At 45.2% G+C, this 230686-nt stretch carries 249 protein-coding genes, 23 tRNA genes, 3 rRNA genes, 1 other RNA gene, 2 pseudogenes, 1 riboswitch and 1 other annotated feature (1 of these 280 cut by a window edge); of the genes and pseudogenes, 239 read left to right on the top strand and 39 right to left on the bottom strand.

The features are described 5' to 3' along the window. From AC0J5I_RS10690 to AC0J5I_RS10825, 28 genes are all read left to right on the top strand, one after another. Positions 1–372, top strand: partial view of a peptidylprolyl isomerase gene (locus AC0J5I_RS10690; RefSeq protein ID WP_475299799.1) — the 3' portion only. The gene continues 213 nt to the left of window position 1, outside the view; the window shows 372 of its 585 coding nt (coding positions 214–585); the start codon falls outside the window, past its left edge; it ends in the stop codon at positions 370–372. 210 nt (positions 373–582) lie between these two features. Then, positions 583–1017 carry a CvfD/Ygs/GSP13 family RNA-binding post-transcriptional regulator gene (locus AC0J5I_RS10695; RefSeq protein ID WP_475299800.1) on the top strand — a complete coding sequence of 145 codons (435 nt, stop codon included), beginning with the start codon at positions 583–585 and terminating at the stop codon, positions 1015–1017. Then, positions 1014–1397 carry a hypothetical protein gene (locus tag AC0J5I_RS10700; protein ID WP_475299801.1) on the top strand — a complete coding sequence of 128 codons (384 nt, stop codon included), beginning with the start codon at positions 1014–1016 and terminating at the stop codon, positions 1395–1397. The genes AC0J5I_RS10695 and AC0J5I_RS10700 overlap by 4 nt, the downstream gene beginning before the upstream one ends. A 56-nt stretch (positions 1398–1453) precedes the next feature. Beyond that, positions 1454–2800 carry a glucose-6-phosphate isomerase gene (locus AC0J5I_RS10705; RefSeq protein WP_475299802.1) on the top strand — a complete coding sequence of 449 codons (1347 nt, stop codon included), beginning with the start codon at positions 1454–1456 and terminating at the stop codon, positions 2798–2800. Positions 2801–3471: 671 nt separating this feature from the next. Further along, positions 3472–5030: ribosomal RNA gene (locus AC0J5I_RS10710) — 16S ribosomal RNA — on the top strand. A 210-nt stretch (positions 5031–5240) separates the two neighbouring features. Then, positions 5241–8154, top strand: a 23S ribosomal RNA gene (locus AC0J5I_RS10715). A gap of 91 nt (positions 8155–8245) precedes the next feature. Next, positions 8246–8361: ribosomal RNA gene (rrf, locus tag AC0J5I_RS10720) — 5S ribosomal RNA — on the top strand. Together the 16S, 23S and 5S rRNA genes with 21 tRNA genes alongside form the textbook arrangement of a ribosomal RNA operon. Before the next feature lie 11 nt (positions 8362–8372). Beyond that, positions 8373–8445: transfer RNA gene (locus AC0J5I_RS10725), tRNA-Val, on the top strand. 5 nt (positions 8446–8450) lie between these two features. Further along, a tRNA-Lys gene (locus AC0J5I_RS10730) sits at positions 8451–8523 on the top strand. A gap of 3 nt (positions 8524–8526) precedes the next feature. Next, positions 8527–8608 (top strand) — tRNA-Leu (locus tag AC0J5I_RS10735). Between the two features lie 11 nt (positions 8609–8619). Next, positions 8620–8695: transfer RNA gene (locus tag AC0J5I_RS10740), tRNA-Thr, on the top strand. A 3-nt stretch (positions 8696–8698) separates the two neighbouring features. Then, a tRNA-Gly gene (locus AC0J5I_RS10745) sits at positions 8699–8770 on the top strand. 47 nt (positions 8771–8817) lie between these two features. Beyond that, a tRNA-Leu gene (locus AC0J5I_RS10750) sits at positions 8818–8903 on the top strand. A gap of 5 nt (positions 8904–8908) precedes the next feature. Next, positions 8909–8982, top strand: a tRNA-Arg gene (locus AC0J5I_RS10755). Positions 8983–8996: 14 nt separating this feature from the next. Next, positions 8997–9070, top strand: a tRNA-Pro gene (locus AC0J5I_RS10760). Positions 9071–9083: 13 nt separating this feature from the next. After that, positions 9084–9156: transfer RNA gene (locus tag AC0J5I_RS10765), tRNA-Ala, on the top strand. 10 nt (positions 9157–9166) lie between these two features. Then, positions 9167–9240, top strand: a tRNA-Met gene (locus AC0J5I_RS10770). A 14-nt stretch (positions 9241–9254) separates the two neighbouring features. Beyond that, positions 9255–9328: transfer RNA gene (locus tag AC0J5I_RS10775), tRNA-Ile, on the top strand. A gap of 20 nt (positions 9329–9348) precedes the next feature. Next, a tRNA-Ser gene (locus AC0J5I_RS10780) sits at positions 9349–9438 on the top strand. A 29-nt stretch (positions 9439–9467) separates the two neighbouring features. Next, a tRNA-Met gene (locus AC0J5I_RS10785) sits at positions 9468–9540 on the top strand. 22 nt (positions 9541–9562) lie between these two features. Beyond that, positions 9563–9638 (top strand) — tRNA-Asp (locus tag AC0J5I_RS10790). A 1-nt stretch (position 9639) separates the two neighbouring features. After that, positions 9640–9710, top strand: a tRNA-Gly gene (locus tag AC0J5I_RS10795). Positions 9711–9721: 11 nt separating this feature from the next. After that, positions 9722–9795, top strand: a tRNA-Ile gene (locus AC0J5I_RS10800). Between the two features lie 38 nt (positions 9796–9833). After that, a tRNA-Ser gene (locus tag AC0J5I_RS10805) sits at positions 9834–9921 on the top strand. A gap of 27 nt (positions 9922–9948) precedes the next feature. Then, positions 9949–10020, top strand: a tRNA-Glu gene (locus AC0J5I_RS10810). A 32-nt stretch (positions 10021–10052) separates the two neighbouring features. Beyond that, positions 10053–10125, top strand: a tRNA-Met gene (locus AC0J5I_RS10815). Between the two features lie 68 nt (positions 10126–10193). Further along, positions 10194–10267 (top strand) — tRNA-Ile (locus AC0J5I_RS10820). Positions 10268–10283: 16 nt separating this feature from the next. Then, positions 10284–10355, top strand: a tRNA-Glu gene (locus AC0J5I_RS10825). A gap of 91 nt (positions 10356–10446) precedes the next feature. Here the strand turns inward: AC0J5I_RS10825 and AC0J5I_RS10830 are convergent. After that, complete coding sequence (locus tag AC0J5I_RS10830; RefSeq protein ID WP_475299803.1) at positions 10447–11253, bottom strand: hypothetical protein; 807 nt, start codon at positions 11251–11253, stop codon at positions 10447–10449. Between the two features lie 235 nt (positions 11254–11488). Further along, positions 11489–11564, top strand: a riboswitch (SMK box riboswitch). Between AC0J5I_RS10830 and metK the strand changes: the two genes are divergently transcribed. Continuing rightward, positions 11562–12758, top strand: a complete 1197-nt coding sequence (metK, locus tag AC0J5I_RS10835; protein ID WP_107995095.1) for a methionine adenosyltransferase — start codon at positions 11562–11564, stop codon at positions 12756–12758. It overlaps the preceding riboswitch by 3 nt. Positions 12759–12808: 50 nt before the next feature. On the opposite strand, the gene mnmM is transcribed toward metK, so the two are convergent. Then, the gene (gene mnmM / locus AC0J5I_RS10840; protein WP_475299804.1) at positions 12809–13390 is read right to left on the bottom strand and encodes a tRNA 5-(aminomethyl)-2-thiouridylate-methyltransferase MnmM; all 582 of its coding nucleotides are present in this window, start codon (positions 13388–13390) and stop codon (positions 12809–12811) included. Next, positions 13359–14351: a tRNA modification radical SAM protein MnmL/YtqA gene (gene mnmL, locus AC0J5I_RS10845; RefSeq protein WP_234402560.1), complete on the bottom strand. Its 993-nt coding sequence runs from the start codon at positions 14349–14351 to the stop codon at positions 13359–13361. The genes mnmM and mnmL overlap by 32 nt, the downstream gene beginning before the upstream one ends. A 322-nt stretch (positions 14352–14673) precedes the next feature. Between mnmL and AC0J5I_RS10850 the strand changes: the two genes are divergently transcribed. Together AC0J5I_RS10850 and leuS are read left to right on the top strand one after the other, a co-directional pair. Continuing rightward, positions 14674–18033 (top strand): LysM peptidoglycan-binding domain-containing protein, encoded by a 3360-nt coding sequence (locus tag AC0J5I_RS10850; RefSeq protein ID WP_475305685.1) that lies wholly within the window; start codon positions 14674–14676, stop codon positions 18031–18033. 88 nt (positions 18034–18121) lie between these two features. After that, positions 18122–18329: a binding site (T-box leader), on the top strand. Between the two features lie 89 nt (positions 18330–18418). Then, positions 18419–20833, top strand: a complete 2415-nt coding sequence (leuS, locus tag AC0J5I_RS10855) for a leucine--tRNA ligase (protein WP_475299805.1) — start codon at positions 18419–18421, stop codon at positions 20831–20833. A 96-nt stretch (positions 20834–20929) separates the two neighbouring features. Here the strand turns inward: leuS and AC0J5I_RS10860 are convergent, their stop codons facing one another. Then, on the bottom strand, positions 20930–22348 hold the full coding sequence (locus AC0J5I_RS10860) for a LysM peptidoglycan-binding domain-containing protein (RefSeq protein WP_475299806.1): 1419 nt from the start codon (positions 22346–22348) through the stop codon (positions 20930–20932). Positions 22349–22675: 327 nt separating this feature from the next. On the opposite strand from AC0J5I_RS10860, the gene AC0J5I_RS10865 reads away from it, so the two are divergent. The 3 genes from AC0J5I_RS10865 to pepV all read left to right on the top strand — a co-directional run bounded on the left by AC0J5I_RS10865 (position 22676) and on the right by pepV (position 26853). Further along, on the top strand, positions 22676–24334 hold the full coding sequence (locus AC0J5I_RS10865; RefSeq protein ID WP_159072134.1) for a putative polysaccharide biosynthesis protein: 1659 nt from the start codon (positions 22676–22678) through the stop codon (positions 24332–24334). A gap of 270 nt (positions 24335–24604) precedes the next feature. After that, the gene (locus tag AC0J5I_RS10870) at positions 24605–25348 is read left to right on the top strand and encodes a pseudouridine synthase (protein WP_475299807.1); all 744 of its coding nucleotides are present in this window, start codon (positions 24605–24607) and stop codon (positions 25346–25348) included. Between the two features lie 101 nt (positions 25349–25449). Beyond that, positions 25450–26853 (top strand): dipeptidase PepV, encoded by a 1404-nt coding sequence (gene pepV, locus AC0J5I_RS10875; protein ID WP_475299808.1) that lies wholly within the window; start codon positions 25450–25452, stop codon positions 26851–26853. A gap of 183 nt (positions 26854–27036) precedes the next feature. Here the strand turns inward: pepV and AC0J5I_RS10880 are convergent, their stop codons facing one another. After that, complete coding sequence (locus tag AC0J5I_RS10880) at positions 27037–28197, bottom strand: tyrosine-type recombinase/integrase (protein ID WP_475299809.1); 1161 nt, start codon at positions 28195–28197, stop codon at positions 27037–27039. 223 nt (positions 28198–28420) lie between these two features. On the opposite strand from AC0J5I_RS10880, the gene AC0J5I_RS10885 reads away from it, so the two are divergent. Continuing rightward, a complete protein-coding gene (locus AC0J5I_RS10885; RefSeq protein ID WP_475299810.1) occupies positions 28421–28639 on the top strand; it encodes a hypothetical protein in 219 nt (72 codons plus the stop codon). Here the strand turns inward: AC0J5I_RS10885 and AC0J5I_RS10890 are convergent. The 4 genes from AC0J5I_RS10890 to AC0J5I_RS10905 form a co-directional block, all read right to left on the bottom strand. Next, positions 28603–29514 (bottom strand): hypothetical protein, encoded by a 912-nt coding sequence (locus tag AC0J5I_RS10890; protein WP_475299811.1) that lies wholly within the window; start codon positions 29512–29514, stop codon positions 28603–28605. The two genes, AC0J5I_RS10885 and AC0J5I_RS10890, sit on opposite strands and share 37 nt — an antisense overlap. 133 nt (positions 29515–29647) lie before the next feature. Continuing rightward, positions 29648–30073, bottom strand: a complete 426-nt coding sequence (locus AC0J5I_RS10895) for a hypothetical protein (RefSeq protein WP_475299812.1) — start codon at positions 30071–30073, stop codon at positions 29648–29650. Positions 30074–30175: 102 nt separating this feature from the next. Further along, positions 30176–30502 carry an ImmA/IrrE family metallo-endopeptidase gene (locus AC0J5I_RS10900; RefSeq protein ID WP_475299813.1) on the bottom strand — a complete coding sequence of 109 codons (327 nt, stop codon included), beginning with the start codon at positions 30500–30502 and terminating at the stop codon, positions 30176–30178. 40 nt (positions 30503–30542) lie between these two features. Then, the gene (locus AC0J5I_RS10905) at positions 30543–30872 is read right to left on the bottom strand and encodes a helix-turn-helix transcriptional regulator (RefSeq protein WP_319217246.1); all 330 of its coding nucleotides are present in this window, start codon (positions 30870–30872) and stop codon (positions 30543–30545) included. Positions 30873–31159: 287 nt separating this feature from the next. Here AC0J5I_RS10905 and AC0J5I_RS10910 point away from each other — a divergent pair, with 287 nt between their 5' ends. Genes AC0J5I_RS10910 through AC0J5I_RS10925 form a run of 4 tightly spaced genes read left to right on the top strand, consistent with a single transcriptional unit; the run spans position 31160 to position 32066 of the window. Further along, positions 31160–31351, top strand: coding sequence for a hypothetical protein (locus AC0J5I_RS10910; RefSeq protein ID WP_475299814.1), 192 nt, complete (start codon positions 31160–31162; stop codon positions 31349–31351). 15 nt (positions 31352–31366) lie between these two features. Further along, positions 31367–31633, top strand: a complete 267-nt coding sequence (locus AC0J5I_RS10915) for a hypothetical protein (protein ID WP_475299815.1) — start codon at positions 31367–31369, stop codon at positions 31631–31633. A gap of 5 nt (positions 31634–31638) precedes the next feature. Next, the gene (locus AC0J5I_RS10920) at positions 31639–31860 is read left to right on the top strand and encodes a hypothetical protein (RefSeq protein WP_475299816.1); all 222 of its coding nucleotides are present in this window, start codon (positions 31639–31641) and stop codon (positions 31858–31860) included. A 20-nt stretch (positions 31861–31880) separates the two neighbouring features. After that, positions 31881–32066 carry a hypothetical protein gene (locus tag AC0J5I_RS10925; RefSeq protein ID WP_475299817.1) on the top strand — a complete coding sequence of 62 codons (186 nt, stop codon included), beginning with the start codon at positions 31881–31883 and terminating at the stop codon, positions 32064–32066. A gap of 9 nt (positions 32067–32075) precedes the next feature. Here the strand turns inward: AC0J5I_RS10925 and AC0J5I_RS10930 are convergent, their stop codons facing one another. Next, positions 32076–32318: a DUF1883 domain-containing protein gene (locus AC0J5I_RS10930; RefSeq protein WP_475299818.1), complete on the bottom strand. Its 243-nt coding sequence runs from the start codon at positions 32316–32318 to the stop codon at positions 32076–32078. Between the two features lie 38 nt (positions 32319–32356). Then, positions 32357–32578: a DUF2188 domain-containing protein gene (locus tag AC0J5I_RS10935; RefSeq protein ID WP_475299819.1), complete on the bottom strand. Its 222-nt coding sequence runs from the start codon at positions 32576–32578 to the stop codon at positions 32357–32359. A 143-nt stretch (positions 32579–32721) separates the two neighbouring features. On the opposite strand from AC0J5I_RS10935, the gene AC0J5I_RS10940 reads away from it, so the two are divergent. The 13 genes from AC0J5I_RS10940 (at position 32722) to AC0J5I_RS11000 (ending at position 40019) form a co-directional block, all read left to right on the top strand. Further along, positions 32722–32913, top strand: a complete 192-nt coding sequence (locus tag AC0J5I_RS10940; RefSeq protein ID WP_475299820.1) for a helix-turn-helix domain-containing protein — start codon at positions 32722–32724, stop codon at positions 32911–32913. Positions 32914–32918: 5 nt separating this feature from the next. Beyond that, on the top strand, positions 32919–33212 hold the full coding sequence (locus AC0J5I_RS10945; RefSeq protein ID WP_475299821.1) for a hypothetical protein: 294 nt from the start codon (positions 32919–32921) through the stop codon (positions 33210–33212). A gap of 172 nt (positions 33213–33384) precedes the next feature. Further along, the gene (locus tag AC0J5I_RS10950; RefSeq protein WP_475299822.1) at positions 33385–33576 is read left to right on the top strand and encodes a hypothetical protein; all 192 of its coding nucleotides are present in this window, start codon (positions 33385–33387) and stop codon (positions 33574–33576) included. Beyond that, positions 33573–33833 carry a hypothetical protein gene (locus AC0J5I_RS10955; RefSeq protein WP_475299823.1) on the top strand — a complete coding sequence of 87 codons (261 nt, stop codon included), beginning with the start codon at positions 33573–33575 and terminating at the stop codon, positions 33831–33833. Before AC0J5I_RS10950 ends, AC0J5I_RS10955 begins: the two co-directional genes overlap by 4 nt. 71 nt (positions 33834–33904) lie before the next feature. Further along, positions 33905–35881, top strand: coding sequence for an ATP-binding protein (locus AC0J5I_RS10960; RefSeq protein WP_475299824.1), 1977 nt, complete (start codon positions 33905–33907; stop codon positions 35879–35881). After that, on the top strand, positions 35882–36139 hold the full coding sequence (locus AC0J5I_RS10965; RefSeq protein WP_319217271.1) for a hypothetical protein: 258 nt from the start codon (positions 35882–35884) through the stop codon (positions 36137–36139). A gap of 1 nt (position 36140) precedes the next feature. Then, positions 36141–37202: a hypothetical protein gene (locus AC0J5I_RS10970; RefSeq protein ID WP_475299825.1), complete on the top strand. Its 1062-nt coding sequence runs from the start codon at positions 36141–36143 to the stop codon at positions 37200–37202. Beyond that, positions 37199–37903, top strand: a complete 705-nt coding sequence (locus AC0J5I_RS10975; protein WP_475299826.1) for an MBL fold metallo-hydrolase — start codon at positions 37199–37201, stop codon at positions 37901–37903. Before AC0J5I_RS10970 ends, AC0J5I_RS10975 begins: the two co-directional genes overlap by 4 nt. Before the next feature lie 14 nt (positions 37904–37917). Then, on the top strand, positions 37918–38820 hold the full coding sequence (locus AC0J5I_RS10980; protein WP_475299827.1) for a replication protein: 903 nt from the start codon (positions 37918–37920) through the stop codon (positions 38818–38820). A gap of 157 nt (positions 38821–38977) precedes the next feature. After that, positions 38978–39253, top strand: coding sequence for a hypothetical protein (locus tag AC0J5I_RS10985; protein ID WP_475299828.1), 276 nt, complete (start codon positions 38978–38980; stop codon positions 39251–39253). Then, positions 39237–39371: a hypothetical protein gene (locus AC0J5I_RS10990; protein ID WP_475299829.1), complete on the top strand. Its 135-nt coding sequence runs from the start codon at positions 39237–39239 to the stop codon at positions 39369–39371. The genes AC0J5I_RS10985 and AC0J5I_RS10990 overlap by 17 nt, the downstream gene beginning before the upstream one ends. After that, positions 39368–39595 carry a hypothetical protein gene (locus tag AC0J5I_RS10995; RefSeq protein ID WP_475299830.1) on the top strand — a complete coding sequence of 76 codons (228 nt, stop codon included), beginning with the start codon at positions 39368–39370 and terminating at the stop codon, positions 39593–39595. Before AC0J5I_RS10990 ends, AC0J5I_RS10995 begins: the two co-directional genes overlap by 4 nt. Beyond that, entirely contained in the window at positions 39585–40019 is a 435-nt protein-coding gene (locus AC0J5I_RS11000; protein ID WP_475299831.1) for a RusA family crossover junction endodeoxyribonuclease, read from the top strand. Before AC0J5I_RS10995 ends, AC0J5I_RS11000 begins: the two co-directional genes overlap by 11 nt. A gap of 8 nt (positions 40020–40027) precedes the next feature. Here the strand turns inward: AC0J5I_RS11000 and AC0J5I_RS11005 are convergent, their stop codons facing one another. After that, entirely contained in the window at positions 40028–40735 is a 708-nt protein-coding gene (locus AC0J5I_RS11005) for a DUF4145 domain-containing protein (RefSeq protein ID WP_475299832.1), read from the bottom strand. Positions 40736–40805: 70 nt separating this feature from the next. On the opposite strand from AC0J5I_RS11005, the gene AC0J5I_RS11010 reads away from it, so the two are divergent. The 26 genes and pseudogenes from AC0J5I_RS11010 (at position 40806) to AC0J5I_RS11135 (ending at position 63729) form a co-directional block, all read left to right on the top strand. After that, a complete protein-coding gene (locus tag AC0J5I_RS11010) occupies positions 40806–41351 on the top strand; it encodes a hypothetical protein (protein ID WP_475299833.1) in 546 nt (181 codons plus the stop codon). Between the two features lie 9 nt (positions 41352–41360). Next, positions 41361–41684, top strand: coding sequence for a hypothetical protein (locus AC0J5I_RS11015; protein ID WP_475299834.1), 324 nt, complete (start codon positions 41361–41363; stop codon positions 41682–41684). After that, a complete protein-coding gene (locus AC0J5I_RS11020; protein ID WP_475299835.1) occupies positions 41681–42169 on the top strand; it encodes a single-stranded DNA-binding protein in 489 nt (162 codons plus the stop codon). The genes AC0J5I_RS11015 and AC0J5I_RS11020 overlap by 4 nt, the downstream gene beginning before the upstream one ends. Before the next feature lie 65 nt (positions 42170–42234). Further along, entirely contained in the window at positions 42235–42618 is a 384-nt protein-coding gene (locus AC0J5I_RS11025; protein ID WP_475299836.1) for a hypothetical protein, read from the top strand. 127 nt (positions 42619–42745) lie between these two features. Next, entirely contained in the window at positions 42746–42991 is a 246-nt protein-coding gene (locus AC0J5I_RS11030) for a hypothetical protein (protein ID WP_475299837.1), read from the top strand. A 31-nt stretch (positions 42992–43022) separates the two neighbouring features. After that, positions 43023–43217, top strand: a complete 195-nt coding sequence (locus AC0J5I_RS11035; protein ID WP_475299838.1) for a hypothetical protein — start codon at positions 43023–43025, stop codon at positions 43215–43217. Between the two features lie 61 nt (positions 43218–43278). Then, a complete protein-coding gene (locus tag AC0J5I_RS11040) occupies positions 43279–43596 on the top strand; it encodes an HNH endonuclease (RefSeq protein ID WP_475299839.1) in 318 nt (105 codons plus the stop codon). A 167-nt stretch (positions 43597–43763) separates the two neighbouring features. Then, entirely contained in the window at positions 43764–44306 is a 543-nt protein-coding gene (locus AC0J5I_RS11045) for a helix-turn-helix domain-containing protein (RefSeq protein WP_245826711.1), read from the top strand. Position 44307: 1 nt separating this feature from the next. Next, positions 44308–46029: a terminase TerL endonuclease subunit gene (locus AC0J5I_RS11050; RefSeq protein ID WP_475299840.1), complete on the top strand. Its 1722-nt coding sequence runs from the start codon at positions 44308–44310 to the stop codon at positions 46027–46029. A 25-nt stretch (positions 46030–46054) separates the two neighbouring features. Further along, positions 46055–47194: a phage portal protein gene (locus tag AC0J5I_RS11055; RefSeq protein WP_475299841.1), complete on the top strand. Its 1140-nt coding sequence runs from the start codon at positions 46055–46057 to the stop codon at positions 47192–47194. After that, positions 47178–47849, top strand: coding sequence for a head maturation protease, ClpP-related (locus tag AC0J5I_RS11060; protein WP_475299842.1), 672 nt, complete (start codon positions 47178–47180; stop codon positions 47847–47849). The genes AC0J5I_RS11055 and AC0J5I_RS11060 overlap by 17 nt, the downstream gene beginning before the upstream one ends. An 18-nt stretch (positions 47850–47867) precedes the next feature. Next, a complete protein-coding gene (locus AC0J5I_RS11065) occupies positions 47868–49064 on the top strand; it encodes a phage major capsid family protein (RefSeq protein WP_475299843.1) in 1197 nt (398 codons plus the stop codon). A gap of 16 nt (positions 49065–49080) precedes the next feature. Continuing rightward, a complete protein-coding gene (locus tag AC0J5I_RS11070) occupies positions 49081–49395 on the top strand; it encodes a phage gp6-like head-tail connector protein (RefSeq protein ID WP_475299844.1) in 315 nt (104 codons plus the stop codon). Beyond that, a complete protein-coding gene (locus AC0J5I_RS11075) occupies positions 49392–49760 on the top strand; it encodes a hypothetical protein (RefSeq protein ID WP_475299845.1) in 369 nt (122 codons plus the stop codon). The genes AC0J5I_RS11070 and AC0J5I_RS11075 overlap by 4 nt, the downstream gene beginning before the upstream one ends. Then, positions 49760–50152: an HK97-gp10 family putative phage morphogenesis protein gene (locus AC0J5I_RS11080; RefSeq protein ID WP_475299846.1), complete on the top strand. Its 393-nt coding sequence runs from the start codon at positions 49760–49762 to the stop codon at positions 50150–50152. Before AC0J5I_RS11075 ends, AC0J5I_RS11080 begins: the two co-directional genes overlap by 1 nt. 11 nt (positions 50153–50163) lie before the next feature. Further along, positions 50164–50544, top strand: coding sequence for a gp17 family tail completion protein (locus AC0J5I_RS11085; RefSeq protein WP_475299847.1), 381 nt, complete (start codon positions 50164–50166; stop codon positions 50542–50544). A 16-nt stretch (positions 50545–50560) separates the two neighbouring features. After that, positions 50561–51175, top strand: coding sequence for a major tail protein (locus AC0J5I_RS11090; protein ID WP_475299848.1), 615 nt, complete (start codon positions 50561–50563; stop codon positions 51173–51175). Positions 51176–51188: 13 nt separating this feature from the next. After that, positions 51189–52070: pseudogene (locus AC0J5I_RS11095) on the top strand (hypothetical protein); the annotation flags it as partial. A gap of 235 nt (positions 52071–52305) precedes the next feature. Next, a complete protein-coding gene (gene gpG / locus AC0J5I_RS11100; protein ID WP_475299849.1) occupies positions 52306–52656 on the top strand; it encodes a phage tail assembly chaperone G in 351 nt (116 codons plus the stop codon). A 47-nt stretch (positions 52657–52703) separates the two neighbouring features. Continuing rightward, the gene (gene gpGT / locus AC0J5I_RS11105) at positions 52704–52841 is read left to right on the top strand and encodes a phage tail assembly chaperone GT (RefSeq protein WP_475299850.1); all 138 of its coding nucleotides are present in this window, start codon (positions 52704–52706) and stop codon (positions 52839–52841) included. A gap of 21 nt (positions 52842–52862) precedes the next feature. Next, positions 52863–56165 carry a phage tail tape measure protein gene (locus AC0J5I_RS11110; RefSeq protein ID WP_475299851.1) on the top strand — a complete coding sequence of 1101 codons (3303 nt, stop codon included), beginning with the start codon at positions 52863–52865 and terminating at the stop codon, positions 56163–56165. Then, positions 56162–56899 carry a hypothetical protein gene (locus tag AC0J5I_RS11115; protein WP_475299852.1) on the top strand — a complete coding sequence of 246 codons (738 nt, stop codon included), beginning with the start codon at positions 56162–56164 and terminating at the stop codon, positions 56897–56899. The genes AC0J5I_RS11110 and AC0J5I_RS11115 overlap by 4 nt, the downstream gene beginning before the upstream one ends. After that, entirely contained in the window at positions 56896–59100 is a 2205-nt protein-coding gene (locus AC0J5I_RS11120) for a phage tail spike protein (RefSeq protein WP_475299853.1), read from the top strand. The genes AC0J5I_RS11115 and AC0J5I_RS11120 overlap by 4 nt, the downstream gene beginning before the upstream one ends. 80 nt (positions 59101–59180) lie before the next feature. After that, on the top strand, positions 59181–62105 hold the full coding sequence (locus AC0J5I_RS11125) for a hypothetical protein (RefSeq protein WP_475299854.1): 2925 nt from the start codon (positions 59181–59183) through the stop codon (positions 62103–62105). A gap of 41 nt (positions 62106–62146) precedes the next feature. Then, entirely contained in the window at positions 62147–62656 is a 510-nt protein-coding gene (locus tag AC0J5I_RS11130) for a phage holin family protein (RefSeq protein ID WP_475299855.1), read from the top strand. Then, positions 62656–63729: a hypothetical protein gene (locus tag AC0J5I_RS11135; protein ID WP_475299856.1), complete on the top strand. Its 1074-nt coding sequence runs from the start codon at positions 62656–62658 to the stop codon at positions 63727–63729. Before AC0J5I_RS11130 ends, AC0J5I_RS11135 begins: the two co-directional genes overlap by 1 nt. Positions 63730–64034: 305 nt before the next feature. Here AC0J5I_RS11135 and AC0J5I_RS11140 read toward each other — a convergent pair whose 3' ends face one another. After that, complete coding sequence (locus AC0J5I_RS11140) at positions 64035–64562, bottom strand: hypothetical protein (RefSeq protein ID WP_475299857.1); 528 nt, start codon at positions 64560–64562, stop codon at positions 64035–64037. Between the two features lie 167 nt (positions 64563–64729). Here AC0J5I_RS11140 and AC0J5I_RS11145 point away from each other — a divergent pair, with 167 nt between their 5' ends. Both AC0J5I_RS11145 and AC0J5I_RS11150 read left to right on the top strand, forming a co-directional pair. Continuing rightward, positions 64730–65263, top strand: coding sequence for a DUF6932 family protein (locus AC0J5I_RS11145; protein ID WP_475305690.1), 534 nt, complete (start codon positions 64730–64732; stop codon positions 65261–65263). Then, on the top strand, positions 65247–66191 hold the full coding sequence (locus AC0J5I_RS11150) for a hypothetical protein (protein WP_475299858.1): 945 nt from the start codon (positions 65247–65249) through the stop codon (positions 66189–66191). Before AC0J5I_RS11145 ends, AC0J5I_RS11150 begins: the two co-directional genes overlap by 17 nt. Before the next feature lie 53 nt (positions 66192–66244). On the opposite strand, the gene AC0J5I_RS11155 is transcribed toward AC0J5I_RS11150, so the two are convergent. Together AC0J5I_RS11155 and AC0J5I_RS11160 are read right to left on the bottom strand one after the other, a co-directional pair. Further along, positions 66245–66433: a hypothetical protein gene (locus AC0J5I_RS11155; protein ID WP_475299859.1), complete on the bottom strand. Its 189-nt coding sequence runs from the start codon at positions 66431–66433 to the stop codon at positions 66245–66247. 304 nt (positions 66434–66737) lie between these two features. Next, positions 66738–67487: a YwaF family protein gene (locus AC0J5I_RS11160; RefSeq protein WP_107995104.1), complete on the bottom strand. Its 750-nt coding sequence runs from the start codon at positions 67485–67487 to the stop codon at positions 66738–66740. A gap of 276 nt (positions 67488–67763) precedes the next feature. Here AC0J5I_RS11160 and AC0J5I_RS11165 point away from each other — a divergent pair, with 276 nt between their 5' ends. Then, a complete protein-coding gene (locus AC0J5I_RS11165; RefSeq protein WP_107995105.1) occupies positions 67764–68195 on the top strand; it encodes a GatB/YqeY domain-containing protein in 432 nt (143 codons plus the stop codon). A 112-nt stretch (positions 68196–68307) separates the two neighbouring features. On the opposite strand, the gene AC0J5I_RS11170 is transcribed toward AC0J5I_RS11165, so the two are convergent. Further along, positions 68308–68487, bottom strand: coding sequence for a YjzC family protein (locus tag AC0J5I_RS11170; RefSeq protein WP_086941280.1), 180 nt, complete (start codon positions 68485–68487; stop codon positions 68308–68310). A 249-nt stretch (positions 68488–68736) separates the two neighbouring features. Between AC0J5I_RS11170 and AC0J5I_RS11175 the strand changes: the two genes are divergently transcribed. From AC0J5I_RS11175 to pheT, 5 genes are all read left to right on the top strand, one after another. Further along, positions 68737–70050, top strand: coding sequence for a murein hydrolase activator EnvC family protein (locus AC0J5I_RS11175; RefSeq protein WP_107995106.1), 1314 nt, complete (start codon positions 68737–68739; stop codon positions 70048–70050). Between the two features lie 118 nt (positions 70051–70168). Further along, on the top strand, positions 70169–70927 hold the full coding sequence (locus AC0J5I_RS11180; protein WP_107995107.1) for a TrmH family RNA methyltransferase: 759 nt from the start codon (positions 70169–70171) through the stop codon (positions 70925–70927). Positions 70928–71264: 337 nt separating this feature from the next. Then, complete coding sequence (locus AC0J5I_RS11185; RefSeq protein WP_086986970.1) at positions 71265–71579, top strand: winged helix-turn-helix transcriptional regulator; 315 nt, start codon at positions 71265–71267, stop codon at positions 71577–71579. A 329-nt stretch (positions 71580–71908) separates the two neighbouring features. Further along, positions 71909–72955 (top strand): phenylalanine--tRNA ligase subunit alpha, encoded by a 1047-nt coding sequence (pheS, locus tag AC0J5I_RS11190; RefSeq protein ID WP_475299860.1) that lies wholly within the window; start codon positions 71909–71911, stop codon positions 72953–72955. Positions 72956–72959: 4 nt separating this feature from the next. Continuing rightward, a complete protein-coding gene (gene pheT / locus AC0J5I_RS11195) occupies positions 72960–75374 on the top strand; it encodes a phenylalanine--tRNA ligase subunit beta (protein WP_475299861.1) in 2415 nt (804 codons plus the stop codon). Positions 75375–75448: 74 nt separating this feature from the next. Here the strand turns inward: pheT and rnhC are convergent, their stop codons facing one another. Beyond that, positions 75449–76399, bottom strand: coding sequence for a ribonuclease HIII (gene rnhC, locus AC0J5I_RS11200; protein ID WP_107995110.1), 951 nt, complete (start codon positions 76397–76399; stop codon positions 75449–75451). A gap of 220 nt (positions 76400–76619) precedes the next feature. Between rnhC and AC0J5I_RS11205 the strand changes: the two genes are divergently transcribed. The 4 genes from AC0J5I_RS11205 (at position 76620) to trxA (ending at position 80829) form a co-directional block, all read left to right on the top strand. Continuing rightward, a complete protein-coding gene (locus AC0J5I_RS11205; RefSeq protein ID WP_475299862.1) occupies positions 76620–77408 on the top strand; it encodes a cell division protein ZapA in 789 nt (262 codons plus the stop codon). 29 nt (positions 77409–77437) lie between these two features. Further along, complete coding sequence (locus tag AC0J5I_RS11210; protein WP_086986834.1) at positions 77438–77983, top strand: CvpA family protein; 546 nt, start codon at positions 77438–77440, stop codon at positions 77981–77983. Between the two features lie 83 nt (positions 77984–78066). Then, positions 78067–80442, top strand: a complete 2376-nt coding sequence (locus AC0J5I_RS11215; RefSeq protein WP_475299863.1) for an endonuclease MutS2 — start codon at positions 78067–78069, stop codon at positions 80440–80442. 75 nt (positions 80443–80517) lie between these two features. After that, positions 80518–80829, top strand: coding sequence for a thioredoxin (gene trxA, locus AC0J5I_RS11220; RefSeq protein ID WP_107995114.1), 312 nt, complete (start codon positions 80518–80520; stop codon positions 80827–80829). 74 nt (positions 80830–80903) lie between these two features. Here the strand turns inward: trxA and AC0J5I_RS11225 are convergent, their stop codons facing one another. Beyond that, a complete protein-coding gene (locus AC0J5I_RS11225; RefSeq protein WP_475299864.1) occupies positions 80904–81329 on the bottom strand; it encodes a YslB family protein in 426 nt (141 codons plus the stop codon). 342 nt (positions 81330–81671) lie between these two features. Beyond that, the gene (locus AC0J5I_RS11230; protein WP_107995116.1) at positions 81672–81977 is read right to left on the bottom strand and encodes a transcriptional regulator; all 306 of its coding nucleotides are present in this window, start codon (positions 81975–81977) and stop codon (positions 81672–81674) included. Positions 81978–82190: 213 nt separating this feature from the next. Here AC0J5I_RS11230 and racE point away from each other — a divergent pair, with 213 nt between their 5' ends. From racE to cbpB, 4 genes are all read left to right on the top strand, one after another. Then, positions 82191–83015 (top strand): glutamate racemase, encoded by an 825-nt coding sequence (gene racE, locus AC0J5I_RS11235; protein ID WP_107995117.1) that lies wholly within the window; start codon positions 82191–82193, stop codon positions 83013–83015. Between the two features lie 15 nt (positions 83016–83030). Then, the gene (locus tag AC0J5I_RS11240) at positions 83031–83654 is read left to right on the top strand and encodes an XTP/dITP diphosphatase (protein ID WP_475299865.1); all 624 of its coding nucleotides are present in this window, start codon (positions 83031–83033) and stop codon (positions 83652–83654) included. After that, positions 83655–84173 carry a metallophosphoesterase gene (locus tag AC0J5I_RS11245; protein WP_475299866.1) on the top strand — a complete coding sequence of 173 codons (519 nt, stop codon included), beginning with the start codon at positions 83655–83657 and terminating at the stop codon, positions 84171–84173. A gap of 67 nt (positions 84174–84240) precedes the next feature. Continuing rightward, positions 84241–84741 carry a cyclic-di-AMP-binding protein CbpB gene (cbpB, locus tag AC0J5I_RS11250; protein ID WP_107995120.1) on the top strand — a complete coding sequence of 167 codons (501 nt, stop codon included), beginning with the start codon at positions 84241–84243 and terminating at the stop codon, positions 84739–84741. Positions 84742–84829: 88 nt separating this feature from the next. On the opposite strand, the gene AC0J5I_RS11255 is transcribed toward cbpB, so the two are convergent. Further along, complete coding sequence (locus AC0J5I_RS11255; protein ID WP_107995121.1) at positions 84830–85735, bottom strand: mechanosensitive ion channel family protein; 906 nt, start codon at positions 85733–85735, stop codon at positions 84830–84832. A gap of 268 nt (positions 85736–86003) precedes the next feature. Between AC0J5I_RS11255 and AC0J5I_RS11260 the strand changes: the two genes are divergently transcribed. Next, on the top strand, positions 86004–86477 hold the full coding sequence (locus tag AC0J5I_RS11260) for a DUF948 domain-containing protein (protein WP_475299867.1): 474 nt from the start codon (positions 86004–86006) through the stop codon (positions 86475–86477). Positions 86478–86517: 40 nt separating this feature from the next. Continuing rightward, the gene (locus tag AC0J5I_RS11265) at positions 86518–86982 is read left to right on the top strand and encodes a YtxH domain-containing protein (RefSeq protein ID WP_475299868.1); all 465 of its coding nucleotides are present in this window, start codon (positions 86518–86520) and stop codon (positions 86980–86982) included. Positions 86983–87061: 79 nt separating this feature from the next. Here AC0J5I_RS11265 and AC0J5I_RS11270 read toward each other — a convergent pair whose 3' ends face one another. Further along, the gene (locus tag AC0J5I_RS11270; RefSeq protein WP_475299869.1) at positions 87062–88171 is read right to left on the bottom strand and encodes a M24 family metallopeptidase; all 1110 of its coding nucleotides are present in this window, start codon (positions 88169–88171) and stop codon (positions 87062–87064) included. 226 nt (positions 88172–88397) lie between these two features. On the opposite strand from AC0J5I_RS11270, the gene ccpA reads away from it, so the two are divergent. Beyond that, entirely contained in the window at positions 88398–89408 is a 1011-nt protein-coding gene (gene ccpA / locus AC0J5I_RS11275) for a catabolite control protein A (RefSeq protein ID WP_107995124.1), read from the top strand. A 174-nt stretch (positions 89409–89582) separates the two neighbouring features. Here the strand turns inward: ccpA and AC0J5I_RS11280 are convergent, their stop codons facing one another. Together AC0J5I_RS11280 and trhO are read right to left on the bottom strand one after the other, a co-directional pair. Next, positions 89583–92345, bottom strand: a complete 2763-nt coding sequence (locus tag AC0J5I_RS11280) for a transglycosylase domain-containing protein (protein ID WP_475299870.1) — start codon at positions 92343–92345, stop codon at positions 89583–89585. Positions 92346–92489: 144 nt separating this feature from the next. Beyond that, the gene (trhO, locus tag AC0J5I_RS11285) at positions 92490–93470 is read right to left on the bottom strand and encodes an oxygen-dependent tRNA uridine(34) hydroxylase TrhO (protein WP_107995126.1); all 981 of its coding nucleotides are present in this window, start codon (positions 93468–93470) and stop codon (positions 92490–92492) included. A gap of 173 nt (positions 93471–93643) precedes the next feature. Here trhO and AC0J5I_RS11290 point away from each other — a divergent pair, with 173 nt between their 5' ends. Continuing rightward, the gene (locus AC0J5I_RS11290; protein ID WP_107995127.1) at positions 93644–94540 is read left to right on the top strand and encodes a diacylglycerol/lipid kinase family protein; all 897 of its coding nucleotides are present in this window, start codon (positions 93644–93646) and stop codon (positions 94538–94540) included. Between the two features lie 56 nt (positions 94541–94596). Here the strand turns inward: AC0J5I_RS11290 and AC0J5I_RS11295 are convergent, their stop codons facing one another. Beyond that, complete coding sequence (locus tag AC0J5I_RS11295; RefSeq protein WP_475299871.1) at positions 94597–96405, bottom strand: M3 family oligoendopeptidase; 1809 nt, start codon at positions 96403–96405, stop codon at positions 94597–94599. Between the two features lie 109 nt (positions 96406–96514). On the opposite strand from AC0J5I_RS11295, the gene AC0J5I_RS11300 reads away from it, so the two are divergent. From AC0J5I_RS11300 to AC0J5I_RS11315, 4 genes are all read left to right on the top strand, one after another. Then, complete coding sequence (locus tag AC0J5I_RS11300; RefSeq protein WP_475299872.1) at positions 96515–97012, top strand: VanZ family protein; 498 nt, start codon at positions 96515–96517, stop codon at positions 97010–97012. 66 nt (positions 97013–97078) lie between these two features. Beyond that, the gene (locus tag AC0J5I_RS11305; RefSeq protein WP_107995130.1) at positions 97079–97816 is read left to right on the top strand and encodes a YebC/PmpR family DNA-binding transcriptional regulator; all 738 of its coding nucleotides are present in this window, start codon (positions 97079–97081) and stop codon (positions 97814–97816) included. A gap of 242 nt (positions 97817–98058) precedes the next feature. Continuing rightward, a complete protein-coding gene (locus tag AC0J5I_RS11310; protein WP_107995131.1) occupies positions 98059–98568 on the top strand; it encodes a DJ-1/PfpI family protein in 510 nt (169 codons plus the stop codon). A gap of 45 nt (positions 98569–98613) precedes the next feature. Beyond that, complete coding sequence (locus AC0J5I_RS11315; RefSeq protein WP_475299873.1) at positions 98614–98910, top strand: hypothetical protein; 297 nt, start codon at positions 98614–98616, stop codon at positions 98908–98910. Positions 98911–99016: 106 nt separating this feature from the next. Here AC0J5I_RS11315 and AC0J5I_RS11320 read toward each other — a convergent pair whose 3' ends face one another. Further along, complete coding sequence (locus tag AC0J5I_RS11320) at positions 99017–99907, bottom strand: YitT family protein (protein WP_107995133.1); 891 nt, start codon at positions 99905–99907, stop codon at positions 99017–99019. A gap of 167 nt (positions 99908–100074) precedes the next feature. On the opposite strand from AC0J5I_RS11320, the gene AC0J5I_RS11325 reads away from it, so the two are divergent. Then, on the top strand, positions 100075–100602 hold the full coding sequence (locus AC0J5I_RS11325; protein ID WP_475299874.1) for an ATPase, T2SS/T4P/T4SS family: 528 nt from the start codon (positions 100075–100077) through the stop codon (positions 100600–100602). Positions 100603–100671: 69 nt separating this feature from the next. Here the strand turns inward: AC0J5I_RS11325 and AC0J5I_RS11330 are convergent, their stop codons facing one another. The 3 genes from AC0J5I_RS11330 to AC0J5I_RS11340 form a co-directional block, all read right to left on the bottom strand. Next, complete coding sequence (locus AC0J5I_RS11330) at positions 100672–101793, bottom strand: tyrosine-type recombinase/integrase (RefSeq protein WP_475299875.1); 1122 nt, start codon at positions 101791–101793, stop codon at positions 100672–100674. 111 nt (positions 101794–101904) lie between these two features. Beyond that, positions 101905–102522: a lipoprotein gene (locus tag AC0J5I_RS11335; RefSeq protein WP_475299876.1), complete on the bottom strand. Its 618-nt coding sequence runs from the start codon at positions 102520–102522 to the stop codon at positions 101905–101907. Positions 102523–102573: 51 nt separating this feature from the next. Beyond that, positions 102574–103215, bottom strand: a complete 642-nt coding sequence (locus AC0J5I_RS11340; RefSeq protein WP_475299877.1) for a LexA family protein — start codon at positions 103213–103215, stop codon at positions 102574–102576. Between the two features lie 155 nt (positions 103216–103370). Between AC0J5I_RS11340 and AC0J5I_RS11345 the strand changes: the two genes are divergently transcribed. From AC0J5I_RS11345 to AC0J5I_RS11420, 16 genes are all read left to right on the top strand, one after another. Continuing rightward, entirely contained in the window at positions 103371–103589 is a 219-nt protein-coding gene (locus tag AC0J5I_RS11345) for a helix-turn-helix transcriptional regulator (RefSeq protein WP_475305697.1), read from the top strand. Positions 103590–103603: 14 nt separating this feature from the next. Continuing rightward, on the top strand, positions 103604–104362 hold the full coding sequence (locus AC0J5I_RS11350) for a phage antirepressor KilAC domain-containing protein (protein ID WP_475299878.1): 759 nt from the start codon (positions 103604–103606) through the stop codon (positions 104360–104362). A gap of 2 nt (positions 104363–104364) precedes the next feature. Continuing rightward, positions 104365–104661: a hypothetical protein gene (locus AC0J5I_RS11355; RefSeq protein WP_475299879.1), complete on the top strand. Its 297-nt coding sequence runs from the start codon at positions 104365–104367 to the stop codon at positions 104659–104661. Then, a complete protein-coding gene (locus AC0J5I_RS11360; protein WP_475299880.1) occupies positions 104661–104786 on the top strand; it encodes a hypothetical protein in 126 nt (41 codons plus the stop codon). Before AC0J5I_RS11355 ends, AC0J5I_RS11360 begins: the two co-directional genes overlap by 1 nt. Next, on the top strand, positions 104783–105043 hold the full coding sequence (locus AC0J5I_RS11365; protein WP_475299881.1) for a hypothetical protein: 261 nt from the start codon (positions 104783–104785) through the stop codon (positions 105041–105043). The genes AC0J5I_RS11360 and AC0J5I_RS11365 overlap by 4 nt, the downstream gene beginning before the upstream one ends. A gap of 5 nt (positions 105044–105048) precedes the next feature. Continuing rightward, positions 105049–105237, top strand: coding sequence for a hypothetical protein (locus AC0J5I_RS11370; RefSeq protein ID WP_475299882.1), 189 nt, complete (start codon positions 105049–105051; stop codon positions 105235–105237). Beyond that, the gene (locus AC0J5I_RS11375) at positions 105234–105470 is read left to right on the top strand and encodes a hypothetical protein (RefSeq protein WP_475299883.1); all 237 of its coding nucleotides are present in this window, start codon (positions 105234–105236) and stop codon (positions 105468–105470) included. Before AC0J5I_RS11370 ends, AC0J5I_RS11375 begins: the two co-directional genes overlap by 4 nt. Positions 105471–105543: 73 nt before the next feature. Beyond that, positions 105544–107487, top strand: a complete 1944-nt coding sequence (locus AC0J5I_RS11380; RefSeq protein WP_475299884.1) for a hypothetical protein — start codon at positions 105544–105546, stop codon at positions 107485–107487. Then, entirely contained in the window at positions 107484–107771 is a 288-nt protein-coding gene (locus tag AC0J5I_RS11385) for a hypothetical protein (RefSeq protein WP_475299885.1), read from the top strand. Before AC0J5I_RS11380 ends, AC0J5I_RS11385 begins: the two co-directional genes overlap by 4 nt. Next, the gene (locus AC0J5I_RS11390) at positions 107771–108832 is read left to right on the top strand and encodes a hypothetical protein (RefSeq protein WP_475299886.1); all 1062 of its coding nucleotides are present in this window, start codon (positions 107771–107773) and stop codon (positions 108830–108832) included. Before AC0J5I_RS11385 ends, AC0J5I_RS11390 begins: the two co-directional genes overlap by 1 nt. After that, positions 108829–109533, top strand: a complete 705-nt coding sequence (locus AC0J5I_RS11395) for an MBL fold metallo-hydrolase (protein WP_475299887.1) — start codon at positions 108829–108831, stop codon at positions 109531–109533. Before AC0J5I_RS11390 ends, AC0J5I_RS11395 begins: the two co-directional genes overlap by 4 nt. A gap of 15 nt (positions 109534–109548) precedes the next feature. After that, on the top strand, positions 109549–110451 hold the full coding sequence (locus AC0J5I_RS11400) for a replication protein (protein ID WP_475299888.1): 903 nt from the start codon (positions 109549–109551) through the stop codon (positions 110449–110451). Further along, positions 110448–110594, top strand: coding sequence for a hypothetical protein (locus tag AC0J5I_RS11405; RefSeq protein WP_475299889.1), 147 nt, complete (start codon positions 110448–110450; stop codon positions 110592–110594). The genes AC0J5I_RS11400 and AC0J5I_RS11405 overlap by 4 nt, the downstream gene beginning before the upstream one ends. Before the next feature lie 14 nt (positions 110595–110608). Continuing rightward, positions 110609–110872 carry a hypothetical protein gene (locus tag AC0J5I_RS11410; protein WP_475299890.1) on the top strand — a complete coding sequence of 88 codons (264 nt, stop codon included), beginning with the start codon at positions 110609–110611 and terminating at the stop codon, positions 110870–110872. Next, positions 110869–111096, top strand: coding sequence for a hypothetical protein (locus tag AC0J5I_RS11415; protein ID WP_475299891.1), 228 nt, complete (start codon positions 110869–110871; stop codon positions 111094–111096). The genes AC0J5I_RS11410 and AC0J5I_RS11415 overlap by 4 nt, the downstream gene beginning before the upstream one ends. After that, complete coding sequence (locus AC0J5I_RS11420; protein ID WP_475299892.1) at positions 111086–111520, top strand: RusA family crossover junction endodeoxyribonuclease; 435 nt, start codon at positions 111086–111088, stop codon at positions 111518–111520. Before AC0J5I_RS11415 ends, AC0J5I_RS11420 begins: the two co-directional genes overlap by 11 nt. Here the strand turns inward: AC0J5I_RS11420 and AC0J5I_RS11425 are convergent. After that, positions 111512–112078 (bottom strand): hypothetical protein, encoded by a 567-nt coding sequence (locus AC0J5I_RS11425; RefSeq protein WP_475299893.1) that lies wholly within the window; start codon positions 112076–112078, stop codon positions 111512–111514. The genes AC0J5I_RS11420 and AC0J5I_RS11425 overlap by 9 nt on opposite strands. A 54-nt stretch (positions 112079–112132) precedes the next feature. Here AC0J5I_RS11425 and AC0J5I_RS11430 point away from each other — a divergent pair, with 54 nt between their 5' ends. From AC0J5I_RS11430 to AC0J5I_RS11700, 55 genes are all read left to right on the top strand, one after another. Next, entirely contained in the window at positions 112133–112603 is a 471-nt protein-coding gene (locus AC0J5I_RS11430) for a class I SAM-dependent methyltransferase (RefSeq protein ID WP_475299894.1), read from the top strand. Continuing rightward, positions 112600–113145 (top strand): hypothetical protein, encoded by a 546-nt coding sequence (locus AC0J5I_RS11435; RefSeq protein ID WP_475299895.1) that lies wholly within the window; start codon positions 112600–112602, stop codon positions 113143–113145. Before AC0J5I_RS11430 ends, AC0J5I_RS11435 begins: the two co-directional genes overlap by 4 nt. Before the next feature lie 9 nt (positions 113146–113154). Further along, positions 113155–113478, top strand: a complete 324-nt coding sequence (locus AC0J5I_RS11440; protein ID WP_475299896.1) for a hypothetical protein — start codon at positions 113155–113157, stop codon at positions 113476–113478. After that, positions 113475–113978 carry a single-stranded DNA-binding protein gene (locus tag AC0J5I_RS11445; RefSeq protein ID WP_475299897.1) on the top strand — a complete coding sequence of 168 codons (504 nt, stop codon included), beginning with the start codon at positions 113475–113477 and terminating at the stop codon, positions 113976–113978. The genes AC0J5I_RS11440 and AC0J5I_RS11445 overlap by 4 nt, the downstream gene beginning before the upstream one ends. Positions 113979–114120: 142 nt before the next feature. Then, positions 114121–114426: a sigma factor-like helix-turn-helix DNA-binding protein gene (locus tag AC0J5I_RS11450; RefSeq protein WP_475299898.1), complete on the top strand. Its 306-nt coding sequence runs from the start codon at positions 114121–114123 to the stop codon at positions 114424–114426. Between the two features lie 159 nt (positions 114427–114585). Continuing rightward, positions 114586–114915, top strand: a complete 330-nt coding sequence (locus AC0J5I_RS11455; protein WP_475299899.1) for an HNH endonuclease — start codon at positions 114586–114588, stop codon at positions 114913–114915. Positions 114916–115038: 123 nt separating this feature from the next. Further along, on the top strand, positions 115039–116280 hold the full coding sequence (locus tag AC0J5I_RS11460) for a hypothetical protein (RefSeq protein ID WP_475299900.1): 1242 nt from the start codon (positions 115039–115041) through the stop codon (positions 116278–116280). Further along, positions 116273–117019, top strand: a complete 747-nt coding sequence (locus AC0J5I_RS11465) for a hypothetical protein (RefSeq protein WP_475299901.1) — start codon at positions 116273–116275, stop codon at positions 117017–117019. The genes AC0J5I_RS11460 and AC0J5I_RS11465 overlap by 8 nt, the downstream gene beginning before the upstream one ends. Before the next feature lie 13 nt (positions 117020–117032). Beyond that, the gene (locus tag AC0J5I_RS11470; protein WP_475299902.1) at positions 117033–117227 is read left to right on the top strand and encodes a hypothetical protein; all 195 of its coding nucleotides are present in this window, start codon (positions 117033–117035) and stop codon (positions 117225–117227) included. A 65-nt stretch (positions 117228–117292) separates the two neighbouring features. Continuing rightward, entirely contained in the window at positions 117293–118702 is a 1410-nt protein-coding gene (locus tag AC0J5I_RS11475; protein WP_475299903.1) for a DEAD/DEAH box helicase family protein, read from the top strand. An 83-nt stretch (positions 118703–118785) separates the two neighbouring features. Continuing rightward, positions 118786–119262 (top strand): capsid assembly scaffolding protein Gp46 family protein, encoded by a 477-nt coding sequence (locus tag AC0J5I_RS11480; RefSeq protein WP_475299904.1) that lies wholly within the window; start codon positions 118786–118788, stop codon positions 119260–119262. Between the two features lie 4 nt (positions 119263–119266). Next, a complete protein-coding gene (locus AC0J5I_RS11485) occupies positions 119267–120142 on the top strand; it encodes a phage major capsid family protein (protein WP_475299905.1) in 876 nt (291 codons plus the stop codon). Positions 120143–120144: 2 nt separating this feature from the next. Further along, complete coding sequence (locus tag AC0J5I_RS11490; RefSeq protein WP_475299906.1) at positions 120145–120495, top strand: hypothetical protein; 351 nt, start codon at positions 120145–120147, stop codon at positions 120493–120495. A gap of 5 nt (positions 120496–120500) precedes the next feature. After that, positions 120501–120896, top strand: coding sequence for a phage Gp19/Gp15/Gp42 family protein (locus AC0J5I_RS11495; RefSeq protein ID WP_475299907.1), 396 nt, complete (start codon positions 120501–120503; stop codon positions 120894–120896). Next, on the top strand, positions 120883–121221 hold the full coding sequence (locus AC0J5I_RS11500; protein ID WP_475299908.1) for a hypothetical protein: 339 nt from the start codon (positions 120883–120885) through the stop codon (positions 121219–121221). The genes AC0J5I_RS11495 and AC0J5I_RS11500 overlap by 14 nt, the downstream gene beginning before the upstream one ends. Next, on the top strand, positions 121214–121447 hold the full coding sequence (locus AC0J5I_RS11505) for a hypothetical protein (protein ID WP_475299909.1): 234 nt from the start codon (positions 121214–121216) through the stop codon (positions 121445–121447). Before AC0J5I_RS11500 ends, AC0J5I_RS11505 begins: the two co-directional genes overlap by 8 nt. After that, the gene (locus AC0J5I_RS11510; protein ID WP_475299910.1) at positions 121448–121783 is read left to right on the top strand and encodes a hypothetical protein; all 336 of its coding nucleotides are present in this window, start codon (positions 121448–121450) and stop codon (positions 121781–121783) included. Positions 121784–121794: 11 nt separating this feature from the next. After that, positions 121795–122355: a phage tail tube protein gene (locus AC0J5I_RS11515; protein ID WP_475299911.1), complete on the top strand. Its 561-nt coding sequence runs from the start codon at positions 121795–121797 to the stop codon at positions 122353–122355. A gap of 3 nt (positions 122356–122358) precedes the next feature. Beyond that, complete coding sequence (locus tag AC0J5I_RS11520) at positions 122359–122622, top strand: hypothetical protein (protein ID WP_475299912.1); 264 nt, start codon at positions 122359–122361, stop codon at positions 122620–122622. Between the two features lie 11 nt (positions 122623–122633). Next, a complete protein-coding gene (locus tag AC0J5I_RS11525) occupies positions 122634–123032 on the top strand; it encodes a DUF5361 domain-containing protein (protein ID WP_475299913.1) in 399 nt (132 codons plus the stop codon). Continuing rightward, the gene (locus AC0J5I_RS11530) at positions 123017–125470 is read left to right on the top strand and encodes a phage tail protein (protein ID WP_475299914.1); all 2454 of its coding nucleotides are present in this window, start codon (positions 123017–123019) and stop codon (positions 125468–125470) included. Before AC0J5I_RS11525 ends, AC0J5I_RS11530 begins: the two co-directional genes overlap by 16 nt. Further along, positions 125467–126114, top strand: a complete 648-nt coding sequence (locus tag AC0J5I_RS11535; RefSeq protein WP_475299915.1) for a hypothetical protein — start codon at positions 125467–125469, stop codon at positions 126112–126114. Before AC0J5I_RS11530 ends, AC0J5I_RS11535 begins: the two co-directional genes overlap by 4 nt. Then, positions 126114–127712 carry a phage tail spike protein gene (locus AC0J5I_RS11540; protein ID WP_475299916.1) on the top strand — a complete coding sequence of 533 codons (1599 nt, stop codon included), beginning with the start codon at positions 126114–126116 and terminating at the stop codon, positions 127710–127712. Before AC0J5I_RS11535 ends, AC0J5I_RS11540 begins: the two co-directional genes overlap by 1 nt. A 3-nt stretch (positions 127713–127715) precedes the next feature. Further along, positions 127716–129725, top strand: a complete 2010-nt coding sequence (locus AC0J5I_RS11545; RefSeq protein WP_475299917.1) for a DUF859 family phage minor structural protein — start codon at positions 127716–127718, stop codon at positions 129723–129725. A gap of 15 nt (positions 129726–129740) precedes the next feature. Next, entirely contained in the window at positions 129741–132170 is a 2430-nt protein-coding gene (locus tag AC0J5I_RS11550; protein ID WP_475299918.1) for a hypothetical protein, read from the top strand. 10 nt (positions 132171–132180) lie between these two features. After that, the gene (locus tag AC0J5I_RS11555) at positions 132181–132528 is read left to right on the top strand and encodes a hypothetical protein (protein WP_475299919.1); all 348 of its coding nucleotides are present in this window, start codon (positions 132181–132183) and stop codon (positions 132526–132528) included. Positions 132529–132539: 11 nt separating this feature from the next. Next, a complete protein-coding gene (locus AC0J5I_RS11560; protein ID WP_475299920.1) occupies positions 132540–132677 on the top strand; it encodes a hypothetical protein in 138 nt (45 codons plus the stop codon). A 274-nt stretch (positions 132678–132951) separates the two neighbouring features. Further along, entirely contained in the window at positions 132952–133194 is a 243-nt protein-coding gene (locus tag AC0J5I_RS11565; RefSeq protein ID WP_475299921.1) for a hypothetical protein, read from the top strand. A gap of 57 nt (positions 133195–133251) precedes the next feature. Beyond that, the gene (locus AC0J5I_RS11570; protein ID WP_475299922.1) at positions 133252–133761 is read left to right on the top strand and encodes a phage holin family protein; all 510 of its coding nucleotides are present in this window, start codon (positions 133252–133254) and stop codon (positions 133759–133761) included. After that, on the top strand, positions 133761–134927 hold the full coding sequence (locus tag AC0J5I_RS11575; protein WP_475299923.1) for a peptidoglycan recognition protein family protein: 1167 nt from the start codon (positions 133761–133763) through the stop codon (positions 134925–134927). Before AC0J5I_RS11570 ends, AC0J5I_RS11575 begins: the two co-directional genes overlap by 1 nt. A 239-nt stretch (positions 134928–135166) precedes the next feature. Further along, entirely contained in the window at positions 135167–135634 is a 468-nt protein-coding gene (locus AC0J5I_RS11580) for a hypothetical protein (protein ID WP_475299924.1), read from the top strand. A 292-nt stretch (positions 135635–135926) separates the two neighbouring features. Beyond that, positions 135927–136463 carry an ATPase, T2SS/T4P/T4SS family gene (locus AC0J5I_RS11585; protein ID WP_475299925.1) on the top strand — a complete coding sequence of 179 codons (537 nt, stop codon included), beginning with the start codon at positions 135927–135929 and terminating at the stop codon, positions 136461–136463. After that, positions 136420–137487 carry a competence type IV pilus assembly protein ComGB gene (gene comGB, locus AC0J5I_RS11590; protein ID WP_475299926.1) on the top strand — a complete coding sequence of 356 codons (1068 nt, stop codon included), beginning with the start codon at positions 136420–136422 and terminating at the stop codon, positions 137485–137487. Before AC0J5I_RS11585 ends, comGB begins: the two co-directional genes overlap by 44 nt. Beyond that, positions 137487–137822, top strand: coding sequence for a competence type IV pilus major pilin ComGC (gene comGC, locus AC0J5I_RS11595; protein WP_107995136.1), 336 nt, complete (start codon positions 137487–137489; stop codon positions 137820–137822). The genes comGB and comGC overlap by 1 nt, the downstream gene beginning before the upstream one ends. Positions 137823–137836: 14 nt before the next feature. Next, the gene (locus AC0J5I_RS11600) at positions 137837–138280 is read left to right on the top strand and encodes a prepilin-type N-terminal cleavage/methylation domain-containing protein (protein ID WP_475299927.1); all 444 of its coding nucleotides are present in this window, start codon (positions 137837–137839) and stop codon (positions 138278–138280) included. After that, a complete protein-coding gene (locus tag AC0J5I_RS11605; protein ID WP_107995138.1) occupies positions 138255–138596 on the top strand; it encodes a hypothetical protein in 342 nt (113 codons plus the stop codon). Before AC0J5I_RS11600 ends, AC0J5I_RS11605 begins: the two co-directional genes overlap by 26 nt. Beyond that, entirely contained in the window at positions 138565–139032 is a 468-nt protein-coding gene (gene comGF / locus AC0J5I_RS11610) for a competence type IV pilus minor pilin ComGF (RefSeq protein WP_475299928.1), read from the top strand. The genes AC0J5I_RS11605 and comGF overlap by 32 nt, the downstream gene beginning before the upstream one ends. 34 nt (positions 139033–139066) lie before the next feature. Further along, on the top strand, positions 139067–139387 hold the full coding sequence (locus AC0J5I_RS11615) for a hypothetical protein (protein ID WP_107995140.1): 321 nt from the start codon (positions 139067–139069) through the stop codon (positions 139385–139387). A 15-nt stretch (positions 139388–139402) separates the two neighbouring features. Next, positions 139403–139639 carry a hypothetical protein gene (locus AC0J5I_RS11620; protein WP_107995141.1) on the top strand — a complete coding sequence of 79 codons (237 nt, stop codon included), beginning with the start codon at positions 139403–139405 and terminating at the stop codon, positions 139637–139639. Further along, the gene (locus AC0J5I_RS11625) at positions 139636–140697 is read left to right on the top strand and encodes a M24 family metallopeptidase (protein ID WP_107995142.1); all 1062 of its coding nucleotides are present in this window, start codon (positions 139636–139638) and stop codon (positions 140695–140697) included. Before AC0J5I_RS11620 ends, AC0J5I_RS11625 begins: the two co-directional genes overlap by 4 nt. Before the next feature lie 68 nt (positions 140698–140765). Beyond that, complete coding sequence (gene efp / locus AC0J5I_RS11630) at positions 140766–141323, top strand: elongation factor P (protein WP_086984689.1); 558 nt, start codon at positions 140766–140768, stop codon at positions 141321–141323. Between the two features lie 26 nt (positions 141324–141349). Continuing rightward, positions 141350–141775 (top strand): Asp23/Gls24 family envelope stress response protein, encoded by a 426-nt coding sequence (locus AC0J5I_RS11635; protein ID WP_086984690.1) that lies wholly within the window; start codon positions 141350–141352, stop codon positions 141773–141775. After that, positions 141772–142227 (top strand): transcription antitermination factor NusB, encoded by a 456-nt coding sequence (nusB, locus tag AC0J5I_RS11640; RefSeq protein ID WP_107995143.1) that lies wholly within the window; start codon positions 141772–141774, stop codon positions 142225–142227. The genes AC0J5I_RS11635 and nusB overlap by 4 nt, the downstream gene beginning before the upstream one ends. A gap of 131 nt (positions 142228–142358) precedes the next feature. Continuing rightward, the gene (gene folD, locus AC0J5I_RS11645) at positions 142359–143198 is read left to right on the top strand and encodes a bifunctional methylenetetrahydrofolate dehydrogenase/methenyltetrahydrofolate cyclohydrolase FolD (protein ID WP_107995144.1); all 840 of its coding nucleotides are present in this window, start codon (positions 142359–142361) and stop codon (positions 143196–143198) included. A gap of 16 nt (positions 143199–143214) precedes the next feature. Next, positions 143215–144576, top strand: a complete 1362-nt coding sequence (gene xseA / locus AC0J5I_RS11650) for an exodeoxyribonuclease VII large subunit (protein WP_107995145.1) — start codon at positions 143215–143217, stop codon at positions 144574–144576. Then, complete coding sequence (locus tag AC0J5I_RS11655) at positions 144551–144793, top strand: exodeoxyribonuclease VII small subunit (protein WP_475299936.1); 243 nt, start codon at positions 144551–144553, stop codon at positions 144791–144793. The genes xseA and AC0J5I_RS11655 overlap by 26 nt, the downstream gene beginning before the upstream one ends. Positions 144794–144798: 5 nt before the next feature. Beyond that, a complete protein-coding gene (locus AC0J5I_RS11660; RefSeq protein WP_475299938.1) occupies positions 144799–145692 on the top strand; it encodes a polyprenyl synthetase family protein in 894 nt (297 codons plus the stop codon). 12 nt (positions 145693–145704) lie between these two features. After that, complete coding sequence (locus AC0J5I_RS11665; RefSeq protein WP_475299940.1) at positions 145705–146547, top strand: TlyA family RNA methyltransferase; 843 nt, start codon at positions 145705–145707, stop codon at positions 146545–146547. Positions 146548–146582: 35 nt separating this feature from the next. After that, positions 146583–148283: a DNA repair protein RecN gene (recN, locus tag AC0J5I_RS11670; protein ID WP_475299942.1), complete on the top strand. Its 1701-nt coding sequence runs from the start codon at positions 146583–146585 to the stop codon at positions 148281–148283. Positions 148284–148325: 42 nt separating this feature from the next. Then, complete coding sequence (locus tag AC0J5I_RS11675) at positions 148326–149075, top strand: glycerophosphodiester phosphodiesterase (RefSeq protein ID WP_407701476.1); 750 nt, start codon at positions 148326–148328, stop codon at positions 149073–149075. Then, positions 149068–150018 carry a tRNA (adenosine(37)-N6)-dimethylallyltransferase MiaA gene (miaA, locus tag AC0J5I_RS11680; protein ID WP_475299944.1) on the top strand — a complete coding sequence of 317 codons (951 nt, stop codon included), beginning with the start codon at positions 149068–149070 and terminating at the stop codon, positions 150016–150018. Before AC0J5I_RS11675 ends, miaA begins: the two co-directional genes overlap by 8 nt. 37 nt (positions 150019–150055) lie before the next feature. After that, the gene (gene hflX, locus AC0J5I_RS11685; protein WP_107995151.1) at positions 150056–151315 is read left to right on the top strand and encodes a GTPase HflX; all 1260 of its coding nucleotides are present in this window, start codon (positions 150056–150058) and stop codon (positions 151313–151315) included. Beyond that, the gene (locus AC0J5I_RS11690; protein WP_475299947.1) at positions 151299–152555 is read left to right on the top strand and encodes a methionine gamma-lyase family protein; all 1257 of its coding nucleotides are present in this window, start codon (positions 151299–151301) and stop codon (positions 152553–152555) included. The genes hflX and AC0J5I_RS11690 overlap by 17 nt, the downstream gene beginning before the upstream one ends. Before the next feature lie 175 nt (positions 152556–152730). Beyond that, a tRNA-Arg gene (locus tag AC0J5I_RS11695) sits at positions 152731–152804 on the top strand. A gap of 268 nt (positions 152805–153072) precedes the next feature. After that, positions 153073–153146 (top strand) — tRNA-Arg (locus tag AC0J5I_RS11700). A gap of 84 nt (positions 153147–153230) precedes the next feature. Here the strand turns inward: AC0J5I_RS11700 and AC0J5I_RS11705 are convergent. Further along, positions 153231–153536 (bottom strand): hypothetical protein, encoded by a 306-nt coding sequence (locus AC0J5I_RS11705; protein WP_159072138.1) that lies wholly within the window; start codon positions 153534–153536, stop codon positions 153231–153233. Between the two features lie 235 nt (positions 153537–153771). Here AC0J5I_RS11705 and AC0J5I_RS11710 point away from each other — a divergent pair, with 235 nt between their 5' ends. From AC0J5I_RS11710 to AC0J5I_RS11795, 18 genes and pseudogenes are all read left to right on the top strand, one after another. Next, the gene (locus AC0J5I_RS11710; protein WP_086628185.1) at positions 153772–154110 is read left to right on the top strand and encodes a DUF2187 domain-containing protein; all 339 of its coding nucleotides are present in this window, start codon (positions 153772–153774) and stop codon (positions 154108–154110) included. A gap of 283 nt (positions 154111–154393) precedes the next feature. After that, positions 154394–154855: a fatty acid biosynthesis transcriptional regulator FabT gene (fabT, locus tag AC0J5I_RS11715; RefSeq protein ID WP_108032660.1), complete on the top strand. Its 462-nt coding sequence runs from the start codon at positions 154394–154396 to the stop codon at positions 154853–154855. Then, entirely contained in the window at positions 154855–155838 is a 984-nt protein-coding gene (locus AC0J5I_RS11720; RefSeq protein WP_107995154.1) for a beta-ketoacyl-ACP synthase III, read from the top strand. The genes fabT and AC0J5I_RS11720 overlap by 1 nt, the downstream gene beginning before the upstream one ends. A 24-nt stretch (positions 155839–155862) precedes the next feature. Continuing rightward, positions 155863–156090 (top strand): acyl carrier protein, encoded by a 228-nt coding sequence (locus AC0J5I_RS11725; protein WP_086984721.1) that lies wholly within the window; start codon positions 155863–155865, stop codon positions 156088–156090. 25 nt (positions 156091–156115) lie between these two features. Further along, the gene (fabK, locus tag AC0J5I_RS11730) at positions 156116–157075 is read left to right on the top strand and encodes an enoyl-[acyl-carrier-protein] reductase FabK (protein ID WP_107995155.1); all 960 of its coding nucleotides are present in this window, start codon (positions 156116–156118) and stop codon (positions 157073–157075) included. 21 nt (positions 157076–157096) lie between these two features. Beyond that, the gene (gene fabD, locus AC0J5I_RS11735; RefSeq protein ID WP_107995156.1) at positions 157097–158023 is read left to right on the top strand and encodes an ACP S-malonyltransferase; all 927 of its coding nucleotides are present in this window, start codon (positions 157097–157099) and stop codon (positions 158021–158023) included. 29 nt (positions 158024–158052) lie between these two features. After that, positions 158053–158784, top strand: coding sequence for a 3-oxoacyl-[acyl-carrier-protein] reductase (fabG, locus tag AC0J5I_RS11740; protein ID WP_106449422.1), 732 nt, complete (start codon positions 158053–158055; stop codon positions 158782–158784). 15 nt (positions 158785–158799) lie between these two features. Then, the gene (gene fabF, locus AC0J5I_RS11745; RefSeq protein ID WP_475299963.1) at positions 158800–160035 is read left to right on the top strand and encodes a beta-ketoacyl-ACP synthase II; all 1236 of its coding nucleotides are present in this window, start codon (positions 158800–158802) and stop codon (positions 160033–160035) included. Between the two features lie 3 nt (positions 160036–160038). Further along, entirely contained in the window at positions 160039–160500 is a 462-nt protein-coding gene (gene accB, locus AC0J5I_RS11750; protein ID WP_107995158.1) for an acetyl-CoA carboxylase biotin carboxyl carrier protein, read from the top strand. A gap of 18 nt (positions 160501–160518) precedes the next feature. Further along, on the top strand, positions 160519–160950 hold the full coding sequence (fabZ, locus tag AC0J5I_RS11755) for a 3-hydroxyacyl-ACP dehydratase FabZ (RefSeq protein ID WP_086984727.1): 432 nt from the start codon (positions 160519–160521) through the stop codon (positions 160948–160950). A gap of 1 nt (position 160951) precedes the next feature. After that, positions 160952–162328: an acetyl-CoA carboxylase biotin carboxylase subunit gene (locus AC0J5I_RS11760; protein WP_107995159.1), complete on the top strand. Its 1377-nt coding sequence runs from the start codon at positions 160952–160954 to the stop codon at positions 162326–162328. Between the two features lie 36 nt (positions 162329–162364). Further along, the gene (gene accD / locus AC0J5I_RS11765; protein WP_107995160.1) at positions 162365–163240 is read left to right on the top strand and encodes an acetyl-CoA carboxylase, carboxyltransferase subunit beta; all 876 of its coding nucleotides are present in this window, start codon (positions 162365–162367) and stop codon (positions 163238–163240) included. After that, positions 163237–164019: an acetyl-CoA carboxylase carboxyl transferase subunit alpha gene (accA, locus tag AC0J5I_RS11770; protein WP_107995161.1), complete on the top strand. Its 783-nt coding sequence runs from the start codon at positions 163237–163239 to the stop codon at positions 164017–164019. Before accD ends, accA begins: the two co-directional genes overlap by 4 nt. A 117-nt stretch (positions 164020–164136) precedes the next feature. Then, on the top strand, positions 164137–165108 hold the full coding sequence (locus AC0J5I_RS11775; RefSeq protein ID WP_475299973.1) for a tetratricopeptide repeat protein: 972 nt from the start codon (positions 164137–164139) through the stop codon (positions 165106–165108). A gap of 114 nt (positions 165109–165222) precedes the next feature. Continuing rightward, positions 165223–165447 carry a cold-shock protein gene (locus tag AC0J5I_RS11780; RefSeq protein ID WP_475299975.1) on the top strand — a complete coding sequence of 75 codons (225 nt, stop codon included), beginning with the start codon at positions 165223–165225 and terminating at the stop codon, positions 165445–165447. A 66-nt stretch (positions 165448–165513) separates the two neighbouring features. After that, a complete protein-coding gene (locus AC0J5I_RS11785) occupies positions 165514–165924 on the top strand; it encodes a ribonuclease HI family protein (RefSeq protein WP_475299977.1) in 411 nt (136 codons plus the stop codon). Between the two features lie 161 nt (positions 165925–166085). Then, a complete protein-coding gene (locus AC0J5I_RS11790; RefSeq protein WP_475299979.1) occupies positions 166086–166928 on the top strand; it encodes an aldo/keto reductase in 843 nt (280 codons plus the stop codon). Positions 166929–167024: 96 nt separating this feature from the next. Continuing rightward, a pseudogene (locus AC0J5I_RS11795) lies at positions 167025–167843 on the top strand (aldo/keto reductase); the annotation flags it as partial. Between the two features lie 135 nt (positions 167844–167978). On the opposite strand, the gene AC0J5I_RS11800 reads toward AC0J5I_RS11795, so the two are convergent. Next, a complete protein-coding gene (locus AC0J5I_RS11800; protein ID WP_475299981.1) occupies positions 167979–168815 on the bottom strand; it encodes an SDR family oxidoreductase in 837 nt (278 codons plus the stop codon). 248 nt (positions 168816–169063) lie between these two features. Between AC0J5I_RS11800 and AC0J5I_RS11805 the strand changes: the two genes are divergently transcribed. From AC0J5I_RS11805 to AC0J5I_RS11815, 3 genes are all read left to right on the top strand, one after another. Continuing rightward, a complete protein-coding gene (locus AC0J5I_RS11805) occupies positions 169064–169672 on the top strand; it encodes an NAD(P)H-binding protein (protein ID WP_475305700.1) in 609 nt (202 codons plus the stop codon). Positions 169673–169714: 42 nt separating this feature from the next. Then, positions 169715–170713 (top strand): aldo/keto reductase, encoded by a 999-nt coding sequence (locus AC0J5I_RS11810; protein WP_475299986.1) that lies wholly within the window; start codon positions 169715–169717, stop codon positions 170711–170713. A 153-nt stretch (positions 170714–170866) separates the two neighbouring features. Continuing rightward, entirely contained in the window at positions 170867–171901 is a 1035-nt protein-coding gene (locus AC0J5I_RS11815; protein ID WP_475299988.1) for a zinc-binding dehydrogenase, read from the top strand. A 106-nt stretch (positions 171902–172007) separates the two neighbouring features. Here AC0J5I_RS11815 and AC0J5I_RS11820 read toward each other — a convergent pair whose 3' ends face one another. From AC0J5I_RS11820 to AC0J5I_RS11835, 4 genes are all read right to left on the bottom strand, one after another. Beyond that, positions 172008–173180, bottom strand: coding sequence for a THUMP domain-containing class I SAM-dependent RNA methyltransferase (locus AC0J5I_RS11820; RefSeq protein ID WP_475299990.1), 1173 nt, complete (start codon positions 173178–173180; stop codon positions 172008–172010). Positions 173181–173303: 123 nt separating this feature from the next. Beyond that, an RNA gene (gene rnpB / locus AC0J5I_RS11825) (RNase P RNA component class B) lies at positions 173304–173669 on the bottom strand. Positions 173670–173687: 18 nt separating this feature from the next. Continuing rightward, on the bottom strand, positions 173688–174029 hold the full coding sequence (gene gpsB / locus AC0J5I_RS11830) for a cell division regulator GpsB (RefSeq protein WP_107995171.1): 342 nt from the start codon (positions 174027–174029) through the stop codon (positions 173688–173690). A 169-nt stretch (positions 174030–174198) separates the two neighbouring features. Further along, on the bottom strand, positions 174199–174573 hold the full coding sequence (locus tag AC0J5I_RS11835) for a hypothetical protein (protein WP_107995172.1): 375 nt from the start codon (positions 174571–174573) through the stop codon (positions 174199–174201). A gap of 225 nt (positions 174574–174798) precedes the next feature. Between AC0J5I_RS11835 and AC0J5I_RS11840 the strand changes: the two genes are divergently transcribed. From AC0J5I_RS11840 to dtd, 6 genes are all read left to right on the top strand, one after another. Next, positions 174799–175281: a DUF3013 family protein gene (locus tag AC0J5I_RS11840; protein WP_475299995.1), complete on the top strand. Its 483-nt coding sequence runs from the start codon at positions 174799–174801 to the stop codon at positions 175279–175281. A gap of 21 nt (positions 175282–175302) precedes the next feature. Next, the gene (gene prmA, locus AC0J5I_RS11845; protein ID WP_107995444.1) at positions 175303–176253 is read left to right on the top strand and encodes a 50S ribosomal protein L11 methyltransferase; all 951 of its coding nucleotides are present in this window, start codon (positions 175303–175305) and stop codon (positions 176251–176253) included. Positions 176254–176256: 3 nt separating this feature from the next. Beyond that, the gene (locus AC0J5I_RS11850; protein ID WP_107995174.1) at positions 176257–177033 is read left to right on the top strand and encodes a 16S rRNA (uracil(1498)-N(3))-methyltransferase; all 777 of its coding nucleotides are present in this window, start codon (positions 176257–176259) and stop codon (positions 177031–177033) included. Continuing rightward, positions 177026–177691, top strand: coding sequence for a deoxyribose-phosphate aldolase (gene deoC, locus AC0J5I_RS11855; protein WP_107995175.1), 666 nt, complete (start codon positions 177026–177028; stop codon positions 177689–177691). Before AC0J5I_RS11850 ends, deoC begins: the two co-directional genes overlap by 8 nt. A 274-nt stretch (positions 177692–177965) precedes the next feature. Further along, a complete protein-coding gene (locus AC0J5I_RS11860) occupies positions 177966–180176 on the top strand; it encodes a RelA/SpoT family protein (protein ID WP_475300004.1) in 2211 nt (736 codons plus the stop codon). A gap of 24 nt (positions 180177–180200) precedes the next feature. Beyond that, positions 180201–180647, top strand: coding sequence for a D-aminoacyl-tRNA deacylase (dtd, locus tag AC0J5I_RS11865; RefSeq protein WP_475300007.1), 447 nt, complete (start codon positions 180201–180203; stop codon positions 180645–180647). A 64-nt stretch (positions 180648–180711) separates the two neighbouring features. On the opposite strand, the gene AC0J5I_RS11870 is transcribed toward dtd, so the two are convergent. Next, complete coding sequence (locus tag AC0J5I_RS11870; RefSeq protein WP_234402564.1) at positions 180712–182028, bottom strand: N-acetylmuramoyl-L-alanine amidase; 1317 nt, start codon at positions 182026–182028, stop codon at positions 180712–180714. 567 nt (positions 182029–182595) lie between these two features. On the opposite strand from AC0J5I_RS11870, the gene hisS reads away from it, so the two are divergent. From hisS to AC0J5I_RS11895, 5 genes are all read left to right on the top strand, one after another. After that, complete coding sequence (gene hisS / locus AC0J5I_RS11875) at positions 182596–183918, top strand: histidine--tRNA ligase (protein ID WP_475300010.1); 1323 nt, start codon at positions 182596–182598, stop codon at positions 183916–183918. 24 nt (positions 183919–183942) lie between these two features. Next, positions 183943–185709, top strand: a complete 1767-nt coding sequence (gene aspS, locus AC0J5I_RS11880; protein WP_475300014.1) for an aspartate--tRNA ligase — start codon at positions 183943–183945, stop codon at positions 185707–185709. Positions 185710–185865: 156 nt separating this feature from the next. Continuing rightward, the gene (locus tag AC0J5I_RS11885; RefSeq protein ID WP_107995180.1) at positions 185866–186759 is read left to right on the top strand and encodes a deoxyribonuclease IV; all 894 of its coding nucleotides are present in this window, start codon (positions 185866–185868) and stop codon (positions 186757–186759) included. 86 nt (positions 186760–186845) lie between these two features. After that, positions 186846–187427, top strand: coding sequence for a LemA family protein (locus AC0J5I_RS11890; RefSeq protein ID WP_199902972.1), 582 nt, complete (start codon positions 186846–186848; stop codon positions 187425–187427). Between the two features lie 28 nt (positions 187428–187455). After that, positions 187456–188307, top strand: coding sequence for a TPM domain-containing protein (locus AC0J5I_RS11895; protein WP_475300021.1), 852 nt, complete (start codon positions 187456–187458; stop codon positions 188305–188307). Positions 188308–188384: 77 nt separating this feature from the next. Here the strand turns inward: AC0J5I_RS11895 and AC0J5I_RS11900 are convergent, their stop codons facing one another. Continuing rightward, positions 188385–189221 (bottom strand): pyruvate, water dikinase regulatory protein, encoded by an 837-nt coding sequence (locus AC0J5I_RS11900; protein ID WP_107995182.1) that lies wholly within the window; start codon positions 189219–189221, stop codon positions 188385–188387. 89 nt (positions 189222–189310) lie between these two features. Here AC0J5I_RS11900 and AC0J5I_RS11905 point away from each other — a divergent pair, with 89 nt between their 5' ends. From AC0J5I_RS11905 to AC0J5I_RS11975, 15 genes are all read left to right on the top strand, one after another. Further along, positions 189311–189745 (top strand): Fur family transcriptional regulator, encoded by a 435-nt coding sequence (locus tag AC0J5I_RS11905; protein WP_475300027.1) that lies wholly within the window; start codon positions 189311–189313, stop codon positions 189743–189745. Between the two features lie 185 nt (positions 189746–189930). Then, a complete protein-coding gene (rpsU, locus tag AC0J5I_RS11910) occupies positions 189931–190104 on the top strand; it encodes a 30S ribosomal protein S21 (protein WP_086627850.1) in 174 nt (57 codons plus the stop codon). Between the two features lie 240 nt (positions 190105–190344). Further along, entirely contained in the window at positions 190345–191292 is a 948-nt protein-coding gene (locus AC0J5I_RS11915; RefSeq protein WP_234402580.1) for a PhoH family protein, read from the top strand. 8 nt (positions 191293–191300) lie between these two features. Beyond that, a complete protein-coding gene (ybeY, locus tag AC0J5I_RS11920) occupies positions 191301–191783 on the top strand; it encodes an rRNA maturation RNase YbeY (RefSeq protein ID WP_475300032.1) in 483 nt (160 codons plus the stop codon). Beyond that, the gene (locus AC0J5I_RS11925) at positions 191761–192180 is read left to right on the top strand and encodes a diacylglycerol kinase family protein (RefSeq protein WP_475300034.1); all 420 of its coding nucleotides are present in this window, start codon (positions 191761–191763) and stop codon (positions 192178–192180) included. The genes ybeY and AC0J5I_RS11925 overlap by 23 nt, the downstream gene beginning before the upstream one ends. Before the next feature lie 10 nt (positions 192181–192190). Continuing rightward, positions 192191–193102, top strand: coding sequence for a GTPase Era (era, locus tag AC0J5I_RS11930; protein ID WP_086984756.1), 912 nt, complete (start codon positions 192191–192193; stop codon positions 193100–193102). 90 nt (positions 193103–193192) lie between these two features. Next, a complete protein-coding gene (recO, locus tag AC0J5I_RS11935; RefSeq protein ID WP_475300041.1) occupies positions 193193–194032 on the top strand; it encodes a DNA repair protein RecO in 840 nt (279 codons plus the stop codon). 270 nt (positions 194033–194302) lie between these two features. Next, positions 194303–195214, top strand: coding sequence for a glycine--tRNA ligase subunit alpha (glyQ, locus tag AC0J5I_RS11940; protein WP_086628188.1), 912 nt, complete (start codon positions 194303–194305; stop codon positions 195212–195214). Positions 195215–195218: 4 nt separating this feature from the next. Next, positions 195219–197282 carry a glycine--tRNA ligase subunit beta gene (glyS, locus tag AC0J5I_RS11945; RefSeq protein ID WP_475300045.1) on the top strand — a complete coding sequence of 688 codons (2064 nt, stop codon included), beginning with the start codon at positions 195219–195221 and terminating at the stop codon, positions 197280–197282. A 291-nt stretch (positions 197283–197573) separates the two neighbouring features. After that, entirely contained in the window at positions 197574–198881 is a 1308-nt protein-coding gene (gene obgE / locus AC0J5I_RS11950; protein ID WP_107995188.1) for a GTPase ObgE, read from the top strand. A gap of 38 nt (positions 198882–198919) precedes the next feature. Continuing rightward, a complete protein-coding gene (locus AC0J5I_RS11955) occupies positions 198920–200779 on the top strand; it encodes an acyltransferase family protein (RefSeq protein WP_107995189.1) in 1860 nt (619 codons plus the stop codon). Positions 200780–200781: 2 nt separating this feature from the next. After that, on the top strand, positions 200782–201711 hold the full coding sequence (rnz, locus tag AC0J5I_RS11960) for a ribonuclease Z (protein ID WP_107995190.1): 930 nt from the start codon (positions 200782–200784) through the stop codon (positions 201709–201711). Positions 201712–201829: 118 nt separating this feature from the next. Further along, the gene (locus AC0J5I_RS11965) at positions 201830–202237 is read left to right on the top strand and encodes a LapA family protein (RefSeq protein WP_107995191.1); all 408 of its coding nucleotides are present in this window, start codon (positions 201830–201832) and stop codon (positions 202235–202237) included. A gap of 139 nt (positions 202238–202376) precedes the next feature. Then, positions 202377–204707 (top strand): single-stranded-DNA-specific exonuclease RecJ, encoded by a 2331-nt coding sequence (gene recJ / locus AC0J5I_RS11970; RefSeq protein ID WP_475300060.1) that lies wholly within the window; start codon positions 202377–202379, stop codon positions 204705–204707. A gap of 16 nt (positions 204708–204723) precedes the next feature. Continuing rightward, entirely contained in the window at positions 204724–205236 is a 513-nt protein-coding gene (locus AC0J5I_RS11975; RefSeq protein ID WP_086627861.1) for an adenine phosphoribosyltransferase, read from the top strand. Between the two features lie 87 nt (positions 205237–205323). On the opposite strand, the gene lexA is transcribed toward AC0J5I_RS11975, so the two are convergent. Beyond that, positions 205324–205947 carry a transcriptional repressor LexA gene (gene lexA, locus AC0J5I_RS11980; protein ID WP_107995194.1) on the bottom strand — a complete coding sequence of 208 codons (624 nt, stop codon included), beginning with the start codon at positions 205945–205947 and terminating at the stop codon, positions 205324–205326. A gap of 242 nt (positions 205948–206189) precedes the next feature. Between lexA and AC0J5I_RS11985 the strand changes: the two genes are divergently transcribed. The 3 genes from AC0J5I_RS11985 to AC0J5I_RS11995 all read left to right on the top strand — a co-directional run bounded on the left by AC0J5I_RS11985 (position 206190) and on the right by AC0J5I_RS11995 (position 210033). After that, positions 206190–206420, top strand: coding sequence for a YneF family protein (locus AC0J5I_RS11985; protein ID WP_199902973.1), 231 nt, complete (start codon positions 206190–206192; stop codon positions 206418–206420). Positions 206421–206506: 86 nt separating this feature from the next. Further along, the gene (locus AC0J5I_RS11990) at positions 206507–208261 is read left to right on the top strand and encodes an ABC transporter ATP-binding protein (protein ID WP_475300067.1); all 1755 of its coding nucleotides are present in this window, start codon (positions 206507–206509) and stop codon (positions 208259–208261) included. Beyond that, positions 208258–210033, top strand: coding sequence for an ABC transporter ATP-binding protein (locus AC0J5I_RS11995; protein ID WP_107995197.1), 1776 nt, complete (start codon positions 208258–208260; stop codon positions 210031–210033). Before AC0J5I_RS11990 ends, AC0J5I_RS11995 begins: the two co-directional genes overlap by 4 nt. A gap of 111 nt (positions 210034–210144) precedes the next feature. Here AC0J5I_RS11995 and AC0J5I_RS12000 read toward each other — a convergent pair whose 3' ends face one another. Beyond that, the gene (locus AC0J5I_RS12000; RefSeq protein WP_475300071.1) at positions 210145–210762 is read right to left on the bottom strand and encodes a lysophospholipid acyltransferase family protein; all 618 of its coding nucleotides are present in this window, start codon (positions 210760–210762) and stop codon (positions 210145–210147) included. Positions 210763–210932: 170 nt separating this feature from the next. Between AC0J5I_RS12000 and AC0J5I_RS12005 the strand changes: the two genes are divergently transcribed. From AC0J5I_RS12005 to rbfA, 15 genes are all read left to right on the top strand, one after another. Beyond that, a complete protein-coding gene (locus AC0J5I_RS12005; protein WP_475300073.1) occupies positions 210933–214169 on the top strand; it encodes an SNF2 helicase associated domain-containing protein in 3237 nt (1078 codons plus the stop codon). 190 nt (positions 214170–214359) lie between these two features. After that, positions 214360–215145, top strand: a complete 786-nt coding sequence (rpsB, locus tag AC0J5I_RS12010; protein ID WP_086627867.1) for a 30S ribosomal protein S2 — start codon at positions 214360–214362, stop codon at positions 215143–215145. A gap of 136 nt (positions 215146–215281) precedes the next feature. Further along, positions 215282–216163 (top strand): translation elongation factor Ts, encoded by an 882-nt coding sequence (tsf, locus tag AC0J5I_RS12015; RefSeq protein ID WP_107995200.1) that lies wholly within the window; start codon positions 215282–215284, stop codon positions 216161–216163. Positions 216164–216250: 87 nt separating this feature from the next. Next, positions 216251–216973: a UMP kinase gene (pyrH, locus tag AC0J5I_RS12020; RefSeq protein ID WP_086627869.1), complete on the top strand. Its 723-nt coding sequence runs from the start codon at positions 216251–216253 to the stop codon at positions 216971–216973. Between the two features lie 2 nt (positions 216974–216975). Next, positions 216976–217533, top strand: coding sequence for a ribosome recycling factor (gene frr / locus AC0J5I_RS12025; RefSeq protein ID WP_107995201.1), 558 nt, complete (start codon positions 216976–216978; stop codon positions 217531–217533). Between the two features lie 172 nt (positions 217534–217705). Then, entirely contained in the window at positions 217706–218467 is a 762-nt protein-coding gene (locus tag AC0J5I_RS12030; RefSeq protein WP_107995202.1) for an isoprenyl transferase, read from the top strand. Positions 218468–218477: 10 nt separating this feature from the next. Next, positions 218478–219272: a phosphatidate cytidylyltransferase gene (locus tag AC0J5I_RS12035; protein ID WP_107995203.1), complete on the top strand. Its 795-nt coding sequence runs from the start codon at positions 218478–218480 to the stop codon at positions 219270–219272. 36 nt (positions 219273–219308) lie between these two features. Next, on the top strand, positions 219309–220583 hold the full coding sequence (rseP, locus tag AC0J5I_RS12040; protein WP_475300089.1) for an RIP metalloprotease RseP: 1275 nt from the start codon (positions 219309–219311) through the stop codon (positions 220581–220583). An 83-nt stretch (positions 220584–220666) separates the two neighbouring features. After that, a complete protein-coding gene (locus tag AC0J5I_RS12045; protein WP_475300094.1) occupies positions 220667–225004 on the top strand; it encodes a PolC-type DNA polymerase III in 4338 nt (1445 codons plus the stop codon). Between the two features lie 170 nt (positions 225005–225174). Then, positions 225175–225648, top strand: coding sequence for a ribosome maturation factor RimP (gene rimP / locus AC0J5I_RS12050; protein ID WP_107995206.1), 474 nt, complete (start codon positions 225175–225177; stop codon positions 225646–225648). A 32-nt stretch (positions 225649–225680) separates the two neighbouring features. Further along, positions 225681–226982, top strand: a complete 1302-nt coding sequence (gene nusA, locus AC0J5I_RS12055; protein WP_107995207.1) for a transcription termination factor NusA — start codon at positions 225681–225683, stop codon at positions 226980–226982. An 18-nt stretch (positions 226983–227000) separates the two neighbouring features. After that, positions 227001–227285 (top strand): RNase P modulator RnpM, encoded by a 285-nt coding sequence (gene rnpM / locus AC0J5I_RS12060; protein WP_106449474.1) that lies wholly within the window; start codon positions 227001–227003, stop codon positions 227283–227285. Further along, positions 227282–227590, top strand: a complete 309-nt coding sequence (locus AC0J5I_RS12065) for a L7Ae/L30e/S12e/Gadd45 family ribosomal protein (RefSeq protein WP_475300106.1) — start codon at positions 227282–227284, stop codon at positions 227588–227590. The genes rnpM and AC0J5I_RS12065 overlap by 4 nt, the downstream gene beginning before the upstream one ends. A gap of 22 nt (positions 227591–227612) precedes the next feature. After that, positions 227613–230066, top strand: coding sequence for a translation initiation factor IF-2 (infB, locus tag AC0J5I_RS12070; protein ID WP_107995209.1), 2454 nt, complete (start codon positions 227613–227615; stop codon positions 230064–230066). A 38-nt stretch (positions 230067–230104) separates the two neighbouring features. Further along, positions 230105–230461 (top strand): 30S ribosome-binding factor RbfA, encoded by a 357-nt coding sequence (gene rbfA, locus AC0J5I_RS12075; RefSeq protein ID WP_086627880.1) that lies wholly within the window; start codon positions 230105–230107, stop codon positions 230459–230461. Positions 230462–230686: the final 225 nt, after the last annotated feature.

The raw sequence follows: 230686 nt of genomic DNA on the forward strand, positions 1-230686 counted from the left end.
ACTGGTATGGGCGGCTCAAGTGTATGGGGCGATTCTTTTGAAGATGAATTCTCGACGAGTCTTTTCAACCTGAATGGTGCGTTGTCGATGGCAAATGCTGGACCGAACACTAACGGAAGCCAATTTTTCATCGTTACCGCTAAAGAAGTGCCTATGACAATGTTAGCTCAATTGGAAGCTGGCGGTTGGCCTAAAGAAATCATAGATGCTTATGCTACAAACGGCGGAACACCTTGGTTGGATCAAAAACATACTGTATTCGGACAAGTGGAAGCTGGCATGGACACAGTCTACGCTATCGAAGGCGTGAAAAAAGGCGCTCAAGACAAACCTGTCGAAGACGTTGTCATCGAGAGCATCACGATTTTATAATAGTATAGACGGGGGCACAAAAAATGCCCCTTTTTCTTCATGGATAAGATTATCTTGTTTCTGCCGCTCCTAACACTACTGGAGTGTTTTCAAGGTAGTAATCTTTATGACGCCGCCTAAGAGTCGCTTCTGATCAAAGTTGCATCAGAAATTCTATCCTTTCATCTAGGCACGTGGTATAATTATATGGTACTGTGAGGGGAATTATGAATGAAAATGGAATATAAAATCGGAGACATAATTGAAGGAAATGTAACAGGTATCCAATCATATGGCGTGTTCATTTCATTAGACAAGAATACGCAAGGCCTGATCCATATATCCGAATGCAGGCATGGATATGTGACTAATCTTGACGAATTCATTCAAATCGACGATGAAGTGGAAGCCAAAATCATAGATATCGATGAGTACACAGGGAAAATAAGCCTGTCTCTCAGAGCTATGGAAAAGTTGGCGACACCTTGTTACCCGGCAAAAAGAAAGAAAAGAAAAAGAAGATACTTACCGCAGATTGGTTTTGAGACCTTGAAAGAAATGATGCCTACCTGGATCGAAGAGGCCAAAGAGGACGAGAAAGTCAGAAAATCGACAGGGAATAATCCTGTCTTTACGACTTCCGGTGAAAGGGGACATTCATTATGAAAAAAGAAAACATAGTGGCAGGGACTATTATGGTCACTAATGAGGCGGAGGAAACTTACTTTCTGGTCAATACAGAAAACGAATCCTACAGCCTACCTAGTGTAAACTTATCCGAGGGCGGAAAATCCCCTTTAGGATCTATAATGGAAGTCTTGCTGGCGCATGTTGGCATTGAATCTGAGTCCTTGCGATTGCTTGACTTGACGAACATGAGAGTAAATGGCAAAAATATGCCTTTATTTGTTTTCGATTCATTAGAAAAACCTTCCGATTTGGACAGCTTACTGAATGAACCAGGCAAGTTCGCATGGAAAAAATCTTCGGAAATCTCGGAAATACTTACTGACTTGGAATTGGACAGCGTACCTATTTACCATTAAAGGTTCCTTATTTCGATCAGTAATCATTTTATAAAAACAAATTAGGAGGATATTAAATGTCACATATTCAATTTGATTACTCTAAAGCTTTGGAATTTTTTGCACAACACGAGTTGGATTACATCCAATACCAAGTAACAGCGGCTGACAAAGCGCTTCGTGAAGGTACAGGCCCAGGGAGCGACTTCACAGGCTGGATTGATCTTCCTAAAGATTATGACAAAGCAGAATTTGCACGCATCAAAGCGGCAGCGAAAAAAATCCAATCTGATTCAGAAGTTTTGGTTGTTATCGGTATCGGAGGTTCTTATTTAGGCGCCCGTGCTGCAATCGACTTCCTTAACAACACTTTTTACAACGTTCAGACAACTGCGGATCGCAAAACACCTCAAATTTTCTTTGCAGGAAACAGCATCAGCTCAACTTATTTAGCTGATTTGATCGAAGTGATCGGAGATCGTGATTTTTCAGTAAACATGATTTCAAAATCAGGTACAACAACTGAACCAGCGATTGCTTTCCGTGTCTTCAAAGAATTATTGATCAAAAAATATGGTAAAGAAGAAGCAGTAAAACGCATTTACTCTACCACAGACAAAGCAAGAGGCGCAGCGAAGCATGAAGCGGACATGGAAGGGTACGAAACTTTCGTAATTCCTGATGATGTCGGCGGACGTTTCACTGTATTGACACCAGTTGGTCTTCTTCCAATCGCTGTCAGTGGGGCTGATATCGATGCGTTGATGCAAGGTGCTGCTGATGCCCGTGAAGCATACTCGAATCCTGATTTATCAACTAACGTCGCATACCAATACGCAGCTATCCGCAACATCCTTTACCGCAAAGGCAAAGTGACTGAAATCTTAGCTAACTATGAACCAGGCATGCAATATCTTTCGGAATGGTGGAAACAACTGTTCGGCGAATCTGAAGGTAAAGACCAAAAAGGTATTTATCCAACAAGCGCGAATTTCTCGACGGATTTGCATTCAATCGGCCAATCCATCCAAGATGGACAAAGAAATATCTTTGAGACAGTCGTAAAAGTTGCTAACCCACGCAAAACAATCAAAATTCCTTTAAGCGCAGAAGATTTAGACGGCTTAGGCTATCTTGAAGGTAAAGATGTTGATTTCGTAAATACAAAAGCTTACCAAGGCACATTATTGGCTCATACAGACGGCGGCGTACCAAACTTGTTGGTTACTATGCCTGCAATGGATGCTTACTCTTTAGGCTATCTAGTATACTTCTTCGAAATCGCAGTAGGTATCTCTGGTTACTTGAACGGCGTTAACCCATTCGACCAACCAGGTGTAGAAGCTTACAAGAAAAACATGTTTGCGCTTCTTGGCAAACCTGGATTCGAAGAATTAGCTAAAGAATTAAACGATAGACTATAAGCTACAAATTGATTGGGGCGGACAATTCATTGTCCGCTTTTTTTGTGCCGAAAAGTTTAGTTCGCGCTAGTTTAGGCGGCTTTCTGGAGGAGGAAGATTGGATTGGAACCCCCGATGAGGATGGCTTTGCCAGAGGTAAGTAATCAACTGAAATTTAGTTTTCAAATAACACATCGAATAAAAGTGGCAGATCCACAACAATGCTGATGCACTGCTGTTGACAAGGCTTACAATTTTGTGGTAAAGTTTAGTTCCTCGGTGATCCGATGCATTTTATTCTGAAATCTGTTTGACACAGGTTTGAAATGATGATAGTATTATGAAGTTGTCTTTTGTAAGGCAACGGCATGATAAGAATCATTGTTGACAGCACGATAAAACGATGTTATCATATGAAAGTTGCTGATTCATCCGAGAAACAGTTTGAAATTTAATTTCAAAAACTGTTGACAAGATGAAGCGACCGTGATAATATAAATAAGCAATCACGTAATACGTGATACACGATTGGCCTTTGAAAACTGAATAAAGAATGAACGAACCAAATGTGCAAGGAGCTTAGACTTCGGTCGAAGCAAACGAAGACGATACTTAGTATCGCAAACATAAAGTCAGCAAAAAATTAAGAGCAATCAGCTTAACGTGTAGGATTTCTGTACAAGAGTCCACATTTACATGAGAGTTTGATCCTGGCTCAGGACGAACGCTGGCGGCGTGCCTAATACATGCAAGTCGAACGGTCTTTTCTATGGAAGCTTGCTTCCACTGAGAAGATAGTGGCGGACGGGTGAGTAACACGTGGGTAACCTGCCCATAAGAGGGGGATAACATCCGGAAACGGGTGCTAATACCGCATAGTTTTCTTGATCGCATGATCGAGAAAGGAAAGACGGCCTTTGTGCTGTCGCTTATGGATGGACCCGCGGCGTATTAGTTAGTTGGTGAGGTAATGGCTCACCAAGACGATGATACGTAGCCGACCTGAGAGGGTGATCGGCCACATTGGGACTGAGACACGGCCCAAACTCCTACGGGAGGCAGCAGTAGGGAATCTTCCGCAATGGACGAAAGTCTGACGGAGCAACGCCGCGTGAGTGAAGAAGGTTTTCGGATCGTAAAACTCTGTTGTCAGAGAAGAACAAGTTGGAGAGTAACTGCTCCAGCCTTGACGGTATCTGACCAGAAAGCCACGGCTAACTACGTGCCAGCAGCCGCGGTAATACGTAGGTGGCAAGCGTTGTCCGGATTTATTGGGCGTAAAGCGAGCGCAGGCGGTTCCTTAAGTCTGATGTGAAAGCCCACGGCTCAACCGTGGAAGGTCATTGGAAACTGGGGAACTTGAGTGCAGAAGAGGAGAGTGGAATTCCATGTGTAGCGGTGAAATGCGTAGATATATGGAGGAACACCAGTGGCGAAGGCGACTCTCTGGTCTGTAACTGACGCTGAGGCTCGAAAGCGTGGGGAGCAAACAGGATTAGATACCCTGGTAGTCCACGCCGTAAACGATGAGTGCTAAGTGTTGGAGGGTTTCCACCCTTCAGTGCTGCAGCTAACGCATTAAGCACTCCGCCTGGGGAGTACGGCCGCAAGGCTGAAACTCAAAGGAATTGACGGGGACCCGCACAAGCGGTGGAGCATGTGGTTTAATTCGAAGCAACGCGAAGAACCTTACCAGGTCTTGACATCCTTTGACAATCCTAGAGATAGGACTTTCCCTTCGGGGACAAAGTGACAGGTGGTGCATGGTTGTCGTCAGCTCGTGTCGTGAGATGTTGGGTTAAGTCCCGCAACGAGCGCAACCCCTATTGTTAGTTGCCAGCATTCAGTTGGGCACTCTAATGAGACTGCCGGTGACAAACCGGAGGAAGGTGGGGATGACGTCAAATCATCATGCCCCTTATGACCTGGGCTACACACGTGCTACAATGGATGGTACAACGAGCAGCAAGACCGCGAGGTCAAGCGAATCTCTTAAAGCCATTCTCAGTTCGGATTGCAGGCTGCAACTCGCCTGCATGAAGCCGGAATCGCTAGTAATCGCGGATCAGCACGCCGCGGTGAATACGTTCCCGGGTCTTGTACACACCGCCCGTCACACCACGAGAGTTTGTAACACCCGAAGTCGGTGAGGTAACCTTTATGGAGCCAGCCGCCTAAGGTGGGACAGATGATTGGGGTGAAGTCGTAACAAGGTAGCCGTATCGGAAGGTGCGGCTGGATCACCTCCTTTCTAAGGAATATAATGGAATCCTTGCTTGGTTCAATCATTCTTTGTTCAGTTTTGAGAGATCAATCTCTCAAGCAAGACAATTTGTTCTTTGAAAACTGAATACTACAAAAATAAAGTAAGAAACCTAAACATTTTACCGCGTTTTAAGTTAACTTAAATGAGTTTTTAACGAAATAAGTTAGCAAGCCAGCAATGGCGAGCTTAACCATAGGTTAAGTGAATAAGGGCGCACGGTGGATGCCTAGGCACTAGGAGCCGATGAAGGACGGGACTAACACCGATATGCTCCGGGGAGCTGTAAGTAAGCTTTGATCCGGAGATTTCCGAATGGGGCAACCCAATATCTTTGATAGGATATTACGTTACACTGAATACATAGGTGTATCGAGGAACACGCAGGGAACTGAAACATCTCATTACCTGCAGGAAGAGAAAGAAAATTCGATTCCCTTAGTAGCGGCGAGCGAAACGGGAAAAGCCCAAACCAAAGAGCTTGCTCTTTGGGGTTGTAGGACTGGGACATGAGACTGCAATGGATAGCAGAAGCCAACTGGAAAGTTGCGCAAAATAGGGTAATAGCCCCGTATGCGAAATCCAAATCAGCTCTACCAGTATCCTGAGTACGGCGGAACACGAGAAATTCCGTCGGAATCCGGGAGGACCATCTCCCAAGGCTAAATACTCCCTAGTGACCGATAGTGAACCAGTACCGTGAGGGAAAGGTGAAAAGCACCCCGGAAGGGGAGTGAAACAGTACCTGAAACCGTGTGCCTACAAGTAGTCAAAGCCCGTTAATGGGTGATGGCGTACCTTTTGTAGAATGGACCGGCGAGTTACGATTTCATGCAAGGTTAAGTTGCAAAGACGGAGCCGCAGCGAAAGCGAGTCTGAATAGGGCGAATAAGTATGAGGTCGTAGACCCGAAACCAAGTGACCTACCCATGTCCAGGTTGAAGGTGCGGTAATACGCACTGGAGGACCGAACCCACGCACGTTGAAAAGTGCGGGGATGAGGTGTGGGTAGCGGAGAAATTCCAATCGAACTTGGAGATAGCTGGTTCTCTCCGAAATAGCTTTAGGGCTAGCCTCGGATATGCGAATCATGGAGGTAGAGCACTGTTTGGACTAGGGGCCCTTCTCGGGTTACCGAATTCAGATAAACTCCGAATGCCATTGATTTAGATCCGGGAGTCAGACTGCGAGTGATAAGATCCGTAGTCAAAAGGGAAACAGCCCAGACCACCAGCTAAGGTCCCAAAGTATCTGTTAAGTGGAAAAGGATGTGGGGTTGCATAGACAACTAGGATGTTGGCTCAGAAGCAGCCATCATTTAAAGAGTGCGTAATAGCTCACTAGTCGAGTGACCCTGCGCCGAAAATTTACCGGGGCTAAACAGATCACCGAAGCTGTGGATGGAACCTTCGGGTTCCGTGGTAGGAGAGCGTTCTAAGGGCATCGAAGCCAGATCGTGAGGACTGGTGGAGCGCTTAGAAGTGAGAATGCCGGTATGAGTAGCGCAAGACGGGTGAGAATCCCGTCCACCGAATAACTAAGGTTTCCTGGGGAAGGCTCGTCCTCCCAGGGTTAGTCGGGACCTAAGCTGAGGCCGATAGGCGTAGGCGATGGACAACAGGTTGATATTCCTGTACCAGTTGCTTTTGTTTGAGCGATGGAGGGACGCAGGAGGCTAAGGAATGCACACGATCGGAAATGTGTGTCCAAGCAGCAAGTCTGAGAACGAGTGAAATGCTTTTTCTCTTAAGGACAAGCTGTGATGGGGAGCGAAATTTAGTAGCGAAGTTCCTGATGTCACACTGCCAAGAAAAGCTTCTAGTGAGAAAGTAACTGCCCGTACCGCAAACCGACACAGGTAGTTGAGGAGAGAATCCTAAGGTGTGCGAGAGAACTCTCGTTAAGGAACTCGGCAAAATGACCCCGTAACTTCGGGAGAAGGGGTGCTGACCGCAAGGTCAGCCGCAGTGAATAGGCCCAAGCGACTGTTTATCAAAAACACAGGTCTCTGCAAAATCGAAAGATGACGTATAGGGGCTGACGCCTGCCCGGTGCTGGAAGGTTAAGAGGAGAGGTTAGCGCAAGCGAAGCTTTGAATTGAAGCCCCAGTAAACGGCGGCCGTAACTATAACGGTCCTAAGGTAGCGAAATTCCTTGTCGGGTAAGTTCCGACCCGCACGAAAGGCGTAACGATTTGGGCACTGTCTCAACGAGAGACTCGGTGAAATTATAGTACCAGTGAAGATGCTGGTTACCCGCGACAGGACGGAAAGACCCCATGGAGCTTTACTGCAGTTTGATATTGCGTGTTTGTATCACATGTACAGGATAGGTAGGAGCCAATGATACCGGGACGCCAGTCTCGGAGGAGGCAACGGTGGGATACTACCCTTGTGATATGACCACTCTAACCCGCTGCTCTTAGCGAGCAGGGAGACAGTGTCAGACGGGCAGTTTGACTGGGGCGGTCGCCTCCAAAAATGTAACGGAGGCGCCCAAAGGTTCCCTCAGAATGGTTGGAAATCATTCGTAGAGTGTAAAGGCAGAAGGGAGCTTGACTGCGAGACCTACAAGTCGAGCAGGGACGAAAGTCGGGCTTAGTGATCCGGTGGTTCCGCATGGAAGGGCCATCGCTCAACGGATAAAAGCTACCCTGGGGATAACAGGCTTATCTCCCCCAAGAGTTCACATCGACGGGGAGGTTTGGCACCTCGATGTCGGCTCATCGCATCCTGGGGCTGTAGTCGGTCCCAAGGGTTGGGCTGTTCGCCCATTAAAGCGGTACGCGAGCTGGGTTCAGAACGTCGTGAGACAGTTCGGTCCCTATCCGTCGCGGGCGTTGGAAATTTGAGAGGAGCTGTCCTTAGTACGAGAGGACCGGGATGGACACACCGCTGGTGTACCAGTTGTTCTGCCAAGAGCATCGCTGGGTAGCTATGTGTGGACGGGATAAACGCTGAAAGCATCTAAGCGTGAAGCCCCCCTCAAGATGAGATTTCCCATCACTTTAAGTGAGTAAGACCCCTGAGAGATGATCAGGTAGATAGGTTGGGAGTGGAAGTACAGCGATGTATGGAGCGGACCAATACTAATCGGTCGAGGACTTAACCAATTTTTAAAAGATGAAAACTCAAGCGGTGTTTTCGGGTTCCCTTTAAATTTGTAGATTCAGTTTTGAGAGAACAACGTTCTCTTGAAAAATGTGCGGTGACGATGGCAAGAAGGTCACACCTGTTCCCATCTCGAACACAGAAGTTAAGCTTCTTAGCGCCGATTGTAGTGAAGGGTTTCCCTTTGTGAGAGTAGGACGTTGCCGCGCATTTATATTATGGAGGTTTAGCTCAGCTGGGAGAGCGTCTGCCTTACAAGCAGAATGTCGGCGGTTCGATCCCGTCAACCTCCATTCATGAGTTATTAGCTCAGTTGGTAGAGCATCTGACTTTTAATCAGAGGGTCGCAGGTTCGAGCCCTGCATAACTCATTTGCGGGTGTGGCGGAATTGGCAGACGCACTAGATTTAGGATCTAGCGCCGCAAGGCGTGGGGGTTCAAGTCCCTCCACCCGCATAATTTAATACGCCGGCTTAGCTCAGTTGGTAGAGCATCTGATTTGTAATCAGAGGGTCGAGGGTTCGAATCCTTTAGCCGGCACCATTCGCGGAAGTAGTTCAGTGGTAGAACATCACCTTGCCAAGGTGGGGGTCGCGGGTTCGAACCCCGTCTTCCGCTTTCATAAGGACTATGCCAGACCTTATGATTGCAACAAAAAGTAACATGCCGGGGTGGCGGAACTGGCAGACGCACAGGACTTAAAATCCTGCGGTGAGTGATCACCGTATCGGTTCGATTCCGATTCTCGGCATTTAGGCACCCATAGCTCAATTGGATAGAGTACTTGACTACGAATCAAGCGGTTACAGGTTCGACTCCTGTTGGGTGCATTAATAGAATACAACGGGAAGTAGCTCAGCTTGGTAGAGCACTTGGTTTGGGACCAAGGGGTCGCAGGTTCGAATCCTGTCTTCCCGATCACTGAAATTATGGGGCCTTAGCTCAGCTGGGAGAGCGCCTGCCTTGCACGCAGGAGGTCAGCGGTTCGATCCCGCTAGGCTCCATTTTTTTTTTGGCGGTGTAGCTCAGATGGCTAGAGCATCCGGTTCATACCCGGAAGGTCATGGGTTCGACCCCCTTCGCCGCTATTATACCTTGCTTCGGACCTTTAGCTCAGTTGGTTAGAGCAGACGGCTCATAACCGTCCGGTCGCAGGTTCGAGTCCTGCAAGGTCCATGAAAAAATTATCAGCTTATGGAGGATTACCCAAGTCCGGCTGAAGGGAACGGTCTTGAAAACCGTCAGGCGTGTAAAAGCGCGCAAGGGTTCGAATCCCTTATCCTCCTTTAGTGGCCTCAGGCCATTGTATTATTATCGCGGGGTGGAGCAGTTGGCAGCTCGCCGGGCTCATAACCCGGAGGTCACAGGTTCAAGTCCTGTCCCCGCAATTGTTTTCTTTTTTTAACGCATGGTTCCGTGGTGTAGGGGTCAACATGCCTGCCTGTCACGCAGGAGATCGCGGGTTCAAATCCCGTCGGAGCCGCCATGCGGGTGTAGTTTAGTGGTAAAACCCCAGCCTTCCAAGCTGATGTCGGGAGTTCGATTCTCCTCACCCGCTTTTTTAAAGAAGGGCCTATAGCTCAGCTGGTTAGAGCGCACGCCTGATAAGCGTGAGGTCGATGGTTCGAGTCCATTTAGGCCCATTGATAAAGCAACAATATTAACAGAAATTTCTTGTTATGGGGAAGTACTCAAGTGGCTGAAGAGGCGCCCCTGCTAAGGGTGTAGGTCGTTAACGCGGCGCGAGGGTTCAAATCCCTCCTTCTCCGTAGCTTTATCGCAAAGAATAAAAGATTGGTCCGTTGGTCAAGCGGTTAAGACACCGCCCTTTCACGGCGGTAACACGGGTTCGATTCCCGTACGGATCATTGTCATGACCTTTAGGTCATAATAAAATTATCGCGGGGTGGAGCAGTTGGCAGCTCGCCGGGCTCATAACCCGGAGGTCACAGGTTCAAGTCCTGTCCCCGCAATTGATTCTTATTTCAGTTGAATGAAGGATCTACTATCGCGAATCCGATTCGCGTCATGCGCTTTTGAAGGGCCTATAGCTCAGCTGGTTAGAGCGCACGCCTGATAAGCGTGAGGTCGATGGTTCGAGTCCATTTAGGCCCATTTGTACTATCTTTATGGTCCGTTGGTCAAGCGGTTAAGACACCGCCCTTTCACGGCGGTAACACGGGTTCGATTCCCGTACGGATCATCATTGCAAAGCACTCTTTTGAGTGCTTTTTTCTTACACGTAAACAGGCAGCTACACCCGTCAATTCGACTGGTGCAGCTGCCTGTTTCTGTTAGACCAAGAATAGTATGGAATAACCCAGCGTGAAAAGAAAACTGTAGTTGGACAGATAATGTTCAATTCTGAGGGCGGCTTGAAATCTTTTTTTGAATAAAGGAAAGACCAGTAGTGTGGACAATCCGAATAAGCTGATGGCCCATAGCGAGCTGCTGAGATTAAATATTTGAAAGATTGCTGTGGCATAGGCTAGCATGAAGGAAGTCATTTTCAGAAATTTTGAGTGCTTCAGAAGCAGTTGTTGATAATAAGTCATTGGGCGATCGCTGCCTGTGGTATTTTTGATTTGAATCTGTATCAAACAAAAGATATGGAACAGGATCAACGGAAGCAATTCGTATTGCAGCTGAAGTGGGATAAAGTTTGCTTGCGAAAAAAAGGATACAGATGAGAGAATCAATATTTTAAAGAACGGTCTCAGCAGTATCTCGTAAAAAGTGTTTGTCATACTGTACGGATAAAATTGTAAGATCGAGTAAACAAAATACAGCAAAAGAAGGGCAGCCAGGAACACATTCGATAAAGAGAAAATGATGGTCAAAGATCCGATCGAAAGGATCACGAAAAACAGTATCATTCTATAGGGAGGTTTGGTGCCGGCTTGTTCACTCTTTGAAAGGAGCCGTTCGAGGGCATGGGTTAACATCAGAAATAGATAAAGCATGAAAAGCAGCAGATAGTTGGGTCCGTTGAATGTCATTCCTCTCCATGCTCCGAAAAGAAGCAGCGTCAAAGGGGCTGTCAGCATCGCCAAAAAGGTGTGGTTCATCAGGTGCATGAATTGTCTCTTGATTGTATGCATAATCTCTTCCTTCTTCATTAATGGGTACAGTTAGTGTATCATCTCATACATATTGCGCAAATTCATCATAGGTTAACGTCATTGTGATGTCAAGCTACTTAAGAGTCATAAGCGCCCAAAAAAGTTTCGCTGCGTATTTTTGCGCGCACGATCCATGGCAGAAAAATGAAATTCTCTTATTTTTTGTTGCTTTTTTGATGATGATAGCGTATATTAGGTATGTTGCTTTTCAGAGGCTAATTGCAATATCCCGATAGGATTCACAATATGTGAAGACGCCTTGTAACCAAAAAATGGGGGAATGAAAAATGGTAGAAAAAAGATTATTTACTTCAGAGTCAGTAACGGAAGGTCATCCGGATAAAATCGCTGATCAGATCAGCGATGCAATTTTGGATACACTGTTGGCTGCTGATCCATATGCGCGTGTTGCTTGCGAAACGATTGTCACAACAGGATTGGTAGTTGTCTTTGGTGAAATCACGACAAGCGCATACGTAAACATCCAACAGATTGTCCGCGATACTGTAACTGAAATTGGTTATACACGTGGTAAATTTGGTTTTGATGCGGATAATTTGGCTGTAATGGTATCTTTGGACGAACAATCCGACGATATCGCAATCGGCGTCAACGAATCATTGGAACGCAGAGAGCTAGTGACTACGGATTACAATGAAATCGGGGCAGGAGACCAAGGTTTAATGTTCGGTTTTGCGATCAACGAAACGGAAGAATTGATGCCTTTACCTATCTCGCTTAGTCATAAGCTAGCGAAACGTCTATCTGAAGTCCGCAAAGACGGTACTTTGGAATACTTAAGACCGGACGGGAAAACGCAAGTTACCGTGGAATACGATGAGAACGGCAAACCGAAACGTGTGGATACAATCGTTTTGAGCACGCAACATGATGAAAATGTCACGTTGGAACAATTGAAAAAAGATATTTTGGAGCATGTCATCCATGCGGTCATCGATGATTCATTATTGGATGCTGACACTAAATACTTCATCAATCCTACAGGACGCTTCGTTATCGGCGGACCTAAAGGTGATTCCGGTTTGACTGGAAGAAAAATCATTGTTGATACTTACGGTGGGTATGCGCGTCATGGTGGCGGAGCTTTCTCAGGTAAGGATGCTACAAAAGTTGACCGTTCCGCAAGTTATGCGGCCCGTTACATCGCTAAGAACATTGTTGCGGCTGGGTTAGCTACAAAATGCGAAATCCAATTGGCATATGCGATCGGCGTTGCTGAACCCGTATCGATTGCGATCGACACGTTCGGTACAAGCGAATATCCAGAAGCTACTTTGATTGAAGCTGTACGCAAAAACTTCAATTTGACACCAGCGGGTATCATCCAAATGTTGGATCTGCGTCGTCCAATCTTCAAAAAGACAGCAGCGTACGGGCATTTCGGCCGTGCCGATGCTGACTTCACTTGGGAGAAGACGGACAAAACTGAAGCTTTGCTTTCATATGTCCAAGCTGGCAAATAATAATAAGCACAAAAAACTGCAACTCGTTTGCAGTTTTTTTGTGCTTATTTCTATTTCATATACGGCGTTTTCTTTTTCTCGATGGCAATCAAAATCGGGGGCTCATTGATCTGATTGATGAAGCCGTAGTACAGGACCTTGAATGATGCTTGATTCAAACCGCTGATGTAATGGAGCAGAGCCTTTTTCTCCTCCATGCCGCCCGGATGCCCACTGTATACGACCAAAAGGATGTAGCTGCCGATCCGCAGCCTAGGCAGCAAAGCGCTGACCGCCGTGATGGTCGTATCCTTTCGGGTGATGACAGTTTTGTCGGCTCCATGCAGGTAGCCCAAGTTGAAGATGGCACCGCCGACATCAGCATGATCGTCCAAAACATCCGCGAGTGTTTCGTGTCCTTGGTGAAGCAGGGTGACCTGATCTATCAAGCCAGCCAACAATAGCTTTTGTTTCGTGTTTTCGATGGCTTGTTCCTGGATGTCAAAACCGATCACTTTTCCTGCCGCTCCGACCAACGTAGCCAAGAGGACCGTGTCACTACCGTTTCCGACAGTGGCATCGATGACGAGATCTCCCTTACTGACTGTTTCTTTAAGTAGTTTATGACTGAAGTCCACTGCGGACAACAACATGTTCCTCACCCTTATTCCTGATATTGTAGATTCCTTGATAGGTATTGCGACGTTCCAGTTCATGGTCGATTGCGTTCAGCACTTCCCACTTTTTGAGGCTCCACATCGGACCGACAAGGGTGTCTCGCGGTGCGTCACCTGTGATGCGGTGGATGACGATTTCTTGCGGAATGACTTCCAGTTGATTGCATACGAGTTCAACATATTCGTCTTTCTCCAATAACCTTAGCCTGCCTTGATGATAATCCCGAAGCATTTTGGTATTTTTCATCAAATGAAGCAAATGAATCTTGATGCCTTGGATATCCGAATCCAGCATGACACGGTTGACGCTTTCCATCATCATATCATGGGTTTCTCCAGGAAGCCCATTGATGAGATGGGTGCATACTGGGATATTATGCGCACGAAGTTCTTCGACTGCTTTCAAATAGGTGTCATAAGAATGTGCACGGTTGATGATTTTGCTTGTTTCTTCATGGATGGTCTGGAGTCCCAATTCCACCCAAATATAGTAACGCTTGTTCAGTTCCGCCAAATATGCGATCGTTTCCGGCGGCAGGCAATCTGGACGTGTCGCGATCATGATACCGACCACGCCTTCCTCATTGACAACTTGCTCATAACGATGGCGCAGAGTATCCACCGGAGCGTGCGTATTGGTGAAGTTCTGGAAATAGGCAATGTAACTCTTTACATTCGGCCATTTTTTGTGCATCATATCGATGCCTTTGCGCAATTGGACAGGCAGCGGGTCGATCCGGTCTTGAGCAAAATCGCCGGACCCGGAAACAGTGCAGAAGGTGCAACCGCCGTGTGCGACAGTGCCGTCACGGTTCGGGCAATCAAAACCGCCGTCGATAGCGACTTTGAAAATTTTTTCGCCAAAGTGTTGTTGCAGATGGTAATTCCATGTATGGTAACGTTTATTTGTGTCACTGTATAAAAATTGATTTGTCAATACTTTCACCTCACCATCCATTTTATCATGATTTTTGGCCTATCAGTAGACTATTTGACCGTGTGTGTTACATTTAATGATAGGCCAAAGAAGAAAAGGGCTTACTTTTAAGCAATGGAAAGGATTGTTACAGTTTTATTTCAATTGTTAAATATTAAATATGGTTATGAAAGCCATTCAAAAATTTGGGAAACAAACATATAATAGGTATGTTGGATAATTTTCTTAAAAGAAATTTAAATTATGCTCCATCATTTTAGAAATTCAGATGTTTTTCACTGCCAAAACGGCAGTATTTTAATAAAGGGAGTGGTATATTTTGGTGTTATCCAGAAACGAACGCATTACCCAAAAGAAAAAAGAACAATTGATCAATTCTTTTATCACCACGAATAAAAGACTGAAACGAAGCGTAGCGGTATTGAGTACGTCGTTCTTTATGACAACTGTCGTTAAGCCAGTCCAACTGGTTTTGGCAGCACAGTCGACTACACTTGGAACAACGGATACAAAAGTATATTCCACAAATCCCTTTTTGAATCAGATTATCCCGTCCGCGACCGTAATAGCCGCCCAAAATGATTTATATGCCTCCGTGATGATGGCCCAAGCCATTTTGGAAAGTGGCTGGGGTACAAGTGCTTTATCGACGGCTCCTAACTATAACTTGTTCGGAATCAAAGGGAATTATGACGGAGAATCCGTCAACATGGGTACATTGGAAGACAGTGGTGGGCAGAATTACTATCCAATCAACGCTGAATTCAGAAAGTATCCTTCCTATGCGGAATCCCTGCAGGACTATGCAAATCTTTTGTCCAACGGGACCAGCTGGAATCCGACTTATTATGCGGGTGCTTGGAAGAGCAATGCAGCCAGTTATCAGGACGCAACGACTTACTTGACCGGCCGTTATGCGACAGACACAGCCTACAGCACCAAATTGAACAGGATCATTGCGCAGTATGGGTTGGATCAATATGACAACTATCAACCTATCGTTGAAGATGAAGTTGAAGAACCGGATGCTGGCAATGTCGACTTCGAAAAGCCGACTGAATCACCTGAACTTCCGACTGTAGAGCTTCCGGGCAGTACAGACGAAGATACTACAGAACAAGAGACACCGGGTGCACCTGCTGAAAATACAGAAGACGCCGAAACACCTGAAACACCTGAAACACCTGAAACACCAACAACACCGGATACTCCGGTCCAAGCGGGGGCTGCAGTCCATGTTGTCCAATCCGGCGACACGTTATATGCTATCGCTAAAAAATATGGGATTTCTTTGGTCGATTTGTTGACGCTAAATAAATTGAATTCCAATATGATTTATGTAGGCGATCGACTGGTGCTGCCTGAAAGTGTCGTAGTCGAGGATGAGACACCTGCGGAGGAAGTGGATGAAGAAACAACTTCACCAACCACACCAACTGAAACACCGTCAGACACGACAACTGCGTCTTATACAGTAGTCGCTGGCGACACCCTTTACAAAATCGCGAACGCAAAAGACTTGACAGTCAGTGAGTTGAAAAGCTTGAACACGCTGACGGGCGATACCATTTACGTAGGCCAGAAGTTATTGTTGGGAAAAGCGACAACGACTACACCGGGTACAACCGAAAACGGATCAAACAGCAATACGGGGCAAACGACTACCCAATCCTATACCGTTAAATCAGGCGACACACTGTGGTCGATCGCGAACGCTAACAGTATGACCGTCGCTGCATTGAAGAACGCAAACAGTCTGACGTCCGATGCAATCTATCCAGGTCAGCTTTTAAAAACAACCAGCACTTCGACAGGCACTACCACACCAACTACCGGTACGAATACGGGCACTGCGGGAACCACTGTCACAGGAGCTTTCATTAAACCAGCCAGCGGATACATTTCCTCTCCTTTCGGATACCGTACGTCGCCCATCAATGGTGCGTTGGAATTCCACAGGGGCATTGATCTTGCAGGCAGCGGCAATATATCCGCGTCACAAGCAGGCGTTGTGGAAGTCGCTACTTATCATTACAGCTACGGCAACTACGTCGTCATCAACCACGGCAAAATAAATGGCGTGACCATCAAAACGCTGTATGCGCATATGCAATCCGGGCTTTCGGTATCTGTAGGACAGACCGTCAGCCAAGGGCAAAAAATCGGCGTGATGGGAACTACCGGCAGCTCGACAGGAGTGCATCTGCATTTCGAAGTGCAGGAAAACGGGACCGTCGTCAATCCGGTGAACTACATCAATGGCACCACTAATGTGACACCTGGAGTGACAACACCATCCACACCATCAACAACGCCATCGAACGGCAGCAGCGTCGTTGTCGTGTCCGGAGATACTCTTTGGAAACTTGCGACCGCGAACGGCATGACGGTTGCAGATTTAAAAACATTGAATAACTTGACTAGTGATGCGATTCTGACGGGTCAAGTCTTGCTTTTGAAGAGTGCGGCTACGGTAACACCAACCACACCGACAACTCCAACCGTGACACCAGGATCAACAACCGGTAAAGTAACGGTAGCATCTGGCGACACGCTTTGGAAACTCGCGAATGCGAACGGATTGAGCGTATCCGAACTGAAATCCCTGAACAATCTGACGAGTGACGTCATCGTTCCAGGCCAAACATTGTTGCTAAAACAAACTACGACAACACCGAGTTTGACGCAACCGACGACACCAACAACGCCGACAACGCCTTCTACAGCAAGCACGACCACGGTAGCGTCCGGCGATACGCTTTGGAAAATCGCGAGCGCCAACGGTTTGAGTGTAGCGGCCCTGAAAGCATTGAACAGTCTTAGCTCTGATGTCATTTTGCCAGGCCAAGTGTTGACGCTTAAGAGTGCAACAGTCACAGTACCGACCGTTACACAGCCGACGACAACAGCGCCGTCAACGTCCACGACGACGAGCACAATCACCGTGGCATCCGGCGATACGCTCTGGAAAATCGCGAGCGCCAACGGTTTGAGTGTAGCGGCTCTGAAAGCATTGAACAGTCTTAGCTCTGATGTCATTTTGCCAGGCCAAGTGTTGACGCTTAAGAGTGCAACAGTCATAGCACCGACCGTTACACAGCCGACGACAACAGCGCCGTCAACGTCCACGACGACGAGCACAATCACCGTGGCATCCGGCGATACGCTCTGGAAAATCGCGAATGCGAACGGCCTGACAGTTGCAGGACTGAAAACACTGAACAACCTGAGTTCCGATTATATTTATCCGGGGCAATCATTGAAAGTGAAGGCCACGGTTACGACCGGGAATACTTCGACCGGTGTAACGACGCCTACTGTAACAACACCTTCCGTTCCGACTGTCACGAACAAAGTGTACACAGTCCAAAAAGGGGATACGCTCTATAAAATCGCATCCGCAAATGGCGTTTCGGTTGCGGACCTGAAGACTTGGAACAACCTGAACACGGATATCATTTTTGTGAACCAATCTTTGAAAGTGGCTGCAGCGACAACTTCAGCGCAGGTTTCAGCACCAACTACAAGTGCTCCTGCGGCATCCGCTAATACGTACACTGTCCAAAAAGGCGATACTTTGTACAGCATCGCCAAGAAAAAAGGCGTTAGCTTAGCGGCTTTGATTGAAGCGAATGATATTACGTCCAACATCATTTATATCGGTCAAGTAATCAGCTTCTAATCTCAAAAAGGATTGACTTAGGTAGGCATCAAGTCTTGATGAAATGAGTTTTATTTGTTAAAATAGCAGATGAATCAATTCATAACTGAAAAAGACATAGAGAAGGAATAGTAGGGAACAGCTTTTTTGAAGAGAGTGCATGGGTGGTGAAAATGCACAAAGAGCCTCCTGAACTCGCCTTTGAGTTGTTCCGCCGAAAGAAAAAGTAAGCGAAACCGCATCGCTGCGTTATAGGCATGATAAGGAATGCAAAGACATTCAATATAGGTGGTACCACGAAAAAACTCGTCCTATAGGCAGAACCAGTGATGGATGCTGCCTATAGGGCTTTTTTTATGGACCATTACCTGTTTGGATGAATGAAAAGAAAAGGATGTTGCTGGAAATGGGCTATACGCATAAAACGATCGAGAAAAAATGGCAAAAATATTGGGCAGACAACCGCACTTTCAAAACGACCGAAGAGGGCGGGAAACCGAAATATTATGTATTGGATATGTTCCCTTACCCATCCGGCCAAGGCTTGCATGTAGGCCATCCGGAAGGCTACACGGCGACGGATATCGTTGCCCGCGCAAAACGCGCGCAAGGATTTAACGTATTGCATCCGATGGGTTGGGATGCCTTCGGATTGCCGGCTGAGCAATATGCGTTGGACACCGGTAACGATCCGGCTGATTTTACCGAGCTTAACATCAAGACCTTCAAACGCCAGATCCAATCATTGGGATTCAGTTATGACTGGAGCCGCGAAATCAATACGACAGATCCGAGCTACTACAAATGGACGCAATGGATCTTCACAAAATTGTACGAACAAGGTTTGGCCTATGAGGCGGAAGTTTCCGTCAACTGGTGTCCGGCGCTCGGCACTGTACTTGCCAACGAAGAAGTTGTCGATGGCGTAAGCGAACGTGGCGGCCATCCGGTCTACCGCAAACCAATGAGACAGTGGATGCTGAAAATCACTGCCTATGCAGAACGCCTGCTGGACGATCTGGAATTGGTGGATTGGCCTGAAAGCATCAAAGAAATGCAACGGAACTGGATCGGACGTTCAGAAGGTTCGAACGTCACTTTCAAAATCAAAGACACGAATAAAGACTTCACGGTCTTCACGACCAGACCGGACACGTTGTACGGTGCTACCTATGCGGTTATGGCACCTGAATTGCCATTGGTGAAGGAAATCATGTCCGGGCAACAGGCCGAAGCCGTCGAAGCTTATATCGATTCCATTTCACTGAAGAGCGATCTTGACCGTACTGAGCTTGCAAAAGAGAAGTCAGGAGTATTCACTGGCGCTTATGCGATCAATCCGGTGAACGGCAAAGAAATCCCGATTTGGATTGCCGATTATGTTTTGGCGACATACGGAACCGGCGCCATCATGGCCGTTCCTGCCCATGACACCCGCGACTATGAATTTGCCAAAAAATTCGAATTGGAAATCATCCCGGTCCTTGAAGGCGGAAACGTCGAAGAGGAAGCCTATACGGAAGATGGTTTGCACATCAACTCCGATTTCCTGAACGGTCTGGATAAAGCGACAGGGATTGCGAAAATGAACGAATGGCTATCTGAAAACGGATTGGGCGAAAAAGTTATTTCCTATCGTCTGCGCGATTGGTTGTTCTCGAGACAGAGATATTGGGGCGAACCGATTCCGGTCATCCATTGGGAAGACGGCACATCGACAACGGTTCCTGAGAATGAACTGCCGTTACTGTTGCCGAAAACCGACCAAGTGAAACCGAGCGGCACTGGGGAATCCCCGCTTGCCGTCATCGCTGAATGGGTCAATGTAGTCGATCCTATTACCGGCATGAAAGGCAGACGCGAAACCAATACAATGCCGCAATGGGCAGGCAGTTCATGGTACTTCCTGCGCTTCATGGATCCGCATAACCGCAATGATCTTGCTTCAAACGAAAGACTGGACTATTGGCAGAACGTCGATCTATATATCGGTGGTGCTGAACATGCGGTGCTTCATCTGCTGTATGCGCGCTTCTGGCATAAATTCCTTTACGATATCGGCATCGTTCCGACGAAAGAGCCGTTCCAAAAGTTGTACAACCAAGGCATGATCTTGGGCGAAAACAATGAAAAAATGTCCAAATCCAAAGGGAATGTCGTCAACCCGGATGACATCGTGGAAAGATATGGCGCAGATACACTCCGCATGTACGAAATGTTCATGGGACCGTTGGATGCATCATCGACATGGAGTGAAGGCGGCATCGAAGGCAGCCGCAAATTCCTGGATCGCATTTGGCGTCTGCTTTTGGATGAAAATGACAAGATGCGGGACCGTATCACAACCATCAACACGCATGAATTGGACAAGGTTTACCATCAGACAGTCAAGAAGGTAACCGAAGATTACGATAATCTGCACTTCAATACAGCAATCTCACAGATGATGATCTTCATCAATGAAGCCTACAAAGTGGATGCATTGCCGTTCGAATACATCACTGGCTTTGTTCAATTGCTAGCGCCAGTTGCGCCTCACTTCGGTGAAGAGCTTTGGGCGAAGCTGGGCAAACCGGAAGGCATTTCCTATGTTGCATGGCCAACTTATGATGAATCTTTCCTTGTCGAAGACGAAATCGAAGTCGTTTTCCAGATCAACGGTAAAGTGAAAACAAAAGAAATGGTTCCTTCCGATATTTCCAATGATGACATGATCGCATTGGCATTGGAAAACAGTGTCATCAAAGATGGCATCGAAGGCAAAACCATCAGAAAAACCATCGCCATCCCAGGAAAATTGATCAATATTGTAGCAAACTAATCCGAAAAAATAAAGAGAACGCACACTCCAACGCTGACGGGGTGTGCGTTCTCTTTAATTATTTGTGTTCTTTTAAATAGGCTTCTGCGGCCATACTTAAGGGATGATCAACACTTGACCGACACGGATAAGATTCGGATTGGTTATGCCGTTTGCGTTCACGAGCTGCGTGATGGTTACGCCATAGCGGAGCGCGATGGCATATAAAGTATCCCCGGCTTTGACTGTATAGGACGTTCCGGTTGTAGGCGTCGTTGGAGTCGTCGGCGTTCCGGTGCCAGGTATCGTCAACACTTGGCCGATACTGATCAGATTGGCGTTAGCGATGTTATTGGCGGTAACAATCTGTTGGACCGTCACCCCGTACTGCAAGGCGATGGCATACAGGGTATCCCCGGCTTTGACTGTGTAACTGGTCCCGGTTGTGGGCGTTGTAGGAGTCGTAGGTGTTGTAGGCGTTCCGGTGCCAGGTATCGTCAACACTTGGCCGACGCGGATCAGGTTGGCATTGGTGATGCCATTTGCATTAACGATTGCTTGGACCGTCACACCATACCGCAAGGCGATGGCATACAGGGTATCCCCGGCTTTGACTGTATAGGACGTTCCGTTTGTCGGCGTTGTAGGAGTCGTAGGCGTGCCTGTTCCCGGAATCGTCAACATTTGTCCAACGCGGATCAGGTTGGCATTGGTCAAGCCATTGGCGTTAACAATCGCTTGGACCGTCACACCATACCGCAAGGCGATCGCATAAAGGGTGTCCCCCGCTTGGACGGTATAGCTGGTTCCTGAACCGGTTCCCGGAGTGCTAGTAGTGTTCATAAGCTGAGAGAGGGTCACAAACGAGTAGCCCATGGCCCGCAACTGATTGATCATGTTAGGCAAAGCGGCGTTCGTTCCGTTGGCACCGTAACCGGCATGCATCAATACGATGGCTCCCGGCACGACATTGTTGATGACACGGTTGTAGATATCAATGGATGAATTGCCTGTCCAGTCGAGCGAGTCGATTGTCCACTGGAAAGTGTAACTATATCCGGCGTTTCCGACTGTTTGCAAGACGGTACTGTTATAGGATCCGAAAGGAGCACGGAAGAAAGGTTTTGTGCTCTTGCCGGTGAGGTTTGCGATGATTGTTTCGGTGCGATTGATTTGATTTGTCATCTCGGTCGTCGATACCGTTGTGAAGTCCGGATGATTGTAGGAATGATTTCCGATATCATGACCAGCTGCGACAATGTTCTTGATTGCTTGCGGATGATTTTCAGCACCTTGACCAGTGAGGAAGAAAGTGGCTTTTACATTATTGGCTGATAATGTGTTCAGAATTGATTGGATATAATATCCGTCCGATCCATCATCAAACGTTAAGGCAACAACCTTATTGGATGTGGAGCCTTGGTATATGATCTGCGAGGTAGCAGCCAAAGCAGGTGTTGCCGAAAAGGTGAAGAAAAGCAGGAGCGAAAGGAAGAATCCGAATAAATGTCTGAACCCCTTTCTTGAGGTGTTCATTTTTATTCCTCTTTTCTATTGCAAACTATGCGACTCGTTTGACGTGACAGCGTTGAAAGCCAAGTGCCGGTGAATGTGTTTTTGGCAAAAAAAGTGATTAGCTTAGTTCTTTTTCACACTTACATTTTACCATAAACGTTTAGGTGATGATATGAAAACGCATGCAATTAAATGGGGCATTTAGCTTGGAAATGTCAGGGAATATTCCGAATTGTTAGGATTTTGCAAAATAAGACTGCCATAGATTGAAATAAAACGGATTTTTGGTAAAATACTTGAGTGATGGTATTATTATCTTTCATTCATCGGGAAGAAAGCGGGTTGCAAATGTCAACAGATAGAAAAGTTAACGAAGAAAATGAAACAACCAACAATAAGATGGTGCAAGGGACTTTTTGGATGACATTCGGGAGCATTTTTTCCCGATTGATCGGCGCACTCTACATCATCCCATGGAACGCCTTGATGGGCTCGACGGATGCAGCCAACACGGCCAATGCCCTTTACTCGATCGGCTACACACCTTATCAGCTGTTCCTTTCGATCGGGATAGCAGGCTTCCCTGCAGCGATGTCCAAGCAGGTGGCCCAATACAATGCAAAAAATCAATACCGCACCGGGATCGACATCTTCAAGAAGAGCATGTTCTTCATGATTTTGACGGGCGCCGTCAGTGCCGCATTGATGTATGGATTGGCACCGATGATCGCTGAGAACAGCCCGGCCGCTTCACCTGAAGACGGAGCATTGGTAATCCGGGCCTTGGCACCAGCTTTATTGTTGGTACCAGGTATGAGCTTGATGCGCGGTTTTTTCCAGGGCTATCAGGATATGGTGCCCTCAGCGATTTCGCAAGTGTTCGAACAGGTCGGCAGGGTAATCTACATTCTGGGCGCCACCTACATTGTGATGCAACTTATGGATGGCAGCATCGCCACAGCTGTTGCGCATTCCACTTTCGCTGCGTTGGTGGGAGCGATCGTTGCAACCATCATCCTGCTTTTTTATTACAAAAAGAAAATGGCCGAATATCAGCCATTGATCGCCAACAGTGAACCTTCCAGCAACATTCAGACGACTGCGGCCATCAAGAGCATGCTTCAGGAATCGATCCCGTTCATCCTGATTGGCTCAGGCATCACTTTCGCCAAGCTGATCGATCAGGTGACGTTCAAACCAATGATGGAGAACCTGACGAGCTACACAGGTAAGGAAATCGAGGATCTTTTCGGACTGTTCAGTTTCAACGCCGACAAACTTATCATGATCATCGTTTCATTGGCGGTCGGGATGGCCACAGCCGCGGTGCCTCTGATTGCCGCCGAGTTCACGAAAGGAAACTTCCGTGTGCTGCAGAGCCAGGTGAGGGAGATTATCCAACTTTTCGCTTTCATCATGCTTCCGGCATCATTGGGGATGATGGTCGTTTCGGAACCAATCTACAACGTGTTCTATCCGCTTCATCCGGTAGGTCCTACGCTATTGGCGGTATCGGCTTTAATGAGCATCGTTTTGGGACTGTTCACGGTTCTCGGATCGATTTTGCAGTCTTTGAGCCGACATAAGACAATGATCTCCTATCTGTTGGTTGGACTAGCGGTTAAAGTGGTCATGCAGTATCCGATGTTGGCTTTGTTCGATACGGCAGGCGCATTGGTTGCGACGACGATTGGATTCATCGTGACGGTACTCTTGAGCGGATGGAAAATCTATCACCTGACCCATTTCGGGCTGGTTGACACGTTGAGAAAAACCGGGAAAATTTTGGCAGTCGCCTTGGTCATGACGGGCGGCGCGTTCATCGCCTTGAAAGCCAGCATGCTTGTCATTCCGATTGATCGCAAGTTGACGGCACTTGTGGTTGTCGCCATCGTAGCGGCAGTCGGAGGCTTCGTCTACTTGTTCCTGACCCTGAAATTGCGCATCGCTGATGACATTTTGGGCGCCAAAGCGAACGGCCTGCGCAGAAAAATGCGCATCAAATAAGAAAAGCGGTTCAAGCCCGTTCTGCCTCGAAAGAAATTTAGGAAATCTGGCCCTGAATGAGCATCGTAGAGCGCAAAGGGTCAGATTTATCTAATTTCCGAGAGGCAGGCTTGAAACGCTAGACATCTTGTTGGATAGTGAAACTCATAAGGGTTGTGTAATACACCAATGGTGATGCACTTATGAATAAAAAGTGTGCCTACAACAAATTTAAAAGAAACCGAAAAGCAGCCTTAGTGGGTGCTTTTTGGTTTATAAGGGAGAAAAAATATGCGTTTGGATAAACTGCTGTCGAATTCCGGATTCGGATCCAGAAAAGAAGTCAAAGTGTTATTGAAAAAGAAATTGGTGACGGTCAATGGGGAAATTGAAACGAAAGCCGAAGCCAAGGTGGACAGCGAAAAGGACACCATTCTTGTCGGTGGCGATCCTGTCAGCTATCAGGAATACATTTACCTGATGATGCATAAGCCGCAGGGCGTCCTCAGTGCTACCGAGGACAATCATCAAAAGACGGTCATCGACCTGCTGGCTTTCGAACTGCATCAGCAGGAACTCTTTCCAGTCGGCCGGCTGGACAAGGACACGGAAGGCCTGCTGCTGTTGACGAACGATGGCCAATTGGCGCATTTCTTGCTTTCGCCGAAACGGCATGTGGACAAGATCTACTTCGCGGAAGTTGCCGGTCGGATGACGGAAGAGGACCAAAAAGCCTTTGCTGAAGGTCTGATACTGGAAGATGGCTACCGTTGTCTGCCGGCAAAATTGGAGCTTCTGCGCTATGATGAAGAAAAAGATTGCTCAGAAGTAGAAATCACGATCAAAGAAGGAAAGTTCCATCAAGTGAAACGAATGGTGCTGGCCTGCGGAAAAGAGGTCACTTTCCTAAAAAGGTTGACAATGGGGCCCTTGCATTTGGACGAGCAATTGGAAAAAGGCGATTACCGTCCGCTGCGTGATGAAGAACTTGCGGCATTGCGGGAACATCTGCCGGAGTCGATTAAAAAAGGTTAAGATTTTGCGGATTGTTGGGCCTAAATACCAAGCTTTTATTTGGTTATTTTGCCAAAAATGATATGATGATAGCATGATATTTTAAGTTAGGATGTGCGCGTATGGAAATCAATTGGAAAAAAGAAGTGGAAGTCAGAAAAACAGAACTGCTGGAGGATTTATTCACATTATTGCGGATCGACAGTGTGCGGGACGATTCGAAAATAACACCTGATGCTCCTGTCGGACCCGGCCCTAAAGAAGCTCTGGAGGCCTTCTTGGCTATCGGTGAACGGGACGGCTTCACTACGAAAAATGTCGGTAATCTGGCCGGACACATCGAATTTGGCGAAGGTGAAGAATTGATGGGCGTATTCGGCCACGTCGATGTTGTGCCTACCGGAACTGGCTGGGATACAGATCCTTTCGTGCCGGTCATCATCGATGACCGCATCTACGCCCGCGGATCCAGCGATGACAAGGGGCCAACGATGGCTGCCTATTATGCATTGAAGATCATCCGTGACTTGAAATTGCCAATATCCAAAAAGGTCCGTGTCATCATCGGAACGGATGAAGAGAGCGGCTGGAAATGCATGGATCACTATCTCGAAAACGAACGGATTCCGGATTTCGGCTTTTCTCCGGATGCCGAATTCCCGATCATCAATGGCGAAAAAGGCATGCAGACTTTCATGGTCCAATTCCGAGGCGACAATAAAGGCGGCAAGAACGAGTTGTTGAGCTTTGATGCAGGCCTGCGCGAAAACATGGTCCCTCAGGATGCGACTGCCGTATTCAGCAGCCCGGAGGCCGACAGAATTGAGCAGGCATTCGCTGCATTCCTTGAAAACAATCCGGTCAAAGGGACGATTTCTGTGGAAGGGGAACAAGTTACAATTGAATTGATCGGAAAAGCCGCTCATGGCATGAATCCGGCTGCGGGCGTGAACGCGGGCACGTATCTTGCCACTTTCCTGAACAAATTCAACTTCGGCGGACAAGCGGCTACATTCCTCGAATTGATCGCGGAACGTATCCATCTGCAGCATGATGCACAGAAATTGAACTTGGCTTATACGGACTCGGTCATGGGTGAATTGACCATGAATGCCGGCATTTTCACCTTCACACCGACAACGGGTGGCGAAGTGGCAATGAATTTCCGTTATCCGCAAGGCGTTTCTGAAGAAGGCATCGAAATCAAGTTGGAAGCGGCTTTGGCCTCCTATGGCGTGACGATCGCAAAAGGCGGACACGGCAAATTGCCGCATTACGTGCCGGCTGACGACCCGTTGGTCAAAACGTTGTTGGCTGTCTACGAAAAACATACCGGCCTGAAAGGGCATGAACAATCCATCGGCGGCGGAACCTACGGGCGCCTGTTGGAACGCGGCGTTGCCTATGGCGCGATGTTCCCGGACAGCATCGATACGATGCACCAGGCGAACGAATTCATCGCTCTGGATGATCTTTTCCGCGCGACCGCCATCTACGCGGACGCTATGTACGAATTGCTGAAATAATGTTGACTTTTCAACGTTTCAATTATTTTCGAAAATGAAACGAAAAGCTTTTAAATCAACATTCTCCGTTTTTTGAAATCGGTTTGAAACGATGCGAAAATATGCGCACTCGGGATTTATCCGGGATTTTTTGATCCATTTCGGAAAAAATCCCGAGTGCGTTTTTGTTGTTATATAGCCATTTTAGCCATGCATGCGGGTGCTGGCGATGCGAATAACCTTTTGACTGCCTTCCTCTGTGGCGTGAGTATAATGCTCCGTCATGGAGGTTTTTTTGTGTCCAAGGTAATCCGCCAGGGCTCTTCCGTTGACGCCTGCCAATGCTGCCTGGGTGGTGAAGGTGTGCCGCATCATGTGTGGGCTGGCCTTCACGCCGGTTTCTTCCGAGACGTAGGACATAATGCGGTTCAAGTGTGTTACACAGTAGGGGACGCCTCGCTTCGGATTCAAGAAGATAAAATCCTCCTGGTTCAGGATCTGGCCGAAGTCCGCTTTGATATCCCGCGCTTCCTGGATGCAATATTCCAACATGGCTGCCGCGTCCTCGTTCAATGCGATCATGCGCTCACTGCTCGGAGTCTTCGTTCCTTTGCCGTCAGGGCGTTTTAGTGTGCGGGTGAGTAAAACCCTGATGAACGTCCCATCCGGCCGGAAAACCACGTTCTTTTGTGTCAGGCCCATGATTTCACCGCGACGGAGGCCAAAAGTGGTGAGGTAGAGCATCGCATAATGCTGTTTCGTCAGAATTTCTTTGGCTTTATCCATGAACAGATTGTAGTTCTCGATATCGATGTTCTTCGTTTTCGGCTTGGCGCCTTCCTTGCGGATCTTAACGTAAGAGAGCCGGTTGCGCTCCAGGACGCCGCAACGAACAGCATCATTCATGATGGCGCACATCAGATGGTGATAGGTCTTGACCGACTCTTCAGCCAGCCCTTCATCGTGCAGCATTTCATTCAGATACAGTTCATAGTTGTGCCGATCGATTTTTTTCAGTGGCGTTTTTCCAAAGCGGTTCGATAGGTGATTGCGGTAGTGGCTGTCGAGGCTGGAAAGAGAATCGGCCGTCCATTCCTTCCGGACGATCCGTTTTTCTTTGTATTTCTGATAGTATTCGTCCAGGGTGATATTTGGATTGCTGATCATCCCGAATTCCTCTTTCTCAATGAATTCTTCGATTTCACGCAACTTGGCGCGGGCGGCCATTATCGTTTTGAATCCGGATTTATCGAATTCACCAGGCACACCATTGATCACATAGGCGCGCCGGACCTGGTAACGCGTTCCTTTTTTGGTTTCGTATTTATAGATGTTCGGGTAGTTCGTCTTTATTCTCTTTGTCATTATAGTTTCTCCTTTCGCTTGCCGGGCAGGGCGCTGCATAAGGAAATCTGGCATCAACTCCTTTCGTGTGATAAAATGACTGTACACAAAAAGACCTTTAATCAAGGCGCTTTTTCGATAAACACCACTTTCGCTTTGGACGGGGAGAGTGGTGTTTTTGGTATCTAAAAATCAATGGTGTTGTTATAATGGTTATAGAACAACTGAGGAGGAATCACGCATTATGAATAACCTTATTTTTTCAAAAGACGAAGCCAAATTCATTGATGAGATGATCAGTTTATTTGTGTACGAGCATCCTTCAATACATGAGGTACAGGTGGATGACGAAGATAACCTTTATGCGTATGACAATAAAGGAAACAAAGTAACCGATAATTTCGAGGTTTCGCGTTACAAAATGATTCAATCGATTGAAGGTAAACTAAAGACCTTCGTATAATAATTAGCATAAATATTTTTTATCCCTGACATCAGCAGCTGGCAGTTTTCTTTACCGGCGAATCCAGAATTGAAATGGGATACAGAATTCCTGATCATAAAAGTACTTTTAATCGCATTTTTTTGCCGCCTATCTATTTTCAATGGTTCTTTCCCGAAAGCATTAACATAATCTTGATAAGTCGCGTTGTCCGGAAAACTCCTATCGATCATGTTATGTTTTTCGAGAGTGAGGTACATGAGATGTTCTAATACACCTCCGAGACCAGCTGCACAGACATAAAATTGTTCATTTTCGTAAGCTGTTAGGCATTCGGAAAGCTCTGCTGAGAATTGATCATCGTTTATATCTTTGATCATTGTGTCAAATTGATAGCGGTCAGCATGAATCCGCAATGTGTTGAAGTCTACCTGTTTCATTGGCGGCAAAGATAAGCGTGAAGTTGAATCTGTGTACTCTTTATTTATCCAATTAGTAGTACTGGATGATAAACTATTATTATAAAGGGAACTATATATAATTGATTGAGGGTCCAGGTTTTCTATTAAATTATTATTTAGGAGATAAGACACCTGATCTGCTACTCGATAAATGCGCTTAAACTGGTAATCGTTTGTTTGTTGTCGCAGGTCAATAATGTGAAGATTATCATTTTCATCACTACTGTATTGAGCAAAAAATATAGTTTTATAATATGGGCTGTTACTTAGTATTATAAGAATCCAAATGTTCATTGGTTTGCTTAACCATGAAAACAAATCTTTGTTAACATCTTCGGAACCGATTATTTCTCTAGCTCTAATGGTATAATCTTGCTTATATTCACTCAGCATTGAATCTATCAATTCTTCTGTAATATCAGGTATTCGTTTCATAAGTATATCCCGTCCAAACTTGTGACATATACTCATTTTAGGATACTCAACTGAGTCCAATCTCTCGCCACCATTCGTTATTTATTAGGATAACCCTCATTCCTTACCGTCCAACGTAGGGGAGTGGGGGTTTTTACTCTTTATAGTCTGTTTCTATTGTGTAACTACCGCCGAGCGTGGATGAGTAAGACAAAAGAGTAGCGGATCCGCCTGGTTCATCAGTTTCCCAAGAGAGTGTGGCCCGGACGGACTCTATTTTATTTTGCAAAGTGAAATCCATATCGATTATATAAATGTTGTCGTATTCCGTCTGATCCGTCTTGTTGATTCTGGCCTTCGGACTTTCGGTGACTTCGGCATTTCGCCAATCTGCATCAAAATTATTCACTTTATCCACTTCTTTTATAAAAGCTTCTAACATTGTTGTGTTAGTGTTCTTTTCTGAACTACTCACTGAGCCATCGCCATGACCTTCATATTCTTCCGGCTCATCGCTAGATCCACCACATGCAGTTAACAAAAACATTGATGAAACCAAAACAAGAAAAATTTTTTTCATTTCGTTCCCTCCAATAAATGATATAATATTTCTATACCAACCTATTGGTAATTATTTTGATCAATCCCACTCCGGCCCGCCAAAGCTAAGGAGTGGGATTTTTTATTTTGGTAATTCAGCAAATTTCACATCTTTTCCCATACCGATTTTAAATTCTTCTACCAGTTGAGTGTAGTTATACACGCCGCCATTTTCGGCGATTACTTGTCTAATCATGAAATCATTAGCTTCAGATTCCATTTTGATTAGATATATCGGTTTCTTATACAAACACACATAGTCAGCGTGATCTAATGCGTGTTTCAGTTCGTGGTAGATCACCATTTTAATTTCATTTTCTGATAAAGCGTTATTCACAAACATAGTTTTTAAATCATTTATAAAGCATCCCTTAGACTCCATTTCAATGAACTCTAATTTGATACCCAATTTGTAAAGATTCTCCTTTATCTCTAACAATAAATTCACCTCACTTAGAACTTAGTCTCCCTTGCATAAAAGCCCTGATAGCATCTTTGTCGATTTCAGTTAGAGGTTTCCCGTCGAAGCTCATTGCGTTGTCGAGTATCTCATCCAAATCTTTAGACGATTCATGCATGTCGGTTTTTCCCTCTCTCCCAACTAAATAATCCAGAGTCACGCCGAAATAATCAGCCACTTTTGTCAAATTTTCGGTTGTTGGGCTTTGGTTTTTCCACTTATAAATAGCATTTTCGCCAAAACCTAAGTCGATGGCGACAGTCTTCAGGTTCTTTTTTTGTTTTTCAGCAAGAAATTTTATTCGTTCAAATGTTGTCATATCAATGTTCCTTTCGAACGAACAAATAAAAAGTATCCAACAGGGTATCTATCTGTTGACAAAAGTATCCATATGGATTATTATTTGTTCATAAGCTAATTGGTAAGCAAAAAAGCAGACTAAAAACACCTAACAAGCGTTGGGGAACGTCTCTAAAATGGTGGTTTATATGGTTATTTGCTATGTCTAAATAGTATCCTATTGGATAATTTTTGTCAACGAATAACATAGCTCTAGCTAACCATTTAGCTTATTTATTTTAACATTCGCAAAGGAGGTATAGTGAAATGCCAGAAACACAAGCTTTACGAAAAAAAATACTCGATCACCTGGAAGAAAGGAACATCCCGCAAAGGCACTTAGCCTTGTTAATCGATGAGAACCCACAGTACCTGAGTGAGGTTCTGAATGGTAAAAAAACAGGCCCAAAGGCAAACGAGATGCTGCTGACTATTGTAAAGGTTTTGGGAATCAAATAAGGAAGGAGCAATAGTATGAACGAAACTAAACTGCTAGACCAGGCAAAACAAACAATTGCGGACTGTTCTGATATCCGCTGCTTCGATCCAGAAACAAATGCAGACACTGGGGTAGGGATGGCTCTAAGTGAACGGATCAAAATCATTCATCAGTTCGATGATGGCAAGCTGTACTTGTTCGAAGACAAAGCCGACACGCTTAACGATCTGTTCGAAGTAACAGAAGACATTCTAATTGGATTTCAGTCGCTGTTGGAATGTATGAAAGAGTTGGAGGTGTGATAGGGATGAGAGAAGAAACGAAGCAAGTACTAGTCCATCTAGAAAATATGGTGGAATCAGCCACTGAACCAAGAATATTTATGGGGGACAAAGAACAGATTGGTAGAGTAACTGATCAAGTTATATCCATATTCGAAAGCGAAAAAATGACGTATGCGGACACATACGCCACTTTAAGATTCATTGCACAGACGCTGAAATACAAGCAGGAACAGGTTAATTTATAAAAGAAAGAAGGTGAAAACGTATGAGAGCAAAAAGATTAGTTTCCGAGACTGATAAAGATAAATTCATTCAGGATGTACTTTCATTTGTTTCGGAAAAGGAATGGTCCATATCAAGTGTCATGGATGCGATAAGCGAAGTGATCGAACATATGGAAAATAATGCTGTATTAAAAGAAGAGCCCATGCTCAATGCATCAGCTCAATAAAAATAAAAATCAATAAGAAAATTGATAGCTGTATTTACCGCCACCCTCAACGATTAGATACCATCTTCCAGCACCGGTGACGCTGATGTTTACAGGAGTTGTTTTGTAGTGTCCGCCGAAATACTTATAAGGTTGTCTAGCTTTATATTTTTGGTAGTTGGATGAATCCACCAGAAAGACCTTTGCCGCATGTTGTAGTTGAACTTTGACGGATAACGAACCGTTAGTATCAGTATAAGGAATTTGAACCATTTCTTTTCACCACCTTTGAGTGAATCTGAGATCCATTGCTATCCCTTAGGTGGGTATGGATCATGTCCGAAACTGTTTCTTTCACGGATTTTGTTGTCTCTTCCGTGAATAAATAATTCAGTTCCTTGATTCTTAGCATGTTCAGTCGCTTTTGCAATGGCTTCTCGCTGAGTATCAAAGATACCGCTAGCTCGTTTTCCATTTTCTGGTTGAACATTCCAAGTCCCATCTGAATTATGTGTCACATGTTGATTTGGCAAAATTATCACCTCGGTTCTTATGCATAGATTTGCAGGAAACAACTTTTGGCGAAGGCGATTCCTACAAATATTATTATACACGATATATATGGGGAACACAATGCGAACAACCACTACATGTAGTGCTTTTAGGGGGTGTGAAGATGTGGGACATCATCGAAAAATTATTAATCGAGAAAAATTTGAACCAGGAGCAGCTAGCCAAAAGGATGCAGGTTCATTCAGGCACCGTATCGGACTTGAAAAAAGGCCGGATAAAGAAGCCTAGCTTTGAACTGATGTGCAAGATCGCGGATGCGTTGGAGGTCAGTTTGGACGTATTCAGAAAGGAGTGATCGAGATGGAAATACACTTTGATGGACAGACAACCGAGGAATTCTTCCAGTGGATGGCTGCAAAAATTCAAGACGTGACCCTTCCAATCGTGAAGGAAACCGTTGAAGAAAGCCTGTTCGATGAAGAGCTGCTGACACGGAAGGAAGTTTCCAAGCGGATCTTGAATTGTTCTGTTGATACGGCGGACAAGTATTACTTATATCAACCAGGCTTCCCATACTGCGAACGAGGCGGGGAGCGGCTTTATCCAAAGAAGGCAGTAGAGAAATGGATTCAAAAAAACACCAAATATAACTGAGAAACGGCCGGGCAGGGCGCATCACTGGAGGAACACACATGAAAATATTTACTGATGAGTTTGAGAATAGGTTGGTTAGTTTTATCGGAGCAGTCATAGTGGTTAGTATCGTTCTACTGATTTTTGGGGTCGTCGGCGGGTTAGAACAAGGTTTGTTATGGAGGTGAGAAAGATGGATGAAAAAGTCAGGATTTGGGCATGCATCGCAAAGCTTGAAGGCGGAATTGCTGGGCTATCAGCAAAGAAAGCTGAACATATCGCAAGGGCTGACGCGCTAACGAGGAATATCAGAGCGATGGAAGATGAAATTGATAGCATGTATCGCAAATTGGATGGCATCAGATTGGAGGAAATGAAGAAATGAGTTTAGCGTTACTCGCAGAGGTTCTGGCCAAACGTGGTATATCGCATAGACAAAGCAAGTCAGATGCAAACTTCGCAGCAATCTACGAACTGATTGATGGGCGATCTGTCCCGGTCGTAATGGTAAACCTAGTGGATGGTTCCTTTTTAGAAATGTCTCACTACTCCAGACTGAAGTCGAAAAGTAAGATCCTGATTGCTGAAGCGGAATCAGAATATCAAAGCAGGTTTAAACGATGGTACAAAAAAAGCCACTGACAGCCGGCAAGCAAGGTCAGTGGCTATGAAATAAATAATTCACGGTGATTATATCACGGAAAGGAAAAATCATGAAGAAAATCAAAATCAATAAAATTTCTTATGAGAATTTCAAAGGCATCAAATCATACACGTTAAATCTGGAGGGGAATAATGGTAGTGTCTCAGCTGGTAACAATATCGGAAAGACTAGCCTGTATGACGGTTTCTACTGGTTGCTGTTCGATAAAAATAGTCAGGAGCAAGCACAATTCAAGGTCAAACCTTTTGATGCAAACGGGGAAGATATCCTGGGAACAGACACCGTTGTGGAGGCCGAACTGGAAATCGATGGCGAACGCGTGCTGCTCCGGAAGGAAGTCCTGGAGAAATGGTCCAATCCAAAAGGCAGTATTGAAAAGGTTCGCGGAAAAGACGTTAAGAAATACTTCATCAACGGTATCCCGGCCAAAACCAAGAAAGAGTATACGGATTATATCAGCACAGTCATCGATGAGCAGTCGTTCAAATTACTAACCAATCCAGCGTTCTTCGCTTCAAAGGGTTGGGATGACCGCCGGAAAATTGTGATGGACCTAGTGGATGAAATTTCCATAGATGACGTCATTGCATCCAATCCTGACTTTGAAATCCTGCGTGATGACCTGAAGGCTAATTCTTTAGACGACTACAAGAATGGCCTGAATTATCAACTGAAAGACTTGCAAAAGAAAGAAAAGGACATCAGTACCCGAATTGACGAGGCAAGCAAGAGCGTTCCGGAGACTACAGAATCCAAGGCTGATTTGGAACTAAAGCTGCAGCGGTTGGATGATGAGTACCGATCCTTGCAAAAAGAAGAGTCAGATATAAAAAACGGCGGTATTGTGGCGAAAATCCAAAAAGAGATTGAAGCCATCCAGGCGCAAATCGCTGAAGGACGGATTAAATATTCTCAAACCAATCAGTTCAGTGTGATCAGTCTCCAGGACAGCCTAAATGAATTGAGTGGGAAGTACCGTGCTGCCGAAGAAAACCTGTATGAAACGACGACGCAAATCGAGCGTCTGGAAAAGCATATAGCATCCGAGAAAGAACGTCGTACCATCTTGCTTGATCAATATCACTCGGAGAAGAACATCACGTTCGATGAACATCGGTCCGTGTGCGCTATGTGTGGGCAAGAATTGCCGGCTAATCAAATCGACAAAATGAGAACGAAGTTCAACGCGGAGAAATCCGACAAACTGATGCGGATCATCGCGGAGGGCAACCAAATCAAAGATACCTTGGAGGTAGCGGAGAAACAGCTGGTCGATTTAAAGGCGTCCAAATCCGAGTTCACTGAGAAGGTTATGAAATTAAAGTCTCAAGGACAAGGAATGAAGGCTGACATCGAAAAAATGAACGTTGAGAACGGCGATTACACAGATACCGAAGAGTATGCCGCTTTAGTCCAAAAAGGACTGGATTTTCAGGCCAAAATCACCAACGAACAAGAAAGCAAACAGGAAGTCATTTCCTCCATCCGGGAGAAACTGGAATCCATTGCTGAGCAAATGATTGGTACGAACGATGCGATTTCACTGGTCAATCTGGCCAACACTCAAAAACGCCGGGTGCAAGAATTAATTGATCAGCGTAAAGAGATTGTGAATGCATTCAACGAAAAACAAGGCAAGTTGTTCCTGGCAGAGGATTTCTTCAAGACACGAATCAAGCTGCAGGAAGAGAAGGTAAACCATCTCTTTGAAATTACCAAGTTTGTATTTTTCGGCCTGGACGGAACAGGAGAAGAGAAGGATATGTGCAGCATTACTGTGAACGGCAGTGACTTCCACACCAATCTGAACAATGCGGCGCGAATCAATGCAGGGCTCGATATCATAAACACCCTTTCGAAAGCATATGGCATCGCAGCGCCAATCTTCATCGATAACGCTGAAGGGGTCAATAAGTTATTTGAAACACAGTCGCAGATGATCAGTTTGATAGTTTCCACTGATCCGGCATTTAAAGTTGAATCAAAAATAATGGATGATGACGTTTTGAATATGGAGGTTATATAAATGGCAGACACAGTTGTTATAAAAGTGAAGTATACAGAACCAAGCGGATATGACTATGGTCGTAGAGAAATTTTAGAAATTGATGGCATTGAAGTTATGGAAGTTGGCCCTTTGTCGGAATGTCCTGAAGATGCAATTTTAGAACGCGACTTGATAGGGCCAAATGATTTTTCTAGATTGCTTGAAAATTTTATCAAACAGCATAACGGAAAAAAAGTGAAGTTCGAAACTGAAGAAATTAACGAGGAGGAAGAATAAAATGACAAATCAAAATCAAGTAGCAACAGCATCCACATTCCAAACAAAACTGGCCAAGGTGAATAACACATACCTGCCGATGATCACGGACCAGCTGCAAGGCAACGGCATGAACATGAGCGACTATCAAAAACAATGCGTGATGAGCGCCATTGCAGAAATCAACAACACGTTGGAAGCACAATCGTTGGCCATCAATTCGGTGGATCAGCAAACATTGACTCAGATTTTGCTCCAGGTCGCATCCCTTCAGCTGAACGCAACAGCGACACCTCGCGAAGTGTACTTCCAGACACGCAAGAAAAAAGTTGGAAACGAATGGACCACGCAGCTTGAAATGGGCATTGAGGGTGACGGAAACGATAGCATCCTGTCACGTTTCGGCCGGGACGTTCAAACGGTCCATAAATTTTGGGAAGTGCGAGAGAACGACAAATTCACGTATCCACGCATGAAGGGTTTGGACATGACACCGCCTGAATGGGAGCCGGTGGGAACAGGTAAAGTGGTGCGCATCGTTTATCCGATCACCAAAGTGAATGGGGATGTCGAATATCTGATTGCAGAACGTGAAGATGTCGCCCGGAACTTGATTGCTCATATCAGCAACAGCATGATGAATGAAACTTTCGGCATTGCGGAAAGCCGGTATAAAGCAACCGATGCCCAAAAAACGCAGATCGATGCCAAAAAACGCGAGCTTAAAGATCAGTTGAAAGGGATGTCATTGGAAGCGATTCTGGATGCACCCGAATTCGATAAATACATCAGTCCGGCTTGGAAAGAAGGCCAGTCGCGCGAAAGCATGATCGTGCGAAAAATGCGCAATAATATCACGAAGAAATATCCGAAAAACTTTGAGAATGCCTATGTCGCCATGACGTATGAAGAAGCTACAAACGAAGACCTGAAACGCCTGAAGAAGGATGTAACGGAGTCTGCGAATGTCATTGAATTTGGAGATGTGATTGTCCACGACGAACCTGCGGCGCTTGATCAACCGCACGAAATAAATGAAGAACCAGTTCAAACTGAAGCATTTCCAGATGCAGATCCGTTTTGATTGATATAAAAGTCTTTGGTTCCGGGAGTTCTGGGAATGGCTATCTGATCGATGATGGCCGTTCTCAAGTCTTGATAGAGTGCGGCGTTAAATTTGAACTGGTGAAGCGCAGGATGAAATTCGATCTCTCAAGGGTGGCTGGCATGTGCATCAGCCATGAACACATGGACCATAGCAAAGAAATCCAAAAAGTACTGAAGACAACCGCAATCGATATTTTTGCCAGCGCAGGCACGCTAAACGCCTTGAACGTTCCGAAATTCAGGGCAAACGTTCTGAATATTGGTAAAAGCGTACAAATCGGTACATGGACCGTTATACCATTCGACGTTGTGCATGATGCAGCAGAGCCGATGGGCTTCATATTCGAAAACGCATCGAAGGAACGCTTGCTGTTCGTAACGGATACGCGGTTGCTGCACTACAAATTTAAAAACATCACACACATGATGGTGGAAGCCAACTATTCCATGAAGATACTTATCGAGAAGTATAGTCACGGTGACCTGGCCGATATGCTGAAGAATCGAATCATCAGAAGTCATTTTGAATTTGAGAATTCGAAAAGTTTTATCAAGCTGAACTCGAGCGAAATGCTGCAAGTCGTGTGGCTGCTGCATTTGTCCGATTCAAACAGTGATGAAGAGTTATTCAAACGTGAAGTTCAGGAGTTAACCGGTGTTCCGGTCTATATAGCATAGGAGGTGAAAGCGGAATGGATATTGGTTATATAAAACTTTACAGAAAGATAACTAATTCATTCGTTTGGACAAATCCGAATATGCTGAAGCTTTGGTTACTCTGTTTAATGAAGGCTAGTCATAAGGAAAGTAAGTTTTTATTTAATGGAAAAGAGGTAGTGGTGTCAAGCGGTCAATTCGTCACCGGAGGCTACGCTATCGCAAAAGAATTCAACGAAGGGGCATCGAGTGACAATCAAGTTGTCGGACGCACGTTATGGAGATGGCTCAAAAAATTTGAAAACGAAGAAATGTTGTCAATCAAATCAACTACGAAATACAGCGTCATAACAATAAACAACTGGCATGAGTACCAGTCGAATGACAATCAAGTGTCAAGCGAGTGTCAAACAACTGTCAAGCGAGTGTCAACATACAAGAATGATAAGAATGAAAAGAATGATAAGAATATAAAAGATAATAGTCGCAAATCCGCAAAGCGGACTTACGACGAGGATTCACTTTATTATCAGCTATCTGTCTTCTTGTTTGAAGAAATGAAAAAAAACAACCCGGAAGTGAAGCAGCCTGACTTTGACAAGTGGGCTGATGAAGTTCGGAAGATGGTCGAGCTGGATGGACGTAAAGAGGAGCAAGTTAAAAATATGATCATATGGTCCCAATCGCATGATTTCTGGAAAGGGAACATCCTGTCTACTGAGAAGCTTCGAAAAAATTATGATCAGATGAAAGTCCAGGAATTGCAAGCCGTTAAGAAAAACGCTTGCCAACAGAACTCCAAAAAAGAAGAGTTGCCGGACTGGGCGAATGCTACTAAATCAGAAACTAAAGAAACACCATTGAGTCCAGAACAGGAGCGAGTACTCAATGAACGGATCTCGAAATTAAAATCAACCGGCAAGGAGGCGGGTGTTTGAAGATAATTTACTATTACGTCGATGAAGTTGGAATGGAGCATTTTTTCTCTGATCCCTTAACGGAAGATGAGTTAATCATAAATGGTTATCGGTTTTTAAGAAGTGAACGAGTAGATGCATTTCCTTGGGACGACAACGTGTGAAAGGAGGAAGCTTCATGAATCAACAATTAGATTTGTTCGATTCTCCTTCAGTTCAAGTCGATGCGACGCACTGGAATATTTATGAGGGCGATAAGCTGATCGGTACATACGAATTGGACAGAGTTGGATTCGACTTCAAGTCCTGCATCGGTCCTATGTGTGGCGGTGGTGGACCACTGGATGAAGGCGAGGACATCGAAAGGTCACTGAATCACGCAATAAAGGTTTTGAAGCATCACTACAGGAAAACTAAAGATTATAGGGGGAACAGTGATGATTGTATTGATTGATATTAACAGGAACATGTCGGTCGGAATTTTCCCATCAACAAAAGAGGCGCTGCAGTATGCAAGAGAAGAAGGAATATCCAAAATCACATGGGAACTCGTGAAGGAGGTCAAGCAATGATTGATAAATTTGGAAATCAATTCGAGTTTGGAGAAAAGGAAACCGGCTTTGTCGAAGAGGCAACGAAAGTTTTTGAGAACTCGCCGCAGCTGCTAATCGTTGGTTATGATCCAGACGGAGAAACCCAAGTGATGGTTGCCAGCAATATGAGAAGAGAAGTTGCGCTACACATCATTAACTCGTTGCATAGTGCGCTAGAAGTGGTGGATGCCAATGGAAATTAATATCACGGTTCCCGGTGAGCCGGTACCACAAGGCAGGCCAAAGTTTACGACAAAACCATTTGTAAGAGCATATGATCCACCGGAAAGCGCGGCTTACAAAAAACTGGTTGCAAGGTATGCCATGCAGCACAAGCCAGCTGTATTACTTGATGGGCCGCTTGAAGTGAAGATATTGATATTCAAGCCCATGCTAAAAAGCTTCAGCAAGAAAAAATCAAAACTTGCTGAAGCAATGTTACTGAGGCCGATAACGAAGCCAGATTCAGATAACTATGCAAAAGGACCGCTTGACGCCTGTAAAGGAATCATCTGGAAGGATGATGGACAGGTGGTTGATCTGATTGCCAGAAAATTTTATTCGGAGAACCCACGTATTGAAATGACTATTCGCACGCTTGAAGGACAACAAATTGAATTGATATAGATTAGTTTTTACTTCTTGTCTCGTTTTTCAATATGTTCGATCGCTTTTGGTGGTAGCTTTGCATACAAATGATGTATTTTTTTAGGTCTTGTAATGCGATCTTCGACAATGAAGTTTAATAATTCCAATAAGGTTATAGCAGTTTGTCTATCATCTTTTAGGTCCATTTCTCCAGGGTGTACCGCGTTATTACCTATTACTCTAAGGGCATCTAAACTTTGCTGTATTTCTATAGGCAATCCTTTTTGTACCAACTGACCTATTCGATCATTGATTGTTCCTTTTGTTTCGCCTAGATGTGGTAATAACATATCAAGCGCTAAACGAGATAATGCTGCGGAAGCCCGTGGAGATAATCCCAAAACTGATGAAGATTCTTTGAAAATTATTTTTACTTCATCCGGCATATCAATTGTTGGTGTAGGAGCAACTGGATCTTCTTTTGGGTAGATTATAGTCTCATCCAAAAAAATAATAACAGGATCTATATCTGGATGTTGATTTTTTTCTGGATAATGGAGGTCGAACTCTTTCATCCATATTTCTAAATGTTCACAACTATCACATACAGACCGCAGTAAAAGAGAAGTATTGAAGGGCTCATAACTTACCCTTGAATAACTGTGAGAGGTTCTACCCTCGCATCCCGGACAATAGTAAGTATTTTTCTTGACATATTTAAATCCATCTTCATCATCGACAAATAAATAACTCATAAAAGGTAACTCCGTTCTTTTTTTAATAATATTATACACTGAATTTTTACAAAATAGGAGGAAAAAACAAATGACTAAAACGGTAGAATTCAGACCAACAATTAAGGCAGTGAAAATGAACAAAGGCGGCAAACAAGAGGTTGTGCTTTACATCGATAACGGATCCCTGGGGGGCAAGTTCGAAAGCCTGTCGCAGCTGATTGGTGAAGCCGTGAACGTGGTTATCCAGCCAAGTGTGATTTCCTACAGAATTCCATACGATCGCGAAACTGGTGAGCCACAACTGAAATATGTAGTGGATCAAAACGGAATGGTAACTGAGGTGAAAGAGGAGCAATTGGCTCTGGATGAATTTGGTCCAAACACATCATACAAGAATTTCTTGATCGAAATGGGGGATGTGGACAATTATATCAAGTCCACAAATGCACTCACGTTGCCACCACATATCGAATTAAATCCACGCGAAATCCTCTTTATGTTGGATGATGGAAATAGTTATGAAGAGATTGCAGAGGAGTTAGAAGTGAAGGAAACGGCCGTAATATCTGAACTTGAAAAAGCACGTTTACACTTTGCGCCTTATGCATCCGCTTGGTTGTCTGGGAAAGAGTAGGTAAATCCAATGACATTATCAAAAGAGCTACTTAATCATATTGCTGAGTTGGAGAAAATCAAAAATTGGGAGAAATTACCCAAGGATGACCCACGAATTACTAAGCTGCAGGAACTATCAAAAGCTTCGGAAACTAGGAAACCCACACCAAAGAACGGTAAGCGAGTTGTTGTTTTTAAGAAAGGAAAATTTGTCCAGGCATTCGGTAGCGCAGCAGAGGCAGCAGAAGCCTTAGGCATGAAAGCTGATGCTGTCCAGGCAATAGCGAGAGGCGAGAGAAGACCACCAAAGGGCTTCAGAATCGAATACATAGAAAGCGAGGTGGTTGGATGAATAGTATCAACATGGTTGGCAACCTAGGACGGGATCCGCAGTTGAACGCAGCCGGAACGATGGTAAGCTTCAGCGTCGCGGTAAAGAGGCCATTCAAAGATAAACAAACCGGGGAATACATATCTGACTGGTTTAATTGCAAAGCATTTAATAAAACGGCTGAACTGATTCATAAGCATTTCTTCAAGGGGTCGCAGATTGCTTTCTCCGGACGTCTTCAGAATAATCATTACGAGAAGGACGGCCAGAAGATCCGACAAGAAGAAATCGTGATTGATAGCATCACCTTTATTTCGCAAAAAAACGACGTTAGCGGAGGTTTCAATAACGAACGGGTAAATAATCAAAGTTCAAATTCAAATCAAAATGGGGGTAACAATCAATTCAATCAGAACGGTTTTGATGATCTCAATAATCATTCGGACCCGTTCGGTGGTATTCAAGGTGATCCATACGATATTGAAGATGACGATCTGCCGTTTTAATTTTCAAATTCGTGTGAAGGCGGTGAGTTGTCACGAAATTCAAATGGCTGAAAGAATATCGAGAATTGGATGAAGAGATTGCCTTCATTAAATGGAATCTGAACAAGAGTGAACTTGAATTGTCCAGATGGGAAGAAGGCGATCTGTCGAAAGTCAGGTTAACCAATGAATCAAAAGGAGCTCGCGTGGAAGAAGTCATTAAGAAGCTTGAAAGTGATTTGATGTTTCGAGAGGAATTAAAGGCATCCTTGATGCTGCTTATAAACACTTTCAAAGGTAACGATAACCAGATTCTCAAAAAGAAGTATGTTGAAGGAAAAAGTCTAGAAGTTATTGCTGAAGAACTAAATTATTCCAGCGGCTACATACGACAGAAACATGCCGAACTTAGAAGACGTTTAGACTTCTTGGACGATTGGGAAGCCGCAAAACAGAAATATGAAATGTAATAACTTTGTTATGACATAAGAGTGATGGTTTCATTGCTTTCCATGCATTATTCTAATAACATAACAAATCGACGAAAGAGCAGCTGCTGATGTGGCTGCTCTTTTTGTTGAGAAAGGAGTCGAGAAAGTGATTACGAGAAAAGATAGGTTCAATGCCTTGTTCGCCCAAATTTTGGCAGAAGGTGCAGATTTAAAGATTGAGATAAATAATCCTGATTTGCCTCAACGCGAAATGATTATCAACCCAAACGCTAATGTCACTGCAAAGGTTGCATATTACAACGAGGCTTATAACGATGATATGTGTTTAAAAAGAAACCCTGAAATAAGGATGGAGTCTCCTAGCTTTTTTTACATCGATGATTTGCGATAGCACGTAGTGAATATTAAAGGAGTGTTTGCTGATGGTTCAAGATTTGCAGAGCGTTCATGATGATGTTCAGTATTTGATTAGAGAATTACAGGAAGCAGCAACTCATTTAGAAAGAGCGTTGTACATGCGGAATAGACTCAAGACGAAGTATCGTTCCGTTGATCAGATGATGGACGCGGTTGTTCAGGATTACAAGACTCACGAGAAGCAAGGAGAAGGGAGGTGATCTAACATCTTCCAAGCTATCGGAAAGGTAGCAACAGCATAGGAGTTGATGGCAATCACGTATGGACTACAGCACTTTAGCCAATCGGAAAGCGTTCTACGCATCCAGAGCTTGGCGAGAGACGAGGGTATGGATCCTCAAGCGTGACAACTATGAGTGCCAAGAATGCAAGAGGCAAGGCAGAGTATTTGTTTCGGACATGAAGCCAGACAAGCAGAAGACATTGGACGTCGACCATATCAAAAGCCTGGGAAAATATCCTGAGCTAGCGTTGGTCCATTCGAACTTAGAAACACTTTGCATCAAGTGCCACAACAAAAAGGAAGGGCGCTTCTTTCAAGGGAAACCAAACAAATGGGCTCATGATGAATATTGGTGAAATTCACGGGAATATTTCTGATCAGTAACACCCCCCCGGTCGAAAAAAATCGGGGTTTTAACAAATATGGAAAAACGGTGCATAGGGTCAACTTCGCGACTGCGCCATCGTTATGGGACCCCCTCCCCCCCCTCGTCTTCAACTACAAAATGAAAGGAGTTGATGTGATGGATACAATCGGAAATAGAATGCGCGCCCTGAGGTTAAACCAGGGAATGACTCAGAGCGAAGCAGCACAGAAGTCTGGCATTTCAGAAAATTATTATTCGCGGATCGAGACGGGAAAAAATTCTCCGTCTTTGGAAAAGCTGACAGCCATAGCGAAAACGTTAGGCGTCTCACTATTCCATCTGCTGAACGATCGTATCGAAGAAATGGAAAACCGTGTCGAAATCGAAGAAGTCCGTCTTTGCAATATTTTCAAGGGTATTCCGGACCATCAATTCCAACTTGTAGAAGGCTTGATCAAACAGGCTGCCAGACTACGTGTCCTGCTCGACGATAATTGGAAAGATATTTTGGAAAATGGCGAATACGAAAAATTTAGCCAATCGGAAACGCAAACGCCGTATGACCGGAAAAGGCCGATAGTTGAAAACTACGACAATCGCGATAAGACCTATCAGAACGTTATTCGGCAATTGACAGAACTGCTGCCAAAAGATGGCGCGCCTAAAAAAAATCAGCGCAGCAAACTATTAGGTCGATGATATGTTGTACTCGAAGTATGTTGATGCCTATTACGAAAAATGGAAATCGGGAAGATATGTATTATGCAACAAAAATCTACAGCTTTTAGAATTTCTTGAAAGAGATATTCTGCCATATGATGATATTTATTATTTCGATGATCAGAAGATAGAGGACTATATCGATTTTTCAGAGACCTGGTATTTCGAACTGGACGATTGGGAAAAGTTTATTGTTCCTTTTATTTTCCTGTTTCGGGTGGAAGATGACGAGGTTGTTTTTGATGAGTTCGTTATCGTTGTTGGACGAGGGGCCGGAAAGAATGGTTTTGTTTCGACGTTGTCTCATTACTTTATAAGTAGTCTGCATGGTGTTGATAATTACGACATAACGCTTGTGGCCAACTCTGAAAAGCAGGCAAAGCGTTCTTTTAGCGATGTTCGCTTAATAATAACAAAACGCGGCAATGAAGCTTTGAATGCTAATCCGCCCACAGAGTACAAAGAAGCCCATCCTAATGAGGAATACGGAGAGTTCGAAGGTTACAAATCGCGGATTACATCGCTGGAAACACAATCGGAAATTATCTTTGTTGCAGCTAACTCTTCAACCCTTGATGGCGGACGCGAGGGCTGTATCATCTACGATGAATTTCATGAAATGGAGGACAGCTCCATCCCAGACGTTCTCGGAGGCGGTATTGGTAAGACACAATGGGGAAGACAGTTTTATATTGGGACAAAAGGTTTCGTGCGTGGCGGTTACTTTGATGAAAAGTACGCCAGGTGCGAGGCTATTTTAAATGGTGAAGAGGATTTCAATGGCATTTTCCCGTTCATCAACGAGCTTGATGATATTGAAGAGATGGATGATCCGACATTGTGGCCGAAGGCGAATCCTTCCCTGCAGGAACCTTTGACGAAACGTGCAAAGCGTTTAATTCGGACTATGAAAAAAGAGTATACCGAATTAAATTATTCTCCTTCTAAGCGTCCTGCATTTGTTACAAAGCGGATGAATGTTATCGAGGGAGACACGGAACACTCCGTTGCTTCGAAGGGGGAGCTGGATGCTACACGTCGACCGTATTTTGAGTTAGATGGATTGACGCCCCTATATTCGCTTGACTATGGGAGTGTGCGTGACTTTGCCAGTTGTGGCGCTTTATTTAAACAAGATTTAGATTATGCATTCTTGCAACATAGCTTTGTTATCAAAAATTTCGTCGATGTGCATTATGGCTATTCCAATAGCGCAAATCAGTCGGGCGGGGAAAAGAAAGCCCCTATCAAGAAATGGGAAGGAGACGGCCTTTTAACGGTCATTGACGAACCTTCACTGAATCCGCAACACATTGTGGATTGGTTTGTGATGGCCCGGGAGATGTACGGTGGAAACAAAATTATCGCCGACAACTACAAACTCGATATATTGAGACCTTTACTAGAAGCTGAAGGTTTCGAAGTCGAATCGATCCGGAGGCCGCAAGCTATACATCCTTTGATAGCGTCCAGAATCGAAGACGCGTTTGCGAATAACAAAATAATTTTCGCGGATGATGACATGATGCGCTGGTATACGAATAACGTTTTTGTAAAAGAAACGAGTGTCGGGAAGATATTCCTGAAAAAAGAAGCGGTGAAGCGAAAGACAGATGGATTTCAAGCTCTTGTTCATGCTATGTACCGCGCGACAGAACTGGATGAGCAATCTGCATTCGTTTTAGATGATATAGATTTTTAAATTTTAAAGGAGGTGAGAAAATAACTTGGGATTTTTGGATGCAATATTTAAAAGGAATTCAGAACTTTCGTTTATGTTTGATACCGAATTTTTCGTTTCCGCATCAACGCGCATTCACATGAAACATTTGGCAGTTGAAACCTGTGCGAATTTTTTGGCCAGGACGATAAGTCAATCGGAGTTCCGGGTGAAAGCAGACGGCGTCTATGTTAAAGATGAGCTGTATTACAAAATGAATGTCCGCCCAAACAAAAATCAAAGTGCTACTGAATTTTGGGAGCAAGTCATTATTAACATGATTTACGACAACGAAGTGCTGATCATTCAGTCAGACGACGAAGATCTACTGATTGCGGATGATTTTACGCATAATGAATATGCGGTATATGAAGATACGTTTACGGATGTCACTATTGGTGATTATACGTTCAAACGCGTCTTTAAGCAGTCTGAAGTCTTGCATATGCGCTACGCAAATAAAAACCTGCAACCGTTGATAGATGGTCTTTATAAAGATTATGCAGATCTATTTTCAAGCGTTCTGGGTGCCCAAAAACGAAAGAATCAAATCAGGTCGACTGTTAGCATTGATAGTTCTGTTGCCAAAGATGCAGAGAAAATGGCGAAGTTACAGGCTTATATAGACAAACTTTATAAATCAATTAGAAAAAACACAGATGTGGCCGTTGTTCCGGAGCAACCTGGATTTGGTTATAAGGAGCATGCCAGCGGCACGGGTAATCAAAGTGTGGATGAAATCAATAAAGTGACGAATGGATTTTTGGATCAGATTGCGATGGCTATCGGGATCCCAGCAGGTCTTTTGCACGGCGACCTGGCAGGCGTGAAGGAGATTACGAAAAGCTATACGGTATTCACGGTGAAGCCGATGCTGAAGAAGATTCGTGATGAATGCAACAGTAAATTCTTCACGATGAAAGAATACCTTTCTGGAAGCTTTCTGGAAGTGAAAATTGCTTCGTATGAGAGTATTTTTGATCTTGCTGTTGCCATCGACAAATTGGTTTCCTCTGGGACGTTCAACCGAAGAGAACTCAGAGGTGAAGCAGGGTTCGACACACCTGAGAGCGAAGAGTTCGATAAATTCTATATCACAAAAAATTACATGGAGGAGGGGAAAGAAGATAGTGAGCAAAAAACTTAATTCCTTAAAAAAGAAAAACCCGATTCAGACAAGGATTTCCATCGAAGCTGAATCAGAAGAAAAAATTCAATTGCTGCTATATGGCGACATCGGTCAATACTACTCCTGGTCTGGGATTAGTTTGGACGGTGTCGTTTCTGCTTTGGCTGGAAAGTCAGCGGACACGATTGAAGTTTTCATCAATTCATACGGCGGAGACATGTTTGAGTCAATAGCAATCAAAAACTATTTAATGCGCCGGCCTGAGAAAGTCATCACGTATGTCGATGGCATTGCCGCAAGCGGCGGATCGTTGATCGCTATGGCAGGTGATGAAATCATCATGCCAAAAGATGCGCAACTAATGATCCACAACCCCTGGACCATTGCTGCAGGAAATGCAGAAGACTTTCGAAAATTGGCGGATGAAATGGACAAGGCGAATACGTCTATCCAAGAAACGTATCTCACTCACTTTACCGACACTCGCGAGAAACTTGGTGAATTGCTGGCAGCCGAATCTTGGTTGACTGCAGAAGAGGCTTTAGCTTATGGATTAGCAACCAGCATTACAGACGCAGCGGAACCCGCACCACCGCCGCCAGATTCAGCGGAACCACCTGCAGAACCGAAAGAGAATAAAGTAAACCGTATCGCTGCATTACTAAACTTATAAAAACGGAGGAAAATTTAAATGACTATTAAATTTAACAAAACAGAATTATTCGCGGAAGCAAAAGCGAAATTATCCGCAGTATTATCCAACCCTGAAAGTACTGAGGAGGAGCAGAGATCCGCTTATCAAAATTACCTGGAAGTGATGCAAAATGAAATCGTGAAAGCTGTATCCAGCCAAGTAAATAACGAAATGTTGGATCGTAGCATTTTGCAACAACGTGGCCAAAACGTTTTAACATCAGAAGAAACTAAATTCTTCGCGGCTGTAGCTAATAGCGGTGGTTTCTCGGACGACACAATTCTGCCGGTTACGACACAAGAACGCGTGTTTGAAGATTTGGTACAAGAACATCCTTTATTAGCGGAAATCGGGTTGGAGAATTTAGGAGCTGTAACGCGTTATATTGACTCAGACCCAACAAAAGCATATGCATGGGGCGACCTTTTTGGAGGAATTGCAGGACAAATTGCTAGTGCATTCTCTGAATCAACTGTTGGGCAATTAAAGCTTACAGCATTCGCCGCAATTCCTACTGACATTGAAGAACTGGGTCCAAAATGGATTGAACTTTATGTTCGTACAGTATTGTCAGAATCTTATTCATTCGGTTTAGAGTTTGGGTTCGTGAATGGTGGTGGCGCTGTTGCCAAACAACCTGTTGGTTTGACAAAGGATGTGGATCCTGAAACAGGTGCGGTAACGACAAAAACCTCAATCGGAACTTTGACATTTGCACCATCACAATATGGCGAAGTAGTAGCAGGAGAATTGTATAACGTTGTTAAAGCGTTATCTGTTGATGCTGAAGGCAAATCGCTAAAAGTTAACAACAAAGTAGTTATGGTAGTAAACCCAATTGATGAAATCGCAGTACAAATGCGTAATACAATCCAAACCACTAACGGACAATGGGTGACGGCTCTGCCTTACAACATCAAAGTTATTCCATCGGAAGAAGTTGCAGTAGGAAAAGCATTATTCTTTATCAAAGGTCGTTACAAAGCAAGATTGGCTGGTGGGGTGAAGGTTAAGAAGTTTGACCAAACATTAGCAATCGAAGATGCAACTTTGTACACACTGAAACAGTTTGCTAACGGAGAACCGAAAGATAACAAGGCCGCATTGCTGTATGACTTGGATATCCAATTTGCTCCGCTGACAACTACGACAACGACAGCCCCAGCGACAACTACGACAACAACAGGTGTCTGATAAGGAGCTGATTTAATTGGCGATTACAGATCAAATTGTATATGACTTCAAAGAGCGGATGCGCATCGGGGATTATGAGGATGATAATCTGAAACGAATCCTCGAAGCATGTGAACAGGATTTGCTTTACAAGTGTGGCGATTATGATATTGAAACTGAATATGTCTTCAGGGAATTGGTTTTCCAGAGAGCGCGTTATGTGTATAACGACTCTCTTGAATTTTTTCAAGCAAATTTTCAAAGTCAGATTAATGCATTGGGAATGGGAAAGGCATTATCCGCCATCCAGGTTGACGAGAACGGCGACGTGATTGAGGTGGTTCCAGAGTGATTTCCAGAACGTACAATCCTCCACGTGTCAATAATGGGGATTTCAGGACGAAAGTAGAGTTTTATGAATTTGTACCAGTTGAAGGTCCGGAAGCTGGCGAAGAGGTCAAAAAAACACTTTTCGTTTCATTCGCAAAAATCGATGAGGTTTGGATGCGTGATCTGGAGTTGGCGAAATACAACGGCACGTTATCCGATCTGACTATCAGCATTAGAGACCCTTTTAAAATATACGTACCAACAAACAAGCATTTGCTTAAAATCTATGCGGCCGGGTACGAAACCACAGTGTATAAAATCAAAGAGGTTCAGCCGGCCTTACAATCACGCGACGTTGTAAAAATAATCGCGGAGGTGAAAAGCTGATGGGGGTAAATATTACCGGATTGAAATCATTGCAGGCAGAACTCGAAAAGAGATTCGGACAAGCGAAGATGCAAGAATTAAGTGACCAGGCATTGCTTGAAGGAGCCGAAGTCATCAAAAAAGAACTTGAGCAAAACTTTGAATCCTTCAGAGATACCGGTGCTTCCATTGATGAAATCACAATATCCGGTCCTAAAGACGGTCCTAATGGCAGGCGCCGAGATATCCACTGGGTTGGTCCGAAAGACCGCTATCGTCTGATCCATATTAATGAGTGGGGGACGATTAAAAATCCTAACCCGGCCGGTAAAGGGAAGGTTGCTGCATCTTTGGATGGCGGTAAAAAAGCCTATCGCTCAGCAGTTAAAAAGGTGCTGGAGAAAGGACTTTGAGAGGTGATTAGATGGATACATTAAATAAAATCTATGAAGCATTATCAGCTGATTCCATCATTTATGCTGCGGTCGAGAATCGTATCAAATATTACGAATACCCTGAGACTGGAACAGTAGATAAAGCGTACATCATCATTGATCCGCTGCAGCCGCCGATGCCTGATGATTATGCCGATAATGATTGGTTAACCGAAGAGCATCTAATACAGATTGATATTTGGTCCAAGTCCCGGGAAGAGAAGGACATACTCGGGGAACGGATTAGGAGTGTAATGAAAAACATAGGGTTTTACCAAAGCGGCGGGGGGATTGATGAATATGACAAGGATGTCAAAATATATCGAGACGCTCGCAGGTATTTAGGGAAATTCTACAGAAACGACATTTGAAAAGGAGTGCAGATAAATGCCAGAAAAGAAATATTTGTCATCTACAGGGGTAGATGAATTTTACTACGGTTTGTTGAACACCGGAGAATCAGAAATTGTAGCAGCCGCTCCTGAACGAGTAAAGTTTTTGCAGGAGATTGAAGTAGCGATGTCATCCGAGATTACAAGAGCATACGGGGATAATACAGTAGCTGAATTAGGTGTATCCCAGGGCGGTGTCACTGTCAGCGGAAATTTCCATACGATTCCGCAATCAGACAAAAATGCATTGCTTGGATTGGAAGTAACTGCAGGAGGTCTAGCTGCTCACGGATCCAGTGATAATCCGCCTTACGTTGCAGTTATTTTTGCCAAAACATATGAAGATGGATCGAAAGAATATGTAGGCTTGCCAAAAGGGAAGTTCCTGAAAACTAGCATCAAAGGGACATCTAAACAAGGCAATACCACTTTCAACCAGGATGCAATCAGCGCGGAATTTATGGATCGTGCCGTGACAGGTTTCACGAAACAAAAATCGGTTGTAGTCGGGGCAGATGATGCAGCGGCAACTGTTAAACGTAATGCCATCTTCCAAGCTATTTTCGGCGTGGCATATCCGACTACGACAACCACCACTACAGGTGTTTAACGTGGTATAGGGTATGAAATATATCCTTTGTCAGCCAGCAATCAAACGATTTGAATGGGAATTGGAAGTCTGTATCACTCGGCTGAAAAAACTCGGAATCACTGACATTGTCCTGCTGTTCGCGCAGTGGGATAGTGACATTCCAAAACATTTTGAGGAAACTCACGGAGTGGAAGTTCACGTTTACAGCGATGCTGATCGCGAAAGAACGTACATCCCCAGTGTCAAACCTTATCTTTGGATGAAATACCTTGAGGAAGACAAAATGCGTGAACAAGGCTCATATTTTTACTTTGATAGTGATGTGTTGTTCAGAGAAATACCGGAACTGAATCCGACTGAAGATACCTGGTATGCATCAGACTGCAGCGGTTATATTGGGTTGGATTACATCGATGGCAAGGGCGAGGACTTGCTGGAGCGTATGTGTGAAGTTATCGGAATAGATCCTACTTTGATCAGGAAGAATCGGTCGGTTGGCGGGGCTCAGTGGATTATCAAAAAACCAACTCATGAATATTGGAAAAAGGTTTACGAGGATTCCGTAAAGCTGTACAAGTTCCTATCAGATGTGGAATCCGAATATATCGGTAGAAATGGCGTGGGATATGTGCCAATCCAGAAATGGACCGCTGAAATGTGGGCGCAGCTTTGGAACGTCAATCATTTCGGGAAAACGGTGAAGGTGGATAAACAATTGGATTTTAGTTGGCCAAACGACCCGATTGCCCGTTATCAGGAAGCAAAAATATTCCACAATGCTGGTGTTGTTGATGGGAACCAAGGTTTATTCTTCAAAGGGCAGTATGTTGAACACTCTCCATTAAGCGAGGACTTGAGTTTCGTTGACAAAAACAAAGCGTCTTATGAGTATGTCAAAGCGATCCAGGAGGTGAATCAAGTGGCAAAGTATAGAGTAATCGAATCATTCGGGGATCTGCAGGATAATGGGAAACCATACAAAGCGGGCGATGGGTATCCGAGGCCGGCAAACAAGAAGGTTTCAAAAGAGCGAATTGAAGAGTTAAGCACAATCAAAAATGCAGCAGGAAGGCCTTTTATCGAAAAGGTTAGCGAAGAAAAGGGCGAGTAGCGTTACTCGTCCATTTTTTACGTACAGGAGGAAAATAATGGCGAATTTAAAAAGAAATATGATCGAACTTGTTCTCGAAGTAAAAGAGGGCGAAATCATCACCAAGAAATATGTGACCCCGGTATTCATTCCGTTAAGCGTGGTGTATGAAGCAATCGATTTGATGGCTGAATTGAACTCCAGAAAATCTGGCCAGGCTGAAAAAGATATGATCGACAAGGTCCTGATCTTCGTTGCTGAAAAAGTCTACAATAATCAATTCACCCGGGATGACCTGTTCAATTATTTACATGGTCCAGGAGCGATCAATGAACTGTTTATGCAAGTCCTTTTTGTTGCGAGAGGGGAACAGACCGAAGAAGCAAAAAAGTATCTGGAGATCCAGTAGACGAAGAAGATTTTACTCCTGAGAAACAGAAGGAAAGTCTGGACAAGATGATCCTGGAACTGATCAAACAAGGGAAGGATATTAATACGATTCTAGACATGCCTTACAGCTTCCTGATCGATGTCCTTCGCGAAGAACATAAACCTGAACGCAAACGGTCGCTTATCGCTGCCTTTGGTGGTTAGTTGGCAGAAAGGAGGTAAGAGATGTCAGAAAGAATAGAAGGTCTCTCCATTGGGCTTGATCTCGATAGCGTACAAGTCGAGAGCGGTCTCCAGGATTTAAACAAGAAACTAGCCCTGGTAAATAGTGAAATGAAGGCAAACCTGTCAGCTTTTGATAAAGGCGATGCCTCTCTAAAAAAGTATCAAACACAACTTGATGGACTTAATAAAAAGTTGGAAATCCAAAAGACAAAAGTCGATGGAGCCCGGCAAGCCTACGAGAAGATGGCCAAGGCACACGGAGAAGGCTCAAAAGAAGCCGATGCCGCCGCTACTGCCTATAACAAGGAACTGGCAAGCTTGAATAATCTGCAGCGCTATATCGGCAGCGTAACGACAGAGATGAACAAATCGCATTCAGCCTTTACAAAATACGGCGATCAGTTGACTGGCATATCCGAAAAGGCCGGTAAACTTGGTGATGGATTAACCAAGACAGTAACCCCAGCAGTCCTCGCTTTAAGTGCGGCAGCCGTTTTAAGTGCTACAAATGTAGCTGATGCGACGGCTAAAATTAAAGTCAATCTTGGCGGGACCGCTGAAGAAGCCGAAAGAGTTGGCGGCATCGCGAATGATGTCTTTAAGGACGGCTGGGGCGAGTCGCTTGATTCCGTGACTACTTCCTTGCTTAATGTTAAAGGACAATTGACGGGCATATCAGATGTCGATTTGGGTGCTATCACAAAGATGACCATCGCCTTGGAAGAATCACTTGGTATGGATCAAGCCGAAAGTTTACGCGGTATTAATGCACTGATGGAAACCTACGGAATGACCGCTTACGAGGCCTTTGATTACATGGTAGCGGGGGCACAGAAGGGCCTAAACAAGACAGATGAACTCGGGGATAACTTGGCTGAGTATGCGCCGCTATGGGAGCAGAATGGTTATTCGGCCCAAGAAATGTTTAACACTCTTCAAGCCGGACTCGATGCCGGAGCTTATAACCTGGACAAGGTGAATGACCTAGTCAAAGAGTTTGGGATCCGCATTGGTGACGGAACGGTGAAGGCTGCAGTCGAAGAGATGGGCGGTAGTTGGAAGGAGCTCTATAATACCTGGGAGGCTTCTGGGGAATCGAATGATGATTTGTTCAGAAGAATGTCTCAGAACTTGGCCGCTATTGAAGATCCGCAAGAGAAAGCAAATGCCTTGTCGATGCTTTGGGGATCGATTGGGGAAGATGCCGGGGTTAAGGTAGTTGAAGCTTTGGGAACTGTCACAGAGCAATACGGAGAAGTGAATGGTGCTGCTCAAGGTGTTATAGATACTTTAGAAGAAACACAGTCGCAGAAATTCCAAGCTATGTTTCGCGATATGACTGATACGCTCGTGCCGTTAGGGGATATTCTACTTGAAATGGGCGAAGAGGCACTGCCAATCCTGGAAGATGCCGTCGATAATTTGACGGATGCCTGGAACGATTTGAGCCCGGATATGCAGGAGAATGTCGTGCAATGGGGATTAGTAGCAGCTGCTGCAGGACCGATTGTGAAAGTGTTCAGCAGTGTTACTGGCGGCTTAGGAGCAATGTTGAAGTTGCTCCCTAGTGTTACAACGGGGCTTGGCGCAGCTGGAGTGACTGGTGCTTTGGGTGGTGTTTCTGGCGCGGCAACAGGAGCCGGAGGAGCTGCAGCCTTGTTCGCAAATCCTTGGGTTCTTGGCATCGGGGCGATAACCTTGGCTGCTACTGGCGTAGGGACTTTCATCTATCAGGAAATGACGAAAGATTCATCCAATCACGAAGCGTCGGTCGCTGCAACAAAAGGGAAATACGAAGAATGGTTTGACGCCGTAACCGAAGGCGCAAACGGCATGGTAAGTTCCCAAGAGCAAATCCAAGGTGCAATCAAAGGTACTGCATCAACTATAGCTGAAGAAACAGCAAGACTGAAAGAACAAAATACCCTTGTCACAAATGCAATAGATGATTTGTGGGACGGTGGGTATGAGTGGAACGAAAAGTTTTTCACGTCATTCTCCGAACCACTCGCACGAAATGTGGACGGCATCAAGGACAAATTAAAAGAACTAAAAATGACAGACGATCAAATCAGTGAGATTGAAGAAAGTTACAACAACTATTCTTTGACTATTGGAAACACGATGGCTGAGATTTTGTCCACCTTCACTGCCGGAAAAGTCGTCACTGAGGAATTGGCAAATGCAACGATAAATGCCAATAACGCTGTCACAGAAGAAATTATAACTGGACTAACTGCTCAAAAAGATGCGGAACAGGTGCGCATTGATGAAATGTTAGCGAATGGTGTGATCACCCAAGAAGAATACAACAAGCGCGTGCAAGAGAACGGTATGCACTACGCTATGTTGACTCAAATTACGCAGAACGCCAACGATGAAATTAATGCGATAATCGCAGCGGCGTCCTTGGAAAACCGACAACTGACAGCTGAAGAAACCGCTAGTATGATTGACAGTTATATTACATTGTCTGAGAACAGTGGTAAAAGCATGACGGAAATCGCAGAAGGACAAGATGCTTTATCTGAAAATATGCGGAACATGGTGAGCGAGGTTGCTATCGCTTCGTTGGAACAATCAGGGGCCTTGTCTGAAAGTGCAGCTTCTCAGATCGGCTCTCTCGGATCTGTTCAGGATAAAGTCGGCGCTTTACAGTGGGCTTTAGAGTATTACAACCGTACAGGTATCCCTGCAAAAACAATAAACATTGACGTATCCCCTGCTTTACAAGCTATTGCTGATTTACAACAACGACTCTACAATATTCCTGACGAACAGGTCTATATCAACGTTCAAGAGAATCGGGTTTATACGGCAACAAGCAAAACTGGCTCACTTGGAGTAGGCTATGCAACAGGTACCGACTCGCACGTCGGTGGTCCAGCGGTCCTCGGTGACGGTGGTCGAGAAGAGCCGTTCATGACGCCTAGTGGGGTCTTCGGGGTTTCTCCATCAACTGACACACTTTACCCGAATCTTCCAAAAGGAACGAAGGTATGGCCAAGTATTCAACACTTCAGGATGGACATCCCACACTTTGCGACAGGTGTTGAAGGCAGCACGGAAGCACAAAGGTTGATTGCGAGTTTTGGGAAAAGAGACACATCCGGCGAAAGTTCTGGATCAAACAGTGTGAGTAATTCAAACCAGACCACTACCGAAATCCATAACCATTTCAACATTACGGCTTACGGTGAATTACCGAACAAAACTGTTAAAAACATTACTGAAAAAATATCACGAGAACTTAAAAATATGAATGATCGGAAGATTATCAATAGAGGGGAGAAGGTGCATTGAAACCAGGAAGCTTTTATTTGAATGGTGTGCATAGCGATGACATCGGAGCGCTCATATCGGAACGGCCCATAATTGAAATGCCAAACAGGAAAATCGAATTAAAAGAGATTCCTGGTGTTAACGGTGCAATCCCTTTTGATGACGGGTCCTACAGCAATACGCAGATGGCACTCGAAATTTTTTATATGACGGAGGAGGAAGAAGATTTGCCGCTGCAACGGAGCAGAGTGGCAGCTTCTTTTTTGTTTAACCGATATGTGGAATTTATCCCATACTTTGATTCTGAAAAAATATACAAGGTGATCAATACAGAATATCCTCGCTTCAAGGGAAATAGTACGTTTCGGCACTTTGATGTATTTGAAGTAACTTTTTCTGTGAAGCCCTTTAAATATTTGATAGGCAGCGGCACTTATGAATTGCTAGAGGGCGCAACCATTTTAAATCCGACACCCTATGAGGCTGAACCGTTGATCACTATCCAAGGTAGCGGTGATTGCACGCTGACAATAAACGGCATAGAGTATGTGGTCAAAAATATCGTTGATGAGGTCATCCTGGATAGCGAAATCCAACACTGCTATAAAACCGTGAACGGTCTGCTTGTAAACGAGAATAGTAAGATGCATTCCATCGACTTTCCTGTTTTAGTTCCCGGAAACAATGTTATCACGTGGACGGGCGTCGGAGTTACTGCAGTTAACATCAAACCGAAATGGAGATCCCTCGTATGAAACCAATTCTATACAAAGCAGGTGAAACAGACTTTAATCATAATGGCATCGGGACATTAGCAGAGACAATCGCATGCGAAGTGACTGAAGAACGTAACGGCGAATTTGAACTGTATCTGGAATATCCGGCATCTGGCTTGCATTACGCGGAGATTCAGGAGTTATGTCTTGTAAAGGCAAAGCCTAATTCAGTTGATGCTTTGCATCTTTTCAGGGTCTATGAACGTCAGCTAGATACGATTACACAGGTCTTGTCAGTTTACGCGACAAGCATCTCCAATGACCTTGGCGGTAATTTGGTTCAAAGCGTCGCTTCCAATGATATTACGCCTCAAACAGCCCTTGATGTGATGAAGAATAGTTTAATTCAACCTACTAATTTCATATTTCATTCGGATATCAATGCAACCAATAGCATTGACTGGAAGATGCGGAATCCATTAAATTGCATAGCTGGCGAAGAGGGGTCTTTGTTGGATGTGTTTGGTGGAGAGCTAAAACGGGGAAATGATTTTATATGGCTATATGCTGAGCGCGGCCGCGACAACGTTGCAACGATTCGCCATGGGAAAAACTTGACAGGTCTGGAGGCCGAGTATTCAACTAAAGGTTTAGTAACACAGATTCTGCCCTACTTTACACACACTCCTGAAGGAAGCGAGGCGGAAGAGACCGTTATCGGCAGTCTTGTCATTTCTCAGTACGCGAACAATTACCCGGTCACAATGATTCTGCCGGTCGATTATTCTAGTGACGATCGAGTGACGGATTTCGCTAGTTTGGATACTGCAGCTTCTAATTATTTTATTGAAAATGCCGGGATTGATAAACCAAGTATAGCGATGGATGTGGATTTGGATGACTTGTCTGACAGCAGCGAGTATGAACAATTCAAGTCATTTGAGAATGTCGAAGTGTGCGATACCATAACTGTTTACTCAAAGCAGTTTGATGTAAACCTAACCGCGAAGGTGACGCAAATAGTATTTGATGTACTCAGAGAGAAGAACCAATCACTGAAAGTCGGGTCAGTGAGAACGAGCTTTTATGATGACCTGAAGAGTGGTTACAAAGACTTAGTAAAAGAGGTTACTGTATCGCTTACCAACACCATCGAGAAAGCCGCGAACGGCAAAAACCGCGTCTTCAGGGGAGTTGACGAACCGACGACCGGAATGGTCAAAAATGATGTGTGGTACAAGCCAGTCGGTGATGGAGAAATCAAGATGCATGTCTATGATGGCGCATTTTGGAACGAGGAAGCATATTCCGCTGACTCGCTCGGAGGGACAGTAAACTTTGCGAACATTAATGCAATTAACTTAAATCTGAATGCTTTGACCACGGCCAGCATTACCGGCGCTAACTTCTGGCTAAACCTCATCACCGGCATCATGCAGTTCACGAATCCAGAATCAGGCGACACGCTGAATCTCGATCAGGCGAAAATCATCTTTGGCGCAGGTACTACTTATGAGCGGATACTTGCCTATACATCCGAAGGCTTGAAGATGTTCCCGGGGCCAAACAATATAGGCACAAATCTGAACACCTCGCTCCGATTGCACGGCGGGATCACGTATATCGACTTTTTTGACGATATTACTGGTAGCGTTCCGGAGAATACGAATCGGGCCCGTGTGGAATCCAATGGCGAATATATATACCTGCGAACTGCAAATGGGGAAGTCGTCAGGGTTGTGGATTGGGGAGGCAATCCGCGTGATATCGTTGCGAGGGACTTCGTTACGTCCGATCCAAACAATCCATCCTATCATCATGCTGATCGCTGGGAGACGCCGCGTGACGGAAATCGGAGCCTTGTAATTAGTCCGAATGGAACGGGGTCTCTGTATATTTCAGATCCGGCAATGACAGCTTTTTACAATGTCAAGGCTTCCGATTTTATCGTATCCTCATCCGAAACGATTAAGACGAACATTGTACCTTCCGAAATAAGAGCTTTAGATCAGATTAAGGATTTGAAAGTGGTTGAATACGATTTGGTGAAAGATGTGGAAGAGGGGACCATTGATAAGCAGCTAGGGTTCATCGCTGAGAACAGTCCTGCTATTTCGAACCCTACTAATGATGCCATTAGTTTATATAAGGTCAATGCTTTGGCCACAAAAGGAGTCCAGGAATTATTGAGTAGGATTGAAGCGTTAGAGATTAGAATTAGTGCACTGGAGGCACAATAGAGATTTAGACAGAATTACTATAACGGAACAAGGGCGGCTGTAAATAAGTCGTAATCTTTTAAAAGGAGGGACATAAACAGATGGCCAAAAAACTGATCAAACTAGATGTGGCGATCAAGTCTACACACCAAATTTGGCAGATGGATATTCCAAAAGTCTACACAAATGATCTTAATAGTGTTCGCTTCGATTTCAACTTGATTGATGTCACAGAACAAGAAATGCTTGACGGCGGTGGAGCAGCAAATGTGCGATTACGGATGAAAGATGGACGACTACTGCCTCATGTTGGAGAAACAACAATTTCCGGCACAACCGTTAGTTATGACTTGCTAGAATATAAAGAATCCCTATTCGGTCAAGCTGAAATACAACTGATATTGAAATTAGGATTCCAGGATTTCGCATCTCAAATGTTTACCTTTGAGATTATTAAGGGGTTAGATATAGGAAATATTGGCGAAATAGGTTATAAGAATTTTTTGATAAACACATTGAATCAATACCGACTCAAAGTCACGCAATGGGTAAATGAATATCAACATTTCTTGATCCAGAATACTAAAGCATCCGGAAATATGGCGATTAATGACCTCGGATTGGTTGGCGGCAGCTTTGTTATTGATGATCCTAAAACATCCTATACGCCACCGACAACGAGCGCTTCGGAAGCGCAGTTATTAACAATAAGGGGAATGCTAAAAAACTACATTGCCACTCGAAACGTGGGTTTCTTGACAATGTCACGCAAATTAACCGATGCCCTCTTAAACTATTATTATCCGACATTTAACATACCAGCAGAACCTGACGCCAGTTGGGTCCCCCATTGGTTAGTTAATGTGACAGCGCCGTTTGTGAGCAGAGAATATTTTCTTAATGGAGTTGCAAGTTTCACTAATGGTATCGCTACAGTACATTATGAAAAAGTTTTTAGAATTTATTCAGCCCGAACAACAGAATCAACACTTGAATATGATTGGTCGCCCGCTGCACCAGTCGTTGGCACTGAGTATGAAATAGAAGAAACAACCGTTATGTATGGCCAAAGTGAAGCGACAATCTCCCTTAAAGATAAAACTTTCAACGGAAATTTGTTGATTGTATACTCTTCCGAAACCGGAAGAACAATTGAAGTGGGCGAAAAATGTGAGGCTTATCCAGTATGGCGGCCTCTGAACGCCGGTGAGATAGCTTGTGCAGTAGATTCTCTCGCATGGGCAATCGATGTTTTTGATCTATGGTATCAAATTGATGGTGATGAGAAGTGGCTAAGAGCGGTCCATTCGACGAGGCTATCCATTAAAGAAGTAGCAGAAGTTTCCAACACCAAGTACCATTTACGCTACGGAGAAGTAGGTACTGATGTGCTGAAAAACGGAGTTACAAGCTTTTCAGTAAGGAGTCCTCAAGAGACGTACACCAATGAAGGCAGCATGATACTGATCGACTACCCGCAGTCTGCAGGAAATGATGAAGCTTCAATAGGTACATGGGCAGGAAATCGTCTTCCGTTCGCACCTAACGGATGGGTAGAGGTTAAACTAGGAAGTGATCACGCTAGAAAAGTAAGAGTTTCAATAGACGAAGACTCCGTTTATGCACCTGAAAAAAGATGGATTCATGAGTTTATTACGTCAGGTTCTGGATTGAATGCAAAAGAAACTATTGCTATTAGAGCAGATGAATTTTACAAAACCGACGACATTTTTTGGGGATCTCATTATGGGAAATCAACTGACGCAGATCCGGTGGTTAGTGCAAACAGCTCACTTACCAAGACGATTGTTACGGACCTCATTGAAAGCAAAAAAGTAGAAGTGACTTCCGTTTCAATGACCAGAGGGGATGAAGGGGGATGGACCGGCTGGTCCCAGCTCATGTTAGCTGCATGGGGTAGAAAGCTGCCATTCACTATCAAGTATAAGACGGAAAGTAATATTATTTTCGCGATCAATGATAGCGAAAATGTTAAATGGACATACCTATTACCCAAGACAGGAAACGGATATGGTGAAGTTAGGTTAACGGAAGATCTTTTCTCAGGAGGTACAGAATTTGGGACAGGCAGCTATCTATCAGTATTAATAGAAGCGGTAGACGATGTATGTAGTATTAACCTGGACTACCTAGGCACAAAAACTATCCTAGACAAGGATTATTATACTAGCATCTCGCTAAGTTACGCTCAACAAGAGGCATTAAAAATAGGACTTGAGTATCTAAAACCTGCACCATCGAGAGATCCATTGCCTTATGCACCTTATATTCTGCCGTTTGATATGCACTATATAAATTATGAGCTTTCGAATTTGCGTGGGGCTATTTATTCCGGTTATCAGGCGCCTTGGGTGTTCCAAGATGATGTTTTCACCGACGGCGATGCGGCGGTTGATACAAATCTTCAGTTCCTCCTTGATTCTCAAAATGCTTATGAGGCGTTAACGGGTGTTGGAGGATTCTTTGCCCCAATTTTCTGGTGGAACTACGAGAATGATTCCGGTAATAATGAACCGAATACTTTTGGCATTGTTGGTAAGTGGGGGGATATATGGGGAGGTTTTCAATATAGAACTTTCAGTGATATAGCGAGAATTTTTGAGAAAGACGAAGATAACCAAGAAGCGTACACGCTAATATTGAAATTCATACACGCTGTGGATCGGTATTGGAAAGACACCTTTACTGATTTTCCCACTGCTTTCGTGTTAGGGAGGGAGCCTTATAACGATCAAACAGACCCTCAAATGGTATCGAATTTCATGAGAGGATTAATAAGTGGTCTCCATTCAAAAAGACTAACTTATGAAGAAAAATCGTTGCTAATTAAATTGGTAAGAAAGTGCTTGGAATACCTGGACTATTATCATCTACCGATCGCAACAGATTTTAATGATTCAGAAGTTGAAGGGACATTCAGCCCTGATCCGTTAAATAAAACATGGTATGGATATTGGGGTGGAGAGATTTTGAGCGCGTTGAGCGCTTTCCAATCATTAGAGTGAGATAAATCAACTGAACATAATTAATTATAGGAGCGTGTAGAATGGCAGAAATAATCGATTTGTTAAAAGGGCAATTGTTAAAAATGAACGAGGATGGATCCTGGGTAGTCGGCGCTGCAACCGGAGTGTTGTCCATCGCTATCCCGGAGTGGATTTACAAATCAGCGTGGAGCATAAACCATACGGTGCTGATTATGATTCTGTTGGGAGTCATTGGCATGGAGTGGTTGGTCGGAAGTCGTTTGGCCAAACTATCACCGGTAAAGAAAAACTCAAGCGAGGTTGCAATCGATTCGGCCATCCGGGATGTGATTATCATTGGCATGTGTGCAGCGGGATATGGGTTTGATTTTTTATTCAACACTGGAAGCGTGATTTATGTGATTATCACAGCGGCTTTCATCTACCACAATTTTTATTCGTTGGTCGCAAATATCGCCGTGTTGGGGTGGGAAAAGCGTTTCCCGATGTGGTTGCTAAACTGGGTAAATGACGAGATTGCAACAAAAAAAGATAAGTATTTTCCAGTCAGAAATAAGGAGGAAAAATAATGGCTAAAGATGCAAAAATGAAGTATGAAATCATAACGGATCATCGGTTGAAAGATGGGTATTGCGGATCCTATCGTTACGGCAAACCAGAGGGCATTGTACTGCACGAACCAGCAAACGAGGGCCTGATTCAAAATCAAATCGGTTACCAGCTACGTGATCCTGCAGCAAACGGGATTGTCCACGCCTGGGCTGATGATGATGAGCTGAGAGAAATTTCAAATACTGATTACAAGTGCTGGGGTGCAGGTGGACCAGCAAACGCAAGGTTTGTACAGATTGAAGTTTGTCGCATGGCGAATAAAGTGAAGGCCATTGCGGCAATCGATAGGGGGCTATTTTGGGCGGCCTATCAGCTTTATTGGTATGGACTAGCATGCACGGATGCAACTAGGAATGGGAATGGAACGGTATGGACACATTTGGCCGTTACTAAGTTTTTGGGTAATACGGATCATACTGATCCAATTGCTTATTGGTCTAGCGTCGATATTTCATGGGATGCGGCTTTCGCGCAGATTAAAAGATACTATGATGCTTTATGGGCAGGGGACAGTGCAAGAGTTCCTGCATTGGGGCAGATGGCAGTAACTGAAGCAACAGATGCTGTAGTTCGTACGAGAGTACCGGTCAGTTATGACGCAATAGTGACATCAGCAGGTTATTCAATCGACAGCACTCCTTGGGGAGAGCTTGGATTCACTCAATGGGGCCAGACGGATGACCACCTTGGAAATAAATTTTACTTTTATGAGGAGTCCGAAAGCGGTGAATATGCCAATGCTTTAAAAGTAGGTTGGATCGATAAGCGTGCGATAACACGTGAAAAGCAAGTGGTGGCATCTATTCTTCATCTGCCAAACGGACAAAACTGGACAACCTATCCAACTGAGGGACCGTATACCGCTGGCGATGTGATTTCTTTGGAAGGAACAAATGGGGAGTCCGCTTATACGGTTCTCGGTGAAAGAAGCGGCGGGAAAGTTTTAATCGTTGAGCTTGAGAATTTTGGTCGTGTCGGGATTTATTTTGATCCGGATAAAGGAGCGGTAATCGAGAAACGTTTTGCATAAAAAATAACCCTGCCTCTTAATAGAGATAAGGTCGTTCGTGTATATAAAAAAATGAGCCCTAACGAATGGTGGTCGTTAGGGCGGAGAAGTAGAGTTAACTACTTATGAACTTACATTTTATCACTAACTAATGATAAATAGCAAATGAAAAATGAAATACATTTAAATGCGTATAGTATAAGTGAGACTGGTTCTTATCCCCCAAGGAGAACCAGCCTCACTTTTTTTTAATAACTATTATCAATGATTAATGCTGAACTTGTTGTAAGAAAGGCTACAAATAAATAAAAATTTCAATTGAAATTTTAAATTTTCTTAATTTTAATTTCCTTGATATGTGAGAACTGAATAGGAAAAACAACCTCTTGCTCTCTCTGTATTGCTGGGGAGCCAAGTGAAAATTCCGAAGCGTAATATTTTTGTATGAAATTTTGAATACCGATCAAGTCAATTCCAAACAATTGAGAATCTGTTCGAGCAGTAATTACCAGGTAATTTGATCCTTTGTCTAACCAGTATATTTCACTTAATTCATTCGTTTTTGTCCATGAATGATAATGAGGAGTTTCTTTGATTCCGAAAGTATCCTTACTTGCATCAAATTTTGTATGGACACGAAATAAAGTGCCAGTATACTTTATCATTTGGATGATATCCTGCTCCTCATCTGATAATTTATCTTTATGGTTCAGAGAATTAATCATTTCTGATAGTGAATTCCAAAGAATGTCATAATATACTAGACTATCTTCACTTCTTTTTGAACCTTCCTTAGTGTGGTTTATCCATTTTTTTAAATCTATGATTGTTCTATCAAAATTATTTTTTACCATGGTTTGCTCCTTAAATATACTATGTTGGATTATAACATATAGAATTATTATAATCAGAGAGGTCCATCCCCTTACTATTATCACTTTTACTATTGTATAATCTATTTCTTTTTGTTTTAATTACAATATATAAATAGTTCAATATTATAAAGTTTGGAGGGATAATTATATTTGATTCAAACGGCAATCTTTCCCAAGAGATACATAGTATGGAAAGTGAAGAATTTCAAAGATTATTTGTTGAAAATGAGATGTTTCGTAGTAGTAGTACGAGAAGAATAATATATAATAATCTCATGGAAGTCATTGAAGATTTCAGAAGAAAAGGATTCTATTCTAATATTACTAAAATTTGGGTTGATGGAAGTTTTATAACAAATAAAAATAATCCTGATGATATTGATATTTTATTTTTCTATGACGTTAACGATGAATTAGCTGAGCTGAACAAAAACTTTGACCAATATTTTGATTTATACAGATTTAAAATGAGAACACAAAAATACTGTCATATAAATAAAATTATGGATATTGAAACTCTCTCGGAAGAATATAGAACAGCGGAATTAGTTAGATCCCACAGTATAAATATGGCTCAGTGGCAACATGATTTTATGATTGATAAAAAGTTCAATAGAAAAGGATTGGTTGAGATAATTAATATTGAGGAAAGGAGCAGACTTTATGAGCAGCAAGTATGATTTTTCAAATTTCCATATACAAGATGAAAACTTCGAAGAGTCTGTCTTAAACTTCAATAAAATTAACGATGCCAATCCATACAAAAAGTATATCTATAATGATATAAAAAACTTGGACAATTATTTATATGAAGAATATGTTGATTCCTCACCTTTATTTAGAATTATTAAACAAAATTCAGTGGTAGGTACAATTGAGATTGGGCTGCTTTCCAAGATGTTAAAAGGTATTCAGGATACTTTTACAAGTGCTTATCAGTCTTTTAATGGATTTAATAAAAAAAATGCAACAGTTATAAGGAATTCTTCTCTTTCATTACTTGAGGCAGCACCTGGTTCATTCATAATTAAAGTAGACACTACTAATAAATTAAATGAGAAGGTCTTTCCCAAGAAAAACAGTCAATTGGACTTAATTCAAAATACGATTGATCAAACAGAGTTATTAGACAATCTAATTGTATCATTGAGTGAAATAGACTCTAACGAATCTGTAATCAAATTTGTCACAAAGTTCGGTGTTCCTGCAACAAATCATACAAAAAAATGGTTTGAGAGCTTAGAAAAAGAGGATATTTCTTTCGAATATAAACATGTAACTAATGATATTGAAACAAATTTTAATTTAGATAGAATAAACACTGTGTACAATTTGTTAAAGAATAACGTGCTTGATGAGGTTAGTAATACCATTGAGTTCGTAGGAACCCTTATAGGGATAAATAATAAGTCTAAGACACTGACTTTTTCTCTTTTAAATGATTCCGATATAATTGTTAAGGTTGAAGATGATTCTTTGAATGATTATAAATTAACTACTAATGAGGAGTATCATCTTAAAGTTGAGAAAATTGAGAAATTTACTTTTAATGAAGTAGTTACTATTTATTCATTAAATACAATTAATAACACAGATCTAATCAAATGAAAAACTGTAGAGATTACGAAACAACCCTTTTGAGCCGAGGGTTGTTTTGTTTATTAGTATTCTAAATACATTTTAAGCTTTTTGTCACTCAGCTCACGCAGCATTTCCGCCTTCTTTAATTGCTCCGGGTTTTTATCAAAAAATTGGGCTACAGCCTTTATACTATTTCTCGCAGGAATAAATTCTTCGTTATCAAACCCTTCTAGAGCCAATAAGATTTGTATTAAATGCAATGGAATCATCGGACACCTCCTTTAGTCAATGGTATCAAAGTGCGTGAACTTTGCCTATAATTTTATGCAACCGTTTAGAAGTATCACTATAGGAAGAAAAAAAGCCCTGCCCGGACTTTTGTTACTCGGGATTTTCCCGGGATATTTTTCTTTTTCATGCTAGAAAGCTTGATTTATTGAGGGTTAATGAGATTAGCCATGTACGAATTGCTGAAATAAACAAACTGTTTCAGTTTTATAGCAAAAAAAAAAAAAAACAGAAATGCTGTTCAATCAGCATTTCTGTTTTTTAATATATCCACCTGAGTCCGATTTATCTTCCCGAAAAATTCCGTCTTCTGGGAATTTCCCATGGCGTGTAAAGAATCGCCCAGACGATGAAGATGGATCCGAGGACCGCCATCAGGTAACCGGGTGTTCCCAGCCACATGTCGAAAAGCACAAGCACCGTCCCTTTTTCTATACGGTTCAGGAACATATAATTGCTGCCGATCATTTGGTTGACCCAGAAAGCTACTCCGATGAAAGGCGCTGCCAGATAAATGGAATGCGGCAAGCTTTTGAAATCAGGGCGAAATCCACCACCGAACACAAAGAGCAAAGGGAGCAGAATCAGCAGCAGGTGAGTCAGTGCATATTCCACAAAATTGAAACTGAAGAGAGGGTAAGTCCCCAGATTAGGGTTTGCCATGGCAACCAATCCGCCCGGTAAACTAAGTCCATACATGAATTCTTTCAGCAGCCGATTGTTTGAATAAACGGCTGCTGACCCCATTATTGCCGATGCGCTGCAAAGGTGAAGAGGAAGCAAATTGCTCAAAAAGAAAGAAAAATTACCGAAAAAGGCACACCAAATCCAGCGCGAAAAATATAGCATAATCAGTAAGGCGGCTATCGTCATTTTTATATTTCTTTGGCCCAAATCAGCCTGCTTGCGATAGATATGGATTGTCGAATAGATGATGATTGCAGATAGAACAAGGACAATAATATGAGATGAGCTAAATGTTTCCACGCCCATCCCGCTTGGCAAATCTGATTCAAAAGTCCAAAAATAAGACATACTTAAGCCCTCTTCCACGAATAAATGAATGAATTGGAGTACTTCACGACGCTAAGCTCGTTCGTCTTAATTTTACTGCTTATGTTTGCTCAACGCCATATACAGCAGTTGTTGTCATTATGCTTTTCAGATTTGCAGTCTAACTGATGTTAAGAACTGGTAGCAGAGATTTGCCAATTGCGCTTCTTTTCCTTAAAATGAGGGGTGAAGGCTGACCATTGCAGTAAAAAATATTAAAACAGCCCATACCAAAGAATCGAAGGGAGACCTGTAATCATGTCATTGAAAGAAAAAGTGAACAAAGACTTCATCCAAGCTAGAAAAGACAAAGACACATTGAAGGCAGATGTCCTGCGCTTGATCAAAACGGAGTACGATTCTTTCTTGATCGACAAAAAACGCGAGATGACCGAAGCAGAGGAAATCCATGTTTTTCTGAAGGACATCAAGAAAAACAACGAAGCCATCGAGTACGCGAAACAAGTCGACCGCACGGACCTGATTGAAGAGACTCAGAAAAAATTGGCCATTTTGGAGGCTTATGTTCCTAAAATGATGGATGAAAGAGAAGTCCGTTTCTTTTTGGCCGAAAACGGCATAGCCGAGATGCCGTTGAAGGATGCGATGAAATTTGCCATGCAGGTACTGGATGGCAAAGCCGATAAAGCGTTGGTCTCCAAAATCATCAAAGAACTGTTGGCAAAATAATGCATCAGACAAGAAAAGGACTGTGCGGCTCCTGCAGCACGGTCCTTTTCTGAAGTGAAATCCAAGATTCCTCCGCTCTGAATCGTTCGAGTGATCAGTTACAAGCGAATAATCAGTCTTTTTTGATCCATTTGTTTCCGGCTTTGTTTGTAGGAGGAAGTCTGTGCCCTTCGACGATGTGGACTTCTTTGCTGCCGGTAATTTTGCCACCTCTAGGGCCGACTTCTTTGTAGACGCCAGGAGGAAGATTATCCGTTCCTGGTTTGTGTAAATCTTTTTGATCGATTTTCATGCTTTTTGCTCCTTTCTTTCCTGAAGAGCGATGGCGGAGGTGCTGCTTGGTACAGGTTAAGTATATCGCTGTAAGCGCGAACAATCAAATGATGGCTGTCTTCGCAAAGAATTGTGCAAATATGAACAACATTTCAGGATTTTCGACTGTCGTAACAAATTGAAACACAATTGTCATATTTCTATCATGTAATGGTATTTTAACTTTGATATACTTCATCTCGTAGAAGAAACAGGAGGAGAAGTATAATTGGGAAAAAAACATATAGCGTTGTTCGCATCTATCTTATTGCTTAGTCCGATTGCAGGTGGATTTACTGCTCAAGCGGCTACATTGGAAGAGTTGCAACAACAAAAAGATGCTTTGCAATTAGAAACGAATACGATTCAATCGCAGATTGAAGAAAAATCAAATTCATTGAATACTTTGGAATCCGAAAAATCAAATTTGGAAACAAAAGTAAATGAACTTCAATCGCAATTGGATGAATTGATGAACCGATTAGCCGCTCAAGAGCAAAAATTAGCGGACATCGAATCAAAAATTTTGGAATTGCAAGCTGAAATCGAAGCATTACAAGTGGTCATCGACCAAAGAACCGAAAAATTAAATACGCAGGCTCGTTATATCCAAACGGATGCGGGCGTTACGGATATAGCTTCAATGCTGTTGTCTTCAGAGAATTTTTCTGACCTAGTCGGAAAAATCACGGTCGTTTCAAAGATTGTGACTGCCAATAAGGATATTGTTGAACAACAGGAAGCGGATCAGCAAAAAGTTGAAGACAGCAAAGTGGCTGTTGAAGAAGAAAAACTTGCTGCTGAAGCATTGAGACAAGACATTCTGATTTCAAAAAATAATGTCGTAGCCCAAAAAGCTGAGATCGACGTCCAAATCGCGCAAGTCATCGAGAACTACGAATTGACTGAAGCCGAGAAAAATGGCTTGGAATCAACAAGAGCTGACTTGGCTGCACAAACAGAAACAATCAGTAATGACATGGCGGCTGAACAAGCCCGCATTACTGCTGAAGCCATCGCAGTAGCCGAGGCAGAAGCAGCAGCCATCGCAGCGGCGGAAGCAGCCGCAGCAGAAACGGCAGCTAATAATCTGACTGCATCAGCAGCACCGACTACGACTGCATCCAGTAGTTATACTGTGAACTCTAGTGGTTTCATAAAACCAGCCAGTGGATACTATTCATCGCCGTACGGATATCGTCTTTCACCAATAACTGGTGGCTATGAATTGCATAGAGGGCAAGATATTGCAGGCAGCGGAGCGATTTCAGCAGCGCAATCCGGTACAGTGGAGACAGCTACTTATCATGCAAGCTATGGCTATTATGTCGTCATCAACCACGGCACAATCAATGGCGTAAACGTTAAAACTTTATATGCCCACATGCAACCAGGGTTAATGGTCGCGCCTGGACAAACCGTCAGTCAAGGACAACAAATTGGAATAATGGGTACAACAGGGGATTCAACTGGGGTTCATCTCCATTTTGAAGTTCAAGAAAATGGTGGACTAGTTGATCCGCTTAATTATATCGGTGGGTAATATATATATAAATTTTGAAGAGATTGGGAGTCCCCAGTCTCTTTTTTTCTGCCGTTGGATGAAAAGGCAGTAGTAAATGGAGTATAATAAGGAATAAGTTGAACTGAGGAGTTACAAAATGGAAAAGATAGTATCGATGAAAAATCAAAAAGTTAAACAATGGAAAAAACTTCAGACCGCTAAAGGCCGGAAAGAGGTGGGAGCATATCTGATCGAAGGGACGCATCTTTTGAAGGAGGCCATCAAAGCAGATGCGAACATCCAAGAAGTCGTGATGACAGAAGCTTTTCACCAACAGTCGGATTTGCTGATTGAGGAAAGGAACATCATCGTCGTTTCTCAGGAAATCCTTGCCAGCCTGGCTCAGACGGAGACGCCCCAGGGAGTCGTTGCAATCGTTCAGATTCCTGAAGCCGTTCCGATTTCGGAATACAAAGGCAAATATATTCTTTTGGATCAGGTTCAGGATCCAGGAAATGTCGGCACCATTATCCGAACAGCGGATGCTGCCGGGTATACAGGGGTCATTTTAGGGGAGGGATCGGTGGATCTCTACAATGACAAAGTGCTGCGTTCCATGCAAGGAAGCCATTTCCATCTGCCTATTTATCGTGGCGATCTGCAAGAGTTGATCCCCGAATTGAAGAGCAGCGGGATCCCGGTCTACGGTACCGAACTGAATGAAGCGGCCGTCGATTACCGGACCGTTGCCCCAACCGATGCGGTAGCGTTGGTGCTCGGCAACGAAGGGAATGGCGTTTCAAAAAAAATATTGGCATTGACGGATCAGAATCTGTATATCCCGATTTTCGGCGAAGCCGAGTCTCTGAATGTCGCAGTTGCAGCAGGAATACTGCTTTATCACTTCGTTGGCTGAAGAAAAGCATAAAAAAAACGCTATATTTTCAATTAAACGTGAAAAAGTGTTGCCTTTGTGAAATTCCTATCCTATTATAGGAAACAGACATGAACTTTTTGTACGCTTGCAAGCTGGCTGGCGAATTCTTCACGCACATCATTCGTGATTATTTTCTTATTCGGATGGAATGAAGCGGCGGCTATAAGCATTTTTCTGAGGGACTTCTTCAGTCAGTGCAGATTGCGAAACAGGATGCTTATTTTTTGTAAACATTTTGTGACAAAAGGCACATTCCCTTTGACAGGGGAAATGAGGGTGTTTATAATAGGTCAAAGAGGTGAAGGCTGTGAATGAAATGCTGGAAGTAAAAAAATGTATTTGTCCAAAGTTTGAAAAAACATTCTCTATTTTAGGGAAAAAATGGACCGGCTTAATCATCGAAGTCTTGATGGATGGAGATAAACGATTCAAGGAATTGGCCGTGCAGATACCTAATGTCAGTGATCGAGTATTAGTTGAACGCTTAAAAGAGCTGGAAGATGAAAAAATTGTGGTAAGAACCGAAAATCCTGCAGCGGCAATCAAAGTGATGTACGGGTTGTCCGAAAAAGGGAAAGCTTTGAACAATGTTATGCTGGAAATCCAAAATTGGTCGGATGCTTGGGTCTGAATCTGAACTTGACGGAAACGGCATTTCCGGGTAAACTGGCAAAGTAAGTAAAATGAATATGAAAAGCGTTGAAGGGAACCTTCACGATCTGCAGCTTTTTTCAGGGAATATTGGCCATTGACTGCGAGCCTTTATAGAAGCCGATTGTGTTTTTTCACTCCCCGAGCTGACTTTGGGATTTGCCCCGTGCAATGAATAAAGTTCCGGTTTATTACCGTTAAACAAATGAAGTGTCGTTGCTTGCAGCGAAACAAGGGTGGTACCACGAAAATCTCGTCCCTTACCAGGGATGGGATTTTTTTGCATTTTTTATGAAAAGGGGACAGAACATGGAATTAAAAGCGAAATTAGAAACATTACGTATAGATGCCTTACAGCAAGTCGAATCTGCAGAGGATCTGCAGGCATTGAATCAAGTCCGCATTTCCTACTTGGGGAAAAAAGGGCCGATCACAGAGGCTTTAAGAGGGATGAAGGATTTAAGCCCTGAAGAGCGCCCCGTCATCGGAACGTTAGCGAATGAACTGCGCGACGATATTGAAGCCGCAATCCAAGCCAAAAAAGATGCGCTGGAAATCAAAAAAATGGAGGCCGAAATCGCGGCCGAAACGATTGATGTCACCTTGCCTGGCAAGAAGATCGCGCAAGGAACGACACACGTCTTGACGCAGATCAACGAAGAAATCGAGGATTTGTTTTTGGGAATGGGGTACAAGATCGTGGACGGTCCAGAGGTGGAACAGGACAGCTACAATTTCGAAAAGATGAATCTTCCTAAGGATCATCCGGCCCGCGATATGCAGGACACTTTCTACATCACCGATGAATTGTTGTTGCGTACGCATACGTCACCAGTACAAGCGCGCACGATGGAGAAACACGACTTTTCCAAAGGACCATTGAAGATGATCAGCCCGGGGAAAGTTTACCGCCGCGACAGCGATGACGCGACCCATTCACACCAATTCCATCAGATTGAAGGATTGGTCATCGGCGAGAACATCACTTTGGCTGATCTGAAAGGCACGCTTGCCGTATTCGCCAAAAAATTGTTCGGAGAAGAACGCGAAATTCGTTTACGTCCAAGCTACTTCCCGTTCACGGAACCATCTGTCGAAGTCGATGTCAGCTGTTTCAAATGCGGCGGGTCCGGTTGCAATGTCTGCAAGCAAACCGGTTGGATTGAAATCTTGGGTTCAGGTATTGTCCATCCCAATGTTCTGGAAATGTCTGGGATTGACTCAACGAAATATTCCGGTTTTGCTTTCGGACTTGGGCAAGAACGTGTAGCGATGTTGAAATATGGTGTTGATGACATCCGTCACTTCTACCAAAATGATATCCGATTCTTAAGTCAATTCGATGTAAAGGAGTAACATAATGAAAGTTTCCTATAAATGGTTAAAAGAGTATTTAGATTTATCTGATGTAACACCTGAAGAATTGGCTGAAAAAATGTCCCGCACGGGTATCGAGGTGGACGACGTCGTCTATCCTGGCAAAGGCTTGTCCAAAATCGTTGTCGGTGAAACGTTGTCCGTGGTCGACCATCCTGATTCGGACCATCTGCATGTCTGCCAAGTGAATATCGGGGCTGAGGAACCGATCCAGATTGTCTGCGGCGCGCCAAATGTGGCTGCCGGCCAGAAAATCATCGTGGCTTTGCATGGCGCACGGATCACCGGCAATGCAAAAATCAAAAAGGGCAAGATGCGCGGCCAAGAATCGAATGGAATGATCTGTTCGTTGGCTGAATTGGGCTACTCTGAGAGTGTGGTTTCAAAAAAATATGCGGACGGAATTTTTGTACTGCCTGCTGAAGCGGTTCCCGGAACGGAAGTAGTTGACTTGTTGGAACTGGATGATGCGATCCTGGACATCGATATCACACCGAACCGTGCCGATGCTTTGAGCATGCGCGGATCCGCCTATGAAGTCGCAGCCATCTACAACAAAACGCTAAAATTCCCGGAGGCTCCTGTCTCCGAAAAGACAGGTTCCGTTGCGGATTACATCAAAGTTGCCGTTGAGGACACGAACGATGCGCCTGCCTACCATATCCAGGTGATCAAAGATGTAAAAATCGCGGAAAGCCCGCTTTGGCTTCAGAACAAATTGATGAACGGCGGCATCCGCCCGATCAACAACGTAGTCGACATCACGAATTATATCCTGTTGGAATACGGCCAGCCTTTGCATGCGTTCGACTACGACCAAATCGGTTCAAAGGAAATCGTCGTCCGTCGTGCCAAAGCGAACGAAATGATGACGACGTTGGATGGAGTCGAAAGAACGCTCGACACGGATAACATTGTCATCACGAACGGCATTGCGCCGATTGCAATGGCGGGCGTCATGGGCGGTCTGGATTCGGAAATCACCGATGAAACCGTGACTGTCGCTTTGGAAGCGGCATTGTTCAATCCGGTTTTGATCCGCAAAACAGCAGGGAAGTTCAACTTGCGCAGTGAATCGAGTTCCCGTTTTGAAAAAGGCATCAACGTAGCGACGATCCGCACAGCCGGACAACATGCGGCTGAACTGATCCATGAGTTGGCTGGAGGCACTGTCGTTGCCGGTACGGCTTCCGTCGATACTGTGGAAGTGAAGGACACGGAAGTGGTCATCACTTTGGAAAAAATCAACCGTTCGTTAGGGACTGCCATTTCCAGCGACGAAGTGACTGCAATCTTCAACCAGTTGGGCTTTGCCACGACGTTTGACGGCGAAACCTTCACGGTTGCTGTACCGCCGAGAAGATGGGATATTTCCATTTATGCGGACATCCTGGAAGAAGTCGCACGCATCTACGGCTACGACAACCTTCCGGAAACATTGCCGATCACACCGGCTTTGCCAACTGCATTGACGCCTAAACAACACACGATGCGCATCACCAGAAGATTCATGGAAGGTGCGGGACTGACCCAGAACATCAGCTATGTCCTGACTACCGCCGAAAAAGCGCGGGAATACGCAGTCGAAGACAAGGAAGGCATCCGTTTGGCTTGGCCGATGAGCGAAGACCGCAGCACGCTGCGGATGAACTTATTGAGCACGCTGCTGGACAATGCCGCTTACAACGTTGCCCGCAAGAACACGGATATCCAGTTTTACGAAATCGGTCGCGTCTTCTTCCCGTCAGCTGATCGCGTTTTGCCGATCGAAGCGGAGCGTTTGGCCGGCGTGATGACAGGAATGGCCTACCAAAAAGATTGGCAAATGGCTGCTGAATCCGTCAACTTTTATCATGCTAAAGGAGTATTGGACGGGTATTTCGAGACGATGGGCCTGAACGATCAGATCCGTTTTGAAGCTGCCAAAGACCTGAAATGGATGCATCCAGGCAGAACGGCTGCCGTCTATCTGGGCGATACCTATATCGGTTATGTCGGCCAGGTTCATCCGGCAACGGCAAATGCCTATGACCTGAAGGAAACCTATGCCTTCGAAATCGATTTTGAAGCAATCATCGCCGCACCGAAGGAAGTGATCACACAGCAGCCAATCCCTAGATTCCCCGGCGTGACTCGCGATGTAGCTTTATTGGTGGATGAAACCGTCACACACCAGCAGATCGTCAAGACCATCAAGGAAAACGGAGGGAAATTCTTGAAGGATGTCCATCTGTTCGACATCTATCAAGGCAAAGGAATCGAGGACGGCAAGAAGTCGGTTGCTTATTCCATGGCATTCCTGAACCCTGAAGCGACGCTTGTCGATGAAGACATCAACAAGGCCTTCACCAAATTGGTCGCAGCTTTGGAAACCGAATGCGGAGCAGCAATCCGTTAAGGGAACCAGCTTGCCTCATTTTACTGAACAACAAAAAAAACGATTCGCCTTTTCTTAGGTGAATCGTTTTTTTACTATCTGTTCGCCAGTCGGATGGCTTTTTGGGTATTGGCAAAGTGAAGCTTCGTGTATTTGTCCAACAGTTCCAAGCCGCCTTCACGGTACATTTCGGCAGCAATCAGGTCGACGTTGGCGCCGGCGCCTGAAGGGATCGGATAACCGGAGGCTGCGGTCATGTCAGCCAATGTCTTCAGAAAGTAGTAGCGGGCGATGATGGAAGCCGCCGCCACCGCCAGATGATGGGATTCGCCTTTTGTTTGGAAATGAATGTTCTCCTTCACTTGCACCTTTTGGTCAGAAATATGCTTGAAATACGTCGAAGGCAATTCGAACTGATCGACCAAGATCGCTTTGGGTTTTTCCGGAGCTATTTTCTTCAAAAGCTGATCGAGGACTTGATTATGGAGCAACGCCTTCATTTTGCCTTGGGACATCGTCGGCTGGACTTCATTGTATTTTTCGGGCATCAAGTTGATGACGCTGTGAGGGACACACTGCAATAATTGCTTTGCAATCGTAATGATGCGGGCATCGGTCAGTGCTTTTGAGTCCTGGACGCCCATATTTTTCAGCAAGGGCAATTGTTCGGCAGACGCGTAGACAGCGCAGACCGTCAATGGGCCGAAATAGCTGCCGTTACCGACTTCGTCGCTGCCGATGACGGACCAGCCGGGAAAGCCTGCTGGGAGCCCGGTTTTGCTCGGAGCCTCTTTGTTAACGCCGTTTTTTGCGACAGTGGGTTTTGAATTCCCATTCTTCTCGCTGGCGGATTGCCACTGCGCCGCTTCGCTTTCGGCGTTTTGGCCTTGGAACAGCACTTTTCCGGAATTATAACCAGTGATGGTGGTTTGGTTCTTTTTGGCTGTGAAAAGGCTGTGGGGCACTGGTTTGACAGCATAATCTTGATAAAAGACGGCCATCTTTTTAAGTTGGCTCGTCGTTGATTTCAAAACGACATTCGACATATTCTCATCCTTGCTCTATTTAATTTTTCTGTACAACTTCTTAATCGTAGCATCCCTTATTCTATCACAGGAGAGGCAATTCTTGATGGTGAAATGTGATGGAAAATAACTGCTATTTTCGACAAAATGGAAGGTTTGCGAACAGGAAGAGGTTTATACTGCAATCTACAAGATTTATGTTAAAATATATTAGACAGTTTTTTAATGGAGGTCTTTGAATATGACGGAAAACAAAAGAAGATTCAAAACAATCATAGCAGGGAAGACCTATACGATTGTGGGAAATAAAGCACCTGAGCATTTGACTGCGGTATCGGAATTGGTCAATGCGCAGTTGGAACAGATCAAACAGGCAGCCCCGGCGCTTGGACGGGAGGAGCGCGGCATTCTCGTGGCCGTGAATGCCATTTCCGATCAGATCACGAAACAGTTGGAGATGGAAGAGTTACTATTGAAGGTGGCAGAGCTTGAGAAAGCTTTGCAGGAAAACAGAAGCGTTACAGAACCTGCTTCCACTCAGGAAACAGAACAGGCCGAGGCAGAGATGTCTTTAGTCGAGGCGCCACACACTCAAACGGTTGCCGACGTCGAACAAAAAATAGATGCCGTTCCTCTGGCGGAAGAGAAAGCACCTAAAAAAGCAAGCGAAACCGAAGCAACAGTCGTCGAAAGGCCTGAAAAGGTCCAGTTTGCTGAAAAGATGACCGGGAATGCTCCAACAAAGAAGGCATTGACTAACTTTGCTGGAAAAAAGCGCGATAACGAGAGCCAAACCGTGACTTCTATGCCAGCGACAATCAGTGAATTGCAGCAAGCTGCCCGTGAAGCCAACGACCTGCCGGCCAGAAAATCCAATTCAAAATTGACGAAGACGACAACTGCTTCCGAAGCAGCGTTGAAACGGGCTCAACACAGGACGCAAGTGCGTTCGGCTTTGGGTGTCAACAGGAATGCTGAGAATGCCATTCCGCCTTACACTAAAAATCAAGAACACGATGGGAAAAAGTAGAAAAAAGACTGTAGAAATCAGGTGAAAAAATGCTTACGTTGATAATAGTGCTCTCATTATTGTGGGGCATCTATACTGGCGTCAGAAGAGGGCTTATTCTGCAGGTTGTCTACACCGTAGGATATTTCATTTCTTTCTTGGTCGCTAGAGAATACTATGCCGTCGTTGCGGAAAAAATCGATCTGTTGGTCCCGTACCCATCCGTAGAGTTCGGCAAAGAACTGATATTTTACTCTGAACAGGTGTCCTTTGTCCTGGATCAGGCGTTTTATAATGGATTAGCATTCATTCTGTTGTTGTTCGCAGGTTGGCTTGTCACGAGATTTATCGGGAGCATGCTGAACTCTTTGGCGTTCTTCCCGATCATCAAACAGCTGAATGAGCTGGGCGGCGGCATACTCGGATTCCTGATGCAATACATCGGAATCTTCCTTTTGCTGACCCTTGCATCGATGATTCCGCTGGATTTCATCCAACAACTTTATGTCGAAAGCGATCTTGCGGCTTGGATGGTATCCGAAACGCCATATTTCTCACGGTTGATCTATGACTGGTGGATCGGCATCATTCAGTAACAGAATGTTAATTAAACGGAAGGGACTGTATAGTGTACTATATCGTCCCGTTTTTTTGGAGAAGCACTTTTTAGGAGAATCAGATGAATAATAAAATAAGTAAAACATTAGAGTTCGAAAAAATAAAACAACAACTCCAGAATTTTGCCGCAACCGACCAAGGAAAAGATGAGATTCAGGCATTGCGGCCCGAAACTGATCCGGAAAAAGTCGTTGCTTTGCAAGATGAAACGGAAGACGGAAGAAAAGTTTTGCGCCTGAAGGGTGGGATTCCGATGCCGAGGCTGAAGTCCATCCGCAGCCATCTGAAGCGACTGGAGATAGGCGGAACCTTGAACGGAAAAGAAATCGCCGAAATCGGTCGGGTTTTGTCGACTACAAGAGAAATTATCCAATTCTTCCAATGGTTCGATGACAACGAGATTACCTTCTTTGTCCTGGATGAACTGGTGGACAGGCTGGTCGTATTACCTGAAATCACAAGAAAGATCCAAGCAACCATTTACGAGGACGGCACAATCCAGAACGATGCCTCACCTGCATTGAAAGGGATCCGTACAGGAATCAAGCAGGGCGAACAGAATATCCGGACCAAACTGGATGATATCATCAGAGGCAACAAAGCGTCCTACCTCAGTGATGCCATCATCACGATCCGTAATGACCGTTTTGTGATTCCGGTCAAGATCGAATACCGTAATCAGTTCGGTGGGATTGTCCACGACCAAAGCTCAACGGGTCAGACGCTTTACATCGAACCACAAGCCATCCTGGATCTGAATAATCATTTGCGACAGCTAGCGGCACAGGAGAAAGCGGAGATCGAGCGGATCTTGTATGAATTATCGATGGAAATCGAGCCATTTACGCAGGAATTATACGGGAACAGTGAAGTGCTGGCGACTCTGGATTTCATCAACGCAAAAGCGCGTTATGCCGATTCCCTGAAAGCGACACGCCCGATCATCAGCAAAGAGAATCATATCGCCATTTGGAAAGCCAGACACCCGCTTATCGACCAGAATGATGTCGTCGCGAACGACCTGATCCTCGGTGAAGCATACCAAGCAATCGTTATTACCGGTCCAAATACGGGCGGAAAGACGATCATGCTGAAGACACTTGGGATCATCCAGATGATGGGCCAATCCGGTCTTCAGATACCGGCGGATGAGGACAGCCAAATCGGCATTTTCACGGAGATTTTTGCTGACATCGGCGATGAACAGTCAATCGAACAGAGCCTGAGTACGTTCTCTTCACATATGACGAATATCGTCTCGATCCTTAATCAGATCGATGACAAAAGTCTCGTGCTCTTGGATGAGTTGGGTTCCGGTACCGACCCCCAAGAGGGGGCCTCGTTGGCTATTTCGATTTTGGACTACATCGGCGGCATCGGCAGCTATGTCATGGCCACCACGCATTACCCTGAACTGAAGGCCTACGGTTACAATCGCTCCGGAACGATTAATGCCAGCATGGAATTCAACGGAGAGACGTTGGCTCCGACTTACCGTCTGCAGATAGGCGTTCCCGGCCGAAGCAATGCCTTCGATATCTCGAAACGACTCGGGCTCAACCCAAGCATCATCAATCAGGCGCGCAGTTTCATTGATGTGGACAGCCAAAACCTGAACGAGATGATTGCGGATCTGGAACAGAAGCGACGCGTCACCGAAAAAGAATCCCTGCAACTCCAAACGCAGTTGGAAGAATCCGACAAGCTGTTGGCCGATTTGAAGCGCGCCAACGAAAAGCTGGAAACCAATAAGGAAAAAGTCATCGAAGATGCCAAAAAAGAGGCCAACAAGTTGGTCGACACGGCGAAAGAAGAAGCGGAATTGCTATTGCAGGAAATCCGCGAAATGCAGCTGAACATGGGGAATTCCGGCAGCATCAAAGAACACGAACTGATCGATCTGCGCAAGCAATTCACCGATCTGCGTCAAGAGGAGTCTTTGGTCAAAAACAAAGTGTTGCGTAAAGAAAAAGAGAAAAAAATGTTCAAACCCGGCGATGAAGTCATGACGGAGACGTATGGCCAGCGCGGCACACTCGTGGAAAAGAAAGGCAATGCCGAATGGGTCGTACAGATGGGAATCATGAAGATGAAGCTGCCGGAATCGGATCTCAGGCTGATCAAAGAGGAACCGCAGCAACAAAGCAGGCAAAGGCAGATCGCCACTGTCAAATCGGCTTCATCCAGTCACGTGGCGACGCAGCTTGATCTTAGAGGCCAACGCTACGAAGAAGCATTGTCTGAAGTCGATCAGTATTTGGATGCCGCTTTATTGGCCGGCTATCCGCAAGTAACGATCGTCCATGGAAAAGGCACAGGCGCTCTCCGCAAAGGTGTGGGCGATTTGCTGAAGCGTCATCCCCAAGTGTTGTCCTACGAATATGCAGCGGTGAACGCCGGTGGAAACGGCGCGACGATCGTGACATTCCGCGGCTGAGCAGATTGATTGGTACTGAGCAAAACCTCTGCTATAATTGGAACATAAAGAAAGCATTTGAAGGGAGTAAACACAATGGTGAAAATATTAACAGATGCAAATTTTGAGACAGAAACAAAAAATGGGGTCGTGCTAGTGGACTTCTGGGCGACTTGGTGCGGACCTTGCCGCATGCAATCACCAATCATCGATGAATTGGATGCAGAAATCGGCGATAAAGTGACCTTCGCCAAAATGGATGTGGATGCTAATCCGCAAACACCAAGCCAATTCGGCATCATGGGGATCCCAACGTTGTTGATAAAAAAAGATGGACAAGTCGTACAAAAATTAGTCGGCTACCATGCAAAAGAAATGCTTGAAGAAACGCTTGAAAAATATATCTAAACAATAAGAAAGAGTTGCCGGCGTCCTGGTATTTCAGGGTATCCGGCAACTCTTTTTTCTTTGGGTGTTCCTGTTCATTCAACGAAAAGGGTGATGATGACTTCTTTTTTCTTGTCTTTTCCGACTATGATTTCTGCTTTTGCTTCACAGGGGAGGCCGGTCGTCATCTGGATTTGTTGCGCCAAAAATCCAGCTTCCAGTTGGAAGGAGGCCTGATCGTTTTGGGTGCGGACAGTGACCAGATCACTATCCAGACGGTATTGTTGCGCATTTTTTTCTTTTTTGAGTAGTTCCAGCTGTCCGAAACCGCAATAAATCATCGCTTCATACAGATCTTCCTGACTTTTTAATGGAAATTGCCGAGCCAAATCTTTTCCGGCCCAATACAATATTTCATTGGTATGTTCACCAAGAATGTTTCCCAGAAGGTAATCCCTTATCAATAAATAGGAGAAGTGTTCGTTATCGATAATACGGGCATTTTCGTTTTCAGGATTCAAGTGATTTTCCCCCCTTAATTGTACACTTCATTATACACGTATTTTAAATAGTGACTAGAGCCTATTTTCAGGCGATGCCTATCAATGGCGTTTTTTATCAACATCAGGCATAATAGGGTTAAGAAATCCAATACACAACTTGAAAGGAAGATGTTTATGTGGAATGCTAAGAAAGCTTTGGGATTGATGCTGCTATTGATTCCGGTCTTCAAATATATCTCGGACTGGAAAAAAGAAGAGGAGCAACGCCGTTTGCTGAATGGCTGAACAGGCTTCTCCATCCATGCCAAAAATGAAAACTCGTTATACCGCATTACGCGATATAACGAGTTTCGTTTGTGATTATGACCTGATACCATGTACTCTATTGATGTTCAGCCCAAAAAGGATGCCGTTCCCGGGTGCAGTAATGTTTACCGCTTCCTCGATTTGGCTGATGATTTTTTCGGAATATTCTTCCTGGGTCAACACCAGCAGGATTTCTTTTTCCGGTTCTAATGCCAAATTGAACAGCTTCTTGTTCTCGTGCATACCGGATCCGCGGCCGGCAATGACGGTGCCGCAGTAGGACTCTTCGCAGCGCGCGCTCTCGAATACGCGGTCGATCATTCCTTTGTCGACTACGGTTACGATTGATTGATAACTCATCTGTGTGTCCACTCCTTTTCCTGATTATTGAAATTGAGCCAATTGTAGCATAGATATTTTTGAACGGCCAATAATCGGCAGTGGCCTTGGGAAAAAGAGACCCTATTTTCCGTAAAAGCGAAGCGATTTCGGATGAAATTTGCCTCATTTTCACCAAATCAGTGCATCTTAAGGTAAAATAGAGATACGAAAACAAATAAAGGAAGTTACTGCATGAGCAAAAAAGCAATCGGTTTTATTGACTCTGGTGTCGGCGGCTTGACCGTCGTGAAACAAGCAATGAAACAACTTCCCAATGAATCCATTTATTATCTGGGGGATTCCGCCAGATGCCCCTATGGACCAAGGCCCAAAGAAGAAGTGATTCAATACACATGGGAAATGACACAGTTTCTGCTGAAGAAAGATATCAAAATGCTGGTAATCGCCTGCAACACAGCGACTGCAGCTGCCTTGGATGTCATCCGCGACCGCGTGGACATTCCCGTGATCGGCGTCATCAATCCCGGGAGCCGTGCGGCAATCAAACATTCAAAAAATGAGCGCATTGCCGTAATCGGCACAAAAGGCACCATCAACAGCGACGTATATAAACAAACCATCAAGGACAAAGACAAGGGTATTTCGGTCATCAGCATGAGCTGCCCCAAATTTGTGCCGCTTGTGGAGAGCAACCAATACAACGGATCAATCGCCAAAAAAGTGGTTGCGGAAACGCTGAAACCTTTACTGAAGGAATCTGTTGATACCCTCATTCTGGGGTGCACGCATTATCCGCTTTTGACACCGCTCATCCAAAATGTGATGGGGCCTTGTGTAACCCTTATCGATTCCGGCGCTGAAACGGTATCTGAGGTGAGCACCCTCTTGGATTATTTCCGTTTGGCGGAAAGCTCACACAACAAGGAAGCATCCGAATACCGATTTTATACGACTGGTTCGCCCAAACTATTTTCGGACATTGCAGAAAACTGGCTCGGACAGGGCAATTTTACGATCGAAAAAGTTGACTTGGTACATTTGATTGAGAATGATTGAGAAATGAGGGATACGATGAACGCAACTGAAAAAAAGAAAATCGTAATAGCAACCAAAAATCCGGGAAAAGCCAAAGATTTCGCCTTTCTATTTGAACCAAAAGGCTATGAAGTCGTGACTTTGTTGGATTATCCGGAGATTGAGGATGTTGAGGAAACCGGCTATACATTTGAAGCCAATGCACGGAAGAAAGCTGAGACAATCGCCGAATTATTGGGTATGACAGTCTTGGCGGACGATTCGGGCATCTGCATCGATGCGTTGGATGGCCAGCCAGGTGTGTTTTCAGCCCGTTTCGCCGGTGGAGCGAAAAGCGATGCCGCCAATAATGCGAAGGTGCTTGCGATGCTGGGGTCCCAGAAGAACCCGTCCCGAAAAGCACACTTCCATTGTACGCTGGTGTTGGCCCACCCTGATCGGGAGAGTCTGGTTGTCGAAGGGGATATCGCGGGTGAAATCGCCGAGTTTCCGAGCGGAGACAATGGTTTCGGATATGATCCTTTGTTTTATTTGCCTCACTTAGGCAAGACGATGGCGGAATTGAGCGATGTCGAAAAAAATCAGATCAGCCATCGCGCGAATGCCCTGAAAAATCTGGAAAAAAGTTGGGCAGCTTGGCTGGAAAAGGAAGCGGACTAGATGATAAAAATACTTGCAGTCAGTGACAGCCACGGTAAAAAAGACATTCTCAATGAGTTGATTTTGCGATATTCGAATCAGGTCGATCATTTTATCCACTGCGGTGATTCGGAATTGAGCAGTACCGATCTGATCTGGGGGGTCATGTCCACCGTGATGGGGAATTGCGATTATGATTATCAAATGAACGACGAATACCGATTCCAGGCCGGCGACAAAAATGTGCTGGTCGTTCACGGGCATCGTCATTCTGTGAGAGGCTCCGTAGCTGGTTTGAAAGTAGCAGCCCAGCAAGCGAACGCTTCGCTGGTATTTTACGGGCATACCCACATCGCCAAAGCGGAACAGGGGGATGGCATCCTGTTCATCAACCCAGGCAGCATCAGTCAACCACGAGGCACACTGACTGAAAAGACTTATTGCATCGTCACGTTGAATGATCAAACAGCCACTGTAACCTATTACAATGACCACCATCAGGAAATGGTCGATCTGAACAAACAATTTCAATTACTTTGATCACATGCAATAAAGGTGGCACTGACGACTTAGGCGCCGGATGAACACCTTTTAGGAGGAATTAAAAATGATTAGTAGCGAAGTAGCCGGGTTATTACTGGACAATGACGCGTGTGGGGATCTGATGATCCATGGAGAAAATGTCGCCAATGTGCATTCTTCAAATAACCTGAACCATGCATTTCTAGTACTGTCCCAAGTGAAGTATTCTGTCATTCCCGTATTGGATTCGAAGTCCCGCATCAAAGGTCTGATTTCCATACCGATGATCATCAAAGCCATTACCGAAATCGATGCGATCCGCTATGACAAGCTTGAGACACTTACGGTCCAAGAAGTGATGGACCGTAATGTACAGACTATCCGCCCATGGACGGATCTTGAGGATATCTTGAATTATCTGATCGATCACAATTTCTTGTGCGTTACCGAAGATGACGGCAAGTTTATCGGCATCATCACGCGCAAAGAAATTCTGACGAGAGTAAATCACCTGGTGCACGGCCTCCACCGCCTCTACAAGTTTGAGAAAATCGAGGAGAAGGAAGAAGTGGCATCCGAAAGATAGATGCCGCTGTCTCCTTCAGCACCCACCCCACAACAAAAAAAGTGAGCACCGCCCAATGATTGGGCGGTGCTCACTTTTTTTAGGCAGCTTATGCTTTCGGCGCGGTGTACGGCATAGCCGGAATTTGGATGCCGGCTTCCAACAGGGCTGAGCGGTAGCTTCCCAGGAACAGGTTTTGAATGGTGAACTGCTGCCCATTCAATGTATAAAAAACTACCCGATAGGCAAGTTGACCATTCCCTTTATCGGTAATGCCGACAACATTCGGACCTTTGACGATCTCCGGATGTTCAGGCACAATCCGCTCGTTGACGGCATGGATGACCTGGTCGACGGTTTCGAAATCGGTATCCGGATACAAGAGAATATCAATCATTGCTCGCATATCATTTCGGGACAGATTGCTGATGGTCGTTATGGTATGGTTCGGCAAAAAATGCAATGTTCCATCAAAACTCTTGATTTGTGTCGTTCGCAGCCCTACGTTTACGACAGTGCCGTCGATTCCGCCGATGACAACATGATCGCCGACATCAAATTGGGATTCCAGGATAATAAAGAATCCATTGACGATATCATTGATGAACTGCTGTGCTCCCAGACCGATAGCCAGACCCGCAAGACCGGCACCGGCAACCAATGTAGCGATCGGAACACCCATAATGGAGAGAACTCCGTAGGTCAAAAAGAAAAACAGAAGATAACGCAAACCATTCTCCGCTATTTTATAGATGGTGGTAGCGCGATTCTGCGTGATATGTTTGGTCAATATTTGTTTTTCGAAAGTCCGGTGCAACACGTAATTGGATAAACGTTTTAAAGCAAAAAAGATGAGCAACAAAAAAATTAAGGTTATGCCTTTCGAAATAAACAGGCCCACAATCTCTTCCCAGGCGATGCTGTTCCACCATTTGACAAAAATGTTTGGATTCGTCACCACTTCCCCTATCAAATCTTGCGCAAGAGCACTGTCTTGTATACTTGCATCAATCATTTATATCCCTCATTTCTAAAACAGCTGTTTCCATTGTATCAAATTACAAGGTTTATGAAAATGAAGATAGGATTACGTTTCTTTGAAGAAAGCATGTCTAAAGCGGAGAAATCCATATTCAGACGATTTGACATTATCTAAAGGGGTTTCAATAGCATATCGGAAATGTCTATGGTATCATTTTATTATAAATGAAATAAATCTTATAAAAATTCGTACAATGCTTTGAAAGATGTGAGTATGAATTAAGAAGGAGTGAGTACAAATAATGGGATATGGTGAAATTGCAGCTTTGATTGCTGCACTAGCTTTTGCGGTATTGGTGGTTTTCATCATCTTGGCATTGAGAAAAGTCACTGACATCTTAGGCGAAGTTGAAAAAGTTACCAAGGAAGCCAATAAAAGCCTGGCGGTCATCACAAAAGATGTCGATCACTTGTCAATCGAAGTTGAAGGCTTACTGAATAAAGCCAACACGTTGGTGGACGACCTGAACGGAAAAATCAGCAAGACAGATCCTTTATTCACCGCAATCGGCGATTTGGGTGTGACCGTTTCCGATGTGAACCAATCAACCAGAAATTTGGCAGTATCACTTAAAGGCGGAGGAAAAGGCGTAAAAAGCACATCGGGTTCCTCTACTGTCGGAAAGCTTGGGCGGACGGCAATGGCAATTGCCCGCCAACGGCAAGCGAAGAAAGAAACAAAGGAAACAAAGGACACAAAGTTCAAAACTTACTAAAGAGCCAACCAAATCATAAACGAAAAGGAGAATGAATATTATGACAAAAAATAAAGGCGGATTTGTATTAGGGGCAATCATCGGTGGGGCAGCGGCAGCTATAACTGCACTATTGTTTGCGCCAAAACCAGGAAAAGAATTGCGCGATGACATCACTGAGGAAGTCAATAATCTGCTTGATACAGCACGCGATTATGCAGACATCGCTGTCGAGAAGGGCAATGAGTTCATGGATGTTGCCAAAGAAACGTCGGAAGACATTAAAATCAACTTGAAGGACACCACTTCATCCATCAAAACGCAATTCACGGAAACGACCAAACATGTCGGTGACGATTTAAAGAAAGCGAAGGACGAGATCAAAGAGAAAGCCACTGATGTGAAAGAATTTGCATCCGTCATCGCTGAGGAAGGCAAACAAGAAGCTGTAGCTGTTACGGAAGAGAAAAAAGCCGCAGTGGAAGAAAAAGTTGAAGAAGTCAAAGACAACGTGGAAAATATCTAAAAGCAACACAAAAAAACAGGCTTGCTGCCTGTTTTTTTGTGTTGTTTGACGAGTTATTCCGTTGTGCAAGTATAACCAACTAATTGATCAGTTTTGAATAGGCGTCGATGCCAGTGGGCGTATGCGTGAAGGATTCAAAACCATCCGCACTCACAAATCCGCAATCCTCGACTCTGACCCCGATATCCCCTTCGATATAGATGCCTGGCTCGATGGAAAAACACATGCCTTCCGTAAGGGCCAATTCATTGCCTTCCATGATGGATGGGTATTCATGCACGCCTTGACCCAAACCGTGACCCAGACGATGGTTGAAGTAGCGGCCGTAGCCCGCATCCGCAATGATCTTCCGCGCTGCGGCATCCAATTCGCCGGCGGTTATGCCAGGGCGAACTGCAGCCATCGCTGCATCATGGGCTGCCAACACCAAATCGTAGAGCTCTTGTTGGCGCACAGATGGCCTGTCACCAAAGAAGAGCGTGCGTGTCACATCACTGGCATAGCCCTCGTGCATGGTTCCCAGATCGAACAGCACAAACTGGTTTAGCTTGAGTTTGGTGTCGCCGGGAACGCCGTGCGGACTGGCTGCATTTTCACCGAACAACACCATGGTGGTGAAGCTCATTTCGGCTACGCCTCTTTTTTTCAGTTGGTATTCAATTTCTGCTACGACTTCCAGTTCAGTGATGCCTTCGCGCAGCGTATTGGCGCCTATTTTGAGTGCTTCGTCAGCCCATTGGCCCGCTTTCTTCATGAAGGTCAGCTCTTGTTCCGTCTTGATCAGGCGCATTTTTTGAAGCGTTTCGCTGATGTTATGCCCGAAAGTTGCTGTCGGGAAATGTGTCCGCAAAGCTTCCATGCGTTCAACAGTCAAGAAATCTTTTTCGATGGACCAGTCCGATAGCGGCGAATGACGCTCCTTTATGCTGGTTGCCAGTACAGTCCAAGGATCTTGCGTATCCGTGTAGCTGACCACATCAAAATCAGCAGCGGTATTCCGCGCATCATTTTCTTCCAGCGCAGGGACAAACAGCAGGGGTTTTGCATCCTTAAATAGAATGGCCGCCAAAATCCTTTCATGTGGATCGCTCCTGTATGAAGAAACGTAAAAGACATTTTTAGGATCATTGAGAAATACGATATCGATATCTTGTTTTTTCATTAAATTGATAACGGAGTTTAAAGGCATTTTTAATATGACACCTTCCTTTCTTTAGTATTATAGCATATAATGAGGGTTCGATTTTTGATATTTGCAATGTGAAATTTTCATGAAAACTTTTATAAAACGCTTGCATATCTCATGAAACAATGGTAAATTCTTTATAAGCTTGTAAAACAATCAATATTTACAACATTATGTTGAATAATGGAAAATAAAAAATTGAAAACAATTGAGATAAGGAGCAACATAAATGGAAAAACAAACGATTACAATTTACGATGTCGCTCGCGAAGCAAATGTCTCCATGGCAACTGTTTCCCGCGTAGTGAACGGTAATCCCAACGTAAAACCATCCACAAGGAAAAAGGTATTGGAAGTCATTGAACGTTTGGATTACAGACCGAATGCTGTTGCCCGTGGTTTGGCAAGCAAGAAAACAACTACAGTAGGGGTTATTGTCCCTGATGTCACTAACTTGTTCTTCGCATCTTTGGCACGCGGAATCGATGATATCGCTACAATGTACAAATATAATATCATTTTAGCGAACTCCGATCAGAATGACCAGAAAGAAATTCAAGTATTGAACACCTTACTTGCCAAACAAGTGGATGGCATCATCTACATGGGCAATAAGATCACCGATGAGTTGCGCGCAGAATTCTCCCGTTCCAAAACGCCGGTCGTTCTGGCGGGAACAATCGATCCTGAACAACAAGTTGGAAGCGTCAATATCGATTACATCGGCGCAACCGAAGAAGTTGTAGCGAACATGATTGCGAACGGCAAGAAGAATATTGCTTTCGTATCAGCATCGCTTTCCAATCCAATCAATGGTCAGCATCGCCTGAAGGGATACAAGAATGCTTTGGTCAATGCAAACATTGCTTTTGATGAGGCTCTTGTCTTCGAATGTGAGCCGACTCTTCAAAATGGTGAACTATTGGCTGAACAATTACTTGAAGCCGGAGTGGATGCAGCATATGTAGCTGGTGATGAACTTGCCATCGGCCTGCTGAATGCTATCATCAATGCAGGTGTCAACGTCCCTGAGGCTTTTGAAGTCACTGCCAGCAACAATTCCCGCATAACTGAAATGGCGCGTCCGAAATTGACGTCCATCATGTTGCCGCTGTATGATATCGGTGCTGTTGCGATGCGTTTGTTGACTAAAATCATGAACAAAGAAGACATTGATGAAAAATCCATCATCCTTCCTTACAAAATCGTCAACAGAGGAACAACATTACCTAAAAAGTAATCGGTCCGTCCGAATGACAATCAAGCCCAAAAAGCCCCGCATCTGTTTCGGATGCAGGGCTTTTTTCTGTCCTGTGCAGAAAAGGATCGCCTGGAAGCACCTTTGTTTCGACAGGACAAATAAGTAGGGGCAGCAAATGAAAAAGCTGTCCCGAATGGGACAGCCACTATCTTATTACTCAGTTGCGGAGGGTTCTTCAGTCTGCGGGGATTCCGCTCCGGTTTCTGTTTCCGCTTCTGTTTCTTCAGTTGTATCGTCGGTCTCCGGCTCGGCAGGTGCTTCTTCTTCAGCAGCATCATTGGTAGCGTTATTTCGGTTTGCCGCGGGGGCAGACGAAGCTGCGGCCGCATTACGTCTCGCTGTTGCTTCAGCCAAATAGCTGTCCCAAAAGTCTTCCAGATCTTTATCGGTGGCGCCGGGAGAGAAATAGTAGGAGATTGTTTTTGGTAAATCATCAACTTTGAACAGATCAGTCCTTGTGCTTCCGTTAAGGGTGACAGACAATCCGTTCGCAAACGAAACGGTTCCCGCCAACGTTCCTGTTTCAGCCAGGACCGATTTTTCGACAATTCCTTCCGGTTGCTGATGTGTCTGATCGGTTCCGAGGATGCCCGGATTGATGCTATAGATCTTGTTGGCGATTTGGGACCAGTAATTCAGATTTCGCCCGGTCGGTAGTCCTTGATTGTTAGGGTCATAGAAGACATGTTCCCCTTTGTAATTGTCATAACCCATCCAAGAGCTGAGCGTGACGGTGGGGGTGCTGGCGATGAACCAGATGTCACGGTTAGCTTCCGATGTTCCGGTCTTTCCGGCCCAATCGGCGCTGAAATCCAGATAATTGTTGATCGACCTGCCTGTGCCATCGGTGATGACGTCGCGCAGAATGTCCAAAGTCAGATAAGCGGTGTCTTGCGAGAATACTTCCGTCGTTTCGGACTCGTGCTGATAAATGACATTCCCGTGCTTGTCCGTAATCGTCTCGATCAGATAGGGCGAAACATGCCCGCCTCCGGTTGCGAAGGTCGTGAAGGCGCTGGTCTGTTCCAAAACGGTAGGGCCATCATTTGTGGCTCCGATCGCTAAGGATGGATTGCCGTATTCCGATTCGTCGATCGAGGTGATGCCCATTTTTTCCAGATATTGCCCCGGATTCATACCTTTGTCGTTCATGGCGACATAGAGCTTGATTGTGGGGTTGTTTTTTGATTGGTAGAGCGCTTGGCGAGCGGTCATGTAAGAATTGGAAATGGTGTCGCCGAAGTTCGTAGGCTCCCATAGTGTGCCATCGGGCTGTTTGATGCTTATTTTTGTATCAGGCACCATCGAAGCAGGGTAGATAAGGTTTTGTTCGATCGCCGGAGCATAGACCAGCAACGGCTTGATCGTTGAGCCCGGTGAGCGGTTAGTGCTGAACACGTGGTCCACTTGATTGACCGAAAAATCACGGCCTCCGATGAATCCGATGATTTTACCTGTCTGGTTCTCGATCAATACACTACCTGTTTGGGCAAGCTCAGTAACTTCTTGCGTGACCCCATCTGCATCAACATAGGTATCAACGAATGTTTCTCCCAAGGTTTGCCCGTATTCGGATGCGACTTCCTGCATGCCGTTATAGATGTCTTTATCAATTGTGCTGTATACGTTATATCCTGATAAGCGTAGCGCATTATCCGCATTTGCGTAATATTCGTTGTACAGTTCGGTGTCTGCTTCCAGATCCTCCAAGGTGAGGTCATTCCCGGCAGCAGCTTGCTTCATCAGTACCAGGATTGCTTCGCGTTCGACGGCTTGATATAGGTAACTGTTCCTGTCCTCTTGCGTGGCATAGGCAGCTACGAAATCTTGAGTTATGTCGTAGGCGATTGCAGCATCATATTCTTCTTGAGTGATGTAGCCTTCGCTGAGCATCCGGAACAGTACGGTGTTTTTGCGGTTAAGGGCCGCGGTCAAATCCTCTTTTCTTTCGCCGTATTGCGTGAAAGGAGTATAGGTATAAGGATTCTGCGGGATACCCACCAAGAATGCCGCCTGAGCCAAGGAAACATCGGCTGCATGGACGCCAAAGATTCCGTTGGCGGCTTCCTCTATTCCTGCGATATTGGAACCGCTGCTGTTTCGTCCAAAAGGTGAGACGTTCAGGTAAGCAGTCAGTATTTCATCTTTTGTAAAGAAATTTTCGAGCCGTAGGGCCAATAAAATCTCATTGGCTTTGCGGGAAAAGGTCACTTCATTCGTCAATATCTGCTGTTTGACGAGTTGCTGCGTCAGGGTAGAACCGCCGCTTTGGCTGCCGAATCCAGTCAATTCAGTCACCAATGCCCTTAAAATAGCCTTCGGTACGATCCCGTCATGCTCATAAAAATTTTCGTCTTCCGTTGCGATGAGCGCTTCTTTGATAATCGGAGAGATGCTTTCCGATCCAATAGTGGTCCTGACCAAGTCGGTGCGTATTTCTGAAATGGCTTCGGTGTTTGCGTAGTACATAGTCGAAACAAGTTCAACATTACCGATGTCTTCCGCCATGCTTTCGTATGTTGGGGCAGTCTCTTTTGAAATCAAATTGGCAAAGTACCCCAATCCGACGCCACCGCCAAATATGCCCAACAGGAGGCCCAATAGTATGATTCCGGTTAAAATGTTCCGGATAACACCAAAAAAAACATTGAAACCGAAAGCTCCTTTTGAAAGAAGAGGCTTCATGTTTGTTTCCGTGTCCAGTTTGCGTTTCATTCTCCGAAAAGTTACTTTGCTTTGATCCATACGTTTGTGGGTCTTTTGCTCCCAAAGCAAGGCTTTTTCCTTTGTTTTTGCAGCATTTTCTTTTGTGAAAATCCGCTGGAGGCTGCCATTTATCGATTGCCCAAGACGTTTAAAAAATTCCCCGGTCTTTTTCAGCCATTTTTCCGCTTTATTTCCATCTGGATTGTTCATATATTCCCTCTTTCCTTTTCAGGTGGTCACTTATTAGTATAACAAAAAAGCTTTGCCCTGACTATTACATAGCGTGAACAATCACTAAGTCCGAGGAAACCAAAAAATCAGCAAGGAATAGTCTCCTGGCTGATTCCATTGCTGTTATGCTGTTGTTGCGGTTGAACTCTCTAATGTCTCTCCGATGGCGGCCAAACGCTCTGCCACGTCAGACTCCGTCAATTGATTGCGCTGCACATAATAATTCGGCTGGTGAACGCGGCATTCATGCGAGCAGCTGCGCAAATACTTGTGTTCATTCTCCTCGGAACACAGCATTCTGCGGTTGCAACTTGGATTGGCGCAATTCGCGTAGCGTTCGCATGGCGTACCGTCGAACCAGTCTTTTCCGACTACGACATGTTCGACGCGATTGATATCGACACCGATACGCTCATCAAATACATACATTTTTCCATCCCATAGCTCCCCTTTGACCGTTTCGTCTTTTCCGTAGGTAGCGATGCCGCCGTGCAGTTGGCCGACATCTTTAAAACCTTCTTTGACGAGCCATCCTGAGAATTTTTCGCAGCGGATGCCGCCGGTGCAATAGGTTACGACGCGTTTTTCCATAAATTTTTCTTTGTTGTCGCGAATCCATTGCGGCAATTCACGGAAGTTTGCGATATCCGGACGGACAGCCCCGCGGAAGTGGCCGAGATCAAACTCGTAGTCGTTGCGGGCATCGATCACGACTGTGTTTTCGTCAAGGATTGCATCGCGAAACGCTTCCGGAGATAAATATGCGCCAGTCATTTCATTTGGATCAAGGTCGTCTCCGCCAAGGTGCAACGATACGATTTCCTGACGAGGGCGGACAAACATCTTTTTGAAAGCATGGCCGTCCGTCTCGTCAATTTTGTATGTGATGTCGTTGAATCGGAAATCTGCATTCATGTGCGCGATGTACGCTTGCGTCTGATCAATGGTCCCGGAAACGGTCCCGTTGATGCCTTCTGGTGCGACCAAAATTCTTCCTTTTAAGCCGATCTCTTTGCAGAATTCTAGATGTTCTTGCGCGAATGTTTCTGCATCCTCTATCGGTGTATATTTATAATAGAGTAGGACACGATAATCTTTTGTCATACTGCTCCCCCTAATTCAATGTGGTTTACTTCGAACGTTATGAAATTATACACATTTTGTAAGCGGAAAGCCAAGAATATGCTCAGTGACGAAAAAAGAGCGTCACGCTTTATTGGGGAGGCGTTGCATGCTAAACTTACGGTGGACGTTTAAAGAAAGCGAGGGAAAATAAGATGGGCATTTGTACACTGATCGTAAATCCGTCGTCCGGCGGCGAACAAGCTACTGGCTACTTGGACTTGATGCGGACGCAGTTGAGCGAAATGTTTGAAGAGGTCACCGTCAAAGACACCGAAAAACAGGGAGATGCCGAAGCGTTTGCGTATGAAGCGGCAACCCACGGCCATGACGCAGTTTTCTGCATGGGTGGCGATGGAACAGTCAATGAAACCATCAATGGGTTGGCGGCTGCCGGAAAAACCGTGTCTTTCGGGTTTGTTCCATTAGGCACCGTCAATGACCTTGCAAGAGCGATTGGTATCCCTTTGGAACCGGAACAGGCTATCGCAATGTTGGACAATGCAGCCTTGGTAGATCTGGACATCGGCAAGATCAATGATCGCTATTTTGTTTCTAATGTCGCTGCTGGCGCGATCCCCGAGGCTGTCGAAGGGGTCAGCGCAGAAGAAAAAACAAAGTATGGTCCGCTGGCTTATTTCATAGAAGGAGGAAAAGCATTAGCGAAACAGACCATGCATCGTTTCCGCATTACAGTGGATGGAGAGACTTTTACACAGGAATCGCCACTCATTCTGATTTCTCTGACGAATTCTATCGCCAGCTTCGAAAGTTTCATGCCACAAGCAAAAGTCGATGACGGCAAAATCAGAATGGTCGTTTTCAAGGAGTTTAACCTGCTGGATTCGGTGAAATTATTGCCGAAGCTCATCAGAGGCGAAATCAAAAATTCGGATTCTGTCATCTACAAATCCTTCAAACAGGCCACTATCGCTCTTGAAGATGGCGATAGTTTGATCACCAATGTCGACGGTGACAAAGGCCCTTCATTTCCGCTAGAAATCGAGATACTGCCTTCCTTCATCAAAGTTTACGGGCCGGCAGCCATTTGAATAAAAATAAATCCCCACGACCGATGTTATTCGGGTCGTAGGGATTTATTTTGCCTTCAGATATAGTTTTCAGTCAAACGCATGAATTCTTCCACGTCTCCCGCCATGATCTCCAAACCTTGGTTCCAGAACTCCGGTTGCGTGATATCGGCACCCAGATGCTTCATCACCAGGTCTTCCGTCGTCATAGATCCGGTATCCCGCAGCAGCGAAATATAGGTTTCTTCAAAATTTCCAGTCTGCTTCAGCGATTGTGCGTAAATCCCCAGACTGAACAGGAAGCCAAACGTGTAAGGAAAATTGTAGAATGGCACATCATCAATGAAGAAGTGTAGTTTGCTCGCCCAGAATAGGGGGTGATAGTCACTCAAAGTTTCTTGGTAAGCCTCCTTCTGGGCAGCCTCCATCAGACCGGACAAACGTTCCGCAGTGACAAAACCGTTTTTCCTTTCGGTGTAGAATGACTTTTCGAAAAGATAACGAGCATGGATATTGAGGAACATGGCCGTCGCATTTTCGAGCTTCGTATTGAGCAAGGAAATTTTTTCCTCATCGCTGTTTGCCTCTTTGACAGTAGCAGCGCTGATGATGGTTTCTGCAAAAGTCGATGCCGTTTCGGCGACGTTCATGGCGTAGCGCGTGTTGAGGTCAGGCAGGTCGCGCATCACGTGAGAATGGAAGGCATGGCCAAGCTCATGGGCCAACGTGCTCATATCGCTTGCCGAACCTGTAAAGGTCATGAAAATCCGTGATTCTTTTGATTCCGGATAATCTTCGCAATAGCCGCCAGGTCTTTTCCCGGATCGGTTTTCGGCTTCAATCCATCGGTTCTTGACGGCATCCAAGGAAAAGTCAGCCAATTTGGGACCGAAACTGGCAAAGTGTTCGATGATGTAATCGACTGCTTCGTCGAAGCTGAAGGTTTTTGATCGGAAACTGCCGAGCGAAACAGGGGCATCGACATCATACCAAGCCAACTTATCCTTGCCCATCAGCGCGGCTTTGCGGCCCAAAAACGAAAGGAACGGCTGTTTGTTGGCGCTGATGGCTTGCCACATCGTATCCAAGGTCTCGCGTTTGATGCGGTTGTAGCGCAAAGGCTCTGCCAAGAAATCCTCATCCTGGTGCGCCTCGAAATCCGCCAAACGGAATCCTTGCAGGTGATTCAGTGTATCGGCGAATGCAGTCGCAAGGGATCCCCAAGCTTTTTCCCATTCGACGAATAGTTTTTTGCGCACGCTCGGATCAGGGTCGGCATACATCCGGTTCATCGCTTGGCCGGCGGACAGTTCGCTCAAAGTTCCGTCAACCTCCTCAAAGGAAATTTTGATGAAGGATACGAGCGTGTCATAGTGCGCACTCCAACCATTGAAACCATCGACACGCAAAGTTGCCAGCAAGGCTTCTTCCCTGTCGGATAAGAGTCGGCGGCCTTGTTGGCGCCATTCCGACAGAGCGAAAGCAAGCGGTGAAAAGGCAGGCTTTTCAATCAACAGCTCCCAATCGCTTGCTTTGACTGCGGTTATTTTTTTCTTCAGAGTCGTTTGAATAATCGTTAATTTGCTGTACAATTGAATTATTCGCGCATGGATTGCGCTTGCATCCAAATCCGAGACATCGGCTGATTGCACACCCGTTATGAAACTGTTGCATTGCATCAAAGCTTTTGCGTAAAGTTCCTCATAATGAAGCAAATCCTGAAAAACAGGATATTCCGGTTTATCGCGTTCGGGTTCCCAAGCGTTTGCTGCGGATTCAAAATCCTTCAATCCATCTTGGATCGCCTTTATCTTTTCTTGAAGTGCGGGCGAAGAACTGCCTCCTTCAAAAAATGAGTCCAAATCCCAGGTAAGGCTATATTTCATGCTTTTCATCCTCTCAGGCTGAATTGTCTAACTTAATGCCATAAATACATTATATCCATTTCCGTCAAAAATAAATAAGGAATTCTCATCAGGAAAGGAAAAAAACTATATGCAACGAGAAAAAAACAGCAATTCATACATAATGGGCGCCATTCTGATCATGGGTTACCTCTATTACCGCGCCACCTTCCAACAAGATTTATATGCGTTGCCGAACATCATTGCGAACCTTCTGCAGGCACAACCGCTTTCCGGGTTATTCGCAACGTTCACCTTCCGATACGGGGAGCAGGTGATCAGCATGGAGGCATTGGGCTACTTCGGCTTTCTGGGATTCTTCGGCAGCAAAATCTGGTTGTTCCTTTCCTATTCCATCCTGGCTTATCTTTGGTACGGCGGGCTTTCCGGGAAGATGCGGGATGCCTTTACGCCTTTCGTTGTGGCGCTGCTGCTTTCCGTGAGCTACGCGGCTTCGGATGAATTTCACCAGTCGTTTGTATCCCCTGCATTTGCGATGAAGGAAGATGTCATTTTGGCCAGCATAGCGGTAATTATGGCAATAATCGCCGGTTGGTTCTTCCTGACTGCCAGAAAAGGCAGAAAGTGAATTGCCATAAGCGGTTACTTTTGATAAAATGATTGAGTAAATTAATAGATGAGAAGAGGGATCTGAATGTCAGGACATTCAAAATGGAGTAAAATCAAAGGCGCAAAAGGCGCTGCAGATCAAAAACGAGGTAAAATTTTCCAGAGATTATCGAAAGAAATATATATGGCTGCAAAAAACAGCGGTCCGGATCCCTCATCTAACCCGAGCCTGCGCTTGATGATCGATAAAGCGAAAGCAGCGAACATGCCGAACGACAACATTACCCGCGCCATCAAAAAAGCTACATCTGCTGGAGAAGGCGAAAACTATGAAGAAATCACTTACGAAGGTTACGGCCCGAACGGTGTGGCTGTCTTGGTCCATGCTTTGACAGATAACCGCAACCGTACCGCCACAAACATCAGAGTCGCTTTCAACAGAAATGGAGGGGCTTTGGGCGAATCCGGTTCAGTGAGCTACATGTTCGACCGCAAAGGCTATATCGCGATTGAGCGTGAAGACTTGGAAGTGGATGAAGACACGATGTTGATGAGTGTGTTGGAAGCTGGTGGGGAAGAGTTGCAGACAAGCGATGAAGTATTCGAGATCTACACAGATCCTACCGATTTTGATGCCGTTTCCGAGGCTTTGAAGGCAGAAGGCTACGTGCTGGCTGAAGCGGAAGTCACGATGGTTCCGCAAACTTTGTCGACAATCGCTGAGGACAAAGAAATCCAATTCAGAACGATGCTGGAAAAACTGGACGAAGACGATGATGTCTCCGAAGTATTCCACAATGCTGATCTGGACGAAGAAGAATAACTTTTTTCAGAAAATCAAAACCGGTTACCTACCTTGTCGATAGACAGTGGTGGGCAATCGGTTTTTTTGGATTCGGCCTGTCCGCTGGGCGACAACCCCGTTCCTGTAATCGCTTTCTTGGGAACCTTGTAGTATAATTTAGTTAGCCGAAGTCGATTTTTCCAAGGACTTTTCGAACAAGGCTCTTAAAGAGAAGCTATCATTATCCGATCGGGATAAACAACGAATGGGGGAACAGCAGTATGGCAAAAATAATATTTGTGATTGCACCTGAAGATTTCCGCGATGAAGAGTTATTCATGACCCAGGAAGAAGTTGCAAAATGCGGACATGAGATGTGGATCGCCAGCCACAAGACCGGGACCTGTATCGGTGTGCATGGCGGAATTGCGCAGTCGGATTTGTTGGTTGAGGATGTCGACACGAACAGTTTTGATGGTGTTGTGTTCGTTGGAGGCAAGGGAAGCCGCGTTTTCTTCGACGATCCGCATGCTTGGATGCTGGCACAGGCGATGCATGGGCAAGGCAAAATGGTTGCGGCCATATGCATCGCGCCGGTCATCTTAGCGAATGCCGGTTTGCTGAAGAAGAAAAATGCGACTGTTTTCGAATCCGAGGTTCCGGCTATCGAAGCCAAAGGGGCTATTTATACTGAGGTTGGTGTGACAGTCGACGGCAATCTCATTACAGCAAGCGGTCCGGATAAAGCAAAACAATTTGGATTGGAAATTTGCAACTATTTGGCGGGATGAATCGGAAGAACGGCTGTTTTTGAGGAATTGGAGGCGGCAAGGGATATGGAAGAGTTGAAAACCAGAATCGAGCTGTTGAAGGGACAGGATCCCGTCAAAATGCAGGACCTGGAAAGGAAGTATGGATTGCTGAGGTTCGAGCTGCTGGAAGCGAAGAAAGCAGTGGAACTGCATGAAATCGCCCTAGCGGATTTGAAAGGCGAATGGATCAAAGACAATTCGGATGAGAACCTTGCCGTTATGCGCGAGGAAGAACAGAACCTGAAGATTGCCAGATTGAGCTACAACGCCGCAGTGGAGAAGATGGACATCATGAAGACCGTCGTTTTTCTGCTTTCCTGAATGGGTAATTTTTAAAAATAAGATAGCGTTCATAACGAAAAAGACCGGCAAGGACATTTTTTAATGGTCCCTTTCCGGTCTTTTTCGTTATGCAGTCGTTTTGTGATCATTCCGACTGTTCGTCGATGAAATCGTTGATTTTTTGCTGATACTGCTCATCCGAAATCAGATAAGAGAATCCTTCGCCGATGACGCTTTGGGCTTCGCTGATGGTGAAGAAAGCCTTCGGATCGATGGCTGTCACAATCCGGTTGAGAGGCATCAATTGCTGTCTGTTGACGACAATCAGGATGACCTTCTTCTGGCTTTTGGAGTAATAGCCTTCGCCTGCCAAAAAGGTCATTCCACGGCCGATCTTTTTATCGATTGCCTCCGCGATTTCCTGATGCCGCTCCGAGATGATCAGGACTTGTTTCTTCGGATTGAACCCTTCCAGGATGAAATCCAGCACTTTCGTTTGCACATAGAGATGCACGACAGTCAAAACGACATTCTCAAGGCCGATTACGAAGATGGAAGGTCCGACCACAAACAGGTCCAATATGACCAGTGCGACACTGGTGCTCCAGCCGAGATATTTATTGAAAATCAAGGCGATGATATCGGTCCCGGCCGTGGAACCTCCCGCTTGCATCACGAGGCCCAGTCCTGTGCCGACCAAAAATCCGGAGCAGAGCGGCGCCAAAATGATAGTTTCCATAGGATAGCGCCAAGCCGCCGTCAGATAGAGAAACACCGACATCAGCAGCGTGGCCAAAAGCGTCAGTCTCATGGTCGATTTTTCCAAAAAACGGAATCCGATGACAAGGATGATGGCGTTCAATAGGAAACTCGTGATGGCTACCGGGATATCCATCGTATAGAAGGCCAACAAACTAATGCCGGTCACACCGCCTTCACCAAGATGGTTCGCAACGGAAAACATATTGATGCCCAACGCGAACAGAAATGTTCCGATTGCAATCAAAAAAATCGATCCAGTAACGTTCTTTTTCAAACAATTCACCTCCCTTGCATTGAGTGGTCCCTTCAAGTATCTGTGTATGAGACCGCTGTTCACGCCAATATAACATATTTTATACTAAGTTTCCTGTCGGATAAAGAGCGGACTCGAGGATTTTGCAGAAGCTATAAGTGACGGCAAAATAGAAATGAGGTGATGATATGGAAGAAAAAGCAGAGAGCCTGTTGGCCGATGCGATGCGGCTGGGTGTTTCCGACATCCATCTGCTCCCTTATGAAGACCACTATGAACTCTTTTTCCGCGTGAGCACCGGATTATCGAAAGTATCGGTGTATTCCATCGAAAAGGGTGAACGATTGATTTCTTATTTCAAATTCCTTTCGAACATGAATGTGGGCGAAAGGCGGAAACCCCAATCCGGTGCAGTCAGGTACCGGCTGAACGGCAAAAAAATTGAACTGAGGCTGTCCACCATCGCCAATTTCCGCTACCAAGAGTCGCTTGTGATCCGCATGCTGTATGCCAATCCGGGTTCAGATCCGGGTTTACACGCATTTTTCCCGGCCCAGGAGGCTGAGTTGCTCGAATTGTTGGACCACAAGAGCGGGCTGGTACTGTTTTCGGGACCCACCGGATCCGGAAAAACGACCACCATCTATCATTTGCTGCGCAGGAAATACGCCGATGAACCGCTGCAGATCATTACGATGGAATTATCTGTTTTTTAGTGTATTCGTTGATATGACAACATTTAGGGTGAAAATAAAATTATTAGGGGGCAGAAAAGGGGCAGAGTGTTATACGGAGAGAGAAAAGTCGTCAATTGCATTCATCAGATCTTTGTCCATTTTATTTGTGAAGTGGGAATAAACTTTTTCTATCATGTCGGTATTAGAATGACCTACGTGCTTCGCTATTATATTTGATTTATGTCCTTGCTCAACCATCAAAGTAATGAATGTGTGCCTAAATATGTGCGTGGTAACACGTTTACCTGGAATGTCTGCGTATTTGCCTAGAAGTTCATTGGCGTAACTGTTTGTAAAGGGTTCGCTTTTCCCATTTATAAATAAAAGCCGCTGATTTTTATCTAAACCCAACTGCATGACTTTAATTTTCGTATGGCGTATTTGTTCCTTAAGCAGTTTTTCGGTTTCCGCATTAAAATGTATAGTTCGCGGTTTCCCGCCCTTAGGAGGTTGAAAGATTCTTCTTCGGTGATACCAGGTGCGTTCAATCATAATTGTCTTGTCCTGAAAATTGATGTGCTTCGTATAATCCAGCGAAACCATTTCACCGTACCGCATGCCGGTATAGGTTTGAATCAGGCACATCCTGCCCAATTCTCCGTAGTTTTTTTCTTCTAAGTGATCAACAACCATTTGTAATTCATTTCTTTCCAAATATTTGAACTCATCTTTCTTAGTGACGTTTATTTTAGGGAGTTCAATTTCATGAAGAAGGGTCCGGTTTGTCAAAAAGCCATACTTCAGGCCGAAATTCACAACCTTTCGAATGGTTGCGGTCATGCCTTTGACAGAATCGTATACATAGCCGAGATCAAACAGGCGCAGGATAACCGAATTGAGCTGGGCACCGGTTAATGCTTTTAACGAAATGGGGCCAATCTCTTTGTTTATCGTATTCATGTAAGAAACATTGTTGTTATAAGTGCTCAACCGGACTTGTTTTTTGTAAATGGCTAACCATTTTTGTGTCAACGTCGCAAAATCAATGTCTGCATTTGTTTTCTTTAGTTTTGCCTCAATTTTCTCATGAAGTTTCTTGAGCATTTCCTTTTCGACACGGCTATTCTTTTTTATATGCGTCAAGGATACCTTTGCGTTTTTTCCGGTCAGAGGATCCGTATACCGTTCGACATACTTGTATTTACCGTTTGGCAACTCTTCAATCCACATGTTTTTAGCGCTCCTATCTGTTATAATAGAGCGTAACAAAAACGCTCTTTATTGAGTAGTTTCAGAAAACACCACTTTCGCTTTGGACGGGGAGAGTGGTGTTTTTGTATTTTAGTTCAGTTTAAAGAATACGCTGGTATTCCAGTCAGTTATCTCAACTAGCGTTTCGTCGCCAATAGGAACGATCAAACCTTTTTTACCTTCGTCGGTGCCGCCTTTATACAAATCTTTAAATCCGAAGTCAGTGCCGGTTTCAAATGTTGCATAGAAAGGTTGGGCTACTTCGCTGCCGTCTGCAGCGACTGGAGTCACGGATAAATTGACCGTGTTGAAGGGATCATCAACGCTGCCTTCGTCCAAAGTTGCTTTCAAATCGAAAATTACCCACTCAAAACCTTCAGGAGCTGCTTCGTTATATGGATTTGCTGCAATCAGTTGGTTGTAAGCTTCTTCGCCTCTGACTACATTTGAGATCGATGCCGTTACAACCCCATCAACTCTGTTGGATTCTGCATCACTATAAATTACATCCCATGTAGCCGATTGGCCGACAGCAACCGGATTACTTCTTTTACCAGGGGCGCTGGCAGTTTCCTCGCTAACTGTAGAAGCCGCCTCTGATGATGCCGCAGCGGTTGATGATGCCTCATCTGAAACTTCGACGTCACTCGATGTTCCGCATGCCGCCAAAACCAACGCACTACCAAACAACAATAAATATTTTTTCATGATAATTCCTCCAATATAGTTTATTTATATAAACCGCAAAAGCGGTAAATATCACAAATCAAAACTAACTCCTACAGCTTTACCCAATATCCTAGCTGGGTTGAGTTCCGTGATAATGTACGGCGCATAGTTGGTGTTTTCAGCTATCAGCATCACAATATCCCCTTGTTTTTTGACTCGTTTAAGCGTGGCCTCTGTGTCTCCGTTAACTAGCACCGCCGCTATTTCCCCATCTTCCACATCGTTTTGAAGCCTGATCAAAACATCTGATCCGTCAGGTATCTTTGGTTCCATGCTGTCACCTTTGGCCGTTAGATAAAATGTCTGACCTTTTGGCAACCTGTCCCTTAAGTGATACCGATACCCTATGATGTTCTCGTCAGCGAGTATTGGATCGCCACATGCTATGGTGCCTATTATTGGGATTGCTACCATGTTTTCGCTAGACACATGAATAGCGTTAGATGGTATTGATGATTCTTCAATCAAATCTGCCTTCGACACATTAAAATAATTCGCCATCAATTCGATTTTGTCTATTCTTGGATAAGTTTTTTCGTTTATCCAATCAGATAAAGTGCTGTACTTAATTTTTAAATCCTTCGAAAGTTTCATTCTATCAATATTATTAATAGCCATATACCTTTTAATATTTTTAGACATCGCTTTTTTATTCCCTAAATTACTCATCATATTCACCCCCACCATAAGATCAATTTAAAGTCATTATATAGGTAAACCGTAAATAATTCAAACGAAAACTAAAAATATTACGGAAAAACCGTTGCGTTTACGGTATAACCGTTATATAATGAGTTCAACAAGTCGAGGAGGTGTTAAAAGTGGCAATGACTTTAAAGGCTTTGAGAGCCAATAAGAACATGACTCAAAAGCAAGCTGCCGAGTTAATCGGTGTTTCCGAAGATACTTGGGGCAATTACGAACGCGGAAATTATTTTCCTGACGTCCCGAAAATAATTTTGATTGAGAAAGCGTTCGGCGTTCATTATAACGAGATTATTTTTTTGCCAACAGATAACGGTTTAACCGTAAAAAACGATAATTAGAAAGGTGTTTAAAAATGGAATATTTAGCAGAAAAGCAAAATCCGTTGATTCCGCTGCATGAGGAAGATGATGGCTCAGTAGCAGTGATGGGTAGGGACTTACACGAGTTTCTTGAAATTAAGACTCCGTATAAAGATTGGTTCCCGAGGATGGTTGAATATGGTTTTTCCGAGGGGCAAGATTTCAACCCGCTCAAATTTGAGCAGGTTCGATTGGAAGGAAATAGGAATGTGAGGCGCGATCTTGTAGACCACGTTCTCACTATCGACATGGCTAAAGAAATCGGCATGATCCAGCGCAACGAAAAAGGGAAACATGCCAGACAATATTTCATAGCGATAGAAAAGGCCTGGAACAGTCCGGAAATGGTGATGAAGCGAGCCTTGCAAATTGCAGATCGCAAAATTATCGATCTCCAGGAGCGCGTCCAATTGGACAAGCCAAAAGTTATATTTGCAGATGCTGTTGCTGCAAGTCATACATCAATACTGGTCGGAGACTTGGCCAAGCTGCTCTATCAGAATGGCATCAAGACCGGAGGGAACCGCTTGTTCGGCTGGATGCGGGAAAACGGCTACCTGATTAAGCGGAAAGGTACGGATTACAACATGCCGACGCAGCGTTCTGCCGAAATGAAATTGTTCGAGGTTAAGGAGACAACAATCAATAACCCGGATGGATCCATCAAAATCAGCAAAACGCCAAAGGTCACTGGAAAAGGACAGCAGTACTTTATCAATATGTTCATGAAGAACAAGGCAGGGGGCGCCTAATAATGGTCATCTTACAAACAAAACAGAAAACGCAGCAATACGCATTTACGAAGGACATTGGAAGAATATTCGGCTATAAAGATCCCGTGAAATTGCTCAAAGGGTTCCGGGATTACGTGGACAGCCATCCAAATGCTTTTAATCCTTACAAGCCTTATCTGAAAAATCAAGGCATGGATACTTTGTATGACATCATCTGTTTTGCTTTTTATCTCGAGAACAGAGATTTGCTAGAATCCGGGACAAGAAGTATCAGCTTCGCAGGCGAACTTCCGAGACTAAGAGAGGTGTATCAGTGATGAAAATCTTTACTAACGAGTTTGAGGAAGTTTTGGCCAAAGCAATCGGCTGCGGCTTGGTAATCGGATTGGTTATCCTGGTCTTTGGCATTGTAGGCGGCCTGGAACAGGGGTTGATCTGGTGAAGTTAGATCCAAATCACAACATCGAATTACTGACCTGGTTGCTATTCCGCGAAGACATCAAGTATGAACTGATCGGGTTCGGCAACATCTGCATCCGATGGGAAATTGGAAAGGTCTTGGCGCCGGCCCTCTTGTTCGACTACCGCTGCAATATCCTGAAGTACTGCGACCGCTACACAGAACTGAATCAAGAGGACCAGGAGCGGTTGAAGAAAGTTTTTGAAGAGTATCACTACAAGAAACCAACATGGGAGTGAGAATGATGAACGAGAGAGAATATATGGAAAAACTGCTGCAGATTGAACTAGCGGAAATTTGCTTAAGAACAATGCTGATTGAGCAAGCTAAGCACCAAGCAGACGCGGACCGTGCCGCACGAAAAGCGCGGGCGTTCGAGCACAAAATAAAAACACTGCAGCGGCAATTGGAAAATGCCGAGGATAGCCTATGAATTTATTCAAGGTAACGGAAGTCCTAAACGAGGAAGGCATCTCACACAGAAGCATTTCTCCAACATCCCTGAGACTGGATTGGCTGATAGACGGAGCTTCACGTCCGGTAATCGTGTTTGATCTAAAAGCCAACCGCATCACGCCGATGTCGGACCACAAATGCATGCCTAAACAAGACAAGGAACGGCTCCGGTCAATCGTCAGGCGCTGCAAAATAAAAAATGTGCATTAAAAAAGCCACCTATTGCGAGTAGGTGACAATGAAATATAAATTCACGGTGATTATATCACGGAAAGGAAAAATCATGAAGAAAATCAAAATCAATAAAATTTCTTATGAGAATTTCAAAGGCATCAAATTATACACGTTAAACCTGGAGGGGAATAATGCCAGCGTCTCTGCCGGTAATAATATCGGAAAGACTAGCCTATATGACGGCTTCTACTGGTTGCTGTTCGATAAAAACAGCCAGGAGCAAGCGCAATTCAAGGTCAAACCGTTCAATGCTGCAGGCGAAGATATCCTGGGTACAGATACGATTGTGGAGGCCGAATTGGAAATTGATGGCGAACGCGTGCTACTCCGGAAGGAAGTCTTGGAGAAATGGTCCCATCCAAAAGGGAGTATCGAAAAGGTTCGTGGAAAAGATGTGAAGAAATACTTCATCAACGGCATCCCGGCCAAGACAAAGAAAGAGTACACCGATTTTATCAGCACCATCATCGATGAGCAGTCGTTCAAATTACTAACCAATCCCGCGTTCTTCGCTTCAAAGGGTTGGGATGACCGCCGGAAAATCGTGATGGACCTAGTGGATGAAATTTCCATTGATGACGTCATTGCATCTGATCCGGACTTTGAAATCCTGAGGGATGACCTGAAGGCTAATTCTTTGGACGACTACAAGAATGGCCTGAATTATCAACTGAAAGACTTGCAAAAGAAAGAAAAGGATATCAGCACCCGAATTGACGAGGCAAGCAAGAGCGTTCCGGAGACTACAGAATCCAAGGCTGATTTGGAACTGAAGCTGCAGCGGTTGGATGATGAATACAGATCCTTGCAAAAAGAAGAGTCCGATATAAAAAACGGCGGAATTGTGGCGAAAATCCAAAAAGAGATTGAAGCCATCCAGGCGCAAATCGCTGAAGGACGGATTAAATATTCTCAAACCAATCAGTTCAGTGTGATCAGTCTTCAGGACAGCCTAAATGAATTGAGCGGGAAGTACCGTGCTGCCGAAGAAAATTTGTATGAAACAACAACGCAAATCGAGCGTCTGGAAAAGCATATGGCATCTGAGAAAGAACGTCGTACCATCTTACTTGATCAATATCACTCGGAGAAGAACATCACGTTCGATGAACATCGGTCCGTGTGCGCTATGTGTGGGCAAGAATTGCCGGCTGATCAAATCGACAAAATGAAAACGAAGTTCAACGCGGAGAAATCCGACAAACTGATGCGGATTATTGCGGAGGGCAACCAAATCAAAGATACCTTGGAGGTAGCGGAGAAACAGCTAGTCGATTTAAAGGCGTCCAAATCCGAGTTCACTGAGAAGGTTATGAAATTAAAAGCTCAAGGACAAGTAATGAAGGCTGACATCGAAAAAATGAACGTTGAGAACGGCGATTACACGGATACCGAAGAATACGCAACGCTTGTCCAAAAAGGCCTGGATCTCCAAGCTAAAATTACCAACGAACAAGAGAGCAAACAGGAAGTCAGTTCCTCCATCCGGGAGAAACTGGAATCCATTGCCGAGCAAATGATCGGTACGAACGATGCGATTTCACTTGTCAATCTGGCCAACACCCAAAAACGTCGGGTCCAGGAATTGATTGATCAGCGAAAAGAAATTGTGAATGCGTTCAATGAAAAGCAAGGCAAGTTGTTCTTGGCGGAAGATTTCTTCAAGACACGAATTAAGCTGCAGGAAGAGAAGGTAAACCAGCTCTTCGAAATCACCAAGTTTGTATTTTTCGGTTTGGACGGAACAGGAGAAGAAAAGGACATGTGCAGCATTACCGTGAATGGCAGTGACTACCACACCAATCTGAACAACGCTGCACGAATCAATGCGGGTCTTGACATCATCAACACCCTTTCGAAAGCATATGGCATCGCAGCGCCAATCTTCATCGATAACGCTGAAGGGGTCAATAAGTTATTTGAAACACAGTCGCAAATGATCAGTTTGGTGGTTTCCACTGATCCGGCGTTCAAAGTGGAGGTGCAAGGATGAATCAGTTAAGAGAACAAGCCATTAAACATATTTTGAGGGTGGAGAAGCTAAAAGAACAGCATGCGGAATTAGAGGATTTGCAAGATGAGTTATCAAAAATTGGCAATGCAGATATCATTATCGGATTCTATCCAAAAAACGGCGGCTTTTACAAAGTGTTGTTGGAAGATTTAGGAATCACGAGCCTTCAAGATGAATTGAAAAAGAAGCTTGTTACTGAATTGCATATCAGAAAAGAAGTAATTGAAATGACACTAACACAATTGATCGGAGGAAATGAATAATGACTAATCAAAATCAAGTAGCAACAGCATCCACATTCCAAACAAAACTGGCCAAGGTGAATAACACATACCTGCCGATGATCACGGACCAGCTGCAAGGCAACGGCATGAACATGAGCGACTATCAAAAACAATGCGTGATGAGCGCCATTGCAGAAATCAACAACACGTTGGAAGCACAATCGTTGGCCATCAATTCGGTGGATCAGCAAACATTGACTCAGATTTTGCTCCAGGTCGCATCCCTTCAGCTGAACGCAACAGCGACACCTCGCGAAGTGTACTTCCAGACACGCAAGAAAAAAGTTGGAAACGAATGGACCACGCAGCTTGAAATGGGCATTGAGGGTGACGGAAACGATAGCATCCTGTCACGTTTCGGCCGGGACGTTCAAACGGTCCATAAATTTTGGGAAGTGCGAGAGAACGATAAATTCACGTATCCACGCATGAAGGGTTTGGACATGACACCGCCTGAGTGGGAGCCGGTGGGAACAGGTAAAGTGGTGCGCATCGTTTATCCAATCACCAAGGTGAATGGGGATGTCGAATATCTGATTGCAGAGCGCGAGGATGTTGTTCGTAACCTAATTGCCCATGTCAGCAACAGCATGATGAACGAAACCTTCGGCATTGCGGAAAGTCGGTATAAAGCAACCGATGCTCAAAAAACGCAGATCGATGCAAAAAAACGTGAACTGAAAGATCAACTGAAAGGAATGTCCTTGGAGGCGATCCTGGATGCACCGGAATTCGATAAATATATCAGTCCGGCCTGGAAAGAAGGGCAGTCGCGTGAAAGCATGATCGTCAGAAAGATGCGCAACAACCTCACGAAGAAGTATCCGAAGAACTTTGAAAATGCCTATGTTGCCATGACATACGAAGAAGCTACAAATGAAGATCTGAAACGTCTGAAGAAGGATGTAACGGAGACGGCGAATGTCATTGAATTTGAAGATGTGATTGTCCACGACGAACCTGCGGCGCTTGATCAGCCGCACGAAATAAATGAAGAACCAGTTCAAGCTGAAGCATTTCCTGATGTAGATCCATTTTGATTGATATAAAAGTCTTTGGTTCCGGGAGTTCTGGGAATGGCTATCTGATCGATGATGGCCGTTCTCAAATCTTGATAGAATGTGGCGTAAAATTCGAACTGGTTAAACGCAAAATGAAATTTGACCTATCAAGAGTCGTCGGCATGTGCATTACCCACGAACACATGGACCATAGCAAAGAAATCCAAAAAGTACTGAAGACAACCGCAATCGATATTTTTGCCAGCGCAGGTACGCTAAACGCCTTGAACGTTCCGAAATTCAGGGCAAACGTTCTGAATATTGGTCAAAGCGTACAAATAGGGACATGGACTGTTATCCCTTTCGATGTTGTGCATGATGCAGCGGAGCCGATGGGCTTCATATTCGAAAATGCATCGAACGAACGCCTGCTGTTCGTAACGGATACGCGGTTGCTGCACTACAAATTTAAAAACATCACACACATGATGGTGGAAGCCAACTATTCCATGAAGATTCTGATTGAGAAGTATAGTCACGGTGACCTGGCCGATATGTTGAAGAATCGGATCATTAGAAGTCATTTTGAATTCGAGAATTCGAAAAGTTTTATCAAGCTGAACTCGAGCGAAAAGCTGCAAGTCGTGTGGCTGCTGCATTTGTCCGATTCAAATAGTGATGAAGAGTTATTCAAACGCGAAGTACAGGAGTTAACCGGTGTTCCGGTCTATATAGCATAGGAGGTGAAAAGCGGAATGGATATTGGTTATATAAAACTCTATAGAAAAATAACTCATTCATTCGTTTGGACAAATCCAAATATGCTGAAGCTTTGGTTGCTCTGTTTGATGAAGGCTAGTCACAGTGGAAACAAGTTTTTATTTAACGGTCAGGAAGTTCACGTGTCAAGCGGTGAATTCGTCACCGGAGGCCACGCTATCGCAAAAGAATTCAACGAAGGAGTGTCGAGTGACAATCAAGTTGTCGGGCGCACGTTATGGAGATGGCTCAAAAAATTTGAAAAAGAAGAAATGTTGTCAATCAAATCAACCACGAAATATAGCGTCATTACAATAAAAAACTGGAATGAATATCAGGCGAATGACAATCAAGTGTCAAGCGGTCGTCAAGCGACTGTCAAGCCAGTGTCAACAATCAAGAATGAAAAGAATGATAAGAATGATAAGAATATAAAAGATAATAGTCGCAAATCCGCAAAGCGGACTTACGACGTTGATTCAAATTATTATCAGCTGTCTGTCTTCTTGTTTGAAGAGATGAAAAAGAATAATCCGGATGTGAAGAAACCAGACTTGCAAAAGTGGTCTGATGACGTTCGGAAGATGGTCGAGCTGGATGGGCGTAAAGAGGAGCAGGTTAAAAATATGATCATATGGTCCCAATCGCATGATTTCTGGAAAGGGAATATCCTTTCTACCGCGAAGCTTCGAGAAAAATATGATCATATGAAAGTCCAGGCATTGCAACCTGTTAAGAAAAACGCCTGGCAACAGAACGCCAAAAAAGAAGAGTTGCCGGAATGGGCCAGTGATACTAAATCAGAAATCAAAGAAACGCCATTGAGTCCAGAACAGCAACAAGTGTTAAATGAACGGATTTCGAAATTAAAATCAACCGGCAAGGAGGTGGGTATGTGAAGAGAATTTACTATTACGTCGATGAAGTGGGGATGGAGCACTTTTTCTCCGATCCCTTAACGGAAAAGGAGTTAATCATAAATGGGTATCGCTTTTTAAGAAGTGAACGAGTGGATGAATTTCCGTGGAACGACATCGAGTGAAAGGGGGAAGCGTTATGAATAAGCGCCAGATCAAAAAGAGAGTGAAGCGGGCGAAAGCCAATAGAGAGCGCGGACTGATTTTAAGCTTGGAAGACCGGCACTACATCCGGAACTATGGTAAACGCTATTACACCGAAAAAGAAGCGGCCTATGTGATTGAGAACTGGGACGAATTCACATCGACTGTCAAAGGGATAGTCGATGGAGTAAGAAATGCTTTTGCAGATGTGTTCCTAAGTTTGGCTGATTCATTCAGAACAGGGGGACGGGAAGAATGATAGACAAAAAGGGGTATGAATTCGAATTCGCAGAGAAAGAAACGGGATTTTTGGAGGAAGCCACGGCGGTATTTGATAATTCGCCAGAACTATTAATCATCGGTTTTAATCCTGAAGGAGAAAACCAAGTGATGGTTGCCAGCAACATGAAAAGAGAAGTCGCGCTGCACATCGTTAATTCGTTACAGAGCGCGCTACAAGTGGTGGATGCCGATGGAAATTAATATCACAGTACCGGGCGAGCCGGTTCCGCAAGGCCGACCAAAATTTACTACAAAGCCTTTTGTTAGAGCGTATGATCCACCGGAAAGTGCGGCATACAAAAAACTGGTTGCACGGTATGCCATGCAGCACAAGCCAGTTGTATTACTTGATGGACCGCTTGAAGTGAAGATATTAATATTCAAGCCTATGCTAAAAAGCTTCAGCAAGAAAAAATCAAAACTTGCTGAAGCAATGTTACTAAGGCCGATAACGAAGCCAGATTCAGATAACTATGCAAAAGGACCGCTTGACGCCTGTAAAGGAATCATCTGGAAGGATGATGGACAGGTGGTTGATCTGATTGCCAGAAAATTTTATTCGGAGAACCCACGTATTGAAATGACTATTCGCACGCTTGAAGGACAACAAGTGGAATTATTCTAGCGGTGGAGTGATGAAACCAGTGGCAAAGGAAAGAAGCAGCTTAGCTACCGTATTCGCAAGTTCAGGATATTTACCTAACAAGGTATCAAATTTCTTCAACAAACCAGGTCTAAGTGGCTCTTTTGCATCTAATATTTCTACTAGTTGGACAGCTTCTACTTTGTCTGCAGGATCAGTTATTGATTCTATTAAAGAGTTTATTTCAGAAATGGAAGCTCCGTAGTTATTAGTTATTGTGCCATGGTCTCCGAAATGGGAACCCTGAACAGTGCCTATATTGTATTGATGGGAGGGTGCAGGAGTATTTTCTTTTCCTTCAACAAACTGCTTCCCTTGCATAGTAACGTATGTTGTTGGGTGCAAACTAAATCCACCATCCATATATCCCGTAACTATATTTTGTTTAGATGATACATGCGATATGAAACCTTGAGTCTTACAATCGTTCAACATTTTCATTACTCTATCCCTGCTCAATTCAGGAAAGATATTATTCTCATCAAATGATTCGTTGTCAATTTCTATTAACAAATGTTTTAAATCTTCACTATAACTCATACATAAAACCACCTTTATAAATTTTTATTTAATTATCTCACAGAAGGGAAGTGTTTGTTAGTGAAAATCTTAGATGCTTGCTGTGGTTCCAAATTGTTCTGGTTCGACAAAGAAAATCCGAATACAACCTATATGGATATTCGTGAAGAATCATTTGAAATTCACGGTAAAAAAGTAAATGTAAAACCAGATGTGGTGGCAGATTTTAGGTCAATGCCTTTTGATGATGACATTTACGACCTCATTGTTTTTGATCCACCACATTTGAAGTGGGCAGGCCCTAACTCAATTATGAAAGCTCAGTATGGACAGTTGGATAAAGATAACTGGCCGGATGATATTAGACAAGGAATGTCAGAGTGTATGAGGGTTCTGAAACCAACAGGTACATTAATTTTCAAATGGAATGAAGCACAAGTCCCTTTGAAAGATGTTTTGAGTGCAATTCCTTATCAACCACTTTTTGGAAATAAACGAAGTAAAACACATTGGCTCACATTTATGAAGGAGGAAAAAAACAAATGACTAAAACAGTAGAATTTCGACCAACCATCAAGGCAGTGAAAATGAATAAAGGCAGTAAACAAGAAGTGGTGCTTTCGATTGATAATGGATCCCTGGGCGGCAAATTTGAAAGCCTGTCGCAGCTGATTGGTGAAGCCGTGAACGTGGTGATCCAGCCAAGCGTGATTTCCTACCGCATTCCATACGATCGTGAAACTGGGGAACCACAATTGAAATATGTTTTGGATCAAAATGGAATGGTGACTGAGGTGAAAGAGGAGCAATTGGCTCTGGATGAATTTGGTCCAAACACATCCTACAAGAATTTCTTGATCGAAATGGGGGATGTGGACAATTATATCAAGTCCACAAATGCACTCACGTTGCCACCACATATCGAATTAAATCCACGCGAAATCCTCTTTATGTTGGATGATGGAAATAGTTACGAAGAGATTGCAGAGGAGTTAGAAGTGAAGGAAACGGCCGTAATATCTGAACTTGAAAAAGCACGTTTACACTTTGCGCCTTATGCATCCGCTTGGTTGTCTGGGAAAGAGTAGGTAAATCCAATGACATTATCGAAAGAGCTCCTTGATCATATAGCCGATTTGGAGAAAATCAAAAATTGGGAAAAATTACCCAAAGATGACCCACGAATTACTAAGCTGCAGGAACTATCAAAAGCTTCCGAAACAAGAAAACCGACACCGAAGAATGGTAAGCGGGTTGTTGTTTTTAAGAGAGGTAAATTTGTACAGGCATTCGGTAGCGCAGCAGAGGCAGCAGAAGCCTTAGGCATGAAAGCTGATGCTGTCCAGGCAATAGCGAGAGGCGAGAGAAGACCACCAAAGGGCTTCAGAATCGAATACATAGAAAGCGAGGTGGTTGGATGAATAGTATCAACATGGTTGGCAACCTAGGACGGGATCCGCAGTTGAACGCAGCCGGAACGATAGTAAGCTTCAGCGTCGCGGTAAAGAGGCCATTCAAAGATAAACAAACCGGGGAATACATATCTGACTGGTTTAATTGCAAAGCATTTAATAAAACGGCTGAACTGATTCATAAGCATTTCTTCAAGGGGTCGCAGATCGCTTTCTCCGGACGTCTTCAGAATAATCATTACGAGAAGGATGGCCAGAAGATCCGACAAGAAGAAATCGTGATTGATAGCATCACCTTTATTTCGCAAAAAAACGATGTTAGCGGAGGTTTCGATAACGAACGGGTAAATAGTCAAAGTTCAAATTCAAATCAAAACCACAGCACAAATGGAAGCTACGGCTCAAATCAGAAGCAAAGAGGATTCGATGATTTTAATTCTTATCCTGATCCATTCAATAGTACCAATGGCGACCACGTAGACATTGAAGATGATGATTTGCCGTTTTAACTTTTGAATCCAGATAAGGCGGTGAGTTGTCACGAAATTCAAATGGCTGAAAGATTACAGAGAACTGGATGAAGAAATTGCCTATCTCGAATGGAACCTAAACAAAACAAAATTAGAACTAGCCAGGTGGGAAGAAGGTGACTTGATAAAAGTCAGGATCACAAACGAATCCAAGGGCGCACACGTTGAGGAATCCATTCAAAAGATTGAAAGTGATCTGAAGTTTCGAGAGGAAATGAAGGCATCACTTATGCTTTTAATCAATACATTCAAGGGGAATGAAAATCAAATACTTAAAAAAAAGTATGTTGAAGGGAAAAGCCTGGAATCCATTGCCGAGGAATTGAATTATTCTAGTGGGTACATCAGGCAGAAACACGCAGAGTTGAGAAGGCGATTGGACTTTCTGGATGATTGGGAAGATGCAAAGCGTAAGTATCAAATGTAATAAGTTTGTTATATCAATAGCTGCATGGTTTCCTTGCTTTACAGGGTTTATATTAATAGCATAACAAATCGACGAAAGAGCAGCTGCTGATGTGGTTGCTCTTTTTCTATTACTTGTTACAGGTTGTCCCAATTGGTTGGTAAAAGAAAGGAGTGGGACATGGTAAGGCTAGATAAACAAGGAGCACACCGATCCGCATTCGATAAGAACCGTAAGATAATAATTAAGACTCAAAATACTTGTGGCATCTGTGGTAAACCAGTAGACGTGAGTATTAAAGCGCCAGACCCGTTGAGCCCAGTCATTGACCACATCATTCCCGTATCAAAAGGTGGTCATCCATCTGCCATGGAGAACCTGCAGCTTGCCCATTGGACATGCAACAGGCAGAAGTCTGACAAGATGTTTTTAATAAAGCAAGAGGCGCCTCAAGTGTTGGGAAATAGAAACCTTCCACAGAGCATGGATTGGGCCGCTTACAAGGGCTGAGAAACCAAATTCAGATGATTAAAGGCCTGCAGAAGAGGGGGTGGGTCCCTCCCGCCCTCTGCGCTCGCCATTCACGCCGTCACTGTACAAATTTTCTCGCGCGAAATCGAAAGGAGGAAAATAATGAGCGAAAAAGGCATTGATTATTTAAGAAAAAAGCTCGATGCACGCAAATTACGCGTGGATTTGCGCTACAAGCAATATGCAATGAAGCATAACGAGCAAATGGTTGGAATAACGATTCCGCCAGAGATCCAAAGTCGTTATCGGTCGGTTATAGGCTGGTGCGCAAAAGGCGTTGACAGCTTAGCCGATCGTCTAGTGTTTCGGGAATTTGGAAATGATGATTTTCAGGTAAACGATATTTTTAAGGTGAATAATCCCGATGTTTTTTTTGATAATGTTGTACTGTCGGCACTGATCGCCTCGTGTTCGTTTGTTTATATTTCGAGAAACGCAAACGACGAACCCCGTTTACAAGTAATCGGCGCAGGCGACGCAACAGGTATCATCGACCCTATAACAGGACTTTTAACGGATGGCTATGCAGTGCTTGATCGTGACGAAAATGGAGCTGCCACAATAGAAGCACATTTTTTGCCAGGACGAACAAACTATTACTACAAAGATAAAAATATCCAAGATATTGAGGTTACGCATAACTTTCCGCACCCCTTGCTGGTGCCGGTTATTCATCGTCCGGACGAAGCAAGGCCTTTTGGGCGTTCGCGGATTTCAAGGGCAGGGATGTATTATCAACGATACGCTAAACGAACGCTTGAACGAGCGGACATAACAGCGGAATTTTATTCATTCCCTCAAAAATATGTGACCGGCTTAAGTAATGATGCCGAGCCGCTGGAGAGCTGGAAGGCAACGGTTTCTGCAATGCTGCAGTTCACTAAAGATGAAGACGGAGATAAACCGACGCTCGGTCAGTTTACAACATCATCGATGTCTCCATTTACTGAACAGCTACGTACGGCGGCTGCAGGATTCGCCGGGGAAATGGGCTTGACGTTGGATGATTTAGGGTTTGTCTCAGATAACCCATCAAGCGTAGAAGCGTTGAAGGCGAGTCACGAAAATTTGAGGCTTTCAGGTCGTAAAGCGCAACGTAGTTTAGGATCAGGTTTGCTAAATGTCGCATACACAGCCGCTTGTTTGCGAGATGATTTCCCATATGCTCGCAGTCAATTCGTTAAAACCAGTCCGAAGTGGGAACCGTTATTCGAAGCAGATGCGAACACGCTGACACTTGTCGGTGACGGAGCGATTAAACTAAATCAAGCTGTCCCTGGATATGTCACCGGAGAAACAATCCGTGATTTGACTGGCCTGAAAGGAGGTGGTACCGATGGATGATATCGTCCCTGGGCTGCTGGAGAAAATCCAATTACAATTTGACGAACGGACATACAACAGCGATAAGCTAAAAAAAGCGTTAAAGCTTATGAAAGTCAAAAAAGCTACTTATCTCGATGTGAATGACTTTGCTGTTGAGGTTGGCGAAATACTCGCCGATGTTCTCAGCTCCAACATAACGGCCGGTGTTCTGCCGAACGGAAACATGTACTTTAACATTGCTGATCGATTGTTAAACCCTACTATGCAAAAGAATTTTGAGTTGATCACTGGTTTTGCCGGGGATGTGCAAACGGATCTAAATCATGCTGCAGGTTTAAAGTTAAAGGCTCAAATTCCTGGTATTAGCCAAGATCGGATTGATGGAATTGTGAACCGCATATCATCTGAGTCTGATTTCGAAAAAGTGAAATGGCTATTGGATGAACCGATTGTCAATTTTAGCCAGAGCATTGTAGATGATGCGATTCGTGCGAACGCTAACTTTCATGCAAAAGCGGGTTTAAGACCAAAAATCACGCGCAGAGTATCCGGGCGCGCGTGTGATTGGTGCCAAAAACTCGCGGGAACCTATGATTATGGTGAGGAGCCGAAAGATGTGTACCGCAGGCATGAGCGATGTAGATGCACCGTTGATTACAACCCGGTAGAAGGAAAACGCCAAAATGTATGGACAAAAGCGTGGGTAGATCCCGAAAAAGACGCAAAGATAAAAGCAAGGATGCAAATCGGAACATGAAAGAGGTGATGGCGTGGGTAAAGGACAAACGTTAGTGATTTGGCTACCGAAAGGAGAAACTTTGTATTTTGAGAATGTCGAAAAACTTGAGAATACCGATAGCGAACTTAAATTTGATTACCTTGGAGTAAGTACGGGGAAAATGCGATCCGCAATTTTTAATCAGATAAACATTGCTGGATTTGCGCTAGAAAAAAAAGAGGATTAGAACATTTAATTCATCTTTTCCCAGCGATAGGGTTATCATGCTATCAAGATTGAGAGGGGATTTACATGACTACTAAAGCAAGACTTGGTAATCAATTTCCTACTCAATCGGTAATTTTGCCATATGACAAAAGTCTCTATCAAGAAGCGATAGATTTTTATCACAAAACCAAATGCAAATGCTATGAGTGGCAGCTGAACATGCTGAAGGCGATCATGGCAGTCGAAGATGATGGCTTATGGGTGCATCAAAAATTCGGTTATTCAATTCCGCGCCGAAATGGGAAAACAGAAGTTGTTTATATTTTTGAACTTTGGGCGCTTGAAAACGGATTGAGCACTTTACATACTGCCCACCGCATCAGCACATCTCATTCGTCTTTCGAAAAGTTAAAAAAATACTTGGAAGACTCCGGTTATGTGGAAGGTGAAGATTTCAATTCCATCAAGGCCAAGGGGCAAGAGCGGTTGGAGCTTTATAAATCAGGCGGAGTGATCCAATTCCGAACGCGGACATCTAGCGGAGGCCTCGGTGAAGGTTTTGATCTTTTAGTTATCGACGAAGCGCAAGAGTATACGACTGAACAAGAGTCAGCTTTGAAGTATACCGTTACCGATAGTCGCAATCCGATAACAATTATGTGCGGAACGCCTCCAACGCCTGTTTCGAGCGGCACCGTCTTTACTGATTACCGGGAAAAAACCTTGTTTGGCCAATCGAAATATGCAGGCTGGGCAGAGTGGTCTGTTGAAGATATGACTAAAATTGATGATGTGGAAGCCTGGTACAATTCCAACCCTTCGATGGGTTACCATCTGAATGAGCGGAAAATCGAGGCGGAACTCGGCGAAGATGAGCTGGATCACAACATCCAACGTCTGGGGTATTGGCCGAAGTACAACCAAAAGTCAGCCATATCAAAGAAAGAGTGGGAAGACCTGAAGGTTAAGGCGCTGCCGATTTTAAGGGGTCCGCTTTTTGTTGGTGTCAAATACGGAAACGATGGCGCAAACGTTGCGATGAGCGTGGCCGTTAAGACGCTATCTGGCAAAATTTTTGTGGAAACACTGGACTGTCAATCTATTCGAAATGGTAATCAGTGGCTCATTAATTTCTTCAAGGAAGCGGACATTGAAAGTGTCGTAATCGATGGTCAAAGCGGGCAGAGCATTTTAACAAAAGAAATGAAAGACTTCAGGCTTAAGGCACCTGTATTGCCGACTGTAAAAGAAATCATCAATGCCAACGCTTCTTGGGAACAGGGGATATACCAGAAAAATATTTGCCATGCTGACCAGCCTTCGTTAAATAAGGTGGTAACTAACTGCGACAAACGAAACATTGGCACAAGTGGTGGTTTTGGATATAAATCGCAATTCGATGATATGGATATTTGTTTAATGGACAGTGCTTTGTTAGCGCATTGGGCTTGCCATAACGCGAAGCCGAAGAAAAAACAACAAATTAGGTATTAAGCGACGCCATTCTTTATGGTCGTTGCTTTTTTAATACAAAATTACCGATACCGCCGGGTTAAGCGGGAGAAAGGAAGATAAAAATGGCAGATTTTAAATCAATTGAAACACAAGAGGAACTGGACCGAATTATCCAGGAACGTTTAAGCCGTCAAAAAGAGTCCATTGAAAAGCAATACGCTGACTACGAAACCCTTAAGGCGGAAAAACAAGAATTAGAAACAAAGGCAGCTGCTTTTCAGGCAACCATAGAAGAGACGAGCACCTCTACTAAAGCGCACGAGCAAACATTAGCTGATCTGAATGCAAAAATAGCAGGCTATGAAACTGCAAATTTACGTACAAGAATCGCTTTGCAAAATGGATTGCCGTTTGATTTGGCGGACAGATTGGTTGGCACTGATGAAGATAGCATTAAGGCTGATGCGGAACGATTAGCTGCGTTTGTAGGCAAGCAAACTACTACGACACCTTTAAGAAGTACGGAACCGCCACTCGGAGAAGGAAAAGATGCAGCATACAAGTCACTATTAGATAATTTAAATTTAGAAGGAGAGTAATACAATGACATTATCAAGAGGAAATTTATTTGACCCGGAATTAGTAACAGATTTAATTAATAAAGTTAAAGGGAAAAGCTCACTAGCGGTCTTATCTCAACAAACGCCGATCCCTTTCAACGGACAGAAAGAATTCACGTTTACTATGGACTCTGAAATCGACGTTGTTGCCGAAAATGGTAAAAAAACACACGGCGGCGTATCAATCGAACCATTAACAATTATTCCGATCAAAGTGGAATACGGCGCGCGTGTGTCTGATGAGTTCTTACTGGCTTCGGATGAAGAAAAAATCAGCATCATCAAATCTTTTAACGATGGATATGCAAAAAAATTAGCAAAAGGTTTAGATTTGATGGCAATGCATGGTGTTAACCCTAGATCAGGTTTAGCATCTGCCGTTATTGGTACAAATCATTTCGATAACCGCGTAACACAAAACGTCACTTTTACTTCAGCTACTCCAGACGATAATATCGAAGCGGCGGTTGCTATGGTCCAAGCCTCCGGTGGAGTGATTAGCGGTATGGCTATGTCACCAACGTTTTCTGCCGCTTTGGCAGCGTATAAGGTAAATAACGTCAAACAGTTCCCAGAGTTAGCTTGGGGAGCTAATCCAGGATCTATCAATGGTCTTAAAAACGACATCAACGCGACTGTTTCTGCATATAATAACGACCATGTAATTTTGGGAGATTTCGCAGACAGCTTCAAATGGGGTTATGCAAAACAAATTCCGCTTGAAATTATTAAATACGGAGATCCTGACAACTCTGGCCAAGATTTAAAAGGTTACAACCAAGTCTACCTGCGTTCTGAGACATACTTGGGATGGGGAATTATGGATGCCGAGAGCTTTGCGATCGTTAAGGGAGTGTAATTATGAAATATAAAAATACACGAACGGGGGCTGTTATAAGCAGCCTCTCTACCATTTCGGGAAAATACTGGATTGAAGTCGAAGACCGTGCCAGCGATAAAGAAAAAGAAAAAGTCGAAGACCAAGGCAGCAACGAAGAAAAAGTAAACACTGATGTACCTGATAAAGTAACGGATACCCCAGATGTAAAGCAAATTGTTGAAGAGGTCGTTGAAGAAATTGACGCTAGCTCAGACAGAATTGACGGTATTACTGTGAAGCAAATCAAACAAGAGCTTGATGCTTTTGGCATTAAGTACGATCCTAGGTTAAAGAAACAAGAGCTATATGAATTAATGCTTAATGGGAAGTGATCATTATGTCATCTTTTGCAACAATCAGCGATGTGGAAACGCTGTGGCGCTATTTAAAGCAGGACGAAACAGACAGGGCAAGTTTTTTACTTGAGGTAGTGTCCGACTCATTGCGCGTTGAAGCGGAAAAGGTCGGCAAGGACTTGGATGCGATGGTCTTAAAGAGTGCTGCATATGCAAATGTAGTTAAGTCTGTCGCTGTCGATATCGTTGCCAGAACATTAATGACGTCCACAGATCAAGAGCCTATGACACAATTCAACCAGACCGCCCTGGGCTATTCTGCCTCAGGGTCTTTTCTGGTTCCTGGCGGCGGCTTATTCATAAAAAAATCAGAATTAGCTAGATTGGGTTTGCGAAGACAGAGATATGGGGTGATGAACCTTTATGGCGATAATTAAAGGTATAACGGTGACTCTGATTGGGAAAGAATTTGCCGGTAAGGACCCATTCGGAGCGCCTATTTTTGAAGACAAGGAAATAATCGTGAATAACATCCTGGTCAGCCCGACATCCGCTGAAGATGTCATTAACCAACTCACAATCACCGGGAAAAGGGCGGTCTACACACTTGCCATTCCTAAAGGTGATGAAAATGTATGGGAAGATCAAGAAGTTCATTTCTTCGGAGAAAAATGGCGTGTTTTTGGAATTCCTTTGCAAGGAATCGACGATCTTATCCCCCTTGCATGGAATAAGAAAGTGATGGTGGAACGATATGATTAGTAAATTTGAGTTAAACCGAAAAGGTGTGGCTGAATTAATGAAATCTGACGGAATGCAATCGGCATTGAATGATCATGCGTCCGCAATTCGCAAGCGCTGCGGAGACGGATATGAGCAGGATATTTTTGTCGGGAAAAACAGGGCAAACGCAATGGTTAGCGCCGGAACTGCAAAAGCTAAAAAAGATAATTTGAATAACAACACATTGCTGAAGGCGGTCAAATAAATGATTGAGACGATTATTAAAAACCACCTTGATTTAGAACTAGAAGTTGGGGTCTTTCTTGAAAAACCTAGTTCAACGATCGAAAGTTATGTTGTTTTAGAAAAAACAAGCAGCGGCAAGAGAAATCATCTGCCGACTGCTGTTTTTGCGTTTCAAAGTTATGCAAAAAGCTTATATGCTGCAGCTGAGTTGAACGAAAAAGTAAAAAATGCAGTAGAAAACTTAATTTGGTTGGATGAAATAAGAGGAATCAGCTTAAACAGCGACTACAATTTCACCGATACAACAACAAAGGAATACCGGTATCAAGCTGTATTTGATATCGGACATTATTAGGGGGAAAGTATATGTCAACAACAGAAAATGTATCGACGGCAAAGCCTAAGGTAGGTGGAGCGATTTATTCCGCCCCGTTAGGAACAGTTTTGCCAACGAGTGCGCTCACGGCTGTCGGAGTAGATTTTAAGAGCCTGGGCTATATCTCTGAGGATGGGATGAGCAATGCCAATTCTCCGTCTACGGAAACTATAAAAGCGTGGGGCGGCGACATTGTCGATATGGTGCAGACGGAAAAAGGGGATACGTTTAGTTATACATTGATCGAAGCGACTAACGTTGATGTCCTGAAGGAGGTCTACGGCTCTGCAAACGTGACTGGAACGATTGATGCAGGTATTCAAATCAAAGCGAATTCGAAAATGCTGGAAGCGCACTGTTTGGTGGTTGATATGATCCTGAAAGGCGGCGTTTTGAAGCGAATTGTTGTCCCAAATGGCCAGGTATCGGAAATCGGTGAAATCGTATATGGGGACGCTGAGGCTATCGGATACGAGACTACGATTCAGGCGCTACCTGACGAAGAAGGAAACACGCACTATGAGTATATCCAGAAACCGGCGGAGGGGTAATCAATGATTAAAGGAAAAACTAAATCAGGATTTTCGTATGAACTAGATAAAGACCGCTTGAACAACTACGAATTACTGGAAGCAATCGGAGAGTTAGAAGAGAATCCACTGGTGCTGTCTAGCGTAGTGAATTTGTTATTGGGAAAAGAACAAACTAAAAAACTGAAAGACCACCTCAGAACCGAAAACGGGATTGTCCCGACTGAAAAAATGTCAGAAGAAATCACGGAAATTTTCCAAAATCAAGGTGAAACAAAAAACTCCTAGTCCTCGCTGGAATGATCAATCTAGACGAGGAATCCTTAATCTGCGACCTTGCAGAAACATACCAAATATACGATTACAAACGGCTGCCAATTCAAACGGTTGCCGTTTTTTCTTGTGGTTTGAGAGAAAATTCCAGAATAAAAATGAAACTCAGCCAACAAACCGCTTCGATCGAAACTATGTTATTGGCCGGAATTAGCGACAAGTTGGGTATTCTTCTTTGGGCGCAGACAAAAGATGGCCAGAAGGGTAAAAATCGCCCGATCTCTATCCTGGAAAAAGTGCTTAATCTGCCGAAAAAAAGGAAAGAAGAAGTCGCGTTTGCTTCAGCAGAAGAATTTGAATCCACAAGGAATCAATTATTGCGAAATCTAAAAGCGGGAGGTGATTTAGATTGGCAACAGAATTAGGGCAAGCCTATGTGCAGATCATGCCGTCCGCAAAAGGGATTAGCGGATCTATCCAAAAACAATTGGATCCAGAAGCTGAAACTGCTGGAAAAAGCGCCGGAATGAAAATTGGCGCCGGCTTAATGGTAGCCGCTACTGCAGCAGTCGCCGCAACAGGTGTGGCACTTGGTAAAATCATCTCTTCATCTTTGTCGGAAGGGGCGAATTTACAACAATCCTTAGGCGGCATTGAGACGCTGTTTAAAGGCAGCGCGGATAAAGTAAAACAATATGCAAACGATGCGTATAAAACAGCCGGATTATCAGCAAATGATTACATGGAAAGCGTAACGGGTTTCAGCGCAAGCCTCCTGCAGTCCATGGGTGGAGACACAGAGAAGGCTGCCGAAACTGCAAACATGGCCTTGATTGACATGTCTGATAATGCAAACAAGATGGGAACCAGCATGGAATCCATTCAATATGCATATCAAGGGTTTGCGAAACAGAATTATACAATGCTGGATAACCTTAAACTTGGGTACGGCGGTACCAAAGCCGAAATGGAACGCCTACTGGCAGATGCTACTAAACTAACAGGCGTGGAATACGATATTAATAACTTAAATGATGTGTATAACGCAATTCACGCTGTCCAAGAAGAACTGGGTATTACTGGCACGACCGCGAGAGAATCCGCAGAAACTTTTAGCGGTTCGCTTGCTTCGATGAAGTCGGCATTTTCAAATGTTTTGGGCGGCCTGTCACTTGGCCAAGATATACAACCTGCACTTCAAGCGTTGGCAGAAACAACTTCTACTTTCTTTTTCGGAAACTTTTTGCCGATGGTATCAAACATTTTGAAATCTTTACCAAGCGCCATTGCCACATTCTTCCAATCGGCCGGACCTCTATTCACGCAAGCGGGAACAGAATTTTTAAATAATTTAGGGATTGGCATTTCAGGAGGAATGGGAGGGCTCCTCGCAACGGTGATGACTACTATTTCTCCGATTGTGAATGCTTTTCAAAACGTCTTTGGACAATTGCCAGCCTTGTTTCAAACCGTTGTGGATGCAGTATCCCCGATCATCACAAAGATTGCTACAGCTTTCACTCAGCTGGATTTTAGCGGACTCCAAACACTGATAACTGCCATCGTTCCAGCGATAACGAACGCATTTAGCGTGATGATGTCTATTGTTAGTCCAGCGATAGACATGGTTGTCAACTCGTTTGTTAAGATGTGGAACGCGATTCAGCCGCTACTAGCAGTATTAGCTGATGCATTAATGCCGGTCCTTCAGGTGGTCGGCGCGTTCTTGGGCGGTGTTATAAAAGGGGTTCTGATTGGTGTTTCTGCCGCATTCGATTTCATAAGGACGGTTGTCGAACTGCTTACCCCGGTAATTTCTTGGCTTGTAGAAGCGTTCAAATCATGTGTACCAGCGCTAACAGTAGTAGCTGAATGGGTAGGTGTAGCGATCGGCATGTTCACCAACTTAAGCAGCTCAGGAAACTCGTTGAAGACAATCATAAGCAATGCATGGACCAATATTAAAACAGCGATATCTACGGCCGGAAGCCTTATTTCAAGTGTAATAAACACAATTAAAACGGTTTTCAGCTCGTTAAGTTCTGCCGGAGGTTTGCTGAGCGGCGGATTGAGTTCCGTTTGGAATTTAATCAAGTCAGCTATTTCATTGGCCGGTAGCGCGATCACCGGAGTGATCAATGGTATTAAATCAATATTCAGCGGATTAGGAACGGCCGGAGGTTCTTTGCAAAGCAGCATGAGCAATGCTTGGAATAGTATGAGAAGCACTATTTCTGGAGTTGCTTCGAATATCACCGGAATCGTAGATGGAATTAAAAATACATTTAATGGATTGAAAAACATCAGCTTGAGTGGTGCTGGATCCGCAATCATGAATGGATTCTTAAACGGTTTGAAATCTGCATATAGTGGCGTTCAGAACTTTATTGGAGGAATTGCAGGATGGATTGCCAAGAACAAAGGGCCTATCTCGTATGACAAAAAGCTGTTAATACCGGCTGGTAATGCAATTATGAACGGGTTGAACAAAGGGCTGCAAGATCAATTCGAAACAGTAAAGAAAACCGTTAGCGGAGTGGCCGGAAGCCTGCAAGATGAAATGGGTATAACGTCACTATCGAGTATGATGGCTGATGAGCTGGATGGCTTTAAGAACAAGGACATAGAAGCCGATTTTTCTAAAAATTTGTTATCCGGTAATCAAATTTATTCTCAGGACTTCGAGATGACAAATATCCAAAATAGGCTTGATGCGATTATTGCTCTTATCGCTGAGTTTTTCGAGGGTTATGATCCAAACAAACAGATGGTTATGGACACCGGCGCACTGGTCGGAGAAATCCGGTCCGAAATCGACAAACAACTAGGCAACGATTACAGATTGAGGGGGCGAGGTAGATGAACGAAGTGTTTTTTGACGGCATAGCATCATTCCGTGACTGGGGGCTTTACCTTACCTCGCTCACTATCGATGCTCCGAAACCGAAAGAAATCTATGTGGAAATACCGAATGGAGACGGCGCGTTAGATCTTAGCGAAGCGCTGACCGGAGAAGTGCATTACGAAAGTCGACCGTTTGAAGCGATTTTCGCGATTAAGCCGGAAACTTATTCCGTTGAACTGGTGAGGTGGATGATTGGATATCTGAACGGCAAACAGCGGACCATCCGAACAAAAGAAGAACCCGGCTATTACTTAATCGGCAGATGTGCCACATCACTCAAAAATGACGGCGTTCTAGCTACTTTAACCGTGAAGGCAACCTGTCAGCCATGGAAGTTTAAAAACGACGTAACGGCAATAAACGCGACCATTGGAGCGAGCGGCACATTAACAATTAACTTGACGAACGAGCGTAAACGGGTAATACCGACGATTACGGCAAGCGCGGCAGTAACGATCGCATTCGATGGCAAGATGATCAGCGTGAACGCCGGTACGCAACGATTTACCAATATCGCATTAAGCTATGGCGATAACGCGCTGACCATCACCGGAGCAGAAGGCACGACGGTATTGTTCGAATATCAAGAGGGGGCGTTATAGTGGTTTATACAGTCTATTGCGACAATGAATTGCTATTCGACCCCCGGGTTGATGAACTGGTTATCTTTGATAAAAAAGTAGCGTTGGAAGTCAACAAAACGGGGTCATTTGATTTTAAAATCTACCCATCCCATCCGATGTATGACCGCATCAAACGGCTGAAATCATCTATCGAAGTTTACCAGGATGCTTATATGGTATTCCGTGGACGCGTGCTGGATGATGTCCAGGACTTCGACAATGCGAAGGATGTCATCTGCGAAGGGGATCTTGCTTTTTTAAATGATGGTATCATTCGGCCGTACACCTACTCCGGTAGCGTGTCCGGATTTTTAAGCTATATCCTGATGGAGTATAACGCACAGGTGGAAGAGACGAAGCGCTTTGTTTTGGGGAGTGTGACTGTGACTGATCCGAACGACTACATCACACGTTCGAGTATCACGGCAGCGAGCGCGTGGGATGTGGTTAATGACAAACTGATCAAGTTGTTGGGCGGTTATATCAGGATTCGCAGATCAGGCGGCATCAACTACATGGATTATCTGGAAGACAGCACCGCTCAAAGCCTTCAGGAAATCAAACTGGGAGAAAATTTGCTGGACCTGAACAAAGAAATAAAAGGCCAGGACATTGTAACAGCTTTGATCCCTTACGGCGCTAAGCTGGGGAATGACACGGATGAGCGCCTGACCATTTCGGACGTGAATGGCGGTATTGATTACGTGTACGATCAAGCGGCTGTCGATGCGTATGGTTGGATTTTTGATACAAAAACATGGGATGACGTGACAATCGGAAGCAACCTGCTCACAAAAGCGGCTGCCGAACTTGCGAGCCGCATCAATCTGAACGTATCGCTTGATGTTTCCGCGATCGATTTGTCCATGACGGATGATCAGATAGACAAACTTCGTTTCTTTGAATACGTAAAAGTAAACAGCCTGGCCCATCAGCTGAATGAATTCATGTTGATCCAGAAGTTGACCATCGACATGGACAACCCGCAAAACAACAAACTGACGCTGGGGACAAACTACGCGACTTTTTCGGAAAGTCAGCTGAACACAGAAAAAGCGATCGAAAACGTATCGAATAACCTCAGCGAAACGAACACAAAAACTCAAAATTATGTCACAGATCAAGTTACCACGCTGAATTCGAATATCGAACAATCTGCATCAGCGATTCGAATGGACGTATCCGAGACCTACACATCCAAATCAGAATTGGAGCAATACAAACTTGATGTATCCACGACATTTACTCAAACAAATGATTCTTTTAAGTTTGATTTCGGCACATTGGAGCAGTTTATTACTGATTTAGGTGGCGAAACTTCCGCATCCTTCACAGAAATCCGTAAATTTATCCAATTTCTGGATGGAGACATCATTCTGGGTGAGGTAGGCAATCCGCTGAAGTTGAAAATAGAAAATGATCGTATTGCGTTTATTCTGAACGGATTGGAAGTCGCCTATTGGAGCGACAGCAATTTCTACATCACAGAGGCGCGGATACTGACTAGCATCCGGATAGGGAATTACGCTTTCATTCCAAGAAGCAACGGAAATTTATCATTTAAGTGGGTGGGCTAAAACATGGCATTATCAGGCAGCTTTACACAGGGTTTCTCTAATAATGGCGCGTTTCGCCTGCGCGTTGAGTGGAGCGCTACGCAGAACATCAATGAAAATTACTCGACCGTTACCGCTCGCCTATACATCGATTCTTTGCAGTCATGGGCGAGCGTATATGATGCGACATCATCCAGCACGAGCTTATCAATCAACGGGAACACGAAATACTTTTCGAATAATTCCACTATCAATGCATGGCAATCGAAATGGCTGGGTTCGCATACGGTCACGGTGTATCACACGAATGATGGTTCCAAATGGTTCGATATATACGCTACTCATAATTTTGACATCACGTGGAACGGTTCATATATCGGCGTTGTGGATGTTTACGGTTCTGCTTGGCTGAATACCATCCCACGCGCATCGGTTCCGACCGTGGCGACGATGGGCATCCAGTACGGTGATAATATCCATGTGAATTTGAATCGAGCGAGTGAAGATTTTACACACTATGTTTCGATTGACATCGGCAATGTTAAAACCGACATAGGCAGTATGGATCGGTACACGAATAGTTTTGATTTTGTTTTGCCCTTGGATTGGTGCGAGCGGATTCCTACTTTAAATGCTAATTCTGGGAAATTCACGGTTCACACATATAACGGAAATGGCGGTTACATCGGAACCAATGAAGTGTGGTTCACTGCAAACGTTCCGGCATCGGTGATCCCAACGGTTTCCGCTGAACAAGTCACTCATGTTGAAGCGGTGGAGGGACTTGCGTCGAAATTCAACGCTTATGTGCAATCAAAATCCAAAATCCGAGCAACGGCGGCCGGCACAGGCGCGTTTGTTGGCGGGGTGCAATGTTCATCTATCGTGGGTCATAAAATCGAAATGAACGGGCAAATTTTCAATTCCAACGATGCGACGAGCGAGGTCCTGAATGTTGCTGGAAGCCAAACCATCAAATATACCGTAACAGATTCGCGGGGGCGAACCGCATCCAGGACCGTGACGATTTCGGTGCTGCCTTATTCGGCACCTGTCCTATCATTGCTCAAAGCAAGTCGATGCGAATCTGATGGAACCCCGAACGATGAAGGGGAATATGCGAAAGTGACTATTGGCGCCACGGTTTCGGCCGTGAATAACCTGAATGACAAGATATTCACGATTTCGAAAAAAACCGTTACAAGCGAAATATGGACGAATCAAAATATCGCAAGTCCGGCGTACACAATTGAAACAGATGTGATAATTTCGGATATCAGTGGTAATAATGCCTGGGATATTAAATTCACAGTTAATGATTATTTCAGCACCGATGACAAAGTTTCAAAAACGATGCAACTATCCACCGCATTTTCTTTGATCGATTATTTCAATGGCGGCAAAGGATTAGCATTCGGAAAAGTCGCGGAAAAAGAAGGATTTGAAAATAATCTGAAGACCTGGTTTACAGGTGGGATTGAAACAATCGCATTACCAACCGGAGATGGCACGTTGCTTTATTGGCAGAACGTTCTAGGGGGCTATTATCATGCTGTTCTCGGTTCCGTCACTGGTCAGCCTAGCCCTAGTGGATTGGTTCAAGTAATTAGACACGAAACTGATTTTTCTGTCATCTGGCACGACCTTACATCACGCAACATTTACCGTCTATATGGATCCGTTACGGCCGTTAATGGGTGGACCCTGATCAGCGGGGCGCCGGTTACTTTTGCACCGACGCTGCTAAATGCTTGGGTTAATTATGGCGATGGGTTCGCGGCTGCTGAATACTGGAAAAATTCGGACAACGTTGTTCACATTACCGGATTGATCAAAGACGGCGGCGTAGCGGATGGGACAGTCCTCTTCACGTTGCCAGTCGGATTTAGGCCAGGGCTGAAAGAGCTTTTCCCGTCCACTCTCAGTAGTGGGACTGGGCGAATTGATGTGAATGATAACGGTAATGTGGTTGCGAAGATAGTAAGTGCTGCATACACCTCGCTTGCTGGTATAACATTTATAGCAAAAAATTAAAAAAGGAGTGATTTGATGGTAGTGCCGAAAATATTACACTATGCAGTAGAATTGAGAGCTGTGAGGCCGAAAGTGGAATTCTCGCGACTTCCCGTAGTTTATACAAATGATTTAAGATCTGCCGAATTTCAATTCGAGATAACTGATATGAGTGTTACTGATTTATCAACCGCCACGGCTACGACGTTGTTGTATATGCGAGATGGTTCTTTCTTCCAGAACCCGAAAGAAGACGTCGGCTTAGTCGGGACCACATTCAGTTATGCACTAAAAGAAAACGAAGGAAATCATGCCGGGATTGCAAAAATACAGCTGATTGTAACAATTGGTGAAGCTGAGTACGCCACTAAACTTTATGAATTTGAAATCATCAACGGTTTGGAAACGAAAGTCGCCCAGGAAGTCATGATTTACGACTGGACCACTTTAACAAGGGATGCGCGGGCGTACATTGATCAGTTTGTTGCAGATGAATTATTGCGAGATGCGCAGTTCGATAACGCTCAGTTCGACCGCAATATCACCTTTGTGGAAACCCAAAATCAACGAGCTGCAGATTTCACGGCCGCTCAAGATTCGAGAACGGCAACGTTCAATGCTTCAGAGGTTTCTCGCACGCAGACATTCACGGCGTCGGAAGCAGGCCGCGAGCAAGAATTCGATCTTGCAGAGGCGGGACGTGCTGCCGGATATACTGCCGACCACAGCCGTGCAGAGACCGATCATACTATTGCGGTGGATGACAGCGAGCAAGCGGCTACAGATCACACCACAGCGATAAATGACCATACGTTAGCAGGCACTGATCATACCAGAGCCGAGGCCGATCACACTAGGGCGGACGCTGACAGCGCTACTGTTGCTGGGTTTAATGGCCGACTGACAGCGGAGGAAACAGCAACAGCGAACAACAAAATTTCAACAGTTAAAGGCAAGACGTTCGCGGATGTGGATGCACGGTTTGAAGATGTTGAGGCAGATACAACAACGATGGGGAATAACGGAGTGTCAAATGGTAATTTCAGCAACGGTACTACTGGATGGACTCCATGGGCTGGTACTTTATCTGCAGCGAATAACATACTTAGTTTGGCTAATGACGGCACCAACCAAAGTGCAAGTGTGGCACAGAATACGTCTCTGCTATTGACAAATGGTAATAAATACTACGTCCGCGTTAATGCTAGGGTTCGTTCTACATTGGCGAATAAACTTGAACTTCTAACTTATGGATCGTCCCCGATTGTATCAATAGCATCGTTATCGACTGTTAATAATCCGATCGGAGATCAATGGTATGCACTTAGCGGTATCTGCACACCAACAACTCAAACTGTAAATCTCAGAATGTTCCTACAACATCAATATGCAGACGCTGCAACGGCTTTGGGTAAAGTTATGGAGTTGCAAAACGCATTCGCAATTGACCTAACCGCCACATTTGGCAAAGGCAACGAACCAACAGCCGAACAGATGGATGGCATCCTGGCGAAGTTCACGAACTCATGGTTCAACGGAACGGCGAATCTATTCCGAGCAAATGCAACGCTGAATAAGCTGATGGCCGTTGATGCACGGACGGAGTTTGAAGCGAGGAATGGGGTTTCTAACGGTGATTTCTCAAATGGTACAACGGGATGGACGACGGTTGCAGGAACTTCCGCGGTATCAAATAGCCTATTAACATCGACAGGGGATTCGAATAGCGCAACACCACGTTTATATACATCTCCAATACTAGAAAACAATCATAAGTACTACATTGTCGCGACAATTAAAGTGCTTTCCTCTGTATGCCAAAAAATAGAAACCTACCTAACAAGTGTGGGAACAACTATCGCCAGTGTCTTAAACCCGGTTATTAATACTCCGTATAGGCTTAGCGGAATTTATACTCCAACCGGATCGGTTGGTGCGCTGGGATTAAGGCATAGTTATGTAGATGCCGCTACAGCTAATGGTAGCGCGGTACAAATAAGTTATGTTTCAGCAATCGACCTAACCGCCACATTCGGAGCCGGAAAAGAGCCCACGCTTGCCGAGATGGATAGATTGATGGCACGATTCCCGAACTCATGGTTTGATGGTGTGAAGCCGATCCAGACGATCGAAACATTGTATCAGGAAAAGGCAAACAAGGCGCAAGAAGCGTGGATTACGCCGACATTGACAAACGGCGCTACTGGAACAATTCAGTACCGTAAAAATGAATTTGGGAGAGTTGAATTCAAGGGCACCTTAACAGGCACACAAGGCGTTTCCGTATTCTCGTTGCCAGTAGGGTATGCTCCAGCTTCCACGTTTAGAACCGCTTGTGTTAAGACAGATGGTACTAGCGGTGTGCGTGGAATTTACTTAATGAGTGCCGGCTCTGTTTACTTAGAGCAACCGTACGGAACTTATGAGGTAGACATGAACGGTCTATCATTCGTACAGAAAAACTAGGAGGCATAACATGAAACTATTCAGAAAAACCGACACCACAACAGGCAACTTTTTGGAGGATGTGCTTTTTGAAAGCCATCCTTGTTTGATGGAAACAGTCCTGGTTGATGTGACCGATGAAGAAGGAATCATCATACAGGTTGAAGAAATTCAGCCGGCATTGGATGCAGAAGGCAATTCGCAGCTTGATCTGCAGTATGTCGAAGAAGCGCCGCCGCAAGGCTTGTATCTGCCGAGGTGGACAGGAATGGAATGGGTGGAAGGTGGACAAGCACCAGAGCCGATACCGCAAGCGCCAAGCGAAGCTGAACGGATTGAAATGTTGGAAAATACGTTGTTATTACTGATGATGGAATAGGAGAAATGGAGATGAATGATATGTATGCATTTTTATTAAACATGTGGATTATGGGGAAAGTTGACGAAGCGTATCTATCGACGCAGGTCACGAAAGGCCGGATTACTGAAGAAGAAAAAGCGATGATTTTAGCAACGCCGCAACTTTAAAAGTCGCGATTGACAAGTGAAATCCAATAGGGTTAGCCTTAGGTGAATGGGGAAAGTTACCATTCTACATCGACCATAGGAGGAACAATATGAACGATTTTCACAAAATGAGCCCAGAAGATAAAGTCGCTTTTTTAGTGGCACTTCTGACTGTCAAATAGCAAGGCAAAAGAAGGTTGTCCATCCGGGCAGCCTTTTTATTATTGATTCAACAGGTCAACTGTATAAAAATGGGAATCCCGTTTGTTATAATAAAAATAAAGGGGTTTTTCAGATGATAGAAATTTCAGTTGACTATTCATACTCAGAAAATTATACCTATCTTTCGGATATCTCAGTGAACATTGAGGATTCAATTGAGAAGGAAAGAATCGAAAGAATAATCGAGCAAAGTAACTTGATAGGTAATCTAGAGTACCCAGATCGAGATTTTCAAAGACGTGTTGCAGAGCTTCTTAATGTAGATGAAGGGTTAATCTCTGTTGACATGAGTGAGATAGATGCATATTCAGAATGAACAAAAAAAGACAGTCCTAGTGGCTGTCTTTTTATTATGGGAAAAGGAGAGTGGAAAATGACGGAAATAATGAATTTGCTTAAAGGTCAGCTGTCAAAAATGAACGTTGATGGATCGTGGATATTTGGGGCAGTTTCGGGAGGTTTGACTATTGCCATTCCACAATGGATTTTCAAATCAGAGTGGAGCATGAATCACACTGTATTAATAAGCATTCTGATCGGGGTCATCGCCATGGAATGGATTGTCGGCAGTCGTCTAGCCACGAAGTCGCCGGTTCAAAAAAATTCCAGTTCGGTTGCGATTGACTCTGCGATCAGAGACGTGATCATCATCGGGATGTGCGCAGCCGGATATGGTTTTGATTTCTTGTTCAATACCGGAAGCGTGATTTTTGTGATCATCACAGCAGCATTTATCTACCATAACTTCTATTCGTTGGTGGCTAATTTCGCAGTCCTGGGCTGGGAAAAACATTTCCCAATGTGGTTACTTAACTGGTTGGATAATGAGATCGCTGCTAAAAAGGACAAGTATTTCCCGGTAAGAAATAAGGAGGAAAAATGATGACTTACGCAATTAATGATAGACGCGCTTCCGCACTAGGTGGACAAAGCAAGGATCGCAACCGATCGGCAATAACGACAATCGTATGGCACTATTCGGCTGTCATGCGTAAGGTGCGTAAATTTATCACTGGTCATGAAGAATATTGGAAAAATACGCTTGGTTGGGATCGGGGTGGGTATCATTTTTACATCGACGCCGATGGTAATATCTGGCAAAACTACGACTACGAGCGAATCACTTGGGGAGTCTATAATAATAACGGCTATTGCGTTCACATCAGCGTGGAGGCCGGAAACGGCAATGATTACTCCCAGGCGCAGATTGATGCACGTGAGTGGCTGACGCGCAAAATCATGGGGGATTTGAGCGTGCCAGCAAGCAAAGTCAAGGGACACTGGGAAGTTTATAATAATTCGGCCTGCCCAGGTTATTCGAAAGAACAAATGGATGCATTTCGCGCGAGGTTGGGGCAATCCGCAGTTGCGGCGTCGGAACCAGTTGCGCCGATGCGTGTCCCTGTAAATTATAATAAAATGGTCGCTTACCCTGGATACTCGATTGATTCCAATCCCTGGGGCGAACCTGGTCTAGTTAATTGGGGCAAAACAGACGACATTATTGGCAATGTCATCTCAATTTACGAAGAAAACGGCAGCGGCGAATACGCCAATGGCATCAAAGTCGGATGGATTGACAAGAGGGCCTTGATTGACGTTCCTGCACGCGTGCCAGTCAGCTACAACGTCACCGTGAAGGTCGGCGGCTATTCGATTGACTCCCGGCCATGGGGTGAACCAGGCTTCGCGAACTGGGGCACAACAGATGCGTTTATTGGTAGCACGATCCCAGTGATCGAAGAAAATGCATCCGGTGAGTACATCAATACTAGTCTAGGATGGATCGATAAACGTGCAGTCGAAAGAGAGCCGGTCGTCGTTTCCTCCACGCTGCACCTTCCTGCAGGCCAGACCTGGATCGTTTATCCGGAAAATGGGCCATATAAGGCCGGTAATGTGATCGCGGTCGAACAGGCATGTTCTTGCTTGATTCTGGGTGATAAAGGTCAGGGGCTTATTGTAGTGGATTTAGAAGGTGGCGTTGGACGCGTGGCGATTCGGTACGATGAGTCGAAGGGCGCAAAAATCACAAAACAATACGCATAATCCGAACTATATTTTTTGGCCAGACTGAAAAATTCAGTTGAAACCGAACGATTGGTAGTTCAGTGATGCATGCGAGCAAGCGAAAAACCCTCACTCTTAATCGGGTGGGGACTTTTTTTGTTTATATTTTCTTAATACCTTTCCAGATCCGCAAGAGATATTGCACAAACCACTTCAGTTTTCTCTTATGGTATTTTTATTTATGGTATCCTAAAGTAAAACTTATGAGGGGTAACTATATGAATTTACTTGATGAAGCAGTGAAGAACTGGGGTTTCCCAGAAATTCTTTTGAATAATTACGATAATTTGAATTTTGATTTCTTTTATAAAGAAGATGGAAATGTTAATGGCTGCAGATTTTTTGTAAAAGAAAAATCCGGTAAGATTCTATTCACCATGGATTTTTATATGTCATATCGCGATAGCAAAATGAGAATATCAAGATCTACCAACGATGCAATTAAGATAGGGTATATTCAAACTGGAGAGGATGAACTCAGAAGAAAAGGGATAGCTACGTATTATATTGATAACTTAAAAACATATGCTAAGAGTATAGGTATAAAATATATTACGCTAGATGCTTGCGTTCAAAAAAATAAAAATGATAAAGACCCTTATTTAAACGTTTTAAACATAGAAGATTTAATAGCATATTATACAAATTTTTCAGATGATGAAATTCAGTTTATCATTACGAATTAAAATTTACCCATAAATAAAATCAATTCTTACAAAATACGTATCTATTAAGTGAGGCTGGTTTCTATCCCCCCAAGATCGGCCAGTCTCATTTTATATTCAAATGACAAAAAAGCCTCTCACTCTTAATCGGGTGGAGGCTTTTTTTGTATAAAAAAGGGGCAAAAAAGGGGCGGATTCTGCCCCTTTTATTCTTTTGTCATCCGGTGTTATCTTATAACAAGAAACTCAAACAGTTGAAATAACAAGGTTTTCTTCTTCTATCTTCCGTAAGTAGAAAACGCGTGCTATTACGATGGAAGATCCGGTCGAAATTGAAGAACCGCTGTTTCTGCAGGCGGAAGTGAACGAAGCTGCGGGCATCACATACGACTTGCTCATCCGCCAATGCCTGCGCCATCATCCGGACATACTTGTCATAGGCGAAATCCGGGATGAGGAAACAGCCAAAATGGTTGTGAGAAGCGCATTGACTGGGCACTTGGTGATCGCAACGATTCATGCCAAAGAGTCGTTCGGGGTATTGGAAAGGCTGCGGGAACTGGCGATTTCTTCCGAACAAATGAAGCAGACGCTGCTTGCTGTCGTCTCCCAACGTCTGATTGCAAAATATTGTCCGTTATGCTGCGGTAAGTGCACGATTCACTGTTCCCATTATCAGGTAAATGAAAAATCGGCTGCCATCTACGAAATATTGGCAGGCAACCAACTGCAGAATCATCTGCAGAACAAGGAGGATGGAAAGCGGTTTGTCACACTGAATGATAAATTGCGCAAAGCCTATGCATGTGGATACATTACGGAAAAGAATTACCTGGAGAATATCGTCTGAAAAACGTTGGCAGGCAAAAGAACAGGCTTATTTTCTGAGGCGCTTGGGTGAATTGCTGAAGGAAGGCTTTTCGTTGTCCGAAGGGCTTGCTTTTCTGAAGATGATGCAGCCGAAGCGCGTGGATGATATCCAGCGCATGCTGGCCAAACTGGAAACAGGCATCAATCTTGCGGACGCATTGGCTGGATGCGGCTTTTCGGAGCAGGTGGTTTCGCAGCTGCGGCTTTCATTCCTTCACGGGAAATTGACGGAAACTTTGCTGTTTTGTTCAGACTTCCTGACGGAAAAGGACAAACAGCTGCATAAGCTCAGAAAAGTCTTGATCTACCCGTTGTTTTTGCTGGTGTTCGCGAACGGGATGCTGATTGCAATCAGGCAGGTCCTGCTTCCCAGTTTAGAAACGATGCTGGTGCCCTCGGAGCAAGGTTCCGGCGTGATGGTCCGCATCATTTTGATTTACCTGGAGAACCTGCCGCTCATCATATTGGGAAATTTAGCCTTAGGCGCCAGTTTGTTCCTGTTGGCAAAAAGTTATTTGAAGAAGAAGTCAGCTTTTCAAAAGTCGTTGTTGTTCTGCAGGATTCCGCTCTTCAGCAAATGGGTCCAGCTCTACTATTCCTTTTTCTTCAGTCGCGAATACGCTTATTTCTTCCGCAACGGTATGCAGTTGAACCAAATCGTTTCGTTGATGCGCGGCGATGAAGGGACTGCCTGGATGAAGGAAATATCCGGATTGGTGGAGGAAGGGCTGATGCAAGGCGACAGCCTGACGACTATCATCACGCGTTATCCCATCTTCAAAGAGGAGATGGGCTGGATCATCTATCACGGCGAGCTCACTAGTCAATTGCCGATCAAGTTGAGTATGTACAGCGAAGAATGTTTCCGGCTGCTGATCGCGGACATCGAACAGAAAATCGGCTGGCTGCAGCCCATATTATTTCTCATGGTGGCCGTTATCGTGATGGCGATTTATCTAATATTGTTGATGCCGATGCTAAGCTCATTAGGAGGAATGTATTAATGAAATCGATCAAAAAAACACTGAAAAATAAAGAAGCCTTTACTCTTATGGAAATGGTCCTGGTTCTATTCATCATCTCTGTGCTGATGCTGATGATTATCCCGAACGTGGCGAACACGAAGAAAAGCGTCGAGACTAAAGGCACGGACGCTCTGGCGGTCGTCGTGCAGACGCAGGCCAACATGTACGAATTGGATACGGGGACAGAGGCGGCGAGTTTCACTGAATTGAATTCGAAAGGGTACATCAGTGCGAAACAAATGAACGAAGCGAGCGCCAAACTGACGATAACCGCCGGCGAAGTGGTACCAATCGTAACAGAAGACACGCCGTGATGACGAGTTGAACGATGCATAAGGACGGGTTCACTTTGTTTGAAAGTTTATTGGTGCTGATGATCGCATCCATGATTCTACTGCTGAGTCCGCAATTGGAAACCGCGACGGATGAATTCGCGTTCAATCTTTTTTTGGACGATTTTCTGACGGAGCTGCACACGGCTCAGAGTTATGCGATCATCACCGGGAACGGCGTCAATATGGATGTCGTGCGTCCGATTGGGGCAACGCATTACGCTGTTTTCAAAGACGGGGCCGGATCGGATCGTTACATCAACCGCAAGCTGCTGTTGCCTGAAGGATCAAGAGTGATTCAAGGCTACACCGGGTTCATCAAAGGGGGCAGCGGGTATCTGCAGCCTAACACCATCATCATGGAAACGGCCCGACATCGTTATTCCATCACAATCCAATTGGGGAGCGGTCGTTATGAAGTCAACAAAGCTAAACGATAACAGCGGTTATATGCTTTTCGAAAGTCTGATTGCCTTGGCTATGGTCAGCATCTCGCTCTATGTGCTGCTTCCACATTCCGTTCAATTTTTCACGAATTTAAAAGCGGCGGGAACCGAAGTTGCCTATTGGCGGGTCGCGCAGGACCAGATGCAGGTCATCGCCAAGGGAGGCAGCCCAATCGGAAGTCAGACTTCCGGAGGGATGCTCTTCACGGCTACTTGGAATCCGGAAACCGCGAAGCTTATAGTGAGCGGGGGTGATGGGACAGAAAGGGTGACGGTGCGTGCCGAAGAAATCCAAGCAGAAAGTCCATAAACAATCGCAAGCCGGATTCACTTTGTTGGAAGCGGCGTTTGCACTGACAGTCAATACGATGGTGCTCCTGCTGATGATGGGAGGCATGGAGGTGATCCGCACTGCGAATATCCAGATGGAGAAGACCCAGGAGGCTGAATGGCATCTTTTCCTGATTCAACTCGAGCATGAGTTGGAGGATGAGTTGCTGGCGCAAAAGACCAGCACGACCATCCGCACCAAATCGAAAAATCCGGCCGATACGGCTGCCTACACCTATGAATTCCGAATCAATAAAGTCCTCCGTTACAAAAATGGGGAAGGCTATCATCCGATGTTGCTGCATGTCAAAGCGCTGAAATATGAGGTGACCAATGAAGGGATTTCTATCCAGGCTACGCTTTCGGACAACCAGATGCGCAGAGCGCATCTCATCTTACCGAAGGTACCCATTTAAGAGTGATCGTTCTCGGAGAAAAGGCGGCTCCATTTTGCCGATCACTATTTTCTACCTGTTCCTTTCACAAATGATGCTTTTCGGGATTATCCGGGTATATGAGAATCAGTTCTATCTGTACAGATTGACGGAAAACCACTACAAAGCGCAAACTTTGTTGGCCTACACTGACTATTGGCTGAAGAATCGAAATGAAGCATCGACTCCGGAAAATCTGACCGTACCAGCCGTCCTTTCTTTCGAAGAAGGAATCGTGCACTGCGTAGCAGATGCGACCGGAAAAGTCACTGCGACCGTGACCCTGCAAAATGCCTATAGCGAAACATTGGTGTTGGAAATCCTGTCTCCGGAGTGATAAGCAGGGATAGTCGTGCTTTACGACGAACGAGAAGCCATGCATTATATCGAGATGCACAAACAAGCCGATAACCTGCCGGCTTGTTTGTGCGTTTTTGCGTGCTGGCTGTTTGGGGAATTGCTGTGGATCGACGCTGTCATGCGCGAGGTCGATATTTCCTCTATCTATGCGGGCTCTTTTTTGATATACTTGATAGGTATGTTTGTAAACAAACAGGCTATTTTTTTTGGAAGGAAGTATGTGAAATGAGTAGAGTCTCAAAATTGCAGGCCGCCATCAAAGCGAAGAAGATGGATGCAATGCTGGTGACAAGTCAATATAACTTACGTTATGTTTCCAATTTTACGGGTACGACCGGTCTGGCGGTCATCACTCAAGAGGAAGCTTTTTTTGTGACCGACTTCCGTTATACCCAGCAAGCCGCTTCACAGGCGCAAGGGTTTCAGATTATTCAGAATAAAGGGCCGATATTCGATGAAGTGAAAAAGATTGTGGAAGAAAAGGGACTTTCGTCTCTAGGCTTCGAAGACGCCATCATGTCTTTCCGCAGTGTCGAGGATTTGGAAGACCTGGTGACGTGCGATCTGCTTCCTGCTTCAGGCATCATCGAGGAATTGCGTGAAGTCAAAGACGAAACAGAAATTCAGACCATCAGACGGGCTTGTGAAATTGCGGATGCCGGCTTCATGTTCATCCTTGACCACATCCGTCCGGGGGTTTCGGAAATAGAGATCGCCAATCGCCTGGATTTCCACATGCGCGAATTGGGTGCTAGCGGCGTTTCTTTCGAAACGATTGTCGCCAGCGGCATGCGTTCCGCTATGCCGCATGGTGTTGCCAGTCCGAAGTTGATCGAAAAAGGCGACTTCGTGACGCTGGATTTCGGTTGCTATTACAATGGCTATGTTTCGGATATGACCCGCACGGTTTCAGTGGGCCAACCGCACGAAAAGTTGAAGGAAATCTACGATATCGTTCTGGCCGCTCAATTACGCGTGAATGCAACGGCCAAAGCCGGCATGACAGGCATCGAAGTCGATAGTGTCGCACGCGATTATATTTCGGAACTAGGGTACGGGGAAGCATTCGGACACTCCAATGGGCACGGTATCGGTTTGGAGATACATGAGGGACCAAATACATCGCAGAAAGCCGGGAAAGTGCTTGTGCCAGGAAATGTCATTACAAATGAACCGGGCATTTATCTCGCCGGTCTTGGCGGCGTCCGGATTGAAGATGATCTTGTTATCAGGGATGGTGGCAACGATATTTTGATACATTCTCCAAAAGAATTGATTATTTTATAAAAAAATAGAATCCGAACTAAATTAATGGTAAACTTATTTCAAATGAGTTGCCACAGGAGGAATTATTAATGATTTCAGTAAATGATTTTAAGACAGGCCTAACGATCGAAATTGATGGAGGGTTATGGAAAGTTGTCGATTTCCAACACGTAAAGCCAGGTAAAGGTGCGGCTTTCGTCCGTTCAAAATTGAAAAATCTTCGCACAGGAGCTGTACAGGAAAAAACTTTCCGTGCGGGTGAAAAAGTCGGAAAAGCGCATATCGCGAACCGTAAAATGCAATTTCTTTACGAGAGTGCCGGTGCTTACGTCTTCATGGACACTGAAAACTATGAACAGATTGAATTGAATGCAAGCCAAATCGAATATGAATTGAACTATCTGAAAGAAAATATGGAAGTCAACATCCTGATGTACGAAACAGAAACAATCGGTGTCGATCTTCCGAATACAGTAATCCTGCGAGTGGAGGAAACTGAGCCAGGGATTAAGGGCGATACCGCTTCAGGCGGTTCAAAACCGGCTAAAATGGAGACTGGATTGATGGTCAACGTACCATTCTTCGTGAATGCGGATGATATGCTTATCGTCAACACTACGGACGGTTCGTACGTATCCCGCGCATAATGATTCCCAAGAAAGGAGAATGACAGATGATGGAAGAAACAAATATTCCTTTAGCAAACGGTCCGGCTCCGCTGGGAGAGATTGAAATTGCTCCTGAAGTGATTGAGGTGATCGCGGGTATTGCAGCGAATGAAGTAGAAGGTGTTTATGCGATGCAAGGGTCTTTCAAGACCGGCGTCAATGAATTATTGGGACGCACTGCCCATAACAAAGGTGTACATTTGACAGTCGATGAAAATGGTTTGGCGATTGACGTGTACTGTTACATCAAATACGGGACCTCCGTGCCGAAAGTCGCTTTGGATATGCAAGAAAAAGTGAAGGAACAAGTCCTTTACATGAGCAATCTCGAAGTGTCGCAAGTGAACGTCCATGTGGTCGGCCTTGTCGCACCGAAATCCGAAGATAATGCCTATCTTGATTTAGATACAGAATTGGGGGAGAATGCGTGAGCACTTCCCATTTAACCAGAAGAGAAATCCGGGAAAAGGCGCTTCAAGCCCTTTTCCAATTGAAAACGAACGAAGAATTGACCCCTGAAGAAGCCATTAAACAAGCAGTTTTGAGCGATTCAGAGGAATGGAACAGCGAAGAGGATGTCGAAATTCAGGATTATCCTTATTTGGTCACATTAGTGCATGGCGTGTTGGACAATCAAGCGGCGATTGATGAAGCGATCCAACCTTACCTGAAGAACTGGACTGTGGGCAGATTGGCCAAAGCAGACGCTTTAATCATGCAGATTGCTGCTTATGAAATGCTGTTGGGAGATACGGAACAAGTACCTCAAAGGGTAGCGTTGAATGAAGCAATCGAAATTTCGAAGCTTTATTGCGATGAACAATCGAGCAAATTCATCAATGGCGTATTGTCCAACCTCATTCCTAAAACGGAAAATCCTTAATGCTTCGGCATAAGGGTTTTTCTTTTTTTTTCACGTCGGTGAATATGGGCATGCCGGACCCGCTTTTCTAACCGTAATCAAAGATAATATGTTAAAATAGACGGTAACACCAAGGAAAAGGAGATTGATTAATGGAAACGATTATCATGGATGGAAAAGGCTTAGCCAAAAAAATGCAGGATCAGATGAAAGAACAGGTAGCAGCATTGACAGCAGAAGGGAAAACCCCGGGTCTTTGCGTCATTTTGGTCGGCGAGGATAAAGCGAGTCAAGTTTATGTCCGCAATAAAGAGAAGCAGTCCGCAGCAATGGGTATGAATTCGCGTGTCGTTCGTCTTGCGGCAGATATTTCCGAAGCAGATCTCCTGGCAGAAGTTGAAAAGCAGAACCAAGATGACAGCATGCACGGCATTCTGGTCCAGTTGCCTTTGCCGAAACACATAGATGAACAAAAAGTTTTGCGCGCCATCCGTTATGAGAAAGACGTGGATGGTTTCCATCCGATGAATGTCGGGAACTTCTTCCTCGGCAATGAATCGGCTTTGCCTTGCACACCGTACGGCATCATGAAGATTTTGGAAGAATACAACATTGAACTTGAAGGTAAAAAAGCATTGGTAATCGGCCGCAGCAATATCGTCGGTAAACCGATGTCCATCATGCTTATGAACGAAAACGCGACAGTCACAATCGCCCATTCCCGCACTAAAAACCTGAAAGAATTGGCTAAAGAAGCCGATATTCTGGTTGCGGCGATCGGCAGAGGCCATTTCGTCACTGCTGATTTCATCAAAGAGGGCGCAGTCGTCATCGATGTAGGGATGAACCGCAGTGCGGAAGGCAAATTGATCGGCGACGTGGATACTGCTGCTGCAATGGGCATCGCAAGCCACATCACACCAGTTCCAGGTGGTGTCGGTCCGATGACCATCACGATGCTGTTGCAACAAACAATCGATAAAGCAAAATAATCAAGGAGGCACAAAGTTGGAACCTGTCTATCTCAGCGTCACCGCTTTAACCAAATACATCAAAAGAAAATTTGATGCCGATCCCTATCTCGAGCGTGTCTACCTTACTGGTGAAATATCCAATTATCGTCCGCGTCCGGGCCATCAATACTTCAGCCTGAAGGATGACCATGCTGTCATCTCAGCAGTGATGTACAAAGGCAGATTCGACAAGTTGACCTTCAAACCCAAGGAAGGGATGAAGGTCATGCTCATCGGACGGGTGAATGTCTACGAATCGGGCGGAACCTACAATATCATGGTCGAACATATGGAACCCGATGGCGTCGGTGCTTTGTACCAAGCGTTCTCGGAACTGAAGGAGAAATTAGCGCGCGAAGGGTTGTTTTCCCTGCCGAAGAAACAGCTCCCACTATTTCCGAAACGCATCGCCATTGTGACCAGCCCAAGCGGTGCAGTCATCCGGGACATCATGACGACTGTGAAAAGAAGATATCCGATTGTCCAACTCGTGCTCTATCCGACCATTGTGCAAGGAAAGGATTCCGCCGCCAACATCATAAAGAATCTTCAAGCAATTGAGAATAAAGGTGATTTTGATGTGGTCATCGTCGCAAGGGGTGGCGGCTCCATCGAAGATCTTTGGTCCTTCAACGAGGAAACAGTCGTCCGCCAAATCGCGGCCATGAGTGCCCCGGTCATTTCTTCTGTAGGGCATGAAACAGATACAACGTTGGCCGACTTTGTTGCGGATGTACGCGCCGCTACTCCAACAGCAGCGGCGGAGTTGTCTGTGCCGGTGTTGAACGATGTCATCCGTTATATCCATCAGATCGACAACAGGCTCTATCAAAAGATGCGGCATCTGCACACGATGCAACAGCAACGCTTGAATCGTGCCCTACAATCCTATATCTTCAGACAACCGGAGAGGATGTATGAAGGTTATGCCATCAAAGCGGACCAGGTACAACAACGCCTGACCAATCAAATGCAGCAGCAGATCCATTTGCGCTCCAATGAGCTGCAGCGATTGCAGTTGCGCCTTGAAAACCGCAATCCTGCAAGGGAAGTGCAGCTGGCCAGCAATCGCAGGCAACAGATCACCGGTGAACTGCAAAGGGCCATGGATCGCTATCTGAAACAGAAGGAAATACGCATGATATCATCTATGCAATCATTGGACTTGTTGAGTCCATTGAAGATCATGTCGCGCGGATACACGTATACGACAAAAGACGGGAACGTAATCGCATCCGTCAAAGAGTTGCGTAGCGGCGATAAATTGAAAGTGAATTTTTCAGACGGTTATGCCGACGCAGAAGTAAAACAAGTGGTGGAGGAAAATGATTATGGCCGAAAAGAAAGTAAGTTTTGAAGAAGCAATGAACCAATTAGAAGCTATTGTAACCAGACTGGAAGCAGGTGATGTTCCACTGGAAGAGGCATTGGAGCAATTCAAGGTCGGGATGGACCTCAGCAAGTATTGCCAAGACACTTTGAACAATGCAGAAAAGACGTTGACGAAAATCGTCAACCCGGATGGTTCGGAAGCGAATTTTGAAGAGCAGACACCCCAAACTGAAGGAGAATGACAAGCATGAATCTCAGCGAATTTCAATCGGAATGGATGCCTCGATTCGATGCTTACCTCTACTCGGAATTGGATGCATATGTGCCTTCGCAAGAAAATCTGCACAAAGCGATGGCGTATTCTTTAATGGGGGGCGGAAAAAGAATTCGCCCTCTTTTAGTGTTGGCGACCCTTTCGCTGGCAGGCGGCGAGATTTCGGATGGCTTTGCAGCCGCAGCCGCTTTGGAATATATCCATACTTATTCCCTGATCCACGATGACCTGCCGGCCATGGATAATGATGATTACAGACGCGGACGTTTGACTTCGCATAAAGTATTCGGAGAATCCACCGCAATCCTTGCGGGTGACGCCTTGTTGACGGCTGCTTTCGAGACCCTTGCGGAATCCTCTGTCATTTCGGCAGACAAAAAAGTCAAACTGATCGGCTTGTTGGCGAAAGCCTCAGGTCCGAACGGAATGATCGCAGGACAGATGGATGATGTTGAGGGCGAAAAGAAGACTCTGACACTAGAAGAATTGAAACAAGTGCACGATAAAAAAACCGGCGCATTGATAAGATACGCTGTCACAGCGGGATGCCTCATCGCGGGTGCGGATGAACCATTCACAACCGAAATGGAAGAGTTTTCCAGATACTTGGGTTTGGCTTACCAGATCCACAATGACCTGAAGGATGTCGTATTGGATGAGGCTGAGACAGGCAAAACCATCCATCACGATGCCGAGTTGAATAAAAATACATACCCATCCTTATTGGGTGTCACCGGAGCCATCCAGGAACTGAACGGCGTCATCCACCAAGCAGAAGACTGTCTGGATCGAGTGGCGCTGTCCTATGGCGATGCCGAGGATAAAATAAATGTATTCCGCCAATTATTGGATTACGTCAGAATATAACGGGAGATTACCATGGAAAAAGAAAGATTGGATTTACTTGTAGTACAACAAGGCTTGACAGATTCCCGTGAAAAAGCCAAAAGATTGATCATGGCAGGGCAAATCTATGACGAAAACAACCAGCGTTACGACAAACCGGGCGAAAAAATTTCCGTCGAGAAAACCCTCCACATAAAGGGAGAAACATTGAAATACGTCAGCCGTGGCGGTTTGAAGCTTGAAAAAGCGATCGGATTATTCCGAGTGGATCCCAGGGATAAAATCTTTTTGGATATCGGCAGCTCGACTGGCGGTTTTACGGATGTCGCGCTTCAAAATGGGGCTAAGCTTTGTTATGCGTTGGATGTCGGCTACAATCAATTGGATTGGAAATTGCGCCAGGATGAACGGGTTGAGGTGATGGAACGGGTGAATTTCCGTTACAGCAAATTGCAGGATTTTGAAAAAGGACAGCCAGAGATGGCTTCCATTGATGTATCCTTCATTTCTTTGAAACTGATTTTGCCGGTTCTGAAGGAAATCATCGTAGTCGGCGGAGACGTCGTTGCACTGATCAAACCGCAATTCGAAGCCGGAAGAGGGAAAATCGGCAAAAAAGGCATCGTTAGTGACCCGGCAGTCCATAATGAAGTGTTGCGGGATATCTTGGAGTTTGCTTCCCTGACCGGATTTGATGTGAAAAATCTGAGCTTTTCGCCTATCACTGGAGGAACCGGAAACATCGAATTTTTGGTCCATTTGCAGGCCAATGGTCATGCACCGGGTATCATCTCTCCAGAAATCGATAGCCCGCAAGTGGTTAAAGAGGCTTATCTGCAGCTGAAAAGCAAAGCGATCTCAATTTCCGATAAATAGGTGTTTCAAGGAACTGTTGCGAAGGGGAATGCGGAATGTTACAAGAGTTGTCCATTAAAAATTTTGCGATAATTGAAAATCTTCAAGTGAGTTTTGATGAGGGGATGACCGTGCTGACGGGGGAAACCGGAGCCGGGAAATCCATCATCATTGATGCCGTAGGTCTGTTGGCCGGCGGAAGAGGATCCAACGATTTGATTCGATACGGCGAAAACAAGACGGTCATTCAAGGGCTATTCAATATTCCCGAAAACGCCAAGACACTGGCTGTGCTGGAATCGTATGGAATCGAAGCGGATGGGAACCAAGTTCTGCTGCAGCGGGAACTTTCCCGGAACGGAAAAAATATTTCCCGCGTCAACGGAACCATCGTAACGGTCGCGACTCTGCGTGAGGTCGGTGAAACGCTGATCGATATCCATGGGCAGAACGAGCATCAAGAATTGATGGATCCGCAAAAACATATCGATCTGCTGGATCAATTTGCCGGGAATGAACTGAAAGAGGTCAAAACGCTTTACCTCCATGCCTATTCCCAATATGTGGATACACGCAAGCAATTGATCCAATTGAAGACTGACGAGAAAGAAACAGTCCAAAGAATTGACCTGCTGACTTTCCAAATCCAGGAAATCGAGCAAGCGCAGTTAATAGATCCTGCCGAGGATGAAAAACTGGAGGAAGAACGGAACCTACTCGTCAATTATCAAAAAGTCATGCAAGCTTTGACGAGTGCTTACGATTCATTGCAGAACAGCGAAGAGAACGGCATCGACAAAATCGGCCTCGGCATGGCGGCGTTGGAGAAAGTCCAGGACATCAATCCAGTCTATCAAACAATCGCAGCCTCGGTTTCGGCAGCGTATTACCAGCTGCAGGAATGCGCCGGGGACATACTGTCGGAGATCGAGCAATTGTCCTACGATGAAGGGCGCTTAAACGAAATCGAGAACCGATTGGAATTGATCCGACAGCTGAAGCGGAAATACGGAAACACAATCAACGAGGTACTGGGGCATTACGAGAAAATTTCCCGCGAGCTGGATCTGATCGAAAACCGGGAAAGTTATCTCGAGAAACTCAACGTGGACTATAACAAGGCAAAAGAAGAGATTCTGGCCATCGGCAAACAACTGACAGCCCTCCGCGAAAAAGCTGCAGTCATTCTGGAAGAACAGATCCAACTGCAGTTAAAGGAACTGTACATGGAAAAGGTCCTTTTCAAGACTGTTTTCCATGCGCAGCCAGGGAAGATTGCGATTACGGATAACGGGTTGGATCACGTGGAATTCTATATCGCGACGAACGTCGGGGAACCCCTGAAAGCATTGGCTAAGGTGGCCAGCGGCGGCGAACTTTCGCGGATGATGTTGGCCATGAAAGCCATTTTCACCAAAACGCAAGGCATCACCAGCATCATCTTTGATGAAGTAGATACCGGTGTTTCGGGCAGGGTAGCACAAGCAATCGCCAATAAGATCCACTTGGTGGCAAGTTACTCGCAAGTGCTCTGCATCACGCATCTTCCACAAGTGGCAGCTATGGCGGATCAGCATCTCTATATCGAAAAAGAGATCATCGCTGAACGGACAAAGACACATGTCAAACCGCTGTTCGGGCCTGAACGCATCAACGAAGTTGCACGTATGTTGGCGGGTACCGATATCACGGAACTTTCATTGGCCCACGCAAAAGAATTGTTGGAGTTGGCCGATACCGAAAAAAACAAAGCCTGAGAGCTTGAATGAAGAACTGCGCAGAGGAGCAGACCGGAAGGAGTGGGGAGATTGGCATACACTAAAATTATCGCGCACAGGGGCAGTCGCGGGACGCGACCAGAAAATACGCTGGAGTCTTTTCAGGAAGCGCTGAAAGTTGCAAGCGATGGCATAGAATTGGACGTCCATCTGACTAAAGATGGTGAGGTCGTGGTCATCCATGACGAGACCGTGGACCGCACGACATCCGGGAAAGGCTATGTCAAAGATATGACGTTGGATCAATTGAAAAAATTGGATGCCGGCAGTTGGTTCGACCCGCAATACAGCAATGCCCGCATCCCGACACTCCAAGAGGTGTTGACCCTTTTGGCCGAGAATCATTTTACAGGCGTTCTGAATGTTGAATTGAAGACGGATGTGTTCCAATACCCCGCAATCGAAGAAAAGGTGCTTGCTTTGGCAGAGCCTTATCTTGCCCATTTTTCGGTCATCTACTCCAGTTTCCATTATGAGACCTTGAAAAAAATCAAGGCGTTGCGCGAGGACTCGAAAATTGCCCTGCTTTTCAGTAAAAAGGGGAAGCAACAAATGGAACTGGGCGAAGGCATCCCTGTAGAGGGGTGGCATCCGAAATTCTCGATTTTGCGCAGTCTGCCGCCTTTCGAACAATCCAAGATCCCGCTTCGCGTTTGGACGGTGAACCGGAAAGTCGAAATGCAGGTCTGTCTGCGCAAAAATATCGATTCGATGATCACCGATTATCCGGAACGCGCACTGCAAATGAGAAAGGTGATTCAGGGTGTCTGAAACAACAAAAGAAAAGTTAGCTAAAATCATGGTCATTGTCGGTCCGACAGCAGTCGGCAAAACCGCACTGAGCATCCGTTTGGCAAAAAAATATAACGGCGAAATCATCAATGGGGACTCCATGCAGGTGTACAAAGGCTTGGACATCGGGACCGCGAAAGTGACCGAGGAAGAAGCGGAGGGCATCCCGCATCATCTGTTGGATATTGTTCCGGTAGAGCAGGATTACACTGCGTCCGACTTCAAACGGGATGCGGGACAGTCCATCGAGTCGATCATCGCAAAAGGCAAGCTTCCGATTGTGGTCGGGGGTTCGGGACTTTATATAGAAGGACTTTTGTTCGATATGCAGTTCGGCGGGGTTGCTGCCGAAGATCTCAACTACCGGAAACAACTGGAAGCAGAACTGGAACGGACCGATGCCATGCACATATGGAAGCAATTGCAGGAGCTAGATCCCAAAGCTGCCGAACAGATCCACCCGAACAACAGCAGAAGGGTGATCCGGGCTCTGGAAGTGATCCACTTCAGCGGGAAACGCTTCTCGGATCAGACCGACAGGGAAGCAGATCCTCATTATGATGCGCTGCTGATCGGTCTTGACACCGAGCGAAGCGTCCTTTACGAGCGCATCAACCGGCGCGTTGATCTGATGGTGGCAGGCGGATTGGTTGAAGAAGCAAAAGCACTCTTTGACAAGCAGCTGCCGGCCAAGACGCAGGCGACAAGAGGCATCGGATACAAGGAGTGGTTCGCTTATTTCAATGGTGAGGTCTCATTCGATGAAGCCACAGAACTGCTGAAGCAAAATTCAAGGCGCTATGCCAAACGGCAGTTGACTTGGTTCCGGAACAGAATGAGCGGCATCCTTTGGTTTGATCTGGTTCAGAACGACCAAGAGATGCAGAAAATCGAAGATTCAGTCGAGTCGTTCTTAGCCTGATGTTTGTAAAGAACGAAAAAAGAAAGTTGGAAATTTTATGGAAAATACGAAAGAAAGAGTTATTCTGGTTAACGTTCAGACGACTCAAACAGATGAAGCCTTTGAATATCAACTGAGAGAACTGGCGGAATTGACCGAAACCGCGTTAGGGGAAGTTGTTGGAGTATTGACCCAAAAGAGGGATCGCAAAGATTCCCGGACAGTCATCGGCAAAGGTAAAGTGGAAGAGCTGGTGAATTTGTGTGCAGAGCTGGAGGCGGACACCGTCATTTTCCAGCAAGAACTCTCTTCTAAACATGTACGCAACATCCAAGAGAGTGTCGATTGCAAAGTCATCGATCGCGTTCAACTGATATTGGACATCTTTGCGATGCGCGCCCGCAGCAAAGAAGGGAAACTTCAGGTAGCCTTAGCGCAGTTGAGTTATCTGTTGCCGCGTTTGATGGGCCAAGGCGCCAATTTATCCCGACTGGGCGGGGGAATCGGAACAAGAGGACCCGGTGAGACTAAACTCGAGACCGATCGCAGACACATCCATAGCCAGATGCAGGAAATCAAGAAGACACTGGAAGAAACAGAGTTGCACCGCCAAAGGGCAAGAGAAAAACGCCATGCCAGCGAAGTCTTCCAGATTGGTTTGATCGGTTACACGAATGCAGGGAAATCCACGGTCATCAATCGATTGACCGACGCAGCAACGCTCGAAGAGGATAAGTTGTTCGCGACTCTGGATCCTTTGACAAGAAAGCTGACGTTGCCGAATCAATTCCAGGCTACGATAACCGATACCGTAGGCTTCATCCAGGATCTTCCGACACAGTTAATCCATGCTTTCCATTCAACCTTGGAAGAGAGCCGTAATATGGATGTATTTTTGCACGTGGTCGATGCTTCGACTTCCTTCATCGATGAACATGAAAAAACCGTATTGGACCTGTTGAAGGATTTGGATATGGACAAGACACCGATGTTGACGATCTACAACAAACGCGATCTTGCCGGTCCGGATTTCCAGCCGCGCCTCTTTCCAAATATCGTCATTTCAGCACTTGATGATGACGACATCAACCGTTTGAAGGACTTCATCTGGGATGAAATCGCGAAAATGTTGGTTCCTTATACCAAAGACCTTGATGCCAGCGGCCCTGAAGCCCGCACGATGAATAAAATGCAGCAAGAGACCTTCGTGGAATCCATCGAATATATAGAAGAAACAAACGCCTACCGTTTAAGAGGGTACGCTAAGAGCAATTCAAAATGGTTAGGGGACAAAGCAACGGATGCAGGCGACGAATAAAGAAGCAAGGCTGGCTGGGTTAGTCGAAAAAGTAGACAACAAAATCCAGCCCGTTTTTAAAGGGATACAGGAAAAAGCTTTATTCAATCAAGGCAAGGTGCTGGAGGCTTTCCGAAAGCACCGTGTCAGCGATTACCATTTTAACCCGAGCACAGGCTATGGCTATGACGATGACGGCCGCGATACGCTGGAAAAAGTCTATGCGGAGGTTTTTCAAACTGAAGCTGCTCTGGTCAGGCCGCAAATCATTTCCGGAACGCACGCTATCTCAACCGCGCTCTTCGGAGTGTTGCGGCCCGGGGATGAATTGATGTACGTGACCGGCAAACCATACGATACCCTTTTGGATATTGTCGGTCTGACCGGGAACGGGATCGGCTCTTTAAAGGAGTACAATATCGCTTATCAGCATATCAATCTGTGTGCAGACGGCAAAGTGGATATTCCGACGGTTCTGGAGAAAATAGGTCCCAAAACAAAAATGATCGCGATTCAACGCTCGCGTGGCTACGCAGCCAGACCCTCCTTTACGATCGATGAAATAAAAGAGATGATTGCAGCGATCCGGCCGCATGTGGGGCCGGAAGCCGTCTTTTTTGTCGACAATTGCTATGGGGAATTTGTCGAAACGCTGGAGCCGATCGAAGTCGGGGCCGATCTGATTGCTGGCTCCCTCATCAAAAATCCGGGCGGTGGCATCGTGAAGATGGGCGGCTATCTCGCCGGCAGGGAAGACCTGATCGAACGGTGTGCCTACCGTCTGACAACTCCAGGAATCGGCCGTGAAGCCGGAGCTTCCTTATACAGCCTTCTGGAGATGTACCAAGGTTTGTTTCTGGCGCCCCATGTTGTCGGTGAAGCGGTGAAGGGTGCAGTCTATACGGCTGGACTCTTGGAAGAATGCGGCGTATCTTCCACCCCTGCTTGGGACAGCCCGCGCACTGATTTGATTCAAATGGTCGCACTCCCGAGCAAGGAAGCTATGATCGCTTTTGCTCAGACGATCCAGAAATATTCCCCCGTGAACGCAGCGGTCAAACCGATTCCGGCCTATATGCCCGGTTACGAGGATGATGTCATCATGGCTGCCGGAACCTTCATTCAGGGCGCAAGCTTGGAATTGACGGCAGATGGCCCGATCAGACCGCCTTATCTGTTGTACGTGCAAGGTGGATTGACCTATGAGCACGTCAAATTGGCAGTCACTGCAGCAGTGAAGGATACGTTCTTCGCACAATAATTTGTGATTCTGGGCTGAATAGCACGCACATTCAGCCCAAAAATCACATTTTTGGGAATAAGGAATTCCTGAAAATGTCCAACATCGAAACCTTCCCGCGAAAAAGTGTTGACTTTAAGCTCGATTCCGCCTATACTATTAAATGTTGTGAGTCATTCAGACGGCTCAAAATTTTGTCTCAATAGCTCAGCCGGATAGAGCATTCGCCTTCTAAGCGAACGGTCGGGAGTTCGAATCTCTCTTGAGACGTCATATCTGTTTTAAGATCATAAGTCCATGACAGAAAATCGGTTGCATCCGTGAAGAAGCGGATGCGACGTTTTTTTTCTTATTGCAGCCATATGGACTTGTCGATATATAGAAACCGCGGCGGAATTGTCCGTTTATTGCGATTGTGAAACATTTTTTGATAAAAAATCAAAATCATGGTGACAATTTAAACGGTTTGCTGTATAATCATTTCTTGTGACACCGGTTTTGAAATGGATTCAAACTTGTTTTGCCGAATATCAACTTTGTCTCAATAGCTCAGCCGGATAGAGCATTCGCCTTCTAAGCGAACGGTCGGGAGTTCGAATCTCTCTTGAGACGTATCAATCAAAAAAAGCCCGCTGTAAGGAGTGTGACCCTTACAGCGGGCTTTTTCTGTGACAATGATTTTAATGATTTGTGAAATCAATCCAGATATTCAAAGACGTTTTTTGTCGCTTCGTCGAAAATAACTTCATGCGAGTCGCTGTTGTCAATTTTCTTCAATGGGAAATTTGTGCGGTAGATGCTTTGATCAGGGAACTGCTCCAAATAAATGACAAAATTTTTCGGGTAGAAACTGACCATTTTCGTGAATACATGATCCTGGTCAATGATGACAGTCTTCACTTCAGACATGCTCTTCACCCAGTAGGTATCCACATTGAAATACTCACCTGGATGAACTGTGTATTCATATTTCAGTATCGTAATAAGGTCATTCAACATCATAAATCCCTCCTTAACAGAATGTTAAACTCTTCACATCCCCATTATACATCATAGCAAGCAGATAATTAATACATTTATAAAATGAAATTGCGGGCACAAGTCAATAATTTGAAAGTTATATGTCGATGTTAAAGGCAATAAGTGGAAATTTAGGCTAAATCATGAAAAGTGTGGTATACTACTACTTGTAAGTCTGTTGCAGTTCCTGGTTCTTAAAAGTGAGGCGATAATGGAAATGGTACGAAATATTACTAACGAAACGAAAACCATGATTGAGAGCGAATTACGTAAAGGTACGAGCAACTCACGTATTGCGAATCTACTTGGCGTGTCGTATGAGCAGGCTTTGGAGGTCGTTGATGCCATCAAGGAATCTATACGCCCTGAAATCGGTGATGAAATAAAATTTACATTCCGCAAGCAGGAAATGGTAGGGGTAATCCGAAAATTATTGACTAATAGCGCCGTCGTAGAAATTTATTGGGATTTATCCTCCGGCACGATGAAGGATATCTGTGAAGATAAAACGATTGTGAATTTCAAAGACATTGAAGAGTTTGTTAAAGTTGATTAATACATATATGGAAAGAAGCGGCGCTCATCGTCGCTTCTTTTTGTCGCAACAGTCCGTACCAAGCAGGCTATTTATCCTGCAGTTTTCCGTAACCGTTTTAAAGTAGTAAGGAATCAATGAATCTTGCTACACCGGAAGATATAAGAGAAAATTTATTATCGAAATGCTTGACAGGTTGTATAAAATTTTATATAGTTTGAAAGTCGAAAGGTTTGAACATCAAACTATTTTGACCTTCAAACTAATGTGGTTTGATTGGGCATCGAAAGGAGGAGAGCTATCTTTGGATCATTCCATAGATAAAATTAACTCTTATCTCGTAGCTGTCTTCAATGAAGTGTTGGATATCGAAGAGCGTGCTTTGCGTGTCAGCACATTTTCTGATTTATCCATCAAGGAGATGCACACTGTCGAGGCAATCGGCATGTATCAAACTCATACAACTTCAGAAGTAGCAAAAAAATTGAACATAACTGCGGGAACTTTAACGGTGGCCATAAACGCTCTGGTAAAAAAGGGGTATGTCGAACGCATTCGGATGGAGAAAGACCGCAGAGTCGTAAAACTAGGATTAACCAAAAAAGGACGCTTATTGTATCGTCTTCATGATAAGTTCCATAGAGAGATGGTAAAGAATACCATTCGCGATATGGAAGATCAGGAAGTGAAAGTTTTGCTGAAAGGCCTAAACAATCTTCACGGTTTCTTATTTGGGTTAGTTCAAAATATCAAGGAACAGGGTTGATGGAATTGGGTTCAAAAATTAGCGCAACAGGTCACTATCTTCCTGAACAGATCATCACGAACGATGATCTGTCTAAAATCATGGACACGAGTGATGAGTGGATCAGCAAAAGGACAGGCATTCGCAGTAGACACATTTCGAAGAATGAGAATACTTCTGATCTGTCAAGCAAAGCGGCCCTAAGAATTTTGCAAAACGGCAACATCACTGCAGACCAACTGGACTTCATTATAGTAGCAACAATGACGCCGGATGCTCTTAGCCCATCGACAGCTTGCTTAGTGCAAGAACAGATAGGTGCAGTAAATGCTTTCTGTTTCGACATCAATGCAGCATGTTCCGGCTTTGTCTATGCATTGTCCACCGGCCTCCATATGATGCAGAGCGGTCTCTATCAATATGGCATGATCATCGGGGCTGAGACAATGTCAAAAGTCGTCAACTGGGAAGACCGTTCTACGGCTGTCCTGTTCGGGGATGGCGCAGGCGGCGTGTTGTTGGAACGAACGGAAGATGATTGCTTCGTTGCAGAAGCGATCCATTCTGATGGTGGACGCCATATGGCATTAGTGGCGAACACAATGAAAGTAGAAAACCCGTATGGAGACTCCTCTCAGGAGGATCAAGCTTTCCTTACGATGGATGGCAGAGCCATCTTCGATTTTGCAATCCGCAGTGTGCCAAGCGTCATACGCGAAGTGATGGAGAAAGGAAATCTTTCTGACGGCGATCTGAAGAAGATTTTGGCTCATCAAGCGAATGTGCGCTTATTGGAGGCAATCAGCAAAAAAGTGAAATTGCCATTTTCATTGTTTGCCACAAACATTGCGGAAACGGGCAACACCTCAGCAGCAAGCATTCCGATACTGTTGGATCAGCTTGTTCAAACCAAGGAAATTCAACTCGGCACCAAAGATAAGGTGCTGATGACAGGATTTGGTGGCGGCCTCACTTGGGGAGCCATCGTAGTATCATTAAACTAAAAAAAATATTTGGAGGAATTTATTATGACATTCGAAAAAATCAAAGCAATCATCGTGGACCAATTGGACAAGGAAGAATCAGAAGTACAATTATTAACTAACTTCAGAGAAGACTTGGACGCAGACAGCCTGGACTTATTCCAAATCATCAATGACATCGAAGACGAATTTGACATCAAAATCGAATCAGACGAAGGCATCAACACTGTTGAAGATTTAGTTAAATACGTTGACGCTCAATTAGCAGAATAAGCAGTAAAAGGAAAGTAGGCCTTGTATGAAGTCAGAATTATGTGAATTATTAGGCATCCAATATCCAATCATTCAAGGAGCAATGGCGTGGGTAGCGGATGCTGATTTGGCAAGTGCCGTTTCCAATGCTGGTGGGCTTGGTCTTATAGGGACAGGACATGATAGTGTGGATGTAGCGAAGGAAAAAATTTCCAAAATGAAAGCATTGACGGATAAACCTTTTGGCGTAAACATCATGCTTTTGAATCCGCAGGTCGATGCTGTTGTTGAAGCAGTGATCGCTTCTGGCGTTAAGGTTGTCACAACCGGTGCCGGAAGCCCAGCCCGTTTTATGAGCCAATTCAAAGAAGCAGGTATCACGGTCATCCCGGTTGTTGCTTCCGTTGCTTTAGCGAGAAGAATGGAAAAAGACGGCGCGCACGCTGTCGTTGTCGAAGGCATGGAATCCGGTGGTCACATCGGAAGAACAACGACAATTGCCCTGGTTCCTCAGGTTGTCGATGCCGTGTCGATTCCAGTCATCGCTGCCGGCGGTATTGGTGATGGACGTGGGATGGCAGCTGCTTTCATGTTGGGCGCATCTGCTGTTCAAGTTGGGACCCGTTTTGTTGTTGCCAAAGAATCCAATGCACATCAAAATTTCAAGAATGCCATCCTTAAAGCGAAAGACATCGACACAGTCATTACCGGTCAGATTACCGGACATCCTGTTCGTGTGTTGCGCAATAAATTGACCAGAGAATATCTGCAAGTCGAGAAAGAAGAGACGAGCAAGGAAAATCCGGACTTCGCAAAACTTGAAGAAATGGGCAAAGGCGCTCTGAGAAGAGCGACTGTCGATGGTGATAAAGACTACGGTTCGATGATGGCCGGCCAGATTGCTGGTTTGATTTCGAAGGAACAGACATGTCACGATATCATACAAGAGTATATGACGGAATGCAAAGAAGTTATCTTGGCCCAAGCAAAATTGTGGGCTGAGTAACAAATTTATAGAGGTGAAATAATGGCAACAGCTTTTGTCTATAGTGGTCAAGGTGCGCAATATTTCGGAATGGGTCAAGAACTTTATAACGAGTATGCCGTTGTGCGCACTGTTTTTGATGAGGCTTCAGCAACGCTTGGTTACGATGTTGCAGAATTATGTTTCCAAGAGAATGACAAGCTTCATTTAACTGAATATACACAACCAGCAATCTTAACGGTTAGCTACGCCCTTGATCAATTACTAGCTGAAAAGGGAATTCAGCCAGATTTTGTTGCAGGATTGAGCCTCGGAGAATATACAGCACTGGTGAAAGCCAATGCTTTTTCTTTTAATGAGGCTATTTCGCTCGTAGCGAAACGCGGCAAATACATGAGTGAGGCAGTGCCGGCCGGCCGTGGCAAAATGGCCGCCGTCATGAATGCGGAACGCTCCGTGATCGAAGAATCTTGCCGGGAAGCAAGCGAGACCGCTTATGTCGCGCCTGCCAACTACAATATGCCGACGCAGATCGTCATCGGCGGGGAAATCGAAGGCGTTAATAAAGCCATCGAAATCCTTGAGTCCAAAGGCGTGAAACGCATCATCCCGTTGAATGTCAGCGGTCCTTTCCATACAGCTCTGTTGCATCCTGCAGCGGAAAAGTTGGAAGTGGCTTTGGCTGAGGTGAACGTGGATGAACCGAAGATACCTGTCGTCGGCAATACCGAAGCGACCATCGTAGCAAGGGATGCCATCAAGGGTCTGCTGGTGCGTCAGATCGAATCGCCGGTATTATGGGAAGACAGCGTCCGCAAGCTGGTTGAACTGGGTGTGGACACCTTCGTGGAAGTCGGCCCAGGCACGACTTTAAGCAAATTCATCAAAAAAATCAACAAAGAGGTCGCTGTATACAATGTGGAGGATTTGAAATCCCTCACGAAGACCCTTGAAGCATTGCAAAAATAAGTAGATCAGACAAGAAAAGAGGGATAGTCTTGGATTTAAAAGGAAAGACGGTCATCGTCACTGGTAGTTCAAGAGGAATCGGGGAAGCCATCGCTGAAGCATATGCGAAACGTGGAGCCAATATCGTTCTGAACGCACGCAAACCGATTGCTGAAGAAAAAATTGCGCATCTGGAATCCTACGGCGTCACTGTCAAAACACTCTTAGGTGACGTCAGCGATTTTCAGACTGCCAAAGAAATCGTCAGCCAAGCCAAAGAACTGTTCGGTTCCGTTGATGTTTTGGTTAACAATGCAGGGATCACCCGCGACAAATTGATCATGCGCATGGATGAAGAGGATTTCGATGCCACTTATCAAGTGAATCTGAAGGGAACCTTCAATATGATCCGCCACGCTTTGCCGCTTATGCTGAAGCAAAGAGCCGGCAGCATCATCAATATCTCAAGCGTCGTCGGCGAAACCGGAAATACAGGGCAGGCCAACTATGCTGCCAGCAAAGCCGGAATCATCGGATTGACGAAATCTGTCGCCCGTGAAGCTGCAACAAGAGGCATTACTTGCAATGCCATTGCTCCAGGATTCATCGAAACGGAAATGACGGATGTTCTTTCAGAGAAGATTCAGGAACAAATGTTGACGCAAATCCCATTGAAACGATTTGGAAAAGCCGAAGAAGTGGCAAACACTGCTGTCTTCTTAAGTGAGAATACTTACATCACCGGCCAGACCATCAGTGTCAATGGCGGAATGTACATGTAAGACAGGAGGATAAATATGAATCGCGTTGTAATTACAGGTATGGGTGCTATCACACCTTTAGGAAATACAGTCACTGAATATTGGGACGGCATCAAAAATGGTAAAAACGGCATTGCTGCCATAACTAATTTTGATGCATCCGAAACGGGCATTTCTGTCGCAGGCGAAGTGAAAGACTTCGATGCGACCTTATATATGGACCGCAAAGAGTACAAGCGTATGGATCTGTTTTCGCAATACGCGGTAGCAGCCTCCGCTCAAGCCGTTGAGCAAAGCGGTATCGATATGGAGAAAATCGATGCGGATCGTTTTGGCGTTACCATCGGCTCTGGTGTCGGCGGATTCATCACAATGGAATCCGGCATCATCAAAATGCACGAAAAAGGACCGAAACGCGTACCGCCTATGTTCGTACCGATGGCGATCGGAAACATGGCGGCAGGGAATACTGCCATCAAATTCGGAGCAAAAGGACCGAGCATGGACATTGTCACTGCTTGTGCTTCCGCGACAAACTCAATCGGAGAAGCTTTCCGCAGCATCAAACATGGTTACGCAGACCTGATGCTTGCAGGTGGAGCAGAAGCAACGGTCTGTGAAATCGGCATCGCTGGTTTTGCGGCACTGACTGCTTTGTCCACAAGCACTGATCCAGATCGCGCTTCCATTCCTTTCGATAAAGAAAGAAATGGTTTTGTAATGGGTGAAGGAGCCGGCATCTTGATGCTGGAAAATCTTGATCACGCATTGGAACGCGGCGCAAATATCTTGGGTGAAGTTGTCGGATATGGTGTTACTTGTGATGCTTACCATATGACTGCTCCATCAGCTGATGGCAGCGGAGCTGGCAAAGCGATGCTTCAAGCTATGAAAGAAGCGGGCATCACTCCGGCACAAGTTGATTACATCAACGCTCACGGAACAAGCACGGCAGCAAACGATTCAGGCGAAACGGCTGCCATCAAATACGCTTTCGGCGAAGAAGCATACAACGTCGCTATCTCAAGCACAAAGAGCATGACGGGGCATCTATTGGGCGCTGCCGGAGGTATCGAAGCGGTAGTCTGCGTTAAAGCCATTCAGGACGACTTCCTGCCGCCAACGATCGGGTTCCAAGTGGCTGACGAAGGCTGCGATTTGGACTACATCCCGAACGTCGGTCGTGAAAAAGAAGTCACTTACACATTGAGCAACTCTTTGGGCTTCGGCGGCCATAATGCCGTACTATGTTTCAAAAAATGGGAGGCTTAATACGTGAATATTGAAGATGTAAAAAGCCTCATTTCCTTGATCGATGAATCAACCTTGACTGAATTGCATTATCAGACAGGCGACTTTCAACTTTTGTTGTCCAAGAATAAGTCGGTCCAATCGAAGCAACCGTCAAACGATAGCATTCCGGCAGCAGCTCCAACTCCAGCAGTGACTGCTCCGGTCCAAAACATCAAAGAAGCCGTTTCTGAAGCGACTGCGAAAAAAGAAGGACAGATCATTACTTCTCCGATTGTCGGTGTTGTTTACCTTTCACCGACTCCGGATGCGAAACCGTATGCCACTAAAGGCCAAATCATCGCTAAAGGCGATGTAGTCTGCTTGGTGGAAGCAATGAAACTTATGAATGAAATCAAAAGCGAATTCGATGGGGAAATCGTTGAAGTGTTGGTCGAAAATGAACAAATCGTTGAATACAACCAACCGCTGTTCCGCATCGTCTAAAAAAAGGAGACTATTAAAATGAGTTTATTAAGCGCACAAGAAGTTATGGCTATCATCCCGAACCGCTACCCAATTTTCTTCATCGACAAAGTTGAAGAGTTGACACCAGGCGAGCACATCGTCTGCTACAAAAACGTTACAATCAACGAGCCTTTCTTCCAAGGGCATTTCCCAGGCGAACCAGTAATGCCAGGCGTATTGATCGTTGAAGCATTGGCTCAAGCAGGATCTATCCCATTGCTGACATTACCGGATTTCGAAGGACAAACAGCTTACCTAGGCGGATTGAATAAAGTCAAATTCCGTCAAAAAGTTGTTCCTGGCGATGTTTTGCGTCTGCAAGTGGATATCATCAAATTGAAAAAATTTGCGGGAATCGGTTATGGACAAGCTTTTGTCGGAGACAAAAAAGTTTGTGAAGTTGAAATGACCTTCATCATTGGTAGATAACATGTTTACGAAGGTATTGATCGCAAACAGAGGAGAAATTGCTGTAAGGATCATTCGTGCTTGTCATGAGTTAGGAATCCAGACGGTAGCGGTCTATTCTGAAGCTGACCGCGAAGCGTTGCATACACAGTTGGCCACTCAGGCCATTTGTATCGGTCCTGCCAAAGCGAGCGATTCCTATTTGAATATGACAAGCATTTTGAGTGCGGCAGTCGTTACAGGAGCCCAAGCCATCCATCCAGGTTTCGGGTTCCTCTCGGAAAACAGTGCATTCGCCACAATGTGTGAAGAAATGAATATCCGATTCATCGGACCTTCTTCCACCATCATCGACCTGATGGGCAACAAAGCAAACGCCCGCAAAACGATGATCGCAGCAGGCGTACCTGTCACTCCGGGAAGCGAAGGCTACATCTCTTCATATGAAGATGCCGTGGCGCAAGCAGAGAAGATCGGTTATCCGGTCATCCTGAAAGCTGCCGCTGGTGGTGGCGGTAAAGGGATGCGGAAAGTCTATCAAGAAAATGGTCTGGAAGCAGCCTTCAACCAAGCGAAAGCTGAAGCAAAGGCTGCTTTCGGGGACGACCGCATGTATCTTGAAAAGATCATCACACCGGCTCGTCATATTGAAGTGCAGATTTTAGGGGATTCATTCGGCAATGTCGTCCATCTGGGTGAGCGTGATTGCTCTCTCCAACGCAATCATCAGAAAGTGTTGGAAGAAAGTCCGTCCACGTTCATCACCGAAGCGACCCGCAAAGCCATGGGGGACGTCGCCATCCGAGCGGCTAAACATGTTGGCTATACGAATGCAGGCACTATCGAATTCCTTGTCGACACGGAACAGCGTTTCTATTTCATGGAAATGAACACTCGTATCCAAGTGGAGCACCCGGTAACCGAAATGGCGACTGGCATCGATATCGTCAAGGAACAATTGCGCATCGCGAGCGGTGAGCCTTTGTCCTTTACGCAGGATGATGTTGCCATCACCGGTCACACGATCGAGTGCCGTATCAACGCTGAAAATCCGGCTTTGGGTTTCCGCCCTTCCTCCGGTAAAATCGACTACCTGTTCTTGCCAAGCGGCGGGAATGGACTGCGTGTGGAAAGCGCCATGTACGGCGGATATATGATTCCGCCATTCTATGACTCGATGATCGCCAAAATCATCACAAAAGGCGACGACAGAAGCGAAGCAATCGCTAAAATGAGGCGTGCGCTTCAGGAACTGGTCATCGAAGGAGTCGACACGAACCAATTCTTCCAGGAAGATATTCTGCAGGATCCTAATTTCATTTCCGGAGATTACGATACGGAATATCTTCAGAACGTGTTCCTGAAAACGTGGGCACCTGAAGAAGAGGAAAGTGTATAAATCAATTAGTCAAGAAGTCACACTAGAGGTGAGGAAATGAAATTATTTCGTAAGCGTCCTTACATTCCGATAGCTCAAGTTCCCGCTTCAAAAACAGACGATCAGAAACCGATCGTTCCTGAAGGCTTATGGGAAAAATGCCCGAATTGTCAAAAGACGATCTACAGCAAGGATTTGGGGAAAGATAAAGTATGCCCGCATTGTGCCTATAATTTCAGGATTTCGGCATATGAACGCATTTCCAATATCGTTGATGAAGGTTCTTTTGATGAATGGAACGCGCTCATGCCCGAAGAAAATCCATTGGCTTTTCCGGGGTATGAGAACAAACTGAAGATTGCCAAAGAAAAAACGGGACTTGACGAGGCGGTTGTAACCGGCGCGGCATTCATCAATAAGCATAAAGTTGCTTTGTGTGTGATGGATTCGAACTTTATCATGGCAAGCATGGGGAAAGTTGTCGGTGAGAAGCTGACGCTCGCGTTTGAACGCGCAACGTCAGAAAAGCTCCCGATCATTGTCTTCACTGCTTCGGGCGGCGCCAGAATGCAAGAGGGAATCATGTCCTTGATGCAGATGGCGAAAGTCAGCGTTGCGGTCTCCAATCACAGTAAAGCAGGGCTGTTGTATATCACAGTCTTGACCGATCCGACGACTGGGGGCGTAACGGCCAGCTTTGCGATGCAAGGGGATATTATCCTGGCTGAAACAGGCGCGACTGTCGGTTTCGCCGGCAAACGCGTCATTGAACAGACAATCAAAGCGAAATTGCCTGAAGGTTTCCAGACAGCTGAAAAGGTGCTGGAAAACGGCTTTATCGATAAAATTGTTGCCAGAAAAGATTTGAAAAGAGCATTGCAGCATCTATTGCTGCTGCATGCTCCTGCAGAAAAGGCGGGTGAAGTGCAGTGAAGGATGTCAAAGAAATTATCACCTCTGCAAGAAGCATCTCCCGTCTGACGGCGACAGAAATGATCCATGCCATCTGTGAAGGTTTTGTTGAATTCCACGGCGACAGAAAATTTGGTGACGACCCTGCTATCGTCGGTGGGATTGCATTGCTGGATGACATGCCGGTTACCGTCATCGGAACCCAAAAGGGCCACGATGTGACTGAGAATGTCTACCGGAATTTTGGATCTCCGCATCCAGAAGGCTACCGGAAGGCGATTCGCTTGATGAAGCAGGCGGAGAAATTCAATCGTCCAATCGTCACTTTCATCAATACCTCAGGCGCTTTTTGCGATGTCGATTCTGAGGATCGAGGCATCGGTGAAGCAATCGCTGAATCGCTTTTAGTGATGAGTCAACTGACGGTTCCTTTCATCGCCATCTTCATCGGCGAGGGAGGCAGCGGCGGTGCATTGGCGCTGGCGATGGGCAACGAGGTTTGGATGTTGGAGAATACCATGTATTCTGTCCTATCCCCCGAAGGCTTCGCCTCGATTTTATGGAAGGATTCCTCGCGATCCGATGAAGCAGCCAAAGTAATGAAGTTGACGCCGGATGATCTTTTTTCATTGGACGTCATCGATAAAATCATTATGGAAACTCGCAGGAAAGTGGCCCGGAAATCGGATGATGTGATGCTGGAACTGAAGCGGGAATTAAGTGCTAAGCTGAAAGAGCTGAAGCAACTGACGCCAGCAGAATTGGTTGAGCAACGCCAAAAACGATTCCGTAATTATTGATTTAAGAACAGCTATGGACCGCCCGCACAGCAGCAGTTGTGCGGGCGGTTTTTTTCGCGTCCGCTTTTATGATATAATGACCTAACAGGAAAATCAGCTTAGATTGGGGTGATGGAAATGGGAGAAAAAATTGTTTTTCCACTAAATTACGAGGGATACTTAAAAAAAGGACTATTGGCATTTGAAGAGGGGAATCTGCAGCTTGCGGAAGAATGGATCGGCAAGGCTGTTGCCATCAAAAAGGCAGACGATATCCTCCCGCTCTATCTCATGTTGCTGCAGGAGACCGATCAAGCAGAGGAGAGTCTGGAAATGATAACCGAAATGCGTCCGGATATTGCTTCCGCCATTTCGGTGGACGACATCGATTTCCTTTTCTTGAAAGGCTTGCTGCATTCCGGATCATTCGACATGGCCCGCGAACAAATCGAAGCACGCAAAAATACTTTCGGTCTGTCGATGGAACATCAATTCGCTTTGGAGCAATTGGAGGCTGAAGTCGAAAAAGTTGAACTTAAGACTTTGGAGAAGAAGCTGAAAAAAAGTTCAGAAATCCTCCAGGCCGAAAAAACCATAGATACGCAACCGTTCCACAAGCAACAACTCTACGCGCAACAATTGAAAGAATTGGAGAATGACCAATTCGGCAAGATAGCGCAACGTTTGCTCATGAACAGCAATCTCCACCGGATGCTAAAGACAGAGATCATCCATCAATTTCTTGCACGCGGGCTCCATCCGACGGTGACTGCCAGATTGGACGGAACCGTAGATAAATTGGATCTAGCTGGAGTGGTCCCATTGATCGACTCGAAAACGTACAAAGAAGGAATGGCATACATCCAAGAAGAAATCGCCAATAAAAACCCGACTATGGCGGATGCCATGGAGAATGCCTTCTTCATGCAATTATCCCTCCTTTATCCGTTCGAAGAAAGGACGATCCCAGCCGTGAAGGAATGGTTGGAGGTGCTCTACCGCATTTACAACGGGACCGAATCGACGGGCGAACCAAGCGAAAAGAGCATTCGCGATGAAATCGATAAATTGGAAAATAAGCTGGCCGATTTTTTTGGGTTTTTCGAATAACTGCCAACGAGGCTATCAGAATAATTGACTCTATAGGGTTTCCTCTCTATAATGAGGGTAACCCGTCTTTGTGAAAGCAGTTCCAAAGAAGTGAGTGTTGAAGGAGGATGTACAATGGAATTTGGCAAAGTAAAGTGGTTCAATAATGATAAAGGGTATGGTTTTATTGAACTCGATGAACAGGATGACGACATTTTCGTACATTTTACCGGTATAGCTGGAGAAGGCTTCAAAAGACTTGAAGAAGGGCAACGCGTTCAGTTCGATATCGCTGAAGGCGTCAGGGGACCACAGGCTACTAATGTGATGGTCTTGGCAGAATATAAAAAAGAACAGTAAATCGCAAAGGTGAAGGGCATCCGTTCCGGATTTTCTTTCACCTTTGTTTTTTAGGATGTGGATCAGGTGATAAAATTATTTGTGGATGGGGCAGCTACCGGAAAAGAAGGATATGCTGCTATCGGGATTTTGGTCGTTGAGGACGGGGTACAAGAGCAGATAGGCTTGCCTTTAGAGGCCAGAATGGATAACCATCGGGCAGAATTCGAAGCGCTCCTGTACGGATTGCGTCATCTGAAGGCACGCAACAAACAGGATCAGCTCGTTTTTTGTTACACCGACAGTAAACTTGTTGCCGATTCGATCAGAAAAAGATATACAAAAAAAGCGGAACACAAACTGTATCTGGAAGAGGCATTGCAGGATTTGGCCATATTCACCAATTTTTACTTGGAATGGATTCCGGAAAAGGAAAACAAAGGAGCCGATAATCTCGCCAAAAAAGCGCTCTATCAGCTTACAAAAAAGAACAAATGATTCTGGATGAGCTGTCATCCAGAATCCAAAATGCCATTTTCATCATTCGATAAAGGCTCTCTCCATTCTTATATGAAATGTAGAGGGCTTTTTTGCTTGCCTCCATTCGCTGTTTCGTGCAAGCAAGTCATTGATTATCCTTGACTTGGAGGGAAATATTGATGGAATATGTAACTTTAAATAATGGCGTCAAGATGCCGATTTTGGGATATGGAGTGTATCAGATACCCGATGCCGCAGAATGCGAACGCTGCGTGCTGGATGCGATTGAGGTAGGCTACCGATCGATTGATACCGCCCAAGCATATGGAAACGAAGAAGCAGTCGGTAATGCAATTAAAAAAAGCGGTGTTGCGCGGGAAGAACTATTCATAACGACAAAAGTCTGGATAACGAATGCCGGGTATGAAAAAGCCAAAGCTTCGATTGCCGAATCGCTGCAGAAACTTCAATTGGACTATCTGGACCTGGTTCTGATCCATCAGCCCTTCGGTGATTATTACGGAACTTATCGCGCCATGGAAGAACTTTATGAGCAAGGCAAAATCCGTGCCATCGGCGTGAGCAACTTCTATCCCGACCGGTACATCGATTTGGTTCGTTTCACAAATGTTGTACCGGCCGTCAACCAAGTGGAGACACATGTATTCAATCAGCAGCTGGATGCGCATGAGATCATGCAGAAATACGGCACGCAAATCGAATCTTGGGGCCCGTTCGCTGAAGGCAGAAATGAACTGTTCACGAATGAAACGTTACGCATGATTGGAGATAAATACAACAAAACCACTGCTCAAGTTGCGCTTCGCTATTTGTTGCAGCGGGGAGTCGTGGTGATTCCGAAAACGACGCACAAAGTCCGGATGATCCAAAATTTGGATGTCTTCGACTTCAGTGTGACTGAAGAGGATATGGAAACGATTAAAGGACTGGACAAGAAAGAGAGTGCCTTTTTCTCGCATTACGATCCGAAGTTGGTCGAAATGCTGGTGAACCGTGGTTAATGTCCGAAAGATGAGCTAAGGAAACAGGCACCGACTGCGATCGATCGGCAGTGGTCCTATCCTAAAGAAATGGAGAGATGATGATGGATTATGTGAAATTCGGCAAACATCTACTCATACGGAGCCAGTGAAAACATACTCGGAAAAGCCTTGAACGATTATTACGCCAACCGGGATGAGATCGTGGTGGCGACAAAAGTACATCTGAAGATGCGCCAGGCACCGAATGGAGGGGGCCTATCCCGCAAAGCAATCCTGACTGAAATCGATCACAGTCTGGAAAGGCTAGGCATGGACTATGTGGATCTCTACATAATCCACCGGTGGGACTACAACACACCAATCGAGGAAACGATGGAAGCATTGCATGATGTCGTGAAATCCGGCAAAGCCCGCTATATCGGCGCATCCGCCATGTTCGCGTGGCAATTCGCCAAAGCGCAATCTGTTGCCGAAAAAAACGGTCTGACAAAGTTTGTTTCGATGCAGAATCACCTTAATCTCTTGTACCGGGAGGAAGAGCGGGAAATGCTGCCGTTGTGCACGGATCAAAAGATTGCCGTAACGCCATACAGCCCGCTGGCTTCAGGGAGGCTCACCCGTGATTGGTCGGCCACTACGAAACGCTTCGAAATGGATCAGGTGGCGAAGCATAAGTATGATACGACCGAAGCCCAGGACCGCGTCATCGTGGAACGGGTTGCAGCGATTGCCGAAAAATATGGCGTCGAGAGGGTTCAGATTGCTTTGGCTTGGCTGCTGCAGAAGGATCAAGTCGTTGCACCGATCATCGGGGCGACAAAGAAAAGCCATCGGACCAGCGCCATTTCCGCTCTTGACTTCAAGCTTTCCGCGGAGGACATCCTTTCTCTGGAAGAACCATACATCCCTCATCATATAATGGGGCACAACTAAAAAGCTCTTGTACACAAATCATTAAACAACAAATAAGCCCGAATGGATACCTAGCTGCAGGATTCCATTCGGGCTTTCTTTTTCGTATCCTGATGAGTGTGCTGAGTAGTGTTGCCTTAGTTCAGGATATAGGGATTATTCATTGTAGTCCGTTGAGGCGGCCAATTCTGTTTGCGTCCGGAAATTGGCTAAGCGGTTCTCAAGCGTAGAAATGGTGCTGGCCAGCGCTTGCGAGCCGAGGACCATGCGAAGCGGCGCGGGTGTGATATCCACGCTTTCAATGATCCGTTTTGCCATCTCCGCAGGATTTCCGGGAGCAAGTACCTTTGTTGAATCAAGCATCGCAAGAAAGCTGTGCGCCGGGTTGCCATCATATTCAGGCATCAGGTCAGCCATTTGTGCGCTTCCGTAGCGGAATTCTGTCCGTGCGCCGCCTGGCTCTACAATGGTCACGCCGATATTAAAGGGTTCCACTTCCTGAGCAACGGATTCGCAGAAGCCTTCGATCCCGAATTTCGTGGCATGGTACATGGAATTGCCCGGGAAAGCGACTTGTCCGCCATAGGAAGATATTTGGATGATGCGGCCGTGACCTTGTTTTCGTAAGAACGGAAGCGCGGAACGGATCATTTGGATAGAGCCAGTCAAATTGGTCGCGATGATGAGATCCACTTGCTCGTCGCTCAACTCTTCTGCAGCACCGAACAGGCCATAGCCAGCATTATTGATGATGACATCGATTTCTCCGTGTTTTTCAAAAGATTCCTTGACAACTTGATGTACAGTGGGCGTATCGGTCACATCAAGGATCTGGCAATCGAACAGCGTCGGGTACTCCGCAATCAAATCAGAAATTTTGGCTTTATTGCGCACCGTTCCAATCACCGTATCGCCTTTATCCAGCAACTGTTTGGTCAGTTCGTAGCCAAAACCACTGCTCACACCTGTAATCATCCATGTTTTGCTCATCATTTTTGCCTCCATTTCATTTCTATTCAGACTATAGCTCTTGGAGCGGACTCCAAGTCAAGCGATTTGTTTATGAAAAAATAATGCAGTACGTTTGATGGATTAATTTAATTATACATTTACATTACTTGATTAACCATTCAAAGGCTGGATTCAACGTCCGGAAAATAAAGATGTCCGTTCATGCTTGACTTGGAGTGAACTCCAAGTGATACCATGTTCGTATCAAAGAGAAATTTGAGGTGGAAATGTTGACAAAAATAGTTATTATCGGCGCAACCGGCTCAGTCGGTCGCGCTGCAAGACAACGGTTCCTTGAAAAAACAAATGATGAACTGACGCTTTTTTCGCGACTACCGGAAAGACTCAAGCCAATTGATTCAATGAGAGAAGTTGCCGTTTCAGGCGATGTAATGAGCGCAGCCAACCTGGACAAGGTCATCGCTGGACAGGACGTAGTGTTTGCATCTTTGACAGGGAACTTAGGGGAAATGGCCAAAGCGATTGTCGAATCGATGAAACGCGTTAGAGTCAACCGTTTGATTTTTATCACTTTGATGGGTATCTATAACGAAATTCCGGCTTCCGTAGGCTCTTCCGGCAATCTTCGCTCCAATCCGGTTTTGCAGACATACCGTGATGCGGCGGACGTCATTGAAGCATCCAATCTGGATTATACGATCATACGTCCAGGCTGGTTCGACAGCAACAACGATACCGATTATGAAATTACCGTCAAGGGCGAGCCATTCGGCGGACATGACGTATCCAGGAAAAGCATCGCGGATCTTGTCGTTCGTCTTGCTGCCGATCCTACCCTTTATGTCCGTGAAAGTGTAGGCATCAATCGTCCGGAATGATCAATTAGATCCATTATGCCACCAATGAGAGGATGACAAATAATGAACTATACATCAGTTGGCAGAACAGGCATCAAAGTTTCTGAATTGTGTTTCGGTGCCATGTCTTTTGGCGGCGATGCAGATGAAGAAATGGCAAAAGCCTTGTATAACCGCTGTCTTGAGGCTGGAATCAACTTTTTTGATACAGCAGATATGTATTCGCACGGTCGATCCGAAGAAATTCTTGGGAAATTGATGAAGGGTCAGCGGGAGGAGCTTGTGATCACGAGCAAAGTCTTCTTCCCGACTTCAAAAACTCCGAATGTCAATGATCGCGGTCTTTCCCGTAAACATATCCTGAAAAGCATCGATGCCAGTCTAAAACGCTTGGATACAGACTACATCGATTTCTATATCCTGCATTACTTCGACCCGACTACCGATATCGAATTGACTTTGCGTACTTTGGATGACCTGCAAAAACAGGGGAAGATCCTTTATTCCGGCGTCAGCAATTGGGCCGCGTGGCAGATCATGGATGCACTTGGCATTTCGGAAAGGGAGTTGCTCAGTCGCTTCGAAATCATGGAGCCTTTGTACAACTTGGCGAAACGGCAATCCGAAGTGGAACTGCTCCCTTTGGCTGAAGCCAAGAACATCGGGGTCATTCCTTACAGCCCGCTTGGAGCAGGATTGCTGACAGGGAAATACGGATCGGCTAAACAACCGGATTCCGGCCGTCTCGTCGATAGCGAACTGAACCGTTTGCGTTATCAAAATGACCTGGAACTTGCGGATCGCTTTGCGGCCTTCGCCAATAAACTGGGCGTCAGTCCGGCAACATTGGCGGTGGCGTGGGCAAAAAGCCACCCGGCAGTTACCGCCCCGATCATCGGGGCCCGGAATCTGGCCCAATTGGAGGATTCCTTGGCGGCAACCGATTTTGAGATGACGCCCGATTTGCGTGCAGAAATCAGTTCGCTTGCCCTGGCCCCGGAACCGGCAACAGGGCGTTCAGAAGAAAAAACGCTTGGGCAGTTCGGCGTGTGGCAAAAATAAAGGCAGTAGTCAATTCGATATAGTGCAGATAATCTTGGTTCAAATTGGTTCAATTTTAAGTGATTCCAGAAAATGCTTGCCTTAATGTGCACTTTAAGTGTTACCCTTATTTAAGCAAGAGCAAGTGACTCTCAAGAAAAGGTGGAGAAATAGATGAAAGCAAACATAATGTACGCGGCAGGAGATGTGCGCGTCGAAGAAATTCCAGTACCGGAAATACAGAAGCCAACGGATGTGATCCTGAAAGTAGTGGCTGCCTGCATCTGCGGCAGTGACTTGCATCCATACCACAAAATGCATGCGCACGCGCACGGTGAAGGCGAAGCGATGGGGCATGAAGTACTAGGCAGAATCGATGTAATGGGCTCTGAAGTTTCTGGATTCAAAAAAGGCGATTTGGTCGTTGTTCCTTTCGCATACGGCGACAACACGTGTCCGTTTTGTAAAGAAGGCTTGATGACTTCCTGCGTAAACGGCGGCTTCATGACCGGTTGCCAAGCGGAATACGTTCGGGTTCCTCAAGCGCAAGGCAGCATGTTCAAATTACCCGACGACATTGACGAAAATTCGCCGCTGTTGCCTTCATTGTTGACATTGTCCGATGTATACGGAACTGGTTATCATGCGGCCGTTATGGGCGGCGTCAACGAGGATACGACCGTGACGGTCATCGGTGACGGTGCTGTGGGACTGCTGGCTGTCCTTTCGGCGAAGAAACTCGGTGCCAAGAAGATCATCCTGATGGGCCGCCACAAAGAGCGTACCGATCTTGGAATCGACTTCGGCGCAACGGATGTCATCGCTGAACGAGGCGAAGAGGGGATCGCGAAGGTCAAGGAGTTGACTAACGGGGAAGGCACACATGTCGTACTCGAATGTGTCGGTCTGATGCCTGCTTACGAGATGAGTCTTGGGGCTGTCCGTGCCGGCGGTGTCATCAGCCGTGTCGGGGTTCCGCAGTATGTCGAAGCGCCAGTAGGCTTTGCGAGTCTTTTCGGCCGCAACATTACGCTTACCGGAGGACCGGCACCAACACGTGCCTACATGGAAGAGCTTTTGCCCGATATCCTTGACGGAACACTGGAGCCTGGCCGTGTCTTTGATGTGACAGTCAACCTGGATGGTGTCCCGGATGGCTATAAAGCCATGGACAATCGCGTAGCGTTGAAAGTGCTGATCAGACCTTAATCAATAGCTTTACCACAGAAAGTACGTATCCTATACAAAAAATAAAGCAGTCCGGACGCCCCCGCATCAACGAGGGTATCCGGACTGCTTTATTTTATTTGAAAAATTATTTTTCTTTGGTTTCGCTGACGTCAAGCTCTTTTTTGATTCTTGGCGGGCGCGTTCCCCAATATTGGAAGAAATCGGTACGCAATCTGCCGTTGTAGAGTTTACGTTTTTTCGTGGCTCTTTCGCCGTAGAATTCTTCGAAAAGCAATTCACTTGTCAGGATGTATTTGCTCCATGTCTTCATCGGACGGAAAACTTGGCCCATCTCTTTGTAGAGTATCTCAATCTCATCCTGATCGGAAAGACGTTCACCGTATGGCGGGTTGCAGACGATCGTGCCGTATTCCTTGGTTGTCGTGAAGTCGGCCAAAGCCAATTGTTTGAAAGTGACATAATCCGCAACGCCTGCTTTTTCAGCATTGCTCTTCGCGATGGCGATGACATGCGGATCGATGTCCGAGCCGCCGATATCCAATTTCACATCGAAGTTCGCAGCAGCTTTTGCTTCATTGCGGATGCGGTCCCATAAACCTTCTTCGAAAATGTTCCATTCTTCTGAAGGGAATGAGCGCTTCAATCCAGGGGCGATGTTCAGGCCGATCAAAGCTGCTTCGATCGGAATCGTGCCGGACCCGCAAGTCGGGTCATAGAAGGGGCGGTCAGGGAACCAATTGGTCAACATGACCAAAGCGGCTGCCATATTTTCCTTCAATGGTGCGCCACCTTTTTCGGAACGGTAACCGCGTTTGAAAAGGCTGGAACCGCTCGTGTCGATCGTCAAGATCACTTCATCTTTATTGATGGCTACTTCGATAGGATAGAGGGCGCCGGATTCAGGCAAACGGGTACGGCGGTGGTAGTATTCGCTCAGACGGTTTACAATGGCCTTTTTGACGATAGCTTGGCAATCGGGCACGCTGTACAAAGTCGATTTTTGCGATTTGCCGGAAACAGGGAATTCCGCATCCATCGGAAGGATTTGTTCCCATGGTAAAGCTTTCGTCTGCTCGAAAAGGTCATCGAAAGTTTTTGCTTCGAATTTGCCGAACACGATTTTGATGCGGTCAGCGGTCCGCAGCCACAGGTTGGTGGTGATGATGTCCGCTTCCGTACCGGAGAAGTAGGCTTTGCCGTTCTCTACCTGGACATTGTAGCCCATTTTCTTCAGCTCGCTGCCGGTGATGGCTTCGATGCCGCTTGCGGCCGTAGCCATTAATTGATATGTTTTCATTTAGTGCTCCTTATTGTTTTGCCTTAGAAATTGCCGGATAATGCAACGAAAAATGGGACAAAAATTAGCTTGTCCCATCCTCGATCGTATTCTTTTTGAAGAAAAAAAGCCTGATTTGTAAATTTCTGTAAGCCATGTTCTGTCGCGCCATCGGAGCCAGGCCTCTGATGGCGGAGGTAATTATCTATCTGCATTTCTGCCTCTTTCCCTCGTTCATTTCCTTGGAAAGAGTGCCCCTACCAAAGTTTGGGTTGCTCGCTCGAGGGGTTTACCGCGTTCCACCAGAAAGGTTTCCCCGTCTGCTTCGTCACTGTGGCACTTTCAAGAATACTCAGGCATAGGCAGAGCCCTTAGCCTTTTTTTCTGCCGTCAATCTATCGATTGCCTTAGCTTATTGTTTCGCTAAGCACGAACACTACAAGCATCTCAGCTTGTGCGAGCATGGACTTTCCTCAGCCTCCATAAAGGAGACCGCAATTACCCGAAATTTACAAATGTCTTTTGATGCTAGTTTGCTTCTTCGTTGGTTTCATCCAGTTTTGAACCGAATACATGTTTCTCCAAGTTGGAAAGGCGTTTCAGAATATCAAAATTCGTTACTCCGCTGCCGACTGATGATACGTTCGATTGGTTCGGCTTAGCTAAAACTGCTTGCTTCGTCAACTCATCCACACGGCTCATCAAACGTTCATTCTCGCTTTGAAGATAAGAAAGGTCTTTTTGATAAGATTCATAATCTCTTATGATCATATCAAGATATTCATCGACTTCTGCAACATTATAGCCTCTCATAGCGCTTTTGAATTCTTTTTGCAGAATATCTTTAGTTGTTAGATTTTTATCTGCCATATTTGCACACCTCGTTAGTTGTCCTTGTTACCTAAACAGTATAGCATAAAACAGTAATATTAATAAGCAAATATTCTAATCAACATCATATCAGGCTTTTCGCATAAACTCAACCTAATTTTTTATTGTCTCCGCCGGTGTTCAGGAAAGACCTAAGTGATTGGAAAGCCTAATAGGGCATGGCTCCTTGGAAATTGATGATGATGTAGTGCTTGTTTCCGGAGTTGGTTGTCGTGATGGATAAATTTTCATTAAGAACAGGCTGCTTACCGAATATTTCCAAAAGGAAACTCTTGAAGACTTTATCCGTTTTGGATTGCAGGACTTCTTTGAAGAATTCGCTTTTTGTGACCGGATCGATGCCATCTTCGAAAATGATCTTTTCATCTGCTGTCAGGTAATCATCAGTCAAAAGTATTTCAGCTCTTCGACCGAATGGAATCTGTACTTTTAAGTTTTCTTGGTATTCCTCTTTTTGGTAATCACGGGCGATGCGCGTCACTAAGTAATCGATGGATTGTCTGATCTCTGATTGTTCTGTCATGAAATATCCCTCCAACTTTTTGCCTATCCTAAATATATCACAAACTACCCCTTATAGAAATCCTTCCATGCAAATCGTGAGCCCTTTTACGGCAAATGACCAGCTGATGCGTAGCCCGGAATATATCTTTTTCCCGTTTTTTGCTACAATGGATTGAGAGCATCACCCGGAGGCGATACACAGCCGCTAAGGCAACGCCGAAACGAAGATATGAGGAGGAAGAAAATGGACAAAAGTATGATCGACAAAATCCATGAGGAATTGGAAGAACAGCACTTGTCTTGCGAATGGCGATTGGAGTGGCATAAACCCTTCCATACAGTCGAAATTGTGTTATTATTAGAAGTCAGTTATCCTCCAAATAACAGTATTTCTGATATATTTGGCCATTCGAATCACGAAGATCGGTTCATTTTTGAAGATTCTGTGCTGTTCTATGATCGTGCATCTTCAAAAATAAAAACAGAGGAGTACTTGACCGGTATTCCCTTTGATCGAAAAAAAGGGATTCAAGGCGGATTGGCCGAAGCAGTGGTCAAAAATATACGCTTGACAGTAGGTGAGGCTAACAGCAAGCTCAGGGACTTTCTGAATAATGAAGGAGACTCCAGCTTCGAATTGCATTGGAATGAGCAGAATTTTGTTCAGACAATTGAAACACTGAAGGAAATAGGAAGATATGATGAAACGTATTATCGTTATCCATAATGATAGGAAAGGTGAATGCAAATGGAATGGAATGAAGTGAAGGTTGTGACTGCTACCGAAGCAGTTGAGGCTGTATCAAATATATTGATGGAGGCGGGTGCGAAAGGCGTCGCGATAGATGACGAATTGGACTTCGTCAATCTGCAGGATGATGGGTTCGGACAGATAAAAGAGGAACGTGCGTTGCCTGAAGAAGGTCATGCAGTCTATATCATGGCTTATTATCCAAACAACGCAGGTTTCCAGGACACCGTGTTGTTCATCAAAGAGCAATTGGCGGAGCTGGAAAAAATTGATCTGAAAATCGGGAAAAATGAGATGCAGATCAACCAGGTGAAAGAAGAGGATTGGGAAAACTCCTGGAAAGAATATTTCCATCCGATCCGCTTGACGCGTTTTTTAACGATCGTACCTTATTGGGAAGAATATACGCCTGAAGATGAAAAAGAAATGCTGATTCAGTTGGATCCGGGAATGGCCTTCGGAACCGGCACGCATCCTACGACGCGTCTGTCCATCGAAGCGCTTGAAGCAGTGATGCGGGGCGGTGAAAAAGTGATCGATGTCGGAACCGGGTCAGGCGTGTTGAGCATCGCGGCCAAGGCAATGGGAGCGGACACAGTCTATGCTTATGATATCGATGAAATCGCCACACGCGTTTCTAAAGAGAACATCGCTTATAATGCCTATGCTTCGGATGTGATCGTCAAAGAGAACAACCTTTTGGTGGGGATTGCCGATCAGCAAGCGGACATCATCGTTGCAAATATACTGGCGGAGATTCTGCTGCTGTTGCTTCCCGATGCCTACAACAACCTCAAGGATGATGGTTATTTTATCCTTTCGGGGATCATCGATTCTAAGAAAGAAGAGCTGATCGCAGCTTTGGTAAGCAATGGTTTTGAGATCGAGCAAGAAAAGCAAATGAAAGATTGGGTTTGCCTGATCTGCACTAAAAATCTGGAGGATTGAAGCATGCAACGATACATTATTCCGCCTCTAGCAAAAGATTACCAAATGCAGGCGATTATTTTGTCTGATGATTTCCATCACCATATGGTGCATGTGATGCGCATGAAGCAAGGGGAGCAAGTCTATTTAGCCGACAACTCGGGCATTTCGTTTGTTGCGGAAATCACCGACATATCCGCAAGCACGGTCAGTTTGAAGTGGGTGGCGGATGAAGACCGCTCCACCGAACTTCCGGTCAAGATTGCGATCGCCTGTGGATTGCCGAAGGGCGACAAGCTGGAATACATCGTACAGAAGGGCACAGAGTTGGGCGCGGCAGCCTTCATCCCATTCGCAGCAAAAAATGCGGTTGTAAAGTGGACAGCGGACAAAAGTACGAAAAAACAGCAACGCCTGCAAAAAATTGCGAAAGAGGCAGCGGAGCAATCGCACCGCCAAAAAGAGCCTTTTGTGTATCCTGTCCAAAATCTCAAAGAGTTGCTGGCGGAAGCGGAAAAATACAGCAAAGTGTTGATTGCCTATGAAGAGGATGCAAAGGCCGGTGAGGGCAGCATCTTGGTGAACACGCTTGAAAATCTTGAATCAGGCGATTCGTTGTTGTTTGTGTTCGGGCCTGAAGGCGGCTTGGCGCCGGAAGAACTGGCGGCATTCAGACAAGCCGGCCATAAGAGCTGTGCCTTAGGGCCGAGGATTTTGCGGGCTGAAACAGCGCCTTTATATGCATTGACGGCAGTGTCCTATGAAATGGAATTAAGAAAGGGAGCGGATAAAAATGGTTGAAAAATTAAACAAATATATTGATCACACTTTATTAAGACAAGATGCGATAGAAGAGGAAATCAAAGCTCTTTGCGAAGAAGCGAGGGAATATGACTTCAAATCCGTCTGCGTACAGCCCTGTTGGGTCAAAAAGGTTGAAGCATTCCTGACCGGTTCGGATGTGCTTGTCTGCACCGTCGTCGGTTTTCCTCATGGCGCCAATACAGCAGAAGTGAAGACTTTCGAAGCGAAACAGGCGGTGCAGAACGGTGCCGATGAAGTGGATATGGTCATCAATATAGGAGCTTTGAAGGATGGCAATTACCAAACAGTCGAACATGAAATCGCAGCTTTGGTCGAAGCCGTCAAAGACAAGGCAATCCTGAAGGTTATCATCGAAACGTGTCTGTTGACCGATGAAGAAAAAGTCATCGCTTGCCAGTTGGCTCAAAAGGCAGGCGCCGACTTCGTCAAGACTTCTACCGGTTTTTCAACAGGTGGCGCAACATTGGAGGATATCGCACTGATGCGCAAGACAGTCGGACCTGTGATGGATGTAAAGGCAAGCGGCGGTGTGCGCTCGTATGAAGATGCATTGGCCTTCATCGCAGCCGGAGCGACTCGCTTGGGCACTTCCAGCGGCAAGAAAATCGTCGAAGGCTGGCTTGCTGCAAAATAAATGTAAGGGATGCTCCATCTGCATCCGAATAATCGAATGATCAAGGAAACCTTGAGGGACTTCTTTTTTATGAAGCGATCCTTCAAGGTTTTTTGAGGTTTGAGGTTGAAAACAGAGGATAAATGTTGATGGCGCTTCGTTCCGAATTAAAGTATAATAAAGGGAACTATATTCACTTTTTTGTGTGCAGAATAGGATATATTCAGCATCTTTTCCGTTTGTGGACGGAATCGCAGTAAGTAAATACATAATCTTAAGAGTCAGGAGTGACAACATGCCGAAAATCAAAAACTATTCGCCTGAAGAGGTTGTGCAGCTATGCGCGGAATATATGAATGAAACCCATGTGGCATTTGTCCAAAAAGCTTGCGACTTTGCCAGGGACGCTCACAGCGGACAGATGCGGAAGTCCGGTGAGGAGTACTTCGTTCATCCGACCCAAGTCGCCGCGATATTGGCAGATTTGGAATTGGATCCAGAAACGATTGCAACAGGATTTTTGCATGATGTTGTGGAGGATACAGAATATACATTAGAGGATATCGAACGGGAATTCTCCAAAACCGTAGCCATCTTAGTGGATGGCGTCACAAAACTGGGGAAGATCAAGTACAAGTCCCATGAAGAACAACAGGCCGAAAACCACCGCAAGATGTTGATGGCCATGGCGAAGGATCTGCGGATCATCATGGTGAAGCTGGCGGACAGACTGCACAACATGCGCACCCTGAAATTCCATACGCCGGAAAAACAACGGATCATTTCCAATGAGACACTGGAAATTTACGCACCCTTAGCCCACCGCTTAGGGATGAACCGGATCAAATGGGAACTGGAGGATACGTCGCTCAGATATCTGAATCCGCAGCAATATTACCGGATTGTGCATCTGATGAACAGCAAACGCGATGAACGGGAACTGTACATCAAAGATACGATCAACAAAATCAAAGATTCAATCGATGAATTGGAGATTGAGGCAGATATCTACGGCAGACCGAAGCACATCAACTCCATCTACCGAAAAATGAAGGACCAAAAGAAGCAATTCACGGAAATCTATGATCTGCTGGCTATCCGCGTCATTGTCCATTCCATCAAAGATTGCTATGCCGTTTTGGGTGCCATCCATACAAAATGGAAACCTATGCCAGGCAGATTCAAAGATTATATCGCCATGCCTAAAGCGAATATGTATCAGTCGCTGCACACGACCGTCATCGGGACGCAGGGAACGCCCGTTGAGATCCAAATCCGGACAATCGAAATGCATCAAGTCGCTGAATATGGGGTTGCGGCTCACTGGGCATATAAAGAGGGCATCACCAAAAAAATCGAACCGGATAAAATGCCCCATCAGATCGATTGGTTCCGCGATTTGATCGACTTGCAAGATGATTCCAAAAACGCCAGCGAGTTCGTCGAAAGCGTCAAGGAGGATATCTTCAAGGACAAAGTCTATGTCTTCACTCCGAAAGGCGATGTCGTTGAATTGCCATCGGGTGCCGGCCCGTTGGATTTTGCCTATAACATCCATACCGAAATCGGTCACAAAACCATTGGGGCGAAAGTCAACGGAAAGATAGTCCCTTTAAATTACAAGCTTCAGAATGGCGATATCATCGAAGTGATGACATCCCCGAACTCATTCGGTCCAAGCAGGGACTGGGTCAACCTTGTTTCCACAAGCAAGGCAAAAAATAAAATCAAACGCTACTTCAAGCTGCAGGACCGCGATGAACATGTGATCAAAGGCAGGGATATGCTGGAAAAACAATTGACTGAAATGGAATTTTCGCCAAAAGAGTTCCTGACCAAACTAGCGATCAAAGATTTGTTGAATCGCTTCAATGTGAATTCGGAAGATGACCTCTATGCGGCAATCGGCTTCGGCGAACTGTCTGCATTTATCGTCTCCAATCGTTTGACCGAAAAAGCCCGCCGTGAACGCGATAAACATAAAGCGGAACAACAGCTGGACACAATCGAGCAAAAAACGAAAAAAGACAATCCTAAAATGAAGATTCGCCATGAAGGCGGCGTTGTCATTCAAGGAGTGGACAATCTGCTCATCCGTATCAGCCACTGCTGCAATCCGGTTCCGGGGGATGAAATCGTCGGCTACATCACAAAAGGGCGCGGCATCTCCGTCCATCGGAAAGATTGCCCAAATGTTCAGGTATCCGGAGAACACGGCGACCGCTTGATCGATGTCGAATGGGAAGATACCGGCACCTCCAATATCGATTACGAAACCGAATTGACGGTTGAGGGCTACAATCGTTCCGGTCTGTTGAACGAGATCCTGCATGTCGTCAATACGATGACCAAAAATCTCAGCAGCGTAAACGGAAAGGTCGACAGCAATAAAATCGCTGTCATTACGTTGAAAATCGGGATCCAAAATTTGAGTCAACTGGATAAAATCGTTGATAAAATCAAAAATATTCCGGATGTCTACACAGTCAGAAGGGTCACATCCTAATCAAAATGAAACGAGGGCAGTTATATGCGTGTTGTTGTACAGAAAGTGACGGAAGCATCCGTCTCTGTTGATGATGAAATCATCGGGGAAATCAGTGAGGGCTTCATGCTTTTGGTCGGCATCGGCAAAGATGACACCCAAGACGATGTTGACTACCTCGTCCGTAAAATTTCGAATCTCAGGGTTTTCGAGGATGAGGAAGGCAAAATGAACCGATCCTTGAAGGATGTTTCTGGAGCCATCCTTTCGATATCCCAATTCACTTTGTTCGCTGATACCAAAAAAGGGAATCGCCCAAGCTTCACTAATGCAGCCCCTCCGGAAACCGGGGAGGCGATCTACCAAGCGTTCAACGAGTTGTTAAGCGCAGAAGGCTTTCAGGTGGCATCGGGTAAGTTCGGTGCACACATGTCTGTCCGTTTGAACAACGATGGACCCGTAACCATCCTCATCGATTCCAAAAACAAATAACAGAGCCGGCAGCTTGAACCATTCGAGGTTCAAGCTGCCGACTCTGTTTTTTATTCAGCTTTTTTTATTGGAAATATTCGGTCAGTGCTTGGTAGAGGCTTTCTGCCACCAGCGAGCGATAATAATCGGAATTGAAGGTCTTGACGTCGGAGTCATTATTCATATAGCCGAGCTCCAACAACAAGGCGGGCTGATCATTTTCACGTGTGACCAAGAAATCGCCGAATTTGGAACCATTGTCCTGCAGCGGTAATGTGTCAGCCAGGTGATTATCGACGAGATTTGCCAACGGAATATCCGCATCAGCATAGTAATAAGTCGTGAAGCCTGTCGCGGAAGCACCGCTTGCAGTCGAATCATAATGCAGACTGATGAACAGATCGGCATTATTGACATTACTCATTTCGGCTCGATCTTCCAAGGTAACATAGACATCAGAGGTGCGCGTCAATATGACGTTGGCTCCGGCACTGCGTAATTTATCTGCCACCGCTTCAGCGGTTTTGAGTGTTACTTCCTTCTCGTAAATATAAGTTCCTTCTGCACCGGGATCCTCTCCTCCGTGGCCCGGATCGATCACGATGGTCGCTTCGGCAAGCGTGGTGGTGGATGATGCAGTGACCGGTGTATTGAGCGACTCGGATGTTTCCACCAACCAGGAAGCGACGTAACCTTCCTTGTTTCCCTCGTAAAGAATCTTATAGAAATCACCGGATTCGCTGATCAATTCGTACTCTTCATCTTTTTCGGCAATGAACAGGATGTCACTACCGGTAGAAGGCCCGCTGCGAACATTTACGCCATCCATCGTAATGAGGACTTTTGGATTGGCGTCGTCTGCTACAACCGCTGTAGTATCGACTGTTTCCGGCGCCAACTGGATGCTGCCAGGAGAAATTTCGATCAGCTCTGACAGAATCCAAGCGACTTTATTGTTATATTGAATTTGGCTCCAACCGTTCTCCTCATATAGCAGAGCGAATTTTTCGCCTTCACTGGCCGTTCCGATAACTTCGGATGTTTCATTGTTCTCTTGACGAACGTTGGCTGAGGGCACCAGTATTGTTGCCAGTAATTCGGATGTTGCCGCGATCTCAGTGTTGTTGATCAGCCAACTGGCCACCCATCCGATTCTTCCGTCCGATAGGCGGACTTTATACCATTCGTTCTTATCGGCGAGAACATTGACTGAGGAACCGCCTTGAATTTGCGTCATAATGTCATAGGACAATCCTGGACCGGATCGAACATTTACAATGCTGGCGGAAATGCTGACTGTTGTATAGTTGGCTAATGCTACCGTACCGAAGGAGCCCAATCCGACAAATAGCAAAACAAGCGCCAAGAAGAACAGGTGTCTATTTTTTGCGATAGTCTTCACTGATTGTCTCCTTTCTGGTTTGGGATGCATAAAATTTACAAAAATTGTTCAATTCTTCTATTATTATAGCAAAGATACGGTATCCAATGCAAAGCCTTTTCAGAAATTATAGCTGTGTTGCATTTATGAACAAGGCAGAACCGCATCGCAACCTTCCAACATGGCATGCGCAATTGTTGCGGAAACCACCACAGAAGCAGGCGTGCCGCTGCGTTAACCCGGAATGTGAAAATATGATGAAAACAGTATTGACAATTCAGTACTTATCTTGTATCGTTAAGGAAATTATAAATGTCCAGTGAAGATCGAAGTAGAATAGATTGGTTTGATTCAGAGAGGATTGCCGCGGCTGAGAGCACTCCCAAACGTTTATTCGAAAGACAGGTTGGAGGATTAATAGTGAAAAGCTATTACGCCACGAACGTTACTCGTTAAAGGAAAGCTATGCTTTCGAATAAAGGTGGCACCACGTCTGACTAATCGTCCTTTTCCATGATGGAAAGAGGGCTATTTTTTTGCTTTTTTTCAGACAAAAGACAGTATGAAGCGAAAGGAATGGTTATAAAAATGATACAAAAACCAAAAGGGACTGCCGACATATTTTTGCAGGAAGCAGAAATTTGGCAATACGTGGAAGAAACATCCCGGATCTTACTGCATGACTATCAATTTTCGGAAATCCGTACCCCGATGTTTGAAAGTTATGAACTGTTCTCAAGAGGGGTCGGCGATACGAGTGATATCGTATCGAAGGAAATGTACGACTTCTATGATAAAGGCGAACGACACATCGCATTGAAGCCTGAAGGAACGGCTCCAGTGGTCCGGGCTTACGTCGAAAATAAGCTTTTCGGTCCCGAACATCCGAAACCGCTGAAAGTCTATTATATCAGCCCGATGTTCCGCTACGAAAGACCGCAAGGCGGAAGAATGCGTCAATTCCACCAACTGGGTGTCGAGGTTTTCGGAAGCATCAATCCGGCGACCGATGTCGAAACGATGGCATTGGCATGGGATATATTGAAAGAATTGGAATTGAGCGATCTGAAATTGGTCATCAATTCGTTGGGCAAGACGGAAGATCGAATCAGATACCGCGAAGCGTTGATCGCCTATTTGGAACCTTTCCATGATGAATTGAGCAAAGATTCCCAGACCCGCCTCCACAAGAATCCGTTGCGTGTTTTGGACAGCAAGGACAAACGCGACAAGGAAATCGTTGCCCAGGCACCGAGCATTTTGGAGTTCCTTTCGGAAGATTCGAAGAAGCATTTTGAATCGGTTCAGGAAATGCTTCGGGCATTGGAAATTCCCTTCACAATCAACAGCAACATGGTCCGCGGACTCGATTACTATCAGGATACAATCTTTGAAATCATGAGTGCATCCGCGGTCTTTGGGGCGGAAACGACCATCTGCGGGGGCGGCCGCTATGACGGCTTGGTGCAGGAAATCGGTGGGCCGGAAGTGCCTGGTTTTGGCTTCGGGATGGGCTTGGAAAGATTGATCCTTTTGATGAAGGATCAGCAAGTCGATGTGCCGAAATTATCCGAATTGGATGTATATGTGGTCGGTTTGGGTGAAGCTACGAACATCGAATCCTTGAAATTGGTCCAAAATGCGCGCCAAGCAGGGTACTCCGCGGACCGGGACTTCCATGACCGCAAAGCTAAAGCGCAATTCAAGACCGCCACGAAAAATGGGGCCAAAGTAGTGCTGACCATCGGCGAAGATGAATTGAACAACAAACAAGTGCAATTCAAAGTGATGTCGACCGGCAAAGAGCAGAAAGTGGCGTTGACTGAGATTTACGCGGATTTTGATAAAGTGTACAAAACACAGACAGCCGATATGACGGCTTTTAATGAATTTTTCGGAAAAGAAGACTAGAACATACAGAAAAGGGTAGTGAAAATGGATAGAAGAACAGAGTATTGCGGATTATTGACGGAAGCATCCGTTGGACAGACTGTCGTCGCCAATGGTTGGGTTAACAAAAGAAGAGACTTAGGCGGATTGATCTTTGTCCATCTGCGTGATCGTGAAGGCATCGTCCAAGTCGTTTTCAACACAGAGTTCAACGAAGAAGCGTTCCGCATTGCGGAAACGATCCGTGGGGAATATGTCCTGCAGGTCAAAGGTAAAGTAGTCCTTCGTGAAGCAAATCAGATCAATCCGAACATCGGCACAGGCACGATCGAAATCGAAGCGGAATCCGTGGAGATTTTGGCAAAGGCTAAAACACCGCCGTTCTATATCGAAGGCGATCTCAACGTTTCCGATGAATTGCGCATGAAATACCGCTACATCGATTTAAGAAGAGATAAAATGATGAACAACATGAAAATTCGCCACAAAACGACGCGCACTGTCCGCACCTATTTAGATGGCTTGAATTTCATGGACATCGAAACACCTTATTTGACGAAATCGACTCCGGAAGGTGCGCGTGACTATATCGTTCCATCGCGTGTCCACCAAGGCGAATTTTACGCACTGCCGCAATCCCCTCAGCTGTTCAAACAGATGCTGATGGGCGCAGGCTTTGACCGTTATTACCAGATTGTGCGCTGCTTCCGTGATGAAGATTTGCGTGGTGACAGACAGCCGGAATTCACCCAAATCGATATCGAAACCAGCTTCCTGTCTGCAGCTGAGATTCAGGAAATTACAGAAAGCATGCTTCAGAAAGTCATGAAGGACGTTTTAGGCAAAGACATTCCGGCACCATTCCCGCGCATTTCCTACGATGAAGCGATGAACCGTTTCGGCAGCGATAAGCCGGATACCCGTTTCGCATTGGAACTGATCGACATGAATGAATTTGCGAAAACTTCTTCATTCAACGTATTCAAAGCGACCAGCGAAAACGGCGGCCAAGTCCGCGGATTGAACGTCAAAGGCAAAGCCGATTCCTATTCGCGCAAAGATATGGATAACCTGATCGAATACGCCAAACAATACGGCGCAAAAGGCATGGCTTGGATGAAAGTCGAAGAGGACGGACTGAAAGGCGCCGTGGCAAAATTCTTCACCGAAGACAGCGAAGAATTGATCAGACTGATGGATGCCGAGCCTGGGGACTTGTTGGTGTTCGTTGCTGACAAAAAAGAGATCGTCTATCAAGCGCTAGGAGAATTGCGTCTGAAGTTCGGCCGCGATCTTGATCTGATCGACAAATCCCAATATGCTTTCGTTTGGGTTGTGAATTGGCCATTGCTTGAGTACGATGTGGACGCAAAACGCTACACTGCAATGCACCATCCATTCACTCGTCCGAATGATGAAGATCTTGACAAATTAGCCGATCATCCGGAAGAAGTCTATGCACAAGCCTATGATATCGTATTAAACGGTTATGAAATCGGCGGCGGATCTTTGCGTATCTACACAAGGGAAGTGCAAGAGCAGATGTTTGCGGCACTTGGCTTCAGCAAAGAAGATGCCGAAGAAGAGTTCGGTTTCTTGTTGGATGCCTTCGATTACGGCTTCCCACCGCATGGCGGCATCGCATTAGGACTGGATCGTTTGGTCATGTTGTTGGCTGGCGAATCGAATATCCGCGAAGTGATCGCGTTCCCTAAAAACGGGAAAGCTTTCGACCCGATGACGAACGCTCCAAGTGAAGTAAGCGCAGCTCAGTTGAAAGAACTGAGCCTGAAAATCGCTTCACTAGACTAACCTTGGACTAACAATTGCACTAAAAAGAGCATCTGATGGTAAGGAAAACAGGCCTTATGATACAATAATCGTATCATAAGGCTGTTTTTTTTCGTCTCTTGTTTTGCATAAGACGGAAATGCTTTTTAGGATAATACACAATAAAAGGGTGAAGATATGTTAAAGATAGGTTCACATGTTTCTATGGGCGGTAAAAAAATGCTGCTGGGATCAGCAGAGGAGGCAGCATCGTACGGTTCGTCGGTATTTATGATCTATACAGGCGCTCCCCAGAATACCCGGAGAAAAAGTGTCGATGAGATGAATATTCCGGAAGGCATGGACTATATGGCGAAGCACGGTTTGGTCGAGCTGGTCGTTCATGCACCCTACATCATTAATTTGGCCAACACCACAAAACCGGATCATTTTGAGTTCGCGATCGGATTTTTGCGTGATGAAATCGTGCGGGCGCAAGCGCTGGGCGCTAAACAGATCACGCTGCATCCTGGTTCGCATGTGGGCGCAGGTTCTGAGATAGGCATCAAACAGATCATCAAGGGCCTGAATGAAGTGCTGGAGCCCAGCCAGACCGCTCAGATTGCGTTGGAAACGATGGCCGGAAAAGGCACCGAAATCGGCCGAACGTTTGAAGAATTGGCTGCCATCATGGATGGCGTAATCTATAACGATAAGTTGTCCGTAACGTTGGATACGTGCCATACGAACGATGCGGGCTATAACGTTAAAGAGGACTTCGACGGTGTTTTGGAAGAATTCGACCGCATCATCGGTCTGGAACGTTTGAAAATGATCCATGTCAACGACTCGAAAAACGAGAGAGGGGCCCACAAAGATAGACATGCGAATATCGGCTTCGGCACCATCGGCTTCGAAACCTTAAATAAAATTGTTCACCATCCGCAACTGCAGGATTTGCCAAAAATATTGGAAACGCCGTTTGTGGGTGAGGACAAAAAGAACAAGAAGGCGCCTTACAGATTCGAATTGGATATGCTGAAGTCGCAGACATTCAATCCGCGTTTATTGGAGGACATACTGAACCAGTAAGAAATACATCTTTGGATGGATGCGGTTTTACCTTAAATCAGGGATAATTGTATGTAAGCAAAAAATGAAAGAATAAAGGAGATGGAATGATGAAAGGTTGGTTGAAAGGCTTAATTGGAGTGTTTATTGCGGTGTTGCTGTTGGGAGTGCCATTGATCAGCTCTTATAATGGTTTGGTGACGGAGGAAAGCAATGTCGATGTACAATGGGCGAATGTGGAAACCAAACTACAAAGACGTTATGATCTGATCCCCAACTTGGTGGAATCGGTAAAAGGCGCTATGGAACAGGAACAGGAAGTATTCGGTGCAATCGCTGATGCCCGCGCAAGAATCGGCAGTGCCCAGACGACTGAAGAACAGGTTACAGCCAGCAACGAAATGGAATCCGCACTTTCGCGTCTGTTGGTAATTGTAGAGAACTACCCGGAACTGAAATCAAACGAACAAGTGACGGCCCTTATGGATGAATTGGCAGGTACCGAAAACAGGATTTCTGTCGAAAGGGATCGTTACAACGAATCTGTGCAACAATATAACAACAAAGTCAAACGGTTCCCTGGATCGCTCATGGCAGGGCTTTTCGGATTTGATGAAAAATCTTATTTTGAAGCGGTCAGCGGCGCTGAAACCGCACCTAGTGTAGACCTGAATACAGACGACGAATAATTGAGGGGTTGAGGATGCTTTGTTTCAAATGAGGAAAAAGGCACGATGGCAACTACTTTTGGTTTTAGGAGCATTCTTCTTTTCGATGGTGTTCGCGCCATCCAAAAACGCCCAGGAGTTACCTGATCCGACAACCGAATTTTATGTCTATGATCCAAGCGGTACGCTCTCCGAAGAAACAAAAACATTCATCATGAGCGTGAATGAGCAGTATGAATTGACCGAAGAAAAACCCCAAGTTGTCGTGGCAGTGGTAGATTCACTGCAGGGTGAGACAATCGAGGAGTATTCTGTCGATTTGTTCGAAAAGTGGAAAATTGGCCAGGCGGATGCTGATAATGGTGTGCTGATTTTGTTGGCTCTGGAGGAAAGGGAAATTCGCTTCGAAATCGGTTACGGCCTGGAAGGTGCCTTAACGGACAGTAGAACCGGTAGAATTCTGGACAATCATCTGGAGTATCTTTCGGCCAATGATTTCGATGGCGGTCTGAAAGAAATCTTTACTGAGGCGGCAGTTGTCGTCAATCAGGAATACCAATATGATGACGAAGTGATTTTCTCCGGCTATCCTGTCGATCCAACGCAATACGCGGAAGGCGATTCATCGTTCTTCGCGTCAATCGTCCAATTCCTGTTCATCCTGTTGCTGTTGTCCTTCTTTTTTGGCGGCAGAGGCGGTCGCGGTGGACGTGGTGGACGTGGTGGTGGAATGAATCCGTTGTGGTGGTTGCTTCTTAGCGGAGGCGGAGGCGGTTATCGCGGCAACAATCATCGTGGAGGCTTCGGCGGAGGCGGTTTCGGAGGCGGTGGCTTTGGCGGAGGAGGCGGCTTCGGAGGCGGCGGTTCTTCCGGAGGCGGCGGATCCAGCAGAGGGTTCTAACGCACCTGTTGCAGCAATGAATATAAAAACAAAAAGAAGAGGGCCCGAATTTTAATCCGGGTCCTCTTCTTTTTATGTCAGGGTATTATGGTAGTATCGGAAATTTCGATGCTGCTCATGATGATGGCGGCTGTTTCTTCTATAGAACGTTTGGAAACATTGATGACGATGCAACCCAATTTGTTGTACAATTCATAGGCGTATTCCAACTCAGCCCGGATGCGGTCCATGTCCGAATAAATGGTTTCCGGTGATAATCCGTAGGCAATCATCCGCTCTTTGCGGAAATTATTCAATACCTCTGCATCATTGGTCAATCCGACGATCTTCTTAGGATCCACTTGCCAAATTTCGTCTGGCACTGAAGCTTCCGGCATAATCGGCAGGTTTGCGACTTTGATGGTCTTGTTCGCTAAAAACATAGAGAGCGGCGTCTTTGAAGTGCGGGAAACGCCGAGCAGGACCAAATCGGCATCCAAGAAACCCTTTGGATCTTTCCCGTCATCGTACTTGACGGCAAACTCGATGGCGCTGATCCGGTTAAAGTATTCATCATCCAACCGATGTAGGGCGCCTGCTCTCCGTATGGGTTGCTGCCCGGTCATTTCGGTGATATCACTGACCATTGCTTTCAATATATTGTAGCAAGGCAAGCCCTCTGCAGCGCAGAAACTATCCGTGTATTCACTTAAATCCTCGACGACTAAAGTATGGATGACGAATGCTTTCAGCTCTTTGGCCTCTACCAATACAGGCTCCAAGTCTTTCATTTTTCGAATGAACGGGTAATGATACATATGAACGGTTATTGATGGGAATTGTGCCAAGACAGCCTGGAGGACTTTTCTGGCGGTGTCTCCTACCGAATCGGATATGATCACAAAATGCAAGTCATGTTGCTCTGGTTGATCCATATAATTTCATCCTTCCTGAATCTTAATGATTGCAATCTCATTAATAATATACTATAGTCAATTTGAAATTGATAGAGTCGGGAGGGAAAATGATGCCGGTAGATACCGTAACCATTGCACTGCAGCAATTAAAGAAACAAGGTTATAAATATACCCAAAAAAGAGAAGATATCATTACGGTTTTTGTGGAAGCTAACCGCTATCTGTCCGCAAAAGCTGTTCTGCATGCGTTACAGGATGAATATCCAACACTCAGCTATGACACGATATATCGCAACCTGTATACTTTTGTGGAAGTTGGTATCTTGGAAGAAACAGAATTAAACAACGAAAAGCTGTTCCGGATAACTTGTTTGCACGAGGGACACCATCATCATCACTTTATTTGTCAACAATGCGGGATGACAATTGCTTTGCAGATGTGTCCGATGGATTTCTTTGAGCAACAGTTGGAAGGGTGCCAAATTTCGTCCCATCGCTTCGAAATATTTGGAGTCTGCAAGAAATGTTTGGCAGATGCATAGGGCGTCCCTTTGGCCAATGATAGTGAAGCTTTTGCCCAATGGGATAATCCACTTTTTAGTTTTGCAATAAAACGTTGCAATTGCTTTCTCCTATGATATAATATCAAAAGAACAATTTCATTTTGATTTTAATATTTTTTCAAAAGGAAACGTTACTTTTAATGCTCGGAGGGAGGGAATATTTAATGTCAAAAACAGTTGTTCGTAAAAACGAATCTCTTGATGATGCTCTTCGTCGCTTTAAACGTACTGTTTCAAAAACTGGAACTCTACAAGACGCTCGTAAACATGAATTTTATGAAAAGCCAAGTGTGAAACGTAAGAAGAAATCTGAAGCTGCTAGAAAGCGTAAATTCTAATAGCCGGATGCTTACTTTCTAAAATTCTTAGAGACTAATCGATAAAGAATGGGATGATCTCCGTATCATTCCATTTTTTTGTTGTCCAGAAAAGTGCCTAGATCAAAAGGGGATAAATATTTTCATAAGCCAAGCCGCTTTATGTTATACTATTAGCAATTAGCAATGAAAAAAATTCCCAAAAAGAGGAGTGTAGCTTGTTTGACCGATAAAGTGAATAAAACAGAGAAAATTGAAGTGATGGACGCATCCGTTTTGCCTCAATTATTTGGATCACAGGATAAGCATCTGAAGATGCTGGAAGATGCTTTGCATGTGACCATTACAAGCCGCGGCATGAAAATCGAAATCAGTGGCGAAGAGCCAGCTGTCGACAAGGCCCGTTCCCTGTTGAAGCAACTTTTGGAATTGTTAGCGCGCGGCATCCCTATTTCACAAACAGATATCGTCACAGCTATAAAAATGTCGGAGCGCGGAAGCCTTGATTTCTTCATTAACCTTTACGAAGAGGAAATCGGCAGGTCGTACGCAGGCAAACCTATCCGGGCGAAGAATTTCGGCCAAAGGCAATATGTGCAAGCCGTCAAGAAAAAAGATGTCGTATTCGGAATAGGACCTGCCGGAACCGGAAAAACCTTCTTGGCCGTTGTGATGGCGGTGGAGGCTCTGAAGAACGGTAAGGTGAAAAAAATCATCCTGACCCGTCCGGCTGTTGAAGCGGGAGAAAACCTCGGCTTCCTGCCCGGAGATCTGAAGGAAAAAGTTGACCCTTATCTGCGACCGGTTTACGATGCGCTTTATGCCATCTATGGCGTCGAGCACACAACCCGCTTGATGGATAGAGGAGTCATCGAAATTGCGCCGCTCGCTTACATGCGCGGACGGACACTGGAAGATGCCTTCATCATCCTTGACGAAGCGCAGAACACGACTGTTGCACAGATGAAGATGTTCCTGACACGGCTCGGCTTCGGGTCTAAAATGATCATCAACGGCGACAAAACCCAGATCGATTTGCCGAAAGGCGCCCTCTCAGGATTGATCGATGCCGAGAAGAAACTTCAGGGGATCCCAGACATCACTTTTGTTACCTTTGATACTTATGATGTCGTGCGCCACCCGGTCGTTGCGAGCATCATCAAAGCATACGATGTCAAAGCGGAAACAAAACACAACATAGAAAAGTGAGCGATTATATGGAAATAGATATTTTTGATGAAACCGAATCTGTAAAGAAAGAGCACATTGAATTGGTCCATTCCTTGATTGCTTTTGCAGGTGAGTATTTGAAGTTGACGCCCGATACCGAATTATCGATCACTTTTGTGGACAATGAGCGCATCCGGGAAATCAATCGTGAATACCGCAACAAAGACCAGGCCACGGACGTCATCAGCTTTGCGCTGAACGATGACATGGATGACGATTTCCCAATCAACATGGAAAGCATAACCGGCGCCTTTCCGACAAATATCGGCGATATCATCATCTCGACCGACAAGACCGCTGAACAAGCGGAGTCCTATGGTCACAGTTTCGAGAGAGAACTAGGCTTCCTTGCGTTGCATGGTTTCCTGCATTTGAATGGTTATGATCACATGACGGAAGAAGACGAAAAGGAAATGTTCGGTCTTCAGAAAGAGATACTGGATGCTTATGGACTTAAAAGAGACGAGTAGGGAAAAGATGGGGAAAATCGGAAAGAATCCAAGCTTTTTTGCTTCAGTGAAGCATGCTTTGGACGGCATCGGCATTATCCTCAAAGAAGAAAAAAACATGCGCAGTCATGCCTTGGTTGGCTTGATACCGCTCTTGTTGGCTTGGTTCTTCGAATCGAGCCCAACGGAATGGATCGTGATCATCTTCTGCATTTTTCTGGTTATCATTATGGAGTTTCTTAACACGATATTTGAAAATGTCGTCGATTTGGTGACTGATTACGAATACCACCCGCTCGCAAAGAAAGCAAAGGACATTGCGGCTGGTGCGGTCTTGGTTACGGCATTCTTTGCCATCCTTATTGCGGCCATCATTTTTTTGCCCAAGTTTGTGGAATTATATTATAAGTTAATTTGAGGAGTTTTTTATGAATAAAAAAGAAGGTTTCAAATCAGGATTTGTCTCTATCATCGGGAGACCAAACGTAGGGAAATCGACACTGTTGAACCGAATCGTCGGTCAAAAAGTCGCCATCATGAGCGATGTCCCGCAGACTACCCGGAACAAAATCCAAGGTGTAGTCACTTCGGATGATTCCCAAATCGTCTTCATCGACACGCCTGGAATCCACAAACCGCAGACGCGCTTGAACGATTTCATGTTGAAGAGCGCTTACAGCACGTTCAATGAAGTGGATTTGGTTTTATTTATGGTGAATGCGGCAGAAAAAAGAGGAGCGGGCGACAATTTTATTCTTGAAAAACTCAAGAACCTGCGCACTCCGAAATTTTTGATCATCAACAAAATAGATCAGGTCAAGCCGGAACAATTACTGAAAATTATCATGGACTATACTTCAGACAATGAGTTCAATGAAGTGGTTCCGATTTCCGCAATCCAAGGGAACAATGTCGATGAAATGATGATCACCATCAAAAAATACATGCCGGAAGGGCCTCAATTCTATCCGGACGATCAAGTGACCGATCACCCGGAATACTTCGTTGTGTCTGAATTCATTCGCGAAAAGATCCTTCAGTTGACCAAGGAAGAAGTGCCGCATTCCGTGGCTGTCGTCGTGGAATCGATGCAGCGCAACGAGGACGATAAAGTCCACGTCCATGCAACCATCATCGTCGATCGGGCCAGTCAAAAAGGCATCATCATCGGCAAAGGCGGGAAAATGCTGAAAGAAATCGGTGTCCGGGCACGTCGGGATATCGAAGCGATGCTTGGCGATAAAATTTACCTCGAGCTTTGGGTTAAGGTCCAAAAAGATTGGCGCGACAAGCAGAGTTATCTGCAGGACTATGGATACCGCCAAAAAGATTACGATTGATCAGTTATTGCTCAATTGATACATGAATAGCAATCAGTAAGAGTTTGGGAGGCTGCCTTCCGGACTCTTCTCTTTTCGAAAGGGTGCGACATGGAGACATATCAGGAATTTGATGGCATCGTCTTATCGATCCGAAAACACAGGGAAAAGGACGCTTTGGTAAAAATATTTACGCGTGATCATGGCAAGCGGATGTTTTTCGTGAAGAACATCAAAAACCCGAACCATTCCTTGAAAGCGGCGTTGCTGCCATTCACGAAAGCGACTTATCTGGGCCGTATCAAGGATGACGGACTAAGCTTTCTGCAGGACAGCCGTGAAATCATCCACTTTTCCAAAATGCAGACGGATATCCATCTGAACGCCTATGCGACCTATTTGAATAACCTTGCCGATGCGGCAATCAACGATGCCATCAAGGCCGCCGATCTCTACGATTTGTTGGAGGAATCCCTGGTCGCTATGCAGAATGGGATGGATGCAGAAATCGTGGTGAACATTTTTGAAATGCGGGTGCTGAAATATTTTGGAGCTGCGCCGCAATTGCAGGAATGCGTCATCTGTCACAGCAAGCAGGAACCTTTCGATTATTCGGTCAAATATTCCGGTGCCTTGTGTCAGAACCATTACGGGGAAGATCCCAGAAGATCGCATGCAAGCCCTGCAGCTGTCCATTTTGCGCGGATTTTCCAATTGGTCACGCCGAAGCAAGTCGGGAATATCCAAATCAAATCGGAGACGAAACAGGCGCTCAGAGCCTTCATCGATGAGCTCTATGAGGAATATGTCGGAATCCGCCTGAAAAGCAAGAGTTTCATCGATCAGATGTACGCTTGGGAGACAAAGGTGGAAATTCCGTTTCGTTCCGCTTCTGAAGAGGTGTCGAACAAGCCGAACGAAGGCGAACAGTCCCATCCAAGTAGTTCTTGACATTCTGCCGGAACAAGGCTACTATTGAGAAGAACTAAATACTGGACGCTGAAGATAAAAGTACCTCTGGTCAGTACCGAAAAGCGAATTTGGGATAGTGTGAGCCAAAGCGGGAGACTATTGCGGAAAGGCATATCCGAGTCCTGTAACGAAGTGCCGGCATTTGCCGGAATTAGGGTGGAACCGCGAAAATATTCGTCCCTATGTTTCAAGGAGACTTGATGCATAGGGACTTTTTTTATGTATTATTTCAAGTGGAGGAGATTTATGATGGAAAACAAATTAACTGTGCAAAAGATGATTCAAGCGCTACAAAATTTTTGGGCAGATCAAGGCTGCCTTTTGATGCAGTCCTATGATACTGAAAAGGGTGCCGGAACAATGAGCCCGTACACTTTCTTGCGCGCAATCGGTCCAGAACCCTGGAACGCTGCATACGTGGAACCTTCGCGTCGTCCGGCTGACGGGCGCTACGGCGAAAATCCCAACCGCCTGTACCAACATCATCAATTCCAAGTGGTCATGAAGCCATCACCAGACAATATCCAGGAACTATATCTGGAAAGCCTGAAAGTATTGGGCATCAATCCGATCGAACATGATATCCGCTTTGTCGAAGACAACTGGGAAAACCCTTCATTGGGATGCGCAGGGTTGGGATGGGAAGTTTGGTTGGACGGGATGGAAGTCACCCAGTTCACCTATTTCCAGCAAGTGGGCGGTTTGGAATGTAGCCCTGTCACAAGCGAAATCACTTATGGGCTGGAGCGCCTGGCTTCCTATATCCAGGATGTGAACAGTGTCTACGATCTTGAGTGGACCGAAGGCGTGAAATACGGAGAAATATTCGGCCAACCGGAATATGAACATTCCAAATATTCATTTGAGGAAAGCAACGTCGATTTGTTGTTCCAACTGTTTGATTCATTTGAAGCAGAAGCGACGAAACAGATTGAGAATGGTCTCGTGCATCCGGCTTATGACTATGTCCTGAAGAGTTCGCATGCCTTTAACCTTTTGGATGCAAGAGGGGTCATTTCTGCGACCGACCGCGCGGGTTATCTCGCACGTATCCGCAATATGGCGCGCCAATTGGCGAAAGCTTTTGTCCAAAAGAGAAAAGAACTGGGTTTCCCTTTGCTTTCGGATGATCAAAAAGAACTTGCCCTGAAGGAGGACTAACGTGATGAGTCAAACTGTATTATTAGAAATCGGACTTGAAGAAATGCCTGCGAAATATGTGCGCAGCAGCAGTATCCAATTGAAAGAAAAAATGGCCGCTTTTTTGGAAGAAAACCGCATCGGATTTGATGCGATCGAAATGTATGCGACGCCGAGACGTTTGGCGGTCATCGCCAGCGGAGTCAGTGATAAACAGGCGGATTTGGCTGAAGTCGTCAAAGGACCCGCAAAAAAAATCGCTTTGCAGGCGGACGGTACTTGGTCAAAAGCTGCACTGGGCTTCGTCCGCGGACAAGGCTTGACTCCTGAAGACATCTTCTTTGATGAACTGAAGGGTGTAGAGTATGTTTTCGTCAAGAAGGAAATCAACGGAAAAGCATCATCCGAAGTGCTGAAGGAATTGAACACAGTCGTTGAGTCATTGACTTTCCCTGTTTCGATGCATTGGGGCAACCATCATTTCAAGTACATCCGTCCGATCCATTGGATTGCGGCATTGGCCGATGATGAAATCATCCCATTCCAGGTGTTGGATGTCGTTTCAGGCCGGAGCACACGCGGGCACCGTTTCTTAGGCGAAGAAGTGACGCTGGCGCATGCAGACGAATATGTGGAGAAATTGGCTGAACAACATGTCATCGCCGATCAGGACAAAAGGAAAAATATGATCCGGGCCCAATTCCAACAGATTGAAGCAGAAAATGGCTGGATCATCCCTAACGACGAAACCTTATTGGAAGAAGTCACTTCACTGGTTGAATATCCCACAGCATTCTTCGGCGAATACGACAGCAAATACTTGACGTTGCCGGCGGATGTATTGATCACATCGATGAAAGACCACCAACGCTATTTCGAAGTGAAGGACAAATCAGGGGAATTATTGCCGTACTTCATATCTGTACGCAACGGTAATGGCATATTCATCGATAACGTTAAAAAAGGGAACGAGAAAGTCCTGACAGCAAGGCTTGAGGACGGCCTTTTCTTCTTCAACGAAGACCAACGCATCACCATTGCGCAGTCGGTCGAAAAATTGAAGAAAGTCACATTCCATTCGAAAATCGGCTCCATTCATGATAAGATGGATAACACAGCGAAAATCGCTGCCCATCTTGCTGATGTGCTTGATCTGGAAGAGGACGACAAAACGCATTTGTTGCGTGTAGCAGCCATCTACAAATTTGATTTGGTGACCAATATGGTTTCCGAATTTACGGAACTGCAAGGCATCATGGGTGAGGTCTATGCATTGCAACAAGGTGAAGCTGCTGCTGTAGCAACCGCGGTCCGCGAACACTACCTTCCGGTATCCAGTGAGGGCGAATTGCCGGAAACTCAAATCGGAGCAGTTTTGGCGATGGCGGACAAATTGGACAGCATCATCAGTTTCTTCCTGCAGGGTATGGTCCCGACAGGATCGAACGACCCGTATGCTTTGCGCCGTCAAATGATTGGGGTCATTCAGATCATCGAGAAATACCAATGGGCATTCTCGTTGGAAGAACTGCTGTCAGCCTTGTTGACGGAGGTTTATGCGGTTGAAGATGCAGAATCATTCGATAAAACAATGAATGAACTTACCGTTTTCGCAAATGGCCGTATCCAACAGAAACTTCAAACCTATGCCATCCGTTATGACATAGTGGAAGCAGTTCTTCAATCCGGTGAAAAAGATATCAACACCTTGTTCGCTAACGCTAAAGTATTGCAGGCGCACAGTGAAGAGGAATCATTCAAGGTAATTATGGAAGCTCTTGCGCGTGTCGTAAACATTTCCGGGAATCCTGATGAATCGATTCCCGTTCAGAAAGATCTGCTGGAAACAGCCAGCGAGAAGAATCTGTATGTGCAGATCAACCATCTCGATTTGGCTCTGTCCCACGGCGATCCTGAAGCGGATTACGCCGCCTTAGCTGCGATTGCACCATACATTGAAGCTTATTTTGATGAAAATATGGTCATGGTCGAGGATATTGCTATCCGCAGCAACCGCTTGAACACGCTTGGCAACCTGACTTTGAGCATTCTACAGTTTGCTGATGTCAGAAAATTGATCCTTAAATAGTGAAGTGATGGAGGCGGGGCTAACATTGTTTACTCCCGGCTCCATCATTTTGTCTTCCACCGTGTGTGGGGAGGATCTAGACCCTCAATACTGTATTTTCTTTTCGTTTTTTGGTTAATATGGTAAATTAAGAGGGGAGAATGAGCGGTTCAGAAGAAAGAAACGCAAATTATTTATTAAGGATACTTGTCCAAATTTTTGACTGCAGAAACGCTTTTGAAAAAGTTGGACCAATCGAATCATTTTGTTTGGCACAAAGAGTGCCGAACAGTTTTCCAAGGGGGAAAAAAGATGTCAATGTTTTTGGATCATGCAAAAGTGCATGTAAAAGCCGGTAAAGGCGGCGATGGAATGGTAGCGTTCCGTCGCGAAAAGTATGTTCCCGATGGGGGTCCTGCAGGTGGCGATGGCGGCCGTGGGGGAAGCATCATATTTGAAGTGGATCCAGGTCTGCGCACGTTATTGGATTTCCGTTACAACCGGAATTTCAGAGGTAAGCCCGGCGAAAACGGCATGAGCAAAAGCATGTTCGGCCGCGGTGCAAAAGATACAATCGTCAGAGTTCCACCTGGTACGATTGTACGCAATGCGGAAACAAAAGAACTCATCGCTGATTTGACGGAACCTGGACAACAGGCTGTGGTTGCAAAAGGCGGACGTGGCGGACGCGGGAATAACCGTTTTGCCACTGCGAGAAACCCTGCACCCGAAATCGCCGAAAACGGTGAACCCGGGAAAGAGCTGGAGTTGGAGCTTGAGTTGAAAGTCATCGCGGACGTCGGTTTGGTTGGCTTCCCATCAGTAGGTAAATCGACATTACTCTCAATCGTATCAAAAGCGAAACCAAAAATCGCAGCTTATCACTTCACTACGCTTGTGCCTAACTTAGGTATGGTACAAACACGCAGCGGAGAAGAGTTTGTCATGGCCGATTTACCGGGATTAATCGAAGGCGCGTCTCAAGGCGTCGGTCTGGGAATCCAATTTTTGCGCCACATCGAGCGCACAAGAGTCATTCTGCATGTCATCGATATGGGTGGCACAGAAGGCAGAGATCCTTTCGATGACTATGAAAAAATCAATAAGGAATTGGAAAGTTACCAATTGCGTTTGCTGGAAAGACCTACCGTCATTGTAGCCAACAAAATGGATGTGGCGGAAGCGGAAGACAATCTTGAGATCTTCAAACAGCAAATCGCCGAAAAATTCGGGGATGACGAAGCACCAAGAATTTTCCCGATCTCAGCCTGGTCGACTACCGGCGTAGCCGAATTATTGGATTACACTGCTGAAGTTCTGAAGGATACTCCTGAGTTCCCATTATTCGACGAAGAAGAAGTTGAATCATCCGTCCTTTACAAATTCGAAGAAAATCAAGAACAATTCACTATCGGGCGCGATCCTGATTCCACATGGGTATTGGGTGGCGAAAGATTAGAAAAACTATTCAACATGACCAATTTTGCTCATGATGAAAGCATCATGCGATTCGCGCGTCAATTACGTTCCATGGGCGTGGATGAAAAACTGAGAGCCAAGGGAGCGAAAGATGGGGACATGGTCCGTATCATGACCTACCATTTTGAGTTCGTAGATTAAAAAGCATCACCATAACCAATAAATGGGGGATAATTATCGTGACATTACAGACACGCTCCATTCCATTGGATGGAATGCGGGCCCTTGCGATTCTTGCCATCATTTTCTATCATTTGATGCCTCATGTTTTGCCTGGCGGCTACTTGGCTGTAAACATTTTTTTCGTTTTGACTGGTTATTTCATCACAGCGTCGGTGATTGAAGAATACGGCCAAAAAGAGAAGTTGGCTTATAAACGCTATTTGGCCAGAAGGTTCAACAGGTTGTTCCTTCCGTTACTGGGGATGCTGGTATCGGTGACTGCCTACATCACTTTGTTCCAAAGGGACTTATTACTGAATTTGCGGCCATGGCTTCTTTCGTCATTGGGGATGGTCAACAACTGGTGGCAAATTTCTGTGGGCGGGTCTTATTTCGAACAATTCTATGTGCAATCACCTTTCCTGCATCTCTGGTTCCTTTCGGTCATAAGCCAATTCTATGTCATCTGGCCTTTGATTGTTCTTTTGCTGATGGCCCTTTTCAAGGATAAACGGATCATCTTCTACACAGCTGTCGGGCTTTCTTTGTTTTCTGCCCTTGCGATGGCCATGCTGTATGTGCCAGGAGAGGACGCCTCGCGCGTCTATTATGGGACGGATACGCGCTTGTTTTCATTTATGATAGGGAGTGCGCTGTCGGTTGTGTGGCCGTTAACGAAATTGAACGAGCCAGTGTCGAAACGAACGAAGCGAAGATTGACGCTTGCAGGATTTTTCAGCTACGCGATTCTCGGGTTGATGTTCAGCAGGATGCTTGATAGTCAGACATTCACTTACAGAGGTGGAATGTACCTAAACAGTATCATCATCGGCGTTGCGGTAATCTTGACAGCACATCCGGCAACGACTCTTTCAAGAATGATGCGGTTCAAGCCGATTCAGTGGCTCGGCAGGCGGAGTTTCCTGCTTTATCTCTGGTATTATCCTGTACTTTCCCTTTATCAAGCGAAAGTAATCGATACGAGCGTTGATCCCGGACGCCACATTTTGATCCAACTGGCCTTCATGGTTATCCTTTCCGAAATAGGTTACCAATTATTCGAAAAAAAACGTTGGAAGATGACGTCTGTGCAGTTTTGTAGCCCTGCCGATACGATTGCCCAAATAAAGGCTTCCGGATTGGCAGACTCAGTCAGGCATTTTTCGGCAAAAATTGCGGCATTCGTCAGTTTCTTCCTCTTGCTGACCGCTCTGGCGGGATTTGTCCAAGCAGAATCCGGCGAGAATGTTGCTGTGGAGGAACTGCGACAGCAGATTGCAGCCAGCCAAAGTAAAATGGATGACATGAATCGTGACGAGTCCACCCGCAGTAGGGCCATCAACAATATCGAAGGCCTCGAACGGGAGACCGTGTTGTTTGCTCACAGCGCAGATATTACCTTCATAGGCGATTCTGTATTACTCTCCGTCGCGGATCAACTGGTGACGATATTCGGTCAAGCGGTTGTGGATGGTGCCGTCAGCAGACAGCTTTACCAAACTTCTGCGGTCATTGCTGCTTTGGAGAAGCGGGAACAATTGCATGACACCGTCGTGGTATTCTTAGGTTCCAATGGGACTTTCACCCAAACCCAAATGGAAACGTTCATAAAGGAAATCGGGACATCGCGGGATCTATTTTTCCTCACGACAAATGTTCCGAGAATCTGGAAGGACGGCGTGAACGAGCAGTTGACGCTTGCCGAAAGCACCCATTCCAATGTCCATATTTTGGATTGGAATACCTACAGCAGCGGGCATGACGAGTGGCTTCTGGAGGACCAGGTCCATCCGAATCCAACGGGAGCAAAACAATTAGCCCTTTTTGTGGCTGAGGAAATCTATCAAGAATTAAATGATGAAAATGGGAGCAATTGATTATGAAAATTCAATTTTTAGGCACCGGAGCAGGTGTCCCTTCCACCAGCAGAAATCTTTCCAGCATAGCATTGAAACTATTGGATGAACGCAATGCCATCTGGCTTTTTGACTGCGGGGAGGGGACACAGCAACGTGTGCTCAAAACAACGATTCGACCCAGGAAAGTCGAAAAAATCTTCATTACCCATCTGCATGGAGATCATATATTCGGCTTGCCTGGGTTCTTGAGCAGCAGGGCGTTTCAAGGCGGCAATACGCCCTTGAACATCTATGGCCCTGTTGGAATCAAAGAATTTATTTTGACCAGTCTGCGTATTTCCCAGTCCCACTTGCGCTATCCAATCTTCTTTCATGAAATAACCGAAGATGGCGTAGTGTTTGAAGATGAGCAGTTCCGCGTGAGTTGCGCAAAACTGAATCACGGCATCGTTTCTTACGGATACCGTGTCGAAGAGGCAGACTATCCGGGCGAATTGCAGGCCGATAAGCTGAAAGAGATGGATGTTCCAGCGGGACCTCTCTACGGAAAGCTAAAAAATGGGGAGACTGTTGTTTTACCGGACGGCAGAACCATCAATGGGCTGGATTTTATCGGGAAAACGACTAAAGGACGTATCGTAACGATTCTGGGCGACACAAGAAGAACGAAAAACACAGTGGTTTTAGCTAAAAATGCCGATGTGCTGGTTCACGAGAGCACCTTCGGGAAGGAAGACCAAGCGATTGCGTCGGATTATTTCCATTCCACATGCATCGATGCAGCTAAAGTAGCCAAAGAAGCAAATGTTAAGCAACTCTATTTGACCCACATCAGCGCCCGTTACCTCAACGGCAATGCGCACCAGTTGCAGCGGGATGCACGCAAAGTCTTTCCTGACACGAAACTCGTCAACGATTATGATGAGTTCGAAATAGCGCTGACGAAATGATCCCCTGAAGCTTGATCCTCTGAGAATCATTCCGTTGATAAGTGTTGCAAGTTGACTATCCATCGGCAAAAAGATGATAATAAGAGTGGGATATATCAAAATGAGTGAGGCGATTATAATGAAAAATCAATGGAGATTAGTAGCAGGCATAATTTTAATCATCATCATTGTGTTATTTGCCGTTTTCAATGTCGATGCTGTGCCAGTCAATTTTGGGTTCGCAGTTGTGGATGGACCTCTTATCATTGTCATCCTTGTTTCTCTACTGATGGGCTCGCTCATCACCTTGTTGGTTGCGACAGGCAGTGCAACGAAGAAGAATAAAGAATTTAAACAGATGCGCACTGAGATTGACACAAAAGGGAAAGAAATCCAAGCGGCAGTCGATGCTACGAAAGTCGGGTATGAACAGCAAATCGCCGATCTGAGAGCGGAACTGACTCAGAAAGACAACAAAATCAAATCCCTTGAAGAGGAATTGGTCAAACAGTTTACAGTGGGTAACCCGAATCAGCCAAGCGTTTGACGAAAATAGAGTGGCAGATTTATCCAATCGGCCACTTTCAGTTGCAAAGAAAGACTAGAACGATTTCAGCTTCTAGTCTTTTTTGAATTACTGGGGCCTAGGTGCACCCGTACAGTTTAAATAGTTAGGAGTCGATAAATTGTTATCGTCAAAGATGAATTGGAAAATACGCAAATCAGAAATTGATGATTCTGTAAGCAGGGAAATCAGTCAGGCTACAGGCTTATCAGAAAAATTTGTTACGCTTTGCATGCAGCGAGGCTTGGGAACAAAAGAGCAAATCAAAGCTTTCATTGATGGGGCAGAAATGGAATTCCATGATCCATATCTGCTGCATGATATGGATAAAGCAATCCACCGCTTGATGGAAGCTATTGAGGCTGGAGAAGAAATCGTCGTTTATGGGGATTATGATGCGGATGGCATCACAAGCACAAGCATTCTCGTGGAAACGATAGAAGTATTGGGCGGCAATGTCGGCTATTATTTGCCGAATCGTTTCACGGATGGTTATGGCCCCAATGCTGCTGCATTCAAGAAATTGATCGAGAATGGGGCACAACTGATTCTTACTTGCGATAACGGGGTTTCAGGCCACGAACCGATAGCGATGGCTAAAAAAATGGGCGTGGATGTCATTGTTTCCGACCATCACGAATTGCCAGATGCGTTGCCGGACGCGTATGCCATCATCCACCCGAAACATCCTGCCGGATCTTATCCTTTCCCGGATCTTTCCGGAGCTGGTGTCGCTCTGAAAATTGCAGCGGCCTTGCTGGGGGAAATGCCTTATGAATCGCTCGATTTGGCAGCTATCGGTACCGTTGCGGACCTCGTCAGTTTAACAGGCGAGAATCGTTGGATCGTGAAGCAGGGACTGCAAGTCATGAAACAAACGCATCGGCTCGGTTTGGCTGCGCTGATGGAAGCCGCGGGAATAGACGCGGCTAATTTGGACGAGGAAAGCATCGGTTTCATCATCGGTCCGCGTTTGAATGCAGTCGGTCGGTTGGAGGATGCGGGTCCAGGCGCTGAACTGATGCTATCATTCGATGAGGAAAAAATAGCTGAACTGGTTGCTTACATACAAGAAAAGAATGTCGAGAGACAGGGAATTGTCCAATCCATCCATGAAGAAGCCAGTGCCGAACTGGCGAATAACGAAAGCCTGCCGGATATTGTAGTGTTGGGCAACACGAATTGGCACGAGGGCGTACTTGGAATTGTTGCAAGCAAGTTGGTCGAGGAATTCGGGCGTCCAACTGTCTTATTCCGCATCGACGAAAAAACCGGCATCGCAAAAGGATCGGCCCGCAGCACGGAAGCGTTGGATATCTATATGGCACTGACCGATTCAAAAGACTTGCTCACGAAGTTTGGAGGGCACAAAATGGCAGCGGGCATGAGCCTTCCCGCTGCCGATTTGCCAGCCTTCAGTGAAAAAATAAACAACTATGCGACCATTTATCATGATGCGATCGTGTTGGGCGAATCCATTTATATAGACGCCATGCTGCCGCTTGCTGATGTCACACTGCCGTTTTTGAAGGAATTGGAATTGCTCAAACCATACGGGACCGACAATCAAAAGCCTATATTCGGCTTCCAAAATGTACCGTTGACAGATATCAGACAGATCGGTGCGGACAACAAACATCTGAAATTCAAGCTTAAGGACAAAAACCTCTTTCTGGATGTGATTGGCTTCAACAAAGGAAGCATCAGCAACCACTTGAACGAGGCGGATGTCGTTTCTCTGATCGGAGAACTTTCGATCAACGTTTGGCGGGATAGCGCGAAACCGCAACTGCAACTGAAGGACATCAAAAACAAACATGTCCAGTTTTTCGACAAACGGAGTTCGATTATCCAAGAATCGGTATTGGCTGTGGAAGATGCCCTGTATCTATTTTCGACTTCCGGTATCATGAAACAATTTTATGAGCGCATCCCGAACAGTTCGAACGCTGCGTTACTCACTGACAATACAGCGGATGCTCTTCAGGATGTCAGTGCCAGCAACTTGGTGCTCTTCGAATGCCCCTTAAAGATGGATTTGTTGGCTGATCTTTTAAAGAGCAATCAGTTCGAAAATGTGTATGTCGTCTCTCATGAAACAAACAGCATTTACGCAGACGGAGTCCCTCCTAAAGACCAGTTTGCGAAATTCTACCAATATATCCGTTCCCATAAGGATATCGATGTGAGAAATCGGTTAGATGCCTTAGCAAAATACTTAAAAATCAAAAAAAATCTTGCCATTTTTATGATTCAAGTGTTTTTGGAGGCGGGATTTGTTACAATAGACAATGGTTTCATCAATGAGGTCCAAAACCCTGTCAAAAGAGCTTTGGACGACACCCAGGTATACAAAGATCGCCTGCAGAAAATGGAAGCTGAAAAGGTATTCATCTACAGCCCGTTTTCGCAGTTGACGAATTGGTTGAATGAACAGATGATGGTACAATAATTAGGAGGAACACAAAATGGACTTGAAACAATATATTGCTGATGTCAAAGATTTCCCGGAGCAAGGCATCATTTTCCGCGATATTTCACCCTTGATGGCGAACGGAGAAGCTTACCGTTATTCGATCAAAGAAATCGTGAAATATGCCCAGGACTTGAATGTCGATAAAGTAGTCGGACCCGAAGCGCGTGGGTTTATGGTCGGCTGTCCGGTCGCAGTGGAATTAGGCTGTGGATTCGCAATGGCCCGTAAAAAAGGCAAATTGCCGCGCGAAACGGTGGAAGTATCCTACGGACTGGAGTACGGAAAAGCAACTCTGCAACTGCACCAAGATGCCATCCTGCCTGGTGACAAAGTGTTGGTTTGCGATGATCTATTGGCAACTGGCGGCACTACAGCCGCAACCATCGAGTTGGTGGAAAAATTAGGCGGAGAAGTCGTCGGTTTGGCATTCCTGATCGAGCTGTTGGATTTAAAAGGCCGTGACCTGATCCAAGGGTATGACATCTTCACGCTGATGGAATACTAAGAACAATAAATAATCCGAAAATGAACGGACACGCAAAAAGGCTGCCAAAAGTTGGCAGCCTTTTTGTGGCAGTCGGGGGACTGACCCTTATATGATGTGGTTCCGGTACAGACCGACTACTTTTCCCAGAATGATGACGGAATCCAAGATGATCGGATCCATGCTGGCATTTTCAGGTTGCAGACGGTAGTAGTTGTTTTCTTTATAGAATCGTTTGCAGGTCGCTTCATCATCATCCGTCATAGCTATGACGATATCACCGTTTTCGGCCGTGGATTGTTTTCTGATGATCACTGAGTCGCCATCGAATATACCGGCGTCGATCATGCTTTCTCCGCGGATTTTAAGCATAAACAAACTTCCGGAAGAGGATTTCAGATCCGGCGGAACCGGGAAATAATCTGTTGCTTCTTCGACAGCCAGGATGGGAGCACCGGCTGTGACGGTACCCAATAGCGGCATTTTATCCGACATGATCCCGAGTTTATCCAGACCTGCTTGGGTCAGTTCGATCGCACGTGGTTTTGTAGGGTCGCGTTGGATAAAACCGTTTTTTTCTAGACGCGACAGATGGCCGTGCACTGTGGACGTTGAGGAAAGTTTGACTGCATTCCCGATTTCCCTTACGGTCGGCGGATAGCCTTTTTCCTGGACTTCTTCATAAATGTATTGAAGCACTTCAACTTGGCGTGAATCTTTATTTTTAACCATGAGATCATCATCTCCGTAATCCTAAATTTATAAGTTTAGAATACCATTAATCATCTAAAAAATCAAACAGATGTTCGCATATTCTCGGGAGTGACGCGAGAATATGCTTAAAATTATCCTGAAACCGGCAACCGCTGAAGCGTTTTCGAAAATTCGCTAAATTTATCCGTGATTGCTATTTCTTTTTCTCATAATCTTTAGTACAATTAATGAATGAATGCTTTGGAAAGGGGGATGAATACGTGTCAACAACAGCATGGGTAATGATGGTCATTTTAGGAATAGTAATAGGCGCGGTTGGCGGATTTTTCCTTGCAAGACGTTATATGGTAAAATATTTTGAAGAAAATCCACCAATCAATGAAGAAATGTTGCGTTCTATGATGATGCAGATGGGTCAAAAACCATCCGAAAGAAAAGTAAAACAAATCATGGCTTCTATGAAAACACAATCAACAAAGAAAAAGAAATAGAATAATGAAATAATATACAAAATGTGGATCTCTACGGTTCCACATTTTTATTTTGTCCGAATACAGGTAAGAAGGGAGTAATAAACGTGAGTATTTTCAAAAAATTGAGTTGGTTTTTCCGTCAAGAATGGAAATCGTATTTTGTAGGCGTCTTTTTCCTGATCATTGTGGCGATACTTCAGGTTGTTTCGCCGCGCGTTGTCGGAATCATCATCGATGAAATTGCCTTAGGGACCCTAACGATGGCTTCTTTGTGGAAGTGGTCGGCGATCATATTGATAGCAGGCATTTTGCAGTACCTTTTCCGCTATATTTGGCGGATGAAGATTTGGGGTACTTCGGCAGAGTTAGAAAAGATACTGCGTTCGCGATTGTTTAAGCATTTCACCGAAATGGACGCTGTCTTTTTCCAGAAATACAGGACAGGCGATCTGATGGCGCATGCGACGAATGACTTGAATGCGATCAGGATGGTCGCAGGCGCAGGCATACTGACATTGGCGGATTCGATTTCTTCAGGCGGGATCACGCTTTTCACAATGTTCTTCTTGATTGATTGGCGTTTGACGCTTATCGCCATGATTCCGTTACCGGCTTTGACGCTGGTGTCACGAATCCTCGGACAGAAGATGCACAAGCGTTTCCGCAAAGCACAAGCTGCTTTCTCTAATCTGAATGACAAAACGCAGGAGAGTGTCTCCGGCGTTAAGGTAATCAAGACGTTCGGTGAAGAAGAAGAAGATATTCGTGATTTCGAAGCGATGACGAGGGATGTCGTCGTGAAAAATAAAGCTGTCTACTTGGTTGATGCCTTATTTGACCCGGCGATCCAACTTATTTTGGGGCTTTCTTTCGCACTGACGATCATCTTTGGTGGCCGTTTTGTCGTGGAAGGCAGCATCAGTATCGGCCAGCTGGTTTCGTTCATCAGTTATATCGGCATGATGGCGTGGCCGATGTTGGCAGTAGGTAGATTATTCAATGTGCTGGAACGAGGCAGTGCCAGTTACAGCAGGATTGATGAGCTTCTTAAGGAAAAATCAACGATCCAGGAGCAAAAAAATGCTGTCCGGACTCCGGTTACAGGCGATCTGGATTTTCAGGTAACCTCCTTCGGTTACCCGAACAGTGAAGAAATCAGCCTGAAGGACGTCGGTTTCCATTTGGAGCGGGGACAAACATTAGGGATTGTCGGCAGAACCGGATCGGGCAAAAGCACGATTTTCCGTCTGCTGTTGCGTGAGTATGATCAATATGCCGGCAGCATCAACTACAACGGGATCGATATCCGTGATTACTCATTGGATGCATTGCTGAGCGGAATCGGTTACGTTCCCCAAGACAACTTCCTGTTCTCTTCTGACGTGAGGGAAAACATCCGTTTCGCTGATCCATCAATCAGCCAACAAAAGGTTGAAGAGGCAGCGCGCTTGACCGCCATCCATCATGACATTCTTGGTTTTCCCGAGGGCTACGATACGTTGGTTGGCGAAAGGGGCGTTTCCTTATCCGGTGGACAAAAACAGCGGATAGCGATTGCGCGGGCTTTAGTGACTGAACCTGAGCTGCTCATCCTGGATGATTCCTTATCCGCGGTGGACGCGAAGACGGAGGAAGCGATCCTGACGGGGCTTAAGGAAAAGCGAGCCGATCAGACAACGATCATCGCAGCCCATCGTATCAGCAGCGTGATGCATGCAAATGAGATCATTGTCCTTGATGAAGGGCGCATTGTCGAACGCGGGACGCATTATGAGTTGATGGAACTGCACGGCTGGTACCGCAGAATGTACGAAAAACAACAACTCGAAACCAAATTGGAAGGGGCGGATGAAGCATGAGTGGATCAGTATGGTCTAAAACAATCTCATTGAAGGAACAACTCCGGGTAGTCAAACGAATCTTCCACTTTGCCCATCCTTTCCGCAATCAATTTTTGATCGCTTTGCTTTTCAGCATCGCGTTGTCGCTGGTCAATGTGGTGGCGCCGCGCATCATCCAAATTTACATGGATGACTATCTGGCTGTTGGGAATGTCACGACCGACATCAGTGTGCTATTTGCGCTGGCATATGTAGGAGTTGTCCTGCTGAAGATGTTGGTCACGTATCTGCAGCGCTATATTTTCAGCATGGCGTCCGAACAAACCGTTGAGAATATCCGCAATGCCGTTTTCCGTAAGGTCAATCAATTGGGGATGCGCTACTATGACACCACCCCGGCTGGATCGATTGTTTCGCGCGTCACGAATGACACCGAAACGATCAAGGAATTCTGGAATGTATTTTTGGCTCTGGCAGAGGGGATCTTCAGCATCATCACAGTGTTCATCGCAATGTGGACATTGGACAAGCAGATTTCCCTTCTTTTCATCGTTTTTGTCCCGATCATGGCCGGTCTGATTTGGTATTACCAAAAGTACAGCACGCGCGTTTACCGCACAATGCGCGAAAGACTGAGCCAACTGAACACGAAATTGAATGAATCGATTTCCGGCATGGCGATCATCCAGCAGTTCCGCCAGGAAAAACGGCTGCGCGCGGAATTTGACGCGATCAATGAAGACTACAGCAAAGGGCGCGTAGCGATGGTCCAGATGAACGCCTTGATGCTGATGCCGGTCGTCAATCTGTTGCAGGCCATCGCGTTGGCGATCGTCCTATGGTTATTCGGTTATCAGACGTTGAACGGCGTCGTGGAGCTTGGGGTCATCTATGCGTTCACAACCTATATCCAAAATTTCTTCCGTCCGATGGGGATGATGATGGACAACCTCAGCGCCTTGCAGGACGGCATCGTCTCCAGTTCGCGGGTACTGAGCGTATTGGATAATGCCGAGTTGGCGCCAAGCCAACCTGGGGATTCGGAATTGGAAATTGCGCAGGGAAGGATCGAATTCAAAGATGTTTCCTTCTCCTATGACGGGAAGCAGGATGTGCTCAAGAACATCAGCTTCACCGCCAATCCAGGCGAAACGGTCGCGCTGGTGGGCCACACCGGCAGCGGAAAAAGTTCGATCATCAATGTTTTGCTGCGTTTTTATGAGTTCGAGAAAGGCGACATCCTGATTGACGGAAAATCTATCAAGACGTACCCGATCGAGGAGATCCGCTCAAAAATAGGCTTGGTCCTGCAGGATTCGTTCCTGTTCTACGGGGACATTTCGCATAACATCCGTTTAATGAACAAGGATTATACCGACCGCGATATCGAAGGCGCGGCTGCCTTTGTGCATGCCGATTCATTCATCGCGTCGCTGCCTGGAGGCTATCATGCAAAAGTGATCGAGCGCGGAGCCAGTTATTCGAGTGGTGAGAGACAATTGATTTCGTTCGCTCGAACGATTTTGCGTGATCCGAAAGTGCTCATCCTTGACGAGGCCACGGCTAATATCGACACAGAAACAGAACTCCTGATCCAAGAAAGCATGCGGAAAATGCGTGAAGGCCGAACGACGATTGCGATTGCTCACCGTCTGTCCACCATCCGCGATGCCCATCTGATCTTGGTATTGGAGAAAGGGCGCGTCATCGAACGAGGTACACACGAAGAACTGATCTCCAAACAGGGTACCTATTATGACATGTACATGCTGCAGTCGATGAACGACTGACCGCTTGTTGAACAGCAATTCAAAAAAACAGCGCCGGAAAAAAAATTTCCGGCGCTGTTTTTTTTGGTTGTTTTCGAGATGATGAAGACCCGGTAACGGACATCAGGTTTTTTATTTTGAGATGTAGACGAAATTCGGATCGATTTCCTGATCCAATTGGCGGAAGGTGGTTCCGAGCAGTTCGTCATAGGCAGCCAGTTCGTCTCTGGAGATGCGTTTCTCATTCGGCAGATAGATGGGCTTGCCGAAGCGGACCGTCGCTTTTTTGCGCTTCAGAAGATCCTTGAGTGTGAGTGGACCTTGATAGACTACTGGAAGGATCGGAACGTTGGCCAGCTTGGCGATGGAAGAAGTGCCGCCTTTGATTTCTGCGGAATGCCTCGACCCGGTCGGGAAGATCAACAGATTGGTTTTGCCTTCCTTCAGGATCGAAACAGGTTGCTTCAGGGCGCTCGGGCCCGGATTTTCACGATTGACAGGGAAAGCGTTCATGTGAGACAGCAGCCAGTTCATGAATTTCCCCTTGAACAGTTCTTGCTTCGCCATTGATGAAAATGCGTGCGGATACACGCCAAACGAAATGAAAATGGGATCCAACAGACTTCTGTGCGGAGCTGCAAGGATATAGACTGTGTCTTTCGGAATGTACTCTTTGTTTTGGATTTCGGTCTTGCCGTTCAGGATACGGACCAGAAATCTGACTATGATGACGACTGTTTTAAAAAACATGACAGGGCTCCTTTTGCTTTGGCATTATGCTAATCAGTATGAGATAGTTTGTTGAATATTTCAAGTTAAATATTCAGTTCGGACCGCCATCAATGGGGAAGAAGGTATATTTTTCGACGAAATTGCAGTACAATAAAGGATGGACAGCAAGAAGCAGAGGAAGTGATAGCGTGAAATGGAGTATGCCGGACAAGTTGATACAAGAGGGACGCGAATATGTGAATGAGGATCGCGTACTATCCGTGCAACCGGATTTCCACAGCCAGGTTTGGCATTGTGAGGTGCTCGGCAGTAAAATGTATCATGTCACCTTAGATGGGACAGCCAGGGAACAGGATGTATGTCAGTGCAAGTACTGGAAAAATCATCAGTATTGCAAGCATACGATTGCTGTTGAATTGTATCTGAAGGAGAAATGCGGTACCCGTATTCTGACGGAAAGCAGCGCAGAACAGTTTCAGGTCGATGCAGAAACTGCCGGTCAAGAATTTGTGAACGATTTGACGCAGATTTTCTTCCAAGAAAACAAAGGCGCCCAGAGCCTGAACACCCAAGCAGATTTTTTAGTGCAGTATACGCTGCAAGTTCTGCGCATGAAACCCAACAGTCTGATGCAAAACACTGGTGAGCATGTATTGGCTCTTTCCTTGCGTGCAGGGGTCGATAAACCTTACATGGTCACCAATATCGAACAATTTACGGAACAATTCATCAAACAAGAAAAATGGGAATACCGTCTCGGCGATGGGATCGATTTCCGGACAGTGAAGATACAGGAAATGGACCAGCCCATCATCTACCGGTTGCATAAACTGCTGGAGGAGCAACCCGCTGCATTGAACAAGCAATTGCTGAATGTTACGGCCAGAAAATTGGATTCCTACCTGATCCTTCCGCCGAGTTCAGCGCACTCCATTCTGGAGGATTTGATCGAAACTGGCAGGGTCGAATGGATTGCCGGCGAACAAACGTATCCGGATGTGCAAATCAGTCCCGAAAAACCCGGCTATCAATTCCTTTTGGGGAAAAAAGGCAAGGGAATAGAACTTCGCATCCAGTGCGACAACATCATCCATCTGTTGGATTACGACTGGTTGATCGAGGGCAACAAAGTCCATCCGCTCAGTGTGCAGCAACATAAACTGTTGGGGTACCTCTCGTTCTTTGAAAAACGTTTTGAAGACTCAAATGTGATCGGAATCGAAGAACCAGATGTATCGGATTTGCTGACCTATGTTATTCCCTTGCTGAAACAGATTGGAACGGTGCACTTCAGTGAAGAACTGGAGCGCAACATCGTTGATGAGCCGCTGACCGTCTCCATCCATTTCCGAGGTCCGGCCAAGCGCATAAAAGGTGAAATTTTCTTCAAATACGGGGAAACGGTCTTCCGTCAGAACCGTGCTTCGAAAACGGAGTCCCAATTCCTGATCAGGGATACGATAGGTGAAGAGCGGATCCTGCAGGTATTGGAAAATCTGGATTTCAACATAATCGAAAACCAAATAGCCTTCCTGGCTTCGAAGGATGTTGATCTATTCAGCTTTCTTTACAGGAAAATACCTGTTTTGCGCCGTTATGCCGAGGTCGAATTAAGTCCGGATCTGCAGAATCTGATAGTGGAAAATACTGAAGTTTCAACATCGGTTCAACGCAGGACAAGGGATTCTTTTTTGGATATCCGGTTTGATGTCGGTGGCATTTCGGAAAATGAGATCGACAGATTATTGAATAGCCTCAAAAAAAATGACGCTTATTACAAGACGGAAGACGGTCGCATCTTATCTTTGGAGACGGAAACAATGAAAGAGATGAATCGTTTCCTTTCATTGATCAAAGATGAGTCTCAGCTCCATGATGGAACAATATCCATGCCGATGATCAAGAGCATGACACTCGAAAAAGAAATCAATGATCTGAACCCTGAAGTCGGCAGCCAAGATTTCCTTAACGAACTGTATCATTTCATCAAGCACCCGAATGAGTTTCCGGCTGAATTGCCAAAAACGTTGCAAGCGGATTTGCGTCCGTATCAAGTGACCGGCTTCAAATGGCTGAAATTTCTCGCCAACTACGGCTTAGGCGGTATTTTGGCTGATGAAATGGGACTCGGCAAAACGCTCCAGTTGATCACCTTCTTGCTCAGCGAAGTAGAGGAAGGTAAAAATGATGCAAAACCCGCTTTGGTGATTGCGCCGGCTTCACTGATCTACAACTGGAAGTACGAATTCCAAAAATTTGCGCCCCAGCTTCAGATAAGTGTCATCAGCGGCGTGAAGAAGGAGCGAGAAGAGCAGTTGTCTCAATTGCCCGAGAACGGCATTGCGATAACCTCTTATCAAAGTTTCCGGCAGGATATCGAATCTTATCAAAAGTGTGATTTCTATGCGATGATCCTGGACGAATCCCAGTATGTCAATAACTACAATACGAAGACGTTCCGTGCCATAGCGAAGATGAATGCCCGGGTCAATATTGCGTTGAGCGGCACGCCGATCGAGAACAGCGTGACGGAATTCTGGGCGATTTTCCAATTGATTTTGCCGGGATTGTTCCCGAAATTACAAGAATTCAAAAAAATGTCGCTCGAAGATATTTCGAAAACAGCCAAACCCTTCATGTTGCGTAGGCTGAAGGCGGATGTTCTGGGTGATCTCCCGGAAAAATCCGAAGCCGATCTGTATAGCAGTCTCAATCGCGAACAGAAAATCATGTATTTGGCTTATCTCCAACAATTGCAGGAAAAGGTATCTGATTATGACAGTGAAGATTTCCAACGGAACCGAATGGAGATTTTGGCCGGGCTGACCCGTCTGCGTCAAATCTGTTGCGATCCCCGTTTGGTGGATGCAGCCTATGAAGGCGGCTCGGGGAAATTGGAGCAACTGGTCGAAATATTGAAAAATGCTCAAGAGAACAACCAGCATGTTTTGGTGTTTTCACAATTCACATCCATGTTGAAGTTGATCGAAGCAGAGTTGGTCAAGCAAAATTTAAGCCATCTCTATCTCAGCGGAAAAACCCCTCCAGCCGAAAGGATTACGTTGGTCAACCAGTTCAACGAAGGCCACACGGATGTATTTTTGATTTCACTGAAAGCGGGCGGCACCGGGTTGAACCTGACCGGCGCAGACACCGTCATCCTCTTCGATTTATGGTGGAACCCGGCAGTAGAAGAGCAAGCCGCCGGGCGAGCACACCGCATCGGCCAAAAGAAAAACGTGCAGGTGTACCGTTTCATCGCTGAGGGAACCATCGAAGAGAAAATCAATCAGCTGCAGCAGGACAAAAAGATGCTCTTTGATCAGTTGATCGTATCCGAAGGGGAAGAGGCGCTCAGCCGACAACGGTTGACGAACGATGACATCAAGCAGATTTTGGGGATTCAATCCGAGAATAACCAGTGATGAGGCTGTTTGATATCCATTTCCAGAAAAAACACTTGCTTCTTTCAGTATAATTGGATATAATTATCAACGGTGCAAAACCACATTTCACACCTTGATCGATACGGCAGACGTTGCTTATCGGAAGATGAGTTTCTGCTGTAGAAGAAATCGGGGGAGGAAAATAAAAACAAACTTGGAGGAAACAAACATGGCAGTAATTTCAATGAAACAATTATTGGAAGCAGGCGTACACTTCGGTCACCAGACTCGTCGTTGGAACCCAAAAATGAAGAGATACATCTTTACAGAAAGAAACGGTATCTACATCATAGACTTGCAAAAAACTGTAAAATTAGTCGACGAAGCATACAAATATATGCTTAACGTTGCTGAAGAAGGCGGCGTAGCTTTATTCGTAGGGACTAAAAAACAAGCGCAAGATTCAATCAAAGACGAAGCGATCCGTTCAGGTCAATTCTTCGTAAATCACCGTTGGTTAGGTGGTACTTTGACTAACTGGGATACTATCCAAAAACGTATCAAACGTTTGAAATCAATCGAAGCTATGTCTGAAGACGGCACTTTCGAACTACTTCCTAAAAAAGAAGTTTCTATCTTGAAAAAAGAACAAGAACGTTTGGAAAAATTCTTGGGCGGTATCAAAGATATGCCTAGAATCCCGGATGTAATGTTCATCGTTGACCCAAGAAAAGAAAGAATCGCTGTTCAAGAAGCTCACAAATTGAACATTCCTATCGTCGCTATGGTTGACACAAACTGTGATCCAGATGAGATCGACGTAGTAATCCCTTCAAATGATGATGCTATCCGCGCAGTTAAATTGATCACTGCTAAAATGGCTGATGCTTTCATCGAAGGCAACCAAGGAAAAGATCAAGTTGAAATTTCTGTTGAAGAAACTTTTGCAGCTGAAGCTGACGAAGCAACTTCATTAGAAGAAATCGTTGAAGTTGTAGAAGGCAACAACGAATAATATTTCCTATTTAGTTTGAAGTAACGAGCTGTCTCAGAAAAGAAGAAAGATATAGCCAATTTGGCAGCCGACATCTTTTCTATTCTCTTTGGGACAGCTTTTTTTATGAAAAAGAATATTCAGGAGGAATCATAGAATGGCACAAGTAACAGCTAAAATGGTTAAAGAATTACGCGACATGACAGGCGTAGGCATGATGGATGCTAAAAGAGCTCTAGTAGAAGTCGATGGCGACATGGACAAAGCGGTTGACTACTTAAGAGAAAACGGTATGGCTAAAGCAGCTAAAAAAGCTGACCGTATCGCTGCTGAAGGACTTGCAAACGTATTTGTTGACGGAAATACAGCCGTAATCGCTGAAATCAATGCAGAAACTGATTTTGTTGCGAAAAACGACAAATTCCAAAACTTGGTAGCTGACATTACAGCAATCATCGCTAAAAACAAACCAGAAACTGTGGAAGCTGCTTTAGCAATCGAAACTGCTGAAGGTACATTAAACGATGTTATCTTGAGCGCTACTACAATAATCGGCGAAAAAATTACTTTGCGTCGCTTTACTATCGTTGAAAAAACGGATGCTGATGCTTTCGGTGCATACTTACACCAAGGCGGACGTATTGCTGTATTGACATTATTGGAAGGATCTGCTGATGCGGATGCTGCTAAAGACATCTCTATGCACATCGCTGCCATCAATCCTAAATATGTTTCGCGCGACGAAGTTTCTCCAGAAGAACTTGAACATGAAAAGAAAGTTCTGACTGAACAAGCATTGAACGAAGGTAAACCAGCCAATATCGTTGAAAAAATGATCGTAGGCCGTTTGAACAAGTTCTTGAGCGAAATTTCATTGAACGATCAACCTTTTGTTAAAGATCCAGATCAAACAGTTGGACAATTTGCTGCTTCTAAAGGCGGCGCTGTTAAATCATTCGTTCGCTACGCTGTAGGCGAAGGTATCGAAAAACGTTCTGTGGACTTTGCAGAAGAAGTAATGAGCCAAGTTAAAAAATAATGAAAATTGCCCCTTAATTGGGGCTTTTTTATCATAGTCATAAGCCTGATTGATCAGGGGTCAGCCAATTACGGAGGGAAATATAGAATGAGTGAACCAAAATACAAACGCGTTGTTTTAAAACTAAGCGGTGAAGCTTTAGCGGGCAACACTGGTTTCGGAATCAATCCGCCGACGATCGAAGAAATCGTTAAAGAAATCAAAGAAGTACATGACTTGGGCGTGGAAATGGCTATCGTTGTGGGCGGCGGCAATATTTGGCGCGGCACGACAGGCGCTGAAATGGGCATGGAGAGAGCGCAAGCCGACTATATGGGTATGCTTGCGACTGTCATGAATTCTTTGGCTTTGCAGGATGCACTGGAAAATGCAGGCGTTCCGACCCGTGTTCAGACTTCCATCGAAATGAGACAAATTGCCGAACCTTACATCCGCAGACGTGCTGTCCGTCATCTTGAAAAAGGACGCGTTGTGATCTTTGCTGCCGGTACCGGCAATCCTTACTTCTCTACTGATACGACAGCAGCCCTTCGTGCCGCTGAAATCAATGCTGATGTTATTTTGATGGCTAAGAACAATGTTGATGGGGTTTACTCATCCGATCCGATGAAGGACTTGAACGCAACAAAATTCTCTGAATTGACTCATTTGGATGTTATTTCCAAAGGACTGCAAGTAATGGATACTACAGCAAGCTCATTAAGCATGGATAACGACATCCCGCTAGTTGTGTTTAACTTAAACAGACAAGGGAATATTCGCCGTGTTATACTTGGAGAAGATATCGGAACGACTGTTAGGGGGAAATAATCATGGTTAAAGAAATCCTGGATAATGCGACCGACAGAATGAAAAAAACAGAAGCTGCATTGATTCGCGAACTTGGCTCGATTCGGGCAGGCCGCGCGAATGCTAGTCTATTGGATCGCATCGAAGTGGAATACTACGGAACGAACACGCCGGTGAATCAATTGGCTTCCATCACGATTCCTGAAGGACGCATGTTGCTGGTGACACCTTACGATAAATCCAGTATCGGTGATATCGAACGCGCGATTTACCAAAGTGACCTTGGCATCAACCCAGCCAATGACGGGAGTGTCATCCGTTTGGTGATCCCGGCACTGACTTCAGAGCGACGCAAAGAGTTGGCAAAAACCGTCGGCAAAGAAAACGAAGCGGCTAAGGTCTCTATCCGTAATATTCGCCGCGATGCCATCGAAGCGTTGAAAAAAGCAGAAAAGAACAAAGAAATCACAGAAGATGAGTTGCGCACCTATGAAAAGAAAGTGCAAGAGTTGACCGATAAATCTTCCAAAGAAATCGACAAAATAACAGCGGACAAAGAAAAAGAAATTTTGGACGTTTAAAATTTCATCCGTTGAAAAAGAGCCAGGGCACAAATCATTTCGAATGATTTGTGCCCTGGCTTTTTTAAATCAGCCCTCCTACTTAAAAATTTTATAATTTCCTGTTAATCATAGGAATTCGGGCGGGTTTTTGTTAAAATATAGAGAGTTATGAAAAAGTGAGGGATAAAGCATGGCTCTATTCAAGAGTGAGAATCCAAAAACAGAATTGCCGTTCGATGAAAACGGCAGCGTTCCAGCCCATATCGCCATCATCATGGACGGAAATGGCCGTTGGGCAAAGAAAAAATTGATGCCGCGTGTCTATGGACATAAAGAGGGCATGAACACCGTGAAAAGGATAGCCATAGAAGCAAGCCGCCTTGATGTAAAAGTGTTGACGCTCTATGCTTTTTCAACAGAAAACTGGAAACGTCCGACTGATGAAGTCAATTTTTTAATGGGTTTGCCCATCGATTTTTTTGATGTGTTCATGCCGGAATTGATGCAGAACAACATCAAAGTGACGACCATCGGCTGGATCGATCAACTGCCCGAAAAGACACTGAAAGTCGTGCAAAATGCGATTGAAAAAACGAAAGACAATACCGGCTTGATTCTGAATTTCGCATTGAATTACGGTTCCAGGGCTGAAATCCTCCAAGCGACGAAAATGATTGCGGGTGATGTCGCATCGGGAAAGCTTTCGGCAGACGAAATCACCGATGAAATATTCGCCGGATACCTATTCACGAGCGGGCTTGGTGAATGGCAGGATCCCGATTTGCTGATTCGCACCAGTGGGGAAATCCGGTTAAGCAACTTTTTGCTCTGGCAGGCTGCGTACAGTGAAATGTACTTCACGGAAGAATTTTGGCCTGATTTTTCAACAGCCAGCTTGCGGGCTGCGCTAGCAGAATATCAGCATCGCAATCGCCGCTTCGGCGGCATATAGGGAGGATACCATGAAGGAAAGAGTAATCACAGGCATAGTGGCTGCCGCCGTTTTTATCCCATTTTTATGGGTTGGAGGACTGGCGTTGCAACTGCTTATGACAGCAATAGGATTGATAGCTGTCCAAGAATTACTGAAGATGAAAAAGCTGACCATTTTCAGCGTGGAGGGAATCATCACCGCTTTGGCGACCGTCCTTTTGATGTTGCCGGAATCCTACTTGCATTTCATCCCAGACGGCATCGATGCGATGCTTTTGATTTATTTGGAAGCATTGATCCTGTTCGTATTCACAGTGTTCTCAAGAAATGATTTCACCTTCGACGATGCAGCTGCTTCCGTTCTGACTTCCTTATATGTCGGAAGAGGATTCTATTACTTTATGCAGACAAGGGATATCGGATTTTGGATGGTGCTTTTAGTGCTGTTCATCATCTGGGGAACGGATATCGGCGCTTATATGATCGGAAGAAAAATTGGCAAGAACAAATTGGCACCGGCAATCAGCCCCAATAAAACGATCGAAGGCTCAGTCGGCGGATCGATCGCGGCAGTGCTGATCGCCATCGTGTTTTTCCACTACTACAATCCGTTGGGTTTATCGATGGGCCTCCAGATTATGTTGGCAGTCCTGCTTTCGGTCTGCGGGCAGATGGGTGATTTGGTCGAATCGGCATTCAAGCGCCACTTTGGCGTCAAGGATGCCGGGAAGATATTGCCCGGACATGGCGGTATGCTCGATCGTTTTGACAGCACTCTTTTTGTGATGCCTGTGTTCCATATTTTTCTGCATTTCATATTTTAAGAACGGGAAGTCAAGATACAGAAAGGGAGGGATTACATGCTTCAGACAATCATAACGTTCATTATCGTGTTCAGCATATTAGTGATCATCCATGAATTCGGCCATTTCTATTTTGCGAAAAAAGCGGGTATTTTGGTTCGTGAATTCGCAATCGGTATGGGGCCGAAAATCTTCTCTCATCGCAAAAACGGAACGACCTATACGATCAGAATGCTGCCTATAGGCGGATACGTGCGGATGGCAGGCATCGGAGATGAGGATACCGAGTTAAAACCCGGTATGCCGCTTAACATATCGCTTGACGAGGCACAACAAGTCACTCAAATAGATTTAAGCAATAAACAGCATTTGCATGCTGTTCCGATAGAATTACTGGAAGCTGATCTGGAACAGGCGCTCTTCATTAAGGGCATCATTCCGGGAAGTTCGGAACCCGTTACCTATGAAGTCAAACGCGATGCGACAATCATCGAAGCGGATGGAACAGAGGTTCAGATCGCGCCCATCGATGTGCAATACCAATCAGCTCCCTTGCTGAAACGGATGATGACAAACTTTGCCGGACCGATGAATAATTTTATTTTGGGTATTGCGGTATTCATCACGATTGCGTTCGTGCAAGGCGGCGTTACGGTCAACGATAATCGCCTAGGCGAAATCCAACCTGACAGCCCGGCGGAAGCAGCCGGATTGCGGGAGGATGACGAAGTCTTGGCTGTGAATGGCGAAGAAATCGCTGAATGGACGGAACTGGTTGCATCCATCCAAGCTAATCCGGGCAATGAAATCACACTAACAGTTGTGACTGAAAATCAAGAAGCGCGTGATGTGCTTATCACGCCCGAAACGAAAACCGATGAACAAGGCAATGATTATGGGCTGATCGGTGTTGCTCCTCCTATGGATCGCACGGTGATGGCTAAAATCAGTTACGGTTTTGAAGAATTTTGGTTGATAGCCACTTCCATCTTTGGATTGGTCTTCTCCATGTTCAGGACCGGCTTCCAAGCCGATTCTTTCGGCGGGCCTGTCGCCATCTATGCGGCAACGGAACAAGTCGTTGATTATGGCTTTCTGAGCGTGCTCAGTTTCTTGGCCTATTTGAGCATCAACCTCGGTGTCGTGAATCTATTGCCGATTCCGGCATTGGATGGCGGGAAACTGCTGCTGAACGTGGTGGAAGGCATCAGAGGCAAGCCGCTGGATCCTGAGAAGGAAGGCATCATCACTGCTATCGGAATGGGGCTTTTGCTCCTTCTGATGGTCATCGTCACTTGGAACGACATCCAAAGATTTTTCTTTGGGCAATAAGTAGGAAGTTAATAAGAAGATTCAAAGAAAGGAAAGTTCATTCTTTGGATCTTTTTGTTTGTTAGTTAAGAAGGAGCGATCAAATGGCATTATCGAAACATGAATTGTTCCAGCAGATGCTGGAACAGATAAATCTGCATCACAAGCCGGAGTATCTGCCGTATTTTGAAAACGGGGAAATCGAACAGGTCATCGTGCATAAAAAATCCAAATTATGGTCCTTCCAGTTCGTTTTTGACAACGTTCTGCCTTTCGAAGTGTTCAATGCTTTGATGAACCATATGAAAATAAAGTTCCAATCCATTGCAACGATCGATTTTCAAATCAAAACAAGGAAACCAATCTTGACGAACGAGAGTATTCTGGATTATTGGGAAACGGTCGTCCAGCGAAGCAACATATCCTCGCCGCTTGTCCAGACGCTTTTTGCCAAACACACGCCCGTCGTCCTGAACAACAAAGTTGTGATCAATGTTGAAAATGAGATCACCAAAAATCATTTAGCGGACAACTATCTGTCCGTTATCCAACAAAATTATCTCGTCTTGGGGTTCCCGAGTTTCCAGATTACGATTGAAGTGGACGAAGAAGCATCCGAAGCCAGAATGGCGCAATATCTGGCAAGAAAACAAGAGCAGGATGAAATGTTGGTCAAACAAGCAGAAGAAGCCATCAAACAAAACCAACAGGACAGACAACGCAGCGACGGCTCGCAGTCGAAAGGCGGCAACAACGGTCCCCTGCTGATCGGCAGACAAATTTCAGGCAAGGAAGAAATCAAGCAGATGGCTTCGATCACCGAAGAAGAGCGTTCCGTTGTCATCGAAGGTTACATTTTCGACAGCGAAATCCGTGAACTGCGCTCCGGCCGAAAACTGCTCGTATTCAAAATGACGGATTACACTTCCTCGTTTTCGGTGAAGCTGTTCTCGTCAAATGAAACAGATGAACAGAACTTCGAGCTGGTCAAAAAAGGCATCTGGGTGCGCGTACGCGGGAGTGTCCAAGAAGACACATTCATGCGTGACTTGGTTGTGAATGGCCGCGACGTCAATGAGGTGGCGCATGCGGAACGGAAAGATCGTGCGCCTGAGGACGAAAAAAGGGTCGAATTGCATCTGCACTCAAATATGAGTCAAATGGATGCCACCAATGGCATCGGTGATTTTGTCAAACAGGCAGCAAAATGGGGGCACAAAGCCATCGCGTTGACTGACCATGCCGCCGCGCAAGGCTATCCCGACGCCCATGCAGCCGGGAAAGCGAATAACGTGAAAATATTGTACGGGGTTGAAGCTTACGTCGTCGATGATGGTGTTCCGATTGCCTATAATCCGGTCCATGAGGATCTCAGCGAAGCAATCTATGTAGTTTTCGACGTGGAGACGACGGGCTTGTCGGCAGTATACGATAAGATCATCGAGTTGGCTGCCGTAAAAATGTACAAAGGAAATGTCATCGAGACATTCGAAGAGTTCATCAATCCAGGGCATCCGTTATCTCAGACGACCATTCAATTGACCGGCATAACCGATGACATGGTGCGCGACTCCAAACCGGAAAAAACGGTGTTGGAGGAATTCGCGGCATTCTCAGAAGGATCCATTCTTGTAGCCCACAATGCCAGTTTTGACATGGGCTTCCTGAACAACAGTTATGAACGCCATGGTATGCCAGAGGCGCCACATCCGGTGATTGATACATTAGAAATGTCCCGTTTCCTGCATCCGCAGTTGAAATCCCATCGTTTGAATACGTTGGCGAAACGCTATGGTGTCGGCTTGGAACAGCATCACCGAGCAGTATATGATTCAGAAACAACCGGGGCACTCTGCTGGATATTCCTGAAGGAAGCACGCGAAGAGCATAACATCTTGTTTCATGATGACCTCAACAAATATATTGGCGGCGGCGATTCTTACAAACGTGCACGGCCGTTCCATGCAACGATTCTGGCAAAAAATCAAGATGGGCTGAAGGACCTGTTCAAAATCATATCAGCTTCAAATATCGAGTATTATTACCGGACACCGCGTCTTCCGCGCAGCGTCCTGCAGGCGATTCGAGGAAACTTATTGATCGGTTCTGCCTGCAGCGCAGGCGAGATCTTCGAGGCGATGATGCAAAAAGGGGCAGAGGTGGCAAAGGAAAAAGCCAAGTTCTATGATTACATCGAAGTCATGCCGAAAGAGGTTTATGCACCGCTCATCACGAAGGAATTAGTCAAGAATGAAAGCGATCTGGAGGATATCATCACTCAAATCGTTGCCATCGGGGATGAACTGGGAAAAACGGTCGTCGCAACCGGGAATGTCCATTATCTGAACAAGGAGGACGCCATCTACCGGGAAATATTGATTGGGTCCTTGAAAGTGAACCAAGGGAAAGTTCTGCATATGCCGGAAGTCCATTTCCGGACGACAGATGAGATGTTGGACTGCTTCTCTTTTCTGGGAAAAGAGAAGGCCAAGGAAATCGTCATATATAATACCCAAAAAATTGCTGACAGCACTGAAGTGATCGTTCCGATCAAGGATCAATTGTATACACCGAACATGGAAGGTGCGAACGAGGAAGTCACGCGACTTTCCTATGACGAAGCCAAGCGTCTCTATGGCGAAGAACTCCCAGAACTGGTCGAAAAGAGGCTGGAGAAGGAGCTCAACTCGATCATCGGCAACGGCTTCTCGGTTATCTATCTGATTTCCCAAAAATTGGTGCTGAAGAGCAACCAAGACGGCTATTTGGTTGGTTCCCGGGGCTCGGTCGGCTCAAGTTTCGTAGCCACCATGACCGGGATAACGGAGGTCAACCCTTTGCCGCCGCATTACCGCTGTCCGGAATGCAAATATTCCTATTTCTATGAAGACGGATCGATTGGTTCCGGCTACGACTTGGAAAAAAAGGACTGCCCGAAATGCGGGACAGACATGGACCGCGATGGGCACGACATCCCGTTCGAAACCTTCCTTGGTTTCTACGGAGACAAAGTACCCGATATCGATTTGAACTTCTCAGGGGAATATCAAGCGCAGGCCCACGCCTATACCAAGGAGCTTTTTGGGGAGGAGTATGTGTACCGTGCCGGGACGATCGGTACCGTTGCGGACAAGACGGCCTTTGGATATGTAAAAGCCTATGAACGGGATCATAACTTCAGATTCTCATCGGCTGAAATCGATCGGTTGGCAAAAGGCTGCACGGGCGTCAAACGGACGACCGGACAGCATCCCGGTGGCATCATCGTCATTCCGGACTACATGGACGTCTATGATTTTACACCTATCCAGTTCCCGGCAGATGCCCAGGATTCTGAGTGGAAAACGACCCACTTCGACTTCCACTCCATCCATGATAACGTGCTGAAATTGGATATACTGGGACACGACGATCCAACCGTAATCCGCATGCTCCAGGATCTATCCGGAATCGATCCGCAAACAATCCCGCCTAATGATCCGGATGTCATGAAGATATTCAGTGGCACCGAAGTGTTGGGTATCACGCCGGACCAGATATTCAGTAAAACCGGAACCCTCGGAATACCTGAATTTGGTACGCGCTTCGTCCGGGGAATGTTGGAGCAAACGAGTCCAAACACCTTTGCAGAGTTGCTGCAAATTTCGGGCCTTTCCCACGGGACGGATGTCTATCTGGGCAATGCCGAAACGCTCATCCGTGAGAACAACATCCCGCTGGCGGACGTTATCGGCTGTCGTGACGACATCATGGTATATCTGATCCATCACGGCATGGATGACGGTCTGGCCTTCAAAATCATGGAAAGTGTCCGTAAAGGGAAAGGGATTCCTGATGATTGGCAGGCGGACATGAGGGCAAAAGAAATACCCGAATGGTACATCCAATCGTGCCTGAAGATCAAATATATGTTCCCGAAAGCCCATGCTGCCGCGTACGTCTTGATGGCTTTGCGCGTTGCTTATTTCAAAGTGCACCAGCCAATCCGTTATTACTGTGCCTTCTTCTCCGTGCGCGCGCAGGATTTCGATTTGGTCGCGATGACGCAAGGGAAAGAAATGATCAAGACCCGCATGAAAGAAATCATGGATAAGGGTTTGGAAGCCTCGGTCAAGGAAAAAAGTTTACTGACCGTATTGGAATTGGCGAACGAAATGGTCGAGCGCGGCTTCACCTTCAAGATGGTCGATCTCGATAAATCGCATGCAAATAATTTCGTGATAGAAGGGGATACGCTGATTGCACCATTCCGGGCTATTCCGGGATTGGGCGGCAACGTGGCGAACCAAATCGTTCAAGCGAGGGAATCCCAACCGTTCCTGTCCAAAGAGGACTTGGCCACGCGAGGGAAAGTTTCAAAGACGATCATCGATTACATGAATGAAAATGGCGTGTTGAAAAACTTGCCTGATGAAAATCAACTTTCTTTATTTGATTTTTAGGGGAAGGCTATTCCAAAGCCATTAGATTGGTAAGTCCTTGCATTTACTGACACAATGGTGTATGATTATATGAGAATAAGTCGTCGGATGGAGTGAGCGGAAACGCTCACTCTTTTTACGCAGTCAGCCAATGTATGACAGTGGTGTAGGATTGATAAAGGAGGATTTCTGTGAGTCGTGTAGTAGATGAAGTTCGAGTAGTGGTTCAACCAATAGTTGATGAACAGAATTTAGAATTAGTGGATATGGAATTTTTGAAGGAAGGGAAAAACTGGTTCCTCAGAATCTATATAGATAAGCCAGGCGGCATCGATATCGAAGAGTGTGCATTAATCAGCGAAAAGGTCAGTGAAGCGTTGGATGCCATCGACCCTGACCCGATCCCGCAAGCGTATTTCCTGGAGGTGTCCTCACCAGGAGCAGAGCGTCCATTAAAGACTGAAGCAGATATGCAGAATGCCATCGGTAAATACGTGCATCTGTCCTTTTATCAGGCGATTGATGGTGAGAAATTCTACGAAGGAACGTTGAAGGAAATAAATGACGAGTCCGTCGTATTGACGATCAGAATCAAAACCAGAACAAAAGATATCGAAATCGAAAGAAAACAGATCGCAAACGCAAGATTGGCTATCCAATTTTAATCATTTTTTTGAGATAGGAGTGAACGAATAATATGAGCAAAGAAATGTTAAGTGCTCTTGAAGTGTTGGAAAAAGACAAAGGTATTTCAAAAGAGATTGTCATCAGTGCGTTGGAAGCTGCGCTTGTGTCTGCATACAAACGTAATTATGGTCAGGCCCAAAACGTTGAAGTGGAATTCGATACGAAAAAAGGGGACATCCATGTCTACGCTGTTAAAGAAGTAGTGGATATGGTGTTTGATTCGACTTTGGAAGTAAGTCTGGAGGATGCTTTGCAGATCAATAAAGCATACGAATTAGGCGACAAGATCCGTTTTGAGGTCACTCCCAAAGATTTCGGAAGGATTGCCGCTCAGACAGCCAAGCAAGTCATCATGCAACGTATCCGTGAAGCGGAACGCAGCATCGTCTACAATCAATTCATCGCATATGAGAATGACATTTTGACGGGTGTCGTCGAAAGAATGGACAGCCGGTACATTTACGTGAGCCTTGGGAAAATTGAAGCGGTATTGTCCAAGCAGGAGCAGATTCCGAATGAAACGTTCCAGCCGCACGACCGCATCAAAGTGTACATCACAAAAGTCGAAAACACCTCGAAAGGGCCGCAAGTTTTTGTCAGCCGCAGTCATCCCGACTTGCTGAAGCGCTTGTTTGAGCAAGAAGTTCCGGAAATCTTCGATGGTGTAGTCGAAATCGTTTCGATCGCCCGTGAAGCTGGAGACCGTTCAAAAGTAGCCGTGCGCTCACGCGATAAGAACGTCGACCCTGTCGGAACCTGCGTAGGACCAAGAGGTCAGCGTGTCCAAGCAATCGTAAACGAATTGCGCGGAGAAAATATGGATATCGTTGAATGGAATGAAGATCCGTCGATTTACATCGGAAATGCATTGAATCCAGCACAAGTCGTGAATGTAGATTTTCATCAAGCGGACGGCAGTTGTACTGTCATCGTTCCGGATTATCAACTATCATTGGCAATCGGTAAAAAAGGTCAAAATGCGCGCTTGGCGGCAAAATTGACAGGCTATAAAATCGATATCAAGTCCGAAACGGAGTATAATAAGTTATTGATGGAATCCGGTGCTCAAAAAGTTGCAGTCGATGATGAAGATGCTGATATGCTTCATTCTTTCGCTGGCTTGGATAAGATGTTCCCGGCTGAGGAAGTCGCTGAAGATATCGCTGTTCCAGCGGAAGAAACGGATTATGCGGAAGCATACGAAAATGATGAACAAATCCTTGATCCTGAAGATGTAGAGCAGCTGATCTCGGAAGTCGAGACAGATCCGGAACAAAGCTATGATGAACTAGCAGAGGACCATCAAGACTAATCAGTGAGGTGAAGGTTTATGAAGACAAGAAAAGTTCCGATGAGGAAATGTGTCGTCTCCAACGAGATGAAACCAAAAAAAGAATTAGTCCGAATCGTAAAAAATCAAGCAGGTGAAATCGCCATTGACCCTACTGGCCGCATGAATGGTCGTGGAGCCTATGTCTCTCTGGAACCTGCATTGGTGCAGAAAGCTTGGAAGCAACACATTTTGGACAAACATCTTGAGACCGCGATCAGTGATGCTTTCTATCAAGAGTTGTTCGATTATGTTGAACACCAAAAAGCAAGGAGCTTATTATGACACCTGAAGATAAGATGTTGAATTTGCTGGGCTTGGCATTGCGCGCCGGCAGATTGATCACAGGTGAAGAAATGACCATCAAGTCCATCCAAAAAAATGAAGCAGTCTTCGTCCTTTGTGCGACGAACTGCAGCGATAACACCAAAGAAAAATTAGAAAACAAATGCCGCTATTATGAAGTCCCGTTCCTAGTGCATTTCACTTCGGAACAAATCAGTCAAGCAATAGGCAAGTCCCGTTCCATTTGCGCCTTGACCGATAGAGGATTCGCCAAAAGTTTCATGCGGCTGAAAGGAACAAAGTAATGAGATAAGGGAAGGTGATGACATGGAAAAAAAACGTGTCTACGAGTATGCAAACGAACACAAGATACCAAGTAAAACGGTGTTGGATAAAGCAAAACAATTGGGGATCGATTATCATAGCCATATGTCAACCATGGAAGACGGAGACATCAAAAAGTTGAACCAATCCATCTCTTCCCCTGCGGGAAACCAGGTTGCCAAGCCAAGTGCACCGCAAACCAATGCGACACAGAACAAGCAACCAGCAGACAACAAAAAGTCGCCTGCAACCGGAACACATAAACCTACTGATAAGAGTGAACTGAGGAAAAAAACAGACATGAAAGATAAACCATCGAATCCTTCTCCGAATCAAAAAAACGGTTCCGAAAATAAAGGACAAGCAAGAAACGCTTCAGAAAAGAATACAAATCGGCCGGCGCAAGCCACAAGCCAAGCTGGACAAAATCGTCCAAATACTAAAATGAATCGAGTTGACTCTGTTTCGCCAAACAAATCAAATGATAAACCAGTGCAGAAAACTGCAAACACTAATACTACTACTAATGCGCCAGCCAAATCAAGCCGTCCATCTTACGGTCAAAATTCAGGCGGATCCAATCCACGCAGTCAAGGAAATCAAGGGAGAGGCAATAATCCCTACAACAAAAATAAGCGCTCAAAATTCAAAAAAGGCGCCACCAAGCAAGGACCGGCAGTACCGCCACGCAAATTCCGCGAGTTACCGGAAACTTTCGTCTATACAGACGGCATGAATGTAATGGAAGTTGCCAAAAAACTGCACCGTGAACCAGCGGAAATCATCAAAAAATTATTCCTGATGGGCATCATGGTCACTCAAAACCAAGCATTAGGCAAAGACGCTTTGGAATTGTTGGCTACTGATTATGGCATCGAAGCCGAAGAAAAAGTCGTTCAGGATATTTCCGATTTGGACAGCTATTTCGAAATCGAAGAAAATCCGGAAGACTTAGTCTCAAGACCACCTGTTGTAACTATCATGGGTCACGTCGATCACGGTAAAACGACGCTTTTGGATTCACTGCGCAATACAAACGTAATCCAAACCGAAGCAGGCGGAATCACGCAGCATATCGGCGCTTATCAGGTAAAAATCGATGGCAAGCCGATCACGTTTTTGGATACACCTGGACATGCTGCCTTCACGACCATGCGTGCCCGCGGAGCGGATGTCACAGATATCACGATCATCGTTGTCGCAGCTGATGACGGTGTGATGCCACAGACAATCGAAGCTATCAGCCACGCAAAAGCGGCTGATGTTCCTATCATTGTTGCCGTGAATAAAATCGACAAACCGACTGCAAATCCAGATCGCGTTATGCAGGAACTATCCGACCAAGGTTTGGTTCCGGAAGCTTGGGGCGGCGAAACGATTTTCGTCAACATCTCAGCTAAGTTCGGTCAAGGGATCGAAGAATTGTTGGAAATGATTTTGTTGGTTGCTGAAGTCCAGGAATTGAAAGCTAATCCGAATCGTTTAGCGATCGGTTCCGTAATCGAAGCCCGTTTGGATAAATCCAAAGGACCGATTGCTACCGTGTTGGTGCAGTCAGGTACTTTGAAAATTGGCGATCCGATCGTAGTCGGTTATACTCATGGTCGCGTCCGCGTAATGACCAACGATCAAGGCAGACGCGTAAAAACGGCTGGACCTGCAATGCCTGTCGAAATCACAGGTTTGAATGCAGCACCGCAAGCCGGGGATCACTTTGTTGTCTTTGAAGATGAGAAGACAGCGCGTCAGGCCGGTGAAGAACGTGCGAAACGTGCCCTTATGGAACAACGTTCAACGCAGAATCGCGTGACTTTGGATAACTTGTTCTCCAGCTTGAAAGACGGAGAACTCAAAGATGTCAATGTCATCATCAAGGCTGACGTGCAAGGTTCAGTTGAAGCCTTGGCTGCGAGCTTACAAAAAATCGAGGTCGAAGGTGTCCGCGTCAAGATTGTTCACTCGGCGGCAGGCGCAATCAACGAGAGTGACGTTACCTTGGCGGCAGCCAGCAACGCGATCATGATCGGATTCAATGTCCGTCCGACTCCTCAGGCGAAAATCCAAGCGGACAGTGAAAATGTGGACATCCGTCTGCACCGTATCATCTACAACGCCATCGATGAAATCGAAACAGCGATGAAGGGCATGCTGGATCCTGAATTCGAAGAGCAAGTAACCGGTCAAGCGCTTATCCGTGAAACTTATAAAGTTTCTAAAGTCGGCACAATCGGTGGAGCTTTCGTAACGGATGGCTACATCGGAAGAAGCAGCAGTATCCGTATCATCCGCGACAACATCGTCATTTTCGACGGCAAACTTGCCAGCTTGAAGCGATTCAAGGATGATGCCAAAGAAGTTAAAAAAGGCTTCGAATGTGGTGTGATGATCGAAGATTACAATGATATCCGCATCGATGATGTCATCGAAGCATACCATATGGTTGAAATCAAGAAATAAATCGCAACAGCAATAAAGCAAGTGAGAGGTGAACCGATATGGCTAATTTCAGAGCCGGAAGAATAAAGCAAGAAATACAACGCGAAGTGAATGATATCCTGGCTAAGCGTGTAAAAGATCCGCGTGTTGCGAATGTGAACATCACTGATGTGGAAATCACCGGTGATTTGCAACAAGCAACCATCTATTACAGCACATTGTCGGAACTTGCCAGCGATCGTGAAAAAACGCAACTAGGATTGGATAAGGCTACTGGCCTTGTCCGCAAGGAACTAGGGACGCGTCTGACACTTTACAAGACACCAGAATTGATCTTCAAACGAGATGAATCGGTGGCTTACGGCAGCAAGATCGATGAATTGATCCGCAAGATGCACGAGGACGAAAAAAAATAGATTTCATATTTTCGCACTAAAAGACAGACACAACGATCGTAATGATCATTGTGTCTGTCTTTTTTTGCATAACGATCACAAATCAGCTCCTAAAGGCACATAAAATTGCCCGGAGTAGATTTTTGCGAGCGCATTGACTCCAGAATGCGTCGTTTGACTATACGTGCTTACAGATCAAATTTAGCGGGTTTTAGAGTTGGGTCCAATCTGTTCTAACCGAAATGC

Source organism: Trichococcus sp. TS_SC_9 (assembly GCF_056156325.1).

Coding starts and splice junctions, on each gene's coding strand:
- AC0J5I_RS11605 (WP_107995138.1), top strand. CDS start 138,255: ATGAAGTCAACAAAGCTAAACGATAACAGCGGTTATATGCTTTTCGAA.
- AC0J5I_RS11375 (WP_475299883.1), top strand. CDS start 105,234: ATGAATTTATTCAAGGTAACGGAAGTCCTAAACGAGGAAGGCATCTCA.
- AC0J5I_RS11790 (WP_475299979.1), top strand. CDS start 166,086: ATGGAATATGTAACTTTAAATAATGGCGTCAAGATGCCGATTTTGGGA.
- obgE (WP_107995188.1), top strand. CDS start 197,574: ATGTCAATGTTTTTGGATCATGCAAAAGTGCATGTAAAAGCCGGTAAA.
- AC0J5I_RS11085 (WP_475299847.1), top strand. CDS start 50,164: ATGGATACATTAAATAAAATCTATGAAGCATTATCAGCTGATTCCATC.
- ybeY (WP_475300032.1), top strand. CDS start 191,301: ATGGAAATAGATATTTTTGATGAAACCGAATCTGTAAAGAAAGAGCAC.
- AC0J5I_RS11120 (WP_475299853.1), top strand. CDS start 56,896: ATGAAACCAATTCTATACAAAGCAGGTGAAACAGACTTTAATCATAAT.
- AC0J5I_RS11585 (WP_475299925.1), top strand. CDS start 135,927: ATGGAAGATCCGGTCGAAATTGAAGAACCGCTGTTTCTGCAGGCGGAA.
- AC0J5I_RS10905 (WP_319217246.1), bottom strand. CDS start 30,872: ATGACAACATTTGAACGAATAAAATTTCTTGCTGAAAAACAAAAAAAG.
- AC0J5I_RS11925 (WP_475300034.1), top strand. CDS start 191,761: ATGGACTTAAAAGAGACGAGTAGGGAAAAGATGGGGAAAATCGGAAAG.
- AC0J5I_RS11215 (WP_475299863.1), top strand. CDS start 78,067: ATGAATAATAAAATAAGTAAAACATTAGAGTTCGAAAAAATAAAACAA.
- AC0J5I_RS10880 (WP_475299809.1), bottom strand. CDS start 28,197: ATGACAAAGAGAATAAAGACGAACTACCCGAACATCTATAAATACGAA.
- AC0J5I_RS10870 (WP_475299807.1), top strand. CDS start 24,605: ATGCGTTTGGATAAACTGCTGTCGAATTCCGGATTCGGATCCAGAAAA.
- AC0J5I_RS10995 (WP_475299830.1), top strand. CDS start 39,368: ATGATTGATAAATTTGGAAATCAATTCGAGTTTGGAGAAAAGGAAACC.
- AC0J5I_RS12035 (WP_107995203.1), top strand. CDS start 218,478: ATGAAGGAAAGAGTAATCACAGGCATAGTGGCTGCCGCCGTTTTTATC.
- AC0J5I_RS11580 (WP_475299924.1), top strand. CDS start 135,167: ATGAATTTACTTGATGAAGCAGTGAAGAACTGGGGTTTCCCAGAAATT.
- AC0J5I_RS11815 (WP_475299988.1), top strand. CDS start 170,867: ATGAAAGCAAACATAATGTACGCGGCAGGAGATGTGCGCGTCGAAGAA.
- AC0J5I_RS11445 (WP_475299897.1), top strand. CDS start 113,475: ATGAATAGTATCAACATGGTTGGCAACCTAGGACGGGATCCGCAGTTG.
- AC0J5I_RS11390 (WP_475299886.1), top strand. CDS start 107,771: ATGACTAATCAAAATCAAGTAGCAACAGCATCCACATTCCAAACAAAA.
- AC0J5I_RS11360 (WP_475299880.1), top strand. CDS start 104,661: ATGAAAATCTTTACTAACGAGTTTGAGGAAGTTTTGGCCAAAGCAATC.
- AC0J5I_RS11440 (WP_475299896.1), top strand. CDS start 113,155: ATGACATTATCGAAAGAGCTCCTTGATCATATAGCCGATTTGGAGAAA.
- AC0J5I_RS11480 (WP_475299904.1), top strand. CDS start 118,786: ATGGCAGATTTTAAATCAATTGAAACACAAGAGGAACTGGACCGAATT.
- AC0J5I_RS11535 (WP_475299915.1), top strand. CDS start 125,467: ATGAACGAAGTGTTTTTTGACGGCATAGCATCATTCCGTGACTGGGGG.
- AC0J5I_RS11890 (WP_199902972.1), top strand. CDS start 186,846: ATGATGAAAGGTTGGTTGAAAGGCTTAATTGGAGTGTTTATTGCGGTG.
- AC0J5I_RS12045 (WP_475300094.1), top strand. CDS start 220,667: ATGGCATTATCGAAACATGAATTGTTCCAGCAGATGCTGGAACAGATA.
- AC0J5I_RS11550 (WP_475299918.1), top strand. CDS start 129,741: ATGGTAGTGCCGAAAATATTACACTATGCAGTAGAATTGAGAGCTGTG.
- AC0J5I_RS11280 (WP_475299870.1), bottom strand. CDS start 92,345: ATGAACAATCCAGATGGAAATAAAGCGGAAAAATGGCTGAAAAAGACC.
- AC0J5I_RS11665 (WP_475299940.1), top strand. CDS start 145,705: ATGGAAAAAGAAAGATTGGATTTACTTGTAGTACAACAAGGCTTGACA.
- AC0J5I_RS11010 (WP_475299833.1), top strand. CDS start 40,806: ATGACTAAAACGGTAGAATTCAGACCAACAATTAAGGCAGTGAAAATG.
- AC0J5I_RS11045 (WP_245826711.1), top strand. CDS start 43,764: ATGGATACAATCGGAAATAGAATGCGCGCCCTGAGGTTAAACCAGGGA.
- AC0J5I_RS11500 (WP_475299908.1), top strand. CDS start 120,883: ATGGCGATAATTAAAGGTATAACGGTGACTCTGATTGGGAAAGAATTT.
- AC0J5I_RS11210 (WP_086986834.1), top strand. CDS start 77,438: ATGCTTACGTTGATAATAGTGCTCTCATTATTGTGGGGCATCTATACT.
- AC0J5I_RS10955 (WP_475299823.1), top strand. CDS start 33,573: ATGAGTTTAGCGTTACTCGCAGAGGTTCTGGCCAAACGTGGTATATCG.
- deoC (WP_107995175.1), top strand. CDS start 177,026: ATGGTTGAAAAATTAAACAAATATATTGATCACACTTTATTAAGACAA.
- AC0J5I_RS10885 (WP_475299810.1), top strand. CDS start 28,421: ATGAATAACCTTATTTTTTCAAAAGACGAAGCCAAATTCATTGATGAG.
- leuS (WP_475299805.1), top strand. CDS start 18,419: ATGGGCTATACGCATAAAACGATCGAGAAAAAATGGCAAAAATATTGG.
- rbfA (WP_086627880.1), top strand. CDS start 230,105: ATGGCTAATTTCAGAGCCGGAAGAATAAAGCAAGAAATACAACGCGAA.
- AC0J5I_RS11515 (WP_475299911.1), top strand. CDS start 121,795: ATGTCAACAACAGAAAATGTATCGACGGCAAAGCCTAAGGTAGGTGGA.
- AC0J5I_RS11885 (WP_107995180.1), top strand. CDS start 185,866: ATGTTAAAGATAGGTTCACATGTTTCTATGGGCGGTAAAAAAATGCTG.
- AC0J5I_RS11110 (WP_475299851.1), top strand. CDS start 52,863: ATGTCAGAAAGAATAGAAGGTCTCTCCATTGGGCTTGATCTCGATAGC.
- prmA (WP_107995444.1), top strand. CDS start 175,303: ATGGAATGGAATGAAGTGAAGGTTGTGACTGCTACCGAAGCAGTTGAG.
- AC0J5I_RS11325 (WP_475299874.1), top strand. CDS start 100,075: ATGGAAGAAAAAGCAGAGAGCCTGTTGGCCGATGCGATGCGGCTGGGT.
- metK (WP_107995095.1), top strand. CDS start 11,562: ATGGTAGAAAAAAGATTATTTACTTCAGAGTCAGTAACGGAAGGTCAT.
- nusA (WP_107995207.1), top strand. CDS start 225,681: ATGAGCAAAGAAATGTTAAGTGCTCTTGAAGTGTTGGAAAAAGACAAA.
- AC0J5I_RS11465 (WP_475299901.1), top strand. CDS start 116,273: ATGGATGATATCGTCCCTGGGCTGCTGGAGAAAATCCAATTACAATTT.
- efp (WP_086984689.1), top strand. CDS start 140,766: ATGATTTCAGTAAATGATTTTAAGACAGGCCTAACGATCGAAATTGAT.
- AC0J5I_RS11000 (WP_475299831.1), top strand. CDS start 39,585: ATGGAAATTAATATCACGGTTCCCGGTGAGCCGGTACCACAAGGCAGG.
- AC0J5I_RS11335 (WP_475299876.1), bottom strand. CDS start 102,522: ATGAAAAAATATTTATTGTTGTTTGGTAGTGCGTTGGTTTTGGCGGCA.
- aspS (WP_475300014.1), top strand. CDS start 183,943: ATGGATAGAAGAACAGAGTATTGCGGATTATTGACGGAAGCATCCGTT.
- AC0J5I_RS11165 (WP_107995105.1), top strand. CDS start 67,764: ATGTCATTGAAAGAAAAAGTGAACAAAGACTTCATCCAAGCTAGAAAA.
- AC0J5I_RS10890 (WP_475299811.1), bottom strand. CDS start 29,514: ATGAAACGAATACCTGATATTACAGAAGAATTGATAGATTCAATGCTG.
- AC0J5I_RS11710 (WP_086628185.1), top strand. CDS start 153,772: ATGGTACGAAATATTACTAACGAAACGAAAACCATGATTGAGAGCGAA.
- era (WP_086984756.1), top strand. CDS start 192,191: ATGAATAAAAAAGAAGGTTTCAAATCAGGATTTGTCTCTATCATCGGG.
- AC0J5I_RS11860 (WP_475300004.1), top strand. CDS start 177,966: ATGCCGAAAATCAAAAACTATTCGCCTGAAGAGGTTGTGCAGCTATGC.
- AC0J5I_RS11300 (WP_475299872.1), top strand. CDS start 96,515: ATGCAACGAGAAAAAAACAGCAATTCATACATAATGGGCGCCATTCTG.
- AC0J5I_RS11820 (WP_475299990.1), bottom strand. CDS start 173,180: ATGAAAACATATCAATTAATGGCTACGGCCGCAAGCGGCATCGAAGCC.
- AC0J5I_RS11355 (WP_475299879.1), top strand. CDS start 104,365: ATGGTCATCTTACAAACAAAACAGAAAACGCAGCAATACGCATTTACG.
- AC0J5I_RS11425 (WP_475299893.1), bottom strand. CDS start 112,078: ATGAGTTATAGTGAAGATTTAAAACATTTGTTAATAGAAATTGACAAC.
- AC0J5I_RS11520 (WP_475299912.1), top strand. CDS start 122,359: ATGATTAAAGGAAAAACTAAATCAGGATTTTCGTATGAACTAGATAAA.
- AC0J5I_RS11720 (WP_107995154.1), top strand. CDS start 154,855: ATGGAATTGGGTTCAAAAATTAGCGCAACAGGTCACTATCTTCCTGAA.
- rnz (WP_107995190.1), top strand. CDS start 200,782: ATGAAAATTCAATTTTTAGGCACCGGAGCAGGTGTCCCTTCCACCAGC.
- AC0J5I_RS11575 (WP_475299923.1), top strand. CDS start 133,761: ATGACTTACGCAATTAATGATAGACGCGCTTCCGCACTAGGTGGACAA.
- AC0J5I_RS11125 (WP_475299854.1), top strand. CDS start 59,181: ATGGCCAAAAAACTGATCAAACTAGATGTGGCGATCAAGTCTACACAC.
- AC0J5I_RS11760 (WP_107995159.1), top strand. CDS start 160,952: ATGTTTACGAAGGTATTGATCGCAAACAGAGGAGAAATTGCTGTAAGG.
- AC0J5I_RS11625 (WP_107995142.1), top strand. CDS start 139,636: ATGAGTAGAGTCTCAAAATTGCAGGCCGCCATCAAAGCGAAGAAGATG.
- AC0J5I_RS11660 (WP_475299938.1), top strand. CDS start 144,799: ATGAATCTCAGCGAATTTCAATCGGAATGGATGCCTCGATTCGATGCT.
- AC0J5I_RS11570 (WP_475299922.1), top strand. CDS start 133,252: ATGACGGAAATAATGAATTTGCTTAAAGGTCAGCTGTCAAAAATGAAC.
- fabD (WP_107995156.1), top strand. CDS start 157,097: ATGGCAACAGCTTTTGTCTATAGTGGTCAAGGTGCGCAATATTTCGGA.
- cbpB (WP_107995120.1), top strand. CDS start 84,241: ATGATTAGTAGCGAAGTAGCCGGGTTATTACTGGACAATGACGCGTGT.
- AC0J5I_RS11385 (WP_475299885.1), top strand. CDS start 107,484: ATGAATCAGTTAAGAGAACAAGCCATTAAACATATTTTGAGGGTGGAG.
- AC0J5I_RS11205 (WP_475299862.1), top strand. CDS start 76,620: ATGACGGAAAACAAAAGAAGATTCAAAACAATCATAGCAGGGAAGACC.
- AC0J5I_RS11240 (WP_475299865.1), top strand. CDS start 83,031: ATGAACGCAACTGAAAAAAAGAAAATCGTAATAGCAACCAAAAATCCG.
- AC0J5I_RS11565 (WP_475299921.1), top strand. CDS start 132,952: ATGATAGAAATTTCAGTTGACTATTCATACTCAGAAAATTATACCTAT.
- AC0J5I_RS11485 (WP_475299905.1), top strand. CDS start 119,267: ATGACATTATCAAGAGGAAATTTATTTGACCCGGAATTAGTAACAGAT.
- AC0J5I_RS10920 (WP_475299816.1), top strand. CDS start 31,639: ATGAGAGAAGAAACGAAGCAAGTACTAGTCCATCTAGAAAATATGGTG.
- AC0J5I_RS10945 (WP_475299821.1), top strand. CDS start 32,919: ATGGAAATACACTTTGATGGACAGACAACCGAGGAATTCTTCCAGTGG.
- frr (WP_107995201.1), top strand. CDS start 216,976: ATGGTTAAAGAAATCCTGGATAATGCGACCGACAGAATGAAAAAAACA.
- AC0J5I_RS11295 (WP_475299871.1), bottom strand. CDS start 96,405: ATGAAATATAGCCTTACCTGGGATTTGGACTCATTTTTTGAAGGAGGC.
- AC0J5I_RS11140 (WP_475299857.1), bottom strand. CDS start 64,562: ATGGTAAAAAATAATTTTGATAGAACAATCATAGATTTAAAAAAATGG.
- tsf (WP_107995200.1), top strand. CDS start 215,282: ATGGCACAAGTAACAGCTAAAATGGTTAAAGAATTACGCGACATGACA.
- AC0J5I_RS11780 (WP_475299975.1), top strand. CDS start 165,223: ATGGAATTTGGCAAAGTAAAGTGGTTCAATAATGATAAAGGGTATGGT.
- ccpA (WP_107995124.1), top strand. CDS start 88,398: ATGGAAAAACAAACGATTACAATTTACGATGTCGCTCGCGAAGCAAAT.
- AC0J5I_RS11900 (WP_107995182.1), bottom strand. CDS start 189,221: ATGGATCAACCAGAGCAACATGACTTGCATTTTGTGATCATATCCGAT.
- gpGT (WP_475299850.1), top strand. CDS start 52,704: ATGATCCTGGAACTGATCAAACAAGGGAAGGATATTAATACGATTCTA.
- trxA (WP_107995114.1), top strand. CDS start 80,518: ATGGTGAAAATATTAACAGATGCAAATTTTGAGACAGAAACAAAAAAT.
- AC0J5I_RS11260 (WP_475299867.1), top strand. CDS start 86,004: ATGGGATATGGTGAAATTGCAGCTTTGATTGCTGCACTAGCTTTTGCG.
- AC0J5I_RS11180 (WP_107995107.1), top strand. CDS start 70,169: ATGGAAAAGATAGTATCGATGAAAAATCAAAAAGTTAAACAATGGAAA.
- gpsB (WP_107995171.1), bottom strand. CDS start 174,029: ATGGCAGATAAAAATCTAACAACTAAAGATATTCTGCAAAAAGAATTC.
- rpsB (WP_086627867.1), top strand. CDS start 214,360: ATGGCAGTAATTTCAATGAAACAATTATTGGAAGCAGGCGTACACTTC.
- folD (WP_107995144.1), top strand. CDS start 142,359: ATGGAAACGATTATCATGGATGGAAAAGGCTTAGCCAAAAAAATGCAG.
- fabZ (WP_086984727.1), top strand. CDS start 160,519: ATGAGTTTATTAAGCGCACAAGAAGTTATGGCTATCATCCCGAACCGC.
- recO (WP_475300041.1), top strand. CDS start 193,193: ATGGAGACATATCAGGAATTTGATGGCATCGTCTTATCGATCCGAAAA.
- AC0J5I_RS11265 (WP_475299868.1), top strand. CDS start 86,518: ATGACAAAAAATAAAGGCGGATTTGTATTAGGGGCAATCATCGGTGGG.
- AC0J5I_RS11350 (WP_475299878.1), top strand. CDS start 103,604: ATGGAATATTTAGCAGAAAAGCAAAATCCGTTGATTCCGCTGCATGAG.
- pheT (WP_475299861.1), top strand. CDS start 72,960: ATGAAAGTTTCCTATAAATGGTTAAAAGAGTATTTAGATTTATCTGAT.
- AC0J5I_RS11495 (WP_475299907.1), top strand. CDS start 120,501: ATGTCATCTTTTGCAACAATCAGCGATGTGGAAACGCTGTGGCGCTAT.
- AC0J5I_RS10915 (WP_475299815.1), top strand. CDS start 31,367: ATGAACGAAACTAAACTGCTAGACCAGGCAAAACAAACAATTGCGGAC.
- AC0J5I_RS11345 (WP_475305697.1), top strand. CDS start 103,371: ATGACTTTAAAGGCTTTGAGAGCCAATAAGAACATGACTCAAAAGCAA.
- fabK (WP_107995155.1), top strand. CDS start 156,116: ATGAAGTCAGAATTATGTGAATTATTAGGCATCCAATATCCAATCATT.
- AC0J5I_RS11505 (WP_475299909.1), top strand. CDS start 121,214: ATGATTAGTAAATTTGAGTTAAACCGAAAAGGTGTGGCTGAATTAATG.
- AC0J5I_RS11560 (WP_475299920.1), top strand. CDS start 132,540: ATGAATGATATGTATGCATTTTTATTAAACATGTGGATTATGGGGAAA.
- AC0J5I_RS12000 (WP_475300071.1), bottom strand. CDS start 210,762: ATGTTTTTTAAAACAGTCGTCATCATAGTCAGATTTCTGGTCCGTATC.
- AC0J5I_RS11600 (WP_475299927.1), top strand. CDS start 137,837: ATGCATAAGGACGGGTTCACTTTGTTTGAAAGTTTATTGGTGCTGATG.
- AC0J5I_RS11400 (WP_475299888.1), top strand. CDS start 109,549: ATGGATATTGGTTATATAAAACTCTATAGAAAAATAACTCATTCATTC.
- AC0J5I_RS11995 (WP_107995197.1), top strand. CDS start 208,258: ATGAGTGGATCAGTATGGTCTAAAACAATCTCATTGAAGGAACAACTC.
- AC0J5I_RS11185 (WP_086986970.1), top strand. CDS start 71,265: ATGCTGGAAGTAAAAAAATGTATTTGTCCAAAGTTTGAAAAAACATTC.
- AC0J5I_RS11130 (WP_475299855.1), top strand. CDS start 62,147: ATGGCAGAAATAATCGATTTGTTAAAAGGGCAATTGTTAAAAATGAAC.
- AC0J5I_RS11155 (WP_475299859.1), bottom strand. CDS start 66,433: ATGATTCCATTGCATTTAATACAAATCTTATTGGCTCTAGAAGGGTTT.
- AC0J5I_RS11905 (WP_475300027.1), top strand. CDS start 189,311: ATGATGCCGGTAGATACCGTAACCATTGCACTGCAGCAATTAAAGAAA.
- AC0J5I_RS12065 (WP_475300106.1), top strand. CDS start 227,282: ATGACACCTGAAGATAAGATGTTGAATTTGCTGGGCTTGGCATTGCGC.
- AC0J5I_RS11490 (WP_475299906.1), top strand. CDS start 120,145: ATGAAATATAAAAATACACGAACGGGGGCTGTTATAAGCAGCCTCTCT.
- AC0J5I_RS11545 (WP_475299917.1), top strand. CDS start 127,716: ATGGCATTATCAGGCAGCTTTACACAGGGTTTCTCTAATAATGGCGCG.
- AC0J5I_RS11005 (WP_475299832.1), bottom strand. CDS start 40,735: ATGAGTTATTTATTTGTCGATGATGAAGATGGATTTAAATATGTCAAG.
- hflX (WP_107995151.1), top strand. CDS start 150,056: ATGGAAAATACGAAAGAAAGAGTTATTCTGGTTAACGTTCAGACGACT.
- AC0J5I_RS11090 (WP_475299848.1), top strand. CDS start 50,561: ATGCCAGAAAAGAAATATTTGTCATCTACAGGGGTAGATGAATTTTAC.
- AC0J5I_RS11410 (WP_475299890.1), top strand. CDS start 110,609: ATGAATAAGCGCCAGATCAAAAAGAGAGTGAAGCGGGCGAAAGCCAAT.
- glyS (WP_475300045.1), top strand. CDS start 195,219: ATGAGTCAAACTGTATTATTAGAAATCGGACTTGAAGAAATGCCTGCG.
- trhO (WP_107995126.1), bottom strand. CDS start 93,470: ATGACAAAAGATTATCGTGTCCTACTCTATTATAAATATACACCGATA.
- infB (WP_107995209.1), top strand. CDS start 227,613: ATGGAAAAAAAACGTGTCTACGAGTATGCAAACGAACACAAGATACCA.
- AC0J5I_RS11965 (WP_107995191.1), top strand. CDS start 201,830: ATGAAAAATCAATGGAGATTAGTAGCAGGCATAATTTTAATCATCATC.
- AC0J5I_RS10705 (WP_475299802.1), top strand. CDS start 1,454: ATGTCACATATTCAATTTGATTACTCTAAAGCTTTGGAATTTTTTGCA.
- AC0J5I_RS11050 (WP_475299840.1), top strand. CDS start 44,308: ATGTTGTACTCGAAGTATGTTGATGCCTATTACGAAAAATGGAAATCG.
- pyrH (WP_086627869.1), top strand. CDS start 216,251: ATGAGTGAACCAAAATACAAACGCGTTGTTTTAAAACTAAGCGGTGAA.
- AC0J5I_RS11310 (WP_107995131.1), top strand. CDS start 98,059: ATGGCAAAAATAATATTTGTGATTGCACCTGAAGATTTCCGCGATGAA.
- AC0J5I_RS11510 (WP_475299910.1), top strand. CDS start 121,448: ATGATTGAGACGATTATTAAAAACCACCTTGATTTAGAACTAGAAGTT.
- AC0J5I_RS11525 (WP_475299913.1), top strand. CDS start 122,634: ATGATCAATCTAGACGAGGAATCCTTAATCTGCGACCTTGCAGAAACA.
- AC0J5I_RS11460 (WP_475299900.1), top strand. CDS start 115,039: ATGAGCGAAAAAGGCATTGATTATTTAAGAAAAAAGCTCGATGCACGC.
- AC0J5I_RS11340 (WP_475299877.1), bottom strand. CDS start 103,215: ATGATGAGTAATTTAGGGAATAAAAAAGCGATGTCTAAAAATATTAAA.
- accD (WP_107995160.1), top strand. CDS start 162,365: ATGAAATTATTTCGTAAGCGTCCTTACATTCCGATAGCTCAAGTTCCC.
- AC0J5I_RS11810 (WP_475299986.1), top strand. CDS start 169,715: ATGAACTATACATCAGTTGGCAGAACAGGCATCAAAGTTTCTGAATTG.
- AC0J5I_RS11035 (WP_475299838.1), top strand. CDS start 43,023: ATGGTTCAAGATTTGCAGAGCGTTCATGATGATGTTCAGTATTTGATT.
- AC0J5I_RS11065 (WP_475299843.1), top strand. CDS start 47,868: ATGACTATTAAATTTAACAAAACAGAATTATTCGCGGAAGCAAAAGCG.
- AC0J5I_RS11775 (WP_475299973.1), top strand. CDS start 164,137: ATGGGAGAAAAAATTGTTTTTCCACTAAATTACGAGGGATACTTAAAA.
- AC0J5I_RS11315 (WP_475299873.1), top strand. CDS start 98,614: ATGGAAGAGTTGAAAACCAGAATCGAGCTGTTGAAGGGACAGGATCCC.
- AC0J5I_RS11635 (WP_086984690.1), top strand. CDS start 141,350: ATGATGGAAGAAACAAATATTCCTTTAGCAAACGGTCCGGCTCCGCTG.
- AC0J5I_RS11975 (WP_086627861.1), top strand. CDS start 204,724: ATGGACTTGAAACAATATATTGCTGATGTCAAAGATTTCCCGGAGCAA.
- AC0J5I_RS11270 (WP_475299869.1), bottom strand. CDS start 88,171: ATGCCTTTAAACTCCGTTATCAATTTAATGAAAAAACAAGATATCGAT.
- AC0J5I_RS11435 (WP_475299895.1), top strand. CDS start 112,600: ATGACTAAAACAGTAGAATTTCGACCAACCATCAAGGCAGTGAAAATG.
- AC0J5I_RS11800 (WP_475299981.1), bottom strand. CDS start 168,815: ATGATGAGCAAAACATGGATGATTACAGGTGTGAGCAGTGGTTTTGGC.
- comGC (WP_107995136.1), top strand. CDS start 137,487: ATGAAATCGATCAAAAAAACACTGAAAAATAAAGAAGCCTTTACTCTT.
- pepV (WP_475299808.1), top strand. CDS start 25,450: ATGGAAATCAATTGGAAAAAAGAAGTGGAAGTCAGAAAAACAGAACTG.
- AC0J5I_RS11835 (WP_107995172.1), bottom strand. CDS start 174,573: ATGACAGAACAATCAGAGATCAGACAATCCATCGATTACTTAGTGACG.
- AC0J5I_RS11330 (WP_475299875.1), bottom strand. CDS start 101,793: ATGTGGATTGAAGAGTTGCCAAACGGTAAATACAAGTATGTCGAACGG.
- AC0J5I_RS10910 (WP_475299814.1), top strand. CDS start 31,160: ATGCCAGAAACACAAGCTTTACGAAAAAAAATACTCGATCACCTGGAA.
- AC0J5I_RS10695 (WP_475299800.1), top strand. CDS start 583: ATGAAAATGGAATATAAAATCGGAGACATAATTGAAGGAAATGTAACA.
- AC0J5I_RS11475 (WP_475299903.1), top strand. CDS start 117,293: ATGACTACTAAAGCAAGACTTGGTAATCAATTTCCTACTCAATCGGTA.
- AC0J5I_RS11370 (WP_475299882.1), top strand. CDS start 105,049: ATGAACGAGAGAGAATATATGGAAAAACTGCTGCAGATTGAACTAGCG.
- AC0J5I_RS11655 (WP_475299936.1), top strand. CDS start 144,551: ATGGCCGAAAAGAAAGTAAGTTTTGAAGAAGCAATGAACCAATTAGAA.
- AC0J5I_RS10940 (WP_475299820.1), top strand. CDS start 32,722: ATGTGGGACATCATCGAAAAATTATTAATCGAGAAAAATTTGAACCAG.
- dtd (WP_475300007.1), top strand. CDS start 180,201: ATGCGTGTTGTTGTACAGAAAGTGACGGAAGCATCCGTCTCTGTTGAT.
- rnhC (WP_107995110.1), bottom strand. CDS start 76,399: ATGTCGAATGTCGTTTTGAAATCAACGACGAGCCAACTTAAAAAGATG.
- AC0J5I_RS11555 (WP_475299919.1), top strand. CDS start 132,181: ATGAAACTATTCAGAAAAACCGACACCACAACAGGCAACTTTTTGGAG.
- racE (WP_107995117.1), top strand. CDS start 82,191: ATGAGCAAAAAAGCAATCGGTTTTATTGACTCTGGTGTCGGCGGCTTG.
- AC0J5I_RS10865 (WP_159072134.1), top strand. CDS start 22,676: ATGTCAACAGATAGAAAAGTTAACGAAGAAAATGAAACAACCAACAAT.
- AC0J5I_RS11895 (WP_475300021.1), top strand. CDS start 187,456: ATGAGGAAAAAGGCACGATGGCAACTACTTTTGGTTTTAGGAGCATTC.
- mnmM (WP_475299804.1), bottom strand. CDS start 13,390: ATGTTGTTGTCCGCAGTGGACTTCAGTCATAAACTACTTAAAGAAACA.
- AC0J5I_RS11455 (WP_475299899.1), top strand. CDS start 114,586: ATGGTAAGGCTAGATAAACAAGGAGCACACCGATCCGCATTCGATAAG.
- AC0J5I_RS10830 (WP_475299803.1), bottom strand. CDS start 11,253: ATGCATACAATCAAGAGACAATTCATGCACCTGATGAACCACACCTTT.
- fabF (WP_475299963.1), top strand. CDS start 158,800: ATGAATCGCGTTGTAATTACAGGTATGGGTGCTATCACACCTTTAGGA.
- AC0J5I_RS11690 (WP_475299947.1), top strand. CDS start 151,299: ATGCAGGCGACGAATAAAGAAGCAAGGCTGGCTGGGTTAGTCGAAAAA.
- AC0J5I_RS10960 (WP_475299824.1), top strand. CDS start 33,905: ATGAAGAAAATCAAAATCAATAAAATTTCTTATGAGAATTTCAAAGGC.
- AC0J5I_RS11015 (WP_475299834.1), top strand. CDS start 41,361: ATGACATTATCAAAAGAGCTACTTAATCATATTGCTGAGTTGGAGAAA.
- AC0J5I_RS11380 (WP_475299884.1), top strand. CDS start 105,544: ATGAAGAAAATCAAAATCAATAAAATTTCTTATGAGAATTTCAAAGGC.
- rpsU (WP_086627850.1), top strand. CDS start 189,931: ATGTCAAAAACAGTTGTTCGTAAAAACGAATCTCTTGATGATGCTCTT.
- AC0J5I_RS11160 (WP_107995104.1), bottom strand. CDS start 67,487: ATGTCTTATTTTTGGACTTTTGAATCAGATTTGCCAAGCGGGATGGGC.
- AC0J5I_RS11850 (WP_107995174.1), top strand. CDS start 176,257: ATGCAACGATACATTATTCCGCCTCTAGCAAAAGATTACCAAATGCAG.
- AC0J5I_RS12030 (WP_107995202.1), top strand. CDS start 217,706: ATGGCTCTATTCAAGAGTGAGAATCCAAAAACAGAATTGCCGTTCGAT.
- pheS (WP_475299860.1), top strand. CDS start 71,909: ATGGAATTAAAAGCGAAATTAGAAACATTACGTATAGATGCCTTACAG.
- AC0J5I_RS10930 (WP_475299818.1), bottom strand. CDS start 32,318: ATGGTTCAAATTCCTTATACTGATACTAACGGTTCGTTATCCGTCAAA.
- AC0J5I_RS10965 (WP_319217271.1), top strand. CDS start 35,882: ATGGCAGACACAGTTGTTATAAAAGTGAAGTATACAGAACCAAGCGGA.
- AC0J5I_RS10990 (WP_475299829.1), top strand. CDS start 39,237: ATGATTGTATTGATTGATATTAACAGGAACATGTCGGTCGGAATTTTC.
- AC0J5I_RS11415 (WP_475299891.1), top strand. CDS start 110,869: ATGATAGACAAAAAGGGGTATGAATTCGAATTCGCAGAGAAAGAAACG.
- AC0J5I_RS11245 (WP_475299866.1), top strand. CDS start 83,655: ATGATAAAAATACTTGCAGTCAGTGACAGCCACGGTAAAAAAGACATT.
- AC0J5I_RS11915 (WP_234402580.1), top strand. CDS start 190,345: ATGGACGCATCCGTTTTGCCTCAATTATTTGGATCACAGGATAAGCAT.
- AC0J5I_RS11040 (WP_475299839.1), top strand. CDS start 43,279: ATGGACTACAGCACTTTAGCCAATCGGAAAGCGTTCTACGCATCCAGA.
- AC0J5I_RS10985 (WP_475299828.1), top strand. CDS start 38,978: ATGAATCAACAATTAGATTTGTTCGATTCTCCTTCAGTTCAAGTCGAT.
- AC0J5I_RS10970 (WP_475299825.1), top strand. CDS start 36,141: ATGACAAATCAAAATCAAGTAGCAACAGCATCCACATTCCAAACAAAA.
- AC0J5I_RS10980 (WP_475299827.1), top strand. CDS start 37,918: ATGGATATTGGTTATATAAAACTTTACAGAAAGATAACTAATTCATTC.
- AC0J5I_RS10700 (WP_475299801.1), top strand. CDS start 1,014: ATGAAAAAAGAAAACATAGTGGCAGGGACTATTATGGTCACTAATGAG.
- AC0J5I_RS11840 (WP_475299995.1), top strand. CDS start 174,799: ATGGACAAAAGTATGATCGACAAAATCCATGAGGAATTGGAAGAACAG.
- AC0J5I_RS11290 (WP_107995127.1), top strand. CDS start 93,644: ATGGGCATTTGTACACTGATCGTAAATCCGTCGTCCGGCGGCGAACAA.
- AC0J5I_RS11230 (WP_107995116.1), bottom strand. CDS start 81,977: ATGAGTTATCAATCAATCGTAACCGTAGTCGACAAAGGAATGATCGAC.
- AC0J5I_RS11080 (WP_475299846.1), top strand. CDS start 49,760: ATGGGGGTAAATATTACCGGATTGAAATCATTGCAGGCAGAACTCGAA.
- AC0J5I_RS11705 (WP_159072138.1), bottom strand. CDS start 153,536: ATGATGTTGAATGACCTTATTACGATACTGAAATATGAATACACAGTT.
- AC0J5I_RS10895 (WP_475299812.1), bottom strand. CDS start 30,073: ATGAAAAAAATTTTTCTTGTTTTGGTTTCATCAATGTTTTTGTTAACT.
- gpG (WP_475299849.1), top strand. CDS start 52,306: ATGGCGAATTTAAAAAGAAATATGATCGAACTTGTTCTCGAAGTAAAA.
- lexA (WP_107995194.1), bottom strand. CDS start 205,947: ATGGTTAAAAATAAAGATTCACGCCAAGTTGAAGTGCTTCAATACATT.
- AC0J5I_RS11135 (WP_475299856.1), top strand. CDS start 62,656: ATGGCTAAAGATGCAAAAATGAAGTATGAAATCATAACGGATCATCGG.
- hisS (WP_475300010.1), top strand. CDS start 182,596: ATGATACAAAAACCAAAAGGGACTGCCGACATATTTTTGCAGGAAGCA.
- AC0J5I_RS11305 (WP_107995130.1), top strand. CDS start 97,079: ATGTCAGGACATTCAAAATGGAGTAAAATCAAAGGCGCAAAAGGCGCT.
- AC0J5I_RS11725 (WP_086984721.1), top strand. CDS start 155,863: ATGACATTCGAAAAAATCAAAGCAATCATCGTGGACCAATTGGACAAG.
- AC0J5I_RS11020 (WP_475299835.1), top strand. CDS start 41,681: ATGAATAGTATCAACATGGTTGGCAACCTAGGACGGGATCCGCAGTTG.
- AC0J5I_RS10950 (WP_475299822.1), top strand. CDS start 33,385: ATGGATGAAAAAGTCAGGATTTGGGCATGCATCGCAAAGCTTGAAGGC.
- recN (WP_475299942.1), top strand. CDS start 146,583: ATGTTACAAGAGTTGTCCATTAAAAATTTTGCGATAATTGAAAATCTT.
- rseP (WP_475300089.1), top strand. CDS start 219,309: ATGCTTCAGACAATCATAACGTTCATTATCGTGTTCAGCATATTAGTG.
- rnpM (WP_106449474.1), top strand. CDS start 227,001: ATGAAGACAAGAAAAGTTCCGATGAGGAAATGTGTCGTCTCCAACGAG.
- AC0J5I_RS11150 (WP_475299858.1), top strand. CDS start 65,247: ATGAGCAGCAAGTATGATTTTTCAAATTTCCATATACAAGATGAAAAC.
- AC0J5I_RS10860 (WP_475299806.1), bottom strand. CDS start 22,348: ATGAACACCTCAAGAAAGGGGTTCAGACATTTATTCGGATTCTTCCTT.
- AC0J5I_RS11170 (WP_086941280.1), bottom strand. CDS start 68,487: ATGAAAATCGATCAAAAAGATTTACACAAACCAGGAACGGATAATCTT.
- AC0J5I_RS11420 (WP_475299892.1), top strand. CDS start 111,086: ATGGAAATTAATATCACAGTACCGGGCGAGCCGGTTCCGCAAGGCCGA.
- AC0J5I_RS10925 (WP_475299817.1), top strand. CDS start 31,881: ATGAGAGCAAAAAGATTAGTTTCCGAGACTGATAAAGATAAATTCATT.
- AC0J5I_RS11255 (WP_107995121.1), bottom strand. CDS start 85,735: ATGATTGATGCAAGTATACAAGACAGTGCTCTTGCGCAAGATTTGATA.
- glyQ (WP_086628188.1), top strand. CDS start 194,303: ATGGAAAACAAATTAACTGTGCAAAAGATGATTCAAGCGCTACAAAAT.